General features: G+C 50.1%; 164 protein-coding genes and 5 tRNA genes (1 of these 169 cut by a window edge). 97 read left to right on the forward strand and 72 right to left on the reverse strand.

Annotated elements, in window-relative coordinates:
* Positions 1 to 223, forward strand: partial view of an L-2-hydroxyglutarate dehydrogenase gene (lhgD, locus tag BLQ88_RS11350; protein WP_090149406.1) — the 3' end only. It extends 977 nt beyond the left edge of the window; only the last 223 of its 1200 coding nucleotides appear in the window; the start codon falls outside the window, past its left edge; its stop codon occupies positions 221 to 223.
* Positions 224 to 334: 111 nt separating this feature from the next.
* On the opposite strand, the gene BLQ88_RS11355 is transcribed toward lhgD, so the two are convergent.
* The 6 genes from BLQ88_RS11355 to BLQ88_RS11380 all read right to left on the reverse strand — a co-directional run bounded on the left by BLQ88_RS11355 (position 335) and on the right by BLQ88_RS11380 (position 8992).
* Positions 335 to 1984, reverse strand: coding sequence for an amino acid permease (locus tag BLQ88_RS11355; RefSeq protein WP_090149407.1), 1650 nt, complete (start codon positions 1982 to 1984; stop codon positions 335 to 337).
* A gap of 124 nt (positions 1985 to 2108) precedes the next feature.
* Positions 2109 to 5099, reverse strand: coding sequence for a protein translocase subunit SecDF (gene secDF / locus BLQ88_RS11360; protein ID WP_090149831.1), 2991 nt, complete (start codon positions 5097 to 5099; stop codon positions 2109 to 2111).
* A 124-nt stretch (positions 5100 to 5223) separates the two neighbouring features.
* A complete protein-coding gene (locus BLQ88_RS11365) occupies positions 5224 to 5616 on the reverse strand; it encodes a hypothetical protein (RefSeq protein ID WP_229212667.1) in 393 nt (130 codons plus the stop codon).
* 180 nt (positions 5617 to 5796) lie between these two features.
* Positions 5797 to 6696 carry a hypothetical protein gene (locus BLQ88_RS11370; protein WP_090149413.1) on the reverse strand — a complete coding sequence of 300 codons (900 nt, stop codon included), beginning with the start codon at positions 6694 to 6696 and terminating at the stop codon, positions 5797 to 5799.
* Positions 6697 to 6759: 63 nt separating this feature from the next.
* Positions 6760 to 8562 carry a type VI secretion system baseplate subunit TssF gene (locus tag BLQ88_RS11375; RefSeq protein WP_090149416.1) on the reverse strand — a complete coding sequence of 601 codons (1803 nt, stop codon included), beginning with the start codon at positions 8560 to 8562 and terminating at the stop codon, positions 6760 to 6762.
* Position 8563: 1 nt separating this feature from the next.
* Positions 8564 to 8992: a GPW/gp25 family protein gene (locus BLQ88_RS11380; protein ID WP_090149418.1), complete on the reverse strand. Its 429-nt coding sequence runs from the start codon at positions 8990 to 8992 to the stop codon at positions 8564 to 8566.
* A gap of 78 nt (positions 8993 to 9070) precedes the next feature.
* Here BLQ88_RS11380 and BLQ88_RS11385 point away from each other — a divergent pair, with 78 nt between their 5' ends.
* On the forward strand, positions 9071 to 9838 hold the full coding sequence (locus tag BLQ88_RS11385; RefSeq protein ID WP_090149421.1) for a TssN family type VI secretion system protein: 768 nt from the start codon (positions 9071 to 9073) through the stop codon (positions 9836 to 9838).
* Between the two features lie 100 nt (positions 9839 to 9938).
* On the opposite strand, the gene tssD (BLQ88_RS11390) is transcribed toward BLQ88_RS11385, so the two are convergent.
* From tssD (BLQ88_RS11390) to BLQ88_RS11525, 28 genes are all read right to left on the reverse strand, one after another.
* On the reverse strand, positions 9939 to 10355 hold the full coding sequence (gene tssD, locus BLQ88_RS11390; protein ID WP_090149423.1) for a type VI secretion system tube protein TssD: 417 nt from the start codon (positions 10353 to 10355) through the stop codon (positions 9939 to 9941).
* Positions 10356 to 10402: 47 nt separating this feature from the next.
* Positions 10403 to 12241: a type VI secretion system Vgr family protein gene (locus BLQ88_RS11395; RefSeq protein ID WP_090149425.1), complete on the reverse strand. Its 1839-nt coding sequence runs from the start codon at positions 12239 to 12241 to the stop codon at positions 10403 to 10405.
* On the reverse strand, positions 12242 to 12742 hold the full coding sequence (gene tssD, locus BLQ88_RS11400) for a type VI secretion system tube protein TssD (RefSeq protein WP_090149428.1): 501 nt from the start codon (positions 12740 to 12742) through the stop codon (positions 12242 to 12244). It lies immediately after the preceding gene.
* Positions 12743 to 12745: 3 nt separating this feature from the next.
* Positions 12746 to 13153 (reverse strand): type VI secretion system tube protein TssD, encoded by a 408-nt coding sequence (gene tssD / locus BLQ88_RS11405; RefSeq protein WP_090149430.1) that lies wholly within the window; start codon positions 13151 to 13153, stop codon positions 12746 to 12748.
* Positions 13154 to 13236: 83 nt separating this feature from the next.
* Positions 13237 to 14607: a DUF5458 family protein gene (locus BLQ88_RS11410; protein WP_090149434.1), complete on the reverse strand. Its 1371-nt coding sequence runs from the start codon at positions 14605 to 14607 to the stop codon at positions 13237 to 13239.
* Between the two features lie 158 nt (positions 14608 to 14765).
* Positions 14766 to 15215, reverse strand: a complete 450-nt coding sequence (locus BLQ88_RS11415) for a hypothetical protein (protein WP_090149435.1) — start codon at positions 15213 to 15215, stop codon at positions 14766 to 14768.
* A 33-nt stretch (positions 15216 to 15248) separates the two neighbouring features.
* Positions 15249 to 15548, reverse strand: a complete 300-nt coding sequence (locus BLQ88_RS11420) for a PAAR domain-containing contractile injection system baseplate protein (RefSeq protein WP_090149438.1) — start codon at positions 15546 to 15548, stop codon at positions 15249 to 15251.
* Between the two features lie 110 nt (positions 15549 to 15658).
* A complete protein-coding gene (locus tag BLQ88_RS11425) occupies positions 15659 to 16669 on the reverse strand; it encodes a hypothetical protein (protein WP_229212668.1) in 1011 nt (336 codons plus the stop codon).
* A gap of 16 nt (positions 16670 to 16685) precedes the next feature.
* Positions 16686 to 17798, reverse strand: a complete 1113-nt coding sequence (locus tag BLQ88_RS11430; protein WP_090149444.1) for an OmpA family protein — start codon at positions 17796 to 17798, stop codon at positions 16686 to 16688.
* Positions 17795 to 18913: a hypothetical protein gene (locus BLQ88_RS11435; protein ID WP_229212669.1), complete on the reverse strand. Its 1119-nt coding sequence runs from the start codon at positions 18911 to 18913 to the stop codon at positions 17795 to 17797. Before BLQ88_RS11435 ends, BLQ88_RS11430 begins: the two co-directional genes overlap by 4 nt.
* Positions 18914 to 18920: 7 nt before the next feature.
* A complete protein-coding gene (locus tag BLQ88_RS11440; protein ID WP_090149446.1) occupies positions 18921 to 19748 on the reverse strand; it encodes a fibronectin type III domain-containing protein in 828 nt (275 codons plus the stop codon).
* Between the two features lie 42 nt (positions 19749 to 19790).
* Positions 19791 to 20939, reverse strand: coding sequence for a hypothetical protein (locus BLQ88_RS11445; RefSeq protein ID WP_090149448.1), 1149 nt, complete (start codon positions 20937 to 20939; stop codon positions 19791 to 19793).
* 42 nt (positions 20940 to 20981) lie between these two features.
* Complete coding sequence (locus tag BLQ88_RS11450) at positions 20982 to 21824, reverse strand: hypothetical protein (RefSeq protein WP_090149452.1); 843 nt, start codon at positions 21822 to 21824, stop codon at positions 20982 to 20984.
* A 42-nt stretch (positions 21825 to 21866) separates the two neighbouring features.
* The gene (locus tag BLQ88_RS11455; protein ID WP_090149455.1) at positions 21867 to 22334 is read right to left on the reverse strand and encodes a hypothetical protein; all 468 of its coding nucleotides are present in this window, start codon (positions 22332 to 22334) and stop codon (positions 21867 to 21869) included.
* A 41-nt stretch (positions 22335 to 22375) separates the two neighbouring features.
* Positions 22376 to 24847 carry an ATP-dependent Clp protease ATP-binding subunit gene (locus BLQ88_RS11460; protein ID WP_090149456.1) on the reverse strand — a complete coding sequence of 824 codons (2472 nt, stop codon included), beginning with the start codon at positions 24845 to 24847 and terminating at the stop codon, positions 22376 to 22378.
* A gap of 34 nt (positions 24848 to 24881) precedes the next feature.
* Positions 24882 to 25832 carry a hypothetical protein gene (locus BLQ88_RS11465; protein ID WP_229212670.1) on the reverse strand — a complete coding sequence of 317 codons (951 nt, stop codon included), beginning with the start codon at positions 25830 to 25832 and terminating at the stop codon, positions 24882 to 24884.
* Between the two features lie 165 nt (positions 25833 to 25997).
* On the reverse strand, positions 25998 to 27161 hold the full coding sequence (locus BLQ88_RS11470) for a hypothetical protein (protein ID WP_090149459.1): 1164 nt from the start codon (positions 27159 to 27161) through the stop codon (positions 25998 to 26000).
* Between the two features lie 21 nt (positions 27162 to 27182).
* On the reverse strand, positions 27183 to 27419 hold the full coding sequence (locus tag BLQ88_RS11475) for a response regulator transcription factor (RefSeq protein WP_310590148.1): 237 nt from the start codon (positions 27417 to 27419) through the stop codon (positions 27183 to 27185).
* Positions 27420 to 27511: 92 nt separating this feature from the next.
* On the reverse strand, positions 27512 to 28162 hold the full coding sequence (locus BLQ88_RS11480; RefSeq protein ID WP_090149464.1) for a response regulator transcription factor: 651 nt from the start codon (positions 28160 to 28162) through the stop codon (positions 27512 to 27514).
* Positions 28163 to 28398: 236 nt separating this feature from the next.
* Positions 28399 to 29517 (reverse strand): DmpA family aminopeptidase, encoded by a 1119-nt coding sequence (locus BLQ88_RS11485; RefSeq protein WP_090149467.1) that lies wholly within the window; start codon positions 29515 to 29517, stop codon positions 28399 to 28401.
* Positions 29518 to 29606: 89 nt separating this feature from the next.
* On the reverse strand, positions 29607 to 30539 hold the full coding sequence (locus tag BLQ88_RS11490; RefSeq protein WP_090149469.1) for a DUF4249 domain-containing protein: 933 nt from the start codon (positions 30537 to 30539) through the stop codon (positions 29607 to 29609).
* A gap of 39 nt (positions 30540 to 30578) precedes the next feature.
* Positions 30579 to 32942, reverse strand: coding sequence for a TonB-dependent receptor (locus BLQ88_RS11495; RefSeq protein ID WP_090149472.1), 2364 nt, complete (start codon positions 32940 to 32942; stop codon positions 30579 to 30581).
* Between the two features lie 290 nt (positions 32943 to 33232).
* Positions 33233 to 33724 carry a 2-amino-4-hydroxy-6-hydroxymethyldihydropteridine diphosphokinase gene (gene folK / locus BLQ88_RS11500; protein WP_090149474.1) on the reverse strand — a complete coding sequence of 164 codons (492 nt, stop codon included), beginning with the start codon at positions 33722 to 33724 and terminating at the stop codon, positions 33233 to 33235.
* An 89-nt stretch (positions 33725 to 33813) separates the two neighbouring features.
* Positions 33814 to 34053, reverse strand: coding sequence for a 50S ribosomal protein L28 (rpmB, locus tag BLQ88_RS11505; protein ID WP_015813019.1), 240 nt, complete (start codon positions 34051 to 34053; stop codon positions 33814 to 33816).
* A gap of 92 nt (positions 34054 to 34145) precedes the next feature.
* Positions 34146 to 34832 carry a response regulator transcription factor gene (locus BLQ88_RS11510; protein ID WP_090149477.1) on the reverse strand — a complete coding sequence of 229 codons (687 nt, stop codon included), beginning with the start codon at positions 34830 to 34832 and terminating at the stop codon, positions 34146 to 34148.
* Positions 34832 to 36082, reverse strand: a complete 1251-nt coding sequence (locus BLQ88_RS11515) for a sensor histidine kinase (RefSeq protein ID WP_090149478.1) — start codon at positions 36080 to 36082, stop codon at positions 34832 to 34834. Before BLQ88_RS11515 ends, BLQ88_RS11510 begins: the two co-directional genes overlap by 1 nt.
* A 105-nt stretch (positions 36083 to 36187) precedes the next feature.
* Positions 36188 to 37060, reverse strand: coding sequence for an N-acetylglucosamine kinase (locus tag BLQ88_RS11520; protein WP_090149481.1), 873 nt, complete (start codon positions 37058 to 37060; stop codon positions 36188 to 36190).
* A gap of 21 nt (positions 37061 to 37081) precedes the next feature.
* On the reverse strand, positions 37082 to 37318 hold the full coding sequence (locus tag BLQ88_RS11525; protein WP_015813015.1) for a cytochrome b5 domain-containing protein: 237 nt from the start codon (positions 37316 to 37318) through the stop codon (positions 37082 to 37084).
* Positions 37319 to 37496: 178 nt separating this feature from the next.
* Between BLQ88_RS11525 and BLQ88_RS11530 the strand changes: the two genes are divergently transcribed.
* From BLQ88_RS11530 to BLQ88_RS11545, 3 genes are all read left to right on the forward strand, one after another.
* On the forward strand, positions 37497 to 37913 hold the full coding sequence (locus tag BLQ88_RS11530) for a hypothetical protein (protein ID WP_229212671.1): 417 nt from the start codon (positions 37497 to 37499) through the stop codon (positions 37911 to 37913).
* An 82-nt stretch (positions 37914 to 37995) separates the two neighbouring features.
* Positions 37996 to 39018, forward strand: coding sequence for a thiamine-phosphate kinase (gene thiL, locus BLQ88_RS11535; protein ID WP_090149486.1), 1023 nt, complete (start codon positions 37996 to 37998; stop codon positions 39016 to 39018).
* 143 nt (positions 39019 to 39161) lie between these two features.
* Entirely contained in the window at positions 39162 to 40019 is an 858-nt protein-coding gene (locus BLQ88_RS11545; protein WP_229212672.1) for a hypothetical protein, read from the forward strand.
* Positions 40020 to 40102: 83 nt separating this feature from the next.
* Here BLQ88_RS11545 and BLQ88_RS11550 read toward each other — a convergent pair whose 3' ends face one another.
* A complete protein-coding gene (locus BLQ88_RS11550; protein ID WP_090149493.1) occupies positions 40103 to 40933 on the reverse strand; it encodes an aminotransferase class IV in 831 nt (276 codons plus the stop codon).
* A 155-nt stretch (positions 40934 to 41088) separates the two neighbouring features.
* On the opposite strand from BLQ88_RS11550, the gene BLQ88_RS11555 reads away from it, so the two are divergent.
* Complete coding sequence (locus BLQ88_RS11555; protein ID WP_374754759.1) at positions 41089 to 42060, forward strand: polyprenyl synthetase family protein; 972 nt, start codon at positions 41089 to 41091, stop codon at positions 42058 to 42060.
* A gap of 24 nt (positions 42061 to 42084) precedes the next feature.
* Positions 42085 to 42705 (forward strand): rhomboid family intramembrane serine protease, encoded by a 621-nt coding sequence (locus BLQ88_RS11560; RefSeq protein ID WP_090149497.1) that lies wholly within the window; start codon positions 42085 to 42087, stop codon positions 42703 to 42705.
* Here the strand turns inward: BLQ88_RS11560 and BLQ88_RS11565 are convergent.
* Positions 42697 to 43356 carry a phosphatidylserine decarboxylase family protein gene (locus tag BLQ88_RS11565; protein WP_090149500.1) on the reverse strand — a complete coding sequence of 220 codons (660 nt, stop codon included), beginning with the start codon at positions 43354 to 43356 and terminating at the stop codon, positions 42697 to 42699. The two genes, BLQ88_RS11560 and BLQ88_RS11565, sit on opposite strands and share 9 nt — an antisense overlap.
* A 262-nt stretch (positions 43357 to 43618) precedes the next feature.
* Positions 43619 to 46963, reverse strand: coding sequence for a preprotein translocase subunit SecA (secA, locus tag BLQ88_RS11570; RefSeq protein WP_090149501.1), 3345 nt, complete (start codon positions 46961 to 46963; stop codon positions 43619 to 43621).
* Between the two features lie 294 nt (positions 46964 to 47257).
* Between secA and BLQ88_RS11575 the strand changes: the two genes are divergently transcribed.
* From BLQ88_RS11575 to bshC, 7 genes are all read left to right on the forward strand, one after another.
* Positions 47258 to 47491, forward strand: coding sequence for a PspC domain-containing protein (locus BLQ88_RS11575; RefSeq protein ID WP_090149503.1), 234 nt, complete (start codon positions 47258 to 47260; stop codon positions 47489 to 47491).
* 161 nt (positions 47492 to 47652) lie between these two features.
* Positions 47653 to 48831 carry an acetyl-CoA C-acyltransferase gene (locus BLQ88_RS11580; RefSeq protein WP_090149506.1) on the forward strand — a complete coding sequence of 393 codons (1179 nt, stop codon included), beginning with the start codon at positions 47653 to 47655 and terminating at the stop codon, positions 48829 to 48831.
* A 106-nt stretch (positions 48832 to 48937) separates the two neighbouring features.
* Positions 48938 to 49945: a glycosyltransferase family 2 protein gene (locus BLQ88_RS11585; protein ID WP_090149509.1), complete on the forward strand. Its 1008-nt coding sequence runs from the start codon at positions 48938 to 48940 to the stop codon at positions 49943 to 49945.
* Positions 49942 to 51057, forward strand: a complete 1116-nt coding sequence (locus BLQ88_RS11590; protein WP_090149510.1) for a glycosyltransferase — start codon at positions 49942 to 49944, stop codon at positions 51055 to 51057. The genes BLQ88_RS11585 and BLQ88_RS11590 overlap by 4 nt, the downstream gene beginning before the upstream one ends.
* 1 nt (position 51058) lies before the next feature.
* A complete protein-coding gene (locus tag BLQ88_RS11595) occupies positions 51059 to 53947 on the forward strand; it encodes a putative Ig domain-containing protein (RefSeq protein WP_090149512.1) in 2889 nt (962 codons plus the stop codon).
* 166 nt (positions 53948 to 54113) lie between these two features.
* Complete coding sequence (locus BLQ88_RS11600; RefSeq protein WP_090149515.1) at positions 54114 to 55928, forward strand: acyl-CoA dehydrogenase FadE; 1815 nt, start codon at positions 54114 to 54116, stop codon at positions 55926 to 55928.
* A 250-nt stretch (positions 55929 to 56178) separates the two neighbouring features.
* Positions 56179 to 57729: a bacillithiol biosynthesis cysteine-adding enzyme BshC gene (gene bshC, locus BLQ88_RS11605; protein WP_090149517.1), complete on the forward strand. Its 1551-nt coding sequence runs from the start codon at positions 56179 to 56181 to the stop codon at positions 57727 to 57729.
* Positions 57730 to 57738: 9 nt separating this feature from the next.
* On the opposite strand, the gene BLQ88_RS11610 is transcribed toward bshC, so the two are convergent.
* The 3 genes from BLQ88_RS11610 to BLQ88_RS11620 form a co-directional block, all read right to left on the reverse strand.
* Complete coding sequence (locus tag BLQ88_RS11610) at positions 57739 to 58803, reverse strand: hypothetical protein (RefSeq protein WP_176884973.1); 1065 nt, start codon at positions 58801 to 58803, stop codon at positions 57739 to 57741.
* Entirely contained in the window at positions 58763 to 59371 is a 609-nt protein-coding gene (locus BLQ88_RS11615; protein WP_090149522.1) for a restriction endonuclease subunit S domain-containing protein, read from the reverse strand. The genes BLQ88_RS11610 and BLQ88_RS11615 overlap by 41 nt, the downstream gene beginning before the upstream one ends.
* Positions 59372 to 59587: 216 nt before the next feature.
* Positions 59588 to 60151 carry an RNA polymerase sigma factor gene (locus tag BLQ88_RS11620; RefSeq protein WP_090149524.1) on the reverse strand — a complete coding sequence of 188 codons (564 nt, stop codon included), beginning with the start codon at positions 60149 to 60151 and terminating at the stop codon, positions 59588 to 59590.
* 180 nt (positions 60152 to 60331) lie between these two features.
* Here BLQ88_RS11620 and BLQ88_RS11625 point away from each other — a divergent pair, with 180 nt between their 5' ends.
* Together BLQ88_RS11625 and BLQ88_RS11630 are read left to right on the forward strand one after the other, a co-directional pair.
* On the forward strand, positions 60332 to 61555 hold the full coding sequence (locus tag BLQ88_RS11625; protein ID WP_090149526.1) for a 4-hydroxy-3-methylbut-2-enyl diphosphate reductase: 1224 nt from the start codon (positions 60332 to 60334) through the stop codon (positions 61553 to 61555).
* Positions 61556 to 61695: 140 nt separating this feature from the next.
* A complete protein-coding gene (locus tag BLQ88_RS11630; protein ID WP_090149529.1) occupies positions 61696 to 67155 on the forward strand; it encodes an alpha-2-macroglobulin family protein in 5460 nt (1819 codons plus the stop codon).
* Position 67156: 1 nt separating this feature from the next.
* Here BLQ88_RS11630 and BLQ88_RS11635 read toward each other — a convergent pair whose 3' ends face one another.
* The gene (locus BLQ88_RS11635) at positions 67157 to 67897 is read right to left on the reverse strand and encodes an MIP/aquaporin family protein (RefSeq protein WP_090149530.1); all 741 of its coding nucleotides are present in this window, start codon (positions 67895 to 67897) and stop codon (positions 67157 to 67159) included.
* A 155-nt stretch (positions 67898 to 68052) separates the two neighbouring features.
* Between BLQ88_RS11635 and purB the strand changes: the two genes are divergently transcribed.
* Positions 68053 to 69408 (forward strand): adenylosuccinate lyase, encoded by a 1356-nt coding sequence (gene purB / locus BLQ88_RS11640; protein WP_090149533.1) that lies wholly within the window; start codon positions 68053 to 68055, stop codon positions 69406 to 69408.
* A 6-nt stretch (positions 69409 to 69414) separates the two neighbouring features.
* Here purB and BLQ88_RS11645 read toward each other — a convergent pair whose 3' ends face one another.
* From BLQ88_RS11645 to BLQ88_RS11675, 7 genes are all read right to left on the reverse strand, one after another.
* On the reverse strand, positions 69415 to 69645 hold the full coding sequence (locus BLQ88_RS11645) for a helix-turn-helix transcriptional regulator (protein WP_090149535.1): 231 nt from the start codon (positions 69643 to 69645) through the stop codon (positions 69415 to 69417).
* Between the two features lie 175 nt (positions 69646 to 69820).
* Positions 69821 to 72373 carry an adenosylcobalamin-dependent ribonucleoside-diphosphate reductase gene (locus BLQ88_RS11650; RefSeq protein WP_090149539.1) on the reverse strand — a complete coding sequence of 851 codons (2553 nt, stop codon included), beginning with the start codon at positions 72371 to 72373 and terminating at the stop codon, positions 69821 to 69823.
* A 290-nt stretch (positions 72374 to 72663) separates the two neighbouring features.
* The gene (locus BLQ88_RS11655) at positions 72664 to 73710 is read right to left on the reverse strand and encodes a hemin-degrading factor (RefSeq protein ID WP_090149542.1); all 1047 of its coding nucleotides are present in this window, start codon (positions 73708 to 73710) and stop codon (positions 72664 to 72666) included.
* Positions 73711 to 73735: 25 nt separating this feature from the next.
* Positions 73736 to 74533, reverse strand: coding sequence for a heme ABC transporter ATP-binding protein (locus tag BLQ88_RS11660; protein WP_090149545.1), 798 nt, complete (start codon positions 74531 to 74533; stop codon positions 73736 to 73738).
* Positions 74530 to 75636: a FecCD family ABC transporter permease gene (locus BLQ88_RS11665; protein ID WP_090149548.1), complete on the reverse strand. Its 1107-nt coding sequence runs from the start codon at positions 75634 to 75636 to the stop codon at positions 74530 to 74532. Before BLQ88_RS11665 ends, BLQ88_RS11660 begins: the two co-directional genes overlap by 4 nt.
* 6 nt (positions 75637 to 75642) lie before the next feature.
* The gene (locus BLQ88_RS11670) at positions 75643 to 76473 is read right to left on the reverse strand and encodes a heme/hemin ABC transporter substrate-binding protein (RefSeq protein WP_090149550.1); all 831 of its coding nucleotides are present in this window, start codon (positions 76471 to 76473) and stop codon (positions 75643 to 75645) included.
* A 9-nt stretch (positions 76474 to 76482) separates the two neighbouring features.
* Positions 76483 to 76830, reverse strand: a complete 348-nt coding sequence (locus BLQ88_RS11675; protein WP_090149553.1) for a DUF6686 family protein — start codon at positions 76828 to 76830, stop codon at positions 76483 to 76485.
* Positions 76831 to 77007: 177 nt separating this feature from the next.
* Here BLQ88_RS11675 and dctA point away from each other — a divergent pair, with 177 nt between their 5' ends.
* From dctA to BLQ88_RS11710, 7 genes are all read left to right on the forward strand, one after another.
* Positions 77008 to 78279: a C4-dicarboxylate transporter DctA gene (gene dctA, locus BLQ88_RS11680; protein ID WP_090149556.1), complete on the forward strand. Its 1272-nt coding sequence runs from the start codon at positions 77008 to 77010 to the stop codon at positions 78277 to 78279.
* A gap of 11 nt (positions 78280 to 78290) precedes the next feature.
* Entirely contained in the window at positions 78291 to 78482 is a 192-nt protein-coding gene (locus BLQ88_RS11685; RefSeq protein ID WP_176884977.1) for a DUF433 domain-containing protein, read from the forward strand.
* A 30-nt stretch (positions 78483 to 78512) separates the two neighbouring features.
* Positions 78513 to 80246, forward strand: a complete 1734-nt coding sequence (locus BLQ88_RS11690; RefSeq protein ID WP_090149560.1) for a M3 family oligoendopeptidase — start codon at positions 78513 to 78515, stop codon at positions 80244 to 80246.
* Between the two features lie 77 nt (positions 80247 to 80323).
* Positions 80324 to 80578 carry a hypothetical protein gene (locus tag BLQ88_RS11695; protein ID WP_090149562.1) on the forward strand — a complete coding sequence of 85 codons (255 nt, stop codon included), beginning with the start codon at positions 80324 to 80326 and terminating at the stop codon, positions 80576 to 80578.
* Positions 80579 to 80818: 240 nt separating this feature from the next.
* The gene (locus tag BLQ88_RS11700; RefSeq protein ID WP_090149564.1) at positions 80819 to 81895 is read left to right on the forward strand and encodes an NAD-dependent epimerase/dehydratase family protein; all 1077 of its coding nucleotides are present in this window, start codon (positions 80819 to 80821) and stop codon (positions 81893 to 81895) included.
* A gap of 54 nt (positions 81896 to 81949) precedes the next feature.
* Entirely contained in the window at positions 81950 to 82897 is a 948-nt protein-coding gene (locus tag BLQ88_RS11705) for a glycosyltransferase (RefSeq protein ID WP_090149567.1), read from the forward strand.
* Between the two features lie 4 nt (positions 82898 to 82901).
* Positions 82902 to 84509, forward strand: a complete 1608-nt coding sequence (locus BLQ88_RS11710; RefSeq protein ID WP_090149569.1) for a hypothetical protein — start codon at positions 82902 to 82904, stop codon at positions 84507 to 84509.
* Between the two features lie 17 nt (positions 84510 to 84526).
* Here BLQ88_RS11710 and BLQ88_RS11715 read toward each other — a convergent pair whose 3' ends face one another.
* The 4 genes from BLQ88_RS11715 to BLQ88_RS11730 form a co-directional block, all read right to left on the reverse strand.
* Positions 84527 to 84970 (reverse strand): RrF2 family transcriptional regulator, encoded by a 444-nt coding sequence (locus tag BLQ88_RS11715; RefSeq protein WP_015812979.1) that lies wholly within the window; start codon positions 84968 to 84970, stop codon positions 84527 to 84529.
* Positions 84971 to 85042: 72 nt separating this feature from the next.
* Entirely contained in the window at positions 85043 to 87448 is a 2406-nt protein-coding gene (locus BLQ88_RS11720) for a 3-hydroxyacyl-CoA dehydrogenase/enoyl-CoA hydratase family protein (RefSeq protein WP_090149572.1), read from the reverse strand.
* A 39-nt stretch (positions 87449 to 87487) separates the two neighbouring features.
* Positions 87488 to 87952, reverse strand: coding sequence for a MarR family winged helix-turn-helix transcriptional regulator (locus tag BLQ88_RS11725; RefSeq protein WP_090149575.1), 465 nt, complete (start codon positions 87950 to 87952; stop codon positions 87488 to 87490).
* 146 nt (positions 87953 to 88098) lie between these two features.
* Positions 88099 to 89346: a peroxiredoxin family protein gene (locus tag BLQ88_RS11730; protein WP_090149576.1), complete on the reverse strand. Its 1248-nt coding sequence runs from the start codon at positions 89344 to 89346 to the stop codon at positions 88099 to 88101.
* Between the two features lie 140 nt (positions 89347 to 89486).
* Here BLQ88_RS11730 and rsmH point away from each other — a divergent pair, with 140 nt between their 5' ends.
* The 5 genes from rsmH (at position 89487) to mraY (ending at position 95939) form a co-directional block, all read left to right on the forward strand.
* Positions 89487 to 90404, forward strand: a complete 918-nt coding sequence (gene rsmH, locus BLQ88_RS11735) for a 16S rRNA (cytosine(1402)-N(4))-methyltransferase RsmH (RefSeq protein WP_090149579.1) — start codon at positions 89487 to 89489, stop codon at positions 90402 to 90404.
* Between the two features lie 185 nt (positions 90405 to 90589).
* On the forward strand, positions 90590 to 91003 hold the full coding sequence (locus BLQ88_RS11740) for an FtsL-like putative cell division protein (protein WP_090149581.1): 414 nt from the start codon (positions 90590 to 90592) through the stop codon (positions 91001 to 91003).
* Between the two features lie 23 nt (positions 91004 to 91026).
* The gene (locus BLQ88_RS11745; protein WP_090149584.1) at positions 91027 to 93171 is read left to right on the forward strand and encodes a PASTA domain-containing penicillin-binding protein; all 2145 of its coding nucleotides are present in this window, start codon (positions 91027 to 91029) and stop codon (positions 93169 to 93171) included.
* A 6-nt stretch (positions 93172 to 93177) separates the two neighbouring features.
* Positions 93178 to 94653 carry a UDP-N-acetylmuramoyl-L-alanyl-D-glutamate--2,6-diaminopimelate ligase gene (locus BLQ88_RS11750; protein WP_090149586.1) on the forward strand — a complete coding sequence of 492 codons (1476 nt, stop codon included), beginning with the start codon at positions 93178 to 93180 and terminating at the stop codon, positions 94651 to 94653.
* A 71-nt stretch (positions 94654 to 94724) separates the two neighbouring features.
* A complete protein-coding gene (gene mraY / locus BLQ88_RS11755) occupies positions 94725 to 95939 on the forward strand; it encodes a phospho-N-acetylmuramoyl-pentapeptide-transferase (RefSeq protein ID WP_090149589.1) in 1215 nt (404 codons plus the stop codon).
* A gap of 325 nt (positions 95940 to 96264) precedes the next feature.
* Here the strand turns inward: mraY and BLQ88_RS11760 are convergent, their stop codons facing one another.
* Positions 96265 to 96549 carry a hypothetical protein gene (locus BLQ88_RS11760; protein WP_090149592.1) on the reverse strand — a complete coding sequence of 95 codons (285 nt, stop codon included), beginning with the start codon at positions 96547 to 96549 and terminating at the stop codon, positions 96265 to 96267.
* A gap of 100 nt (positions 96550 to 96649) precedes the next feature.
* On the opposite strand from BLQ88_RS11760, the gene BLQ88_RS11765 reads away from it, so the two are divergent.
* Complete coding sequence (locus BLQ88_RS11765) at positions 96650 to 98587, forward strand: SGNH/GDSL hydrolase family protein (RefSeq protein ID WP_090149595.1); 1938 nt, start codon at positions 96650 to 96652, stop codon at positions 98585 to 98587.
* A gap of 47 nt (positions 98588 to 98634) precedes the next feature.
* The gene (locus tag BLQ88_RS11770; RefSeq protein ID WP_090149596.1) at positions 98635 to 99072 is read left to right on the forward strand and encodes a hypothetical protein; all 438 of its coding nucleotides are present in this window, start codon (positions 98635 to 98637) and stop codon (positions 99070 to 99072) included.
* Here BLQ88_RS11770 and BLQ88_RS11775 read toward each other — a convergent pair.
* On the reverse strand, positions 99069 to 99980 hold the full coding sequence (locus tag BLQ88_RS11775) for a DUF1338 domain-containing protein (protein ID WP_090149599.1): 912 nt from the start codon (positions 99978 to 99980) through the stop codon (positions 99069 to 99071). The two genes, BLQ88_RS11770 and BLQ88_RS11775, sit on opposite strands and share 4 nt — an antisense overlap.
* A 144-nt stretch (positions 99981 to 100124) precedes the next feature.
* On the reverse strand, positions 100125 to 100928 hold the full coding sequence (proC, locus tag BLQ88_RS11780; RefSeq protein WP_090149601.1) for a pyrroline-5-carboxylate reductase: 804 nt from the start codon (positions 100926 to 100928) through the stop codon (positions 100125 to 100127).
* 317 nt (positions 100929 to 101245) lie between these two features.
* On the opposite strand from proC, the gene BLQ88_RS11785 reads away from it, so the two are divergent.
* The 5 genes from BLQ88_RS11785 to BLQ88_RS11805 all read left to right on the forward strand — a co-directional run bounded on the left by BLQ88_RS11785 (position 101246) and on the right by BLQ88_RS11805 (position 109873).
* Complete coding sequence (locus BLQ88_RS11785; RefSeq protein WP_090149604.1) at positions 101246 to 104662, forward strand: transglutaminase family protein; 3417 nt, start codon at positions 101246 to 101248, stop codon at positions 104660 to 104662.
* A gap of 27 nt (positions 104663 to 104689) precedes the next feature.
* Positions 104690 to 107242, forward strand: coding sequence for a circularly permuted type 2 ATP-grasp protein (locus BLQ88_RS11790; RefSeq protein WP_090149606.1), 2553 nt, complete (start codon positions 104690 to 104692; stop codon positions 107240 to 107242).
* Entirely contained in the window at positions 107232 to 108107 is an 876-nt protein-coding gene (locus BLQ88_RS11795) for a transglutaminase family protein (protein WP_090149609.1), read from the forward strand. Before BLQ88_RS11790 ends, BLQ88_RS11795 begins: the two co-directional genes overlap by 11 nt.
* A 208-nt stretch (positions 108108 to 108315) precedes the next feature.
* Positions 108316 to 109296 (forward strand): pyruvate dehydrogenase complex E1 component subunit beta, encoded by a 981-nt coding sequence (locus BLQ88_RS11800; protein WP_090149610.1) that lies wholly within the window; start codon positions 108316 to 108318, stop codon positions 109294 to 109296.
* Positions 109297 to 109486: 190 nt separating this feature from the next.
* On the forward strand, positions 109487 to 109873 hold the full coding sequence (locus BLQ88_RS11805) for a TraR/DksA family transcriptional regulator (RefSeq protein ID WP_026350981.1): 387 nt from the start codon (positions 109487 to 109489) through the stop codon (positions 109871 to 109873).
* A gap of 197 nt (positions 109874 to 110070) precedes the next feature.
* Here the strand turns inward: BLQ88_RS11805 and BLQ88_RS11810 are convergent, their stop codons facing one another.
* Positions 110071 to 111291, reverse strand: coding sequence for a metallophosphoesterase family protein (locus BLQ88_RS11810; RefSeq protein ID WP_090149613.1), 1221 nt, complete (start codon positions 111289 to 111291; stop codon positions 110071 to 110073).
* Positions 111292 to 111357: 66 nt separating this feature from the next.
* On the opposite strand from BLQ88_RS11810, the gene BLQ88_RS11815 reads away from it, so the two are divergent.
* The gene (locus BLQ88_RS11815; protein ID WP_229212673.1) at positions 111358 to 112155 is read left to right on the forward strand and encodes a polysaccharide deacetylase family protein; all 798 of its coding nucleotides are present in this window, start codon (positions 111358 to 111360) and stop codon (positions 112153 to 112155) included.
* Here the strand turns inward: BLQ88_RS11815 and BLQ88_RS11820 are convergent, their stop codons facing one another.
* The 6 genes from BLQ88_RS11820 to BLQ88_RS11845 all read right to left on the reverse strand — a co-directional run bounded on the left by BLQ88_RS11820 (position 112156) and on the right by BLQ88_RS11845 (position 116096).
* Positions 112156 to 113274 carry an acyltransferase family protein gene (locus BLQ88_RS11820; RefSeq protein ID WP_229212674.1) on the reverse strand — a complete coding sequence of 373 codons (1119 nt, stop codon included), beginning with the start codon at positions 113272 to 113274 and terminating at the stop codon, positions 112156 to 112158.
* 11 nt (positions 113275 to 113285) lie between these two features.
* Entirely contained in the window at positions 113286 to 113807 is a 522-nt protein-coding gene (locus BLQ88_RS11825; RefSeq protein WP_090149620.1) for a KdsC family phosphatase, read from the reverse strand.
* Positions 113808 to 113871: 64 nt separating this feature from the next.
* A complete protein-coding gene (locus BLQ88_RS11830; protein WP_090149623.1) occupies positions 113872 to 114675 on the reverse strand; it encodes a Rossmann-like and DUF2520 domain-containing protein in 804 nt (267 codons plus the stop codon).
* A 39-nt stretch (positions 114676 to 114714) separates the two neighbouring features.
* Positions 114715 to 115086 carry a PIN domain-containing protein gene (locus BLQ88_RS11835; RefSeq protein ID WP_310590146.1) on the reverse strand — a complete coding sequence of 124 codons (372 nt, stop codon included), beginning with the start codon at positions 115084 to 115086 and terminating at the stop codon, positions 114715 to 114717.
* Positions 115083 to 115325, reverse strand: a complete 243-nt coding sequence (locus tag BLQ88_RS11840; RefSeq protein WP_090149625.1) for a hypothetical protein — start codon at positions 115323 to 115325, stop codon at positions 115083 to 115085. The genes BLQ88_RS11835 and BLQ88_RS11840 overlap by 4 nt, the downstream gene beginning before the upstream one ends.
* 66 nt (positions 115326 to 115391) lie before the next feature.
* Positions 115392 to 116096, reverse strand: a complete 705-nt coding sequence (locus tag BLQ88_RS11845) for a 3-keto-disaccharide hydrolase (protein WP_090149627.1) — start codon at positions 116094 to 116096, stop codon at positions 115392 to 115394.
* 68 nt (positions 116097 to 116164) lie between these two features.
* Between BLQ88_RS11845 and BLQ88_RS11850 the strand changes: the two genes are divergently transcribed.
* The 15 genes from BLQ88_RS11850 (at position 116165) to ftsZ (ending at position 130888) form a co-directional block, all read left to right on the forward strand.
* Complete coding sequence (locus tag BLQ88_RS11850; RefSeq protein ID WP_090149629.1) at positions 116165 to 116869, forward strand: hypothetical protein; 705 nt, start codon at positions 116165 to 116167, stop codon at positions 116867 to 116869.
* Between the two features lie 125 nt (positions 116870 to 116994).
* On the forward strand, positions 116995 to 117438 hold the full coding sequence (gene rplM, locus BLQ88_RS11855) for a 50S ribosomal protein L13 (RefSeq protein WP_026350982.1): 444 nt from the start codon (positions 116995 to 116997) through the stop codon (positions 117436 to 117438).
* A gap of 3 nt (positions 117439 to 117441) precedes the next feature.
* Positions 117442 to 117828 (forward strand): 30S ribosomal protein S9, encoded by a 387-nt coding sequence (rpsI, locus tag BLQ88_RS11860; RefSeq protein ID WP_090149631.1) that lies wholly within the window; start codon positions 117442 to 117444, stop codon positions 117826 to 117828.
* Positions 117829 to 118034: 206 nt separating this feature from the next.
* The gene (gene rpsB / locus BLQ88_RS11865; protein WP_090149633.1) at positions 118035 to 118853 is read left to right on the forward strand and encodes a 30S ribosomal protein S2; all 819 of its coding nucleotides are present in this window, start codon (positions 118035 to 118037) and stop codon (positions 118851 to 118853) included.
* A 183-nt stretch (positions 118854 to 119036) separates the two neighbouring features.
* On the forward strand, positions 119037 to 119873 hold the full coding sequence (gene tsf / locus BLQ88_RS11870) for a translation elongation factor Ts (RefSeq protein WP_090149636.1): 837 nt from the start codon (positions 119037 to 119039) through the stop codon (positions 119871 to 119873).
* A 135-nt stretch (positions 119874 to 120008) separates the two neighbouring features.
* Positions 120009 to 120608: an RNA polymerase sigma factor gene (locus BLQ88_RS11875; protein WP_090149639.1), complete on the forward strand. Its 600-nt coding sequence runs from the start codon at positions 120009 to 120011 to the stop codon at positions 120606 to 120608.
* A gap of 99 nt (positions 120609 to 120707) precedes the next feature.
* The gene (locus BLQ88_RS11880) at positions 120708 to 121640 is read left to right on the forward strand and encodes a DUF3078 domain-containing protein (protein WP_090149642.1); all 933 of its coding nucleotides are present in this window, start codon (positions 120708 to 120710) and stop codon (positions 121638 to 121640) included.
* Between the two features lie 25 nt (positions 121641 to 121665).
* Positions 121666 to 121998 carry a large-conductance mechanosensitive channel protein MscL gene (gene mscL, locus BLQ88_RS11885; RefSeq protein WP_090149644.1) on the forward strand — a complete coding sequence of 111 codons (333 nt, stop codon included), beginning with the start codon at positions 121666 to 121668 and terminating at the stop codon, positions 121996 to 121998.
* Positions 121999 to 122152: 154 nt separating this feature from the next.
* Positions 122153 to 123496 (forward strand): UDP-N-acetylmuramoyl-L-alanine--D-glutamate ligase, encoded by a 1344-nt coding sequence (gene murD / locus BLQ88_RS11890; protein ID WP_374754756.1) that lies wholly within the window; start codon positions 122153 to 122155, stop codon positions 123494 to 123496.
* Between the two features lie 75 nt (positions 123497 to 123571).
* The gene (locus BLQ88_RS11895) at positions 123572 to 124726 is read left to right on the forward strand and encodes an FtsW/RodA/SpoVE family cell cycle protein (RefSeq protein WP_090149649.1); all 1155 of its coding nucleotides are present in this window, start codon (positions 123572 to 123574) and stop codon (positions 124724 to 124726) included.
* A gap of 1 nt (position 124727) precedes the next feature.
* Positions 124728 to 125822, forward strand: a complete 1095-nt coding sequence (murG, locus tag BLQ88_RS11900; protein ID WP_090149652.1) for an undecaprenyldiphospho-muramoylpentapeptide beta-N-acetylglucosaminyltransferase — start codon at positions 124728 to 124730, stop codon at positions 125820 to 125822.
* A 17-nt stretch (positions 125823 to 125839) separates the two neighbouring features.
* Complete coding sequence (gene murC, locus BLQ88_RS11905; RefSeq protein ID WP_090149653.1) at positions 125840 to 127246, forward strand: UDP-N-acetylmuramate--L-alanine ligase; 1407 nt, start codon at positions 125840 to 125842, stop codon at positions 127244 to 127246.
* 25 nt (positions 127247 to 127271) lie between these two features.
* Positions 127272 to 128048, forward strand: coding sequence for a cell division protein FtsQ/DivIB (locus tag BLQ88_RS11910; RefSeq protein WP_090149656.1), 777 nt, complete (start codon positions 127272 to 127274; stop codon positions 128046 to 128048).
* Positions 128049 to 128063: 15 nt separating this feature from the next.
* Positions 128064 to 129410, forward strand: a complete 1347-nt coding sequence (gene ftsA, locus BLQ88_RS11915) for a cell division protein FtsA (RefSeq protein WP_090149658.1) — start codon at positions 128064 to 128066, stop codon at positions 129408 to 129410.
* 35 nt (positions 129411 to 129445) lie between these two features.
* Complete coding sequence (ftsZ, locus tag BLQ88_RS11920) at positions 129446 to 130888, forward strand: cell division protein FtsZ (RefSeq protein WP_090149661.1); 1443 nt, start codon at positions 129446 to 129448, stop codon at positions 130886 to 130888.
* 48 nt (positions 130889 to 130936) lie between these two features.
* On the opposite strand, the gene BLQ88_RS11925 is transcribed toward ftsZ, so the two are convergent.
* Positions 130937 to 131479 (reverse strand): NADPH-dependent FMN reductase, encoded by a 543-nt coding sequence (locus tag BLQ88_RS11925; protein ID WP_090149663.1) that lies wholly within the window; start codon positions 131477 to 131479, stop codon positions 130937 to 130939.
* Positions 131480 to 131729: 250 nt separating this feature from the next.
* Between BLQ88_RS11925 and accD the strand changes: the two genes are divergently transcribed.
* A complete protein-coding gene (gene accD / locus BLQ88_RS11930) occupies positions 131730 to 132572 on the forward strand; it encodes an acetyl-CoA carboxylase, carboxyltransferase subunit beta (RefSeq protein WP_090149665.1) in 843 nt (280 codons plus the stop codon).
* Between the two features lie 80 nt (positions 132573 to 132652).
* Here accD and BLQ88_RS11935 read toward each other — a convergent pair whose 3' ends face one another.
* Positions 132653 to 133144, reverse strand: a complete 492-nt coding sequence (locus BLQ88_RS11935; protein WP_090149668.1) for a nuclear transport factor 2 family protein — start codon at positions 133142 to 133144, stop codon at positions 132653 to 132655.
* Between the two features lie 59 nt (positions 133145 to 133203).
* Here BLQ88_RS11935 and smpB point away from each other — a divergent pair, with 59 nt between their 5' ends.
* From smpB to BLQ88_RS12040, 21 genes are all read left to right on the forward strand, one after another.
* On the forward strand, positions 133204 to 133662 hold the full coding sequence (smpB, locus tag BLQ88_RS11940) for an SsrA-binding protein SmpB (RefSeq protein ID WP_090149671.1): 459 nt from the start codon (positions 133204 to 133206) through the stop codon (positions 133660 to 133662).
* A 147-nt stretch (positions 133663 to 133809) separates the two neighbouring features.
* Entirely contained in the window at positions 133810 to 134319 is a 510-nt protein-coding gene (locus BLQ88_RS11945; RefSeq protein WP_019944881.1) for an HNH endonuclease, read from the forward strand.
* 295 nt (positions 134320 to 134614) lie between these two features.
* Positions 134615 to 136420, forward strand: coding sequence for a 30S ribosomal protein S1 (gene rpsA / locus BLQ88_RS11950; protein WP_090149673.1), 1806 nt, complete (start codon positions 134615 to 134617; stop codon positions 136418 to 136420).
* Positions 136421 to 136507: 87 nt separating this feature from the next.
* Positions 136508 to 136578, forward strand: a tRNA-Cys gene (locus BLQ88_RS11955).
* Positions 136579 to 136872: 294 nt separating this feature from the next.
* Positions 136873 to 138174, forward strand: a complete 1302-nt coding sequence (locus BLQ88_RS11960; RefSeq protein WP_090149838.1) for a c-type cytochrome — start codon at positions 136873 to 136875, stop codon at positions 138172 to 138174.
* 45 nt (positions 138175 to 138219) lie between these two features.
* Positions 138220 to 141318, forward strand: coding sequence for a TAT-variant-translocated molybdopterin oxidoreductase (locus BLQ88_RS11965; RefSeq protein ID WP_090149676.1), 3099 nt, complete (start codon positions 138220 to 138222; stop codon positions 141316 to 141318).
* A 51-nt stretch (positions 141319 to 141369) separates the two neighbouring features.
* Positions 141370 to 142803 (forward strand): NrfD/PsrC family molybdoenzyme membrane anchor subunit, encoded by a 1434-nt coding sequence (gene nrfD / locus BLQ88_RS11970; protein WP_090149678.1) that lies wholly within the window; start codon positions 141370 to 141372, stop codon positions 142801 to 142803.
* A 47-nt stretch (positions 142804 to 142850) separates the two neighbouring features.
* Complete coding sequence (locus BLQ88_RS11975; RefSeq protein WP_090149681.1) at positions 142851 to 143381, forward strand: DUF3341 domain-containing protein; 531 nt, start codon at positions 142851 to 142853, stop codon at positions 143379 to 143381.
* The gene (locus BLQ88_RS11980; protein WP_090149683.1) at positions 143381 to 144004 is read left to right on the forward strand and encodes a c-type cytochrome; all 624 of its coding nucleotides are present in this window, start codon (positions 143381 to 143383) and stop codon (positions 144002 to 144004) included. The genes BLQ88_RS11975 and BLQ88_RS11980 overlap by 1 nt, the downstream gene beginning before the upstream one ends.
* Before the next feature lie 34 nt (positions 144005 to 144038).
* The gene (locus BLQ88_RS11985; RefSeq protein WP_090149686.1) at positions 144039 to 145415 is read left to right on the forward strand and encodes a quinol:cytochrome C oxidoreductase; all 1377 of its coding nucleotides are present in this window, start codon (positions 144039 to 144041) and stop codon (positions 145413 to 145415) included.
* A 21-nt stretch (positions 145416 to 145436) separates the two neighbouring features.
* Positions 145437 to 146546, forward strand: a complete 1110-nt coding sequence (locus BLQ88_RS11990; RefSeq protein WP_090149689.1) for a cytochrome c oxidase subunit II — start codon at positions 145437 to 145439, stop codon at positions 146544 to 146546.
* 29 nt (positions 146547 to 146575) lie between these two features.
* Entirely contained in the window at positions 146576 to 148459 is a 1884-nt protein-coding gene (locus BLQ88_RS11995; protein ID WP_090149692.1) for a cytochrome c oxidase subunit I, read from the forward strand.
* Complete coding sequence (locus tag BLQ88_RS12000) at positions 148434 to 149462, forward strand: COX15/CtaA family protein (RefSeq protein WP_090149694.1); 1029 nt, start codon at positions 148434 to 148436, stop codon at positions 149460 to 149462. The genes BLQ88_RS11995 and BLQ88_RS12000 overlap by 26 nt, the downstream gene beginning before the upstream one ends.
* An 18-nt stretch (positions 149463 to 149480) precedes the next feature.
* On the forward strand, positions 149481 to 150374 hold the full coding sequence (cyoE, locus tag BLQ88_RS12005) for a heme o synthase (RefSeq protein WP_229212676.1): 894 nt from the start codon (positions 149481 to 149483) through the stop codon (positions 150372 to 150374).
* A 17-nt stretch (positions 150375 to 150391) separates the two neighbouring features.
* Positions 150392 to 150979 (forward strand): cytochrome c oxidase subunit 3, encoded by a 588-nt coding sequence (locus tag BLQ88_RS12010; RefSeq protein ID WP_090149699.1) that lies wholly within the window; start codon positions 150392 to 150394, stop codon positions 150977 to 150979.
* Positions 150980 to 150992: 13 nt separating this feature from the next.
* Positions 150993 to 151763, forward strand: coding sequence for a cytochrome c oxidase subunit 3 (locus BLQ88_RS12015; RefSeq protein WP_090149702.1), 771 nt, complete (start codon positions 150993 to 150995; stop codon positions 151761 to 151763).
* 31 nt (positions 151764 to 151794) lie between these two features.
* The gene (locus BLQ88_RS12020; protein WP_090149705.1) at positions 151795 to 152130 is read left to right on the forward strand and encodes a cytochrome C oxidase subunit IV family protein; all 336 of its coding nucleotides are present in this window, start codon (positions 151795 to 151797) and stop codon (positions 152128 to 152130) included.
* A gap of 9 nt (positions 152131 to 152139) precedes the next feature.
* Positions 152140 to 152736 (forward strand): hypothetical protein, encoded by a 597-nt coding sequence (locus tag BLQ88_RS12025; RefSeq protein ID WP_090149707.1) that lies wholly within the window; start codon positions 152140 to 152142, stop codon positions 152734 to 152736.
* Between the two features lie 6 nt (positions 152737 to 152742).
* On the forward strand, positions 152743 to 153282 hold the full coding sequence (locus BLQ88_RS12030; protein ID WP_090149710.1) for a DUF420 domain-containing protein: 540 nt from the start codon (positions 152743 to 152745) through the stop codon (positions 153280 to 153282).
* On the forward strand, positions 153279 to 153560 hold the full coding sequence (locus tag BLQ88_RS12035) for a CAMCR motif-containing small membrane protein (protein WP_090149713.1): 282 nt from the start codon (positions 153279 to 153281) through the stop codon (positions 153558 to 153560). The genes BLQ88_RS12030 and BLQ88_RS12035 overlap by 4 nt, the downstream gene beginning before the upstream one ends.
* 127 nt (positions 153561 to 153687) lie before the next feature.
* Positions 153688 to 156210: a glycosyl hydrolase gene (locus BLQ88_RS12040; protein WP_090149715.1), complete on the forward strand. Its 2523-nt coding sequence runs from the start codon at positions 153688 to 153690 to the stop codon at positions 156208 to 156210.
* 4 nt (positions 156211 to 156214) lie between these two features.
* Here the strand turns inward: BLQ88_RS12040 and murI are convergent, their stop codons facing one another.
* Positions 156215 to 157024, reverse strand: coding sequence for a glutamate racemase (gene murI / locus BLQ88_RS12045; protein ID WP_090149718.1), 810 nt, complete (start codon positions 157022 to 157024; stop codon positions 156215 to 156217).
* Between the two features lie 129 nt (positions 157025 to 157153).
* Between murI and BLQ88_RS12050 the strand changes: the two genes are divergently transcribed.
* The 22 genes from BLQ88_RS12050 to BLQ88_RS12155 all read left to right on the forward strand — a co-directional run bounded on the left by BLQ88_RS12050 (position 157154) and on the right by BLQ88_RS12155 (position 180469).
* On the forward strand, positions 157154 to 157744 hold the full coding sequence (locus tag BLQ88_RS12050) for an RNA polymerase sigma factor (RefSeq protein ID WP_090149721.1): 591 nt from the start codon (positions 157154 to 157156) through the stop codon (positions 157742 to 157744).
* Positions 157725 to 158630, forward strand: coding sequence for a hypothetical protein (locus tag BLQ88_RS12055; RefSeq protein ID WP_090149723.1), 906 nt, complete (start codon positions 157725 to 157727; stop codon positions 158628 to 158630). The genes BLQ88_RS12050 and BLQ88_RS12055 overlap by 20 nt, the downstream gene beginning before the upstream one ends.
* Positions 158631 to 158641: 11 nt before the next feature.
* Entirely contained in the window at positions 158642 to 159757 is a 1116-nt protein-coding gene (locus tag BLQ88_RS12060; RefSeq protein WP_176884974.1) for a porin family protein, read from the forward strand.
* Between the two features lie 164 nt (positions 159758 to 159921).
* A tRNA-Tyr gene (locus BLQ88_RS12065) sits at positions 159922 to 160004 on the forward strand.
* Between the two features lie 63 nt (positions 160005 to 160067).
* Positions 160068 to 160140, forward strand: a tRNA-Gly gene (locus tag BLQ88_RS12070).
* Between the two features lie 272 nt (positions 160141 to 160412).
* Positions 160413 to 160484: transfer RNA gene (locus BLQ88_RS12075), tRNA-Thr, on the forward strand.
* A gap of 145 nt (positions 160485 to 160629) precedes the next feature.
* Positions 160630 to 161817: an elongation factor Tu gene (gene tuf, locus BLQ88_RS12080; RefSeq protein ID WP_090149726.1), complete on the forward strand. Its 1188-nt coding sequence runs from the start codon at positions 160630 to 160632 to the stop codon at positions 161815 to 161817.
* Positions 161818 to 161919: 102 nt separating this feature from the next.
* Positions 161920 to 161990, forward strand: a tRNA-Trp gene (locus BLQ88_RS12085).
* 19 nt (positions 161991 to 162009) lie between these two features.
* Complete coding sequence (secE, locus tag BLQ88_RS12090; RefSeq protein WP_015812909.1) at positions 162010 to 162201, forward strand: preprotein translocase subunit SecE; 192 nt, start codon at positions 162010 to 162012, stop codon at positions 162199 to 162201.
* Between the two features lie 33 nt (positions 162202 to 162234).
* Complete coding sequence (nusG, locus tag BLQ88_RS12095; RefSeq protein WP_015812908.1) at positions 162235 to 162789, forward strand: transcription termination/antitermination protein NusG; 555 nt, start codon at positions 162235 to 162237, stop codon at positions 162787 to 162789.
* Between the two features lie 75 nt (positions 162790 to 162864).
* Positions 162865 to 163314: a 50S ribosomal protein L11 gene (rplK, locus tag BLQ88_RS12100; protein ID WP_019944910.1), complete on the forward strand. Its 450-nt coding sequence runs from the start codon at positions 162865 to 162867 to the stop codon at positions 163312 to 163314.
* A gap of 36 nt (positions 163315 to 163350) precedes the next feature.
* Positions 163351 to 164049 (forward strand): 50S ribosomal protein L1, encoded by a 699-nt coding sequence (rplA, locus tag BLQ88_RS12105; protein ID WP_090149729.1) that lies wholly within the window; start codon positions 163351 to 163353, stop codon positions 164047 to 164049.
* A 1-nt stretch (position 164050) separates the two neighbouring features.
* Positions 164051 to 164581 carry a 50S ribosomal protein L10 gene (gene rplJ, locus BLQ88_RS12110; protein ID WP_090149732.1) on the forward strand — a complete coding sequence of 177 codons (531 nt, stop codon included), beginning with the start codon at positions 164051 to 164053 and terminating at the stop codon, positions 164579 to 164581.
* A gap of 90 nt (positions 164582 to 164671) precedes the next feature.
* Complete coding sequence (gene rplL, locus BLQ88_RS12115) at positions 164672 to 165058, forward strand: 50S ribosomal protein L7/L12 (protein WP_090149735.1); 387 nt, start codon at positions 164672 to 164674, stop codon at positions 165056 to 165058.
* Between the two features lie 278 nt (positions 165059 to 165336).
* Entirely contained in the window at positions 165337 to 169203 is a 3867-nt protein-coding gene (gene rpoB, locus BLQ88_RS12120; protein WP_090149739.1) for a DNA-directed RNA polymerase subunit beta, read from the forward strand.
* Between the two features lie 87 nt (positions 169204 to 169290).
* Entirely contained in the window at positions 169291 to 173613 is a 4323-nt protein-coding gene (gene rpoC, locus BLQ88_RS12125; protein WP_090149742.1) for a DNA-directed RNA polymerase subunit beta', read from the forward strand.
* A gap of 127 nt (positions 173614 to 173740) precedes the next feature.
* A complete protein-coding gene (locus BLQ88_RS12130) occupies positions 173741 to 174070 on the forward strand; it encodes a DUF3467 domain-containing protein (protein ID WP_090149745.1) in 330 nt (109 codons plus the stop codon).
* A gap of 118 nt (positions 174071 to 174188) precedes the next feature.
* Entirely contained in the window at positions 174189 to 174650 is a 462-nt protein-coding gene (locus BLQ88_RS12135) for a (2Fe-2S)-binding protein (protein ID WP_015812900.1), read from the forward strand.
* 2 nt (positions 174651 to 174652) lie between these two features.
* Positions 174653 to 176797: a xanthine dehydrogenase family protein molybdopterin-binding subunit gene (locus BLQ88_RS12140; RefSeq protein WP_090149748.1), complete on the forward strand. Its 2145-nt coding sequence runs from the start codon at positions 174653 to 174655 to the stop codon at positions 176795 to 176797.
* A gap of 163 nt (positions 176798 to 176960) precedes the next feature.
* A complete protein-coding gene (locus BLQ88_RS12145) occupies positions 176961 to 177872 on the forward strand; it encodes a hypothetical protein (protein ID WP_374754760.1) in 912 nt (303 codons plus the stop codon).
* A gap of 53 nt (positions 177873 to 177925) precedes the next feature.
* The gene (locus tag BLQ88_RS12150; protein WP_090149754.1) at positions 177926 to 179866 is read left to right on the forward strand and encodes a KUP/HAK/KT family potassium transporter; all 1941 of its coding nucleotides are present in this window, start codon (positions 177926 to 177928) and stop codon (positions 179864 to 179866) included.
* A gap of 234 nt (positions 179867 to 180100) precedes the next feature.
* Entirely contained in the window at positions 180101 to 180469 is a 369-nt protein-coding gene (locus BLQ88_RS12155) for a hypothetical protein (protein ID WP_090149757.1), read from the forward strand.
* Between the two features lie 102 nt (positions 180470 to 180571).
* On the opposite strand, the gene BLQ88_RS12160 is transcribed toward BLQ88_RS12155, so the two are convergent.
* Positions 180572 to 180853 (reverse strand): hypothetical protein, encoded by a 282-nt coding sequence (locus BLQ88_RS12160; RefSeq protein ID WP_090149760.1) that lies wholly within the window; start codon positions 180851 to 180853, stop codon positions 180572 to 180574.
* A 250-nt stretch (positions 180854 to 181103) separates the two neighbouring features.
* On the opposite strand from BLQ88_RS12160, the gene porU2 reads away from it, so the two are divergent.
* Positions 181104 to 184421 carry a putative type IX secretion system sortase PorU2 gene (gene porU2 / locus BLQ88_RS12165; protein ID WP_090149763.1) on the forward strand — a complete coding sequence of 1106 codons (3318 nt, stop codon included), beginning with the start codon at positions 181104 to 181106 and terminating at the stop codon, positions 184419 to 184421.
* A 27-nt stretch (positions 184422 to 184448) separates the two neighbouring features.
* Here porU2 and BLQ88_RS12170 read toward each other — a convergent pair whose 3' ends face one another.
* The 6 genes from BLQ88_RS12170 to BLQ88_RS12195 form a co-directional block, all read right to left on the reverse strand.
* Positions 184449 to 185531 carry an acyltransferase family protein gene (locus BLQ88_RS12170; RefSeq protein ID WP_176884975.1) on the reverse strand — a complete coding sequence of 361 codons (1083 nt, stop codon included), beginning with the start codon at positions 185529 to 185531 and terminating at the stop codon, positions 184449 to 184451.
* An 18-nt stretch (positions 185532 to 185549) separates the two neighbouring features.
* Positions 185550 to 188654 (reverse strand): sensor histidine kinase, encoded by a 3105-nt coding sequence (locus BLQ88_RS12175; protein WP_090149769.1) that lies wholly within the window; start codon positions 188652 to 188654, stop codon positions 185550 to 185552.
* Between the two features lie 118 nt (positions 188655 to 188772).
* Positions 188773 to 189402, reverse strand: coding sequence for a response regulator transcription factor (locus tag BLQ88_RS12180; protein ID WP_090149771.1), 630 nt, complete (start codon positions 189400 to 189402; stop codon positions 188773 to 188775).
* A gap of 75 nt (positions 189403 to 189477) precedes the next feature.
* On the reverse strand, positions 189478 to 190701 hold the full coding sequence (locus BLQ88_RS12185; RefSeq protein WP_090149776.1) for a T9SS type A sorting domain-containing protein: 1224 nt from the start codon (positions 190699 to 190701) through the stop codon (positions 189478 to 189480).
* 36 nt (positions 190702 to 190737) lie between these two features.
* Positions 190738 to 192168, reverse strand: a complete 1431-nt coding sequence (locus BLQ88_RS12190; protein WP_090149779.1) for a hypothetical protein — start codon at positions 192166 to 192168, stop codon at positions 190738 to 190740.
* Positions 192169 to 192247: 79 nt separating this feature from the next.
* A partial coding sequence (locus BLQ88_RS12195; RefSeq protein ID WP_143016830.1) for a T9SS type A sorting domain-containing protein occupies positions 192248 to 192439 on the reverse strand: 192 nt, incomplete at its 5' end.

The following is a 192439-nucleotide window of genomic DNA, read 5'->3' on the forward strand; positions in this document are numbered from 1 at the left end:
AGCATTGCAAGGTCTCATCCCGGAAATCCAGAGCGACGACCTTGTACCCGGCGGCGCAGGCGTACGTGCGCAGGCATGCGACTACGACGGCGGTTTGCTGGATGATTTCTCGATCATCGAAAACAAAACGGCCATTAACGTCTGTAATGCACCGTCACCAGCCGCGACCTCGTCACTTTCCATCGGACAGACGGTTTCCGAAAAAGTGCTTTCAAGGTTTTAGTATTTGTTTTAATACAAAACAAAAAGAGGCCATCCCGCTACGGAATGGCCTCTTTTGTTTGGGATACATTTTCCTTCTTCCCTTCCTCCTTCCTCCCTTTTCCCCTTCTAATTACGCCTTCTTAGTCTGCGTCATACCAAAAGCCACAATGTGAATGGCGGCGAAGATCAGTGAGAAGTAGTAAAGGCCCGTATCGCTACCGTCGGATTGTACGTGGTGTACGTAGGCGATCACGCCCAGCAATACCGCCAGCACGATTCCGACCAATCCTACGGTTTTGCCCCCAGCCACAATAGCAGCCGGCAGCTTGTTCGACAGGAAGCTGTTTTTAATACCATACCACAAATACACATCGAAACCGATGATCATCCAAACGAATAAACGGATCCAGGTATCGAGCGGCAGGAACGCCATCATGAAGAAACAAGTGGCAACGCCGAGGATCGGAACCAATGGTACCAACGGCGTTTTGAATGCACGCGGCGCATTCGGCATTTGCTTACGCATCACGATAATACCGATACAAACGAGGATGAATGCGAACAACGTGCCGATACTGGTCATTTCGCCCACCACACGTGCAGGAACGAATGCCGCGAAAAGGCTCACGAACACAAGGAACATGGTGTTATTCTTAACCGGCGTCTGGAATTTAGGGTGAACGGCTGAGAATACGCGTGGCAGCAATCCGTCTTTACTCATGCTGAAAAACACGCGGCTCTGACCCAAAAGCATTACCAGGATCACGGAAGCATAACCCGCGAGGATCGCTACGATGATCGCGCGGTTCAACCACGGGTAATCCGGGTGAATGGCCCCGCTGGCATCAACAGTACCCATCGACTCGATCGCCACCGCAACCGGTGCGATACCATCCTGGCCTTTGAATGAGGTGTATGGTGTGACCCCGGTCATTACGTGTGCGAAAAGGATATAGAGGATCGTACAGATCACCAATGAGCCCAGGATACCGATAGGCATGTCTTTTCTGGGGTTTTTGGCTTCCTGTGCGGCGGTACTTACCGCGTCGAAACCAATATAGGCGAAAAAGACGATCGCGGCGGCTCGTATGATCCCGCTGAAACCGTATTCGCCGAAGTTGCCCGTATTGTCAGGGATGTAAGGTACGTAGTTCGATTCGTTGATGTATTTCCAGCCTAATGTGATGAAGATCAATACAACGGCCACTTTCAAGCCAACAATAATACCGTTCACGGTGGCACTTTCCTCAGTTCCTTTCATCAATAGCAAGCTCATCAGGATTACGATGAAGATCGCAGGCAGGTTGATGATCCCGCCGTCCCACGGACCTACTGTGAGCGCCGTGGGTAAATGGACGTCAAAACCCTCGCAAAACTTGACTAGATATCTACTCCAGCTGATACTCACCGTGGCTGCGCCAACGGCATATTCGAGTACAAGGTCCCAGCCGATGATCCAGGCGATGAACTCGCCCATGGTGGCGTAGGAATAGGTGTAGGCACTACCCGCAACCGGGATCATGGAAGCAAATTCGGCATAGCAAAGGCCGGCGAATGCACAGCCCAATGCCGCTACGATAAAGGAGATGGTGATCGCAGGGCCCGCCTGGTTGGCAGCAGCTCCGCCGGTGATGGAGAAAAGACCCGCGCCGATGATCGCACCGATACCCAGTGCCACCAGGCTACCCGGGCCCAGCGTGCGTTTCAGCTGGTTCCCTTCACCGGAAGATTCCTGTAAAAGTTTTTCAAGTGGTTTCTTAATCCAGAGTTGACTTGCCATATATTAGGTTCGTTGTTGTAGAAATGATGGTCTGATAAAGCTAAAAGAAAATTTGCTAACTACGTATAGACACCAAACAAAAAGAGGGTAAGTCCAAAACTTACCCTCTTTTATTCTTTTTAAATTAAGCCTTAACTTTTTTCGTTGCCGCCGCCGCTGCCGTGGCGTCTGCCGCTACTGCCGGTGCCGGCTCATTCTTCTGGGAACGTTGCAGGAGGTCAACCACGATAGGTGCCGCTACGAAGAGTGAAGAATAAGTACCCACGATTACCCCGAGCAACATACAGAATGTAAATCCACGGATAACAGCTCCGCCGAAGATCATGAGAACGATCAACACGAGGATTACCGAGATACCGGTTACAGCCGTACGGCTCAAAGTACTGTTCAACGCGTTGTTGATAACGGTCGACAGGCTCTGCCCGCGTGATTTTTCATCGGCCAGGTAATCACGGATACGGTCATAAATTACAACGGTATCGTTCATCGAGTAACCGATCATGGTCAGGATCGCACCGATAAACGCCTGGTCGATATCGAGTGACCATGGCAGCCAGCCGTTGAACAACGAGAAGATCGCGAGGATAATCACCACGTCGTGTGCGAGGGACATTACCGCACCGTACGAGAATGCTACGCGTTTGAAACGGATGAGGATGTACACGAAGTTGGCCGCCAAAGCAAGCAATACCGCGTAAACCGCACTCCACAAGGTGTCTTTCGCCATGGTAGGACCTACTTTGTTCGAGCTTACGATCTTGGCAGGGTTGTCGGCGATTTTCTTGGTTGCTTCCAGGATTTTCGCTTCCGCTTTCTGGTCAGCCTCCGGCGTGGTGTCCTCGATGAGGTAAGGAGTCGTGATTTTCACCTGATCCTGGCCTCCGAAAGTTTTCACCTCGGTAGTAGAGCCGAGTATCTCGTCCATGTTGGCACGAAGCGCATCCGCGTCCACATTGTTTTCAAAACGAACTACATAGGAACGGCCCCCTTTGAAGTCGATACCCAAGCCGAAACCTTTGAATATGAATGAACCCACACCGATCGCGATGATGATCGCAGAAATGATGTAGAAACGACGGCGTTGCGAAACGAAGTCGAAATGGTTGTCCTGGAACCAGCCTTTTGTCAGGGTGTTCGTGAACGCGAAAGTTTTGCCGTTTTTAAGCTTTTGTTCGAGCAGCAAGCGGGTAATGAAGATCGCGGAGAATAAAGACGTCAAAAGACCCAATACAAGGGTAGTTGCAAAGCCGAGTACCAGACCTGTACCGAATGTGTACAGAATAATACCAGTCAAAAGGGTCGTTACGTTGGAGTCGATGATGGCGGTCAACGAATGCTTGAAACCGTCACGGATCGACTGTGCGAATGGCTTACCTTCTGCCAGCTCGGCTTTAATACCTTCGTAAATCAGTACGTTGGCATCCACCGCCATACCGATCGAGAGCACGATACCCGCGATACCCGAGAGCGTCAATACCGCTCCGAGGGACGCCATAACGCCCAACAGGAAGAACAAGTTGATCAGAAGCGCCATATCCGCGATCCATCCAGCCTGGTTGTAATAGGCCACCATGAACACAAGTACGATCAATAGACCTACCGCCGAAGACCACAAACCGTCGTTGATCGCCTCAGCACCGAGTGAAGATCCTACAACGGCTTCTTCTACAATGTGCGTAGGAGCTGGCAACTTACCGGCTTTCAGTACATTAGACATATCTTTCGTTTCTTCCACGGTAAAGCTACCGGTGATAGACGAGTTACCGTTCGGGATTTCGCCTTGTACGGTTGGCGCCGTGTAAACGAGGTTATCGATGATGATCGCTACCGGACGGCCTACGCTGCGGGCAGTGAGTGAGCGCCATTTACGGGCACCTTCGCCGTTCATACGCATCGTTACTTCCGGACGGCCACGGTCGTCGTAGTCATGTGTCGCATCCACGATTACGTCGCCTTCCATAGCAGCTTCGCCATTGGATTTTTTAATGAAATACAAAGGCAGAATCAGCTGGTTACCACCTGCTTCGGTGCCTTTGCGGTCCCACATAAACACGAGGTCGGAAGGGAAAAGCGAACGAACTTCGGGGCGGCGCAGGATTTCGCTGGCGCGTGCAGTATCTTTCAAATACACGCCGAGGCCTTGTGGCATTGGAACGAAAAGGCTGGTCAATGCAGCACTTTGAGCCGCCAATGCAGCTGAGTCGGTAGCGGTAGAATCCGATTTTTTCTCCAACTGGGCAGCCAGGCCGCCAGCGGTCGATTTCTTGGTAGTGTCGGTAGAAGCAGTATCAACAGATGCGGCAGGGGCAGATTTTTTAGCAGCTTTTTCGATTTCAGCTTGCTGGGTCAGGTAACGGCCCAGGCCTTCGAGGCCGGCGCCGAGCTCTTGCGTTAAGTATACTTCCGCAAATTCCAGTTTCGCAGCACCGGAAAGGAGGCGGCGAACACGCTCAGGGTTATCCACACCCGGAAGCTCCACCAAAACGCGGTTTTGACCCGGCAGGCGCTGAATGTTCGGGTTGGTCACACCGAATTTATCGATACGTGCCTGGGTGATCTGGAACGCGCGGTCGATAGAACCGTCGATTTCCGTTTTCAGCATTTTGATTACGTCCGAATCCGACGAATTGCTGTTGATCTTGCCACGGTTAGCGCTCGTAGCGAATACCGAGGCGAGGCTTGTGTTCGGCGCAGCTTCTTTATAAGCGCTTACAAAACGGTTGATAAATGTGCTGTTGTTGGCCGATTTATCTTCACCGGCTTTTTTCAATGCATTCTGGAATGCCGCGCTGCGTGCGTTACCGCCAGCCATTCCTTTGAGGATGTCGGCAGGGGCTACTTCCAAAACTACGTGCATACCACCTTGAAGGTCGAGGCCGAGGTTCAACTCGCGCTCGGTCACATCCTGTAAAGTATTGCCCAGGTACACTTCTTCCCGCCACAGCGAGTCGATAAAATGCTGTTTTTTGGTCAAATCCACCTCGCCTTTCGCGTCGGTCGCATACGCAATAGCTTTGCTTTTAAAGCTGCGCGAGACAAAAGTGAAGGATAGATTATAGACGCTAATAAGGGCGATGACGATCGTCAACGCGATTATCCCGTTCTTGTTGGTCATTTTGAAATGAAAAATTAAATTGAAATCCTTGAAATACAACTGGAAACTACCCGGCCGGAAATAAGAAATGGCACGGGCTTTCTGGAAAATGCGGACGTGCGGGCCTGATATGCCCGCTCACACATTACGGAGCGTTGGTGACGATAAACCTGCCGAAAACCCGCTGGAAATGGGATACCAGGAAGACCGGCTCGCTGAATGCGGTCCGGACAACAGGCTTTTTGGCAACGAAATGCCAGACTGGCTGCGATAAAAAATAGAAGTATTGGTAAAAATCGAAAGAAATGGCGGGCGTAATGACCGCGTTCAAACTGAGCGCGCTTACCTCGGGCTGATCCGACCGGCTGGAATGCGCATCGGCTTTCTTAGCCAGGTCTTTGGTAATGGCTTCCGTTTTGGAGCCCTGAAAAGCGCCGCGATCCGTATGATCCGACCATGACCGCGCTCCCGCCACCATCAATAACATGACGGCAAGCATTAAGCTGATGGCCTGGTTAAACAATCGTACGGTCTTCACTTTCAGATTCGGGATTTCAATGAAACCGCAAATTTGATTCGAAAAAATCAGAATCGCAAGATAAATTTCCGGGAGATCAATATTACTATTTTGTTAATAACTTGTGTTTTGTGTGTTTTTGAGATAGAAACGGCCGTTTTGAGTTACTATTTCTGTAAGAGAATGATAATCAATTGAATGCTAGCCAGCTGCCAGCGTAGCGTAACCGAGCGGAACGGAAATGCCTTCATCGGAAGCGATAGTGAATGCGGAGGCTTCCGCGGGCAGTTGCAGCGATACCGTAAAATCGTACTCCACTGGCAGAAACCAGCCGAGCAGCCAGGTTACCAGGGTGTCGAAGTTTTGGTTGTGCAGATAGTGGTGCAAATCGGTCGCACTCGGGACCTCAATTGCGATGTTGACGTGCGGCAAATAGGTATCCAGGTCGCCACCCAGCGAGGTATCCGCGCCCAGCAGGGCATCGCCCATGCCCGCATTGGATTCGTAATGGTACTTCAATCCAAAAATGACCTGTATTTCAACCGTTAGCCGTAATGCTGCCGACATGATTTCCGCGGCTTTGTCCAGGTTCCCCCGGTTTTCGGAGACAAGGGGCAGGAAAGGCAATAGTTGCACAAACACGCTTTCATCGAGCGAAGAGGGGGCCTGCCAGAATGCTTTCAGCTCTTCCAGTAACCCCGAATCAGGGCCGAGCTCCCAGGCGAATTGCTCCAATCGGGCGAGGCTTACGCGGTTCATGAAAAACTCCTGTTCCAAAGGCAGGAAGAAAAGCCTTGATTGCTGCTCCTTTTCGCGTTGCAGCCGTATTTCATCGACTTTCTTTTTAACCGTATTCAAATTAGCCGACGACGGTAAATGGAACAGCTGCTCGGGCAAATGATCGTAAATACCGCTCCGGTTCGAGTCGATTACCTGTCCTTTGAAATTACCCAGTTCCAGCTCGCGGGTATTTTCGATGTCGTGATGGCTGCGCCGTTTGAAATCACCCAGCGGACGAAAGAGGATTTGCGCGGCTGGAATGTCGTTTTCGAGCCAGGAGCTGGCGATGAATTCGGCTTTGAGGTCGGGGCGGGGTTCCATGGGTCAGGTGTTGTCGGGGATAGTCAGTGATTGTCAGGTGTCGTCAGGGTTCGTCAGGAGTTTTTAAGGTAATGTGACTACCTGAATGGGATACATGCCGGTGGAGAGGCGGGTTATTTTCAGTTGCAGCGTTTCGCATTCGCGGGCCCAGTCGTCGCTTGTGCGCGAGGGCGACGCGGGCGTGAGGCCGATTTGCAGGCAGCGGATAAAACCCTGACCAGGCATTTTGCCGGGCATGAAATGCGGCTTTACCTGAACTTTGCGCAGCCTGTCGCCCAGCTCGGCGGCACAAAATGCGCGCATATCTTCCAATGTGACGAGCCGGTTACGCGTGACGATATTCTTGCGCAGCTGGTTCACATAATCGCTTTCATCGGGCTTCGCTTTCCCGCCCGACGAGCGCGTGAGCATGGTAATGTCCGCGCCGCTCACGCCCGAGGCTGCGTACGATTGCAGACGCGTACCCGCCGGAATGCCGTTGGCCTGCTCGGCCAGCGTGCTCCAATAAGAGATGAAAAGCACATCCGGGTTTTTGTCGGCCCTGATGACCAGAAACGGCTGTGCGGTAGTTTCACTGGCTTTTTTGACCCCCAGCTTCTGCTCGATCCGCGCCATGTTCTGAGCAATTTCGCGGAGAATGGAGGCCAGGAAATCCTCACCGATCGCATTGAAAGCGGTAACCTCGTCGCGGAGCAATTCCAACAGCTGGTAAAGCACCGCCCGCGCATCGCGCTTGTCGAAACGGCCGATGCCCTGGCGGCGGAGTGTATAGAGGCGCTGCGCTGCTTCATCGTCGGTGTAGAGGTTTTTCTCGGAAGCGGTATATGCCTGGTTTTTTTGATTAATAACACTTTGAATACCCATAAAAGCATCGCCGCTGGGCAATGCTATGCCATTCAGCCCGGTTTGCAGGCGGTAGGTGATTTTGTTGAGCTGTTTGTTTTGCACCGGAAATGCATTCAGCGATACATTCATTTGCTCGAAACCCGCCATGGGAAAAATCGCCGGGAATGTGATGCGGAGCCAAACCAATGGTTTTTTGAGCATTTGCAAAGTCCGGTTGTCGAACAGAGTTTCGAATGCCTCGGGGTAAGGTTCGTTTTTCAGTTTTCCTTTTTCCCAGGAGTCGTCACTGTTGATCCTGAGGAAACTGTCACTGTAAATCAATATCGAATCGTCCACGGGCGCGTCATGCAAACCATTCAGGATGGGAAGCCGTTTGCCATTGCCGAACCAGCTGGTTGCCGGCAAAAACTCGCGGAATTGATATTCCGCAGCGTCACCGGTACCGCCGGGCGCCGTCCAATCGAAGTAGAAACGGAAACCGTCCCAGGAAGTAATGCCCGGTTCCACTTCCAGCCCGAGCCAAATGCCTTGCTCGCCTCCGGGCTGCGGTAATGCTTTGGAAACCAATGTTTTTGTGCCCTTTTCTACGGAAAACAGCCCATTAGGCGTAGCGTATTGCAGAATTGCGGCATTGACGAGCGGGTACCGGGCTGCCGGGGCGAAATGTACCTCGGTAGAGTCGCCTTTCCGCACATTGGTACGCTTGCCGGTGAGCTGGTTTTCAGGCTCTATCCACCCGGTTGGCTCCTGCGGGCGTGCCTGCACGATGGCCGTGGCGGGTTGCGGGCCATTATGGGTTTCGGGAGAAAGGATTTCGGCGAGGCGGGTCATCAGCCGAAGTTCGGTATGCGCTATTTCCTGCCCTACCTTTTCAAATTCCACGGAACATGCCTCAACGAGCAGTCGCACGAGCGGGTCGAAATGGTCGGCCTGGGCGTCGTCGATGCCCCAGAGCTCGGCGCAGCGCCGGATGAGCCTGCGCGAGATGTTTTCCTTGGTATAGCTCATCGTTTCGGGCATATCATTCTATGGATAAGGGTGAGATGAAAATGCGTTCGAAGAATATGAATGGCTCGTTGGTGCGCCGGATAGTTGCTTTGATCTCGATGCCCACGCGTTTGCGGACGTAGTTGTTAGTCTTGGTCAAAACTTCAAATTCTTCCATTTCCACCCTGATTTTGACATTGGCGAGCCTGGCTTCATAAGCGCCCACGGCCTCTTCCAGCGATTCGCGGATGAGGTCCTTCCATTTGATTTGGGATAAAACTGCAAAATCATGCTCCCATAATGCGCAGCCATAGCGGCTGTCGAAGCGGTTTTCGTCGAAGTGGGTTACCATTAACAGGTACAAATGCTGATGGATCGCCTCTCTGTCCGGGCATTTCGGATGCGGCAGGCCGGCCACGATGCGGTCGAGCGCGAGGGGCAAAGAATAGTTTTGATCTTCCATCCGGCGTTTAATAAATTGTGGTTGTATTAATGAAAGTCTGGCTTATTTTTGTCTGTACACCAACTTCCAAGCTCCCCGATGAACCTTCCGTTTGTTAAAACTGTCACGCAACGTCTTCAATTATTGTATGCAGTCGTTCTGATAGCCGTGCTGACATTGGTAGGTGCCCTGGGTTTCCGCGTGATCGATTACCGCGACGCCTACCCGATGGCGATGGGCTGCTTCCTGGTTTTGGGGATTCTGCACGTTTATCTGCTTACCCAATGGTTTGCCAGCCTTTTCGAAAGCCGTTCTGCACGGGCGATCGGTTTTACATTGTTAATAACCCTGCTCACTGCGCTGGTTATCATCTTTTTTTATCATAAAGTGGCGCACGAGCTGTTCAAGGGCGTCGGTATGGCCACTGCATTGGTGGGTTTTCTGTTCCCGGTATTCGTAGCCCGTGTTTACCAGAGCTATCTCGAAATACCGCTTAAAGAATTTAAAAAGTGGTATTACCCCGTAGGTCAGCCGCTGCCCGATATGGATTTGCTCGATCTGTCACGCGTGCTGGTGATCCAATTCGAGTTTACCAAAAAGGCCGACGAAGCCGCATTCACTAATTTCCGCGCCAAAGCACCGCATTCGATGCTATTCGGCGAGCTCTTCTTCATTTTCCTGAACGACTACAACGACCGCAACCCCGGCAGCCCCGTAGAATACCTCGCACCCGACGGCGCGCCTTACGGATGGCTGTTTTACAAAAAACTGCCCTGGTACAAGCGCCGCGTTTACATGGACCCGGACCTGACGTTTCAGGCCAACCACATTGTCGATAATGAGACGATTGTGGCGGTACGGGGGTAATTGATTGTCATGTTGAGCGGAGCGGCTGCCGCAGCGGTCGAAACATCTTGCATAATGCCTTCGACCGCCCGGCGGCCCGGTCCGCTCAGCGTGACATCACCTACCAGCGGTTGGTATGCGGGGTACCGAAGAGTTTGATCTCCCGCGCCGACAGCGTAATGCTCGTCGTCATCGGCATCGAGCCGGTTTCCACAAAGCTTTCTGCATATTGCACGCAGTACACGTCCGTGAGTTCGAGCTCCTTTTGGGTTTGCTCCTCGTCTACATTCTTGAAGGTGATCTTTGCGGATGCCTTCTTTCCGTCGGGATCTATCATCCATTCCCACAGGCTCTGGCTGTCGCTGGCGCTGGAAGAGTCAACTTGTATAAACACATTTCCGCCGTACACTTTGGAGGAAACACGTCCTTTATCGTCGGTGGATTGCGACAGGGAATAGCTGCATGAGATCACGGCGATGCCGTCGCCCGACGGGCCGCCATCCCAGGTGAAATAAGCGTCAAAACTTGAAGCTGGCATAGTTGTAAGTGTTTAAAAGTGAATGGATTGATTATGGATATATTGACTTAATTCAATGTGATGAGCGAACCCTGAATGACCGTTGTACCATTGCTTTTGAGTTCCGTGGCGGCGTCGCCTTCTAGGGTAAGCGTTGCTCCCGAGACTTTGGCGGTGGCCGTACCTTCGGCTTCCAGTTCGGTACCGGCTTTGATTTTCGTGTCGGTACCACTTTCGATTTTAATGCTCTGATCGGCCTTTATCGAGATTTCGCTGGCATGGAGATCAAATTTTCCACCGGCACTGACGGTAATATCTTCGGTTGCCTCAATGGTAATTTCTTTGGATTTGACTTCAAAAAGTCCGTTTTCGACATGCAGCCGGATCTTGCCGTCGTCTTTGAATGCGAATTCCAGAAACGTGTCTGTTTTCTCCCGGTTACTGATCTGAATTTTGGCGTCGCCGTCCTCGTCGATGAACACAACCATATTACCCGAGCGCGTCGCGATGACTTTGAAATCGTTGTTGTCGGAGGTGTAACTGATGTCTTCTTCCGGTTTGGGATAAAGGCAGGTCATTACAAACGGGTTTTCAGCCAGGTTACCTTCATATCCCACCATTACCATCGCTCCTACCTCGGGAACGAAGTTGACGCCGCGACCGGTAGCATTATGCATCGTTCCTACCCGCATCCATATCGACTCCTGGTCCTGCTGGCGGCTTTGGCTCCAAAAAAACTTCACACGCACGCGCCCGAGGCTTTCGCTGTCGTCGTTGGCAATCACTTCGGCTTGTTCGGTTTCGCCCAGCGGGTTGCGTACATAAGGATTGTTAGGCGGATGCTGCGCCGATTCGGGCACGGCATTAAAGCTATTCTGATAACTCCCCGCCGTATTCACCTCATGCCGGATATGCACGACGCGGTATTTGCCAAAATTCTCTTCATATGCTTCGCCGCGCTCGTTCAATCGGTGTCCTTTTACGGCCAGCACCGTGCCGACGCTCATGGTAGGCGTTTCGCCCGAGCCCCTGAAATCGACCATGGAGGTAACCCTGGCCGAGCGCTCCATTTTAGTCAGCTCGTCGATCTCGCCTTGACCACCCACGATTTCAGGCGATGGTAACAGGGAAGTTTGGGCAAAAAGGCTGTCCGACTGTTCCAATGCAAACTCGCTGAGCGACGTCAGCCCATCCACATTCTGGCTGGACGACTGCCCGGTGAATGCTTCGGGAATGGTGTAATTGTATCCTTCGAAGCTGAATGCGGCCGGTTGCAGCTGCAATGCCACATCGAAGTTTTGCAAACCATCCACCAGAAAATCGACCTCCTCCGAGCTATTATCGCCGAGTACGAGCTCGCGGCCATTGTAATAAAACCACTCGCAGCACCGGTCGGCTACCCGGCAGAGAAATTTGTAATTGCTCTCATTGTATTGGGTAAAAGGCACTTGCCGGCCGCCATTTTCAGGATTGAGCTGTTTTCGGAGCAAATTTTGCGGGTAGGGTTGAAGTACCGTATTGAAAATGTCCTGAACCGTCCCACGCAGGAACGACCGTCGCTGCACGGAATCTTCCAAAACGATGGTCGGGCTGTATCCTTTCAGTACGAATGCGCTGCTCATGTCGCTCAGGCTCCGGAGGCGTATCTCGGTCACAATGCCTTGAAATACGAAGTCGAAAGAATCGGAGCCGAGGCGCGGGCTGAACGAGAAAGTGATTTTCTTGCCCATTACCGCGCGGTGCGAACGGTTGAAAAAATGCTCGCCCTCGTCTTCCAGCTGATCGAACGGTACCAGCATTTCGAACCAGTGATGTGCGAACAAATCCTGCTCAATCACCAGCCCAAGGTGCCGGGTAATCTCGACGCCGCCTTCGATTTCAATGCTCGTATTAACCTGTCGTGCCATTTAACTGCTTATTTCAACCTGTCCGATTTTGACTTTCTTGGGTAAAATCACCAGTTCGTAAACCAGCGTGACGCTGCTGTCGCTTATGAAATAGAACTTCCCGCGGTGCTGGGGCAGGTATCCCTTGACGTCGGGCACATGGGCCAGCTGGTGCCCGCGTACGGTCGATTGCTTCGCCCGGAACGATTCCTTGAAACCGACGCAATAGGCTTCTTCAAACTCCATTTTGCGTAAAATCTGAGAATCGTTGTCGTATTTGAACTCGACTTTCCCGCTCAGCTGCCGGTCGTTTTTGAATGCCCAATCGTAGAGCAATGCAAAATCGTCGTCCTGTGTGGGTGCGATCGTCATACGGATCAGGCGCGCCTTGGGTGAATCCGTCGGGCTACCCCGCTCGTCGGCATTCCGGTTGCAGCCATACGCTATTTTCCGGACTGTAAACTCCTTTCCGTCGAGGGTAAGGTGCGCTTCTACGCCGATGCTCGCGTCCTGGTCCGCCATAACCTAGAAATTTTCGAGTTTAGCTTCATTGATTTCCACACTCCCCGCCGTCACCGTAATGCAGGTGATGAAATTTTGCCGCCGGCGGGAAAGCGTAACATCGAGGTCGTCCTCACCGTCGTCGAACATTTCCACGAATTCAATGCAAATAGCCTCTTTGAAACTCAGTGTTTTGAAAGAACCTTTCTCGCCAAACTGCTCCACCGTGAGGTCGTATTTCTGCGATGGCTTATTGGCCCATTCCACCAAAAAATCGTCGAGCACCATTTCCAGCTCCATGTACAAATGCGCCCACTGGATCGGCGACGTAATGGACATCGCGTCGTCCACCGTCTGATGCAGCTCGAACTGCATGAACATGACGCTGTACTCGTGATCGCCGTCGATTTTCAGGGTGCTGCTGAATGCCATCGTTTGTGAATTGAGAGTTTAAGGTCGATGAGTTCATGAGTAAGAGTGTTTGACTCATAAGCTCTTAACTCATGAACTCCACGTTACTGTTGCGCATACTCAGCCGCCCAGGCCGCGGCGTCCAGATCGTCACCTTTTTGTCCGGTCAGCGCGATCATGAAGTTTTTCGCAGGGAAATAGGGCACCATATGGATGTCGAGGTATACTTTGTCCTTCTGGTTCTTATCCTGCTCGAAACGCATTACGCTGAACTTCTCGATGAGCTTGCCGGGGCCGGTGACGCTGTCGAGGAACTTGATGATCTGCTTTTTCAGGTCGTTTTTGGTGTTGTAATCGAAGTTTTCGAACGCCCGGCGGTTCAGGAAGTCGATCAGTACTTTGGTGATGTAGTCGAAAACGCGGACTACCGAATAGGTCTGCAAACCAACGTTATCGCCATTGAACAGCGTTTTCGCAGAGAATGCCATTACCTTGCTGTATTCGTTCACCATCGGGATCAGCCCCATTTTTTCCAGGTCGGCGATCTCCGATTTTTTCAACGGGAACCGCACACCGTCCACTTCGCTGAGCGTACCGTGCTTTTTACCGGCAGCCACCTGCGACATCAGGGTTTTGTACACATTACCGGCCAATGCAGTCGATGGCGGGATGTAGAGATCGTCCTCTTCGCCGAGGTCGTCGTGTTTGGCGCGGCCTACCAGCCAGTTACAGGTCATCATTACATTCGATAAATGCGCCGCTCCGCCGGTAAGGTTCGCCGATTCGAAAAGCTCCATTACGTCTTCCGGTGCGTCGAGGTGCATGAAGTCGGTCAGCAGCATTGTTTTGTTCTTATGCGCCATTTTCGCCCATTTATCCACAACTTTGCCCGAACCCAGGTAACCCGGCACATTCAGGATCGAGTAGTTTTCGCGCAGGTCGAGGCGGTCGTATTTGGAAGCCAGTTCCTCACCGACGGCATCGATAAATGTGGTAACGTCCAGGTCTTGCAACTGATCCGCCGCCGCATTCAGGAATGTGACGTTTTTGACCTTATCCTGTTCCGTATTTTTGAAAAACATCGCCACCGAGCGGTACGATTGTTCCAAAGGGCGGATCTGCTCCACGGCTTTACCGAGGTTTTCTTTCAACAATTCAAATGCGGAATCCGCCTGTTTCTGACCGGCTTCGATCATGTCCGGCACGCTTTCGGCGCTGCTCAGCAGCTCCGACCACAGTTCCAGGCGCTTTTTCAGTTGCTGGCGCTCTTTCTTCTTGTCGGCTTCGGTAAGAAATATCTTTTTCCGGGCCTTTTTTTCCGGATTAATGTTCGCCGCGCCCTCTATAATCGTTTCCACGAGGTCGTAGCTGCCATATTTGGCGAGAAGCGGCAAGCCGGTTTCCAGCGGAACGGCTACGCGTTCTTTGAATGCTGGCGCGGAGGTGTCCTGGGTTGTTTTAGTATCGTCTGCCATGTTTGAATGAGTGAATGAGTGAATGTGCGAATGAGTGAATTTGGCATTGTGGAATGGCTTGCGAGCGAATTTTTTGACCTAATGACCTCCTGACCCAATGACTTACCGACTAGCAAGACATTCACTCATTCACTCATTGTCTCATTCACTCATTATCATCATCCCGCCTCCTCCAACTCATTAATAAGCGTCTGAAATACACCAAGGAGCGCCGCTTTCGCTTCCGGCTTTTCCAATGCGGCTTTGAGGATTTTGTTTACTTTCAAATGCCTCACTACCTGCTGGTAAGCTTCGTTACGTGCGTCGAGGTCTTGCAGGAATGCGCTTTGGGCTATGATTCCTTTTTTACCAAAATCCCCCAGGTTTTTAAAACGGAGGTTTTCATTGATAAAACTGCCGTCGGAAGTGATAAACTCTACCTCTGATTCCGGCTGGTAATGCGCGAAAACTTCTTCCGTGGTTTTGAGGTCGTAAACCATTTCGGGGCGCGGGGCCGGGTCGCCGGTGAGTTGCGTGGCGAAAAGCGTGCGGTTTTGGGGAATATCAGCAATCCCTTCACTGGACTGGTCGATCTTTCGTTCGTTACCGCCTATTCCGTAGTTGAACATAGTTGTATAGGATTAAGTAAAATACTGTTGTTGCTAACCGATCAAAACTGTGGGACAGCCCACTACAATGCTACCGCCGTGCGCGGTGGTGTCGCCGAGGCGCGCCGCGGGCTTTCCGCCGATCATCACCGATGTGGAACCCATTACTATCGAGTCGGGCGGGCCGGTGCAGACGCACATATCACCTGCACAAGCGGCCGGCTGCCCGCCTATGAGCACAGTGGGGGTGCCTGGGGGCAGCACGGGTCCGCCTACATGAGGCACAGGAGGCGTTCCGGGCGTAACCATCGGGCATACGTGCATATCGCCAATTCTAGCTGCTGGTTGTGGCATTGGGTTTAGAGTTTAAGGTTTGGAGTTTAGCGTTCATGGTGATCGGCGGTCGGCGGTCATCGGTCGGCGGTCAAACCTGGTAATGTTTCAATTCCGCGAAACGCATCCCATTACTGCGACAGCTGCTTCGCCCGTTTGAAATCGAAAATCGATGTGAGCGATACGCCGAGGCCAACCGCCGCGGCACCTACCGAAACGTAAATGCCTGGTTTGGCATAGCTGGTAAGGCCTTCCGGATTGTCGATCAGCTTCTTGTATTCTTTATAATCTTTATTCAACATGGAGTAGGTCACCGCACCGAATGCGAATGCAGCCACGCCGGCCCCAAGCTTGATCGCGCCCCATTTACGTGCATTGGCTGCGGCTTCGGCATTAGGTTTGTTGAGCTCTTTGAAAACCCTTTCCCCTTCCTTCGCATCCTCGGGTTTTGCCACCGGCGGACGGTCCGACGCCTTGCTTACCACCGGCTCTTTTTTACGTTGCAGCGAATCGTAAGTCGCCGAAGGTTTCGGGGTTACAGGCACCGATTTGGCACTTTCGGCAGAATTGAATGCGACGCGCGTCAGGAACACGATCCAGTCGTTACCCGACTTATCAGCGCGAAGCTCAGCAACGCGGGCTATGGGCGTGTACGGCGTATTGTCCTTGTTGCTTTTGCCTTTAAAATGTTGTGTATAAAAGACTTTCACAAACGGATACTTGTCCACTTTGACATCCGAAACCACGAGGTTGGTGAATTCAATGGTATTCGTTTCCGATTTGACATAAAAAAGGTCAAAGTTGCTCAGGTACTTTTCGATAGGCGTGTCGAGACCGGGGGCGCTGCCTTTGTGTTTCGGGTCGACATCGTCCTCCACGATCACACCGTCGTTGATAAATATCTGATCATTACTGGGCATGTAGCTGTTCATCATCAGGTAGCGGCGCTCGTAGTTGCTGAGGTCTTCATTGGCAATCGCATTGAGCAGGTCATTGAGGCCTTTGATCTTCTCGCGCGCCAGTACGCGTATCTCGTCCGCGTCCCTGCGTGAGAGTGCTTGCGCGTCCGCCTGCGAAACGGCGCCGATGACGGTTAGTAATAGCAAGGCCGCGCGCCATTTGAAACTGGTAAAGTTTTTCATTCCCGTTTTCATATTATCAATTGCTTTTGGAGTCTAAATCAATGATCTGCACCTCTACGCGCCGGTTCAGGCGCCGGTTTTCCTCGCTGTCGTTGGGGCGAACGGGAAACTTGCTTCCTACGCCCACCGCCGCTATCACGCCTTCGGGCACGCCTTTGCCGATGAGATACCGCGAGATTACCCGCACGCGGTATTCCGAGAGCGTGATGTTGAGCCCCGGATTGCCCACATTGTCGGTGTGGCCGGTAATGCGCAGTCCTTTGTTTTTATTTTCAAGAATGTAAATGGCCACCGAATCGAGGTAGGTGCGCGATTGCATCGGCAGTTTGTAGTCGCTTCTTGGGAAATAGAGGGTCTTGTCGGAAGCGGTAATACCTTTAAGCGCTGGCCTTTCCACATTTGCCACGGCTGCAACCGGCCGGGCGATGGGCTGCCCTTTGATGTTGATAACCTGCTGGTGGTTCAGTTTGATAATGTAAGTCCGCGGCTCTTCGTCGGTTTTGTCGAGGATGAGATTGCCGTTGTAACCCTGGTATCCGCCGGATTTGACTTCAATAGCCACAATGTCCTTTTCCGTGAAAACGATTTCAGCCCTTGGCCGGTCGGTCGTCAATGCAAAGCAGTCTTTTTTCTGTTTTTGGGTATAATAAAGACAAATCTCCGCCGCAAGCCGCTGATCCGACAATGCATCCCGAACTTCAATGCGCCGAACGATAGAGACTGCTTTCAGTGAATCTTTCAATTCAAAATGCTTCTGCTCCGACTGTGCGTAGGGTTCGTCGCTGGTTTGTTTGCCCAAAGGCATCATGGCTAATGAGATGGCAAACGTGCCTTCGGGCTTGCCGTCGACATTCACCGGAATGTGCAGCGTCTGAAATTGCGGACATTCGATCGTGAGCTCGGTGATCTGGCAGGGCATTTCCACTTTGAATGTGCCGAGACTGTCGGACTTACCAAGCCGCAGCTTGCCGTCGGATGTTTTGGCGGACAGGCTGGCTACGAGCGGCGTGGCGCCTGAAATATCGGTGATCTTGCCCGCCAGGTAACCACATTGCGCATACAGCGAAGTGGTTGCCGCCTGGAAGGCCGCCTGGAACAAAAGCAGGATGATGTATAGCCTGGTTTTCATTGTCCTTCGTTGGTTTCGACCCCTATATTTCCCAATAAAACCTCCCAGTTCACCGTATCCTTGCCGTCAATAGTCTTCTGATACGATTCGAGTTTTACGCGGATATTCTTGCGGGTAATATCCCCGTAGGCGACTTTTCCATTGGCCGAATACCCTTCAAAAACCTGCTGGCCGGCTATAATGCCGTAATAATTGCCATCCGCCTCCTGTTTCAGCTCGCTCACATATTTGACCTCGTTCCAGGTAATGTTGATTTTGGAATAAGGCAAAAGTTTCAACCGGTTGAGGTATTCTTTCACAGGATACTTTTTCACACCTTTGGGCGAGCTGACGGCCACTGTGGCCTGCGGTTCGAAAAGGCTCAGCGCCTGCTGTACCGCCTTGTTCTTTTCCTCTGATTTCAGACTTTTATCCCCGATAATGCGCAGGTAGGAGGTAAACTCATCCACCCGTCGAATGCCTTTGGCGCTGTACTCCTTGTATTCCGAGTCGGTCAGCACTGGTTTTGTCTGCTCTTTCGGCGGCGGCGGGACGTCTTTTTTAGCGACGGGTTGATTTGGCGTCTTGTCCGTTTCTTTTCTAACGATCTCGCGTTCCTTTTTCTCGATTTCTTTGTGTGCCAATGCCAGCAGCGGAGCTACATCCACCACATCCCGCAGGATTTCGTGCCGGCCGTCGCGGTAGATCACCGTCGCTACCTCCTCCTTGTTGATCGACGCCGCATTGCCTTCCATCGTCAGGTAGTTGATCACCTCGTCGCTTTCGTAGGAGATATTGCCGGTAATGACTGTCAGCGGGACGCTTTTGATGATGATGTCCTGGCTCACATTCCGCGGCGGTGCCTTGTAAAATGCCTCGATCTGCGTCTGGGCCTTGTTGGGGCTTTCGTTCAGCTCCGAAATCACCATGAATTGCCCGGCCGATCCGAATATGACGAGGAAACGCTTTCTGTGGTAAATCCGCGGAATGCCGTCCGAAGCGATCCATTCCAGTTTGCTGTCCATCGCACGGCTGAGCTTTGCCTGTACCGGGTTGCCGTTATCGAGCCAGATCCGGTCCTGGGCAAATGCCGGGATAGCGAGTAGCGTCATCAAAAGGGTATAGAGTTTCTTCATTGCCAAATCAATTATCGTACGTAATGAGGCTGATTGTGAGCTCATTGTCGGAGACCGTTTCCAGCCGCCATTTTCCCAGCCTTCCTTCCCCGGTTCTGAATGCGACCACCGTATTGGCCGACTGCGCATTGACCAGGTAGCCAACACCCGCCGTAGTCAAATCCTTGATAAGTGCCAGATTGAGATAGGTGATCTTTTCGAACTCGACAACACCGAGTGTTTTAAGTTCCAAATTGCCTATCGACTCCAATGACAGGGTTGTGCCGCGGCCCGTTATGCTGAATATATCAATGGCCACATCCGCTTTGGGATCACTCGCAACCACAATGTTGCCTTCGTCCAGATCATAGGCAAGTCCGGCGCGGTTGGATATTTTAACGGAGTTTCGAGTGACTTTTATGGGCGGGGACAATGTGGTTTTGACTTCCAGTACCTCGCTGTAAGCCATTCCACCGCCTTCATTCCGGGCATACAGCGCTACATAATAGCGTGTATCGGACGCAAGTCCTGTTATTTTTTTGTTCTGGATCAAAACCGGCGTTTGCGCAGGCTTTTCACCGAGTTTGAGAACCTTATCCTTCTGGACGTCCAGTGCTGCCGTTGTTCCGTAAACCAACCCGTATTCAAGTATACCCCCGCTTTTCTTTTCCTGCCGGTCGTTTTTACTGTCTGGATTGTTGATTGTGCCGCTCACGGTGATCTCCGTGCGTTGGATATCCACCAGTTCCAGCGCGGAGAGTGCCGGCGGAAGGGGATCGACGGGCGTAAAGAGGCTGCACGACTGCATTATTACAGTCGATACCAAAACCAGAGAGCAGATGAGCAACTTTTTCATGAGGTTTTCCTAATCAATTTCCTTACGGTAACGAGTATACGCTTACTGTTTGTCGTAGGTCAAAATGGTCACTTCCATATCGCCGCCACCTGCCGTGCCGGGTGTGCGATCTTCACCGTGGGCATTGATGAGCATCTTGCCATACCTGCCCTGGTTTGTTACAAATGCGATCACGGTACCATTTTCCAACTGATTTGCTTTTGTATCCGTGTAGCTTCCGTTGATGAAATTCGTCGAGAGATTCGCCCGGGCGAGATCGGCGTACTTCACCTGATCGAAATTTACTTTTCCCAAGACCGCAAACCGGGCCCCATTCTTCGGATAAATGCCTGCGATCGCATTGTAGGGATACCAGTTACAATCCTCCGAGCCCACTTGCGACACCAGTTCGCCCATATCCAGGTCATAAGGATTGGAATAATACATGGTAAATGACTTTTTAGGAGTAAAAACAGCAGGTTCTCCGAGCGAGAATCCCGTGGTAGCATCACTGTAAATGATCCCGCCCAAAGTAATGGCGTAGGCACGGGCATAATAAGTCGTTCCGGCAGCTAATCCGCCAACATTGACCGTGAAGCTGCCTTTGACCGCCTTCCCGTTGGCTGTCGCGCGGCTGTCTTTGGTCGTCGGCTCATTGTTGGTAGAGGAATAGCAAACCCCGAAAGAAGAAATTTCAGCATTGCCGAGCGACAAAACGTTGACGACAACATCGGCGGAAGCTTTGGAAGTAGTCGTAATCTTACCGATTGAAAGCTCGGCGAACACATAATCATCTGTTTTGAATGTCGCTACCGGTCCGTAACCCACTCCGCCGCCCTGATTTTTGGCATAGGTGCGCACATAGTAGGTGGTCAGCACGTCCAGGCGGTTTATTTCCCTTACAAATTCAAATGGGGTCGGAGGATTATCTTCTCCTACTTTGATCACCGTTCCGGCTTCGATCGTAGGCTGGTTTTGCGTGCCCCAGACAAAGCCATATTCGAGAATCTTACCGCTTTTCTTTTCCTGGCGGTCGTTTTTGGGGTCGAGATTATCGATTTTTCCTCTCACCGTCGCGCCGGATGTCCATACCTGCTCGACGCTCACTTCCGATGCTGCGGGCGTCAGCGGGTCCACGGGTGCGAACATGCTGCACGCTTCGACCAGGAAGGCAATGCACACGATAATGAGTAAACTGATTGACTTTTGCATGGCTTGTATCGCTTTATCCAGCGGATTTGGTCATTAATACTTTCAGGAGGCGGTTGTGGGAGCAGCCGGCCGCCAGTCATTGTCCCAATATTCGATCAGCTGCGGGCTTGCAACCCTTCCACGGAAGGTGACGGTGGTATCGTATTGCGTTTGCGGGATCAGATGGTTGCGCAGGCGCTGTATCCACGGGCGTGCGTGACGCGGCGTGAGGAGCCCGCCCATGCCCATCTGGTTTTCCCGCTCCGACAATGTCACACCATAATGGCGGTCGGTGTTACCCACGCCATTCACGTGATCCAGCCCGAGCGTATGCCCGAATTCGTGGTTAATGGTGGTTTGCAAAAAGGACACATTATGGGTTTCTGAACCAATGCGGGTAGGGCGGTCGTTCCAGTGCGATTCGAGGTCCTGGTGGGTAAATATGCCCGTCCGGCTGTTCTCAACCACAAAAGACCTGAATGTATCCTCCTGCGGATGAATGATCCGGTAGGTTTGATGTGCCCGTGCCGCAGTGTCGACCAGTTGAATCGACAGCCCGCATTGAATGGTAGCCGAATTGCGCGGCGAAGTGGTACGGGGAACATACCAGTCCTTGCTCGGGTCGAGGATGAATTTATCGCTCCAATGCCTTTGCACCACGTTCACAAAATCCCGTTTGTAATTCTCCCATTCGGTATCGCCCCACCTTTGGAGGTGAAAACGGCCGTAAGTGTCATGCAGAATGCCGTTGCCCGTGGCGTAAGTGTCGCCCATGAAAAAGCGGGTGGTCGGCTCGACGCGCACCAGATTCACTTTGAATTGCAGGATCATCCCGAACGTGGTATCGTCGATCGGAATAAGGCAGGAATCCCACTTCCTCGCATTTCTGAATAGATGAATGTGCATAATGTCTCGAATTTTGGATGAATAACTTCTCGCCTGGGAAGGTCAGGTAGTTGGCCGTGCCTGCGGACGGTAAAACCACATTTGTCCTGAAACAGTCACGCTTCCGCCGGTCATGGCACCTGTGCGCAGGTAGAGTCGGTTTTGTTGTACATTCTTACTGTTATTTACATTGCATTCATACACTTCTACGGTGCCGGAAGTGTCGACCGACATTACAATTGCCGTATGGTGTGGCCGGGACTCTGTCCGCCAGGCACCGTCCGAGGCGTCGAAACGGAAAGTGTAATTGCGAAACTGGATAATATCGCCTGCTTCGAGGTTGGCCGAGGTGATGGCAGTCCCCCAGACGTAATTATCATCCGGACCTACGTGGCCCATGATTTCAGTGGATGTTCTGGCGCCGGCACTTTGCAGTGCGCGTTCGGCCAGGGTCCAGCATTCTCCGTTTCCAACCTGACCTGCCAGGTTGGTTTGCGCAAATTGTGCGACTGCATTGCCAAGTACACTCATTGTCGATGTAGGAAGGTGTGGATAGTTTTAAAAAATGGGTGCTATTCTAATATGCTTTCAGGCTGTTGGACATTCCAGACGACTTCTCCATTGCTATCCGTGCTGAGATCGATCACCGAACCTTTTCCGGCCTGCCCGGAGATGATCATCCGGCTCACCGGCCGCCGGAGCAGGTTCCGGATGACACCTTTCAGCGGCCTTACGCCGTATCTTGGTGTGAAACCCTGCATCGCAATGCTTTTCCTGGCTTCGGGGGTGAGGTTAAGGCTGATGCCCTGTTTGTCGAGCAGATCCGTAAGGCTGCGCAAATGGATATCGAATATTTTAACCACATTATCCTCTGAAATAGGGGCAAACGGAACGATTTCGGTGAGCCTTGCGAGAAACTCCGGCCGGAAATATTTGGCCATAATTTCCATCAGGTCGGATGACTGCGGAACGCCGCCTTTAGCAAACTCCTGGATTATATGCTCCTGCCCGATGTTGGAAGTAAAGAGGATCACCGCATTGGAAAAATCACCTTCTTTACCCAGCCTGTCGTGCAGCTTGCCTTCGTCCAGGATTTGAAGGAAAAGGTCGAAAACAGAGGGGTGCGCCTTTTCTATTTCATCAAAAAGAACCACTGAATAGGGTTTTTGGCGGATTTTATTCACTAATAAACCGCCTTCCTCATAACCGACATATCCCGGAGGAGCACCGTAAAGTAATGCCGCCGAATGCTCTTCCTTGAATTCCGACATATCGAACCGGATCAGGAACGACTCGTCGTTGAACAGAAAGTCCGCTAGCGCCTTCGCGATTTCGGTTTTACCGGTTCCGGTTGGGCCGAGCAAGAAGAAGGAACCAATGGGCTGTCCGGCCTTGATGAGGCCCGAGCGCGATTCCAGAATGGCTTCGCTCAATGCTTTTACCGCCTGATCCTGGCCTACCACTCTTTTCTTTAACACTTCGTCGATACCCAGCAGCTTGTCGCGTTCGGAGCTTTGGAGCTTGCCGAGCGGAATGCCGGTTTTGTGGGAAATAATGGCGGCTATATCATTTTTACCGATCGAATCGGAACGTCGCGTAGCCAGGTCGCGCAATGCGGATAGTTTGGTATTTAATTGATTATGAATGCCCTCGGACGTTTCGAGATCGGTGTCGTCATTTGCGTCGAGCTGGCCGGTGAGTAGGGGGCTCAGCCGGTTAGGTAACTGCCGTGCGAACCATTTTAGCTCATGAAGCCGTTCCGCCTCGTCGATGGCCATTAGGGTGTCGAGATCTGTTTGTAATGTAATCAATTCACTTTCAGACACTTCATCCATTAATCGCATGGCTGCCATTGTGCGATCGAGCAGATCGAGGGCTACATCGGGCAGGCGCCGGTCTTTAACATACCGTTTCGCGAGTTTTACGGCCTCGGCGGCGGTGCCTTCGGAAACTTTCAGGCCATGGTGGGCTTCGTAAACCGGCAGCATATGCTCGATCATGCGCGTCGCGGTGGCTTCGTCGGGTTCTTCCACATGCAATACTTCGAACCGGCGCGAGAATGCTTCGTCTTTCTCGATGTATTTCCGGTACTCTTCCGGGGTAGTAGCACCTATTAATGTAAGCTCTCCGCGAGCCAGTTCCGGTTTAAGCAATTGGGCCACCCCTGCACCGATCGAGCCTTTGGGGTCGAGCAGCATATGAATCTCGTCGATGAATAGGATGGCTTTGTCAAATCCCTTCAATTCATTCAAAATACCTTTCAACCGCTCTTCGATTTCACCTTTGTACGACGCCCCGGCCACGAGTGCGCCGGTATCCAGTTCAAGTAAGCGGGCATTTTGCAGCAATTGCGGTACTTTTTTCTCTGCAATGAGTTTAGAAAAACCTTCCACCAATGCGGATTTGCCCACACCCGGTTCGCCTGTCAATATCACATTCGGCTTGCTTCTCCGGCCCAGTATTTCAGCCATCTGGCGGATCTCTCGGTCACGGCCAATAATGGGGTCGGTTTTGCCTTCGGCCGCCCGCTGCGTTTTATCGGAAGTGTATTTTTCCAGGTAGCCGGTGCCTTTTGGTGCTGCCGGTGTAGTTTGTTTGGTATTTTGATTTTCGCCATTACTTGCAACAGGCGGTGCATTATGAAGAGCTAATACTTCTTTTTGAGTAATAGGAAGGGATTTCAACTGGTCGGAAGAGAATCCCACTCCGGGTTTGAGTAAAGCGGCTAACGTGCAAAGCGGGTCAGTATCGATATTGAACTGCAATGCAATGAGGTCGGCCAGCTCCAAAGCGGCCGCTGCCTGGTTGTCGGGCTGAGCGAGCTCGGGTACCCGCACCGATTTGGGGCTTTCTTCCAGGCGTACCTCTGCCCAGTCGCGCAGGTACGGGAGGTCTTTCCCGGCAATCACGAGCTCGGAAGCTAGGCCCACATCGTTGTGCAGCAGGCCCATAAGCAGGTGCGCGGGGCCAAAACGCTCCTGCCGGTATTCGCGCGCCAGCGACTGTGCGATCGTAATCGCATATCTGAGTGCTTCGGTTTGCATGGAATGGATAAATAGGATGAATTGGAACGCTGTCTCAGGGCTGATTTTTTTGTAATGCCAATAACCGCTCTGTCGCTTTGGCCTTCATGTCCTTGTTGGCGGTTGAAACCTGTAAACCGTCAAATATCTGTTTCGCCTGATCGTAATATACTTTTCGGTCATTTTTCCGAAGGTTGCCCTGAGTTAGCAGCTGGTAGTAACCTTCCGCCTCGGAGTACCGGAGCCATTCTCGGTACGTGACGGCGGTACCGCTTTTGGCGGCCAAGCATTCGTCGAGTTGTTTTTGAATGGCTGCAATGTCCCCGCCGGCTGATTTGGAACTTCTGCAATTGTCGAGGTCACGTTGCAGGGAGGCTACTTTGGCTTGCAGCTCCTTATCCGGTCCCCCGCCACCCCCTCCACCACCTCCGCCGCCTCCGCCACCAACTGCGGCCGTCAGGAGCTGGCGTTCCATGCCTTTGATTTCCAGGTCTTTCATGTTGATCTGATTACGGAGGTCGTTCACCATTTGCATATCGATACCCTTGCTGTCCAATGTGCGCCGAAGCTCGCCGATCGTCTGGCGGTAAGTAACCAATGCTTCGGTCAGTTTGGCAATGCCCGTCGATAGGCGTTTATTTTGCTCATGGGCGGCAGACGCTGCCAGGTTGTTAAAATGGCTCATGATGCTGTTGACGCGGCTTTCAATGTCTACGAGCTGCGTCCTTGCCGTTGCCTTGGCCATTTCGTCGGTGGCGCTGCTGTACAGGCCGTCCAACTGAATGAGCCGGCGCGATATCTGGCTGAGGGTGTCGGTATCGACCAGCATCGGGTCCTGCTCCTCGACGATCAGCCGGTACTTGCGGGTTTCCGACGCGTCCACCGAGTCGGGGACCCGCATGAGCAGGTACACGGCCGCAAGCGGAAAAGTGAGCGAGAGCACATACATGCCTACGAACTTCCCGATCGCTGTTTTTCGCTGGTTTTTGTTAGTTGGCTCCATCATCTTGCGGTATGGTGACGTCTCGTGGGCCCAGACCCAGGCCAAGGCGCAGGCCCAAGCCCAGGGTTGAAACCCTGGGTTAAAATATCATAGGTAGCGCCAGAGGCGCGGTTCATTTTGTATCCAGGGGCTTCAGCCCCTGGGAAGGGGACATAGTACTTATGGCTGTCACAGCGGGCTCCAACGCGACTTTGTTTTTTCCGGCTGTACCGGCGGCTCGTGTACCGGGCTTTCGATGATAAAGACCTGCTGCCCTTTGCGCTTGCCGATGAACTCCAACTGGCTCAATTTCAGAAACAAAGCCGTCCACATACTATAAAAACCATCGATAATCCGCAGGCCCGGCAATATGTCATTGTGGTTGTACGGTACCTGTATTATAGCCAATAGTTGCTTTTCAATGCTGCCAGGCGAATCATCGGCCCATTCGCCGAGGTAGGCCAGTAATTCCTCCTTTTCGCGGTCCGTCAGGCATTCCAGCGATACCCGAATGGCCTGGGCTGTCTGGATCATCGAGGTTATCATTTGCACCGGCGGCTCAAATGGCACCATTCTTTGGAAACTGATATTAACCATCGCCATTGTGCTCACGAGCATTTCCACCATCATTTGAACACTATCGGAAAGCGTACTCTTCTGACTTTTCGTTTTGATCTTCTGCAAAATCCGGAACGAATACATTTCAATGTCGCTTAGGTAACTTGTCCACCGGCTGTGCCATTCGCGCAGGTTTTTGTGGCTGCGTACTGCCCGGCTGGCCGGTACGAAATCGTGCAAAACGCGTAGTTCGGAGTTGCTGTATGCCAATTTTCCGATGATCAGCCCCGGACCGCCCCATTGCTCGATGTTAATGATTTCCGAAGGCACCAGGCTTATGCGCGTCAGCGGGAGCGTGTATGGATGCCGTACCGGAATTTCCGTTTCCGAAGGTGTTCCCGAAGGCTGCCTTTCGGACAATCCCACGCTGATTACCATATATATTTCCACATTCTGCGTCATCGGAAGCCGGTATTGTTCCAGAATTCCGGCCAGCGAACTATCGAGTTTCAGATCGTCTGTTTCTTCGATGTCAAGCAGGCTCCCGTCGGGGGTAATGGCCTGGCAGCGGTTTACTTTCACCCTGATCTGGTTGCCCGCGTCGCCCAATACTTGTACTTCCAGCGGATCATTCCCTTCTTTCGGGAGCAGGAGACCGTAGTTGAGCGGTGTCAGGAATGCTGCCCCGGCGCGTCGAACCTGATCGGTGTGATAATGATCTGTTTCGATAAAATGCTGCCGCGAGATTTTCATCCCGTCGATCCAGTTGACGGCCATGCGACGGATATCTGCCATACCAATTTGCAATTACGAGTACTACATTTTCATGGCTGCTTTTACCAGCCCTATCACCGAACGTACACCGAATTTTCTGAACAGACTCCGCCGGTAGGCTTCCACGGTGGAAATGCTCACTTGCAGCCTTTCGGCGATCTCCTTGGAGCTCATTTCGTCCATGATCAGATCCAGGATTTCCTTTTCGCGCTTTGTCAGTTCCATAATTAAAACACTTAGACAAAGTTGTTGCGGCGCGGGCGCTATTTCAATCGGCAGATACCCTGAATTTTCCGGATTTTTACCCTGATTTTACTAATGGTTTCGACTGCTGTTTCTAAGGGTTTCCCATGATGAAAACTAGCAAAAAACTACACTACGCCCATGCGGACCGCTATTTTGGTAAGGCCTACCGAGTTTCTGACACCCAGTTTCTGAAAGAGGTTACGGCGGTGCGTTTCGACGGTTTTGTCGCTGATACAAAGCTCGCTGGCAATCTTGTTGGTAGAGTATTCGCTGGCCACGAGCCGGAGGATTTCAACTTCTCTTTTACTTAAAAAATCACGTGTGGAAGGTGCCGGCTCCTGGATATAATTGTCCATGGAAGTTTCGGCAAGTTTGAGCATAACTTCCTGCCCGTAATACACTTTTCCTTCCGAAACGGCACGTATGGCGCGTTCCCATTCATCGAGCTCGGCTTCGAAAACAATGTAGCCGCTTACGCCCGACCGCACTACTTCACGCACGGATTCACCCGAAGGGCTGGGGGCGAGCAACAGGAATTTCAGTTTGGGGTAGAGTTTTCTGATCTTTAAAATCTGGTCTGCCGTCTTCTCGGCGTGATGGGCAAATACTACAACGATATCGATTTCTTTCAGGTAGGGTAACTGCGTGATTTGTTCCAAATTGTTGCACTTACCAACCAGCTCTATATAGGACCTCCTCCTCAGCCATTCTGCAACAGCCTCGCACTCCAAGGGGTGTGGATGAACGAGGCACGCGTGTGTAATAGATTGTTCCATACTTTTCGGGGTTGAGTATTAGAATTGATACACCAAAAGTAGTTCTAAGCACTAGGTAAGGTCAATACGGGAAAGTACAGGAAAAACCAGGTAAGATTACGGGGTTTCGTAACAGGTTGAAAATTAGCCTTTTTTGGACGAAATCCTAACTAATTGTTTGCATTACTTCAAATATAAGGGAATCCCTTAGGGGTATTCACTGACTGTTTACTATATACGTCGAACTATTTCTCGGGTTATTCCTTGATCCGCCCGTATTTGCGCATGATTTCCAGGACTTTGTCCTTAGGAAGCTCTTCCACCTTGTGCCCCTGCGTGCCTTCGGAGGTTTTAGCCATGAAAAGTGAGTTGATAATCGCCTCCTCGGTAGCTTCGATGGCGGCCATAAAGAGTGGAGAAACGTAATCATTGTGCAAGTACGCCGAGCTGAAAACCGCTTCGGACGTTTCGTGCAGCACCTTGTTGGCCGTCGAGAAGGCGATCACAAAATCGCCGCTGCCATTTGAGGCGATACCGCCGGTTTGGGCCATGCCGAGCATAGCACGTTTGGCAAGCCGTTTCAGGTTACGGGCGTCCAAGGGCGCGTCGGTCGCGAGTATCATCATACACGAGCCGTCCGATGATTTGTCGAGGGATTCTTTGAATGCATATTTGCCCAGCTCCTGGCCCACAGGCACGCCGTTTACTTTCAAGACACCGCCGAAATTGGTTTGTACCAGCACGCCTACCGTATAATTCCCGAGCTTTTCGGGCAATTTTCGTGACGCAGTGCCAATGCCGCCTTTCCAGCCAAAACAAACTGTGCCGGTACCTGCTCCTACATTCCCCTCGACGACCGGCCCGTTTTCCGCCTGCGCCAATGCATTCAGGACGTGGTCCTTCCGCACGTGCCTTCCGCGGATGTCGTTCAGGAAACCGTCATTGGTTTCGCCGATCACCGGGTTCACCGATCTGACATTCTCGTTGCCTTTCTGTGACAGCGTCCAGTCGATTACCGCGTCGGCAGCCGTGGGTACGCTCAATGTATTGGTTAAAACAATGGGAGATTCAATGGTACCGAGCTCCTCTACCTGCGCATAGCCCGTCATTTTGCCAAAACCATTTCCAATGTACATCGCCGCCTGCACCTTTTGCTGGAAAATATTGCCGTCGTGCGGAAGAATGGCTGTCACGCCCGTGCGCACGTCCGCGCCTTCCGTGAGCGTCACCTGGCCAACTTTCACGCCGGCTACATCCGTGATCGCATTCAACGCCCCCGTAGGCAGCATACCGATTTTGATACCCAGCTCGCGGGGACGTTTCTGGGCAGCGAGGGTGAGCGGTAAAACGAGAAATAGTGCAAGGAGGCGCTTCATAAGTCAATTCGATTCAGATTGAAATATAACAAAAAATCCACTGGGAACCGGGGCTCTCCAGTGGATACATCTGCTGTTGAAGTGTAATTTTAGTCCTCGTCCGGGCGTGCCTTTTCAGGATCGATCACCGTCTCCATGCGGCTTACCGCCGATGTGCTGAAAAATCCGAGTGCTTTCGGTCCCTTTGGATCCGCATTCACGACATTCGACCGGACATTGGCAATGGGTGTCGCAAACAACCCGCCATTGGCAGCCTGCTCGCTCACCTGTTTAAGGAATTCGAATGCTTCGTAGGTAATGCTGTGCAGCTCTACACCCACTTCCGCCCCGGCCGAATACAGCGAGTCTGTCGTGATCGACTCGCGCAGCGGCAGGATGAATATCAGGCCATCGGACGGCGCTCCGGCACCGAATGCAGCGTCGTAAGCAATGGAGATATTCACCGCTTTATCCACAACTGCCTTGCCGCGGATCACGGGTTTGATCCAGTAAGTATCGCCTTCGCCTTCGAGATCGCGGGCGTAAAATGAAGCAACAAAACCTTCACGAGGGCCTTTATCGGGTTCAAAAGGCCACTTTTCGTGGCGATAAACCACCGAATCCACGGTTGGTACGCGTTTCAGCTCGGATTTGGCAGTAAAGGTGTCGGTACCATTCACCACTTTGAGGGAGTAGGTGCGGCCCACGCGCCCGAGGGTGTCGGCAGTCGTTTTACCCCAGGTATATTTGCCGTCGCCGTCGGCATCTTCGAATTTGTAAACCTTGCCTTTGTCGTCGGTAACGGTCACTTCCGCGCCCAGCACGGGTTTTGGTGCATTGTTATCGAAGTAAGCTTGCGACCAGGTTAACTTAATGGCCTGCTCACCGGGCTGGTTGGTAAGCCAGCCGTCTACCACAAGCTGGGAAGGCCCATTGGCCGTATCAAGGTCGATCACATCTTCGCAGCTCGTGAGCGTAGCGACTGCCAGCGCGAACAATGCGGGGAATTTGAGGTATTTCAATGTATTAAGCTTTTTCATCATTGCTATATTTCAGGCTTGATAGATTTCCGTTGGTTGGTGTCAGAACTTGAAGTTGTAGGTAACCGAAGGAATGAAATTTCCGATCACAGAATAGCGGACGGCCTCCGTTTTGAGCGGATTATCCTCGTTCACCCGTGTGTAGACGGAGAACGGGTTACGGCGGTTGTAAACATTGTAAACCGAGAATACCCATTCACCTTCACCGACCTTGAAAAGTTTCTTTTTCGCCTTCAATGTAGCCGCCAGATCCAGGCGGTGGTAGGCAGGAATGCGGCTGTTATTGCGGAAGCCACCATAATTGTTGCCAATCTCGAAGCCGCCGGTATGGTAACGGTTGGTCGGGAATGTGGCCGGGGTACCGCTTTGAATCGTGAAATTCGACGAGAGCGACAGACGCTTGGTCAGTTCATAAATAGCTACCGCGGTGATATTATGCGGTTTATCGAAACGGGCCGGGAACCAGTCGTCGTTGTTCACAGATTCAACCAAACGCTCGGTTCTGGACAATGTGTAGCTCACCCAGCCGGTCAGGCGCCCTTTGTTTTTCTTCACATAAAATTCAGCCCCATAAGCGCGGCCTTTGCCGAACAGCAGGTCGCCGGTGAAATATTCATTCAGCAGCAGGTCGGAAGCGGGTACGTAGTCGATCTGGTTGTACAGTTTTTTGTAATACAACTCAACAGACGCCTCGTAGGTGTTGTTATTGAAGTTCTGGAACCAGCCTATCGCAACCTGATCGGCCTTTTCAGGCTTGATATTGAGGCCGCTCAATGTCCAGACATCCAACGGCGAGCTGGCCGCGGTGTTGGAAAGCAAATGCAGGTATTGCGAGGTACGGTTATAGCTGGCTTTGATGGACGCATTGCTCGTAACACCGATATTTAACGCGGCGCGCGGTTCCAGGTTGCCGTAGCTTTTGATCACATCTCCTCTTTTATAATCAGTGCCCGGGAAAATCGGGTCTTTGCTAACGCCTTTGCCTTTGTCGGCGTACTCGTATTCAGTTGCAGGGCCGAGGCTGCGGAAGTAGGAGTAGCGAACACCATACTGCAATGAAATGCGGTCGCCGAATTTCAGCTCGTTACCTACATACAATGCAGACTCGTCGGCATAGCGCGGTTCCAGGCTGATGTCCTGCATATCGCCTTCCGAAACGAATGTCGCTTTGCCCGGGCGTGTATCATAATAAATGTACTGGCCTCCGAATGTCAGCTGGTTGTTAGGGGTAATGTAAAAAGTAAAATCAGGTTTGATGCTCGTGCTGATAATCTTCGATTTCCAGTCGAACCGGTCTTTGGCGTCGGGCTTATTCTGGTTCTGGCCGAGGTTATAGTCGTAGTTGCTGTAATAGCCGGTCAGGTTCATGAAAAGTTTGTTGGAGAAAATGTGGTTCCAGCGTGCAGTCGCCGTTTTGTTGCCCCATCCGAAGCCGAAATCGCCCCCACCGAACACGTCTTTTCCGAAGTAACCCGAGGCATAGAATGTATCCTTGTTGCCCAATTGATAATTCACCTTAGCCGTAAGGTCATAGAAATAGAATTTGGAATCCTTCAAATCCGAGTTCAAAAAAGGTTTTGCCAGCACATCAATGTACGAACGACGTCCAGCGACGATGAACGACCCTTTTCCCTTAGCAAATGGCTGTTCGTAAGTCAAGCGCGAGAAGATCGAGCCGATACCACCATTGATCTCGCGTTTCTTGGCATTACCTTCTTTCATCCGCACATCGAGAATGGAAGAAATACGGCCGCCATATTGCGAAGGGATACCGCCTTTGATCAGTTTCACATCCTTCACGGCATCCGGGTTGAACACCGAGAAGAAGCCGAACAAGTGGGAAGAGTTGTAAACCGGTGCCTCATCGAGCAACACCAGATTTTGAGAAACATCGCCCCCACGCACATTGAAACCCGACGCACCTTCTCCGACGGTCGTCACGCCGGGAAGCAGCTGAATACTGCGGATCAAATCCACTTCGCCGAGCAATGCAGGCATTTTGCGGATGGTTTTCATCTCCACTTTGTTTACCGACATTTCAATGCTGCGGACGTTCTCGTCTTCCTTTTGCGTCGAAATCGTCACTTCCGCCAGCTGACTGCTTTCGTCGGCCATTTCAATGCTCACGGTTTTGTCGCCGTCGAGTACCACCTCGCGGGTCACTTTCTGGTAACCGATGTAGGTAAATACGAGCGTGTATTTGCCGTCGGGAAGAGTCAGTGAATAGAAACCGTACGGGTTTGTAACGACGCCGGTTTCCGCTTCACGCACGTAAACGGATACGCCAATGAGTCCCTCGCCATTCGAGTTGTCTTTGACGTAACCGCTTACCGAGTGCCGGTTCTGCGCAAGGGCCGGCAGGCTGATCAGGGCTAATAGAAGGCATTTGAGTATTCTGTTTTTCATGGACTTTTATGGTAGTTACTATAAATTGGTTTATTCTGTTGCTGGTAGGAAAGGAATCAGGCCGTTTTTAAGTATGACGATCAAATTGAATTTTTCCTTTTCTCCGTGACAACTCAGTGTGGATATACCCCCTGCCGATGGCTGAAAATTATTTCGACATTTTTTTCAAGGCTCGACAAAGCACGTGTTAATCAGCCTAAAATGACAGCAAAAAATGATGAACTGGTAAAAAACCTGAATAAATGGCTCGATGCCCAAAGTGAAGCGTCGAAAAGTGCAATGGTACTATTTCAAGGTATTTTTGACACGGCGGATGTGTCGGGGCATTCTTGAAGAAGCTTTGAGGAGGTTTTTTGCAAAAGAGGGTGGATGAAATCGGGAGCGATTTCGGTTAATGGCGCCAGCACAAAACGGCGGTCCTGGATGCGTGGGTGCGGTAATGTAAGCCGGGCGCTATCCATAATGGTTTGCCCGAAATATAAAATGTCGATGTCGATCACGCGTGCGCCCCAGCGCTCGTAACGTACGCGCCCGAGGTCGTGTTCGATGTTGAGGATGATCCTGAGTAAGTCCTCAGGCAGGAGGGAGGTGGTAATTTCGAGTACCTGGTTCAGGAATACCGGTTGGTCGGTAATACCCCAGGGTTCGGTTTCGTAAATGGCCGATTGATTGCCAATGCTTCCCGCTTGTTCAGCGATAGCCTCACGTGCGGATGTAAGTACCTGCCCGCGATCGCCGAGGTTGGAGCCTAACAACAGAAAAACCTGACCGGTAGCCGCCATCACAAAAAATGTTTGGAATAATCAATTCACGAAAAAAAGGACTTCCCGATGGAGGAAAGTCCTTTTCCAATAAATTCGTAAAATTCCTTTTAGAACGTAAGCGTTCCTTTATCGTATGCTTTTTGTATAGTTGCTTCGATACCGTTTTTGTTGATGGTACGAAGAGCAGAAGCTGCTACTTTCAACGTAACCCATTCTCCTGATGAAGGAAGGAAGAAACGTTTCTTTTGCAAATTCGGGAAGAATTTACGTTTTGTTTTATTGTTAGCGTGAGAAACGTTATTTCCGACGCGAGTTCTTTTACCTGATATTTGACAAACCTTAGCCATGACTTACAATTTTTCCAAATGAGGGTGCAAAGATGCGTAATTAATTTTTTTTGAGCAAGTAACGATAAAACAAATTTTTAAAAAACTCCATTTTACCATCTCATTCTGAACCCGACACCGTGCACATTGTCAATGCGAATGTCCGGATCGCCGGAGAGGTATTTGCGTAATCTCGAAATGAAAACATCGAGGCTGCGGCCCATAAAATAGTCGTCGTCGCCCCATATGGCCTTCAAAAGCTCGTCCCGGCGGATCACCTGATCGGTGCGTTCGGCCATGAATTTTAACACTTCGGCCTCGCGAAATGTGAGGCTTTGCGATTTGCCGTCGAGCGTTAACGTCAATTTTTGAAAATCGAACACATATTTGCCGATCTGCCTGCTGCCGGGCTTTACGACCAGTATCGAATCGGCTTTGCTGCGACGGAGGAAAACGTCGATCCGCAGTTTCAGCTCTTCAATGCTGAATGGCTTGGTCACATAATCGTCGGCGCCGAGTTTGAGGCCTTTGATCTTGTCTTCCTGCATCGAGCGGGCGGAAAGGAACAGGATGGGTACCTGGCTGTCGGAGCTGCGGATTTTCTCGGCTAATGTGAAACCGTCCATTTTGGGCAGCATAATGTCGAGCACACAAATATCGAAATGCTCTTTGCCGAAAAATTCCAGCGCTTCGGCGCCGTCCGTCGCATGCACGACTTCGTAATCGTATTGTTCGAGGTTATCCTTGGTAGCAAATGCCAGATTGGGGTCGTCTTCGACGTACAGGATTCTCTTTTTCATCAAGCGTGTTTCTGCGGAATAGTGATTTTAAATGTACTGCCTTTGCCCAGGGCACTTTCCAGCCCGAGGTGCCAATGGTGCGCACGGACGATCTGCTTGACATAACTCAAACCGATCCCGAAACCTTTCACATTATGCACATCGCCGTAAGGAATGCGGAAAAACTGGTTGAAAACCTTCTTCTGGTACTCCGGTGCGATGCCTATGCCCTGGTCGCGGACTGCAATAACGAGGTTTTTGCCCTTATTGTATGTTTCAACGACCACATCCGGCACATCATCGGAATATTTCAATGCATTATCGACGAGGTTGCTGATCAGGCAGCGCAGGTGAAATGGGTCGGCGTCGATCATACTATCGGTCGCATTGGCCTGGAAACGCACTTTTTCCTCATAAGGCAACAAAATCGACTGGATCATCTGCCGGGCGTCGAGCCGTTCTTTTTGCAAATGCAATGCATCGCGCTCGGCTTTGGCCATGGAAAGTACCATTTCTACCTGACCCTGCAAGCGTAAAATCTCATCCTGAACAATTTGCACATAGCGTTTATGGCGCGTCGGCTGGGATACGATATTATCCGAATTCAAAACATCGGCGGCAATGCGGATGGTCGAAATAGGCGTTTGCAACTCGTGGGTCATGTTATTGACAAAATCGCGCTGCACTTCCGAAAGCTGTTTTTGCCTTAAAATCACAAACAAGGCATAGGCAAAGAAGGAAACCGCCACGAGTACCAGCGCCGACGACCAGATGGCACCGCTAATACTGCCCGCGAAATAGGTCTCCTGCTCCGGAAAGCGCACACCGAAATAATAGGGGTATTTGTCTGTTTTAATCCAGTTGGTCGTTTTCGCGGGGATTTTGTCGTTGTTTTTAGTGCTCAGCGACATTCCGTAGCGAATGCGGTTGGTGGTACAATCGTAAATACCGACTTCGAAGTTGGTGATCAGGTTATGTTTCGTGAAACTGTCCCTGATAAAATGTTCCAGCATTTCGGGCTGGGTGGTGGCGTTGGTATTCACCAGGAAATACTCCGGTGAAAGTTGCTCCACCGGGTTGGTGGTTTGCATTACCCCACATACATGGGCCAATTTCCCGGCAACGTCCTGCAAGGCTATGTGGGCATTCTGGTTGAACTGCCGGTGCCGGAGGTCGAGCGCCTGCTTCACCCAGTAAATCTGCGTAATTACCACGCCGATAATGAGTAATGCGGAAAAAACCGTGAGGGATTGAATGGTACGTCTTGACATAACTAACTCGAAATGACCATTAAATATACGGCCATTCGTTCAATTAAACAGCCGTGCCAGCCGTGATATGACCGTAGCGGCGGTGTTTAACATTTCATTAACTTTTTAAGGTTTCAAATTGGTAAGATGGTAATCGATCAAGCCTTCGAGCGGCGATTTCAGAATGCGGCCTGTTTTTAAACCATTGTTTTCCAGAACCATCCGCAGGATATCCTGGTAGTAATAGGCAATCGAACCGGTGAAATGAACAGGGTGCCGAGCCGCATTAGTATGCTTCAAAACGTACTTTTTCACGAACAACCCGAATGCATTCCGAAGCAATGCCTGCATGAACTCGTGGGTACGATTTTCGGCAATGAACTTGGAATAGGAAGCAAAATACCTGTTCGGATAGGGCTTTTTGTAAGCATGATCGAGCACGGTGAGGCGGTCGAGGCCGGGGTATTGATTTACAAAACTTTCATGAAGGTCCGGCGGCAGCTCGTTTTGCAGGTAATGCACGACCAATGTTTTGCCAAGATAGGAGCCACTGCCTTCATCACCCAGCCAGAAACCCAGCGAGCCTATCGAATGCGTAATGCGGATGCCATCGAAAAACGCATTGTTCGCACCCGTACCTAATATACATGCGAGCCCGGGCTCATGGCCGCACAGCCCGCGCGCCGCGCCGAGCATGTCCGAAGCCACTTCCACGATATCCGCGGAGGGAAAACAATGCTTCAATGCATTGGTTACCGGCAGGCTCGATTGCTCGTTGGCACAGCCCGCGCCATAGAAATGGATTTCCTGAATGTCATCGCCGATGGCGGGCAAGACCTCCTTTTGCAGCACGGGGATGATTTCTTCGGTAGTCTGGTAAAACGGGTTAATGCCTGCCGATTGCATCGGTAGATAATCTCCGGCGATCTGGACATCAATACGGGCCCAGTCTGTTTTGGTGGAGCCGCTGTCGGCTATCAGGATATATTTGGAAGCCATGGAAATCTTGAAACGAACTGATTACTCGGGCAATTGTAATTTTCCGATGATATTGAACCGCTCGAAAACGCGTTCGGTATGCGGGGCGTCGCCGAGTTCTTTGGTGAGGTCCTGGCCGGCCCAATGCTCGTAATGGTGGCCGTTGCGCCAGAGCCGCGACGCGCTCACATCGTAAATCATTCCTTTATATGCACACCAAATTTCCTCCCTGTCCTGCCCGTTGCGAAGCGCCAGTTGTGCCCTGGTATATACTTTCATTATATTGTTTTAGCGCGCAATTTAGCGATAACGGTATTCCGTTGGAAAATTTAAGGATTGATCCACCACGAATATTTTGATTATAAGACTAAAATGTAAGAACTTGGCGTTCTGAAAAGACATTTACGAAAAATAAAATATGAGAAAAAGTTACGCTCTTCTTTGGTGTTCAATCTTAATGCTGGCACTGGTAGCCACCGGTTGCAAAAAGAAAGTTGCACCTGTATCTGAAAGAATTGCAAAGGCCTGGACGGCTGAATCTGTGAAGCACGGCGCGACGGTGGTTTACACCCGCGGCGGTTCCGGTAACATCGAAGCAGCGTACTCGGGCTTCCGCCTGACGCTTACCAACAGCGGTGGTACTAAAACCGCGAGCCTTACCGATGTGGATGGCAAAACCTTCACCGGAAACTGGGACCTGGAAGGAGATACCAAGCTGGTACTCACCAATCTGACCCCTGCGCCAACTGGTTCTGGCGGCAAGCTGGAATTCAACATCAGCGGGCTGGACGATGCCAAAGTGGTGCTCACACGCCTCACCGCAAGCCCTAAAACCGGCGGTACTATTAATGAATATACATTGACTAACCCGTAAGCGGAAAGTCGATCCGGCATATCATCTTCGAAGCCATTTCCAATGCGGGAATGGCTTCGCTTTTTTTGTCTAATTTTGCGGCATGGAAACAAGAACTGAAATCAGCAGCCTGGGGGAATTCGGGCTGATTCAAAGAATAAATAAGGGCATCCGGCCAACATTACCCGATACTGTAAGAGGCATTGGCGATGATGCGGCGGTAATTGACCTGGGAGAAGAATTTGGTTTGCTGACGACCGATATGTTCCTGGAAGGCATCCATTTCGACCTTACGTTTTTTCCACTCAAACATCTTGGGTACAAGATCATCGCGGCAGGCATTTCCGACATTGCGGCCATGAATGGCATTCCGCGGCAGGTAACCATTAATCTCGCATTGAGCAACCGGTTTTCGGTGGAGGCTGTGGACGAGCTTTATGAAGGAATGAAGCTGGCTTGCAAGGATTTTAATGTAGATCTGGTAGGCGGTGATACCACATCGTCGCGGTCGGGGCTCATTATTTCCGTGAGTGCTTTTGGTAAGGTTAAAAAAGAAAAGATCGCATACCGTAATACCGCACAGCCGAACGACCTGCTTTGCGTGACCGGCGATCTGGGCGGCGCTTATATGGGCCTTCAATTGCTGGAAAGGGAAAAACAGGTGTTCATGGCTAATCCCAATATGCAGCCGGAACTGGATGGAAAGGACTACGTAATCCAGCGACAGCTGCGCCCGGAAGCGAGAATGGACGTGGTATACGAGCTCGAAGAAGCCGGGGTAATCCCGACGTCGATGATCGACCTGTCGGATGGCCTGGCCTCCGATCTCCTGCATATATGTGCGCAGTCGGGCGTAGGTGCCGTGATTTTTGAAGAGCGCCTGCCGATCGACGAGCAGACCTACCTGGCGGCTTCGGAATTGAATATTGGCGCAGCCACGGCCGCATTGAATGGTGGTGAAGATTATGAATTACTCTTCACGGTTTCGCAATCGGCTTACGAACTGATCAAGAACAATCCCAAGATTACATTTATCGGGTATATCACAGATAAAAAAGGAGAAGTAGAGCTGCATACCAAGGGCGATTCGCGCGTGCCGCTCACGGCGCAAGGCTGGAATGCCTGAGCTATTCCCACTCGAAAAAGCCTGAAAGCATAACCTTCACCGGTTGTGCTTTTTTTTGTTCCAACGTATAAGCAACCATCGGAAAGATTTGGTCGTAATCGCGACGTATCCAATTCATCTCTAACAAATCATAATTAAATCCGATGAAAATCTTTTCAACTTCCAAAATGCTGGTTGCATTGGGGCTGTTAATGGCCGTGAGCTTCTCCTGCTCGGACGACGACGACAAGGGCGATCCCACACCAACACCCACCAACGATGTTCAATTGAAAGACAATCCGACGCTGGGCAAGATACTGACCGACAAAGATGGTAAGACGCTTTACTACTTCTCGAAAGACGCCTCCGGTGCTTCGGCTTGTGCGGGAGGTTGCCTTACTACCTGGCCAATCTACTCGGCAGGCGACCTGGCGAACATTAAACTCGACGCCGGGCTGGATAAGGCCGATTTCGGGACGATTACGACAGACGGTAAGCCACAAACCACTTATAAAGGCTGGCCGCTTTACTACTATAAAGACGATGCGGCTGCGGGCGAAGCGAAAGGTGAAAATGTTGGTACAATATGGTTTGTCGTCAAAACCGACTACACTATTATGATTGCCAATGGCCAGCTGGTGGGCAATGATGGAAAATCGTACAAATCAGATTACACCGAGGGTACAGGTGCTACGCCATTCTTCACCGATGCCAAGGGAAGAACATTGTACGCATTTGCCAATGATAAAAACAATAAGAATAACTACACAAAAGCCGACTTTTCGAACGACGCTGCGTGGCCTATTTACACCGCTGACCTGAAATCGTTGCCTTCGACTGTCGATAAGACGCTTTTCAGCACGATCGATGTATTTGGCAAAAAACAGCTCACTTACAAAGGCTGGCCGCTTTACTATTTCGGTGCGGACGGAACGACGAGAGGCGCTACCAAAGGCGTAAGCGTTCCTACACCGGGTAAGTGGCCGATCGTTAACCTGCAATCACCAAATGCGCCTAACTAAATAAGTGCTTATTACCTGTTGCAGTAAAAAAGTGGCGTCCCCGAGTGGGATCGCCACTTTTTCTGTTATGGATGGAATGGATTTTACTTGCCCCAGCGCGCCACCAGTTCCTCGAATTGGCGCTGCAAATGCAATGTGCGCTGGCCGGCCGCGCCATTAGCAACCGGCTGATCACCGATCTGCACCACTGGCATGACCCATTTGGTAGTGCTGGTCGTGAAAAATTCGTCGGCGGTTATCACTTCTTTATAGGTTACCGGCCTGATTTCCACTTCGAAATCGGCCTTAGCCAATTCGATCACCACGCGGCGGGTGACGCCATTGAGGATATTCCGGTCGGAGGTAATGAGTTTATCCCCCTGGAATGCAAAGAGGTTGCTGCGCGTGAGCTCGCTTACTTCGCCGTCTTTGTGGAAAAGCAAGTCGGCGGCATTCTGGCGTTTCAGTTCATCGGCCATGAGTACCATATGCACATAATTGGTGGTCTTAACCTCCGGCAGATCGCGAACATATTCGTAGGGAAGCACTTTAATGCCTTTCAAACGGCCCGCCGGATTATCCTGCGGCAATGCTTCCGTGCGGATCAGGAGATTGGGCTGCACCACGTGCACGCTGTCCGGCGCATAACCGCCCGTGAGTACGAATCGGAATGCCACTTCCGCTTCTCCCGACATTGCATGCAAATCTGCAAGGATCTTTTCCGTCTCGCCTTGCGTCACCGGAAGCGGCAATTTGAGCAGCCGTGCAGAATTTTCGAAGCGCTGCCAGTAATCGTCCCACCGGAAGGGAACGCCATTGTAAGTCCTGAAAAAGTCGAATAATCCATAACCGCGCAGCAATCCGAGGTCATTCGTTTGATAAACCGGCTGATCGAGCGGGACGATTTCGCCGTTGAAATATTGGTAAAAAGGCATTGAATGCGGATTTTGTTGATCGGGGTAAAGTTATTGATAAAGGGTTTTCAAATACTCCTTTTGTAAATGTAAATGCCAATTTTTAGGTTTTATCTTTGCGGTTCACATAACCCGTCGGGCCGGTTAAGGAACCTGGCAACATTACGCTTCGCATGATCCAACCCACAGCATTACTTGAAAAACTGCAAATTGAATTCGACCGGCATTCCTATGGCGACGCGCCCGTGGAGCTTTACGAGCCGATAACCTATATTATGTCGCTTGGCGGAAAGCGTTTCCGGCCGTTGCTGACGCTCCTTGCCGCTTCCATTTTTGATACGAATGTTGAAAAGGCTATGAAACCGGCCATGGCGGTAGAGGTTTTCCACAATTTCACGCTCATGCACGATGATATTATGGACCGCGCGCCGTTGCGCCGGGGCATGCCTACCGTGCACGAGAAATGGAATGCGAATACGGCCATTCTCTCCGGAGACGTAATGCTCATCCGCGCGTACGACCTGCTGCTCGATGTGCCGCAGGAGAAGTTACGTTCGGTATTAATGCGATTTAACCAGACAGCCGCCGAAGTATGCGAAGGCCAGCAGCTCGATATGAACTTCGAAACGCGCTGGGACGTGACGGAGGAAGAATACATTGGCATGATCCGTCTGAAAACTTCGGTACTCCTCGGTTTTGCATTGGAACTGGGCGGCATGATCGCCGGAGCGGACGAGGAACCAACGAAGCTGCTATATTCGGCGGGAGAGAATATGGGGATCGGCTTCCAGCTGAAAGACGACCTGCTGGACGTGTACGGCGATCCGGCGAAGTTTGGAAAACAGGTAGGCGGCGATATTATTGCCAACAAAAAGACATTCCTGCTCATTGAAGCACTATCCAAAGCAGAGGGCGATTTGAAAGCTAGCCTCGACCGCTGGATAAGCCTTGAAACATTTGATAATGCAGAGAAAGTAGCCGCGGTAACCGCCATCTATGACGCGTTGGATATCCGCGCATTTACCGAACGTAAAATAAATGATTATTTCTCGCGCGGAATGGCTAGTTTACAGCAACTGCGCACGGATAGCGTTCAGAAGGCAGTGCTCTTGGAGTTTGTGGAGCAGCTTGTGGCGCGGGAAAAGTAATTTTATCAACAAATAACCCATTATATGTCGATTACCCTCATTTTAGTGATCATAACTTCCGGGATCAGCTACTATGCGTTCAACAATTACAGTTTGATGGACAAACTGATCCTGAACCCTTACCGCGTAACGCAGCGCAATGAATATTACCGGTTTCTCACCTCCGGTTTTGTGCACGCGGATTTCGGCCACCTCATTTTCAACATGCTCAGTTTGTGGTTTGTGGGCGAAAGCATCGAGCGGTTATTTGCCATGCTGTTTGGGCCCAGCGGGACGTTCTACTACTTGTTCCTCTATCTCGTGGGCATTATCGTCTCAGACATTCCGACCTTTTTGAAACACCGGAAAAACTCGAAATACAATTCACTCGGGGCTTCCGGTGGGGTTTCTGCGGTGCTTTTTGCGGCTATTCTTTATGCGCCGCTGATGCAGATTTGCCTGTATTTCTTTATTTGTATGCCCGGTTTCATATTCGGCTTGCTGTTCCTCGGATACTCTTTTTACGAGGCACGCCGGGGTACAAGCTATGTGAACCACAGCGCGCACATGTATGGGGCTATTTTCGGGATGGTTTTTATGGCTGTGGTGTATCCTGGCGCGGTACCACAGTTTTTCCAGCAAATCCTGAGCTGGCGCTTATTTTAATGTAGCCAGCACGGTAACACTACCTACCGTCTTATCTTGCAGATTAACGTTGATTTCGGCGTCCAGGGGAATATACAAATCGACTCTGGACCCGAATTTGATAAAGCCCATTTCGGTGCTTTGCTCCACTTTATCACCTTCCTTCACATACCAGCGTATACGACGCGCAGCCGCACCCGCGATTTGGCGGAATAGCACTTCCACGCCTTCGATCGTGCGGATTACGACCGTAGTACGCTCGTTTTCAGTACTAGACTTCGGGTGCCATGCAACAAGGTAGAGGCCTGGGTGGTATTTGAAATATTGAATAACCCCACTGATCGGGTTCCAGTTGACGTGCACATTCAGCGGCGACATGAAGATGCTGATCTGGCGACGCGGCCCTTTGAAATATTCTGTTTCTACAACTTCTTCGATTACAACCACCTTGCCATCACAAGGAGCCACAATCTGGCGGTCGCTTTTGTGGACCACGCGCGAAGGAACACGGAAAAACTGCACGACGAGAAAGAAAATGACAATGCTCGCAATCAGTGTCAAACGGGGGATCCAGTAGCCGTCGGGAAGGAGATAGTTGATCCCTAAATTAATAATGATCAGCACAATGGCCGTCACAGCCATGATCGTATATCCCTCTCTGTGCAGTTTCATGCAGGTTTATTTTTCGTTAATGATGGTATTTGACTGCAAATATCGCATAAATCCTGATTTTCCGGCAACGAAAAAGCCCCGACGGGTTACGCCGGGGCTTTTTCGTAACGTCTCTTATGACTTTGGCCAGGTGTTGTCAGTTATGGTCAAGTGTAGTCATTGGTAGTCGGGAGGAGAATGTTTCTCTGCCTTTTTTACAAAACATGACCGCGCGGTGGACCGCAACATCTGACTATTCTTGACGACACTTGACAAAAAGTGACTAGTCTTCATGAACGTCAACCACAACGCAGTCGCCATTCTTCACCTCGTGCTCCACTTTCTTGAACTTCACGTCGCGGACAATGCGGCCGTCGCGGTACTGGACCGAAACGCGCTGGTTACGGTCGGCGATTTTGATGGTGCGGACCGGCTGTGCCTTCGTGGTCGATTCCTGGGTGTGGAAAGTGTCGCTTTCCAGGTCATAATCTTCCTCGCGGTTGGTGTGCAGCTCGGGCGCTGGCTCCGGACGGCGTACCTGCTGCGGTACTGCTGTCGGCGGCGCTGCTTCTTCCTGCGGAATGTCGGCTTTCATGAGGAAGGAGATCATATCGAAATTCACTTTGCTCAGGAAGCGTTTGAAGAGCTCCACCGATTCGAATTTGTAGATCAGCAATGGATCTTTCTGCTCGAATACCGCATTCTGAACGGATTGTTTCAAATCGTCCATTTCACGCAAATGCTCTTTCCATTCCTGGTCGATGAGCGAAAGCACGATCGCCTTCTCCATTTCGCGGGTAATGTCCTTGCCTTCGCTTTCGATGGCTTTTTGCAAACCTACAACCACGCCGGCCTGACGGATACCGTCGCTGAACGGAATCATAATTTCGCTGATCACCGCGCCGCGTTCGGCGTGGATCGAGCGGAGAACCGGCAATGCTTTGCCTGAAATACCGTCGTTTTTGTCCTGATATTGCTTCTCGGCCGCATCGTACAGTTTTTGCGACCGGTCCGAAGGTTTCAATGCAGCATATTCGTTTTCACTAAACGGCACTTCCATTCCCAATGTGGTAATGGCAGCGAGTTCCAGCTCTGCGTAACTTCCGGCAGTCGTGGCGATTTCGTCGCACACATCGTACAATGTGTTGGCAATATCCACCGCCAGACGATCTCCGAACAATGCATTGCGGCGGCGGGTATAAATCGCGTCACGCTGGTAGTTCATTACATCGTCATATTCGAGCAGGCGTTTCCGCATACCGAAGTTGTTTTCTTCAACTTTTTTCTGCGCTCTTTCGATCGATTTTGTGATCATGCTGCTCTGGATCACTTCGCCTTCTTCAAGGCCCATGCGGTCCATTACCTTCGCCATCCGGTCGGAACCGAACAAACGCATGAGGTTATCTTCCAATGACACGAAGAATTGAGACGAACCCGGGTCACCCTGACGTCCCGAACGACCACGCAGCTGGCGGTCGACGCGACGGCTTTCGTGGCGTTCCGTACCGATGATCGCCAAACCGCCCGAGGCTTTCGCTTCTGCGGTCAGCTTAATATCGGTACCACGACCGGCCATGTTGGTAGCAATCGTTACTGTGCCTGGTTTACCGGCTTCCGCAACTACTTCCGCCTCGCGCTGGTGTTGTTTCGCGTTCAAAACCTGGTGCGGGATCTTGCGGAGCGTCAGCATCCGGCTGATGATCTCGGAGTTTTCAACCGAAGTCGTACCCACGAGCACCGGCCTGCCGGCCTCCACGAGTTCTACGATTTCGTCGGTTACTGCATTATATTTCTCGCGAACCGATCGGTACACCTTATCTTCCTGGTCTTTACGAACGATTCCACGGTTGGTAGGGATCGTAACGACGTCGAGTTTGTAGATTTCCCAGAACTCGCCAGCTTCCGTTTCCGCCGTACCGGTCATACCGGCCAGCTTGTGATACATCCGGAAGTAGTTTTGCAGGGTAACCGTCGCGTAAGTCTGTGTCGCATCTTCCACGCGCACGCTTTCCTTCGCTTCGATGGCCTGGTGCAAGCCGTCGGAATAGCGGCGGCCTTCCATGATACGGCCGGTTTGCTCATCGACGATCTTCACCTTTCCGTCCATGATCACGTATTCCACGTCTTTTTCAAACAATGTAAATGCTTTCAAAAGTTGGTTAACGGTGTGGATACGGGCTGTTTTTACGGAATAATCACGGATCAATGCTTCTTTCGCGATCACACGGTCGTGCTCGTTGAGCGAAGTATCTTTTTCGATCGCATCGAGATCGACGGCGATGTCCGGGAGAATGAAGAAATTGGTTTCCTCCGATTCACCCGTCAGGAAGTCGATCCCTTTTTCGGTCAGTTCGATGCTGTTGTGGCGCTCGTCGATCGTGAAGTAGAGCGGCGCATCAGCCTGCGGCATCAGTTTCTGGTTTTCTGCAAGGTAAATCGATTCCGATTCCTGCATAATGGCCTTTACACCGCCTTCGCTGAGGTATTTGATCAAAGGCTTGTACTTAGGCATACCGCGGTGTGCGCGGAACAATGCCAGACCGCCCTCTTTTTTATCTCCTGCCTGGATTTTCTTTTTCGCGTCGTTCAGGAAGTCCATCGCAAGGCGCTTCTGCGCTTCGACGATCCTTGAAACACGTGGTTTCAGTTCCAAAAACTCCTGCTCGTCACCCCGTGGTACCGGACCGCTGATGATCAATGGCGTACGCGCATCGTCAATCAAAACGGAATCGACCTCATCGACCATTGCGAAATGGTGCTTGCGCTGCACGAGCTCTTCCGGCGTCCGTGACATATTGTCACGCAGGTAATCGAAACCGAATTCGTTGTTGGTACCGTAAGTAAGGTCTGCTTTATAGGCATTGCGGCGTGCAATGGTATTCGGCTGGTGGCGGTCGATACAGTCGACGCTCAGGCCGTGGAATTCAAAAAGTGGTGCATTCCACTCGGCATCGCGTTTTGCGAGGTAGTCGTTCACGGTTACAATGTGAACGCCCTGTCCGGCCAATGCATTCAGGAAGGAAGGGAGCGTAGCCACGAGGGTTTTACCTTCACCCGTTGCCATTTCGGAGATCTTACCCTGGTGCAACACCACACCACCAATCAGCTGCACATCGTAATGGATCATGTTCCATTTGATAGGCTGCCCGATCACGTCCCAGGTAGTATTCCAGATTGCTTTATCGCCGCTAACGGTCACATTCGACTTTTTAGTGGAGATTTCACGGTCAAAAAAGTTGGCGGTTACTTCCAGTGTATCATTTTCTGTGAAACGGCGTGCTGTATCTTTCACGATCGCGAATGCTTTCGGAAGAATTTCCAGCAATACCCTTTCCAGTTCTTTATTTCTTTCCAGTTCGAGGGCATCTATTTTCTTGAAGATAGCCTCTTTGCTGTCCACATTCGGTTCGTCGGCCGCCTGCTGTCTCAATGCAGCAATTTGTTCGTCGACGGATTTGAGTTGATCGGCAATATGTTGTTTCAGGTTCGCGGACTGTGCCCGGAGCTCATCATTCGACAGGGAGGCCAGGAGGGCATATTCGGCACTTACCTTTTCAACGTACGGGGTCAATTCTTTTAAGTCCCGTTCCGATTTCGTGCCGAACAGCTTGGAAAATATTTTAAACATGATGTGTTGTATGTTTTTTAACCGAATTTTTCCTTGAAAAATATTGCGCCTGCCATCAACTGAGTGTCAGATTGTCAGCAAAACCCATATTTAATATCCCAAAGGTAATTCATTGCCAATAGTATTACGCAACTTCCGGCATAATCCTAATGCATATCTAATGTTAAATAACCATTGTCTATCCTCAAAAATCACCCGTGCCAACGGCCTGGCACCGTTTATACAGATTTAGAACCACTACTAGGTAATGCATAGTACCTTTAACACATCAAAACGATTTAAACATACAGAGCCATGAACCATAATAAATTGTTCCGTAACACCAGCAATAAAATGATCGGCGGAGTAGCCTCAGGATTAGCCGATTACTTCGAAATCGACGTCACCATCGTCCGTGTATTGTTCGTTCTCGCAGTATTCATCCCCGTCACTTTTCCTGTCATTTTGATTTACATTATCCTTTGGATCGTCATGCCCGACGTCGCAAAACGACCCAAACAGCTGGAAGAAGGGCACATTCCTTCTTAAAAAATTAAGACTTCCATCAGCAAAGACTTGGTAGTTGCAAACCGCCGGAAAACAAACTCCGGCGGTTTGTTGTTTTAGGATTAATACCTATTTTTACGATGGTATGCAGGCATACTAAATATGAAATGCCTGCTCAAAACTGATTCAAAAACAGATCCAATATGAACGCATACATTGTGGCGGGCTATCGTACCGCGGTAGGCAAGGCGCCGAGAGGCGGGTTCCGGTTTACACGTCCCGACGACCTCGGTGCGACAGTGATCAAGCATTTGCTGGAACAAACCCCGCAGCTCGATCCCACCCGCGTGGATGATGTGATCGTGGGTAATGCGGTGCCGGAAGCAGAGCAGGGAATGCAAATGGGCCGGTATGTAGCATTGCTCGCATTGCCTAAAAATGTGTCCGGTATCACCATTAACCGCTACTGCGGCTCGGGTGTGGAGGCGATAGCGATGGCTTCCGCGAAGATCCACGCCGGAATGGCCGAATGCATTATCGCCGGCGGTACCGAGTCGATGTCGCTGGTGCCTACCATGGGCTGGAAAACTGCATTGAACTATGAAATAGCCCACACCAATCCCGATTATTACCTCAGTATGGGCCTTACCGCCGAGCAGGTAGCGCAGGATTTCAAGATCAGCCGAGAGGCGCAGGATGAATTTTCATTCCAATCACACCAAAAAGCGCTGCGCGCGCAAAAAGAAGGCTGGTTTGCGGAAGGCATCGTGCCGGTAACCGTGAAGGAAACCTATTTCGACCAGGGTTCCGGTAAGAAAAAGACGAAGGAAACGGTGATCAGCCAGGACGAAGGCCCGCGTGCAGATACGACCGTCGAGGCATTGAATAAACTGAAACCTGTTTTCGCGGCGGGCGGCTCGGTAACGGCCGGCAATTCATCGCAAACTTCCGATGGTGCTGCATTTGTGATCGTAATGTCCGAAAAGCTGGTGAATGAGCTGGGCCTCAAACCCATCGCACGCATGATGTCGTACGCGACCGCGGGTGTGGACCCACGCATTATGGGCATAGGTCCGGTAGCAGCCGTACCACTCGCATTGAAACAAGCGGGTTTGAAATTAAATGATATTCAGCAAGTTGAATTGAACGAAGCATTCGCTGCACAATCGCTGGCGGTGATCCAGGAGCTGGGCATCGACCCGGCTATCGTGAACCCGAATGGCGGGGCGATCGCATTAGGGCATGCATTAGGCTCCACGGGCGCAAGGCTTTCTGTACAACTTTTCAACGAAATGAAGCGCCAGGGCCAGAAATATGGCATGGTAACGGCCTGCGTAGGTGGCGGCCAGGGCGTTGCAGGCATTTATGAAAGGCTAAATTAGGCCGCAGACTAACATTCGAAGCGATTTTCAAGGTCTCCCCGGAATGGTTACCCATCTTCCGGGGAGATTTTTTATTTTTGCCCTTTCAACATGCACGCCCGCTTTCATGGATGTATCCATTATTATCATTAATTACAGGACGCCTCAACTCATTATCAATTGCTTAGATTCTGTCGGCCGGTTTACGTCCGGAGTAACTTATGAAGTTATTGTTGTTGACAACGATCCTGAGAACGGCGGCGGGGCATTGGTAAGGGTAGCGCATCCGGAAGTGCGATGGATCGATATGGAGTACAATGCGGGTTTTGGTATTGCCAATAACCGCGGCATGGAAATCGCCAAAGGTAAATACCTGCTGCTGCTGAATGCGGACACCCTGCTGACCGACAATGTGATCGGCCGGTGCTTCGACCGCATGAACCAGCGTACCGACATCATCGCCTGCGGCGCGTTGCAATACTACCAAGACGGGACCCCAATGCCTTTTTACCGGAGTTTCAACGAATTCCGGCGCACGTTTTTCATACTTCCTCCGAGTGGTCTGGTAGATAAGGTCGTGCACAAACTTTATCCGGAGCCGGATTACACCGATCCCGACCAGCACGACTGGCTTGTAGGCGCATTCATGTTCGTCAGAAGGGAAGGTTTTGAGAAAACAGGCGGTTTTAGCAAGGAGTTTTTCATGTATGGCGAGGATGTGGAATGGTCGGGTCGGTTGGGAAAGCTCGGCAAACTGTGCTATTTTCAGGATTGCACTTTTATCCATCTGGAAAACAATAACCCGTTCCGACGCACACACATTTCGTGGATCAATCGGTTCAGTACCCAAATGCAGGTTTCCAATTTCCTGTGGGTACGAAAGCAGTACGGCATTGCCCAGTATATTCTGCTGATCCTGCATTACATTTTCATGGTGCCGGTGGTGTATGGCTGGAAAATGCTCTTTAATTTGAGAAAAGGCGGAAATCCGTTCTCGGAACTCCGCACACAACATATATATGTAAGGAAGACCCGCGTTCTTTTAAAATATTTCTGGAAAACGCTGTTCCTCCGGAAAGGGCTGTACAAAATCAAGCCCCAGGAGAACATCGACCTCTTAACTGCCTCTGCATGAATCAATCCAAAAAAAGGATCCTCTTTTTTACACCCTATGCCACACGGACAGGATCAGAAATGATGCTGTTGTATATATTGAAAAAAATAGACCGTTCGCGGTTCGACGTCGGGATCGTCAGTTTCGCGAACGGCGAGCTGCTCGCCGAGTTTCCCCAGGATATTCCCGTCCACATTGCCCCGCGCAAGTTCAATACCATTGAAAAGATATCTTTCCACCTCGGTGTGAACCCGACTTTGAGAGCATTGCGGAAGATTGCCAAAAGTTTCAATGCGGATTTCTGGTATGTGAACACGATGATGATCCCCGAGACGATCGTCGTGGCAAAGGAATTCGGCATTAAGGTAATCACCCATTTTCACGAAATGCCGCTCACGTACACGTACCTGAGCGCGCCCGATTTCAAAAGCATTGTAGATTACTCGTCCCTGTTGATCGGCTGTTCGCAGACAACCTGTGATTCGATCAAAGACGCCGGCGGAAAGAATGTAGGACTACTTTATTCATTTATTGACCCTTCTTTGGTCAAAAAGGATGATGCCCGTTCGGCTGAGCTCCGTAAGAAGCTGGGTATTCCGGCGGATGCATTTGTATGGATATTGTCGGGAATGACTTCCGAGCGGAAGGGCTTCGATCTGCTGCCGGATATCGCCGCAGAGTTGAACGATCCGCGCGTACACCTGGTGTGGGTCGGTGCAACGATCGACGACGGATTAGTCTACTACACCGAGCAACGCTGCGCTAATAACACTTCTGCGACCAAAATTCACCTTACGGGCAAACAGAAAGAAGATTATTATGCCTACCTTAATATGGGAAATGGTTTTCTGCTGACCTCCCGGCAAGACCCGTTCCCACTGGTGATGATCGAAGCTGCGTTGCTGGGTAAGCCTATTGTTGCATTTCCTTCCGGAGGCGTTTCCGAGTTTATCAAGGATGGAATGGGTGTCGTTACCTACGATCTGAGCGTCAGACAAATGGTTGCGGCCATGCGGTCGGTGATGAGCGGCGAAACGAAGACAGACAGTGCCCTGAGCATTGAAAGGGCTAGCCGGTTCAATGTGGAGAACGGATATAATGAATGGATCGAATTAATTGACAAAACCCGTTAGTATGCTCAATTCTACGCGTGTGTTTAAGTTTTTGACCCGCATCACTTTGCTTCTAGCCGTGCTGGCATCTTCCGGCCTTGTCTCAGCGCAGAGTCAGCAAAGAACCACCGAAGCGGACAACCAGCGCTATCTCGCGCTGATGCTCCTGAACCTCACCGACCCTGACGACATCGGGCCCGAGCCCGACCTGATCCGCACCGCTGGCAGTTACGGCCTCAACGCGCTTTACATTACCATTCCCTGGGACAAGGTGTATTTGAACTCTCCGACCGACGCGCCGCGCTGGGCCAAGTACGACCAGCAGATCAAGATCGCGACGGATTTGGGAATGAAAGTAGCATTGCGCATTCACCTTGGCCGGTACAGTACGCGCATTAAAGGGTTCTGGGAGGTTTCTGACAGCCAGGTCAGCCATTCCAATAAACCCATGCTAAGCGGTTACGGGGATACATTTTTTGGCTTTGATAACCAGCCCATTCTCGATAAGGGTGTTGCCTTTGTGAAAGAGGTAATGAACCATTACAAATACCTGCAAACGGAAAAAAAGCTGCTCTATGTGTCGGTAACCTCTACGGCTACGCAGGAAGGCGAATATTCGGGTGGTTTGATCGAGAATGGCAAGGAAAACGCGGCGGTTTACGACTATTCTCCTTCGATGGTGAAGGGTTTTAAGGATTTTGTACAAAGCAAATACAAAAAAATCGAACGGATCAATTTTCTCTGGGGAATGACTTTCAAGTCGTTCGACGAGGCAAATCCGCCGGCTACGGCCTGGGATCCTAACCTTTCGTTTCGCCAGCGCTATGGAAAAGACTGGTACATCTACCGCCACATGATGCTGAAAAGATTTACCGAGCAGATGGTGACGGCGGTGAAGAGTGTCGATCCGGCTATCAAATATGTGTCGGACTACGGTTCGGTATTCGATTCGCAATCGGCGACGCGGGGAACGCTGGGTTTCCGCGATCTCAATGTGAAGACAGACGGTATCAAGGTAAACGACAACCTGACCGCCCACGATCACCGCTTTTCGGTGGATATCTTGAAAAGCGATGCGCCGGCGGGCTTCATTACGGCGAATGAGCTTTTTGTAAGCTCTTATCTCGATAATGCCATCCATATGAAGCAGATCAACGAGAATTTCGAACACGGAGCGAACATCGTGGCCGTGGTAATCTCGCAAAAAGAGCAGATGGCGCGCGCGGAAGGTTTTTTACGGCAAGGCGCAGTATCCTGGCTGAACAAACCTATGACCCCGATAACATACGCCGGTACCGTATCATACCGGCTGTCGGCAGCTACCGAAAAAGGCGGAGCGCAGGGAGTGGTTTACGACGAGTGGGCAAGGATCGCCTATGCCGATCGGGCGAACCCGCGACCGGTCCGCATTCGTTTGGTTGAAGACATTTTAGCGCCAAGTTACTGGGATGATGCTTCCAATCACGTGCCTTACGTGTTCAGGCCGGTGCCGATGCAGATCATCCCGGTAAACAAGGATTTCGAATACAGGCTTCCGATCGATACTTTCTCGGACGTGGACGGGAAGGTCGTACGTGTGGACGTGGGTGCATTACCCGCGTGGCTGCGCTATGAAAATGGCGTCTTACGCGGCAGGCCTACGACGCTTGGCGATTACCGCATATCCGTGAAAGGAATCGACGACGAAGGCGGCTCGGCGGAAGCGTTTTTTACCATTCGGGTGGATACCCGCGAGAATGCCAACAAGCCGCCGACCGTAGACAGCAACTTCTCGAACCAGCTGGTGGCGGTGGATAAGCCATTTACCATTACCATTCCCAAAACTGCATTCACCGATCCGGATGGAAGCATTACGAAGGTAGAGGCGAGCGAATTGCCTTCCTGGCTGACGTTCTCGAATGGCGTACTCAGCGGAACGCCGTCGAAGCTGGGAGATTACCGCATTATTCTCAAAGCATACGACGATCTGAATGCATTTGTGGAAACTTACTTCACGATTAAAGTAGTAGAGCCGCAGTTCCTGAACTCGCCGCCATTTGCGACCAGCGGATTGCCTACGAAGTATGCACAGGTTAACATGCCGTTCAACTTTATCCTGCCGGTCAATATTTTCGGCGATGCGGACGGCTACATTTCTTCGGTTACTGTGCAAAACCGGCCTTCGTGGCTCTCTTTTGCCCTAAACGAGTTTTCGGGAACGCCTACCGAGGAAGGCGAGTACCGGCTGATCATCCGCGCTTACGACAATGCGGGTGCATATGTGGAAATTCCGCTTGTGCTGTTGGTACAAACCCCCGAGCTGCGCTTTGAACTCGTTCAGGGAGGTAGCAAAGTGGATCAGCGCGTGATCCGGAAACTGTCGGGCGACGATGTGATCCCTTATGATTCGCTGCCTTCAAAGCTGAATATGTACGCCTACGGGAATTTTGAGTACGACAAAGTTTCGTTCGACCTGAATGGCCCTTACCGCAAGAAATCAACGACGTCGGTCTTTCCATACGCATTATATGAAGATGCTTCCGGCTTTGCGCCTTATGTGGGTCGATATACTTTAACCGTTATCGCATTCAAGGAGGATTCCGCAGTGGTGACGAACTCCATCGAGTTCGGTATTTCGGCGGGGGATAAGCTGGATATTACCAAAAATATGGAAGACTGGGCATTCTATCCGAATCCAGTCGAAAGCATCGTCAATATCAAGCTTCCCGAGTACCAGCCGGGCGATAACCTGAGCTGGGAGATCGTGACGGTGGCCGGCAAACGAATGCCTATCGTGAACTCGCTGGTAAAAGTTACAGATTCCCTGGCAAGCCTGGACCTCGATGCGATCGGCTTGTCGGCAGGCATTTATTTTATCCGGATAGAAAACAACGGGGAATTTTTAAAACAGTTTAAAGTTTTCAAGAAATAGCGAGGCGCATATGTTAGCAATTGTTAATGGCCGCTTATCTAGCGGTCATTTTCATTTATTTTAGGAATAGTATGCTTGCATAATAATTTATATGGCCTATATTTGCATTAACCTGTAATGGTATGCAAGCATACTCAACACGTTCCCGACTAACCCGCATTCAGATATGTCCGTTGCAGCAGTAGACCAGACTTCCATCAAAGGTGGAGAATTCCTGATCAAGGAAACCCAGGCAAATCAGATTTTTATCCCCGAAGAATTCAATGAAGAGCAGCGCATGATCGCTGACACGTGCCGCGATTTCCTTTCGAAGGAAGTGTGGCCGCGTTTGGATGAAATCGACCAGGCGAAAAGCACGGCGCTGATTTCGGGGCTGATGGACAAAGCTGGCGAGCTGGGCTTGCTAGGCACTGCGGTACCGGAGGAATTTGGCGGTTTTGGAATGAATTTCAATACTTCCATGCTCGTAGCGGAAGCGACAGGCGCGGGCAACTCATTCTCGGTGGCGCTTTCGGCGCATACCGGCATCGGTACATTGCCCATTTTGTACTACGGCAATGAAGAACAGAAGAGCAAATACCTGCCCAAACTTGCCTCCGGTGAATGGAAAGCAGCCTATTGCCTTACCGAGCCTGACTCCGGTTCCGATGCCAATTCGGGTAAAACAAAAGCTAAACTGAGCGCCGACGGGCAGCATTATGTGGTCAACGGCCAAAAAATGTGGATCACAAACGGCGGCTTCGCGGACGTGTTTATTGTTTTTGCCAAAATCGAAGAAAATGGCGAAACCGATAAAAACCTGACGGCATTCATCATTGAAAAGTCGTTCGGCGGGATTACGATGAACGAACCCGAGCATAAAATGGGCATCAAGGGTTCGGATACGCGCCAGTTATTCTTCAACGATTGCCTGGTACCCGTGGAAAATATGCTTTCGGAGCGTGGTAATGGGTTTAAAATAGCAGTTAATATCCTCAATATCGGCCGGATCAAGCTCGCTGCGGCGGCTTTGGGCGGCTCGAAACGCGTGGCTTCGCAGGCCATACAGTATGCCAATGAACGCAAGCAGTTCGGTACCGCGATCGCCAATTTTGGTGCGATTAAGCATAAGCTGGCCGAAATGGCGGTGCAAATGTTCGCGACCGAGTCGGCGGCGTACCGTGTGGGGCAAAATATAGATGATCTCATCCAGGCCTTCAAAGAGAAGGGAATGAACGATGCCGAGGCGAAATTGAAGGCTCTGGAAGAATTTGCGATTGAGTGCGCGATCATGAAAGTGCATGGGTCGGAAGTGCTGGATTTTGTGGTTGACGAAGGTGTGCAGGTGTATGGGGGGATGGGTTTTTCGGCCGATGCACCGATGGATCGCGCCTATCGCGATAGCCGGATCAACCGGATTTTCGAAGGTACCAATGAAATCAACCGGCTGCTGGTCGTGGATATGCTGCTGAAACGCGCCATGAAAGGCCAGCTCAACCTCATGGGCCCGGCCGCTGCGGTGGGTAAGGAAATTTTGTCGATCCCCGATTTCAGCTCCGACGAGGATGAAACTTTGTTCGCAGCGGAGAAAAAGGTGATCAAAAACTTGAAAAAGGCCGCATTGATGATCGCCGGTGCCGCGGTTCAGAAGTTTATGATGAAACTTTCTGACGAACAGGAGATTATCATGAATCTTGCCGACATGGTAGTTGAAATTTATGTGGCCGAATCGGTGTTATTAAGGGTGGAGAAACGGATGGGGTTGCTGGGTGACGAGGCGAATGCATTGCAAAAAGATATAGCACTCATTTACCTCAATCGCGCCGTTGAAAAAGTGAACAATGCCGGTCGGGCAGCCATTACGAGTTTTGCCGAAAGCGACGAGCTCCGGGTAATGCTGATGGGCCTGAAAAGATTCACGAAGATCGAACCAATGAACCTTAAAGACGCGCGCCGCCGCATTGCCGACGAGCTGATAGCCGGAAATGACTACGTCTTTTAAAAAATTATAAATATCTCAGGCGAATAACCTGCTACAACTGAAAACCAAAATGTACACGTTGAAAGCCGTATCTGACTCAGATGCGGCTTTTTTGTATCTTGGTAAAAGGTTTTCGATTATCGGTCAAAATACGCAATTTTGGGAAACCAAAAACGACGCCTTTCTCGTTAGGTATGAGGTTCCTTTTTTGAGTTAAATAGCAAAAATAATTACGTTGGATTCACTACTAGCTACTGAAAAACCACCTTTCATGACATTGCATTCCGTGGATCTGCGTACCACAGGCCAGTTTCCTGCATTACTACTCGATTACCTCGATCAGAAACCGACGCTTGATTCTTTTTACAGCATTTTCCCGACGTTGGAGAATGCGGAAAAGGCCATTTTGAACAAAAAAGGATTTACGGCCGACAAGCGCAAAACGCTCGTGGACGTGCTCACGAAACAATATCGGGGCCTGCCTTACCTGCCGGATTTTTCGGTTTTATTGGAAGAAAATACATTCACCGTAACAAGCGGCCACCAGCTGAATATCTTCACCGGGCCGTTGTACATTATTTATAAGATCGTCACGATCATCAAGCTTGCCGAAGCATTAAAGGCGAAATATCCACAGTACAATTTCGTACCCATTTACTGGATGGCTACGGAAGACCACGATTTTGAAGAAATAGCTTCGTTCCATCTTTTCGGGCAGACGCACAAATGGACGGGCGAGCATAAAGGCGCCGTTGGAAAGCTTAATCCAAAGGAATTGGCAGGTATTTTGAAACAATTGCCTGACAAACCACTGCTTTTTGCCAAGGCTTATCTCGAAAACAACACATTGGCGGACGCGGTGCGATGTTATATGCACGAGCTCTTCGGACGTTACGGGCTGATTAGCCTGGATGCCGACAATGCGGATTTGAAACGGCACTTCCTGCCGGTTATTCAGGAAGAACTGAAAGACTCCATTTCGGAGAAACTCGTTACAGAAACCACTTCCCGGTTGAATGCGCTCGGTTACCATACTCCCCTGCACGCGCGCGAAATCAATTTCTTCTACCTCGACGACAACCTGCGCGAACGCATCGTACGCGAGGACGGCGTGTTCAAAGTGCTGAATACCGAGCTGGAATTTAGCGAGGATGAACTACTGGCACTTGCAGAGACAAATCCCGAACGTTTCAGCCCGAATGTAATCCTGCGGCCGCTGTACGAGGAAGTGATTTTGCCTAACCTTGCGTATATAGGCGGGCCGTCAGAGGTGCCTTACTGGATGCAGCTGAAAGGCGTTTTCGAGCATTTCAATGTGCCTTACCCGATGCTGATGCCGCGGAATTTTGCATTGTACATGAATGGTCATCAGTACAAAAAGGCGCAGAAGCTGAAAATCGATTACAAAGACCTTTTCCTGGACGAGATCGCATTGCGCAAGACGTTCATCGAACGCAATACCGAGCACGAGCTCAACCTGAACGATCAGAAAGAGGCATTCAACGCTATTTTCGATCAAATACTCTCGAAAGCTACCGAGGTAGATCAGACCATGCACGGCGCCGTCAAAGCCGAGCAAACACGCCTTTTGAATTCGTTGAAACACCTCGAAAAGCGCATTGTCCGTGCCGAAGAGCGTAATCACGAATCGGAGATCGAGCAATTGCTGACCCTTAAAAACAAACTGTTCCCGAACGGAATCGCCCAGGAACGGTATGATAATCTCCTTAATTTCTACATCAACGACCCTCAGTTCATTCAGAAGCTTTACAATGCCTTCGATCCGCTGGATTTCAGGTATAATGTGCTTTTGGAAGACTAGGGGAGGGGGTTAATCCTTCATTCTCACATCCCCGAAAACGGAGGTTACAGTAATCTTGGGCCCACCACCCGACCCGACTTTGCCCTGGTAATGCTTCATCTTGTCGGGACGACCGTCTTTTTCGGGCTGCATGGAGAAATTGACATTTTCGGTCGGATAACTGAACTTGCCATACGTCACGCTCACATTGAACTGGTTGGCCTCGGCCGGCAGCACAATGGACGAGTACTGGGCCTGGATATCCACATTCTGGGCTGAATGCGTCAATTCGTCGATTTTAAAATTACCCGAATAATTGAGTTTGATCTTCCCTGTACCTCGGATCGTACCGATTTTGGCCCCTGAGTAGTCGATAGCGGCATCCAGGTTCACCACATCGCCGATCATCAGTTCGCCATGTTTGTTGCTCAGCCAGACTTTCTTCGCCTGATCGAGCTTCACATTGGAATACTGGCAATCCAGTTTCCCGCCATCCATTTTGCCGATTTTAGCGCTTCCAAATTGAATGTCGATCACATTATCAGGGTTTTCGAGCAAAGTTGCCATGAAATTGCCGTGCTTGGAATCGACGGTAAGCGGTGCGTAAAACGAAGGAATGTCGGTATTGCCGAACTTGTTGCGCACGGTCAGCGCATTCTCCTTGGGCATGTAGATCGTGTAATCGATCTGGATGAAGTTCTTATCGCCTTTACCTTTATTCCAGCCATTGTTGCCAAACTGGCTGCGGTCGATGCGCGTGGTGATGCTGATGAGATTTTTCGCGCGTTTTTCATCGATATTCACAGAGCTGAGGTATTCGGCGGCACGGCTGTCGGAGGGCGCATTGGCAGTTACCACGATCTCCACCTTGATCTCTTCCTTAGCCCACAGATTCACCTTCACGAGACCAAACTGGTTGTCTACTTCGAGCGCATCGCTCTTTTTGACGTCGAACACCTTCACAATATTCCTTCGCTTCTCTACCAGTCCGTTCTGTTCCGAATCATCGGGATTGAGGGCTGCGCTGGCTACCTGCGGGAGTGTGGCGATCACACTAAATAACAGGAGCGTCGCTATTTTCTTTATCGTTGTCATTTTTCACTTTGTTAATGCGTTGCAAAATTTCCAGTTGTTGGTTCAGCAGATCGACCTGTAATTGCAGGTTCTGAACCATTGCTTCGAGCAATGCTTCCTGGTTAGGGGCGTTCGACAAGTTGGAACGAAGGTTTTTATAGTTCGCTTCCAGACTTTCCAAATCAGCGGAGAAATCTTTGTACAGCTCCGGGTTGTTCCGGGCCAATTTGATGATCTCCTCCCTTTTTTGGTCTATTGCAACATTGTATTGATTGAATTCGCGGGCATATGCGGGGACTTTCAGGGCCACGTTAGGATCACGGGTAATGCCATACTCGTTGTTGAGGTAAACCAGAAACCCGATCCCGAGCGCCAGGAACACCCCCGCGGCAATGCGCCAGTCGAAATAGGGGTTACTCAGACGCCTGATTTTTTTTTTCGATTTCTCAGGTACTATCGGAATCTCGTTATGTAATTGGCTCTCAATCTGGCTCCATAAAGAATCCTGCGGTAAGAAAGTATCAAATCCATCCCTGTTATCACGCACAAACCGCTCCAATCGATCCTTTTTATCAGAAGAATTTTTCATAGATTCATTAACTTGTCAAGTGTAAATAATAGTCTCAAATCCGTAATATTTAGGGGTTCATAGCATCTTAATCGTTTTGCAAATTTCAGCCGTTGCTGGTCATTTGTAGTCATGCATTGTCATTTTGTTGTTTCTCTCCAATCTGACCACACCCGACTATTTTCTGACTACACTTGACCATTCCTGACCACTTCCTGACTAAACCTGACTATTCCGTTACCGTACCAGCATCTCAGTCAACTTACGCTTCGCCCGCATGTACTGCGTCCGGGAGGTCGTTTCGCTGATCCCGAGCACTTCGCCGATTTCTTCGTGGTCGTAGCCTTCGAACAAATACAGGCTTAGTACCACCCGATAACCATCCGGCAATTTCTGTACCGCGTTGCGGACCCTTTCTATTTCGAGCGTCGTGTCGCTCTCATCCAGTCCGAAAGAATCCTCATTCCGGTCGCTTTGCTCTAATGTCTCGTGGAATTCTTCTATTTCCACCCATTTTACCTTTCTGCTCCGCATGTGGTTGATCGCCTTATTGACCACGATTTGCTTCAACCACGCCCCAAACGTCGACTGCTGCCTGAACTGGTGGAGGTTCGTGAATGCATCCACGAAAGCCTCCTGCAAAGCATCCTCAGCCTCTCCCAAGTGGTTCAGTATCCGCATGCAGATGTTGAACATGGCTTTCGAGTAATGTTTATAAAGCTCGTACTGCGCTTTGCGCTCTCCGAGTTTACAACGCTCTACCAGTTCGACGTGCCGGTCGGGGTAAATTTGTGTTTTCAAGCAGAAGGTTTATATTTTGAACGTTCTGGATCAAAGACAATGCTTTCTGCGGCATGTTGCATTTGTTTTAAAAATTTTTTCAAAATGCCGCATACCGAACAAAGGGGCATACCGTGTTGTTCTTAGAAAAAGGCGGGATTATCTTTGCACTGCCTTGATGCAATCTACCGATTTTAGTACATGAAAACTTTCAATATCCCCGATTTTTACCGGAGCCGCATTATCACGCCGATCAAGGAGTTCCGTCGTAAAAATGATAAGCTGAAAAGGGATTATTCGCCCACCGTGCTCGATTTCGGACCGGTCCGGTTCCTCATCGCGCGGCATTTCGGGTTTTGTTACGGGGTAGAGAATGCGATCGACATCGCCTATAAAGCCATCGCCGAAAACCCGGGCAAGCGGATATTCCTTTTGAGCGAAATGATCCATAACCCCGATGTGAACCGCGACCTGATCGAACGGGGTGTGCAGTTTATCATGGATACCAAAGGCAACCAGCTCATTGGCTGGGAGCAACTAACGGCCGAGGATATTGTGATCGTCCCGGCGTTCGGTACGACGGTGGAAAACCAGCAGAAAATAGCGGAACTCGGGGCAGCCGAATACATGTACGACACGACCTGCCCGTTTGTAGAGAAAGTCTGGAACCGCGCGGCGCAGATCGGCGAGAAAGATTATACGATCGTAGTCCACGGAAAGCCCAATCACGAAGAAACTCGCGCTACATTCTCGCATAGCAAAGAAAATGCCCCGACCGTCGTGGTCGAAAATATGAAGCAGACGCAGATTCTGGCCGAATATGTGACCGGTACCAGGCCCTCATCGCAGTTTTTCGAGGATTTCAAAAATCAGTATTCCGAAGGTTTCGATCCTGAGAAGGACTTGCAGCGGATCGGTGTCGTGAACCAGACCACCATGCTAGCCTCCGACACCCAGGGCATTGCGGATTATCTCAAAAACGTGATGATCCGGCATTATAGCCTGCGTCCCGAGCAGGTGGAAGATCGTTTCGCGAACACGCGCGACACATTATGCTACGCCACGAACGATAACCAGGACGCTACCTACGCATTGCTCACGCACGACGCCGACCTCGTTGTGGTGGCCGGTGGCTATAACAGCTCCAATACTTCGCATTTGGTGGAGTTGTGTGAACAGAAGTTTCCGACCTATTTTATCGAGTCGGTCAACAAAATACTTGACAGGCATTTGATCCGTCATTTCGACCAGCATAAAAAGGAAGAAATCGTTACTGAAAACTACATTCCGGGACACACTCCCGTGCGCATCATGCTCACGTGCGGCGCCTCGTGCCCGGACGCGGTAGTAGAAGGAATTCTCGTGCGATTGCTTTCATTTTTCGAAGGAGCGAAGCCGATTGAGGAAGTAATGGAGGCATTTTGACATAACGGTGACCGCTAAATTTCACAGAGGCACCGTTGAATCATTTGAAAGCAGTTATTAAGAGCGAATTAACTTGTATAGTTTAATTTAGGCGGATGGTTTGGTTACAAAAATCATCCGTTTTTTATATCTTCTTTCCTATGAAAAAGACTGCCATCCTGTGTTCTTTTTGCTTTCTCTTTTTGGTCTGGGTTTTCAGTAGCTGCTCTTCCTTCAATGAAATCCGCGTGGCGGGTACCAACTTCACCGAGGTGGTAGGGCAATCGCAAAACCTCGTATTCACATTCAACAAGGACCTCGTTTCGACGGCCGAGCTGAACAATTGGGACTCGACGCAATATGTGACGTTCGAACCGGCTGTTCGCGGGAAGTTCAAATGGACGGCGCCGAACGAGCTGGTGTTTTCACCGGTTGCAGGCTTCGGTGCGGCTACTTCGTATAAAGCCCAACTGACTGATCTGATTACGGAAAAGTCGGACAAGGACAAGAAGTACAAACTTTCGCAAGACCCTATCACCTTCCACACGCCTTATCTGCAACTCACGGAAACGGAAAGCTGGTGGACATTGTCGCAGGAAACTGGCAGGCAGGAAGCGCGGCTCCGGTTGCATTTCAACTACCCGGTGAATGCACAGAATGTGGCTGAAAAGTTAAAGGTATTGGCGGGAAATCAGGCATTGGAATACAGGATTTTGCCTTCTCAGGACGAATCGGCGGTGACGCTGGCATTTGCAAAAGTGGGTGCGGCGGATAACAATGAAACGCCTGTCAATATTGCGGTCGATAAGGGGGTAAAAGTGCAAAATACCTCGTACAGCAGCCAGGAAGCGCTTTCGAAGACGGTGAGCATTCCTTCGCCGCTGCATTTGGAAGTAGTGGATATTAAAACGGGCTTTGAAAACAATGCGGGTTACGCCAGGATCGTGACCACCCAGGAGCTCGATAAAGAAAGTATTGCGAATAGTTTTACGGTCAATCCCGAAGCGGCGGTAGAAACCGAGCCCACCGAGAATGGCTTCATCATCCGCGGGGCTTTCAATGAGACGGAAACCTATGTGCTGCAACTGAAACAATCGCTGAAAGGGATTTTGGGGCAGAATCTGGAAGAAGAAACCTCGCGTGACCTGTTCTTTGGCAAAATGCCAGCAGCGATCTCGTTTGCGAATAAAAAGGGGCTGTATTTGTCGTCCAAAAGTTCGAGAAATATCGGGGTAAACATCGTGAATGTGCCCAAAGTGCAGGTACGCATTTCGAAGCTGTATGCCAACAATATCCTGCATTTTATCCACAACAACCGCTGGAATGATTATGCCTATGTGGGCGAGGAATGGCAGCCGACGGGTAACTTCAATTACAGCGACGACCGTGAAGGCCAGTTGAGCGACGTGATCGTGAACAAGACCGTAGAGACGCAGGATTTATCCAAAAACAAGGGCGTAGCCGCATTGAACATCGCATTACCTGACGACAACAAACGGCAAGGCGTATATCTCGTGTCGGTAAACTCCGAAGAAGAAGCTTACCTGGGTGCTACCAAGCTGGTTTCTATTTCCGATATCGGCCTTATTGCTAAGCAGGGAAAAGATGAGCTTTGGGTTTTTGCCAATTCGATTAAAACCAACGAGCCGATCAAAGACCTTGAACTGACGCTCGTAAGCTCGAATAACCAAAGCGTACATACCATCAAAACAGATGGCGAGGGTATCGCGCACATCGAAAAATTGAGCGAGAAAGCGCCGGGCTTCAAAATTGCGATGATTACGGCCAGCTCCGAGGATGACTTCAACTACTTGCTGCTGGAAGATACACAGGTACTTACCTCACGGTTCGATGTGGAAGGGCTGCGGGATAATGCTTCGGGATACCAGGTATTTATCTACGGTCAACGCGACATTTACCGCCCGGGCGAAACAATGCATTTCAACACCGTATTGCGGACGCAGGATTGGAAGACCGCCGAGAAAGTACCGCTGAAACTTCGCCTGCTTACGCCGAATGGCCGCGAGTTCCGCACCTGGCGTAAAACGACGAACGAGGAAGGCGCAGTAGCGTCGGAAATTCCCCTTGATGCCGGTGTGCTGACGGGCACCTATATTCTCGAAGTATACAATGCGAATGAGGTTTTGCTGGGTTCGCAGGCTGTGAGCGTGGAGGAATTTATGCCCGACCGCATTAAGGTTGATCTCAGCGGCGCCGCGAAGGATTATGTTTCCGGCCAGAAAGTATCGCTCACGGCCACTGCTACGAACCTGTTTGGTCCGCCCGCAAGCAACCGCACCTACGAAATGGATTTCCAATTGCAGCGGAAAGGCTTTTCTGCCAAAGGTTTCCCTGAATATACATTCGACATTCCCGCCGAAACTACTTTCGAGCGCGACAGCCGCCAGGGTACCACTAACGAACAGGGGCAAGGTAATCAGGAGTTTACATTGCTTTCGGGCTTGCAGGATATAGGTGTGCTGGAAGGGAAAATTTACGTAACCGTTTTTGACGAAAACGGCCGGCCGGTCAACAGGTTGCAAAGATTCGACGTGTACACACAGCCGGTATTTTACGGTATCCGGCTGCCCGACTCTTACGTGGGTACCAATGCGCCGGTTCCCGTTGATATTGTGGGTGTTGGCAAGAATGGCGCATTGCAGAATGGCGCCGCGGCGAGCATTGAAGTGGTACGCCTGGAATATCAAACGGTTGTGGAGAAAAAGTACGATCGCTTGCAATACACTTCCCGCAAGCATGAAAAGCTGGTGTATTCCAACAAACTAACGCTTTCTGGTGGAAAAGGTACCTTCCGCTACGTGCCTACGGTCTCAGGCGAGTACGAGGTACGTGTGCGACGTCCGGGCGCAGCGCATTACACACTCGCGAATTTTTATGCTTACGGCTACGGTTACACGCAGTATTCTTCTTTTGAAGTGAGTAATGAGGGCCGCGTGCTGATGGAAACCGATAAAAATCAGTATAAAACCGGTGAAACGGCCAAGGTACTATTCAAAACGCCATTCGATGGAAGATTGCTAGTGACCGTGGAGCGGAATAATGTTTTAGAACAGCACATTCTTACCACCGAGAAAAAGGCCGCCGAGCTCGCATTCAAAATCAAGGATCAGCATTTGCCGAACGTTTTCGTGACCGCGACGCTCATCAGGCCGCTGGATTCGTCCGATATGCCGCTCACGGTGGCGCATGGCTTCCAGCCCATCCTGGTCGAAGATCCTGACCGGAAACTGGATGTCGCTATCACTGCCGTAGAAAAATCGCGGTCGAAGACGAAACAGCAGATCCGGATCAAAACCGAGCCGAATGCGGAGGTGACGCTGGCGGTAGTGGATGAAGGTATTTTGCAGATCAAAAATTCCAAAACGCCGGATATTCACGGGCATTTCTACCAAAAACGGGCATTGGAAGTTTCGAGCCACGATTTGTACGCGCAACTTTTCCCCGAACTAAGCATTTCAGGGACTTCCAGCTCGGGTGGTGACGGTTATGATCTGGAAAGAAGGATTAACCCGCTCAGCAACGGACGTACCGAACTGGTATCGTTTTGGAGCGGGCAGCTGAAAGCTAATGGCAGCGGCGATGTGACCTTTGATGTAAATATCCCGCAATTCAGCGGCGACCTGCGCATTATGGCCGTGGCTTACAAGGATAATGCATTCGGCTCGGCGACAAAGAATATGAAGGTCGCTGACCCCATCGTGATCAGCGCCGGGTTACCACGCTTCCTGAGCCCCGGCGACGAACTGGTATTGCCGGTGAATATAAGCAACACCGAAGCCAAAGCCACTACTGCGACTGTTTCGATTCAGCTTTCCGGCCCATTGGCGGCTGGTGCGGCCCCGGTTACGCAGAATATCACTATACCAGCGGGAAAAGAAAGCCGCGCCATGTTTGCGGTGAAAGCAGCGACGGCTATCGGTGTGGGTAAAGTGGTTGTGAAAGTGAATGCATTTAAAGAAACATTCATTAATCAGACTGAAATTTCGGTCCGCCCCGCTTCGCCATTGCTTAAAACCAGCACATCCGGATTGATAGCCGGCGACAAACAAGGCACGATCGATTTGAAATCGTCATTTATTCCTGCTACAAGTACTGCGCAGGTGGTTTTGAGCCGCTCGCCGCTTGTGCAGGGCGGAGGAAAAGCATTATCGACGCTGCTCGGCTATCCTTATGGCTGCCTTGAACAGACGGTTTCAAAAGCATTCCCGCAGATTTATTTTGCCGACCTTACCAAAGCGATGGCCGCGCCGGTTTACACTGTGAAAAGTGGTGAAAGCGATTTTAACCCGATGACCAACGTGCAGCAGGCTATCCGTAAAGTAGAATCGCAGCAGCTTTTCAATGGGGGAATGGGCATGTGGCCGGGCGCGCAATTGGAAGATTGGTGGGCTACCGCCTACGCCGTGCATTTCCTGGAAGAGGCTCGCCGGGCGGGATTTGAGGTAAATGCCAAAACCCTCAGCCGTGCCGTGGAATTCCTGACCGCGCAAAGTGGTACCACGGCCAACAGGGAAGTCATTGTCGCGAGCACCAATAATGGATTAGCCTACGAAGGTCAGCCGACAGGCACGCAAACGAAAAAGACCGTAGCTCGCCGTGAGGCCATTTATTCACTGTACGTACTCGCATTGAATGGCCATCCGAACCGCGCTTCGATGAATTATTACAAACAAAATCCGCATTTGCTCACGCAGGATTCCAAATACCTGCTCGCAGGCGCGTACCAGCTCGCGGGTGACGCGCGGAGCTTTAATGCATTGTTGCCGAAAAAGTATGTAGCCGAGAATGCCGGGTCTTACTACGACCATAGCTATTCATCGCCGCTGCGGAATATGTCCCTGGTTTTGAATACATTAATAGAATCTGATCCTTCGAATATCCAGATCCCGGTGTTGGGCCGTCAGCTTTCGCTGGCCATTCAATCGGCTTCCTATCTGAACACGCAGGAGGCTGCATTTGCGGTATTGGCTTTGGGTAAGCTGGCCAAAAAGACGTCCAACTCGACGGTTACTGCTTCGGTTTCGGCTAGTGGCAAGGCGCTGGGCCAGTTTTCGGGCAAGGAGTTGAAGATTTCGAAAGGTATTGTAAACCAAAAACTGGCGGTTAAAACGCAAGGCAAGGGCGATTTGTACTGGTTTGCACAAACAGACGGCATGTCGGCAACCGGAAATTACACGGAAGAAGACCAGGGTATCAGCATTCGCCGCCAGTTCCTGACGCGCAATGGCCAGCCGGTGCAGAGTTTCCATCAAAACGACCTAGTGGTGGTGAAATTGACGCTTTCGAGCACCAATGGCTTGCCGGTCGACGATATCGTCGTGACAGACCTGCTTCCGTCAGGTTTTGAAATTGAAAACCCCCGCATTACCGAGCCGCGCGATATGCCATGGATCAAAGAAGCAGCCGTGCCGCGTCACTACGACATCCGTGACGACCGCATTCATTTCTTCACCGTGGCCGAAGCCCGGGAGAAATCCTTCTATTACCAGGTTAGGGTCACTTCCAAAGGCACGTTTACGGTAGGCCCGGCCGCTGCGGACGCGATGTACCGGGGCGAATACCGCAGCTATTCAGGCGGCGGCAAGATTACCGTCGAATAAATCAGAAAGAGAAACCACGCAAAATCAATCCACCGATGATGGCTCCCGCAATGGGGGCCACAACGGGGATCCAGCCATAACCCCAGTCGGAGTCGCCCTTGTTGGGAATGGGCAGAATGGCGTGCGCGATCCGCGGGCCCAGGTCGCGGACAGGGTTAATGGCATAACCCGTAGTACCGCCCAGGGACAATCCAATGCTCCAAACCAGCATACCCACGAGGTAAGGCGCGACGCCGGACGGAATACCGCCTTTTTCAGGATCGGAAGTGCCCGCATAGCCGATCGCGACAATGCCGACGATCAATATCACCGTTGCGATAAATTCACTTAGAAAATTGGCCCCGGTACTTTTAATGGCCGGGCCGGTTGAAAAGCAGGCCAGTTTAGCCCCGCCATCTTCGGTAGCCTTCCAATGCGGCAGGTATTGCAGCCACACCAGTACCGCGCCGAGGAATGCGCCGATCAGCTGGGCCGGAATATAAGTTGCTACAAAGCTGTAATCATTTTGAAGCACGGCAAAACCCACCGTCACGGCCGGATTCAAATGCGCGGCGGCACTGCCGAATGCATTGGCCGTGAATACCCCGAACATCACCGCAAACGCCCAGCCCGCCGTAATTACGATCCAGCCGCCGCTTTCTCCTTTGGTTTTTTTCAGGACGACATTGGCGACTACGCCATTGCCCAATAATATCAGGACCATTGTCCCGACTAGTTCTCCAATGAAAGGCGAAGGCTGCATGTGCTTTGTTTAATCAAGGTTAGTGAACGAATATGCGAATAGTTTTATAATTTCTATTTCCAATCCCAAAAAGAATTTTTCGTTCCGGTTTTACCATTTTAGGACCATGAATTCTGCTAACTTTGCCTGATAATCAATTTTTGTTATTGAAAATCATGTCATTAAATCAGCTTACGGCGATCTCTCCGGTTGATGGCCGTTATTACAAACAAGTATCTGAACTTTCGGCCTATTTCTCGGAATATGCCCTGATTTACTACCGGGTGTATGTGGAAATCGAATATTTCATAGCACTCTGCGAAATTCCCCTTCCACAGTTATCAGAATTTGACAAGAAAAAATATGCGTCGCTCCGCAAAATCTACGAGGATTTCAGCGAGGCCGACGCACTGCACATAAAGGACATCGAAAAGGTGACCAACCACGATGTGAAGGCTGTCGAGTACTTCATCAAGGAGCAATTCGAGAAGCTGGGCATCGAATCTTACCAGGAGTTTATCCATTTCGGACTTACTTCACAGGATATCAACAACACGGCGATCCCGCTTTCGCTGAAAGACGCGATGGAACGCCAGATCAAGCCGTTGTTCCGTCAGGTGCTTTTCGTATTGAAAAGAATGTCGATCGAATGGAAAAACGTACCGATGCTCGCATTCACGCACGGGCAGCCCGCGTCGCCTACCCGTGTGGGTAAGGAATTTCTGGTGTTTGTGGAGCGTCTGGAACGCCAGCTCGAAATGCTGGACAAAATCCCGCATTCGGCGAAATTCGGCGGTGCAACCGGTAACTTCAACGCGCACCACGTCGCTTACCCGAAACAAGACTGGATGGCATTCGGCCATCATTTTGTTGAAGGTTTGGGATTAAAAAGAAGCCGCCACACGACGCAGATTGAGCATTACGACAACCTGGCCGCTACTTTCGACTGTCTGAAACGCCTGAACACGATCCTCACCGACCTTAACCGCGACATGTGGACGTACATTTCGATGGGGTATTTCAAACAGAAAATCAAAGCCGGCGAAGTAGGTTCGTCTGCGATGCCGCACAAAGTGAATCCTATCGATTTCGAAAACTCGGAAGGTAACCTGGGTCTCGCATCGGCATTGTTCGAGCATTTTGCTTCCAAATTGCCCATTTCCCGCCTGCAACGCGACCTTACCGACTCGACGGTTCTCCGTAACATCGGTGTCCCGATTGCGCATTTGGCCATTGCACTGAACTCATTGCTGAAAGGCCTTGGCAAAGTGGAACTGAACGGCGAAGTACTGAAAGCCGAACTGGAAGAAAACTGGGCCGTAGTTTCCGAAGCAATCCAGACGATCCTTCGCCGCGAAAGCTATCCGAAGCCTTACGAAGCATTGAAGGAGCTGACGCGTACCAACGAAAAAATTACCCACGACTCCATCTCGCGTTTCATCGAGACGCTGGACGTGTCCGAAAAAATACGGGAAGAACTTCGCGCATTGAGCCCATTTAATTACCTGGGCGTTGTGGAAGACACTTTCTAAGGGAAGTCAAACCCCCAACTCATCCCTGATCTTCTCCTGCCATTCGCGCGGGAGAAGATCCATCAAATCCACATCACAGAGCGTCGCAATGCGGCAATAGTGCTCCATTTCAATTTTCGTGGTACCGGTCTCCCATTTGTGGTAACCCACCTGGGAAACGCCGAGCAAGTCGGACATTTGCTTCTGTGATAGCCCATTACCTTTCCGGTAACTGATCAGAATTTGTGAAATACACATGACGTCGGTTTAAAGCGTGAATGCTTTGAACCGGGGCTGGTGCGTTGGGGTATTGAGTAGCGTGAGTATAGTAATGATTGACCGGGTCGCCGGAGCGATGAGTCAATGAGTGAATGAGTGAATAATTTAAATAGCATTCACTCATTCACTCATTCGCTCATTCAAAATTAAAAAATTATCCGCACTTGGACGAGCCGCAATCTTTGCACGTCAAGCATCCCTCCTGATAGAGCAAATTCGTTGATCCGCAGTTCTGGCATTTTTGCTTCGCCGCTTCGGTACCGTCCGGAATGTAGCGTTTCAATGCGCGGGCTACACCGGCTTTCCAGGTGTTGATCGCTTCGTCGAGTTGGAGGCTGCTGATCAGGTCAACTACCTTTTCGATCGGCATTCCGTGGCGCAATGTGCTGGAAATCAGCTTGGCGTAGTTCCAGTATTCAGGGTTGAATTTGTGGGACAACCCTTCAATTGTGGTTTTATAGCCGCGCGTATTTTTGTACTGAAAATCATAACGCGAGCTGCCGTCGGCTTCGCGGTTTTTGATGATCAGCCCTTCATTCACCCAGCGAGGGATCAGAATGCCATCTTCATCATCTGCAAAACCGGTAAAAATCTCGTATGGACGCCCGTCGATCAGGCCGATGAATGCGATCCATTTATCTTTTTTGTTCTGAAAACGTACCACATCGGCTTCGAGCGTTTGCGGGCGCTCGGTCGGGAATGGGGTAGCCGCGCCTTCCTGCGGCTCCTCTTTTTTCTCGGTATTGGAAATCAAAACGCCTGAACGCGAGCCGTCGCGGTACACGGTAACGCCTTTGCAACCCGCTTTCCAGGCTTCCATGTAGCATTCGCCCACGAGCTCCTCGGTGACGTCGTTCGGCATGTTGATGGTCACGCTGATCGAGTGGTCGACCCATTGCTGAATTGAGCCCTGCATTTTCACCTTTTTGAGATAATCCACATCATTGGAAGTGGCTTTGTAGTAAGGCGATTTTTTAACCAACTCATCGAGGTCTTTCTGCGCGTAATTTTTTGTCGTATCGAAGCCATTCACCTCCATCCATTGCTTGAAACGGTGGTGGAAAACCACATATTCCTCCCACGAATCGCCTACTTCGTCCACAAAATCCACGCGGACATCTTTATCATTCGGATTAACCTTTCTTCTTCTTTTATAAACCGGAAGGAAAACCGGCTCGATACCCGACGTGGTTTGAGACATTAAGCTGGTCGTTCCAGTCGGCGCGATGGTCAGCAATGCAATGTTACGGCGGCCGTATTCCAGCATTTCATAATAAAGTTGCGCGTCGGCCTCTTTCAGACGGTTGATGAACGGGTTATTTTTCTCCCTTTCCGAATCGAAAATAGCGAACGCACCACGCTCTTTTGCAGTATGCACCGATCCGCGGTAAGCTTCGAGCGCGACGGTTTTGTGTATTTCAACGGCAAATGCATTGCCCTCGTCGCTGCCGTAACGCAGGCCCAAAGCCGCCAGCATATCGCCTTCGGCAGTGATACCGATACCGGTACGGCGACCTTCGTTGGCCTTTGTTTGAATATTGAGCCAAAGGTTGCGCTCTACGAGTTTCACGTCCGCATCTTCCGGATCTTCATCTATTTTTTGCAGGATGGCGTCGATCTTTTCGAGTTCAAGATCGATAATGTCGTCCATCATGCGCTGCGCTGCCGCAATATGCTTTTTGAACAGCTCCCAATTAAACTTTGCCTTGTCTGTGAATGCGTCTTCGACGTACGAGAACAGGTTAATGGCCAGCAAACGGCATGAATCATACGCGCAAAGCGGGATTTCGCCGCATGGGTTGGTCGAAATAGTCTGGTAACCGAGGTCGGCGTAGCAATCGGGCACGGATTCGCGGATGATCGTGTCCCAGAACAAAATGCCCGGCTCGGCAGATTGCCATGCATTATGCACGATTTTTTTCCAGAGCGCCGTCGCGTCGATGTCCTTGATATGCGAAGGATTGTCGCTTTTGATCGGATATTGCTGGCGGTATGCCGTTCCCGAATCCACCGCTTTCATAAATGCATCGTCGATTCGTACCGACACGTTCGCGCCTGTAACCTTACCCTGCTCCATTTTTGCATCGATGAAGCTTTCGGAGTCAGGGTGTTTAATGGAAACCGAAAGCATCAATGCGCCCCGGCGGCCATCTTGCGCTACTTCCCGCGTAGAATTGGAAAAGCGTTCCATAAACGGCACAATGCCCGTTGACGTAAGCGCCGAGTTCTTTACCGGAGAGCCTTTCGGACGGATATGCGAGAGGTCGTGCCCCACGCCGCCGCGGCGTTTCATCAATTGCACCTGCTCCTGGTCGATTTTCATAATGCCACCGTACGAATCCGACTCGCCATTATTGCCGATCACAAAGCAGTTGGAAAGCGAGGCGATCTGGTAAGGGTTACCAATGCCCGTCATGGGGCTGCCTTGCGGGATAATGTATTTAAAATCCTTGATCAGATCGAAAATATCCGCTTCGCTCAGCGGGTTCGGATAGCGCTGCTCGATCCGCGCGATCTCGGACGCGATGCGGCGGTGCATATCGTTCGGTGTGGCTTCATAGATTGCTCCGAACGAATCTTTCAAAGCGTATTTGTTCACCCAAACGCGGGCCGCAAGGTCGTCGCCTTTGAAGTATTCCAGCGACGCCCGATAGGCTTCGTCACTGGTATAGGTTCTTTCTGATTGTGAAGATTTTATGGATTCCATTGGGTGGTATCAGACGTTTTTTGAAGAAGTTGAGAGTTTCAAATTTACATATTTTGGTTTTTAAATGAAAGCGAATGTTGAAAAAAGTTTGCAAATGTTTTAGTGTAAAATACTCTATTTCAATGTGTTGAAATTTTTAATTTTATAAAAAGTTTGCAAATTTTTATACAAGCTGAAAAATCCTTATAAAAATTATTACAAAAAAATACCGGCTCTCTAAGGAAGCCGGCAATTTCGGAATTACTATGGCGAAATTTAATCTTAAGTCGTTAGTACGATCTGTTTTGTTGTCACAACTGTATAGCGTGCTGCTCGATGAGCGCAGGCCATTCGGCCAGTTCGGGAATGCCCGGCTTGCGCTTGCCGAAAAACTGGTTGAACATCACACCATCCTTATCGATGAGCTCGATTCCGGTTACGATGCCGTCTTCGGTAGGCTTTCTGACCACCCAGGCTTCATCGATCGCGTCTTCCCGTAAATGCAGGTTGAACTCCGGGTCCATCACGTTCAGCCACGGGCCCATAACAAATATCTTTTTGATCGGGCCGGTGTGGATTTGAATGCAGTTTGGATTTGAAACGAAAACCATAATCGGCAACCCGGTTTCGGAAATCGCGTCGAAAAGCGGTTTCATGCTTTCCGGCTTAATGCGGTGCGCGTAACCTTCGGGTGCATTGCGCAATGCCTGTTTCCGGGAAAGGTTATGCTTGCGAAGGAGCGTGAAAAAGTCGTGCGTGTCTTTCAATGCCAGCCATTCCTGCTGGAATGCGGGCCTGTCGAGGCCAGGAGCCTCTTCGGACTCGGCTACCTTTTCTTTTTTCTCGCTTACAAAAAGATTTACATCCTGGTCGGCGGCGAGGTATTTGGCAACTAATGCGTCGTAGGCTTCCTTGTTACTTTTTTCCGTGAGGTAAATCTTATGCGCCGCTTCACCGAAACTGTTGAAGAATTGCAGGCTGAAACGGTCGTTTTCCGAAACGGCAAAGCCGAATTTCCAGTCGCCGAGGAACAGACGGAGGTCGATATCCTCGCCCAGCACCAGGCCGACGTGGTTGTTGAACGATATTTTCTCATACACACCCTTGCGCTCGTGTACGACGTGGTCGTTACGCGTGAGCGCCATCACGTGCCCGAGTGAGCCCATTTCCTTGATCAGCTCCCTGAAATCGCCGGCGAGCAGCTGCACATTGGTTCCGAGCCCGGTCGCAAGGAGTTCCGCTTCCGAGGTGCCAAGCGCTTTGGCGTCGTCACGGATGCGTGATTTGGGATTGGCGAGTTTGTACTCTGCCCAGCGTTCTTTCAATTCAGTTCTGTCCGGTGAAAGGGTAGACTTCATGTCTTGGTATTTTAATTGTTATTAATCAGGGTAAATGGTACGGTACGGGCGCCACTTGCGGCACAATTACCGGGTAAGGCGTCGTTTCCGGCTGGATAATCTGCACCGGCAAGCCAAATGCTTCCTGGATCGCCTGCTCGGTAAGCACGTTTTCGGGTAAGCCAATGGCGTGCATACATCCGCCTTTGAGCATTAGCACGCGGTCGGAATATTGCAATGCCTGGTTCAGGTCGTGGATCACGGCAATCACCGCGAAATTTTTGCGCGTAAGTTCCTTTGCAAGCTGGAATGTCTCGTACTGATGCAAAAGATCCATTCCGGTGGTCGGTTCGTCGAGCAGGAGCAAGCCATTTTCGATCTCCCACACCTGCGCGAGCGCGCGGGCCAGCTGCACGCGCTGCTGCTCCCCGCCGGATAAGGTCGGGTAAATTCGTCCTTTCAAATGGCCAATACCGACTTTTTTGAGGCACATATCGACAATTGCCAGGTCGCGCTGGGTTGGATCGGCGTCGTAAAACGGGTAGCGGCCCATCAGCACAATTTCCTGCGTAGTGAAGGAGAGCGTAATATTGTTTTGCTGGGACAAAACAGCCCGCTTGGTAGCCAATTCCTTCAATTTGTACTTTCGAAGGTCGCGGTCGTGGAAATGCACCGAGCCGGAAGTGGCTCCCTGTTCCGCGGAAAGCAGCTTGATCAACGTCGATTTTCCGGCTCCATTAGCACCCACAATCGCCCAGAATTCCCCGGGTTTAACCGAAAAACTCACGTTATCGAGCAATTTCCGGCCTTTTACTTCAAACCCTGCATTCCGCACCTCGATCATAGCCGTTTCCGTTTTTGTTCCCACAAAATATAAATGAAGAACGGCGTACCCAGCATGCCCGTAAGAATGCCTATCGGCAGTTCCGACGGCGCTACGATCGTGCGGGAGAAGGTATCGGCTATTGTGAGCACAATGGCGCCCGCAAATGCCGATCCGATTATCAATGTCCGGTGGTTGGGACCGAACAACGTGCGTATAATGTGCGGTACTATCAATCCTACAAAGCCGATACTCCCCGCCACGGCCACGGACGCACCTACGCCCAGGGTTGCGAGGATGATTACCTGCCTTTTCAGGGATTTCATATTCACACCAAGGCTCGCCGCCTGGCTTTCGCCGAGCACGAGCAGGTTCAATGCTTTGGATAAATAGGGCATGAAAATGAGTGAGATTCCTACGAATGGCCCCACGGCCATCACGGAATTCCAGCTGGCGCCGCCCAGGCTGCCGAGGTTCCAGAAAGTAATGTTGCGAAGCTGGGCATCGTCGGCCAGGTAGGTCATCAGCCCGGTTACCGCGCCTACAAATGCATTGATGGCGATTCCGCAGAGCAGCAACGTGGCCACGCCGCCTTCGCTGGTGATTTTGGAGAGCTGGTACACAAGGTACGTCGTGCCGGCTGCGCCGAGGAAAGAGACAAACGAAATGCCGTATGCGCCCGCGAGCTCGTTCAGCATTCCGAAGTATTTAACGTTGAGCATGATGACAAAAACAGCGAAAAGCGATGCACCCGAAGTGACGCCGATGAGCGTGGCATCTGCGATAGGGTTTCGGAATAACCCTTGCAGCGACGCGCCCGCAATGCCCAATGCAGCACCTATGAGTACCGCCAGACATACCCGCGGCAGGCGGATGATCCAGAAAACGATCGATTTCTGCTCCTCAACCTGCATTTCGGTAACCCAGCCGAGTTTGAATGCGACGATCTGCCACAGCTCGCTGAGGGAAATCGATAATGCACCGGTGCAAGCCGCGAAAATCACACACGCCAGCAGGATCGAGCCCAGTATCCACACCATTTTGCCCATGGAAGAAGGCAATATGTGTTTCTGGAAGCTTTCCGCTTTCGTCGTGTCGCGCTCGTTTACCGTTTCTGTCAGCATTGCCTCTTATTTTACTTTTTGGGAAAGTTCAATGGCAGCCTTGCCGAGCCGGGGACCGAAGCCGGTAAGGAACTGGCCGTCCATGGTGACGATCTTCCGGTTTCTACCGGCATTGGTACTGGCCACGCCGGGAATTTTCAGCAGGCCGTCCATGCCTTCGAGGCTTTCCAAGCCGCTGGAAAACAGCACAAGTACGTCGGGGTTGGCCGCAATGAGCGATTCCGCGGTCAGTGGTTTGAACTCGGTGAAGCCGGCGACGGCATTCTTATGCCCTGCTAATGTGAACATTTTGTCCAGTGAAGTGCCGGTACCGGACACCATTAATGTGCCCGTGCCGCGTGCGTAGATGAAGAGTAATTTTTTGGGATTGGCGGGCGCCGGGATTTTTGCGAGGTCGGCCTGCAATGCTTTCACCATTTTTTCGGCCTGTGCGGAAGCGTTGAAATAGGCTCCTACCTCGCGAATAAGCTTGATAGCGCCTTCATTGGAATACTCATGCTTGAACTCGACCAGTTTTTTGCCGCTGCTATTCAGCTGTTTCACCACTGCGGGTGGCAGCATGCTCTGGTTGGTGTAGATGATCACGTCCGGGTTCAATGCCAGAATGCCCTCGGCCGCAATGGTGCGGTTATGGCCGATCTTAGGGATTTTTTCGAGCGATGCGGGGTAGGTACTCGTTACGTCCACGCCCACAAGTTGCTTTTCCAGGCCAAGTCCGACGAGGATTTCACTCAAAGTCCCATTGGCGGACACGATCCGGAGTGCTTTCGCATAACCCGTTCCCGCTGTGAGAACCAGGATTAGTAAACAGATATAAAATCTCGAAACCAGCTGCATTTCAGGGTTTTACTTTTTATAGGAAAATATTTTATCCACTTCCAAAACCAGCAGCGCTTCCTGGAACATCGTGTGGATCTCCTCCAACTCGGTATCGTCGAACGAGAGCATGAAGTTCGGGATGGGCGACTGTAACAAATGGGTTTTGCCGTGCGGAAGCGGTTCACTGAGGCTGTGAATGTGGTACTGATCATACAAAATGGATTGGAATCCCCTCAAACCATCCTCTGTAAACACAAAAAGCACATTACCGTAGGCGAAATTGAAATGCGTGCAGCAATTGCACTGTCCGATGTAGCCTTTGCCGGTCTGGCTTAAAATCCGTAATGAATTGTATGAATGCGAATCCTCCTGCATAGCCTGTTAATGATCATGGATTTAAATGCTTTCCTGAATTTCGCCATTTGTCGGAGGCAAATATATGTTATTAATTTAGACCAAGTATAAATAACCAAGAAAAATTTAGTTGAGCCTTCCCGGAATCGTCTGGCAGACTTCTTATTATTGTAAAATCATTCCTATACCTGAACGCTCTTGAAAAAGCTAGTTACCAACCTGACCTTCTGGGTCCTTGCCGCCATCACAGCCGGTGCACTGCTCGGTCACTATCTCCCCGACACGGCGGTGGAAATGAAGATTCTCGGTGAAGGATTCATTTCCGTGGTGAAGCTTTTTATCAATCCCATCATTTTCCTGACCATCACTTTGGGCATTGTAGGTATGGGTGACCTGAAAAAGGTAGGGAAGGTGGGTGCGAAAGCATTGCTCTATTTCGAAGTGGTGACGACGCTCGCGCTCATTGTCGGGATTATCGTCGCCAACGTTATCCGTCCGGGCCACGGCGTGGTGACCGATTCGCTGGAAAAAGGGGATATTTCCAAATTTGCGGGCAAAGCGCACGATTTCAGCTGGCTGCAATTTTTCTTCGACAACGTGACTTTGCAGGTTTTGCTCATTGCATTGGTATTCGGCTCGGTATTGAGCCGTATTGAAGCCAAGCAACGCATTGTCGACGGGCTGAATTTTATATCCAAATACGTTTTCAAAGCCCTGCACCTGGTCATGATCTTCGCGCCGATCGGTGCATTCGGCGGGATGGCGTTCACAATCGGCAAATACGGCATTCATACCTTGCTACCACTCGCCAAACTGATGGGTACCGTCTACGCGACTATGGCCGTCTTCATTTTCGGGGTTTTAGGATTGATTCTGCGGACTTACAAAATTAGCCTGTGGCGCTTTTTGAAATACATCCGGGAAGAACTGCTGATCGTACTCGGTACTTCCTCATCGGAAGCGGGTTTGCCTTCGCTCATGGCCAAGCTCGAACGAATGGGATGCTCCAAGCCGGTGGTAGGCCTCGTGGTACCCGCAGGATACTCTTTCAACCTCGACGGAACGACTATTTATCTTTCAATGGCCACGATCTTCCTCGCGCAGGTTTTCAATGTGCATTTGAATATGGGCCAGATACTTTCATTGATCGGCATTCTGATGGTCACCTCCAAAGGTGCCGCGGGCGTAACCGGCAGTGGTTTCGTCGTACTCGCCTCCACTTTGACGGCCATTAAGGTAATTCCCGTCGAAGGTTTGGCACTTCTGCTCGGTGTAGACCGTTTCATGTCAGAAGCCCGCGCGATCACCAATTTCATCGGCAACGGCGTCGCTACCATCTGGCTCGCCAACAACGAAAAGGAATTCGACCGAAGCAAAATGGAATACGCGTTCAAAAATATCCAGGAGACCGAGAATGTGGTGACGGATAATTTGAGTGATGTGACGCAGCCGTCTGGAACTAAGCTGTAATATTGATCATGATGAATTACCAGGATTTTGTTACTTCAAATCCAAATGTCATGCTGGGTAAACCAGTGGTCAAAGGCACGAGGATAACCGTCGAGCTGATATTACGTAAATTGAGCGAAGGAGCAACGGTATCCAATTTGATGGCAATGTATCCGGGTGTAAGTCATGAAAGTATTTTAGTCATAATGGATTACTACAAATAGATTCAGTTTTTTAAACAAAGTACCTCTTATATGTCCAATCAGGAAGCACTTCATATACCTACCCGGGCGAAACGGCCTTTTATTGGGGAAGAATTTGATTTGAAGAAATGGGAAGATGTTCAGCCATTCTTCGAAAATTTGAAAAACAGGGAGATCAACTCGCTGGAAGATTTGAAACAGTGGTTCTCAGATCGCAGCGAGATCGAATCCTACCTTTCTGAGAACTTCGCATGGCGCTACATCCGCCAGACTTGCGATACGGCCAATACCGGCCTCATCAATGCATTACAGTTCTTCATTACTGAAATCCAGCCCAAACTGGCGGAATACGGCAATGCGCTCGATAAAAAAGTCGTCGATAACCCGTTCCTGAGCGAGTTGACGGCGCCCGGCTTCGCGATTACATTGCGCGGCATGAAAAAGGCGATCGAGATTTTCCGCGACGAAAACATCCCGGTAATCACCGAAATGCAGACCGAGGAGCGTAAATACGGCGCTATCGCAGGTGCGATGACCGTCACACTCGACGGCGAGGAAATGACACTCCAACGCGCTGCCGACCGCCTGCAATCTACGGATCGCGCGGTGCGGGAAGAAGCATGGCGCGCGATTGCCGGCCGCCGGTACGACGATCACGAAAAGCTGGATGATTTGCTGAATAAGCTCGTTACCCTCCGTGATACGGTCGGTCGCAATGCCGGTTTTACCAATTATCGCGACTATATGTTTGCGGCAATGGGCCGTTTCGATTACACGCCGCAGGATTGCTTCAACTTCCACGGTTCTGTGAAAAAGGCCGTCGTGCCGATTTTGAACGAAATGGCAGCGGAGCGCAAAGCGGCATTGCAGGTCGATGCGCTGCGGCCTTGGGATACGAAGGTAGATCCGAAAGGGTTACCGCCGTTGAAACCGTTTGAAACCGGAGAAGAGCTTCTGGATAAAACGATCCGCGCATTCTCGCGCCTCGATCCGTTCCTGGGCGACTGCCTGCGCATTATGAAAACCATGAAGCACCTCGATCTCGAATCGCGGAAGGGTAAGGCTCCGGGTGGTTATAATTATCCACTGGACGAAATCGGTGTACCATTTATTTTCATGAATGCGACCTCGAACCTGCGCGACATGGTTACGCTCCTGCACGAGGGCGGGCACGCGGTGCATTCGCTCGTAACGCGTGACCTCGCATTGAATTCCTTCAAACACACGCCTTCGGAAGTAGCGGAGCTGGCTTCGATGTCGATGGAGCTGATCACGATGGATTTCTGGGACGAGTTCTTTGAAAATGAGGAGGAGCTGAAACGCGCCAAAATCACGCATCTGGAATCGATCATCGAAACGCTCCCCTGGGTAGCGACGGTGGATAAATTTCAGCATTGGATGTACGAAAACCCGCAGCACACGCCGGAGCAGCGTACGGAGGCCTGGGTACGCATTTACGAGGAATTTACGGATACGGTAATGGACTGGTCGGGGTTGGAAAACTTCAAAAAGTACCTGTGGCAGCGCCAGTTGCATATTTACGAAGTGCCTTTCTATTATATCGAATACGGCATTGCGCAGCTCGGGGCGATCGGTGTCTGGAAAAACTACCGTGAGAACCCCGCGGCCGGCTTGAAAGGCTATCTCGATGCTTTGAAACTCGGGTATACCGCCACGATCGGCGAGATTTACCAGGCTGCCAACATTCCGTTCGATTTTTCGGAGCGGCACATCGCTGAGCTGATGCAGTTTGTGCGGGATGAATTGGCGGAGTTAAAAAAATAACATTTCAAGCTCCCGCAATTTGGTGGTTATGAAATTGGCGGTTATTTTTGCGCACAATACTATGAACGATCAAAGAAATGAAATTCAATAAAATAGTTGCTTTTGTTGCGTGTGTGGTGCTTCTTTCTTCTTGTGAATACCAAAAATATAACCACAAGGAACAGAAAGATCTGAATGCCGGTAACGAATGGGTGTACGGCGTAAGCCCCGACTCCCTGCCACGTCAGATGTCATTCAAGTATGATGCGAAGCCTGAGCTCGACGCCCGCGTAAACGACATCCGCGCGAAACTTTACGGTGGTAAAATTCCTAGCTCGCTGGTGAAAGAATAGCAACCATTCATTGAGAAAATATACGAGATATCCCCACGAAATGGGGATATCTTTTTTTTGTCCGGTTTTAACCATTATTGAACAATTTTAATATTGCATTACGCGTATTATCCTTCTGGATTCTACCCATTGAGTAAGTGAAGTTGTGACGATTGAACATTTTTAATTTACTTTACGTATTCGAGGCAGGGCGAAGCCGAAATTTTAGATAGAAATAAGCGATTAAAAAGTTTTCAAAACATGAACATAGCTTTGGTCACCGGCTCCGCCGGACTAATTGGAAGTGAATCGGTAGCTTTTTTGGCTGATAAGTTTGATCTGGTCATCGGAGTCGACAACAACCTGCGTCAGTACTTCTTCGGCGCGGATGGAAATACCGAATGGAACCGCAACCGTATCGAGGAGGCTTTTGGCAACTATAAACACTATGCTGCGGATATCCGCGAAGTGAGCCAGCTCGAACCGATCTTCAAAGAGTACGGTACCGATATTAAAATGATCATTCACGCGGCAGCGCAGCCAAGCCACGACTGGGCGGCACGCGAGCCGTTCACCGATTTCGGCGTGAATGCGGTGGGTACATTGAATATGCTGGAAATGACCCGTCTGCATGCTCCTGAGGCCGTGTTCATTTTCACTTCTACCAATAAAGTTTACGGTGACAATCCTAACTACCTGCCGTTGGTAGAGCTCGAAACCCGTTGGGAAATCGATGAAAATCACCCGTATTTCACAAATGGTATCGACGAAAACCACAGCATCGACCATACGAAACACTCGATCTTCGGTGCGTCCAAAGTGGCTGCCGATATCATGGTGCAGGAATATGGCCGTTATTTCGGCATGAAAACAGCGGTTTTCCGCGGAGGGTGCCTCACAGGCCCTAACCACTCCGGCGCGCAGCTGCACGGCTTCCTGGCTTACCTGATGAAATGTGCCATTACCGGAACGCATTACACGATTTTCGGTTACAAAGGCAAGCAGGTTCGCGATAACATTCACAGCCACGACCTGGTGAACATGTTCTGGCATTATTACCAAAACCCACGTCCGGGCGAAGTTTACAACGCCGGCGGTGGCCGTTTTGCCAACTGCTCGATGCTCGAAGCCATCGCATTGTGCGAGCAGATTACCGGAAACAAACTTTCTTACTCATACTCGGAAACCAACCGCATCGGCGACCACATCTGGTACGTGAGCGACCTTTCCAAATTCAAATCGCATTACCCGGATTGGAACTGGGAGTACGGCCTGACGGAAACGCTCACGCAGATCCACGACGGAATCGCGTCGCGACTAGGAGTAAAAACGGTTTAAATCATATTCAAAGCCTCCGGAACTGCTTTCCGGAGGCTTTCGTAACTCTCTCCCATGCCAGAAAATTACGTCATTATTATTCCCCAATTCAATGACTGGGAGGCGCTGAATCTGCTGATTCAAAAGATTAATGCGGATTTAAATACTCCAATCCTTCAAAATACCACGCTGCTCATTGTCGACGACTGTTCTTCGCGTTCGAGGACGCAGCCATTCGCGGCTTTCGGCGGTAAAGAGCTGAAAGTATTGCGGCTGTACCGAAACCTCGGGCATCAAAAGGCCATCGCAATCGGCCTATCGTACGCCGCAGAGCACATGAAGGCCGATAAGGTGATTGTAATGGATGCGGATGGGGAGGATGCGCCGGGGGATATTAACAAGCTGGCGGCGAGGTCGATCGAAGAACCCGACAAGATTATTTTTGCGGAGCGTAACAAGCGTACAGAAGGCTTTTTGTTCCGGTTCTTTTATATTATCTACAAATATGTCTTCAAACTGCTGACGGGTAAGGTGATCACTTTCGGCAATTTCAGCCTGGTGCCGCAAAGCCGTTTGCAGAATCTCGTCCGCGTTTCGGAAATCTGGAACAACTATCCGGGCGGTGTGATCAAATCACGCATTCCCTACGACTCTGTGCTCACCAACCGCGCCAAACGGCTGGCCGGCGAGAGCAAAATGAACTTCGTTTCGCTGGTTTTGCACGGGCTGAGCGCTATTTCGGTCATGGTGGATACCACGGCGGTGCGCATCCTGATCTTCTCGATCTTTATGTCGGCGGTCGCTATCGGGTTCATATTCTTTATTCTTTTCCTGAAACTGATCGGAAATGCGACGCCGGGCTGGGCGTCGACATTGGGCAGCACGCTGATGATCCTCATGCTGCAATCCTTTCTGATTTCGCTTTTTCTGGTGTTTATGGTGCTTCAATACCGTTCGCAGCAGCATTTCATCCCAGCCGTTCATTACCGCGATTTCGTCGAGAAAGTAGAGTCTTTTAGCTAATCGTATGTTCAGTTTCGACAACTCTCCACCCGTATACTGGTTAATCGGCTACCTGTTGGCAGGGTTTGTCATTTTTGCTTCACAATACCAATCGCTGTCCACGCGGGCATACCTGGCATCGGGTGTGTTGCTGCTGATAATCATGCGATTGCCGGTGATCGTTTTCAACCGTGAGCTCAATCAGGACGAGAGCCAGATGCTCAGCCACGCGATTACGCTCATTCAGGACCCGGTTTACTGGCGTTCGGTGGACGGTACCACCATTGGCCCGCTGGACAATTACCTGCTCATGCTCCCGAAGCTGTTCGGCTTCCAGCTCGATTACAGCGCTGCCCGTTTTATGGGATTGCTTTGTGTGGCAGGCGCGTGGCTATTGCTGTTTTCCGCATTGAAAAACTGGTTTGGCCTAACCATCGCCCGTGCGGTTTCCGTGGTACCGCTGCTTTTCGTGGCATTTACGCAGGAAATCGATTTCGTGCATTATTCGAGTGAGCAGCTTCCGGTGTTGTTGCTGGCATTCTGTACATGGCAACTCTCCCGTCTCGATCCCAAAACAGCGCCTTCCGCGAGTGGTCTCTATTTCCTTGGATTGGCGGCCGGAGCGGTCCCGTTTGGCAAATTGCAGGCAATACCGGTTGTGGCGGTGATCGTCTTGTCGGCATTTTGGGTATTGTTCAGCCGGTTTCAAAGATATGGTGAGTTCAAATCCGCGATTGCATTGATATTGGGCGGCCTTACCGTGCCGCTTTTCTTTCTGGCATTTACATTGTCGTTCGGCGTTTTCGACGACCTGATTGATTTTTACATCCTCGGAAATGCGATTTACGCGGGTGGAAGTACGTTTGCGGATATCCCCTCGCAATTCTACAAAATCGTAGCCTTGTCGAGAGACTTTCAATTTTTCAGCCTCGCGCTGGTTGTGCCTATGGCGATCGGGCTGGTGAGGATCGCAAGGATTTACCTGCCGGGCAAGATGGATTTCCATGTGCCGTTCACGATTCTCTTCCTCATCCTGGCGAGCATCTTCGCGGTTACCAAATCAGGCAACAGCTTTATCCATTACCTCAATTTCTGCATTATCCCCTGGACTTTGCTGGCTGCATATGGCTTCTCCGCCGTTGAAAGCTGGTCGTTTGCATTCCCCGCGATCATCATCGCATGGTTCGGAGGTTACGACGCGCTGCATTATGTGAAGGAGCGCCGGTTGAATGCGTTCGATTCGGTAGGCAAAACGACATTGCAACAAAGCCCGGTAGTGACGGAAATTCTGAAACGAAAGAAGGAAGGCGACTATATGGTCGTATGGGGCTGGAATTGTTCCTTTTATGTCGAAGCGCAGCTCGCGCAGGGAACCGCCGAAAACCATTCGGAGCGCTCGATTTTCGACCATCCGATGCGCGATGTCTACCGCAAGCGTTACCTGTCCGACCTGGAAAGGACCAAACCGGTATTTGTAGCCGATGCTGTCGGTAAGAATAGCCATTGGGTACAGGACAAAAAAACTCAGGGCATCGAAAGCTACCCTGAGTTAAATCAATATATCCGTAATCACTACACTTTGCTTGGCGAGTACGACGAGGTGCGGCTCTACATCCGCAACGACCGCCGGTAAGCATCCTTAACGCCGACTTACGATAGAATATCCGTCGAAGCGGCGTTTTCAGCCTGTAACAAATCGCTCAGCGTCGTTTTATCGAGTACTGCTAGGTTGGCGTCGCGCCATCTTTCCAGCACGGTGCGGAGGCTGCAAGTTTCTTCATCCTTACAGTCGTCGCATTTACCGTAGAAGAACATCGAAACGCAAAGCGCAGGGGCAATGGGGCCGTCGATGATCCGCAGTACCTTGGAGAAATTCACTTCTCCCGGGGGCACGCGAAGCAAGTAGCCGCCGCCTTTTCCTTTCTGGCTCTGGAGTACGCCGTTGTTCCGGAGATCGAGCAGGATCGCTTCGAGGAATTTTTTAGGAATCTTCTCTTTTTCAGCAATGTAAGAGATCAATACCGGTCCTTTTCCGTATTGTTCTGCCAGAACTTTGAGGGCCTTCAGGGCATATTTAGCTTTTTTCGAAATCATTGTTGATCAAATGTACTTTTGGGTCAGCATCTGTAAAGATGAAACATAATTTGGTGAAACAATAATTCCCGGTCAGTTTCTGGGCGGTTTTCCGCCGTTCAGAAGCCCTTGCATTCTTTCCAGGGTCTTTTTCTCTCCGCACAGCGAAAGGAACGCTTCCCGTTCGAGATCGATCAGGTATTGTTCCGAAACAAGCTGCGGATAACTCAGGTCGCCGCCGTTGATGACGTAGGCCAGTTTTTCTGCGATTTTGGCGTCGTGGGCGGTAATGAAGTTGGCCAAACGCATTTGAGTAATGCCCGCCAGGAACAATGCAATGCCTGTTTTGCCCTGTACCTTTATGTCGTGACGCGGCTTGGGTTGGGTATAACCATTTTCGGCAAGATCAATCGCGGCCTGCTTCGCTTCTGCGATCAGGCGCGAGCGGTTGAGTACGATCTGGTCTTTGTCCTGCAAGTAATTCATAGCCTTCGCTTCGTGCGCGGATGTGGACACCTTCGCCTGCGCGATATTCATGAATGCATTTTGCAGGATATTCAGCTCGGGGTCGCCGGCCTGGTACATATCCGAGCAGCGCAGCGCCATTTCCTTGGTACCACCGCCGGCAGGTATCAATCCTACACCAAATTCTACCAAACCAATATACGTTTCCGCGTGCGCCACCACCTTATCCGCATGTAATGTGAGCTCGCATCCGCCCCCGAGCGCGAGCGTGTGCGGCGCTACTACTACGGGGATCGACGAGTACCGGGCCCGCATCATCGTTTGCTGGAACTGTGATATCACCATATTAATCTCATCGAATTCCTGCTCAACCGCATACATGAACAGCATTGCCAGATTGGCGCCCGCAGAAAATGCTTCCACGGCCTCGTTACCAACCACCAATCCACGGAAATCCTTCTCCGCCAGACTAATGCTTTTCTGGATGCCCTCGATCACCTCCGAACCCATCGTATTCATTTTGGATTTAAATTCGAGGTTCAGGATGCCGTCACCTAGGTCGTACAGGTTCGCGCCGGCGTTTTTCCAGACAATATTATTGGAAAGATTACTCAGCAAAATGAAGCTGTCCTGGCCCGGAATGCGCTTGTAGGATTTGGAAGGAATATCGTAATACAATCGCTTGCCATTCTCCACTTTATAAAATGACTCATTGCCCGCCGCCAGCATTTCATATACCCATTCAGCCGGTTTCAGGTCCAGCGACTCCATAATGCCCAGCATGTTTTTCACACCAATGGCATCCCACGTTTCGAACAAGCCGTATTGCCAGCCGAAGCCCGCGGTGATAGCCTGATCGATGCGGAAGATCTCGTCGGAAATCTCGGGAATGCGGAATGTGGCGTATTTGAAAACGTCGGCAAATGTCTTTCTGTAAAAATCACCCGCCTTGTCCTTACCGGCTACCAGCGCGCCGAAGCGCTTGTACACATCGCTGATGTTCTTCGTGCCTTCCAGCGTATCGAATTTCACCTTGCCCGAGGGCACGTATTCCAAAGTTTTGAAATCCAGCGCCAGGATGACGGATTTGCCTTTTTCGTCCTTGATCTTTTTATAAAAACCCTGACCCGTTTTATCGCCCAGCCATTTGTTATCGAACAGCTTTTGCATGATTTCCGGTAGCACAAACGCATCACGGGATTCGTCTTTGCCTTCGCCGGAAGCGTACAGATTGTTCGCTACATGTACGGTAGTATCGAGTCCTACAACGTCCGAGAGCCGGTAAGTACCCGATTTTGGGCGTCCGGCAACAGGGCCGGTCAGTTTATCCACTTCATCCACGCTCAGGCCCATTTCCTCGGCCACGCGGATGGTTTGTATCAATGCGTAAATGCCTAATCTGTTCGCGATAAAGCCAGGCGTGTCTTTACAGAGCACGGTGGTTTTACCCAAAAACAACTCGCCGTAATGCATCAGAAAATCCACCACACTCTGATCTGTATCGGCTGTCGGGATGATTTCCAGCAGGCGCAGGTAGCGCGGCGGGTTGAAAAAGTGTGTCCCCGCGAAGTTTTTACGGAAATCCTCACTCCGGCCCTCGGCCATCAGGTGAATAGGAATGCCGGAAGTATTGGAAGTAATGAGGGTGCCCGGCTTGCGGAGCGCATCCACTTTTTCGAAAATGCTTCTTTTTATATCCAGCCTTTCCACCACCACCTCCATTACCCAATCGTAATTCTTGATGTCGGCCAGGTTGTCGTCGAAGTTACCCAGCTTGACGCGCGAAGCGAATGCGGCGCTGTACAATGGCGCCGGCGAAGCTTTGAGCGCCGCCTGGAACGAATCGTTCACGATCCGGTTGCGGAATGCGGGATGCTCGGTGGTAATGCCTTTCGCTTTTTCGGCGTCGGTGAGGTCTTTCGGAACGATGTCCAGCAAAAGCACTTCGACGCCTATATTGGCAAAATGGCACGCAATGCGCGAACCCATAATGCCTGAACCAAGAACAGCTACTTTACGAATGGAACGATTCATTTTTACTAAGGTTGGTTTTCAGGATGAAATCGGTGGTTGTCAGAAGTCTTCGGTGATCTCACCGGCTTTCAGCTTCTGGTTCTCTTCTTCCACCAATCGGTTTATATCTTTAATGACATCGAAAAACACGACGAGCTTGTCGAGCGGGATCTTGTCGCGGATCATCGTATTGAACGAAATGACGCCCTCGCGTGCGAGTTCACGCTTTTCCTTACCCAGCTCGGTAAGCACAATGCGGACGAAACGCTTGTCGTCTTTACTTACTTCGCGGCGGATCAGCCCCCTTTCTTCGAGGTTTTTAAGCATACGAACGAGGCTGCGCGGCTCCATACCCAGCAGCGGCGCAATTTTGGTGGCCGGCGTGCCGTGTTCGATATCGATATTCAGCAGGACATACCCGACGGCCATCGTCGTGTCAAAACGGGCGGCATAGGCATTGTACATCCGCGATATGGAATGCCAGGCCCATTTGATCTGGAAATCGATTGTTTTTTCCTTGCGCATCGTTTCAAAAAGCTATTGGTATCAAGAAATGCCCTTATCACAAATGTAAGCAATGTGCTCACTATTATGCAAGCATACCATTTTTGGGCCAAATAAAAAACACACCGCCGATAATGCGACGGTGTGTTACTGCTATTTTTCGTGGATTACTTCTCGCTGATGAGCTTGTCCATCAAGGTATTGAAATCGGTCACAAACTCATCGTAATAATGCCCGGTGCCGGGCCCGTTGAAGCCGGTGTGGATTTCGCGGACTTTGCCATGTTTGTCGATGAAAATGGTGGTCGGGTACGACATGATTTTGTTCAGCATCGGCAACGCTTTCGCTGTGGATTCGTCCGAGCTCGTGCCTGCCAGTACCACGGGATAGTCGATGCCGAACCGGCTCACCATCTTGTCGATTTTAGGGTTGGAGATCTCCGGCTTATCTGTGCGTTCAAAAGAAAGACCGACGATCTCGACGCCGCGTTTTTTGTTCTTTTTATACCACGGCGCGAGGTAATTGGTTTCGTCCATACAGTTGGGGCACCACGAGCCCATTATCTGGATGATCACCGGCTTGCCTGCAAACCGCGGGTCTTTCAGCGTCCACGTCTTTCCTTTGGTATCTTTTAATTCAAAATCCACGCTTTCGAAGCCTGGTTTGAGGAATGTCATTTTAGTAGCATCGGGCAGTTTCGCATTCGGATCTTGCTTCGCAGTCCAGGTTTTAAATGCCTTTACGCCTGACCACTGGCTGCCTTTCAATGTACCATCGGGCTGGAAGCCTGCTTTGAACAGCATCGCGAATGAGCCGTCGAATGTGGATAAATAAAGGCTGTCGCCATCGACGCTGCCCGTCAGGTAGCGGTAATCGCCGGTAGGTGTGAGGAAAGAGCCGGATACGTCGGTACCCTGCTGTGTAAAGTTTCCTACGGCCACGGTTTCGTCGCCGGTGGCGGGGTTTTTAAAGGTAGTGGCCCATTTGCCGCTCACATTACGGGTACTTTTGGCTTCGCCTTTTTTGAAAAACTTATAATTTTCCCCCTGTTCGGCCTCGAAAGGCAATGAGCCGGCCACCTTGCCGTTGGCATAACGGTAGTAAGTGCCTTTCAGCTCGTCGCCGGATGATTTGGCGATGATTTTGGCATCGAACATCATCATAGGGATCACCAGAGAGTCGTTCTGGAAATAGGCGCTGTCCATTTTCAGCTTTTCGGTGCCGTTCAGGATGTGCACGGTAAGCGTTTTGCCGTCGGGATTTTGCGCAATATCGAGTATCAGGGGCAGTTTCTGCTGGTCACGGGTAAGTGTGGCGCGCCAGATGCCCGATTTTACAGGAGTGTCGGAGAATGCCTGGAAACTGTTTATTAGTGTAAAAAACGAAAGTATTCCAAACGATAACAGGAGTCTCATATTCAATTTACTGGTGTTTAACGCAATGTGTGGTGCCCAAATTAATTCCCCGCGCGGGCATGATTCCTACGCTTGAAAATTGCTAAGTTTGTAACTGCCGCTTTGCCGGAAATAGTTCCTCAGTACATTGCTTTTAACAAATGGATTCGCCTAGTACCTACCACGTTCCCGTCATGTTGTCCGAGTGTCTCGAAGGCCTTCAAATACAGCCTGATGGCATTTATGTCGACGTTACTTTCGGTGGCGGCGGGCATTCCAGGGCCATCCTGGAAAAGCTCACGACCGGCCGTCTGCTGGTGTTCGATCAGGACCCGGATGCGGTCGCCAATGCGCTGGAATTCAAGGACGACGAGCGGTTTACATTTATTCCGGCTAATTTCAGGCACCTCAAACGCTACCTGAAACTGAACAAGGCCCCGCAGGTGAACGGCATCCTGGCCGATCTCGGCGTTTCGTCGCACCAGATCAACACGCCCGAGCGGGGGTTTTCTACCCGATTTGACGCCGACCTGGACATGCGTATGAACCCCAACACGGAGAAAACAGCCCGTGAAGTGCTGAAAACACGTTCGGCAGGGGAATTGCAACGCATTCTGGGTATGTATGGAGAAGTGACCAATGCCCGCACCGCTGCGGAGGCGATCATCGCCGCCCGATACAATTCACAAATCGAAACCGTTAATGACCTGAAGGGCATTCTCATGCGCTATGCGCCCAAGCACCGCGAAAACAAGTATTTCGCGCAGGTGTTCCAGGCATTGCGCATCGAGGTGAACGATGAACTGGCCGTTCTCGAAGAGTTCCTCACGCAGTTACCCGAGGTGCTCGCGCCCGACGGCAGGCTGGTGGTGATGTCGTACCACTCGCTGGAAGACAGGCTGGTGAAAAATTATATTCAGAAAGGGAAGTTTTACGGAGAAGTCGAGAAGGACTTTTACGGGAACGAGATCAAGCCGCTGAAAAGCGTCACTCGTAAACCGGTCGAAGCGACTGCGGAAGAGATAGCGGTGAACCCGCGCGCCCGGAGCGCGAAGCTGCGGATTGCGGAAAAGGCTTGATCGTCAGGCATTGTCAGAAAGTCATGGATGGTCAAGTTTAGTCAAGAATGGTCGGGTTTGGTCAAGTGTGGTCATTGAGTTTATTGAGAAAGAATATTTTACAACAATTGACCGCGCGGCGGACCGCAACAAATGACCACCTCCTGACTAAACGAAGTCGCGCAAATACTTAACGAACGTTACACATGGCTGAAAATAGAAAGCGACCCAAAGTGATACCGCCGAAGCCACCCAAGCGGAAGCGGGAATATTCGCTGTTCAACTGGCTGAACAAGTTTTTGCCGCTCGATAAGGTATTTGGCGAGAAGCTGCCGGGCCAGGAGGAGCGTTTGCCGGTGAAATACTTTTACTATTTCGGCTGGGTGATCATATTGCTCGTCGCTTACGAGCGGATCGGGTTCCAGTCGGAGGATTATGTGCGGAAAAGCATTAAGCTCAAAAAGGAAGTCGACGACCTGAAAGCGGAATATACCTCGATCCATGCGGAGTATGAGCGCGCGGGCAAGCAGTCGGTGGTGGTAGAGAAAGTACAGGCCGAAGGATTGGTTGAAAATCTCACTCCTCCGAAGAAAATCATTTTAAAAGAAGACGAAGAATAAGCCGTTTTTTCTCTCAACGCCTCATGAAAAACGAAGTCGAAAGCGGTCAGAACAATAAAAAAGCGCTGATCAACCGGGCCCGTCTGGTCGGTTGGATGCTGTTTTTGCTGGCGATACTGGTGTTTGCCAAGCTGATCCGGGTTCAGTATTACGATACATTCAAAGGCAAAACCTGGGCCGAATATTCGGAGAAGAACGACCTGAAACTGGATACGATCCCGGCCATGCGCGGGAACATCTACGCGAGCGACAACAGCCTGCTGGCGACGTCGCTGCCTTATTATTATGTAGGTTTTGATACAAAAGTCGCTGACTCGGCCTATTTCTATAACCATATCGACGAGCTCGCCTCGCTACTCGCCAAGAATTTCAAGGAAAACTCCGCCGAAGGCTACAAAAGCAAGATCATGCGCTACCGCGTGAGCAAAAGCAAGCGGTACCTGCGCCTGAAAAGCAAGGAAATCACGCATTTGGAACGGGAAAAGCTCAAAAAATGGCCGTTTTTTGCCAAAGACCGCAAAGGCGGCGGCGGCAAATTTGAAACGATTTACAAGCGCTACAAACCATTTAGTCCGATGGCCGACCGCACGATCGGCGGCATTGATCCGAAAAGCGGGCGCGGGTACATTGGCCTGGAAGCGAGCTTTGACAAACAACTCGAAGGCAAGCACGGCATCGGCTGGGTGGAGCGCGTGGAAGGCGGCCTGAAAATACCGGTCGGGGATGCATTTAATGTGCAACCACAAGCCGGAAGGGACATTTACACCACGCTCGACATGAATTACCAGGAGCGTACCGAGATCGCATTGCGCCGCAAGCTCCTCGAAATGGACGCCGATTTCGGTTCGGTGATCATCATGGAAGTGGCTACGGGCGAGATCAAGGCCATGGCCAACCTCACCAAACGCGGCCCCGGCAAGTACGAGGAGGTTTTCAACTATGCACTGGCAGGCAGTAACGACCCGGGGTCGACATTCAAGCTGGCGACCATGATGGCATTGCTCGAAGAAACCCACATGGACCCCGACCAGGTGATGGTAAATACCGGCAACGGCGCGATGAAATTCCGTAACCACACAATACGCGACGCGCACCGCGGCGGGTTCGGTACCATTACCGCGTCCCAGGTTTTGGAGAAATCATCGAACATCGGGATTGTGCAGCTCATGCAGCGCTATTTCGCCAACAAGCCGGATAAATATTTGAGCTACCTCAAACAATTCCACCTCAACCAGCCGACCGGCATTCATATGAAAGGCGAAAAGCCGCCGTTGGTCCGCGACCGCAAATCGAAGCAATGGAGCAGCTATTCGATGTATTTCATGGCGCACGGCTACGAAATGCAGATGACGCCTTTGCAGACGCTCGCATTCTACAACGCCGTGGCGAACAATGGTTACTGGGTACGCCCGATGATCGTGCGCGAAATCCGTAATGCGGAGGAAATTGAAGACAAAATCCCGCCATACGTTGAAGAAAAGCCGATCGCGTCGCCGGAAACCATTCGCAAAGTGAAGAAAATGCTCGAAGGCGTGGTGAATGCGGGATTGGCCAAACATATTAAGAGTGATTTATACCAAATCGCGGGGAAAACAGGTACCGCCCGGAAGCTGATCAACGGGGTGTATACCGAGGGGAAAAACTATACTTCGTTTGCAGGCTATTTCCCGGCCGACAAGCCGAAATACAGCTGCATTGTGATCATCGACAATCCGAAAAGCACTGGTGCCGACTACACCCGATATGCGGGAAGCGTGGCCGCGCCGGTTTTCAAAGAGGTAGCCGATCGCATTTACGCCTACGACGTGGCGATCCAGAAGCCGGTAAAAGATTCGATTCCTGAAAAATCGGAGGACGTAAAATGGGCAGGCACTATCAGCGACCTGAACGCGATCAGCAAAACATTGAACATGACGCCGGCACCCGGGGAAAGCGAATATGCGGCGGCGTCGCTCTACAAAAAGGGCAAAACCAAATGGAACCCGCGCGAGGTCGACTCCCGCGATGTGCCGGACCTCCAAGGCATGTCGATGCGCGACGCGTTGTATTTATTGGAAAACAAGGGTTTCAGGGTAACATTCAAAGGCTCGGGCAAGGTGATCGAACAATCGTTGCCGCCGGGTACCAATAAATCGGGAGGCAAGACGATCCTGCTTACATTACAATAATCCTTCATGGAAAACGAACAACTTTTGAGCAGCCTGCTCGGCGAAGTGAAAGGGGCCACTATCCATGGCTTTGCCGATGTCAAGGTCAAGAATATCATTCTGGATTCCAGAAAAGTACTGCCCGGAAGCCTTTTTGTAGCATTGCGCGGCACGCAGGTGGACGGTCATCAGTTTATCAATACAGCTACCGGGCTGGGCGCGACGGCCATTTTATGTGAAGAACTGCCGGAAATCGTCCGCGAAGACATTACTTACATTCAGGTCGAGGATTCCGCCGCTGCGATGGGATACATTGCCGCTGCATTTTATGGTTATCCTTCCAAAAAGGTGAAACTCGTGGGAGTAACCGGTACCAATGGCAAAACTTCTGTCGCGACGTTCCTTTTTCAGCTTTTCAGGGCATTAGGCTATCGTTGCGGCTTGCTATCGACCGTCCAGAACCAGATCGAGGACGAGGTAATCCCTTCCACACACACCACGCCCGACGCCGTCGCATTGAATGCGTTGCTCGCGCAAATGGCCTCCCGCAATTGCAGCCATGTGTTTATGGAAGTAAGCTCGCATTCGGTAGCGCAGCACCGTATTACCGGTTTGCATTTCGCCGGAGGCATTTTTACCAACATTACCCACGACCACCTCGATTTCCACAAGACTTTCGACAACTATATCAAAGCAAAAAAAGGCTTTTTCGACGCATTGCCGAAGTCGGCATTCGCATTGGTGAATATCGACGACCGCCGCGGAAATGTGATGGTGCAGAATACCAAAGCGCGCATTGAAACCTATTCGCTGCAAACGCTAGCCGCTTTCAAAGGGAAGATCATTTCCGATACCCTTGCCGGAATGCATATGGACATCAATAACCAGGAAGTATGGTTCCGTGTGATCGGCCGTTTCAATGCCTATAATTTGCTTGCCGTGTATGGCGCAGCGGTGCTGCTGGGCGAGAAAGAAGAGGCCGTTCTGACCGAACTTTCCAACCTGAAAAGCCCTCCCGGACGCTTCGAGCAGTTCCATTCCGCGGATCACATCGTCGGCATTGTGGATTACGCGCATACCCCCGACGCGCTCGAAAACGTGCTCGAAACGATCACGCATTTGCGGCAGGGTAACGAGCAGGTGGTGACGGTAGTAGGCTGCGGCGGCAACCGCGACGCTGAAAAACGGCCCAAAATGGCTAAAATAGCCTGCCGGTACAGCAATCGCGTGATCCTTACGTCGGATAACCCGCGTTTCGAGGACCCTATGGACATTCTCGATCAGATGCGGAAAGGCGTGCCGCCATTGGATTACAAAAAAACCACGGTGATCGAAGACCGCCACGAGGCCATTCTCAAAGCCGGGCTCGAAGCCGAGCCGGGCGATATTATCCTGATCGCCGGCAAAGGACATGAAAATTACCAGGATGTAAAGGGCGTAAAACACCATTTCGACGACAAAGAAGTGCTGATGGAAGTGTTCGCAAAGCGGGCAGGTAATTAAAAATCACCATGCTTTTGGCGTAGTCTATTAAAAAAACCAATTTTGCAGCCGTCATCCCAACAAGCTTTTTCATGCTCTATTATCTCTTCGATTATTTAGACAAACAATTCAACATTCCCGGGGCCGGGGTATTCCAGTACATCTCGTTCAGGGCGTTGGGTGCGACGGTTTTGTCGCTTTTCATCGCCGCCACCTGGGGAAAGTCTATCATTAATCTGCTGCGGAGAAAGCAAATGGGCGAATCCATCCGCGACCTCGGGCTCGCCGGGCAAATGGAGAAGGCCGGAACGCCTACTATGGGTGGTTTCATCATCCTGGCGTCGCTGCTGATACCGGTTCTGCTTTTTGCCAAACTGAGCAATGTCTACATCGTTTTGCTGCTCATTACCGCGCTATGGACGGGCGGTATCGGGTTTCTGGATGATTATCTCAAAAAATTCAAGAACAATAAGGACGGTCTGGCGGGCCGCTTTAAAATAGTAGGGCAGGTTGGTCTGGGACTGATCGTAGGGATCACGCTTTCATTCAATAACAATGTCAAAATCCGCGTCTACGACCAGCCCGTGCTAAGTTCCAGCCTCGGCGAAGTGCAGCGCTACCGCGACATTATCCACCCGACAGTAACGACGATCCCATTCATTAAAAACAATGAATTTGATTACAGGACGCTGCTTTTCGGTTGGCTACCGGAAGAATATACCTGGGTAATCTACACAATCATCGCGATTTTTATCATCACCGCCATTTCCAACGGCGCCAACATTACCGATGGTATCGACGGCCTCGCCGCGGGTGTGTCGGGCATTATCGCGCTTACATTGGGTGTACTGGCCTATTTGTCGGGTAACACCAAGTTCTCGCAGTACCTCAACATCATGTACATTCCCAACTCGGGTGAGCTGGTAATCTTCTGTGCGGCATTCATAGGGGCATGTGTCGGGTTTTTATGGTATAATGCGTACCCCGCCCAGGTTTTCATGGGCGACACGGGCAGTTTGATGCTCGGTGGCGTCATTGCCGTAGTGGCGCTCGCTATCCGCAAAGAATGGCTGATCCCGGTCATGTGCGGGATTTTCATCGTCGAGAATGCGTCGGTGATATTACAAGTCAGCTATTTTAAATACACCAAAAGGAAATACGGCGAAGGGCGAAGGATATTCCTGATGTCGCCGCTGCACCACCATTACCAAAAGAAGGGCATCCACGAGGCCAAAATCGTAACGCGGTTCTGGATTGTCGGCATTATCCTTGCGATTCTGACGCTGGCGACTTTGAAGTTGCGTTGAAAAAGAGGAAGGAGGAAAGGGACGAAAGGAGGAAGGAGGAAGGAGGAAAGGTGAAAGTGCGGGTAAAATATGGCCCCAGTTGGGCGTAGTCTCCGACTACGTCCGAGCGACAGCTGGTCTCTGACCAGTACGCAACATTAAAGCGACATCACACAAGCCGGTCGGAGACCGGCACTCGCTCGGACATAGTTAGAAACTACGCCCTACTGCTCCATTTTTGCTCTCCTCCATCCTCCGTTTCATCCTTTTTCCCAAAAGCAAAAAGCCCGCGGTCATGCGACCCCGGGCTTTTTGCTGGTTTTTAGTCTGATGATATTAGGGTAATTTATTCTCTTAATTCCATTAGCATTTCTTCGGTGATCTTGTTCTTTTCCTTGAAATCGGCAACGGTTTCAGTGAACTCGTTTTGAAGGTTTTCCACATTCTGGAGATTTTTATAAACACCGTCGTAGATCTCGTTCAATGACTTGTCGAGGTTTTGGACGTTGACGTTCATGTTTTCTGTTTCAATCTGACCAATCTTCTTGATCACGGCAGTCTCGCTGTTTTTCAAATCCTCGATCTCGCGCAGGATTTTTTCCATGGTCTTAAACTTTTCGATCTTATCCATAAGTCTTTTTCAAGATTGTTTTCGAGAAGAAGTTTAAAATATCATACCAAAGCGGAAGTGCCTGGCGGTAAAATCATCCGGTTTTTATCTTTTCACCACTATGAAAAAGAAATGTTTCGCATTGCTCTGGCTGGTGGTTTCAACACTGTCGGCGACCCGTATTTCCGCCCAGGTTTCCGAGAAAACGACAAATTGGAAAGGATTTGAAAAGGTAGAATTCACATTTCAGGACCGCAATGCGTGGTACGCAAAGCCACAAAAAGCTATTGAAGGCAACCCGTGGATATGGCGGGCACATTTCCCCACATGGCACACGGATATGGACAGTATTTTGCTCGCGCGCGGGTTTCACGTGGCCTATGTGAATACAAACGACATGTTCGCCCACCCGAAAGCCATGCAAGTGTGGGACGCATTCTACGATTACCTGGTAAAAGAGAAGCATTTCGCCCCGAAAGTGGCATTGGAAGGCGTGAGCCGTGGCGGATTGTACGTGTACGGCTGGGCCAAGCGCAATCCTGACAAGGTGAGTTGCATTTACGCCGAGGCGCCCGTCGCCGACCCGAAAAGCTGGCCGGGCGGTAAGGGTAAAGGCAAAGGCTCGCCCAAAGACTGGGAAGCGTGGAAGCAAATTTTCAACCTCACCGAAGAGCAGGCCGCTAGTTTCACCGACATTCCATTGAACGATCTGGCGGGTCTAGCGTCGTTCAAAGTGCCCATTGTGCATGTGGTGGGTTTGAAGGACGAGCACGCGCCGGTGGCAGAAAACACCGATTTGCTGGTGAAAAACTACCTCGCATTGGGCGGGCCTGTGAGCGTGTACCCGATGACGCGCGGCGAGCAGACGCTTGAAGGCTACCATTTCCCCATCGAACACCCCGAATTTTTCGCAAATTTCGTCGAAGAAAACAGCGTACCGGTTCAGAAACCGCTGCTTCACACGCCTTATATTACGCTAAATAAGGGTTTGGGCAATGCATTTGAAAAGTTCAGAACTTCTAAAAAAGGCGTCGTCGCATTCCTGGGCGGCTCTATCACACACAATCCCGGCTGGCGCGACAAAACATCTCAATATTTAAAAGAACATTTCCCCGATACGGAATTCATATTCATTGCGGCCGGCATTCCCTCGCTCGGCAGCACGCCGCATTCCATGCGTTTCAATCGCGACGTCCTCGCAAACGGTACGCCTGATTTGCTTTTTTTAGAAGCGGCCGTAAATGACAGGGGCAATGGGTTCAGTGAAAAAGCACAAATTCGTGCATTGGATGGTATTTTGAGGCAAATGTACGGCTCCAATCCAAAGGCAAATGTGGTACTGATGGCCTTTGCCGAACCGAAAAAGAACGACGATTACGATGCCGGCAAGGAGCCCGTGGAAGTAGGCGTACACGAGCGCGTGGCGAAGCATTACGGAGCCGTTTACATTAACCTCGCCAAAGAAGTGTACGACCGTATCAAGGCCCGTGAGTTCACCTGGAAATACGATTTTAAAGATCTGCATCCCTCGCCGTACGGTCAGGAGATCTACGCGCAGACCATTAAGGAAATGCTGAAAATGGAGTCTTCGGCAACCGGAGACGTCAAGCTACCCGCTCCGATGGACCGTTTCACCTACGACAAAGGCAATTACCACAAGCTCGAAGAAGCCAAAAACCTGAAAGGCTTCACCCTCGACCCGCAATGGAAGCCGAAAGTGAAATTTCAGACGCGGCCAGGATTCGTGGAAGTACCAATGCTGGTTGCTGAAACCGCCGGTTCTTCATTCGATTTCGAATTCAAAGGCCGCGGGGTAGGTATCGCCATCATCTCCGGCCCCGATGCCGGAAAGATCATTTATACGATCGACGGCAAGAAACCACAAACCCTCGATACCTACACGCCTTGGAGCGATCAACTGCATTTACCCTGGTACCTGATGCTGGCGGACGAATTACCGGCCGGTAAACACAAGCTGCATTTGACGATTTCAAGTGAGAAAAATGAGAAGAGTGAGGGGAATGCGGTGCGGGTTGTGCATTTGCTTGTTAATGAGTAGGGTTTTGCATTGTAAGCTTTGTTATTAAAGGTGGAAAATTTAGAGATATGAACGAAACGGAAGATTTTTGGGATACTTTGGACGATAAAACAAAGGCGGCAATCGAGGAGGGACTAGCGGACGCAGAAGCTGGAAGGGATATTGAGTTTTCGCTTTATATGAAAACCCAATTTGGCATTGATCCTTCCCACAATCCGAGAATCAAAGAAATATTAGCCATCGAACCATTCATCATCAAGTCGCGCTGGACGGATGGGCAGGTCCGGGTTACGGATTTCGGAAAGTTTTTGGTGGAATACCAAGGCAGTCGCGAAAGTCCGTTCGGCAGGATTCTGCAACCAGAAATTTTCATCCAGGCGAAGACCGACGGCAGGACCATACTTTGGGATAATATGACTGAAATGGAAGATTACGACGGAACCGTAATTCCCGCTCCGTTGGATTTCTGCCCGGACGTTCTTTTCCAAAACTCCACACTTGCCTAACGCCCGGTCTGCGTAGTGTAAGTACTCTCAAAAATCTTATCCGCATTACCCGCCTCGAAGCCATCCCTGCGGTGCTTTCGTTTAATTTCATTGGCCGGGAGCTCAGCAAACTCCGGCAACACCTTTCGCTCCGCAAACTCTACATAAGAGCCGGAAATGCGCAGCTTCTCACCTTTTGCAAATTCCGCATCCAGCATTTCGGCGACGGTCGCGCTTTGCAATAATCCGCCATCGGGGCTGATTTTGATCTTACCGCCCGAGGTGTTGAGCTTAATGCCGTGTTTTTCGAGGAAATCGTTGAATGTGGCGACGGTATTGTACCGATCGGGCAGGTTATGGACGCTGATCGTGAAATGGTTGAGGTAATACCGGTTGTAGATCACCCACGCGGCGTATTCGCTTTCTTTGAGCAACGACTGGTAATCAGCAACGGTGGGCGTGCGCCAGAGCGGCTGGTGCAGGAATGCGTCCACGGCTTGGCCATTGTCGAGGTCAAGGGAGTCGGCAGGGTCTGAGGTTACCTCGTCGGTGTAGCTTCGGATGATGCGCTGGCTTTCTTCGCTGAGGTCGCCTACGCGGAGCTCGCTTACGAAAATGCGCGGGTCGGTTTCGCGGGGCGGGGCGTACCACCAGGCGTCGAGTTTTTTGCCTTCGAAAAAGTAATGGTCGCGCTTCTCGTAGCCGTAATGCAGGAAAATCTTCTCAAACGACTGCACGCCCAGCTGCGGCACACCCATGGTGCGGAATGCAATATGGTCGTTTTCAATGTCGTCGACAGAGGCGACGATGCCGTCGCTCACCATTGCTTCGAGGATAATGCCCACGTCGGGGACTCGCTCCTTGTAACGGCGCATTAATCCATTCAGAACAATGTCGAGGGTGGCGAGTTTGCTGGCTGACGTTTTCATGTTTTCGAAGTTTGATGAAATGAAGCGTGTTTTTGAAGTTCAAAAGCATTTTAACAGTCAACGGAGTCGAAGTATTGTCAGCCTGAGCGGAGTCGAAGGCCGTTTCAGTACCGGCCTTCGACTCCGCTCAGGCTGACAAGCTCTTTATCCTTTCGACAATTCCGTAGACCGCACCTGCGCTGCAAAAATGCCTTTTTCCAATGTCTTATCCAGTTCCCCGGCTTCAAACTGGCGCAATGCTGCCTCGGTAGTGCCTCCTTTGGAAGCCACTGCTTTGATCAGATCGTCGAGCGATTTGTCTGCATTGTTGATCAAATGGTAGGAACCGAGCATCGTTTGCTTCACCAGCAAAGCGGCTACCGATTCCTCAAAGCCCATTTGCTTACCGGCTTCGATCATCGCTTTCACCACGTAAAAGAAATAAGCCGGGCCGCTGCCGCTCAATGCAGTCACCGCGTTTAATTGGTCTTCATTTTCCAGAAAAACCGACCGTCCAGTTGCATTGATCAGGTTTTCTATTTTATGCAATTGATGAATATCCACCTCGGGCGACGCTGAATAGGCCGTAATCCCCATCCCAAGCATTGCGGGCGTATTAGGCATCGCGCGGATCACCGCTTTATGGTCCAACGCATTCTGAATGCCTTCTATGGTCACACCGGCCATGATCGACAGTACAACCTGGTTAGGCTTAATGACCTCTTTGAGCGCGCCGGCTACCGAAAGGAAATCCTGCGGCTTCACTGAAAGGATGATCAGGTCGTACTCGCCGATTTGCGGACCGATAATGCCCGTAATCACGCCCGGCTGGAAGCTTGTGAGGCTGTCCATGCGGTCGGTGCTTTTTTCAACCAGTAAAAAATCCTGGTTTTTGACGAGGTCGAATTTCAGGAAGGCGCGGGCGAAGGCCATACCCATGTTGCCGCAGCCGATGATTGCAATTTTCATTTTTGGACTAAACTAATGGTAGCATAAGGATTTTGGCGAATTACGTAACTTTTAAGGAATTATCAGTCGCCGGACGGGTTTGCAAATTAATTTATGACGAATGCGGCGCAGGAACGGGTATGTTCTTTACAGTTCATGGTTAGTTTCGCATACGGATTCTCCGCGCGTCGTTTTCTAGTAAGATTTGCTAAGAATAAAATTTTGTTTTTCTTATTTAGCTCAGGCTTATATTTTGAAAAACAGAGGCAATGCATTTGTTTAGGATAATTAACTTGCGCTCATGCCAAATTAATTGATTTTATAATAATACTCCTATTATGGCTATAAAAGTTGCTATTTCGCACAAGACCCGCTACAAGTTCGATCGGAGTGTTTCGCTTTCTCCCCATATTTTCCGCCTTCGCCCCGCCCCGCATTCGCGCACACCAATCGAAGGTTACTCGTTGAAAATTACGCCGGAGAACCATTTCATCAACTGGCAGCAGGACCCGTTCGGCAACTATCAGGCGCGCGTGGTGTTCCCCGAAAAAACAACGGAGCTCAGCATCGAAGTAGAAGTGATTGCCAAAATGCAGGTGATCAATCCGTTCGACTTTTTTGTGGAGGATTATGCGGAAAAATATCCGTTTCAATACGAACCGACATTAGGCAAGGAACTCGGGCCGTACCTCGAACCACGAGAGGCGGGGCCGCTTTTAATGGATTTTATCCAAAATCTGAGCATTCAGAAAGATATCAAGACGGTCGATTTCCTGGTGTACCTTAATCAGGAGCTTTACAAAGCTATTGGCTACAATATCCGCATGGAAGCCGGCGTGCAGACCTGCGAGCAGACGCTCACGATCCGAAGCGGCTCGTGTCGCGATTCGGCCTGGCTGCTTGTGCAGATTTTGCGGCATCTGGGCATTGCGGCGCGGTTTGTGTCGGGGTATCTCGTGCAGCTTACTTCCGATATCAAGTCGCTCGACGGGCCTTCCGGACCGGAGGCGGATTTTACCGACCTGCACGCGTGGACGGAGGCATACGTGCCCGGCGCAGGATGGATCGGCCTAGACCCTACCTCGGGCCTGTTTGCGAGCGAGGGACATATCCCGCTCTCCTGTACGCCCGACTATGCCAGCGCAGCGCCCGTGACGGGTGCTACCGACGTTGCCGAAGTTACATTTGAGTTCGATAACAAGGTTTTTCGCATTCACGAAGACCCGCGCGTGACCAAGCCCTATTCGGAAGCGCAATGGGCTTCCATTATGCAGGTAGGTTATGATGTAGAGAAGGATTTGCAGGAAAACGACGTCCGCCTTACCATGGGCGGCGAGCCTACTTTTATCTCCATCGACGACTATGAGTCGGCGGAATGGAACACGGCGGCCGACGGGCCTTTGAAGCGGCAGCTGGCTTATGACCTTGCATTACGGCTGAAAAACCGCTTTGCGCACGGCGGTTTGCTGCATTTCGGACAGGGTAAATGGTACCCGGGCGAATTGTTCCCGCGCTGGCAGTATGCATTGTACTGGCGGAACGACGGCGTGCCGATGTGGAAGAATGACGAACTCGTGGCCAGGGAGGGGCAGACGCACTTTACATTCCGTGATGCGGAGGTTTTTACGACTGAATTAACCAAATACCTCGGCCTCGATACCAACAACATCACCCCGGCTTATGAAGACCCCATTTACTGGGCGATGGAAGAGGGTAAGCTGCCGGTCAATGTCGATCCATTAAAGGTTAATCTCAAAGATTCCATAGAGCGCCGGACGCTGGCCAGATTGCTGGAAAAAGGCTTGAATAACCCTGCCGGTTTTGTGATACCGGTAAAATGGGAGGAAAAAGTCGGGCATTGGACGAGCTCAGCCTGGCAGTTTCGCCGGGATAACTGTTTCCTGGTCCCCGGTAATTCGGCGATGGGTTACCGTTTGCCTTTGACTTCACTTCCTGAAATCGCCAAAGAGCACCGGGAACAGCCTGTCGAGCGCAGCCCGTTCGAAGACTTGCCTGCATTGCGCGATTACCAGCCCATTGTACAGGCACGTTACGGATCGGTGGCGTCCGCTTATCAGCTACCATTGAATGTGCTGCCGGTCGATGAGGATTCGGAGACAAAGAAAGAAGAGGTGCAAAACAAGCTGCTTTTCGATGTCCCTGTCATCAAAACGGCGATTTGTGTGGAGGAGCGCGATGGCATTATCTACATTTTCCTGCCACCGACCGACTACCTCGAACATTACCTCGACCTGATGGCTTCCATCGAAGCCACCGCCGCGAAACTCAATATGCCGGTGCGTATCGAAGGCTATCCGGCAACGTCCGATTATCGTGTGCAGAAATTGATCGTCACGCCCGATCCCGGTGTGATCGAGGTGAATATTCATCCGGCCAAAAACTGGCAGGAACTCGTGGATAATATCAGTGCATTGTATGAGGAGGCATTCTTTTCGCGGCTGGGTACCGAGAAATTCATGGTCGATGGCCGCGCTACCGGCACCGGCGGCGGTAACCACGTGACCATAGGCGGTGCAAAACCGGCCGACAGCCCGATATTGCGCCGCCCCGATCTGCTGCGCAGCCTGCTGACCTACTGGCAGCACCATCCCGCATTGAGTTACCTTTTCGCAGGCCCGTTCATCGGTCCTACCAGCCAGGCGCCGCGGATCGACGAAGGCCGCGACGAACGTCTTTATGAAGTAGAAATCGCATTCGAACAGATTCCCGAGGACGGCGAAGTGCCATTCTGGATGGTGGACCGCATTTTCAGGAATTTGTTGGTAGATATCACCGGTAATACCCACCGCTCGGAGTTTTGTATGGATAAACTCTATTCCCCCGATTCTTCGACTGGCAGGCTGGGTATCCTCGAATTCCGGGCATTCGATATGCCGCCGCACAAGCATATGAACCTCGTGCAGACGCTCCTCATACGTGCGCTCATCGCGAAGTTTTGGAAAGAACCTTACAAGCATAAATTGATTCGCTGGGGCACCGAGCTCCACGACCGCTTCCTGCTGCCGCATTTCGCCTACCTGGATATGGTGGACGTGGTGAACGACCTGAAAGCGGCGGGTTACCATTTCGATATTTCATGGTTCGACCCGTTCTTCGAATTTCGCTTCCCGCATTACGGCGGTATTACGGTCGATAACATCCAGCTGGAATTGCGGCTGGGCATCGAGCCGTGGCATGTTTTGGGAGAAGAATTGTCGAATGCCGGTACCGCGCGTTTTGTGGATTCTTCGTTGGAAAGGTTGCAGGTAAAAGTGAGCGGATTTGTGGAAGGAAGGCATATTCTGGTTTGCAATGGCTGCCGCGTACCACTGCGGAGCGCGGGTATAAAGGGCGAATATGTGTCGGGCATTCGGTACAAAGCCTGGAACCCGCCATCGGCATTGCACCCGACGATCGGGGCGGACGCGCCGCTTACGTTCGACATTGTCGATACCTGGAATAACCGTATATTGGGCGGCTGTACCTATTTCGTTTCGCATCCCGGCGGGCGCGCATTTGATACCCATCCGGTCAATGCATTCGAGGCCGAATCACGCAAGATCAGCCTTTTTCAGGGCTTCGGGCACACGCCTTCGGCCACCCGCGAGGTGCCGGTCGTTGAGAAGACAACCGCCGGTGTATCCCGGTTTATAGCCGAAACGAAAAAGGAAATGCGCAGCGATACGCCCATTGAGCTGATCAACCCCGAATACCCGAACACGCTGGATTTGCGCAAATTCTGGAAATCGAGGTAGATTTGCAGTATAACCCTGATTTTGAATATGCTTACCGAGGCTTCCGTGAACCTGTTACAATCCTATCAAGCCGGCCTGACTTCCTACGACGAGGTGCTGGATACCCACGGAAAATTGAAGCCGCATTGGCAGGCGCTTTTTGCCACTTTGGAAAAACTGGGCATTAAGGAGCTCAAAAATCGGAATCAGGAGATTATCAGCAAGCTGCGCGAGAATGGCGTGACTTATAATGTCTATGGCAGTCCCGACGGCATGAACCGCCCCTGGCAGCTCGACCCCATTCCATTTTTAATTGAACAAAAAGAATGGAATGGTATCGCGAAAGGTTTACAACAACGCGCCGTGCTGATGGACCTTGTTTTAAAAGATTTATATGGGCCGCGTAACCTCGTGCGCGACGCCGTGGTTCCAGCCGAGCTCGTTTTTGAAAATACGGGGTTCTTCCGTTCCTGTATCGATATCAAAGTCGCGGGGCCCCGGCAGCTGACCTTATTCGCCGCGGATATGGCGCGAGGGCCGGACGGGCAAATGTGGGTGCTCGACAACCGCACGCAGGCACCGTCGGGCTCGGGTTATACGCTCGAAAACCGCATTGTGATGAGCAAGCTGCTGCCGGAGCTGGCCGACGGCATGTATGTGAGCAAGCTTTCTCCTTTTTTTAACAGCATTCAAAATACGGTACTCAGGCTGTCGGACAAAAGCCGCGATGCGCCCAATATCGTGTACCTCACGCCCGGGCCGGGCAATGAGGCGTACTTCGAGCACGCTTACCTGGCGTCGTACCTGGGTTACACGCTCGCGCAGGGCGACGACCTGCTCGTGCGCAACGGCAACGTGTGGCTGAAATCCATCGACGGGCTCCAAAAAGTAGACGTCATCGTCCGACGTATCGACGACGACTGGTGCGATCCGCTTGAACTGCGGGAGGATTCGCGCCTGGGGGTACCCGGGCTTTTGGAGGCGATCCGCCTCGGGAATGTGCAGGTAATGAACCCGCCTGGCTCCGGCGTGCTGGAAAACCATGCTTTTCTGGCATTTATGGAGAATATCTGCCAGTATTTTCTGAGTGAAAAACTGATTATGCCCAACGTCGCTACCTGGTGGTGCGGGCATCAGAAAGAACTGGCTTACGTGCTCGACAATATCGACGAGCTGATCATCAAGAAGGCGAACCGGAAATCGAAATTCCGCTCTATTTACGGGCGGACGCTTTCCAATGCGGAAAAGGCGGAGTTGAAATCGATGATTACCCAACGCCCGCACGAGTTTATCGCACAGCAGGAGGTTAGCCTTTCCACCACACCATCGCTGATCAACGGCGTGCTGGAACCGCGTTATGCGGCATTGCGGTCATTTATGGTGGCAGATGAAAACGGTTACCACGTCATGCAGGGCGGGTTGACGCGCAGCTCGGCGGTGAAGGACCGGTTTGTGATCTCCAACCAGCAGGGCGGTTTTTCCAAAGACACCTGGATCGTTTCCGACATTACCGAAGAGCCGCAGGACCGCATTGTGCTGAACACGCCTGTCGCTGTTAACAAACACATATCACTACCAAGCCGGAGTGCCGAAAACCTGTTTTGGGTGGGCCGGTATTGCGAGCGGACAATGGCTGTGATCAAGTTTATGAACATTACCATCAATGTCCTTAACCTCGACCGCAACTTTGGCGGCTCGGCCAAACAGGAGCATATCAAAGTACTTTTGCAGTCGCTGACGCACGTTTCATCCACGTATCCGGGTTTTCTGGATGGTGATGAAAAGCTGAATGACCCGTACAAGGAAATCATCGCATTGATCTCTGATCATGGCAGGCCGGGTAGCATCGCCTCCAATATCGGGTCGTTCCTGAATGCGGTAGGCGCCGTTCGTAACCAGTGGGAGCTGGAAATCTGGCGGATCGTGGACCTGATCGACAACGGTTATCAGGAGATCCGGAATGCTTCGCACATGAACAGTACCAACATCCAGCGTACGCTCGACGGGCTGTTCAATAATATGTTCACATTCCTGGGCGTGATCGCGGAGAGTATGCCCAGGGACAATAGTTACCTGCTGCTCGAAACCGGGAAATTGATCGAGCGGATATTGTCGGGAATCAACGTGATCCAGTCGAATTTTGGGGTCGGAAGACCGGCAGCTGTGGAGAACGAGTTGATCGAGGCGACGCTGATCAATCATCATATGCTGGTGAATTACAGGCAGATATATAAATCGCATTTAAGCGTGGAGGCGATGCTGGATATGATTTTGCTGGAAACGCGGTTGCCGTATTCGCTGGCTTATATGCTCGACGAGCTGGGTAAAAACCTGGCCGCATTGCCGGCCACTATCAATGGAGAGCGGTTAAGCGAGGCGGAAAAGCTCGCATTGAAGGCATCGACGCTGATTAAACTTTCAAATATTCAGGACCTGACCAAATGCAATGCGAATGACGAACGCGCGGAGCTTTTCAGCCTGCTGGCAGAGGTGGCGCGGCTGGTAAGCTCGGTTTCGACCTACCTGACCAACCAGTATTTCAGTCACACATTGATACACCCATCTTTCGAACCGATGGACTACGATACGGATGAAGTATAAGCTGATCCATAAAACCGAATACCGGTACGCCGAGGCCGTGAACAACTACCACAGCTTCGTGTGCCTGACGCCACGCACGCTACCCGACCAGCTTTGTCAGGATTTCAGCATTAAAATCACTCCGGAACCTGCGCAGATCAGCGAGCGCGTCGATTATTACGGTAATACCACGCATTATTTTTCCCTGCATTCTCCCCACAAAACGCTGACTGTGCTGACAACCGCGATTGTGGAACGTTTGAAAGAGCGTACGGGCTCGCTGTTTATTCCGTCGTCGGTAACCAGTGGCGAAGCCAGGGAGCGGCTCACGGGCGACCGCGCTACCAAGATTTCGGTTTTGGAATACACATTACCCAGCCCGCTCGTGAAGTGGGACGCCGAAATAAAAGCATTCGCGCGTGATTGTTTCGACGACGATGTGCCTTTGTATGAATGCATTGCCAAGCTCTGCCGGAAGATTTACACGGAATTCAGGTTCGTGCCCGATTTCACGACGGTTAACACACCTATTAAAGAAGTGTTAGCGGCTAAAAAGGGCGTTTGTCAGGATTTTTCGCATCTGGCCATTGCCTGTATCCGGAGTTTTGGATTCGCGGCGCGGTATGTGAGCGGGTATTTGGAAACGCTTCCGCCGCCGGGAAAACCCAAATTACAGGGCTCCGACGCGTCGCATGCGTGGATCTCGGTTTTTATACCCGATTACGGCTGGTGCGATTTCGATCCGACCAACAATGTGGTACCGGGCGAGCGCCATATCGTCACCGCCTGGGGCCGCGATTATAGCGATGTGCCGCCGCTGAAAGGCATTATTTTCAGTTACGGAAAACACACACTCTCAGTAGAAGTGGACGTGATCCCGATTTAATACGGGAATGCGCCGCATTTACCTCGTTTTTTAACAGAATGGTTCCGGCAAAGAATTTGAGAATTGGCCGGTGTTGCCTAATTTTACCAGATCATTTTGAAATAAGTGTACAAAACCTCTTTTAATGTAACCGCGCAGGTCGGTCTGTTTCAGATGCATTGATCTTGCAGTGGTTTCTTCTAAGAATTAATAATTATCAGAATTACGAATGAAAGAAATAGCATTTAGAGATGCCATTCGCGACGCTATGTCGGAAGAGATGCGCCTTGACAAGAGTATTTTTTTGATGGGTGAAGAGGTTGCGGAATACAACGGTGCTTATAAGGCGAGTCAGGGAATGCTCGATGAGTTCGGTCCCGACCGCGTGATCGATACGCCTATCGCGGAGCTTGGCTTTGCGGGGATTGCGGTAGGAGCTGCCGGAAACGGCCTTCGTCCGATCGTCGAGTTTATGACATTCAACTTCTCGCTGGTGGCGATCGACCAGATCATCAACAGCGCGGCTAAGATTCTTTCGATGTCAGGCGGCCAGTACGGTTGCCCGATCGTGTTCCGCGGCCCGACCGGTAATGCAGGTCAGCTGGGAGCGCAGCACTCGCAGAACTTCGAAAACTGGTTTGCCAACACGCCGGGTCTGAAAGTGGTCGTTCCTGCGAACCCTTACGACGCGAAAGGTCTGTTGAAATCGGCTATCCGCGACAACAACCCGGTGATCTTCATGGAATCGGAGGTGATGTACGGTGATAAAATGGCTGTTCCCGAGGAAGAATACCTTATTCCGCTAGGTAAGGCTGATATCAAACGTCAGGGCAAGGATGTTACCATCGTTTCTTTCGGTAAAATGATCCCGCGCGTGGTGATGCCGGCGGTGCTTCAACTGGAAAAAGAAGGTATCGACGTAGAAGTGGTGGACTTGCGCACTGTTCGTCCGATCGACTATGCTACTGTGATTGAATCGGTTAAGAAAACCAACCGCTGCGTGGTAGTGGAAGAAGCGTGGCCACTGGCTTCCATTTCTTCGGAACTCGCTTACCACATCCAGCGCAATGCATTCGACTACATGGACGCGCCGGTGATTCGCGTGAACAGCCGTGACGTACCGCTTCCATATGCGCCGACATTGATCGAAGAGATTCTGCCGAACGTGAAGCGCACGGTGGACGCCGTGAAATCGGTGCTTTATAAATAATCTTCAGAGATTCACAGCAAAGCCATTACCGATCCAGGTTTTGGCTTTGTTGGTTATAGCCCCTGATGTCAGTGTTAGTAAGTTTCTCATTTGAAAGTGGTTATTAATTAAATACTATTCCGAAATAGGCAGAATACTAGTACTTTTGTGCTTTGAACGCTCCTTGATGTAGACTAACAAATCAATTCAGATTATGCAAGAAGAACGAACAAGATATTCAGAGGAAGAATTAAAGGAGTTTGAAGAGCTGATCCGTGGGAAACTGGAAGCGACAAGAAGTGAGCTCGAATACATTAAAACAGGGTTAAGCAAAAAAAACGATAGCGGCACGGACGTAACAGCCGGAGCAGCGAAGCTTGTGGAGGATGGCGCGGACGCGAGTGAACGCGAAAATTTGAGCCAGTTGGCCGCACGCCTTCAAAAATATTCAGTACAGCTCGAAAACGCGCTGATCCGCATTAAAAACGGAACCTACGGCGTTTGCATCGATACAGGCAAACTGATTCCGAAAGAGCGTTTGCGCATTGTACCGCATACGCAGCAGACGATTGAAGCAAAGCTGAGAAGAGCTAGCTAAGACTATTAGATTGATCAGAGAAAGCGGGTTATTCCAAAGGGAGTAGCCCGCTTTTTTGTGTTGGATGGTGCAAAGCTCCTGCTTTGCACACACTATTTGCAGGCCTCTGGCCGGTCGATAATGCATCATCGTCTTCGCGGTACTGACCGGCCGGAGGCCTGCGAATAGTGTGCACGAAGGAAGACCTTCGCGCCATGCTACTCCGCTTCGCTGCCTAGCACTTCGCGAAAAACCTCCATCAGCCCTTCCGACGGCGCCTGGCCCTTATTTTTAGTTTTGAAATACTCCTGAAACAACTTCTCCATACTCAGCGACAAATCCACTTCGGATGAAGTATCCGCCACCTCGCTTTTCTTAATCTGCGGGATAATCTGAATAATGCCGGCATGCGCTTCTATCAGCCTTTTTTTATCAGATGCTTCAAGATAATTATCGGAAACGATAGTCAGTTCAATCAAATCTTCCTGATGCTCACCCAGCCATTCAATGGCTTCATCAATGCTATGGAAGCTTTTCCGACGCAGCTTTTTGCCTTTTAAAAGCTCAATAGGCTTATAACCAATCAGTTTTCCGGCTTCCGCTTCGATCAGGATCACATATTTAGTCTGGTTCGCTTCCGAAAAGCTGTAAGCAAGCGGGCTGCTGGAATATACCGCCGGCGCAGGCACCTTATCGACCTGGTGAAAACGGTGTAAATGCCCTAATGCGATGTAATGCACCTGAGCGGGGAAGTTTTCGGTGTAAATGGCCTGGGCGCCGCCGATATGGAGGATCGGGCGCTCATCGTCGGGCTCTTCGGGCATTTCGCCGCCTTTTTGCATGACGAACAAATGCGTGGCGAGCAGGTTGAAGCCGTTGTTGTCCAGATGCTCGTCGGCCAACTGCTGCCAATGCTGCTGCAAGTGAATGCGCAATGCTTCTTCGGATTCTTCCACGCCGAGGAACGTCTTCAAACGCTGCTCGTTCGCGTAGGGTGTATGCAGTACGCGTAGGGGGAAGGGGGCATTAGGAAGTTTTATTTCGATAAATCCGGGTGCTGTTTTGACAATTTCTACTTGTCCCTGTGTGCAGAACGGCTTTACTTCGGTATTGGGAAAGCCGACGAACAGAATGCCGCAAACCTTCGCGAGCGCGTCCGGTACCTGGATGCGTTCGGGGGAATCGTGGTTGCCGGCGATGGCGATGACGGCGCGGGTGCCGTTGGCCGATAAACGGTGTAATGTGCTGTACAAAAGCTCCGTAGCCTCGGAAGAGGGGTTGAAGTTATCGAACAGATCACCGGCAACGACGATCGCGTCTACGGTTTCGCGCTCGGCAATTTCGCAGATTTCTTCCAATACCAGGCGTTGTTCTTCGAGGCGGGAAAAGTTGTCGAGCTTTTTACCGATATGCCAGTCGGCGGTGTGCAGTATTTTCATCCGTGTCATTAATTTAGCGAAAATAACAGATCAGTTTTGAAATACATTGAAACGTTTTCCACGGCATTGAACAGATTTCTTTGGCTGCTAATGGCTGTGGTTAGTGGCGCATTAGCAAGTTGTGGAAGCCCGTCCGGCAAGCCCGGTGCGGGCGGCATTGCCATTTCATTCGATGACCATTTTATCAAAGAATGGTACGAACTCCGGCCAGTATTCCAGAAATACAATGCCAAAGCAACCTTCTTCATTACGTGTCCCGACAGTCTGAATGCGGAAGAAGTATCGATGCTGAAACAACTTGAAAAAGAGGGCCATGAAATCGGTTTTCATGGAACGGTTCACGCGAAATCTACCGAGCTGATGGCGGCTGGCGGTCCGGAAGGCTACATCAAGGCCGAGCTCGAACCCGGCCTGCGGCACATGCATGCGGCAGGGTTTAGGCCCACTTCGTACGCACACCCAGGGGGTAACCATGACGACCGCGTCGATTCTGTGCTTTTGGCGAAAAACTTTACGATTTTACGGGATGTGGCTATTTCAAGAAGGAAATTCAAAGGCTTCCAACTCTACGCCTGGCCGCCGCGGTGGATGAATGCGATTTACTATGCATTCGACAGACAGCAAAAAGTGGATGCATTGATGATCGATTACGACGAGGTAACCGAAGAGGAAATCGCAGAAGCGATTCAGGAAGTGAAGGAAAATGGCACCGCACTAATGGTTTTCGGGCATGAGCCTTTATACAGCGCGCCTTCGAATGGTAAATATGGTTTTAATGTGAGCTTTCTGGCGGCGGTTTTGCGCGAGGCACATTCGCGGAAACTGAAATTTTACACGATGTCCGAGTTGCCGAAAGTGAAATAGCTAGCGGCCGAATTTCCGGTCCTTGTACGCGAGGAGGGGTTTTTCGATATAATTAAAAGAGAAAGTAGCCACTGCTACGGAGGCGATAAAGCTCACGATATAGAGTACTACCTGATAGCTCACGTCCCGCCAACCCGGTGCGTACATTTCGAAAAGATTGATAATCACCACAATGACCGCCACGTGGTAGATGTACAGGCCATAGGAAATCTTCCCTAAATGATCCATCACCGGATGTCCCAAATGCACAATCGTGTTCGGATTGCAGGAGACATTCAGCACGAAGAATGCGAAGAAAAGCGCGTATACTTCCAGGAACCCGAAGAAATGCACGCCGGAGAAGAACAATGCAAGCAGCATTGTGTAGGCGACGATCTGGACGTCTTTCCGGAAGATGAAGTCCAGGAACTTCGTTTTGTCATTGTAAACCAGCCACGCGCACAAGCCGCCCAGCGCCATCGTCTGAATGCGGAACTGGCCGAGAAACGTCGTGATCATCGATTTGCGGGTTTCTTCTGATGGATCAGCCATTTCCAGCCCCAGGTAAAGCAGGCCAGCCGTTAATGCAAGGAAGAAGATTAATATCGGAATGCGCTTTTTAGGATACTTGATCAGCCAGGGCCACAAATAGTAGAACTGTTCTTCCACGCCGATCGACCAGGTTTGCGCGCACCAGTAGGGCAGGTCGTAAAGGACAAATGCGAAGTTGGGCAGGACGAGTAGCAGCAATGCGAGCCGTTCAGGCAAGTCTACCGTCAATTTTTCCTCAATGCCCGGATAATCAAAAATAGGGATGTGTGGAAAGACGAAAAACGATAGTCCGATGATCAGGAAGTAAATGGGCCAGATGCGGAATACGCGGCGGAGATAGAACTTTTTGGCATCCACATTACCAAACCGTCCGCGCTCTTCCAGCAGCAAATAGGTGATCAGAAAACCGCTGAGGACGAAGAATAACCCCACGCCAAGCCGGCCCGCATGCTGGATAATAGGCATATCGTACACATTGGCAATGCCTAGTGCATGCTTGGCCTGCTCCAAATGGTGAAATACCACCAGCGATGCCGCAATGGCACGGATACCGTTCAGATTCGGGAAATAGCGCTTTTTCTTATCCACTACCAAGCTTATTATTCAAACCAGGCCATCCATTTTCCCTGCACTTTCATCACCTGTTCGATCAGGTCGCGAACGGCGCCACGGCCGCCGTTTTTGGGAGAAATGTAATCGGCAATAGCGAGGATTTCGTCGGCGGAGTCGGCCGGGCATGCGCCCATTACACTCGTGCGCATGACTTCGTAGTCGGGCAGGTCGTCGCCCATGAACACGATTTCGTCTTCGATAAGGCCGGTTTCTGCGAGGTATTTTTTGAACACAGGCAGCTTTCCGTCCGGCGAGGTGCCGATGAAAATATCGGAAACGCCGAGGTATTCGAGCCTTTTTCTTACGCCTACCTGGCTTTGCGCGGAGATAATGGCCACGCGGTAGCCCATTCTGATCGCCCGGTTGATGCCGTAACCGTCGCGCACGTTGAAAATGCGGGGCTGCTCGCCGGTTTCGAGGGCGATGACGCTGCCGTCGGTCATGACGCCGTCGATATCAAAAATGAAGGTGGTAATGCGCTTGAAACGTTCCGTTAAAGTCGAATCCATGAATAGCCGAATTGTGAATCCTGCAAATATAGTCTAACTTTTTTCGGGACGATGCGGCTACTTATTATTTTGAAATGTAGAGGTTGCGGATCTTATCGGTGAGCAGGCGGTAGATTTCCGTGTAATCTTCGTTGGTTTCCTGCAAATATTCGAGGTGCCGGGCGGTCGTTTTCCAGTCGCCGCGCCGGGCCGGGCCGGTCTGGCCGATCGAAGGATCATCAGAAGCCAGGGCTTTGTAAATAGTCGTCTGAATGAGCGGTTTCAGCAGCTCAAAATTGATTTGTTCACGTTCCAGCAGGTCGTGGGAGATCGTGAGCATGTAATTGGTGAAATTGCTCGCAAACACGGCTGCTACGTGCAGAATGAAGCGCTCGTCGGAATCCATGCGCGTTACATTGCCGCTGATGCTCGAAGCAAGCTGCATTAATTTCCCCTCGATAAGCTCATTGCGCGATTCGATGCAGAACGGCAACTCGCTGTAATCCATCTCAGCGCCCTTCGTGAATGTCTGCAACGGGTAGAACACGCCCGTGTGCACATATACGTCGCTGTAAATCTCCACAAGTTTCTGAAATTCAGCGAGCGAGCGCGTACCCGACGTATGCACGAGGATCACGCCTTCGGGCAGGACAATGCGTTGGATAATGCTTTCGATGGCATCGTCCGTGACGGCGACGACGATCAGTTCGGCTTCGCTTTCGGAAAAATTGAGGTCGGGCTGGATGTTGGTATCGTACAAGGAAGAAGCCAGCTGACGCGCTTTTTGCGTGTCGCGGCTATACACCTCGCAAATCCAATGCCCGGCATCCTCAAAAGCCTGCGCCAGATGCCAGGCCACGTTACCAGCGCCAATGAAGGAGATTTTCAATTATCTATCCAATTTTCAAGCTGAATACCAGCCAGGTTTTCAAAATCTTTCGTGTTTTCGGGTCACTAATGTAAGGTTGTATCGTAACGCGGTGGCGCCAATTAACAGGTCAAAGTCACCAACGATCCGACCGCTTCTTCTCAATCTTGCTTTCTCTTTGGCATAAATCGAAAAACCCGTAATCGTCGGCAAAGTTTGGGCCGAAAAGGCCAGTTCGAAGCTACGGATCCTTTTCAGGTTGTCCTGGTATCTGGCCGGAGAGCTATTTTCAACACCAAATAAAAGTTCTGCAATGGTGATCTCGGAGATATAGCAGTTGATGCTGCCAATTTGACGAACCTTTTTCTTCAAATCAAAATCCCCTTTTAAATAGTGTATGCAAATATTGGTATCTAGTAAATATTGACTCATAGTTCAATGTCCCTGGGTGAATCATTGCGATTTGAATAGATCATTTTTACAAGTTCTTCCCCGGTTTCCTCACTTTCCCAACTGCCGAATAGGCTGTCTAGAAGAGCTTGTTTGGATTCATTGCTTTCCACAACATCTTCGACCACGATCTTCAATTTTCTGTCGCCAAAAATATCCTGAACCGATTTGATGAAACGGTTGTCAAGATCGGACGCATTCACTTGAAATGTTTGTTGCATGGCCTTCTGAGTAGGTTGCTTATGCTAATATAATCTTTTGCCCTCATATAATCCATTTAAGTACTTTCACTCCACCAGCGGCGCCACTTGCTCCGGCGTCGTGATCCCGCCCGGCAGCTCCATAATGCGCATGTTGCGGAAATGGATTTCAGCGCCTTCGGCTTCGAGGCAGATGTAGCCTTTTTTGCGTTGGGAGGCGCGCAGGCCGTTCACGAATTTGCCGTTGACGGAGAGTTTCACGGTGCCGTCGACGGCCACTACCACATATTTGTTCCACTCACCTTTGCCTTTGCAGCGCTTTTCGAGGGACTTGCTGCGGATGCCGCGCGGGTTGTCGGGAATGGCCGTCATACCCATGGTCGGGAAGAGCTCGCCGTGGACGTAATCATCGGTAGCATTGTGCTGGCGCGCGTAATCGAGTTCCAGCATTTGTACTTCAATGGCCTTGGTGAGTGGGTCGGTTTCCTGGGGCGTGCCTTCACTCCATATAAATATACCCGAGTTGCCGCCGGCTTCCATATGCTTCCATTCCACTTCGAGGATGAAGTTTTCATACTGCCGGTCGGAGCGCATGACGCCGATAGGCTTGCCGGAACAGATGAGTGTGCCGTTTTTGACTTTCCAGGTTTCCTTGGAAGTATTAACATCCACCCAACCATTCAGGTTTTTGCCATTGAAGAGCGGCACGAACGTCATATTGTCGCCGCTTTGGGCAAATAATGTGCCGTTAGTTAACGCAAGTAGCAACAACGTAACCACTTGTATGCGCATGAGGCGTAATATGTTGCGTGTATGAGTTATTATTGTAAAAATCATCATCTAACTAAATGGGTTCAGCAATGAAAATTTTAAAAGGACTGATTTTAATTTTATTACTGAATACCACTTCTACACACGCTCAGTATACTTCGCCGATTGCAGCAGGTGTGGATGTCGGTACCGGCATCGGGAGTAATTCCTGGGCTCCGTCTATCATGTATCACGAGGAACTCGGACCTCAGAGGCTCCCATGGCTTCGGCTGGGGCTTGGTTTCAGGGCATGGGGTTACTATGGCGGCAGAGACAACCTGAGTACGGAACGCATTGCGGGGGTCAAGGATTACCTGGAATACCGCGACGTGTCGGTCAACGGCATCAGCTTTCTGGCGGGTGTCAGTGTGAGTTTCTGGAAACTGGATTTCGGCGTCAATACCGATCTGCTGGGTTTTACCTACGGCTCCAAGCGGCATGGGTACTATGAAAAACCAATACCCGATCCGGATGGTACCGGCAAGCCGCATTATGATCAATGGCTGGCCGGGAAACCCACGATGTTCAATGCATTGCCGCTCGCGCTTCGGAGGAATACAGGTCAGTCGGAGGCATTTGTACGTTTCCGGGCGGGCCGGAAGGTTGGTGTGAAACTTGGTTACACGTACGGGCGACTCACTTACACGACCAAAAAGATAGATGGCTTCAATGTTTACCTCGATAACAGCCAGCGACATGTATCCAAAACTTACGGCCTCCCGTACGTCGCATTGGCCTTTGCATTAGAGGATTGACAAATGAATTTCACAAACATACTTGTTATTCAATTTGTTAAACTCTATATTTGCACTCCCATTTTGCGATGGACTGTCTTGTTACAGTGTAAATTATTGAAAATCAATTTAATTTTTTGTTAATCGTGGATACGTTAAGCTACAAAACCATCTCGGCGAACAAAAACACAGTAAACAAGGAGTGGATTGTTGTGGATGCTGAAAATGCAGTTCTTGGTCGTCTGGCCAGCGAAGTTGCTAAAATTATCAGAGGCAAACACAAAGCAAGCTACACTCCTCATGTGGATTGTGGTGATAACGTAATTGTTATCAACGCCGATAAGATCAAGTTGACAGGTAAGAAGATGACGGACAAAGTTTATGTTCGCCACACAGGCTACCCAGGAGGTCAACGTTTTCAAACTCCTCGCGAGTTGCTCGAAAAACACCCTGAGCGTGTGATCGAGAAAGCCGTGAAAGGCATGCTTCCAAAGAACCGTTTGGGACGTCGTTTATTTACAAACCTGTTTGTTTACGCTGCCGCAGAACACCCGCACAGCGCACAGCAACCAAAGCAAATCCAATTGTAATTCATGGAAGTGATCAACACAATAGGTAGAAGAAAAACAGCCGTTGCGCGTATTTACCTTACACCAGGTAAAGGCGACATCAAAGTAAACGGTCGTGATTACAAAGAATATTTCCCATTTGAAGTACACCAGATCGTGTTGCAACAGCCGTTCGCAACAATTTCAGGTGGCAATGGTTACGATATCAAAGTAAACGTAAGAGGTGGTGGAATCTCAGGCCAGGCGGAAGCTATCCGTATGGCGGTTTCACGTGCACTGGTTCAATACAACGGCGAATTCCGCGGCACATTGAAAAAAGAAGGATTCCTTACCCGTGACCCACGTATGGTTGAGCGTAAGAAATACGGACGCGCTAAGGCTCGCAGAAGGTTCCAGTTCTCGAAACGTTAATAATTGGTCAAGAGTGGTCATTTATAGTCAAGAATGGTCATGTGTTGTTTTCCTGTTTTGCTAAAACAATACCTGACTACAAATGACAATACCTGACCGCGCGGCGAACCGTAACAAATGACTAAAAATTGTCCAGACGTCGCTTATCGTGCCCGATGCTTCGTGCTGCGTAACAAGTCTAAAAATATTTATAATCAAATTCGGCAATGGCACAAATAGAATATAAAGAACTATTGGATGCAGGTGTCCACTTTGGTCACCTTACCCGCAAGTGGGATCCACGGATGGCTCCATATATCTTCATGGAGAAGAACGGGATCCACATCATTGACCTGAACAAAACTTTGAGCTGCCTTAACGAAGCGGAAGCTGCGTTGAAACAGATCGTTCGTTCAGGACGTAAGATCATGTTTGTTGCTACTAAAAAACAAGCGCAGGAAATCGTAACGGAAGAGGCGAAACGCCTTAAAATGCCTTACGTAACCGATCGTTGGTTGGGTGGTATGCTTACAAACTTTGGCACGATTCGCAAGTCTTTGAAAAAAATGCAGACTCTCGAGAAGATGCTGAAAGACGAAGCCACGGTTAGCAATATTGCGAAGAGAGAACGCCTGATGCTTACACGTGAAAAGGACAAACTGGAAAGAGTACTAGGTGGTGTAGCGGACCTTACTCGCCTTCCAGCGGCACTTTTCATCGTTGATGTAAAACGCGAGCACATTGCGGTTGCAGAAGCGAAAAGATTGAACATCCCCATCTTTGCGATCTGCGATACCAACTCAAACCCTGAACTGGTTGACTTCCCAATCCCATCCAACGACGATGCTTACAAAGCAATCTCGTTGATCACTTTGGCGATCGGTAAGGCTATCGAAGAAGGTTTGATGGAACGCAAACAAGATAAAGACGATCAGCGCCTGGTAGAGGAAGAAGAAGCTAAACGCGCAGCTGACAAAGGTGAAGAGGCAGCCCCTCGCGCCGAAGTTGCGGCAGAAGCAGAAGTTGCTGAATCCGACGAAGAGTAAAAAGGGCAATATGGCGTAATTTTCAAATGACCCGCCATACTTGACATATACGGTAGCCCATAGCCTCTTGCTATGGGCTACGTTTTTTTAAACTTCTCGCGAAGGGATTCCTTAACCATTTAGTGATCCCCGGTTAACGGCCCTTTCACTACAAAACATTAATACATAATATTTATCACGATCATGGCAATTACCGCACAAGATGTAAACAAACTCCGCCAGATGACCGGCGCGGGCATGATGGATTGTAAAAAAGCCCTGCAGGAAGCAGATGGCGATTTCGACAAAGCCGTTGATATTCTCCGTAAACAAGGACAGAAAGTTGCTGCAAAACGTGCTGACAACGCTGTATCAGAAGGAACTGTGCTGATCAACATCAGCGAAGACGGTACCAATGGTAAACTTGTTGCCCTGGCTTGCGAAACTGAGCCGGTATCAAACGTGGAAGATTTCAAAAACCTTGCGCAATCTATCCTTGACAAAGCAGTAGCGGATAACATCGCTGACAAAGACGCGCTTCTGGCTGCAACTTTGGCTGACGGCCGTCCGGTAGCTGAGCACATGGTTGAGCTTACAGGTAAACTGGGAGAGAAACTGGAAATCAGCGCTTACGAGAACGTTTCAGCGGACAAAGTTGTGCCTTATATCCACTCCAACGGTAAATTGGGTGTGTTGGTAGCATTCGCCGGCGTAAACGGAACGGATGTTGCTGAGCTTGGCAAAGACGTAGCTATGCAGATTGCTGCTATGAAGCCAGTTGCTTTGGACAAAGACGGTATCGACGCTGCTACCATCGAGCGTGAGATCGAAGTAGGTAAAGAGCAGGCTCGTGCGGAAGGCAAGCCTGAGGCAATGCTTGAGAAAATCGCTCAGGGTAAATTGCAGAAGTTCTACAAAGACAGCACGCTGTTGAACCAGGAGTTCGTGAAAGATTCTTCACTGACTATCCGTCAACTGCTTGAGAAAACTTCAAAAGGTTTGACAGTAACGTCATTCAAACGTGTAGCGATCGGCGGATAAGCCTTTTCAGCAACAAAATATATTGACAACGCCTGGTATCTATTTGTATACCAGGCGTTGTTTTTTCATATTTACAGAAAGTTAAATGCAATTTAATTTTCAGCACACGCTATCGGCGGCATTTCATCAGGCAGAATGGTTGATTTACGGAGCAATTCCTGTTCGGAGCATATTTCGACAGATGAAGAATTAGTTACACTCTTCCTCGAATCAAGGGACGATCGTCACTTTCGGCAGCTTTACGAGCGCTATGCCGCAAAAGTTTATAAAAGATGCGTCACATTCACCCGGGACGCCACCCGCGCCGAAGACATTATGCATGATGTCTTTATCAAACTGATCCACAAAATGGGCTCGTTCAAAACGGGCGCCAAATTCTCCACCTGGCTTTTCACCATTACCCACAATCATTGCAGGGACCTCGCGCGCGTCAGCAAGCGCAAGGTTATTCTCGTATTGGAAGAAAAACCCGAGGCTGTCGGAAAGGAGGAGATTAGCCTCCAAGGGCTTTTCGAAGAGGAAGTTAACCTGGTAATCCTGAAAGAAGCACTCGACCAGCTGGGCCTGGAAGATAAGGCGATGATATACCTCCGCTATATCGACGAACGAAGTGTCCGCGACCTTGCGGGCCTCTTCCGGATCACCGAAAGTGCAGTCAAAATGCGGTTGATGCGGTCGCGCAGGAAGCTTCGCAAGTGGTACCATAAACTTTCAGAAGGCGGTAAATTTTTTTGAATGCGTCAGAAATTGCTTTACTTTAACCGCTACCTCCTCATTTGTTAGTTATTAAACGGTCCAAAATCAGGTGAGAAAGGCCCACTAAACACATTAACAATGAATCAAAAACATCAACTCACATCCTTTATTGCTCTAATTTTACTCGCACTTCTGACATTCCCCGCCGTTTCCCAAAACAAAGTTGACCTGACGAATTCGATCAATTCGGGCCGCTTGAAAACTGCCAACGATACTGCCTGGCACAAGATTGAATTCGGGGCTAACCTGAACCAGGGCTCTTTCAGCTCCAACTGGACGGGAGGTGGTGTGAACTCCATCGCATTAGGCCTTTTCCTGAATGCATTGAGTGAGAAGAAAGTAGGCAAGAACTCGTGGCGGAACGACTTCCAGGGTCAGTATGGTATCGTCCGCAATAAAGGCCAGCAAAGCCGCAAAAACGTCGACCGGATTTTCTTCGATACCAAATACAACCGCGAACTGACGGCCAAATGGAGCCTTTTCGCCAATGTGAACTTTCTTTCGCAGTTTGGTAACGGCTACGAATACAACAACAATCCGGACTCGCTCAATTTCAAAAAGAAAGTATCCGGCATTCTCGCGCCCGCTTACCTGACTGAGGCGATAGGTATCGAATATCGCCCCGTGCCCTACTTCTTTATTGACCTAGCGCCGGGAGCATTGCGGCAGACGATCGTGATCGACGAGGACTTGTACGTGAACACGCCGGATCAGAAAAACTACGGCGTGCCGATCGGCAAAAAAGTACGTACGGAAGCGGCATTGATCCAGCTCGTGGCCAATTTCGATAAGGACATCGCGAAGGACGTGAACCTTAAATTCCGTTACCTGATGTTTTCGAGCTTCAAACATCCTTTGAATATAGATAACCGCCTCGACGCCCAGCTGACAGCGAAAATCAACAAATATGTCAATGTCAACCTCGGTGCGATCATGGTTTACGACGAAGACCAGAGCAACAAGATCCAGTTCGCTCAGGCCCTCAGCATAGGCTTTTTGTTTGCTTTCTAATCCATTCAACTAACCTCATCTAGTTATGCTTCAGGAATTCAAAACGTTTATCGCGAAGGGCAATGTGCTCGACCTCGCCGTCGGTGTCGTGATCGGTGCCGCATTCGGAAAAATTACTACCTCATTGGTGGAAGACATTATCAACCCGATCCTGGGACTTGTGATCGGTGGTGTAGACTTTACGCAGCTTAAAATCGTGCTGAAAGAAGCCGTGGGCGAGACGCCGGAAGTGGCTATCAAGTATGGCAACTTCATTCAGACGCTCATTCAGTTCCTGATCATCGCCTGGGTGATATTCCTGATCGTGAAACTGGCGAACCGGCTGCGGTTGTCGGAGTCGATGAAAAAGGAGGAGTAGAACTAGTTAATCGCGCATAAATAGTATTAGAGAGGCATATTTCCTGTGCCTCTTTTTTTATCTGTGTTATTGGGAGAGCATTAAAAAAAGTTTTCGGCAAAAGATTTACCTTCGTGGTTAAGGCAGATTTGTTCAACGTTCAAAATTCATTCTTGTGCAAAAAAAGGTGACGATTCTGGGTGGCGGAGAAAGCGGCGCCGGAGCCGCGATTCTTGCGAAATCCAAAGGTTTTGAAGTTTTCTTATCGGATAAGGGCCAATTGCATCAGAAGTACGCAGACATTCTGACCAGTGAAAATATTCCATTTGAACAGGGACAGCATTCGGAGGACCGCATTCTCGAAAGCGACCTCGTCGTAAAAAGCCCCGGCATTCCCGACAAAGTGCCGCTGGTAGTTGCGTTGAAGGAAAAAGGCATTCCCGTGATCTCGGAAATCGAGTTCGCCTCGCGCTACACGGACGCGAAGCTGATCGCCATTACGGGCAGTAACGGCAAGACAACCACTACATTACTGACTTACCATTTGCTCAAAACCGCAGGCCTGAACGTAGGCCTCGCCGGGAACATCGGCGACAGTTTTGCCTGGGCCGTTGCGGAAAAGCATTTTGATTATTATGTATTGGAAATCAGTAGCTTCCAGCTTGATAACATCGTTGATTTCCACCCTTATATTTCTCTTTTGCTGAATATCACTCCCGATCATTTGGATCGTTATGGGTATGATTTCCAGAATTATGTGAATTCCAAGTTCAACATCATCCGTAACCAGACGGCCGCGGATCATTTCATTTACTACAAAGAAAGTGAAGTGATTGTGAAGGAGCTTGAAAAACGGAACCCGCCGGTGGGTAAGGTAGAGGTATCGCTGGATAATGTGCTGGGTTCAGGTTCTTATCTTAAAGACGGTGAGCTGATTTCCAATATTAACGGAAATGCATTTGCGCAGGCATTCAGCGAGCTGCCGATCAAGGGGCCACACAATGCGATCAATGCGCTGGCCGCGATTTCGGTTGCGCAGCTGCTGGGCATTAGCGCGGAGCAAATCAGTGAAGGTCTGACCTCGTTCACCAATGCGCCGCACCGGTTGGAACAGGTAGAAGTGATCGGCGGTGTGACTTACGTGAATGATTCCAAGGCAACCAATGTGGATTCGGTTTACTACGCGTTGGGTAGTTTCGATCAGCCGGTGATCCTCATTGCCGGTGGTGTGGATAAAGGAAATGATTATTCACAAATTGAAGAGCTGGTAGGGAAAAAAGTAAAAGGGCTGATCGTGCTGGGGAAAGATCCGGCAAAGCTTGAAAACTACTTTTCGGGCAAGGTCCCGCAAATATATGCAACCGAGGACGTCCAGGATGCCGTCAACAAGGGACGGGAATGGGGCGTGCCGGGGGATATCGTTCTGCTTTCACCCGCCTGCGCGAGTTTTGATTTATTCAAAAACTACGAGGACCGGGGCGATCAATTCAAAGCCGCCGTCAGAAATCTTCTCACATGACTATTCCTGACAACACTTGACTATACCTAGCAACTCCTGACTATACCTGACAACAAATCTTAGCCGCCAGACAATATGGATTTCCTGAACAAAACGAGGGAAGATACGCAGGCATGGTTTAGCAAAAACCTCAAAGGCGATCCCTGGATATGGGGGATATGCATTATTATGCTCATGTGGAGCATTGTGGTGGTGTACAGCGCCTCCGTGAAGGACGCGTACAGCCAGATGGACGGTAACACCGAATATTACCTCTACAAGCATGCATTGCTTTGTGTGCTGTCGCTCGCGGTGATGTATTTCGTACACCGGGTACCTTACATCAAATTCGTGTACGTAACGCGGCTTGCGGTTTGGAGTTCGATATTGCTTCTGATATTCACCATGTTTTTCGGAACGTCGGTGAACGACGCGGCGCGCTGGATCGAAATCCCGGTGCTCGGGCAGCGCTTTCAGCCTTCTGAATGGGCCAAGGTGGCATTGGTAGCCCATTTGTCGCTGATTTTGGCAAGGCATATCAAAGGCGGCTGGAATACCCGGGAGCTTTTCATGGAGCCGCTCGCGCTCGTGGGCGTCGTGTGCGGGCTCATATTTGTGAGTAATGTATCGACGGCCGTAATGCTCGCAGGCATTTGCTTTTTGCTGATGTTCGTGGGCAAAGTACCGCTGCATTACCTCGCATTCACCGCCCTGGGACTCGTCTTTTTTGCAACGATAGCCATTTTGTTGAACTCTACGCAAAGATCCGGGACGGCGCAGAGCCGGATTTCGACCTTTTTTGATAAAGATGTGGTCGTTTACCAATCCCAGCAATCCTACATGGCCATGGCCCGGGGCGGGTTGTATGGGGAAGGTGTTTCCAAAAGCCGCCAGCGCCGCTTCCTGCCCGAGCCTCAGAAAGACTTCATTTTCGCGGTGGCGGTGGAAGAGTACGGCACATTGGGCGGCACCGCACTGATTATCCTTTACCTGATCCTCTTATACCGCGGCCTGAAAGCGATCGAGGCGACGAAACGGCCATTTGGAGGGCTGCTTTCGGCGGGGCTTACATTCATTGTCGTGAGCCAGGCATTTTCGGCAATGGCGGTAACGGTCGGTCTGGTGCCTGTGACGGGGCAAACGCTGCCGTTTTTTAGCCAGGGCGGTACGTCGCTGCTCTTTACGGGCATTGCGATGGGTATGATCCTCAGCGTAAGCCGGGGCGAGATCATGGAGGAAAAACGCATTTAACATGGCAAAAAGAATCATTATCAGCGGAGGAGGTACCGGCGGGCATATTTACCCGGCCATTGCCATTGCCAATGCATTGCAGCATCGGGAGCCGGATACGGAGATCCTTTTTGTAGGTGCATTGGGTAAAATGGAGATGGAAAAGGTTCCTCGTGCCGGTTATAAAATAGTTGGACTGCCCATCGCCGGCATTAAAAGAAGCCTCTCGCTCGAAAACCTGACGCTGCCTTTTAAAATGTTCCGGAGCCTGATGAAGGCGAAAGAAGTGATTAAGGACTTCAAACCTGATGTAGCGGTGGGAGTAGGCGGCTTTGCCAGCGGCCCATTATTGATGATGGCGTCCATGGCTGGTATCCCTACATTAATCCAGGAGCAAAACTCCTACGCAGGCATTACTAACAAGTTTTTGGCCAAAAGAGCAGCCAGAATATGCGTGGCTTACCCCGGTATGGAAGCATTTTTTCCGAAAGAGAAAATCACCATGCTCGGTAACCCCGTGCGCAGCGACATTACTTACGTGCATTTGAAACGTGCCGCCGCTTTGGAGCATTTCGAATTGAACGAAGGCTCGAAGACATTGTTCGTCATGGGCGGAAGCCTGGGCGCACGGTCCATTAATGAAAGCATTACCGACGGGCTGGCCAGGCTGGTGGAAGCCGGTTACCAGGTACTTTGGCAAACTGGCAAAAACGATATTGACAAAGCCAAAGCTGCGATTGAGAAGCTAGGTACCAATAAAGTGAAGGCATTCGACTTTATCTACACCATGGATCTCGCCTATGCCGTCGCCGATGTGGTGGTTTCGCGGGCGGGTGCATTGTCGGTTTCGGAACTGTGCCTTGCAGCCAAGCCGGCCATTCTGGTGCCGTTTCCGCATGCGTCGGAAGACCATCAGACCAAGAACGCGATGAACCTGGTCGATGGCAATGCGGCCATTCTCGTGAAAGATTCGGAAGCGCGGGAGAAACTGGTGGACCAGGCATTGGCCTTGCTCGACGACGTGATCCGCCAGCGCGAATTGCAGACCAATATCAACAAGCTCGCACGCCCGGGCGCGGCCGACGACATTGCCGCGGAAGTTTTTAATTTGATTTAGTAACCCAAGATTTGAATATGATGTCATCTTCTGTGACAAACTGGAAATATATCTATTTTGTAGGAATAGGCGGGATCGGGATGAGCGCGCTCGCCCGCTGGTTTAAAGCCAATGGTTTTGAAGTGGCCGGGTATGATAAAACCATGACCCCGTTGGTCGGCAAGCTGATCGAGGAAGGCATTCCGGTAACGCTGGAAGATGACATTGCTACCATTCCCGACGCATTCAAAGCCGATCCGCAACAGACACTCGTCATTTACACGCCGGCTGTTCCGGTGCAGCATAAGCAAATGCATTATTTCAGGGATGAAAATTTCCTGATCCTGAAACGCTCACAAGTTTTAGGCATTTTAACCCAAAACCTGAGAACCATCGGCGTCGCGGGTACGCACGGGAAGACGACCACGTCCTCGCTCGTAGCGCACATTCTGCGTCACGCGCAGGTAAACAGCACGGCGTTTTTGGGAGGTATTACCCAAAATTACGGTACTAACCTGCTCCTGAACGAGCCTACCGAAAAGCTGGAAGAGGTTTTCTGCGTGGTAGAAGCCGATGAATTCGACCGCTCGTTTCTGACATTGTTCCCCGAAATCGCTATCGTAACATCCACCGACGCCGACCACCTCGACATTTACGGCAAGCACGAAGCCGTACTCGAATCCTTCCGGGATTATGTAAGCCAGATCGATGAGAACGGTGCATTGTTCATGCGCGAAGGACTGGAAATCGGGGATAGCAGCAAGGCGAAAGTATTTACCTACTCCCTGAACAGCGGCCCCTACCATTCGGAAAATATCCATATCGAGAACGCCCGCTTCGTATTCGACCTCGTTTATCCCGGCGGTATGATCGAAGGCATTGCGATGAAAATTCCGGGTTACCATAATATTGAAAATTCCATCGCGGCGAGCGCGGTGGCATTATACATCGGCGTCGAGCCGGCGAAGATCAAGGAAGCGCTGGAAAGCTACGGAGGTGTGAAGCGCCGTTTTGAATACCAGGTAGAGGAAGAGGGCAATGTGTATATCGACGATTATGCGCACCACCCGACGGAAATCGAGGCATTCCTGTCGTCGGTGAAGGGTTTGTACCCCGGCCGGCATGTGACGGCGATCTTCCAGCCGCACCTGTTCACCCGTACGCGTGATTTTGCCGATGGTTTTGCAGAAAGTTTGTCATTGGCCGACCGACTTTTGCTGCTCGATATTTATCCTGCACGCGAGCTGCCGATCGAGGGCGTCGATTCGCAGATGATCCTGGGCAAAGTGACCTCGAATGATAAACAACTGGTTGCAAAAGAAGAAGTTTTACAACTTTTAAAAGAATTAAATACGGATATTGTAGTCACGATCGGCGCCGGGGACATCGATACTTTGGTGGGGCCGATCCGCGATTTGCTGCAAAATCCAGTTGCGAATAATTAGTCAAAGCATTTTTAATATTACTAAGATGTTACGTAAATTTGACTATTCATGGACTTTGTTGAAGCGTAGTTTGTGGCTTATTCTGCCTATTGCCGGTATCGGTATGGCGGAAAGCAAGCTGGGTCAACAGCGTTGTACAAATCTCGTAATATCGATCCAGGGCGATTCAGGTACAAGATTCCTGAACCAAATGGATGTACAAATGCTGCTGACGGAGAACGGCGGCGATCCATTGATCGGGAGCAGACTCAGCGATGTGGCTTTGCACGATCTGGAAAATCGCGTCAGCCGGAACAAACTCATCAAGAAATGCCAGGTTTTTCGTGACCTCAGGGGCAATATAGTAGTCGAAGTAGAGCAGGAGAAACCGCTTGCTCGCTGGATTAACACTTCGGATAATGGGGAAATGCGGAACACATCGGGATACTATATCAACCACGAGGGCGTTTTTTTTCCTCTATCAGAAAGTTATTCAGCAAGAACGTTACTGGTTTCAGGGGCGTATTTCCAGAACCCTCAAAAGCTGAGGTCCGAAAAGGGCGCTCAGGTTTTGGAGTTATTGCGTTTTCTGAACACCGATCCGTTCTGGAAAGCACAGGTTACACAAATGAATGTGGATAAGGATGGTGAGGTAGACCTTACGACATTGCTCGGCGATCAGCGCATAGAGCTGGGTATGGCGGAGGATTTCGAAGCCAAATTCAAAAAGCTGCGCATCTTCTACGATAAGGTGCTGAGCAAGGATTGGGGCAGGTATAAAAGAATTAGTGTTAAGTTTCAAGATCAAATAGTTTGTGAATAATAATTCACCATCAGCATGGCACACGATAAGATTGTAGTTGGGGTAGATATTGGAAGTACGAAAATAACCGTGGTGGCTGCGCAAGGCTCGGCGACACGGCGCAACAATATCGAGATTCTGGGCTTCAGCGAGGTCCTTGTGCCGGCAGGAGCAGTAGTAAACGGCTCTGTTGAAAACATTAAACAGGTTGGCAGCGCGATCAAGGAAGCATTGGCGGAAGCCGGTTCCCGGTCGGATCTCGATATTGGAATAGTGAATGTAAGCTTCGGCGGTACGCACGTGAAAGTGAGTTCGCAAAGCGATGGTGTGATCAGGCCTTCGGCGTCGTCGGGCGAGGAAGTGACGCAGCGGGATGTCGACCAGTTGGTAGACGATATGTACCGCGCGAAAATCGAACCGAACTTCGATGTGCTGCATGTATTGCCGATGGATTTTACCGTCGATAACTCCACAGGCGTGCGCGAGCCGGTAGGCCGTACAGGCATCAAACTGGGAGGAAACTTCCTGGTGGTTTCTGCCAATAGCCAGTCGGTACTGCGTACGAAGAAAAGTCTTGCGGAGGCGGATCAGGCATTGAAATGCGAAAAGCTGGTATTGGCCCCGTTGGCGACCAGCCTTGCGGTGCTTACAGACAATGAAATGAAAGCCGGCATTGCCATGGTGGATATCGGCGACCATACCACGGACGTGATCATCTACCACGACCGCATTGTGCGCCACATTGCCTCGTTCCCGATCGGCGGACGGCACATTACCGCCGACCTCGAAGTAGGATGCGGCATTCAGTTCGAGAATGCGGAGCATTTGAAAAAGGAATATGGCGTGGCAGTCTCAGCCGACGTTCCGCTGAATGTGGAAATCCTGATCAACTACCTCGCAGGCCGCCAGCCGAAGCCGGTTCTGAAAAAGAATGTCGCATTGATCATCGAAGAACGCTTGAAAGAAATCGCGGCGATGGTTTATGCGGAGATTGTTAAGTCGGGCTATGCGGACAGGCTGATCGGCGGACTTGTGCTGACGGGCGGCTCTGCCAACATTCCGGAGATAGAGGCATTGTTCGAAAGGATTACCGACATGTCGGTACGTGTAGGCTATCCCGAAAACCTGGAACGCACGGCGAAAGCCGACGCGGTGAGCAATGCATCGTTCAATACAGCGATCGGACTCGCCTGGGCCGGCCTGAAATCGGTTGACCCTCGCGTGAAATCGGTTTGCAAACCGGCATCGGCATTCAATACGGGTAGTGTTGTGCAGAAAGAACCAGTGAAGGAAGTAAAAGAGACACCGAAGCGCAACGGAACGTTTTGGGACAACATAACCGGTATTATTGGAAAGAAGGACGATAGTCTGGGAGACTATTAACAGCCATATCACGCATACTCAACCCCGGAAAGAATATGAACAAAAGCTTGTTGCACGCATTAGACCAGGACTATATAGTGAACGAAATCATCAAAGACCCAAGCGGAGAGGGCAGCGGTGAGCCGGCGATCATCAAGGTAATTGGTGTCGGCGGGGGTGGTAGCAATGCTGTGAACTACATGTTTGAGAGAAAAATCAAAGATGTGGAATTTGCGGTTTGTAATACCGACAGACAAGCGCTTGCCAACAGCCCTGTCCCTGTGAAAATTCAGCTGGGTGCGACTTTGACACAAGGCCTGGGAGCCGGTACCGATGCCACGAAAGGCAAGGAAGCGGCTCTGGAAACGATTGAGGAGATCAAAGGACTTCTCGGAGGCTCTACGCAAATGGTATTTATCACCGCCGGTATGGGTGGTGGAACAGGTACTGGTGCCGCGCCGGTGATCGCGCAGTTGGCCAAGGAAATGGGCAAACTGACGGTAGCCGTAGTAACCGCGCCTTACACCTGGGAAGGACTTGACAAGAAGGAGCAGGCGCTCGAAGGTATCGAGCAGCTGAAAGAATATAGCGACACGGTCCTCGTGGTTTTGAACGACAAGCTCGAAGAACTATACGAGGATATGACATTGACGCAGGCTTTTGCAGAAGCAGACGGCATTTTGCTCAATGCGGTGAAAAGTATCTCCGAGATCATTACCACCAACGGTAACATCAACACCGACTTCAAAGATGTGGAGAAAGTGTTGAAAAGCGCCGGGCAGTCGGTAATGGGTACGTCGGAATCCACCGGTTCCGACCGTGCGCAAAATGCGATTAAGGAAGCGCTCGATTCACCACTTTTGAACGATCGCGATATTCGTGGTGCCAAAAGAATCCTCGTGACGCTTGCGACCAGCAAAAAGAAAGAGGCTACGATGCGCGAACAGCGCGAGATCTGGCAATATGTGCTTTCGCAGGTTGGCGGTGAAGCGCGCATGTTCAAACTGGGTACGATCACTGACGATTCACTCGGCGACAAGCTCCGCGTGACTGTTGTAGCGGCTGGTTTCGACAGTATTGAATCACCGATCCCGGGCATTCAGCTGAAAGGGGTGAAAGGACAGCCGCAACCAGCTCCGGTAGTGGTGGAAGAACCGATAGTAGAGATTTCGGAGCCGGTAGCGGTGGAAGAAGAGGAATTGGTACTGACCGGCGAATTGGAAGAAAATACGCCGACCAGCTCGATAGACCTCGTTCTCGAAGATGAGAGAGTGACGCACGGATTCGATCCTATCAACATTTCGCTGACGGAAATCGAGCCGACGAACGACTGGACCGATGAAGACGCCCTGAAAATGGAGATGATGGTAAAATCATTCCGAGACGGGCTCGTGAAATATTCCGATCTGGAAGGCCCGGCGTACCGTCGGAGCAGGGTAGAGCTCTGGAAGCGACCCGCCATTCCGGCACATGAAATGGAACAGCACTGGCTGAAATAGCAAAAAGGGAGCGACGAGCTCCCTTTTTTAGTGCATTGTTTTAATGTCTTAGAAATGGATGATCTGCCCGGCTTGTATTTCGAGTAACTCTTTGTACAATGCGTTTGACATCACATTGTCCTGGTAAGACGAGCGGATTTGCCCTAGCTTCACACGCATTGCGAGCGTATTCATGCCCAGGTAGCTGAAAACGTCGTTCAGATGGCTCAATGCAATGGTAGCGCCCTGCGGATTAGAGGATAAACCTACCAATGCGGCTTTTTTATTGGAAAAACTATTGGGATAAGGAAGCCCGTCGATAAACGCTTTCAATACGCCAGGGTAGGAGCCATTATACTCGGGTACAATGAACACGAACTTGTCTGTCTGTTCCAGCAATGATTTCAAATTGTTGAAAGCCTCATTCTTGCCAGTATTGCCATATAATGCCGAGACCGTAAAATCATCGGGCAGGTTCACCAGATCAAGGATAATGCTGGTGGCGCCAAGCTGGCTGAGAATGCCCTGGTAATAGTCGGCAATTTTTCTGGACATCGAATTGGGACGGTTGGTGCCAACGATAATCACTATGGGCGATGTAGATACACTCATTTGAAAACCCAGTATGCGCGATTCTCCGAACTGCGCAGGTTAATATTAGTTATCATCAGTAACAAATAATGGATAGAATTGTTCTAATGTGGCATTTGCGGTGGCAAATCTAACCGTCAAACCGACACGTTACCAGGCCGGTTTTCAGGATACACAACAATTATTGTTATATTTGAGCCCGTTATTCATCATGAAATTTCAATAATCATCTGGTTTTCAGATTGTTATACATAAATCAACCCACATAAATATGTCCTGGTTTATTCGGAAAGAAAAAGGTATCAACACACCGACTGAAATGAAGCGCGAAGCGCCGGACGGTTTGTGGTATCAATGTCCTAATTGCAAAAAAATCACTCCTACCAGGGAACATAAGCAGAATGCTTTTACCTGCCCGCATTGCAACTACCATGAAAAAGTGGGGTCGGACGTGTATTTCAACCTGCTTTTCGATGACAATGAGTTTATCGAACTCGATGCGAACCTAATCTCCGGCGACCCGCTGGGTTTTGTAGATACTAAGGCTTACCCCGACCGTATCAAGTCGACCATGAAAAAAACCGGGTTGAAAGATGCGGTGCGCACAGGTCATGGTAAAATGAATGGGCTGGATCTCGTAATCGCCTGTATGGATTTCAGTTTCATCGGCGGATCGATGGGTTCGGTAGTGGGAGAAAAAATCGCACGTGCGATTTCTTACTCTTTGGAAAAGAAGATCCCATTCCTGATGATTTCGAAGTCGGGCGGTGCCCGGATGATGGAGGCAGGGTTTTCGCTGATGCAAATGGCAAAGACCTCGGCACGTCTGGCGCAATTGTCGGAGGCCAAAGTGCCATACATTTCGCTGCTCACTGATCCTACAACCGGCGGTGTTACAGCATCTTACGCCATGCTCGGCGACTTCAACATTTCGGAGCCCGAAGCGTTGATCGGATTCGCCGGTCCGCGCGTAATCCGCGAGACGATCGGTAAGGACCTGCCGAAAGGCTTCCAAAGCGCGGAATTCGTGCTGGAACACGGTTTCCTCGACTTCATTGTCGATCGCAAGGATTTGAAAGATAAATTGACAAGCCTGCTGAGTATGCTTGCATAAGCAATAGCATTGAACAAAGCGGCCCGTCAGGTTATCTGGCGGGCCGCTTTGTATTTAGGCTAATGCATTGATTGCGGTGACTAGGGACAGGCTTCTTTCCGTCGGGTGTCGGTAATGTCGTTGATCTTCCAGCCGCTGTTTGTTTTGATAAGGTTAAAAACATTAACGCCGCAGTGCGAGAACTTTTCGCCGAGGTAAAACTTGTAAGGCGCCCATACCACGGCCATAGGCCCGTCGATAGAAACCTTGACGTCGTAAATGCGCTCGTCCCATTGATCCTTATGTGGCGTACCTACGGCTTTGACGAAACCGTCGACCGTGCCTTTGTGCGTGACGGTGGAATCGGCGGCATTCTTGGAAATGGAGGTCAATGCGGCTGTTTTGGTAAACACGCTTCTGACGGCAGTGGAATCGCCATTGCGCATTCCCGTGAATAGTTTGTCGACAGTCTCGCGTGCGGCTGCTGCGTCGGGAGCTGCTGCGGACGGCGCTTGTGCGATAGCGCGGTGCGCGGGCGAGGCAACCGTGGCAATAAGCAGAATAAGTGTCAGGAAATGGCTAATACGTTTCATTGGTATAGTTTTAACAAAAACTTAATTTTGAGCCCCTTTGTAAATTTTTGGGAATCGATATGTCGGAAAAAATAGTTAAAAAAGTAGATATAAGGAACAGACGGGCTTCATTCGAATACTTCTTCCTCGAAGAGTTCACGACCGGTATGGTGCTTACAGGTACGGAAATCAAATCGATCAGGCAGGGTAAGGTCAATTTCCAGGATGCTTACTGCCTGTTTATGGATGGAGAACTTTTCATTCGCAGTCTTCACATTTCGCCTTACACAGAAGGCACGCATTACAACCACGAGCCGATGCGCGACCGCAAATTGCTGATTACCAAGCGCGAGCGGAAGAAATTGATCGAAGGTTTGAAGGATGTCGGCCTTACGATTATACCTGTCCGGTTGTTCACCAGCGAGCGGGGGTTGGCCAAGTTACATATTGCGCTGGCAAAAGGTAAAAAGCTTTACGATAAGCGGGATAGCATTAAAGAGCGGGATGTGAAACGCGAGAATGATCGTGCAGGTTACTGAGTGGCCGGTCGCGTAAGCGTACAAAATGTGCTAATTCGGTGATCCTGCGGGTTTTCCGGTAAATCCTTTCAGCAATATTTGAAAATCTCGGAGCGTTTTTTCTGGTGAAATATTCTTATATTGTGGGAATTAACGACCACAGGGCTCATGGGTAAAGTATTGGTTCTGAATCAGGATTACAGCGCATTAAGTGTTTGCACAGTTCCGAAGGCATTTCTGCTGGTGTATATGAAGAAAGCGGAAATGCTCGCCGAATCTCAGCTGGAACATTTGAGGACCGTCAACGACAGGTATCCCATGCCCGTCGTGATACGCCTGCATCGCTACATACACATACCATACAGAGGCGTAGTCATGACCAGGCAAAACCTCTTCAAGCGGGACGGCAACAGGTGCCAGTATTGCGGAACCCACGATAATCTGACCCTGGACCATGTGATGCCGAAAAGTAGGGGAGGGAAAACCACCTGGGATAATTTGGCCACCGCATGTAAAAGATGCAACTCCCGCAAAGGAGACCATACGCCGGAAGAGGTTGACATGCCGTTAAAGCAGCGACCGTTCCGGCCTTCTTTTTTAATGTTCATCCGGGATTTTTCAGGCATGGCCGATGACGAGTGGCTGCCGTACCTCGGATCGAAGGAGCGTTCTTGCTAACGTCGTTCGGTACGGTGCCGGTTTGCGTAATGTCATTTGTTGTCAAGAATAGTCAGAAGGTTGACTACGCTTGACTACTTCCTGACCACTTCCTGACTATTTCCTGACCAGAACCTGACTTTTTCGCGCCCGAATGGCGCCTATCTCCCTCATTGCCAAATTAAAATTGCCAACGTTTCAGATTTTCGCTGGGAATGCGTAATTTTGCGTCCTGATTTTTCAAAAATACTTGTTGAACTAATTTTCAGCCGATTAGCCCGCCGGCTGATGTATCGAAGGGCCATTATTCCTATTTATGTCTAAGGAAAAACAAAATCAACCACTTCCCGAATTCGATTGGGATAAAGCATCAGACAAAGGTTTCGGAACTGCTTATTCATCTGCTGACCGTACCCGTCTGGAACAAATGTATGAGACTACCCTTTCTCCTGTTTCGGAAAAAGAAGTAGTTAAAGGTGTTGTAGTAGGTATTACAGACCGCGAGGTGATCCTGAACATCGGTTTCAAATCTGATGGTATCGTTTCATCCAATGAATTCCGCGACCTGCCAGGTTTGAAAATCGGCGACGAAGTGGAAGTTTACGTAGAGAACCAGGAAGACGCACAAGGTCAGCTGGTGCTTTCACGCAAAAAAGCGAAAGTTATCACTGCATGGGATAACATCCAGAAATCATTCGACGAGGATGTTGTTATCGATGCAAATGTTAAGAGAAGAACCAAAGGTGGTCTTATCGTTGATATTTTCGGCATTGAAGCCTTCTTGCCAGGTTCACAAATCGATGTGAAACCAATCCGTGATTTCGACGTGTTCGTTGGAAAGCGCATGGAAGTAAAAGTTGTGAAAATCAACTACGCTAACGATAACGTAGTAGTATCTCACAAAATCCTGATCGAGAAAGACCTCGAAGCACAACGTCAGCAAATCCTGAACAACCTTGAAAAAGGTCAGGTATTGGAAGGCGTGATCAAAAACATGACCAACTTCGGTGTGTTCATCGACCTTGGTGGTGTTGACGGTCTGTTGCACATTACTGATATTTCATGGGGCCGTATCAACCACCCATCTGACCTCCTTTCATTGGATCAGAAACTGAACGTGGTTGTTCTCGACTTCGACGAAGAGAAAAAGCGTATTTCTTTGGGTCTGAAACAACTTCAGTCTCACCCATGGGATTCACTGGCAGACGAAATCCAGGTTGGTTCGAAAGTTACTGGTCGCATCGTTAATGTTGCTGACTACGGCGCTTTCCTTGAAATCAAACCAGGTGTTGAAGGTCTGATCCACGTTTCTGAAATGTCATGGTCTCAGCACCTGCGCAATCCACAGGAGTTCATGAACGTGAACGACGAGATCAGCGCGGTTGTATTGACGCTTGACCGTCAGGAGCGCAAAATGTCTCTCGGTATCAAACAACTTACCGAAGATCCTTGGACTCAAGGTTCATTGAAAGAGAAATATGCGATCGGCACCCGTCACAAAGGTGTTGTTCGTAACCTGACTAACTTCGGTCTCTTTATTGAACTCGAAGAAGGTATCGACGGTCTGGTACACGTTTCTGACCTTTCATGGACTAAGAAAATCAAGCATCCTTCCGACTTCGTGAAAGTAAACGACGAGCTGGAAGTAGTTGTACTTGAACTGGACGCGGACAACCGTCGTCTTGCTTTGGGCCACAAACAGCTTGAGGAAAACCCATGGGATACTTTCGAGAGCATTTTCGAAGTAGGTTCAGTACACAAATCTACGATCGTTGCAAAAGGTGATAAATTTGCTACACTCGAACTTCCTTACGGAATCGAAGGTGTTGCTTCTATCAAAAACCTTGCGAAAGAAGACGGAACATTTGCTGAGGTAGGTGAGAGCCTTGACTTCACTGTTCTTGAATTCCTGAAAGACGAGAAGAAAATCGTTCTGACTCACTCGAAAGTGAAAGGCGTACCAGCTGAGGAAAGAAGAGAGGACAAGCCTAAGGCTGCGAAAAGCGCTCCTGCTTCTGAATCGGTAAACAAGGAAGCAGAGAAATCTACTTTCGGTGACCTGAGCGTTCTGTCTGCATTGAAAGAGCAGATGGAAGAGAGCGAGAAGAAAGGAAAAAAGTAAAATAAAATATGGTGCAGAAGAATTTTTTAATACTTTTGCACCCGGAATCAGCTGCCAGCCTCGTGCAGGCAGCTGATTTTTAAAAATGGTTCCGTGGCCGAGTGGCTAGGCAGAGGTCTGCAAAACCTCGTACAGCGGTTCGAATCCGCTCGGAACCTCCCCTTGAATTGTGGCCTTTTTCCCCAGGATTTTGGCACAATAAAATGCCTGAAAAATACCATTTGGAACAAGCTTTTTAAACGAGCTCCAAATGGTATTTTTTTTGCTAGTTAGTTGAAAATCAAGTGCTACGGATTTTGTAACTGTTGTGAAATTTGTCAAGCAAATTAGACAAATTATAAATAAGAAGGTGGGGTAAAATATCCCTGAAATACTTTTGCGGATAAAGAATCGTGAGCTAGTTTTGTCTGTTGAAGAATAATGAATAGTTGATTATGAATATACCATTCCGAATGGACGCTAAGTTTTGTTCCTTCTTTAATTACTCAAAATCCTTTGTAGCTATCCTCTTAGCTATCTTATTAAGCGTACCTACTTTAGTATCTGCGCAGGATAGCGCTGCTGCTGCGGCACCTGCCGCCGGCGCTGCTGCACCTGCTGGTGCAGCTTCCACTGGGGGGGGCGACGCTGCGAAAGGTGAATCGATCTTCAAAAACAACTGCGCTCAGTGCCACGCTCCAACCGACGAACGTGTAGTTGGTCCGGGTCTGAAAGGTGCAAGTTCCCGTCATGATTTTGCCTGGCTGTCGAAATGGGTACGTAACTCTTCCGCGATGATCGCTTCGGGCGATGCGTATGCTGTTAAAATTTACAACGAATATTCGAAAGCTCAGATGACGAGCTTCCCGAATCTTTCGGACGATGATATCAAAGCGATCTTCGCTTACGTAGACCAGGCGTCTGCTGCTCCTGCCGCTGCTGCGGGTGGTGCTGCTCCTGCCGGTGGCGCTGCTGCTGGTGATGCCAAAGGTGGTGCTCCTTCCGATCTGTTTGTGATCGTGCTGGTTGCATTGGTCGTTGTAATGGTGCTGGTACTCGGTGTTCTTCTCGTGATTGTATCGCTTCTTTCGAAGGCGGTTAAAGGCGGGGGGGCTGAAACTGAGGCTCCTGCCGGTGAAGGTTTCGGTGGTTTGCTTAAAAGGCTGACCGTTGATCCGGCGATCCGTTCTGCGACGCTCTGGATTTTCGTTCTGTTGGTTTTGAAATCTACTTTGGACGGTGCGTTTAACGTAGGCGTTCAGCAGGGATATGCTCCTAAGCAGCCTATTTCATTCTCTCACAAACTGCACGCAGGCGAATACAAAATCGACTGTAACTATTGCCACACCGGTGTTAACCGCGGTAAGTCGGCGCACATCCCTTCTGCTAACATCTGTATGAACTGCCACGGTGTTATCAAAAAGGAATCTCCTGAAATTCAAAAGATTTATACTTCTATCGAGAACAACCAGCCTATCGAATGGGTGCGCGTTCACAACTTGCCTGACCTGGCGTACTTCAACCACGCACAACACGTAAACGTGGGTGGCCTGGAATGCCAGAACTGCCACGGCGATGTTGAGAAAATGGAAGTAATACAGCAACGTTCGTCACTGACGATGGGATGGTGTATTGATTGTCACCGTAAAACTGAGGTAAATACCAAAGACAATCAGTACTACGATAAGCTGGTACAGTTGCACGCTTCTGAAAGCAAAGAGGCTTTGAAAGTAGCGGATATTGGTGGTCTGGAATGTTCTAAGTGCCACTACTAATCAAGAAATTAATACCGGATACAACTCATTGTATTGAATAGTTTTATGGAAAATACTAATAAAAGATACTGGCGGGGACTTGAAGAGCTGAGGAATGATGAGAAGTTTGTAAAAGATGCAAGTTCAGAGTTCCCAAGCGCACCGACCGAAAGTCAGTATGAAAGCCTGGTGGATGGCGTAGGAACCCATCGTCGTGATTTCCTTAAAGTATTGGGCTTTGGAATGGCGGCTGTATCGCTCGCAGCTTGCGAAACGCCGGTAAAGAAAGCCATCCCTTACGTTAACAAGCCGGAAGGCGAATTCCCTACTATATCTAACTGGTATGCATCCACTTACGCAGAAGGTGGTGACTACGCAAGTATCCTGGTCAAAACCCGCGAGGGACGGCCTGTTAAAATAGAAAGCAACTCCCTTTCCAAAGTATCCTGGGGTGTAAGCTCAAGAGCACACGCTTCGTTGCTCGGCTTGTATGACAATGAGAAACTGAAAGGACCTAAGAAAGGTGAAGATACCAAAGTAAGCTGGGAAACTGTCGACAAGGAGATCGCTGATCAACTTGGCGCAATCGCAGCAAAAGGCGGAGCAATCCGTATCCTTACTTCTACTATTCTGAGCCCGTCGACCAAGGCGGTAATCGCAGACTTCACTGCAAAATATCCAACCACTACCCACGTGGTTTACGATGCCAACTCTTCTTACGCACTTGTAAAAGGCAATGAGTTGTCATTCGGTAAAGCCGTTATTCCTTCTTACGATTTCAGCAAAGCGAAAGTAGTTGTAGGCATCGACGGTGACTTCCTCGGAACATGGCTTGCACCTGATACATTCTCGAAGCAATTCGCCGACACTCGTCGCGTGAGCAGCGGGCATGACGGAAACAAGCAAATGTCCCGCTTGTACCAATTCGAATCTACACTTTCACTGACCGGTGCCAATGCAGATTACCGTACTGCTGTGAAACCTTCGCAGATCGGTCTGGTTGCAGCTGCATTGTATAATAAAGTTGCGGCGAAACTGGGCGGAGCTTCCATTGCTACTGCGGCATTAAACATCGAAAACCTGGACAAAGCAGCAGCGGATCTCGTTGCAGCGAAAGGCCAGGCATTGGTTGTTTCAGGTGTAAACGATCCTTCGGTACAGGTTGTGGTGAATGCGCTGAACAGCCTGCTGGGCAGCTACGGTTCTACCATTAACCTTGACAAACCTGCAAACTATCGTCAGGGTAACGATATCGCTACCAATCAACTGATCGACGAAGTTAAAGGCGGTAAAGTTTCTGCATTGATTTTGTGGGGTGCCAACCCGGTTTACGATCACCCACGCGGTGCTGAACTGGCTTCTGCATTGCCGCAGGTTTCATTGAGCGTATCGTTCAACGACCGCGCTGATGAAACTTCTTCCCTTTTGAAATACATCCTTCCTGCACCGCACTACCTCGAATCTTGGGGTGATGCAGAACCGGTAGCGGGATCATACAGCTTGATTCAACCGGCGATTAGTCTGATTTTCAGCACTCGTCAGGCGCAATCATCGCTTTTGAAATGGGCGGGCGCTTCGGCTGACTACCATGAATATGTAAAAGCATATTGGAGAAAGAACATCTATCCGCAAGCCGGAGGTGGTGACTTCGAGAAATTCTGGGTTAAATCCCTGCATGATGGCGTTCTGGATGTAGCTTCTGCTGCAACGGGCGCAGGCGCGACATTCTCCGGAAACCTTCCGACTGCTGCCGCTGCAATTGCAAAAAGATATAAAGCATCGTCATCAGGACTGGAACTTGCGATTTTCGAAAACGTAGGGATGGGTACCGGTTTCGCTGCAAACAACCCATGGTTGCAGGAAAATCCAGATCCGATTACCAAAGCTACCTGGGATAATCACGCAAATCTTTCACAAAAAACAGCAACTGAACTCGGCGTAGCGCAGGGTGATGTTGTGAAACTGGATATCAAAGGCAAATCAGTTGAGTTGCCGGTGATCATTCAACCAGGTTTGGCGCAAGGTACTGTGGCTGTCGCGGTAGGTTATGGCCGTGAGAAAGCTGGTAAATCTGCTAATGGTGTAGGTAAAAACGTATTCCCGTTTGCTGCATTCACCGAAGGCTTCCTGAACTTTACGCCGGGTGAAGTAACCCTGTCGAAAACAGGTGAGACCCGCGAAATTGCTCAGACTCAGACACACAGTACAGTAATGAACCGTAAATCGGTTCTGCAGGAAACTGTATTGTCCCACTTCCAGAAAGATCCTTTGGCGGGACGTTTCATTCCGAAAATCCAGACTTCGGAGGGCGAGGTTGACGCAACAGACCTGTCGCTTTGGAACGGTCACAAATACAAGAACCACTCATGGGGTATGGTGATCGACCTGAACACCTGCTTCGGTTGCGGATCTTGCGTGATCAGCTGCCAGAATGAAAACAACATTCCGGTAGTAGGTCGTCAGGAAATCATCAATGCGCGTGAAATGCACTGGCTGCGTATCGACCGCTATTACAGCAGCGATGCGGACGTGGAAGATCTTCGCGGATTGGAAATCGCTTCTGAAAATCCGGAAGTTACATTCCAGCCAATGCTTTGCCAGCACTGTAACAATGCTCCTTGCGAAACGGTATGTCCGGTATTGGCTACTACCCACAGCTCGGAAGGTTTGAACCAAATGACTTACAACCGTTGTGTAGGTACGAGATATTGTGCAAACAACTGCCCGTATAAAGTACGTCGCTTCAACTGGTTCAAATATTTTGATAACGACAACTTCGATTACAACTTCAATAATGACCTCGGTAAAATGGTCATTAACCCTGATGTAACGGTACGTTCAAGAGGGGTAATTGAAAAATGCTCAATGTGTGTTCACAGAATCCAGGAAGCCAAGCTGACTGCGAAGAAAGAAAGAAGACGCATTGTTGACGGTGAAGTGAGTGTTGCATGTGCTTCGTCCTGCCCTACGGACGCGATCACATTCGGCGACATGAACGATCCGGAAAGCCGCATCTCGAAATTGCTGGAAGTAGAAAGAGAAGGACGCGCATTCCATATGCTGGAAGAAATCAACGTTCGTCCGCAAATCTCTTACCTCACCAAGATCCGTAACAAGGACGCAGCTGCCGCGAAAGCTGAAAAGGCTGAGAAAGAGCACGCTTAATATCAGAGTTTAGAATTATTGACGATCCAATCATTATAAATAAATAGTAGTATGCATGTTACTTCACCTGTAAGAGAACCGCTGATTCAAGGTGGGAAAACGTACGCGGACGTAACGGAAGACATATGCCGCCACGTGGAGGCAGCTCCCACGAAGGAATGGAAGATCGCTTTCGGACTTTCGCTCGTCGTTCTGGCGTATGGATCCGCATGTCTTGCCTGGACCTGGTGGGAAGGCCTCGGAGTTTGGGGTTTGAATAAAACAGTAGGTTGGGCCTGGGACATCACCAACTTCGTATGGTGGGTAGGTATCGGTCACGCGGGAACGCTGATCTCCGCGATCCTCTTGCTCTTCCGTCAGAAATGGAGAACTTCCATCAACCGCGCAGCGGAAGCGATGACGATCTTCGCCGTTATTTGTGCTGCTTCGTTTATTTTAATGCACATGGGTCGTCCCTGGATGGCTTACTGGGCGCTTCCATTGCCAAACGCATTCGGCTCACTTTGGGTTAACTTCAACTCGCCACTCGTTTGGGACGTATTTGCGATCAGTACTTACTTCTCCGTATCGTTGGTGTTCTGGTACATCGGTCTCATTCCTGACCTTGCTACCATCCGTGACCGCGCTACCAGCAAAGTTTCGAAATTCATGTACGGAACATTTGCAATGGGCTGGGACGGTTCAGCTAAGACCTGGGCACGTTACGAATACATTTCATTGATCCTTGCGGGTCTTTCTACCCCACTTGTACTTTCGGTACACACCATTGTAAGTATGGACTTTGCTACCTCGGTAATTCCGGGATGGCACACGACGATCTTCCCTCCGTACTTCGTTGCGGGTGCGATCTTCTCCGGATTCGCGATGGTACAAAACCTGATGCTTATCACACGTGTAGTTTACAAATTGGAAGACTACATTACATTGGAGCACATTGAAACCATGAACAAGGTTATCACGCTGACAGGTTCTGTTGTGGGTGTGGCCTATATCACTGAGTTCTTCATTGCATGGTACGGTGGTGTGGAATACGAATACTATGCATTCTTCAACCGTATGACCGGTCCTTACTGGTGGGCATACTGGGCGATGATGACTTGTAACGTAATCTCTCCACAGCTTTTCTGGTCGAGAAAACTGCGTCGCAGCATCACCTTTACATTCTTTATCTCTGTCGTGGTAAATATCGGTATGTGGTTCGAGCGTTTCGTAATTATCGTAACCTCCCTGCACCGTGACTATATTCCTTCAAGCTGGTCGATGTTCTCGCCAACGCGTTACGATATCGGGGACTACATTTTCTCCTTCGGTTTGTTCTTCACATTGTTCCTCCTGTTCTCGAAATACCTGCCGGTAGTAAACATGGCGGAAGTGAAAGCGGTATTGCGTTCGACATCTGCGCAGCTGCCTGCTAAGATCGCCGGAGTTGCGAAAGTAAGACAGCGCGGAACTGCTGAACCCGCTTACAACAAGGATCAGGAATAATAGCATTGCGTAAAAGCGAATTATAGAGATTATAATTAAGTAATAGTATGGCAGAATTATCTGGTAAATATTTGGTCGGAGTTTTCGACGATGACGATACTGTTCTTCACGCGGTCCCCAAGTTGAGAAAGGCCGGTGTGAAAATCAAAGAAGTATATTCTCCATTCCCTATTCACGGGTTGGACGAAGCGCTGGGGCACCCGAGAACGCGTATCGGTATCGCTGCCTTTATGTTTGGCGTAACAGGATGCTGCGCCGTGCTGACCCTGATGATCTGGACAATGGGATATGACTGGCCGATGATCATCGGTGGTAAAGATCCGATCTCGATTCCCAACTATATCCCCATCACATTCGAAGGAACAGTACTTTTCACTGCATTCGGTATGGTGACCACATTCTTGATTTCGAATGGACTCGGACCCGGTACCCATTTCCACCCACGGTTCGATGTTCGTGCGACTGATAACAAGTTTATCATGGCAATCGAGATGAGCAGAAACTCAATGACCGAAGAAGAGATATCAAGAGCGTTGAAGGACAGCGGAGCGGAAGAAGTCAACATTAAGCAATTCTAATGGCGTTTAAAGCAATGAAATTTAAAAGTTTATATAGATCTCTATTGGTTGCTGCCGTATTGCTTACTGCCGCTGCCGGTTGTAAAAAGGATCCTAACAACCCAGGGAAGGAATATGCACCAAACATGTACCTGCCCGTAGGTTACGAACCTTACAAACAGGAAAAGGCCAACCCGATCAACCCGCAAGGTTTGACTATGCGTTTGCCGGTGGCTGGTACTGTTGCACGCCGTAACTATCACACAAGTTTCGGATCTTCCGATTCAGCGGTGGTTGACCTGATGGTTTACAACATTCCTGCTGACAGCATCGAGATTGCAGAGAAAGTACTTAAAAACCCGGTTCCTTTGAACGAGAAGAGCCTCGCGGAAGGAAAGGTATTGTACGACAGATATTGCCAGCATTGCCACGGTGCTACCGGTGCCGGTGACGGAAAGGTGGGAGCGATGTATAAAGGTGTTCCCAACTATGCAAGCGATGCTTACAAAAACCTGAACGAAGGACATATTTTCCACGTGATTACACACGGGAAAGCACGCATGTGGCCTCATGGATCCCAGATCAACCCTGAGGAGCGCTGGAAGATCGTACTCTATGTACAGAAATTGCAGAAAGGGGCTTAAGTACAATTTTGAAAACAGAGAAATATTTTAAATAATGGCATCAGGACATTCGATTCCTTCTATTGAAGAACGGTTTGAATTTACATCGGGAGCTAAGAGAAGTTTACTCATTGGTGGCGGTGTAGGACTGGCTCTTGTACTATTAGGAGCATACCTCGCAGCCAATGGCGGTGGCGGTCATGAAGTGGCTGCACACGGAGCAGAACATGCTGCTGCGGCAGGCCATGCGGCTGCTGAGCACGGAGCGGCGGCTGCGGCACATGGCGCGGACGCACACGGCGCTGCGGCGGAAGGCGGTCACCATGCAAAAAGCTGGACTGCACGCATTTGGGCTAACCTTTGGGTAAATGGTGTATATTTTACCGGAATGTCCGTTATCGGGATGTTCTTCCTTTCTTATAACTACCTGGCGCAAGCTGGCTGGTCGGCAGTATTTAAAAGAATCCCCGAGGCATTGCCTGCATTCCTTCCTTTCACAGGGGCAGTGATGATCATCACCTTCCTGATGGGTGGGCATGACCTGTTTCACTGGACGCATGAAGGCCTTTATGAGGTAGGCGGACCAGAATACGACAAGATCATCGCCGGTAAACACGGCTATTTGAATACACCATTCTTCCTTGGACGTCTGGTTGTATATTTCGTAGTGTGGTACCTGATGTGGAAAAAGATCCGTACGCTGTCGTTGCAGGAAGATGAAATTGGAGGAACTGAGTTCTATGAGAAGTCAATCCGTCTTGGAACTGCATTCCTCGTTGTTTTCGGTGTTACTTCTTCTACTTCTGCTTGGGATTTCGTCATGTCGATCGACACGCACTGGTTCAGTACGATGTTCGGTTGGTACACGCTCGCTAGCTGGCACGTGGCTGGTCTGGCTGTGATTACCCTTACCATCGTAATGCTCCGTGAAAGAGGTTACCTGAGAGCTGTAAATTCAAGCCACTTACGTGACCTTGGTAAATTTGTATTCGCATTCAGTATTTTCTGGACATACGTGTGGTTCGCACAGTTCCTTCTGATCTATTATGCTAACCTTCCGGAAGAAACGATCTACTTCATCGAGCGTTTCCGCGGACACGGCGGATTCTACAAGGCGCCATTCTTCATTACCTTGTTCCTGAACTTCTTCTTCCCATTCCTGGTATTGATGACCCGCGATGCGAAGTATACACATTCGATCCTGAAAGTGGCTTGCTGGAGTGTGATCGTCGGACACTGGTTCGATTTCTACACCAACGTTATGCCTGGATCAGTTGGTGCCAGCGGAGAGCTTGGAGCTCTTGAGTGGGGCTTTTTCCTGATCTTCCTTTGTGCATTTGCTTATTCCATCGCAAATCAGTTGACCAAGGCAAATCTGATCCCGAGAAATCACCCGATGTTGGAGGAATCACTGCATCACGATATCGCCTAATTGCAAAACCAGTAAATCATCATGTATATTATTATCGCATTAGTTGCTCTTGTATTCATTGTCCTCACCGGGGTGGTAATATCCAGGTTGCAGGGTGTTTTGAAGAGTATCAACAAAACCGATTCAGAGGAAGTTGTAACGACTGGTAATAAATTCAACGGTGCCATGTTCATCGTGATCCTGATCGGAGGAGCTATTTCTATCACGTGGTCGTACCTGCATGCACGCGAGTTTTTCCTTCCGGAAGCATCCTCGATCCACGGACGCAGAACCGACGACCTGTTCTGGTTCTCGATGGGAATCCTGACTATCCCTTTCATCATCGTGAACTTCCTGGTATTCTTCTTCGCATGGAAATACCAATATAAGAAAGGACACAGAGCGACATTCTATCCTGACAACCACAAGCTGGAACTAGTCTGGACGATCATCCCGGCTATCGTAATGGCATTGCTGGTATTCACCGGCTGGAAAGCATGGTCGGATATTACAGCGGAAGCGCCTCGCGACGCGGAAGTGATCGAGATCACAGGCAAGCAGTTCAACTGGATCGCTCGGTACGGCGGTGTGGATAATAACAAGCTTGGTGATTATAACTATAAACTGATTGACGCACAGAACGAAGTAGGTATAGATTTGTCGGATGAAAATTCATTCGATGACTTTACCAACCCTTCTGAAATGCACATTCCGGTGGGCCGTCCGGTATTGTTGAAAATCCGCGCCCGCGACGTATTGCACAGCGTATTCATTCCTCACATGCGTGTGAAAATGGATGCGGTGCCAGGTATGCCAACCAAATTCTGGTTCGTGCCGGACAAGACAACTGCCGATATGCGCGCCGAAACCGGCAACCCGAAATTTGACTATGAGATTGCTTGTACGGAGGTATGTGGACAAGGTCACTTTTCAATGAAAATGAGATTGATCGTAGATGACGAGGCTACATACAAGAAATGGGTTTCAGAGCAGGCTACTTTCCTGTCGACTTACCCAGAGTATCTCGCGAAAGTTCCTGAGAACCTGAAAGCGAAGGCGATGAAATATGTGCCTGCCGAAGCAGCTGCGCCTGCGGCCGACAGCTCAGCAACATCTGCTGGCGGTGCCGGAGCAAGTTCTAGTCTACGATAATTCTATTAATTAAAATACAATAAAAGTATATGTCAGCTATTGAAGGATTGGAAACAGCTCACCACCACGCAGACGAGCATGACCACCACCACGAAGCACAAAGCTTTTGGCAGAAATATATATTTTGTGAAGATCACAAGGTAATTGCCAAGCAGTATCTGATCACGGGTATTTTGTGGGCTGTTATCGGTATTACCATGTCGGTGATCTTCCGTATCCAGCTCGGTTTGCCCGATTCTAACCTGTCATGGTTGAAGCCTGTCCTTGGTGGCTGGATCAGCGACGCAGGTAAGCTCGACCCGAACTTTTACCTGGCTTTGGTTACAATGCACGGTACCATCATGGTATTCTTTGTATTGACGGCCGGTTTGAGCGGTACATTCAGTAACTTCCTCATCCCGCTTCAAATCGGAGCGCGCGATATGGCGTCAGGTTTCATGAACATGCTTTCTTACTGGTTCTTCTTCCTGGCCAGCGTGATCATGTTCGCTTCTTTGTTCCTGCAACAAGGACCTGCTGCCGGTGGCTGGGTAATTTATCCTCCATTGAGTGCATTGCCACAGGCGCACCCGGGCTCGGGTATGGGTATGACATTGTGGTTGGCTAGTATGGCATTCTTCATCGTGTCGCAGTTGCTGGGTGGTATCAACTACATTACTACCGTTATCAACCTGCGGACAAGAGGTATGTCTTTCGACCGTCTGCCTCTGACGATCTGGTCATTCCTGATCACCGCGGTATTGGGTCTGATCTCTTTCCCGGTATTGCTTTCATCTGTATTGCTGCTGATCTTCGACCGTCACTTCGGTACCAGCTTCTATCTTTCCGACATTTATATCAATGGTGAAGCGCTGCCAAACGTGGGTGGTAGCCCGATACTGTTCCAGCACTTGTTCTGGTTCCTCGGTCACCCTGAGGTATACATCGTACTTTTGCCAGCTTTGGGTATTACATCCGAAGTAATCGCGACGAACTCACGCAAGCCGATCTTCGGTTACCGTGCGATGATCGCTTCCATGCTTGGTATTGCATTCCTTGCATTTATCGTATGGGCGCACCACATGTTCGTGACAGGTATGAACCCATTCCTCGGATCGGTTTTCATGTTCCTGACGCTGATTATCGCGGTACCTTCTGCGGTGAAAGGTTTTAACTACATCACAACACTCTGGAAAGGTAACATCGTGTTCACCCCCGGTATGTTGTTCTCGATCGGTCTGGTTTCCCTGTTCGTTTCAGGTGGTTTGACCGGTATTATCCTGGGTAACAGTGCATTGGATATTCAATTGCACGATACTTACTTTGTAGTAGCCCACTTCCACCTTGTGATGGGTGCTGCGTCGGCCTTCGGTCTGTTCGCAGGGGTTTACCACTGGTTCCCTAAAATGTTCGGTCGTATGATGAACACTTCATTGGGCCAGGCGCACTTCTGGATGACATTCATCGGTATTTACCTGGTGTTTATCCCGATGCACTACGTTGGTATCGCGGGCTTCCCTCGCCGTTACTACCAGTTCACCAGCTACGACTTTACGCATAAGTTCATGGATATGAACATGTTTATCTCTATCGCTGCGATATTCACGTTCCTTGCACAGTTCATTTTCCTCTGGAACTTCTTTTACAGCATTTTCAAAGGCAGAAGAGCACCGCAAAACCCATGGCGTTCAAACACGCTCGAATGGACTGCACCTGTTATTCCGGGTCACGGAAACTGGGAAGGCGAAATTCCTGCGGTGTATCGTTGGTCATATGATTACAGCAAACCGGGTGCCAAAGAGGACTTCATCCCTCAGAACATTCCGTATTCTCAGACACCTGAATCGAACTTCCCTCATGAGAATGAGTTGATCGCGACAGAGAAGGTGATTGAGTCCCAAAACTTTAATGACCAGTTTAAAACACATCATTGATCTTAAAGCGAATCGCCGGTTCCGGCGATTCGCTTTAAATACGCTCATCTCGCTCTACCTGGTAGTAATAGCAGGTGGTGTCGTGAGAAGCACAGGCTCAGGAATGGGCTGTCCCGACTGGCCTAAATGCTTCGGCAGATGGGTCCCTCCTACCGAAGCATCACAACTTCCTGCCAATTACAAGGAGATTTACGGTGCGAAGCTGAAAGGAGAAGTCGAGTTCAATGCGACGAAAACCTGGACGGAGTACGTAAACAGGCTTGTAGGAGCGCTCACAGGTATCATCATTTTCCTGATGCTGCTGGCCTCCATTCCTTTCCTTAAATCTGGAAACAAGCAAATATTTTTTTGGAGCCTTACGGCTTTTCTGTTGACGGGCTTCCAGGGATGGCTCGGTGCGAAAGTAGTTTCGTTTGAATTGCACCCGTTGATCGTAACAGTGCATATGCTGCTCGCCATCGTGATCATTTTCATCGTCCTCTATGTATTTACATGGGCGGGATATGTGGAGAAGGTGCTCACGTTACGAGAAGGCAGCGAGAAGCTGCTTAGTGGCATCGGGATCGCGGTAATGGCATTGTCGCTGTTCCAGATTCTCCTCGGAACGCAGGTCCGCGAAGCAATGGACGTGGTAATTATGAAGCTCGGTTACGGGGCGCGGTCGGAATGGATCGATGAACTTGGGGCGAACTTTTACATACACCGGTCGTTTTCGATACTGGTCTTTGTTGTGAATGCAATCTGGATCAGCCGGGTTTTGAAAACCGGAAACAAGGGAACAGTAGCAGGCAAGATTGCAATAGCTTGTCTCTGTATCCTGATCGCGGAGATCGCAACGGGCATTTTGATGGCATATTTCGGGGTTCCCGCATTTGCCCAGCCCATGCACCTCACATTCGCGATACTATTAATCGGCCTGCAATTCATCGTGTGGCTGGTTGTGAATGGTAAGAAGTATTTGAAATATAAAGGCGTGGCCGCGACGGCTGGTAGCCAGTTCTAATTTTCAATTTCTGTAATAATGATTTCAGTAGAGGAAAGTGTAAGCGGGGTTGGGAAGATCAGAGAGAGATTAGGGGTTTTATTTGAACTATTGAAATTCCGGTTGGCGTCGTTGATCGCGTTCTCCGGTGCAATGGGTTATTGCCTGGGCTCACGCGACGTGAAAACCAGCGATATGGTACTTTTCATTATCGCATCGATCGGTATCACCGGCGCAGCCAATATTATCAACCAGATTTTGGAAAAAGATCTGGATAAAATGATGAAAAGAACGGCTTCACGGCCGTTGCCAAGCGGAAGAATTACCGTGGAGCAAGCTGCGATTTGGGCAGTAATTCTTGGAGTAGGTTCGCTGGCGATATTTGTAACAGTATTTAACCTGACAACTGGGCTTATTTCCTTGCTGTCGCTCGTGCTTTATGGCTTTGTTTACACGCCGTTGAAGCGCGTCGGTCCGATCGCGGTGTTCGTTGGGGCATTCCCCGGCGCATTTCCTCCGATGATCGGCTGGGTTGCGGCTACCAACCATTTCGGTCTGGAACCCGGTATCCTGTTCGCGATCCAGTTTTTCTGGCAATTCCCGCATTTCTGGGCCATTGCCTGGGTACTGGACGAAGATTACAAAAGAGCAGGTTTCAAATTGTTGCCCGCCAATGGTTTGAAAGACTCGGATACGACATTGCAGATCATGATCTATACATTGTTCCTGCTTCCGATCGGCTGGTTGCCGTACGAGCTGGGAATGACAGGTATCAATTCCGCGTTCATCGCAACGATTTTCGGGGTATTGTTCCTCGCGCAGACGTTCCATCTCATGCGCAAGTGCACGGACAAGACCGCGAAGCAGCTGATGTTCGGATCGTTCATTTACCTGCCTATCGTACAGATTGCTTTTTTGTTGGATAAATTGTGATATAGAATCGGGAGAAAATGGAGAACGTTCAGCAATATAAATTAGAAAGAGAGCCGCAGGAGACGCTCGCGATGGACCCGAAGAAGTTTATTCTTTGGCTGTTCCTCGTAACGATCATCATGCTTTTTGCTTCTCAGAGCAGTGCGTACCTCGTGCGCCGCGCGGAAGGCAACTGGCTGGAATTTGAAATGCCGCAGATTTTCTGGTACAGCACGGTGGTGCTCATAATGAGCAGTGTAGCAATGCAGTGGGCCTATTTCTCGGCAAAAAAAGATCAGTTCCAACAATTGAAAATAGCAATTTCTATTACTTTTGTACTCGGCCTGATCTTCCTTTATATGCAGTTTCAGGGCTGGAAAGAGCTGGTGGCGATGAATGTATATTTTGTAGGAAACCCGTCCGGCTCGTTCTTTTACGTGTTCACAGGACTTCACGGATTCCACATCATTACCGGCCTGATTGTTTTGGTATTCGCACTATTTTCGGCATTTAAGCTGAATGTGCATTCCAAAAGTCTGAGAAGAATTCAGATCAGTGCTACTTACTGGCACTTTCTCGATATACTCTGGTTATACCTTTTTGTTTTTTTATTGACCTTTAATTAATACTTTTTTATCAATGGCTGCAAATGTAACAACACCCGGCGCGGTAGAACCCAAAATGTGGTTGGGGGGTATTGAGCCTATGAAAGCGAGTTACGGTAAACTGATGATGTGGTTCTTCCTCATCTCGGATACCTTTACTTTCTCTGCCCTGCTGGTGGCATATGGTACAGCCCGGTTTAGTTTCCCTGCATTCACCGGAAAACACGAAGATTTTACTTTCTCCAACATGTACTGGCCCGTACCTGAAAGGGTTTACGAAGCGGTACCATTCCTGCATGGCATTTCCCTGCCACTGGTATTTGTTGGTATCATGACATTCATCCTCATCGCGAGCTCCGTAACAATGGTACTTGCAGTGGAAGCCGGTCACCGCATGGACCGCGCGAATGTTGAAAAATATATGCTTTGGACCATCCTCGGCGGTTTTACCTTCCTGGGTTGCCAGGCTTGGGAATGGAGCCACTTCATCCACGGAACCGACGCAGGTTCAGTAATGAAAGTGATCGAAAACGGTACCTGGATCGAGAAGACGATTTTCGGTGCTAACCTGACAGAGAACCAATACGGCCCTCCTGCATTCGCGGATTTCTTCTTCTTCATCACCGGTTTCCACGGAACCCACGTATTTTCAGGTGTGATCCTGAACATCCTGATCTTCTTCCGTGCGGCGACAGGTTTCTACGACAAGAGAGGAAGCTACGAAATGGTTGAGAAAGTAGGTCTCTACTGGCACTTTGTGGATCTGGTTTGGGTGTTTGTATTTACATTCTTCTACCTGGTTTAATTTATAGGACAATATTTAAAATTGAAGTAAAATGGCGGAAGTACATCATCACCACGTACATAACCAGGATCCCGAAGCAGGAGCTGAGCAACGTAAAGCGATCTGGAAAACTTTTTGGATTCTTTTGATCATCACCTCACTCGAGTTCCTGATCGCATTCACCGTTCCCCATGGCGTTTTGAAGGTTTCGATCTTCATCATCATGACGATCGTGAAAGCATTCTATATCGTTGGGGAATTCATGCACTTGAAACATGAAACAAAAACGCTGATCTGGTCGATACTCGTACCGGTGATATTCGTAGCCTGGCTGATCCTGGCGCTCCTGCTTGAAGGAAATGCGATTTTCGAAGCGATTTTCGGATAATAGATTAGAATGAAAAAATTTCCCAAAGCCGGATTACTGATTGTCACATTAGTAATACCGGCTTTGATTTTTGCTTTACTGAAACTGTTCGGCACGAACCATTACGACCTGCCTTATTTCGTGACTGAAAAAGACGGTAACGGCTCGGTGATCGTACAAAACGGCGACACGCTGTTCCATAAGGTATCTGCGGACTGCGGGATATTCGGAGGCGTTAATCTGGGAGATCGGTTGACAATCGCGGTTCGTATGCCATCCAAATGCGGCGAGCCTTGTGAACGGGCAACCGACGAACTGCAACGCATCGCCGCATTGAAAGCTGCAATTCCTGAATTGCAAATTCTTTTAATCGCAGCCGATACGGTGAGACGCGGAGAATGGCAATCGGTGAAGGTCGACAGCGCAACAATAGCAGGTTGTTTTTCGAACGAATTGACAGACGCTGTAAAAGGCAGCGATGGGTTGAACGGTCCGGCAGGGCAGATGGTCCTGATCGACGGCAACAAATACGTGAGAGGCTTTTATAAAGCCGGAGATGGAGAGGAGACCGACCGGCTGATGGCTGAGATCAAAATCCTCGATTATGAAAGGAAGAATGAGAAATAAGTGGGTATGGCTACATTAACAATCGAAAGAAAACCGAAATACGAACGTATTATCAATATTCTGGCAATCGTCATTCCGGTGGTGGTTGCATTGTTGCTGGGTATCCGGCAAAAAGTGGACCTGGGCGCATGGACTAAAGTGCTTCCGCACCTTATCGGGGTGATCAACACCCTTACGTCTATGCTGCTGATCGTGGGTTTCTATTTTATCAAACAAAAGAACATTGCCGCACACCGGCAGGCAATGACTGGTGCATTCGTGCTGGGCGCGGTGTTCCTGGTTTGCTATGTGCTTTACCACATTTCAAATGAAGCGACGCCATTCGGCGGAACCGGATTTGTTCGCCCGGTGTATTACTTTCTGTTGATTTCGCATATCGTGTTATCGATCGGGGTCGTTTGGTTTGTATTGCGGGCGGTATATTTCGGATATACCAACCAGATCGCCGAGCACCGGAAGGCGGTGAAATGGGCGATGCCGATCTGGCTTTATGTGAGTGTTACCGGTGTAATCGTGTACTTAATGATTAGTCCCTATTACGTATGAAAAAGTTTCTGACCCTATTCGGATTGATAGTGATGTTCGTAATGAACAGCGCAGGTGCTTTTGCACAATGCGCAATGTGCCGCGGTTCGGTGGAAAGTTCCATGGGTAACGGGCGCAATAATGTGGGTGTAGGTTTGAATACGGGTATAATGTTCCTGTTTGTAGTGCCCTACATTCTCGTAGCGGTGATAGGATACCTTTGGTACCGCAATTCCAAAAAGGCGCAGGCGGAGCGGCAGTTTGTCGCGGCTCGCGTGCGGTCGGCGTACGAAAACTGATCTGCTGATAAATGATATTCGAGGGCGAGACCAATGCGGTCCCGCCCTTTTTGTTTTTGACAAAATATTCCTGTGTAGTGGCGTAGATAATGCAATGCACGTCTTTAAAGAAAAACACTTACCCATCATGCGCCGGATTTTCCTCATTCTCCTCCTGATACTTGCCCAATTCGCTAATAGCAATGCCCAAAGCGTGTCGACGTCCAAGCCCTGGACTTACTGGTGGTGGATGGGTAGCGCGGTTACCAAAGCGGATATCACGGCGCAACTCGAATATTTCAGCAAATCAGGTCTGGGTGGCGTGCATATCATCCCGATTTACGGGGTTAAGGGGTATGAGAAGGCGGCGATTCCGTTTCTAGGAACGCAATGGCTGGAAGTAATGCAGCACACGGTTCGCGAAGGAAAGCGGCTCGGATTGGGCGTGGACATGACAACCGGGACCGGCTGGCCTTTTGGCGGGCCGAATGTGACCCAAGCCATGGCGGCGCAGGGTATGACAGTGGCAGACGGAAAGCTTTCGGTAAAACCAACCGGGCAAAAGGTGAAACGCGCTGCGCCGGGGGGAGAGGGTTTTGTACTCGATCCATTCAATGCAAATGGGATGGCGCAATACCTCTCGCGGTTTGATTCTGCATTTGCCAAATCTGCGGACAAGCCGAGAGCAATGTACAACGACTCTTATGAAGCTTATGGCGCCAACTGGACGGAGGATTTTGCACAACAATTCCAATGGCGCAGGAAATACGATTTGCTGGCTAAGCTTCCATTGCTCAACGACTCGACCGGCAATCCGGAAGCCACATTAGTTAAAATAGACTATCACCAAACCCTGGCGGAGCTGCTGTTGGAACGGTATGCAAAACCCTGGACCGATTGGAGCCGTGCGCACGGGTTCGTAACGCGCTACCAGGCGCATGGTTCGCCGGGAAACCTGCTGGATTTATATGAAGCCGCCGATATTCCCGAAACGGAATCGTTTGGTACCAGCCGCTTTAATATACCCGGTCTGCGCGTCGATCCCGATTACTCGATCGATCAGTTTGGCACGCCGAATCCGCTGGCGATGAAGTTTGCTTCTTCGGCCGCCAATTTATCGGGCAAGAAATTGGTAAGCTCGGAAACGGGTACCTGGCTCGCGAACCATTTCAAGGTTTCGTTATCTCAAATCAAGCCGCAGATCGATGAGCTTTTTACCGCGGGCATTAACCATATTTTTTACCACGGGACTACCTATTCTCCCGAGAAGGAAGGTTTTCCCGGCTGGCTCTTTTATGCTTCCACCAATTTTGGCAAAACATCCCATTTCTCCGAGCATTTCCCGCTGCTGAACCGTTACGTGGACTTTTGTCAACGACAATTGCAAAACAGTAAGCCCGACAACGACGTACTCGTATATTTCCCGATCCACGACTTGTGGGCTACGAAAGCAAAATCGGGCGGCGGGGTGCATTTGCTGGAAGTGCACCACGTCGATCGCTGGCTACTGGATTTGCCGTTCGGAAAGCTGTCTGAAAAGCTCTGGAAGGAAGGTTATGCATTCGATTTCGTGTCTGATTTGCAGTTGAAGAAACTTACTGCCGATGCAAATGGGACTTTGACATCAGGGAATGCCACTTACAGGACCTTGCTTATCCCATCAGCAACCTATTTGCCCGAAGAGACTTTGAAAGAGTTGCAGCGGCTGGCTAATGCAGGCGCGAAGATCGTCTTCGACCAAAAGCTGCCGGTCACGGTGACCGGTAATGCCCATCATGAGGAGCGGCAAAAAACATTTGGCGAAGTATTGACACAACTTTCAAACCTGAGAAATGTGAAGGTTTCTACCAATTTAAATGCGGATCTGGCCACGAATGGAGTGGTAAGAGAGCAATTGGCCGAAAAAGGACTGACTTTCGTCCGCAAAAATCGGGGCGAGGGAGTACCGCTTTATTTTGTGGCGAATCTTGGAAATACGTTTAAAGAAGGCTGGGTAAGGATCGGCAAGGGAGGGCAATTCTTCAAGTCGGAACCGCTCAGAGGCGTATCGATGCCGGAAATACGTGGTAACAAAGGCAGTGAGGAGATTTTCCTGCGGCTATTGCCAGGGGAATCGTGCTTTTTGACAACTTCGGCCGACGGCCAGGATGCAGCGGAAGTGCGCAACACCGGTAAGCATTTCGATATTAAGGGCAAATGGGAGCTTGCATTTTTGAATGGCAAACCAAACTTGCCTGCTCCCGCACAGCTTACGGAGCTAACATCCTGGACTTCGTTGCCGGATTCTGCCGCTTATTTTTCGGGGAAAGCGCGGTACCGCATTACCTTCGACCTGCCCGGATCGGCTGCAAGTTGTGCGAATGCGGCATTGGATCTGGGAGATGTGCGGGAAGTGGCCAATGTAAAGCTGAATGGGAAAGACCTCGGCGTGGCCTGGCATATCCCGTTCGTTCTCCCGGTTGGAAAAGCATTGAAATCAAAAGATAATGTGCTGGAAATAGAAGTAACCAACCTTTCGGCCAACTACATGCGCCTCCGCGACCAGCAGCAGCCCGACTGGAAGAAATTTTACGACATTAATATCGTGGACATTACTTACAAAAAATTCGATGCTACACGCTGGCAGCCTATGCCGTCGGGGCTGCTGGGGCCTGTGAAATTGGTTTACTAATGCATTACTCCCACAATGGGTAATGTTCCAGCTGGATTTGCCGCCCGAAGAATATGTTTGTCGATTGCTCGAACGACAAGGTATAATCCGACACATAGAACTGCCGCTTGCCTTCACCTTTTTCATTGATGAGGTAATGTTGTTCGAGCCAGGCTTTCAGTGAGCGTGCCACGATCTCGGAAGTATCGAGCGTTTCAATCGCCTCGCCGTAGAATTTGCGAATCTGCGTTTTAATTAATGGGTAATGCGTGCAACCGAGGATTAATGCCTCGATACCATTCAGCGACACGTCCGATAGATAATTGGCGATGACGCTTTCACTGATATTATTATCAAAAAAGCCTTCCTCGATCATCGGGGCCAGCAGTGGCGTAGCGAGTGATTTCAGGTGAATGTTCCTGTCCAGCGCATCGACCTTCTTTTTGTATACATTAGATAGAACCGTCTGCTTGGTGCCGATCAGGCCGATGGTTTTCCCTTCATAATGCTCTTTCACATAATCCACCACCGGATCGATCACATTCAAAACCTTCGCTTTGCTTCCCACGTACTCTCGCACGAGCTCGTAAGCGGCGGCGGACGCGGAGTTGCAGGCGATGAGGATCAGTTTGCAGTTCTGCTGTAACAGCATATTACAGATTTTGATCGAATAGGCCTGAATGGCTGCCGTGGACTTGTCGCCGTAAGGCAAATGCGCCGTGTCGCCGAAATAAATGGTGTTTTCCTGGGGAAGCAACCTGGTTACGGCGCTGGCGACGGTCATACCGCCGATTCCGCTGTCAAAAATTCCGATGGGTGCAGAGGAGTCGAGCATTGGGGAAGTCCTTTTGGTGGTCAATGAGTGATATTCGCATCAAAGCTAAAAAATTATCAAAAAACTTTTCCCGCACATGCAACCTCACAATGAGGAATGCGCATCTTGCTGTCGAAACCACCAATTAGAATGGGTCGAATTTTAGCACTATTTAGCCAGGAAGCACAGCTCGTCAAAGCACTCAGGAAGGAAGACCCTAAGGCGCAGCGACAGCTTTACGACAAGTACAGCCATCGCATGCTGGCTTTGTGCTTCCGCTATGTATGCGACGATATGGCGGCCGAGGACGTGATGGTGGAAGGTTTTTTGAGGGTTTTTGAAAAAATAAACCAGTTCAGCGGAGAGGGAAGTTTCGAAGGGTGGATCAGGAGAATTATGGTGAACGAGTCGCTGGGATATTTGCGGAAACAAAAGAGGATACTGGAAGACAACATTTCGGACGAGGCTAATAACATCCCCGATTACACCCACGCCGACCAGAATCTTGAAACGGAAGAATTAATGGCCCTTATCGAAGCATTGCCGGTGGGTTACCGGACGGTTTTCAACCTGTATGCGATCGAGGGCTACGCACACATTGAAATCGCCCAGATGATGGGTATTACCGAAAGTACATCGAAATCACAATTGCACCGTGCCCGCGCCCTGCTGCAAAAGATGGTCGCGGAATGGGAAAATGGTTATAAAAAAAAAGTAGACTATGAAAAAGCATCCTGTTGATGATCTTTTCAAGCGCAGACTCGAAGGAATGGAAAGAACGCCTTCGGAAAATGCGTGGCTTAAAATTCAGGAAAAGCAGCCCGGGAGCAGTCGCTCGGCGAGACGTCTCGCGGCTGTGTGGGGTTGGTATGCTGCGGCCGGTGTGGCTGCGGCGGTGATGGGAGGGTACCTGGTTTGGCAGAATCAGCAGGACGCTTCGCCGGGAAGCATTCAATCGCGGCAGACTGTTGCGGCAGCTAAGGCCACACAAGTTGATTCGGTTGTTTCTCCGGTTGAAAAGTTAAATGCGCCTATTGAACAGTTGGCGGTAACGGAGAAAAAAGATAGTGCCGGAGTTGAAAATGTCGGCAAAAGTTTGAAACCCACATATAGCGCCGCTGGTAATTCAGAAACGCAATTAGCGCAAAAACAAATAGCCAAAGCGCCGGACACGAAAGCATCGAATGTGAAAACACCGGGCATTCAGGTATCAAATGCCCAGGTAGAGCCTGTTCAGAATGCGCCGGTGATGGCTTTGAATGAAAAACCTTCCGTTCCGGTAAATGCAATACAGCCGGAACCTTTAAAAAAACCTGCGACGCAGGATATCAAGACTTTGCCTGACGAGCCAGCTGTTAGTCAGGTGAACAAGCCGGAACCCGAACCGACGAGAACGATTGTCGCGGTGGTGGAGACCGGTACTAATGAATCGGAAGAAAAGCCACGCAATACCCGGTTTGCCAGGGTTTTCCGTCAGCTCAAAAATGCGAGAGCGGGGGAGAAGGTCGATTGGGAGGAAGTGGGTTTTAATCCAAAAAATCTGGTAGCACGCGTGGACGATCGCCTGCGTGGGAAGGATGAAAAAAGTAATGAAAGAGATCACCCTAAAGACAAGACAAAACTGTAATCTGTTAAGCCATGAAAAGTAAAATATATGCAATGGCAATGCTGGTATTGTTTGCCATTGGCGCGCGCGCTGGTTCGCTGAAACTGAATGAAAAGTTTAATGACCAGTTTTCCGATAAGGATTCGATCATTGTGACATTCGGAGATAAGACGAGGCTGATCATTTACGGAGAGAACCGGCAGGAATTGGAGAAGATCATGAAGTATGATTTGAATGCATTGCTGAAAGACCTGAAAGTAAGGCTCGACAGCACCCAGGCCGATACAACATTCTTGCGGGAGGAGTTTGACGGAAACAAGTACCTGAAAAACCCGGGCGAGGCCAACGAAAAAGATTATTTGAGGATCGGACTCAGGGGCATTCACATCAAGGACGGCGATACACGTGTTTCCATCGACGGTAAGGGCGTGGAAGTAAAAGATGGCGATGAGGTTGTTTCATCGGACTCGACTTACCGCCGCGTGGGCAAGCGTTTCCACCGGCGCTCGTGGGGCGGATCGAGCCCGCGGAAAGGATTCAATATTGCATTGGGCCTCAATACGTATGGTACCAATGAGACTACCGCCGGGTTCAACAAATCCGATTATGACCTGAAACCATTCGGATCGCGCTATGTGAGCCTGGGCTACGTGGCCAGCGCGAATGTGGTCAGGGGAAAAGACGCGAGGCTCACACTCGATTTCGGGGTCGATTTCTCCTGGTACAACATGATGTACGATGGTAACAATACCATCATCAAGACGGACGATGCGGTCGAGTTTGTTCCGGTGGTTGATGATAACAAGCAAGAGGTGGAGGTGAGGAAATCGAAACTTGTTGTGCCTTACGTGAACCTGTCGATCATGCCCACGCTAAGCTTTTCGCGGTCGTTCATTTCCTACATTAGTGCCGGCGCTTACGGTGGCTATCGCCTGGGCAGCTACACGAAAGTTCGGAAGGTGGGAACGAAGGATGTGGACCACGACCGACGTAACTTTTACATCGAAGATTTGCGCTATGGCTTAGCCGCCGAAATAGGTATCCGTAACTTTCCTGACTTCTTTGTGAACTATGATTTGAACAATCTTTTCGAAGCCAATCGTGGGCCGTCGGTACGGATGCTCAGTTTTGGGGTGAGGTTGTTTTAAAGTCGAAAAGTGCCCGTGCGGCCTGGAATCGCGGTTTTTGATTCCAGGCCGCATTTTTTTTTATTTTTTTTTCAAAAGAATTTGAGAATCTAAAAAATGGGTATAATTTTGCGACTCCAAATTGTGAAACAAACGGTTTTCACGCTTGTGTTGAAATGTTGTCTGGGGGTGTACCAGAGTGGCCAAATGGGGCAGACTGTAAATCTGCTGGTGTATGCCTACGGTGGTTCGAATCCATCCGCCCCCACAGTTTGAGTCTGAGAAAGCACTTCAAATCATACCAGTTTTGAAGTAAAAGACGAAGACAGATGCGGAAGTAGCTCAGCTGGTAGAGCGATAGCCTTCCAAGCTATAGGTCGCGAGTTCGAACCTCGTCTTCCGCTCAAAAAGAAACATCATCGAAGCGATTAGCGAAAACATTCAATAGATAACTTTCGCTAATCGCTTTTTGGTTCTAAGAACATTGCCTAACGGCATTATGCTTTTGTAGCTCAGGGCGGTCCGCCGATGCGGTAGAGCACTTCCCTGGGAAGAAGAAAAAAAGAAGTAATAATGCTTTTGTAGCTCAGGGACGGTCCGCCGCGCGGTAGAGCACTTCCTTTGTAAGGAAGAGGTCAGGGCGCTTCGGAGAAGGCAAGAAGAAATAAAGTACAATGCTTTTGTAGCTCAGGGGTAGAGCACTTCCTTGGTAAGGAAGAGGTCAGGGGTTCAAATCCCCTCAAAAGCTCGAAAAGTGAGGGTTTTGTGCTCGCTTTAAACTTGATCCTGATTTGGTAAATGATTGCGGTGTTTGATTGCAGTAAAGCCAGCAGGATCAATTAGTAGTGTATAATAAATTCGTAATAACTTTTAATTTTAAGCGTACTTAAGTCATGGCAAAAGAGACGTTTGACCGCTCGAAACCCCACGTAAATATTGGTACTATCGGGCACGTTGACCACGGTAAAACTACCCTTACAGCGGCGATTACAACTGTGTTGGCTGATAAAGGTTTTGCACAGAAACGCGACTTTTCTTCAATCGACAATGCTCCTGAAGAGAAAGAGCGCGGTATCACAATCAATACCTCACACGTAGAATACCAGACAGCCAACCGTCACTATGCGCACGTTGACTGCCCAGGTCACGCTGACTACGTGAAGAACATGGTAACTGGTGCTGCTCAGATGGACGGCGCAATCATCGTGGTTGCTGCTACTGACGGTCCTATGCCACAAACTCGTGAGCACATCCTTCTTGCTCGTCAGGTAGGTGTTCCTCAGCTTGTTGTGTTCATGAACAAAGTGGACATGGTTGATGATCCGGAACTTCTTGAACTCGTTGAGATGGAAATCCGTGAGCTTCTTAGCTTCTACGAATTCGATGGTGACAACATTCCAGTTGTACAAGGCTCTGCTTTGGGTGGTCTTAACGGCGATCCGAAATGGGTTAAAACTATCGAAGATCTGATGGATGCTGTTGATAACTGGATTCCAATTCCTCCACGTATGACAGATCTTCCATTCTTGATGCCTGTTGAAGACGTATTCTCGATCACTGGTCGTGGTACTGTTGCAACTGGTCGTATCGAGCGTGGTATCATCAACTCTGGTGAAGCCGTTGATATCCTTGGTATGGGTGCAGAAGGTCTTAAATCTACCGTAACTGGTGTTGAGATGTTCCGTAAGATCCTTGACCGCGGTGAAGCTGGTGACAACGTAGGTTTGTTGCTTCGCGGTATCGACAAAGAAGATATCCGTCGTGGTATGGTAATCTGTAAGCCAGGTTCTGTTAAGCCTCACTTGCACTTCAAAGGTGAAGTTTACGTACTGTCGAAAGAAGAAGGTGGACGTCACACTCCATTCTTTAACAAATACCGTCCTCAGTTCTACTTCCGTACCACTGACGTGACAGGTGAAATCTCACTTCCAGCAGGTGTTGAAATGGTTATGCCAGGTGACAACATCACTATCGAAGTGAAACTGATCAACAAAATCGCTATGGAAAAAGGTCTTCGCTTCGCGATCCGTGAAGGTGGACGTACCGTAGGTGCTGGTCAGGTAACTGAAATTCTTGACTAATCAAGATAGCAATATTAAAACAAGTGCATTTCTTTTGGAATGCACTTGTTTTTTATAAAAAAGTCGTATCTTTGCAGCCCCGAATGGGTAATTGCACGATAAACGGGTGTAGTTCAAGGGTAGAATAGCGGTCTCCAAAACCGTTGATGGGAGTTCGAATCTCTCCACCCGTGCATAAATCGAAAAGGTGAAATGGAAAAATTTACTTCTTTTTTGAAAGCGTCCTGGGAAGAAATGACCCAACATGTTACATGGCCGCCTTTCAACGAACTGCAAGCCAACACCACACTGGTGCTTGTAGGTTCGCTCATTTTTGCCTTCGTGGTAGGTGTGATGGATCTCGTATTTGAGAACGCACTGAAACTGTTTTACCAGTCTTTCTAAGGCTATTTTAGTAAAGATAACCCCCTGAAAGGTATGAGTAGTCTAAATTGGTTTGTATTAAGGGCAGTGTCTGGGCAAGAGAAAAAAATCAAGTCCTACATTGAAAATGAAATCACACGCCAGAAGCTGAACGAATTCGTGCCGCAAATCCTGATCCCTTCCGAGAAGATCTACGAAATGCGCAACGGTAAGAAGCGTGTACGGGAAAAGAACTTCTTTCCCGGGTATATTATCATTTCAGCCGACCTGTCAAAAGGGGAGGTGCTGCACATTATTACAAGTATCCCCGGCGTAATAGGTTTCCTGGGCAATGCCGAAGGAAATTCAAAAGTGCCTGTTCCCCTGCGCCAGTCTGAAATTAACCGTATCCTCGGTAAGGTCGACGAAGCAGAACAGCACGAAGAAGCGCCAAGCATGTCTTTCATCAAAGGCGAGACTGTGAAAGTCGTAGATGGTCCGTTCAGCGGATTTATCGGACTGGTGGAAGAAGTATTCGACGAGAAGAAAAAACTCAATGTAGTTGTAAAAATATTCGGGCGTAATACACCCGTGGAACTCAGTTACGCACAAGTAGAAAAGGATAGTTGAACGAATAGCGGGCAGGTAGGCTTCCAACTGCATGTAAGCCGCTAGTCAATCAATGAACCGACAAATTCCAAAACAATGGCAAAAGAAATAGGTGGATACGTCAAACTGCAGGTGAAAGGTGGCCAAGCCAACCCATCACCTCCGATTGGTCCTGCATTAGGATCGAAGGGTTTGAATATCATGGAGTTTTGCAAGCAGTTCAATGGCCGTACCCAGGATAAAATGGGTGTGGTATTGCCGGTAGTTATTACATACTACAAAGACAAGTCTTTCGACTTCGTCATCAAAACCCCCCCGGCCGCTATTCTTCTTCTGGAAGCCTCAAAAGTGAAAACAGGTTCGGCTCAGCCAAACCGTATTAAGGTAGGATCAGTTTCATGGGATCAAGTTAAAACGATCGCTGAAACAAAAATGCCCGACCTGAACTGCTTCACCGTAGAGTCTGCTATGAAAATGATCGCGGGAACGGCTCGTAGTATGGGTATCACCGTGGCTGGCAAGGCCCCATGGGAAGAAAACAACTGAGCGTAGATTTATAGATACGCCAAAGAAACAAAGAACATGGGAAAATTGACCAAAAAGCAAAAAGAAGCTCTTTCAAAATACGACGCAACCCAGGCTTTTACGCTTGAAGGTGCTGCGGAAGTTCTGAAAACGATTTCCTATACCAAATTTGATGCTTCCGTAGATATCGACGTTCGTTTGGGCGTAGATCCTCGTAAAGCTGACCAAATGGTGCGTGGCGTGGTAACATTGCCACACGGAACCGGAAAAGAAGTTCGCGTATTGGTGCTGTGTACTCCCGACAAGGAGGCAGAAGCGAAAGAGGCAGGAGCGGATTATGTTGGTCTTGACGAATACATTACAAAAATCGAGCAAGGCTGGACAGACATCGACGTGATTATTACAATGCCGAGTGTAATGGCAAAAGTAGGTAGACTTGGTAAAGTGTTGGGTCCTCGTGGTCTGATGCCAAACCCTAAGTCGGGAACTGTAACTCCGGACGTTGCAAAGGCTGTTAAGGAAGTAAAAGCGGGTAAAATCGACTTCAAAGTTGACAAAACCGGTATCATCCACACCAGCATCGGTAAAGTTTCTTTCGGAACTGACCAGCTTGCACAAAACGCGACGGAAGTTATCAATACCTTGGTTCGCCTTAAGCCTTCATCGGCAAAAGGTACTTACGTAAAAAGCATTCACTTGTCAAGCACGATGAGCCCGGGTGTTATTATTGACAAAAACACGATTCCAGGACTGTAATATGACACGGGAAGAAAAAGCAGTAATTATTGACGAATTGAGTCAGAAATTCGCCAACACGCCATACTTCTACATTACCAACGCTACCGGCATGACCGTGAGTGAGGTAAACACACTGAGAGGCCTTTGCTTCGAGCGTGGTGTTGAGTATCGTGTTGTGAAGAATACATTGATTAAAAAAGCGCTCGAAACACTAGATACGGACTATTCTTCTTTCGACGAAGTGTTGAAAGGATTTTCCGGAGTAATGTTTCACCCGGAGTCAGGTAAAGTTCCTGCACAACTGATCAAGGATTTCAAAAAGAAATCAGGTAGCGATAAATTGAAGTTCAAAGGAGCTTCTGTTGACACTGCCCTTTTCGTTGGAGAAAGCCAGCTGGACGTTCTGATTTCTCTGAAATCGAAACAAGAACTGATCGGCGAAGTGATCGGATTGTTGCAATCACCTGCCAAAAATGTTATCGGCGCTCTTACAAGCGGCGGACAGAACCTGGCTGGTATCTTGAAAACTTTGTCTGAAAAAGAAGACTAATTAAATAGCCTGGTTTAGCTCTCCGGGTTGATAATTAAAGGAGCCTTTTTAAAATCATCTTATTGTATAATCAAAAAAATCAAAATAGAAATGGCAGATTTGAAAGCTTTCGCAGAACAGCTTGTTAACCTTACGGTTAAAGAAGTGAACGAATTGGCTACAATTCTTAAAGACGAGTACGGCATTGAGCCAGCAGCTGCTGGTGCAGTAATGGTAGCAGGTCCTGGCGCTGGCGCTGGTGCTGATGCTCCTGCGGTTGAAGAGAAAACTTCTTTCGATGTAATCTTGAAATCGGCTGGTGCTGGTAAACTTGCTGTTGTGAAATTGGTTAAAGACCTGACTGGTCTTGGCCTGAAAGAAGCGAAAGAACTCGTTGACGGCGCTCCAAAACCTGTAAAAGAAGGTGTTGCTAAAGACGAAGCTGACGCTCTGAAAAAGCAACTTGAAGAAGCTGGTGCAGAAGTTGAAGTGAAGTAATTTGCTCCACAGCATTAGAAAATAAATTCTTAGGAATAGGCCTGACAATCGTCAGGTCTTTTCCTGTTTTTTATAAAGACCAAACGAAAAGTACTTTTTTGTCGTTCTGGTTAGAGGCGGTGACGAGATCGCTGCCCAAATCTCCTTCCGGCTAACTTTGCCCGAAACACTTCCTTACTCGTAGAAGGGAAGAACAGGGGCGGTTAACCTTTCTCTACGAGGCAATAGATTAGGTTAAAACTAATTAGTTTTTCTGCTAACCCAAATCACACATAGCCTTGGCTACTATTAATCCAAAAACACCAAGAAAGAACTTCTCAAGGATCAATCAGATTATCGATTATCCGGATCTTCTGGGAATCCAGGTACAATCGTTCCGCGATTTCTTTAGTCTGGATACATCGGTTGAAGACCGTTCCGGAGAAGGACTTTACAAAGTTTTCGCTGAAAACTTCCCCATCGCCGACTCACGCGAAAACTTCGTTCTCGAGTTCATCGATTACCTCCTTGAACCACCGAAGTATTCTGTCGACGAATCCATTGATCGCGGTCTGACTTACGCAGTGCCTTTGAAGGCGAAACTGCGTTTGATCTGTAACGACGCCGATCATGAAGAATTTGAAACCATTGAGCAGGAAGTATTCCTCGGAAACATTCCTTACATGACCGAACGCGGTTCGTTCGTGATCAATGGCGCTGAGCGCGTAATCGTTTCTCAGCTTCACCGTTCACCGGGCGTGTTCTTCTCTATGAGCAAGCACACCAACGGTTCAAAACTATATTCTGCGCGGATTATTCCATTCAAAGGTTCCTGGATCGAATTCTCTACGGACGTGAACAACGTAATGTACGCGTACATCGACCGTAAGAAGAAATTCCCGGTAACGACCCTTTTGAGAGCGATCGGTTTCGGATCTGATAAAGATATCCTCGACCTTTTCGGTCTTTCAGAAGAAATCAGCGCGACGCCTACTAACCTGAAAAAGGCAGTAGGACGCCGGTTGGCGGCAAGGGTTCTCCGTACATGGACTGAGGACTTTGTGGATGAGGATACCGGTGAGGTAGTTTCTATCCAGCGTAACGAAGTGTTGCTGGAACGTGACTCTACTATTTCTGCGGATGATATCGACGTGATCGTAGAATCAGGTCAGAAGTCGATCATCATGCACAAGGAAGACATGAACGTAGCGGATTATAACATCATTTATAACACGCTTCAAAAAGATAGCTCAAACTCCGACAAGGAAGCTGTTGAGCAAATTTACCGTCAGCTGCGTAATGCAGAAGCTCCTGATGAGCAAACTGCACGTGACGTGATCCAGAGCTTGTTCTTCTCGGATAAGCGTTACGACCTCGGTGATGTAGGCCGTTACCGTATCAACAAGAAATTGGGATCGGATACCAGCCTCGACGTTCGCGTACTGACAACCGGTGATATCGTTTCCATCGTGAAATACCTGATCGGTCTGATCAATGCGAAAGCGGTAGTCGATGATATCGACCACTTGTCAAACCGTCGTGTACGTACGGTAGGCGAGCAGCTTTATGCACAGTTCGGCGTGGGTCTTGCACGTATGGCGCGTACCATCAAGGAGCGTATGAACGTACGTGATAACGAAGATTTCAAACCTGTTGACCTGATCAATGCTCGTACATTGTCATCGGTAATCAACTCGTTCTTCGGTACCAACCAGCTTTCTCAGTTCATGGACCAAACAAACCCATTGGCTGAGATTACGCACAAACGTCGTATGTCGGCACTTGGGCCAGGTGGTCTTTCCCGTGAAAGAGCAGGTTTCGAGGTTCGTGACGTTCACTACACCCACTACGGGCGTCTGTGTACGATCGAAACTCCGGAAGGTCCGAACATCGGTCTGATTTCCTCTCTTTGCGTGTTCGCGAAAGTGAATGGAATGGGCTTTATCGAAACACCATATCGTGTAATCGATAGCGCAGGTAAGCTGACCAATGAGCTGATCTACATGACAGCGGAAGAAGAAGATTCCAAATACATCGCACAAGCGAATGCTTCTGTGGATAAAGAAGGAAACTTCACCGTTGAGAAAATCAAAACACGTTTCGAAGGTGACTTCCCGATGGTGGATCCTTCGCAAGCGTCATATATGGACGTTGCTGCCAACCAGATCGTATCGGTAGCCGCTTCGCTGATTCCGTTCCTTGAACACGATGATGCTAACCGTGCATTGATGGGATCTAACATGCAGCGCCAGGGTGTGCCTTTGTTGCGCCCTCAGGCTCCTATCGTTGGAACTGGTCTGGAACGCCGCGTGGCAATGGACTCGCGTGCATTGGTAGTTGCAGAAGGTGACGGCGAAATCGAATTCGTAGATGCGAAGAAGATTGTCGTTAAATACGACCGTACGGACGATGACCGCCTCGTTAGCTTTATCGACGACAGCGTTTCTTATGATCTCGTGAAATTCCGTCGTACCAACCAGGACACTTGTTTGAACCTTCAACCAATGGTGTTGAAAGGCCAGAAAGTGAAAAAAGGCGAACCGCTTTGCCAGGGTTATGGTACCGAAGGTGGTGAACTTGCATTGGGCCGTAATCTTTTGGTTGCATTCATGCCTTGGCAGGGATACAACTTCGAGGATGCGATCGTAATCTCTGAAAAGGTAGTACGCGACGATATCTTTACTTCGATCCACATCGAAGAATTCGAACTCGAAGTGCGTGATACGAAACGCGGAGAAGAAGAATTGACCGCTGAGATCCCGAACGTAAGCGAGGAAACTGTAAAGAACCTCGACGAAAACGGTATCGTACAAGTAGGTACAGAAGTGAAAGAAGGCGATATCCTGATCGGTAAGATCACTCCAAAAGGAGAATCTGATCCAACTCCGGAAGAAAAACTGCTTCGTGCGATCTTCGGTGATAAGGCTGGTGATGTGAAGGATGCTTCCAAAAAAGCACCACCATCAATGAAAGGTGTGGTAATCGATACCAAACTGTTCTCCCGCCCGACCAAAGAAGAGCGTGCAAAACACAAAGACGAGCTTCGTTTGTTGATGAAAAAATACAGCCGTGACCTGACTGCATTGCGTGGTCGTGTGATCGACAAGCTGGTAACATTGACGGATGGCAGAACCAGCTCGGGCGTGAAGCACAAATTCGGTGACGAGTTGATCAGCAAAGGAATGAAGTTCAATGTGAGAAACATCTCCGAGAACCTTTTCCCTGCCAACAACCCGTACCGCGACGAAAGCCAGTATGCAGTTCCGGAAGAGGTTAACCTTATCGGAGACGTATTGACTGACGCATGGAGCGAAGACAGCAATGTAAACCTTCAGGTTTCACTGGTGTTGAAAAACTACCTCAATGCCCGCAGCGAAGTAATGGGCCGCTTCAAACGCGATCGTTTCGCATTGGAAGTAGGTGATGAACTACCAGCAGGTATCGTGAAACTGGCGAAAGTATATATCGCTAAGAAACGTAAACTGAAAGTAGGGGATAAAATGGCGGGTCGCCACGGTAACAAAGGGGTTGTTGCCCGTATCGTTCGTGACGAAGATATGCCGTTCCTCGAAGACGGAACGCCGGTTAACATCGTGTTGAACCCACTTGGGGTACCTTCACGTATGAACATCGGTCAGATTTACGAAACCATCCTCGCATGGGCTGGTCTGAAACTCGGCCGTCGCTACGCAACACCGATCTTTGACGGTGCTACCGAAGCGGAAGTTGCTGCCGAGCTGAAAGAAGCAGGTCTGCCGGATTGGGGACGTACTTATCTGTACAATGGTTTGACTGGTGAGCAGTTCGACCAGCCGGTAACTGTCGGTCTGATGTACATGATGAAACTGGGCCACTTGGTTGACGATAAAATGCACGCGCGTTCTATCGGGCCATACTCGCTCATTACCCAGCAACCATTGGGTGGTAAAGCGCAGTTCGGTGGACAGCGTTTCGGTGAGATGGAAGTGTGGGCGCTTGAAGCGTTCGGTGCATCGCACATTCTTCAGGAGATCCTTACGGTGAAATCTGATGATGTGGTAGGCCGTGCCAAAGCGTACGAAGCGATCGTGAAAGGTGAAAACCTTCCGAAACCAAATATCCCAGAGTCATTCAACGTACTTGTTCACGAGCTTCGCGGACTAGCATTGGAGATTACACTGGACTAATTTTTAGTCGTAGGCGGCGCATTGCAAGATGCGCTGCTTAACAAAGCAATCATTTAGTTTCGACTAACAGACAAACGACTCTTTATTATGTCTTTCAAAAAGAATAAAAAATTAAACAGCGACTTTTCCAGAATGACGATCAGTCTGGCGTCACCGGAGTCTATCCTAGAAAGCTCCTTCGGTGAAGTAACCCAGCCTGAAACCATCAACTACCGGACCTACAAGCCGGAGATGGGCGGTCTGTTCTGCGAGCGCATTTTCGGTCCTGTAAAAGACTGGGAATGTCACTGCGGGAAATACAAGCGCATTCGTTATAAAGGAATTATCTGCGACCGTTGCGGTGTAGAGGTAACCGAGAAAAAGGTTCGCCGGGAGCGCATGGGTCACATTGAATTAGTGGTTCCTGTTGCACATATCTGGTACTTCCGCAGCTTGCCGAACAAAATCGGTTACCTGTTGGGACTTTCGACCAAGAAACTCGACCAGATCATTTACTACGAACGGTACGCGGTTGTTCAGCCAGGTGTGAAAGAAGAGGACGGCGTAAGCTACCTCGACTTCCTGACCGAAGATGAGTACCTCGATATCATCGATAAACTCCCACGCGAGAATCAGTTGCTTCCTGACACGGATCCCAACAAGTTCATCGCGAAAATGGGTGCCGATGCATTAGAAATGCTGTTGAGCCGCATTAAGCTCGACGAACTTTCTTACGAACTCCGTCACCAGGCTGCTACCGACACTTCTCAGCAACGTAAAGCGGAAGCTTTGAAGCGCTTGAAAGTGGTAGAAGCATTCCGTGATGCGAATACCCGTATTGAAAACCGCCCTGAATGGATGGTGATCAAAATGGTACCGGTTATTCCACCAGAATTGCGTCCGCTTGTACCTCTGGACGGTGGCCGTTTCGCGACTTCGGATTTGAACGACCTTTATCGTCGTGTAATTATCCGTAACAACCGTCTGAAACGCCTCATCGAGATCAAGGCACCTGAGGTGATCTTGCGTAACGAAAAAAGGATGTTGCAGGAAGCGGTTGACTCCCTTTTCGACAACAGCCGTAAAGTGAATGCGGTACGTTCAGAAGGTAACCGTGCATTGAAATCACTTTCAGACATGCTGAAAGGAAAGCAAGGCCGTTTCCGTCAAAACTTGCTAGGTAAGCGTGTCGACTATTCTGGTCGTTCGGTTATCGTGGTAGGTCCTGAATTGAAACTGCACGAATGCGGTTTGCCAAAAGATATGGCGGCGGAGCTTTTCAAGCCGTTTATTATCCGCAAGCTCATCGAGCGTGGAATTGTTAAAACTGTAAAATCAGCGAAGAAGATCGTAGACCGCAAGGACCCTGTGATCTGGGATATTCTCGAAAACGTACTGAAAGGTCACCCGGTATTGCTTAACCGTGCTCCGACACTTCACCGTTTGGGTATCCAGGCATTCCAGCCTAAACTGATCGAAGGTAAGGCGATCCAGCTTCACCCATTGGTTTGTACGGCATTCAACGCCGACTTTGACGGTGACCAGATGGCGGTACACGTACCACTGGGCCAGGAAGCCGTTTTGGAAGCTTCAATGCTGATGCTTTCGTCGCATAACATTCTGAACCCTGCCAACGGTGCACCGATTACGGTACCATCTCAGGACATGGTTTTGGGTCTGTATTATGTTACAAAAGGTCGCGTAAGCACCGAGCAATATCCGATCATCGGAGAAGGCAAAATCTTCTACGGTCCTGATGAAGTTATCATCGCGATCAACGAAGGCAAACTTTCGAAACATGCGAATATCAAATGCCGCGTTCGCGTTCGTAACGAGGACGGCACATTTGAAATTAAGCTGATCGACACCGTTGCAGGCCGTCTCCTGTTCAACCAGGCTGTTCCTGAGGAAGTAGGTTATATCAACGAATTGTTGACTAAAAAGAAACTTCAGCAGATCATCGGTTTGGTATTCAAACAGGCTGGTGTGGCCCGTACAGCACAATTCCTTGACGAAATCAAAGAACTTGGTTTCCAAATGGCCTTCAAAGGCGGTTTGTCAATGGGATTGGACGATGTAATGGTTCCAAGTGAAAAAGAAAAACTCATCGAGCAGGCGAAAGGCGATGTTGAAAACGTCTGGAACAACTACCTGATGGGTTTGATCACGGAGAACGAACGTTACAACCAGGTGATCGATATCTGGACGCGCGTTAACTCACGCATTACAGAAACGTTGATGAAGCAGCTTGAATCTGACAAAGGCGGATTCAACTCAATCTATATGATGATGCACTCCGGAGCCCGCGGTTCCCGCGAGCAGATCCGTCAGTTGGGTGGTATGAGGGGGCTTATGGCGAAACCTCAGAAAAACATCGCTGGTGGTGCTGGTGAAATCATCGAAAACCCGATTCTTTCTAACTTTAAAGAAGGTCTCGACGTTTTGGAATACTTTATCTCTACCCACGGTGCGCGTAAAGGTCTTGCCGATACAGCGTTGAAAACTGCGGATGCGGGTTACCTGACCCGTCGTTTGCACGACGTTGCACAAGACGTGGTCGTAGTAGAAGAAGACTGCGGCTCGCTCCGTGGTATCGCGATCTCGGCATTGAAAGACAATGAAGATATCGTAGAACCATTGTCAGAGCGTATCCTTGGCCGTGTGAGCGTTCACGATGTGTTCGATCCGTTGACCAACGAATTGATCCTTACATCAGGACAGGAAATCACAGAAGAGATCGCAGCTTACATTGATGAAACAAGCCTTGAAACTGTCGAAATCCGTTCGGTACTGACTTGCGAAACCCGTGACGGTGTTTGTGCAAAATGTTATGGACGCAGCTTGGCGTCTGCCCAGATGGTAAACATCGGTGAGGCAGTAGGTGTAATCGCTTCCCAGTCAATCGGTGAGCCAGGTACACAGCTGACACTCCGTACATTCCACGTGGGTGGTACGGCTTCCAACATCTCTGTTGAAGCCAACATCAAAGCGAAATTCGACGGTTTGATCCAGTTCGAAGACCTTCGTCTGGTACAATCTGTTAACTCGGAAGGCGACGAAGTAACGGTAGTAATGGGCCGTTCAGGTGAAGTGAAAGTCGTTCACCCTGAAACGAAACAACTCCTGATCTCGAACAACGTACCTTACGGTGCGCATTTGCAAGTGAAAGAAGGTGATAGCGTGCTCAAAGGTCAGGAACTTTGTACCTGGGACCCTTATCACGCGGTAATCCTTTCAGAATTCACAGGAACTGTTTCCTTCGACGCGATCGAAGAAGGTATCACATTCCGTGAAGAATTTGACGAACAAACAGGCTTCCAGGAGTCGGTGATCATTGAAACACGTGACAAAACCAAAAACCCGGCTATCGTGGTGAAAGGTAAGTCTACATTGTTGAAAGATCAGACTGAAAAAGGTTACAACCTTCCTGTTGGAGCACGTCTGGTTGTGAAGGCCGGTGCAGCTATCAAGGCTGGTCAGCCGTTGGCGAAAATCCCACGCGTTGTTGGTAAAACACGCGATATCACGGGAGGTCTGCCACGTGTGACCGAATTGTTCGAAGCACGTAACCCGTCTAACCCTGCTACGGTTTCTGAAATCGACGGAGTAGTATCTTACGGTGGCGTAAAACGCGGTAACCGTGAAATCCATATCGAATCGAAAGACGGAACACAACGTCGCTACATGGTGCCTCTGTCGAAACACATCCTCGTTCAGGACGGTGACTTCGTACGTGCCGGTGACCCGCTTTCCGATGGTGCGATTACCCCTGCGGACATCCTTTCTATCAAAGGACCAACCGCGGTACAAGAGTACCTCGTGAACGAGATTCAGGAAGTATACCGTTTGCAAGGTGTGAAGATCAACGATAAACACATCGAATGTATCGTACGCCAGATGATGCAGAAAGTGGATATCCTGGACGCTGGTGACACCAACTTCCTTGAAATGCAGGCTGTTGACCGCGTGGTATTCCGCGAGGAAAACGATAAGATCCTGGATATGAAAGTGGTTGAAGACTCCGGTAGCTCCGAAACATTGAAGCCTGGTATGATCGTTTCTGTTCGTCGCCTGCGCGATGAAAATTCAAGCCTGAAACGTCGTGACCTTAAACTGGTGACTGCCCGTGATGCGCAAGCTGCGGTAGCGAGACCAACGTTGATGGGTATCACACAAGCTTCTTTGGGTACTGAGAGCTTTGTTTCCGCGGCTTCATTCCAGGAAACAACCAAAGTATTGAGCGAAGCAGCTGTTCGTGGTAAACGCGATGAACTGAAAGGCTTGAAGGAGAACGTGATCGTAGGTCACCTTATCCCTGCCGGTACAGGTATGCGTACTTACGAAAACCTGATCGTTGGATCGAAAGAAGAATTCGATGCGCTCACCGATTCTCGCGAGAGACAATCACGCAAGAAAAAAGAGTTGGCGTAATCCGACTGAATATGAGTAAACCGAGAGCCGGCCTGCATTAGCGGGACCGGCTCTCGGCTTTTTCAACCGGGGTATTTTTAGTAATTTCCCCAGTAAATTCAATAGCGCAGCTATTTAAAAACCAACAATGAAAGAAGAGAACAAGGAAAACGAACAACAGATCAATGTGGAACTGTCCGAGGAAATGGCAGAAGGGGTGTATTCCAACCTGGCCATGATCGCCCATTCCAACAGCGAATTCATACTCGACTTCATCCGCCTCATGCCCGGAGTACCCCGCGCGAAGGTGAAAGCGCGCATTATCGTTACGCCCGAGCATGCGAAGCGCCTTGTAGCCGCATTACGTGACAATATTCAGAAATACGAAGACCAATACGGCCCTATCCAGAGCTCTCAGGACAACGAGCCGACATTCAGCTTCCCAATCAGCTTCGGCGGCCCGGGCGGCGAAGCGTAATCAGTTTACAAAACCGACATGTAAGCTTGGCTATATCGCTATCAGTCAGGCACTTCGCGAATAAGAAGTTTGGCTTCCGTCATGATTTTTTGTAACTTTTGCCAAACTCTTAATCACCATGGCATCATTCAAATTGACAATCAACAACCGTGCATACAGCGCAGACGTGGAGGGTGATACCCCGCTGCTGTGGGTGTTGCGCGATAATCTGGGCCTTGTAGGTACCAAATATGGCTGCGGGATCGCGCAGTGTGGCGCCTGCACCGTGCATCTGGATGGCAAGGCCGTTCGCTCATGCGTATTGCCCGTTTCGGCAGTAGGAAAGGCGAAGGTAACCACCATTGAAGGGCTGTCCGAAAAAGGCGACCACCCGGTTCAGAAGGCGTGGGATGAAGTGGATGTGGCCCAATGCGGTTACTGCCAGGCTGGTCAGATCATGACAGCAGCCGCATTCCTTAAAGAAAAGCCGAAACCGACGGACGAGGAAATCGTCGGGGCGATGAGCGGTAACCTCTGCCGCTGCGGAACTTACCACCGCATTCGCGAAGCCGTTAAAGTCGCAGCTTCTAAAACCAACTAACCATGAGCACGTTAAATCAAACATCGCGTCGCGACTTCATGAAGCTCGCGGCTGCGGCCGGTGGCGGTTTGTTCCTGGGTTTCAACTGGTCGGATACCAACGCGGCACCGGTTGTGGTGGATGCGAATCAGATTGCGGCGGGAGCGGTGAAATTCAATAGCTACCTGTCTATCGGTTCCGATAACATCATTACCATTGTTTCTCCCAATCCTGAAATCGGGCAGGGTATCAAAACCGCCTTTCCAATGGTGGTGGCCGAAGAGCTGGACGCCGATTGGAAACTCGTAAAAACAGTGCAGGGTAAGCTCGACAATGCACAGTTCGAACGCCAGGTAACAGGCGGTAGCGGCGCCGTTCCGCATTCGTGGGAACGCCTGCGCAAGGCGGGCGCCACGGCACGTTACCTTCTCGTGAATGCGGCGGCGACCAAATGGGGCGTACCGGTTTTGGAAATCACGACCGCCGATAGCAAGCTGTCTCACAAAGCTTCGGGCAAATCGGCGAGCTACGGCGAATTTGCGGAGGCCGCCGGCAAGCTTACCGCGCCAACCGACATTAAACTGAAAGATGAAAAGACATTCAAACTGATCGGGCAATCGGTCAGGAATGTCGATAACAAGAATATAGCTACCGGTAAGCCGCTTTTCGGCCTTGATTTTTACCGTGAGGGAATGCTGTTCGCGATTATCCAGCGGCCAAAAGCATTTGGTTTTAAACTGAAATCGGTTGACTCCGCCGCCGCCAAAGCAATGCCCGGTATCGTGGACGTGGTTACTTTCGAAAACAGTGTGGCAGTAGTCGGTAAATCGACCTGGCAATGCAAGAAGGCCCGCGAAGCGCTGAAAATCGAATACGAAAAAGCGGCCGACCTCGAAAGCTCGGAAGACCATAACCGCATTTTCTCCAACCTGATGGACAATGGCGAAGCTACTGTCCGCAGAAAAAATGGCGATGTGGAAGCCGCATTCAAAAGCGCCGCGAAAGTCATTAAGTCGGAGTACCAATGCCCGTTCCTGCCGCATAGCCCATTGGAACCCATGAACTTCTTCGCACACGTACGCGAGGATGGCGTAGAGCTCGTAGGCCCGACGCAGACGCCCGACCGCGCACGTGGGGAAGCAGCTAAGATAACAGGCTTCCCTCCCGAAAAAATCACGGTGGAAATTACGCGCCAGGGCGGCGGTTTCGGTCGACGGCTTTCCGCTGACTTTGCGATCGAAGCGGTACACGTTTCCAAACTCGTGAAAGCGCCGGTGAAGGTGATCTGGACGCGGGAAGACGATATGACCGGCGGTACATACCGCCCTGCCGTACGCTACCGCTTCGAGGCCGCATTGGATAAAAACGGAGAAATGATCGGCTATAAACTGCGTGGCGTCGGAATCAACTCCGGCAACCCTACCCGGGAGGATAACTTTCCGTCGGGCTCGGTAGATAACCTGCTGATCGATTCGGTAGAACATAAATCGGCCATTACTACCGGCCCGTGGCGTGCGCCTATTACCAACTTCCTCGCTTATGCCGAGCAGTCGTTCATCGACGAAGTGGCGGAAGCGGCGGGTAAAGATCCGGTAGAATTCCGGCTTGCATTGCTGGAAAAAGCGAAAAAATCACCGGCAGGCGAGGTAAAATACGATGTCGACCGGATGATCGCCGTGATCAGGCTGGCGGCTGAGAAGAGCAACTGGGGTAAGAAAAAAGGCGTTTTCCAAGGCTTTTCGGTTTACTTCTCGCACCGGTCGTACGTAGCGCAGGTAGGCGAAGTGGTTGTCGAAAAAGGCAAACCTACATTGAAAAACGTCATCGCTGCGGTCGATTGCGGCATTGTGATCAACAAAAGCGGCTCGTTGCAGCAGGTACGCGGCGGCGTTGTGGATGGACTCGGCCACGCCATGTTCGGCAACATGACGTTCAAAGGCGGTACTCCCGACCAAAGCAATTTCAATGGCTTCCGTTTGATCCGGATGAATGAGATCCCCGAGGTAGATGTGCATTTCGTAGAAAACGGCATTTCACCGACGGGCCTCGGCGAGCCTGCATTGCCGCCAGCGGGAGGTGCAGTTGCCAATGCATTCTATAAAGCGACGAAGCAACGGCTTAGAAATCAGCCTTTTATTAACGAGGAAGCATTTAAAGGCATTTCCTAAGCATTAAATCATGCAAATTGTAAGGCAGTAAGATGAAAATGTGATACCGCATTTTTATCTTACTGCCTTTATTTTATGTTCTTCCTAAACCATTGAAATACAAATGAAAAAGATCGTTACACTATTTGCTGCATTGGTATGCATTGCCATCACGGCATTTGTGGTGGCCGAATTTCCGCAAACCGACATTTCAAACGGCGTGATCAAAGCCAAACTGTATTTGCCCGACGAAAATGAAGGCTACTACCGCGGCGTCCGTTTCGACTGGGCAGGCGTGGTACCGAGCCTGGAATACAAAGGGCATACCTATTTCGGCGCCTGGAACCAGGCACCTTACGATCCCAAACTGCACGACGCCATCATGGGGCCCGTGGAGGAATTTACACCGCTGAATTTCGACGAAGCCAAGCCGGGAGAGCAGTTTATCAAGATCGGGGTAGGCGTTTTGACCAAACCCGATGATAAAAAATACTCATTCGCGACCAATTACGCGATCAAGAACCCGGGTAAACGGTCGGTAACGAAAGGGGAAGACCAGGTTGCTTTCACGCATGAGTTGAAGGATGAAACCGGCTATGGCTACGATTACCGCAAGACATTGAGGTTGGTCAAAGGCAAGGCGCAGCTCGTTTTGGAACACTCCTTGAAAAATACCGGCACCAAACCGATTGTGGCGAGCACCTATAACCATAACTTTTTCATGATCGACAATGAGCCGTCGAATGAGAACATTCGCATTGTATTTCCTTTCGAGGTGAAAGGCGAAGGCAAAGGCTTTGGAAGCATCATCAATGCAAACGGCAAAACGCTGAATTATTCACGCGCAGTAGTCAAAGGCGACCAGGTTTTCAGTGCCGGTTTGCAGGGTTTCGGGCCGACGGCCAAAGACTACGACATTCGCATTGAAAATACCAAAACAAAGGCGGGCGTGCGCATTACCTGCGACCAGCCGTTGGAAAAACTCGTTTACTGGGCCTGCCCGACTACATCCTGCCCCGAACCTTATATTAAAATCGCCGCCCAGCCAGGTCAGGAGATCAAATGGAAGGTGACTTACGACTTTTACACCTTTTAACGAAGAGCGTCCGGATTTTTCTAAATTCGCACCGCAATTCAACAAACTAGTCAATGGGTTCGCATAAACACCTGGATAAAGCATCGGCCGCGGGACTTTTAGTCGCATTAGGGATTATTTACGGGGATATCGGGACGTCGCCCCTCTACGTAATGCAAGCGGTGATCGGCACGAATAAAATTACGAATGATGTCGTTTACGGGGCTGTGTCATGTATTTTCTGGACACTTACGCTGCAAACGACCATCAAATATGTGATCCTCATTCTCAGGGCCGATAATAAGGGAGAAGGCGGTATCCTCGCATTGTTTGCCCTCGTGCGCAGGCGTGCGGCCTGGCTCACTGTCCCGGCCATCATCGGGGCGAGCACGCTGCTGGCCGACGGGATCATTACCCCACCCATTTCCGTATCGTCGGCGGTGGAAGGTTTGCGTATACTTTATCCCGATATCCAGACGATCCCGATCGTAATCGGCATTCTGACGCTGCTTTTCATCATACAGGTTTTCGGTACTACGATTGTCGGCCGTGCATTCGGGCCGGTAATGGCGATATGGTTCCTGATGCTGGCCGTACTGGGCGTTGCGCAGGTGATCGACCACCCGGAGATTATGAAATCGCTGAGCCCGGTTTACGCATACCAGCTTCTGGCAAACCATACCGGCGGATTCTGGATGCTCGGGGCTGTTTTCCTCTGTACCACCGGCGCGGAGGCATTGTACAGCGATTTGGGGCATTGCGGTCGCGGAAATATCCGTATTAGCTGGATCTTTGTGAAAACATGCCTGATCCTCAACTACTTCGGTCAAGGTGCGTGGCTGATCGTGCATTCGGGCGATCTGCTGAATGGCCGGAAGCCTTTTTACGAGATCATGCCCGACTGGTGGCTGCTTCCGGGCATCGGCATTGCTACCACTGCCGCCATTATTGCCAGCCAGGCATTGATCAGCGGCTCATTCACACTGATTTCGGAGGCTATCCGTCTGAATTTCTGGCCGAAAGTACGCCTGGTGTACCCCAGCGACCAGAAAGGGCAACTTTATGTACCGAGCGTGAACTGGTTGCTATGGGCGGGTTGCATTGGCATTGTATTGTATTTCAAAGAATCCTCGCACATGGAAGCGGCGTACGGGCTCGCGATCACGCTCACGATGATCATGACCACGATACTGATGTCGGTGTACCTGTATGTGAAGCGGGTGAGCAAAACGGTCGTAATCGTTTTTCTGGTGGTTTACCTTGCCATCGAGGGCTCCTTCCTGGCGGCAAACCTGCTGAAATTCACACATGGCGGCTGGGTATCGTTGGTGCTGGCTACGGTCATTGGATTAGTAATAACCGTTTGGTTAAGAGCATATTATATCAAAATGCGCCTGACGGAGTTTGAAAGCCTTGAAAAATACATCGGCCCGTTGAAAGCGCTGAGCAACGACATCAGCATTCCCAAATACTCCACGCATTTGATATTCATGTCGAATGCTTCGCGTGAGAGCGAGATCGAGAATAAGATTATCTATTCGATCTTTTACAAACGGCCCAAACGCGCGGACATTTACTGGTTTGTGCACGTAGAAACGACCGACGAGCCTTACACGATGGATTACCACGTGAATATCCTCGCCGAGGATGACGTGATCAAGGTAACGTTCCGCCTTGGTTTCCGCATCGAGCAACGCATCAACCTGTTCTTCCGCAAAGTGGTAGAAGATATGGTACTGAATAAAGAGGTGGACATTACCAGCCGGTACGAATCGCTGAACCGGCAGAATATCACGGGTGACTTCCGGTTCATTGTGCTCGAACGCTATTTGTCGATTGAAAACAACCTGCCGTTCATGGAAGAGCTGATCATGAAGATCTATTTCGGGATCAAAAGCATTACTACGTCCGAGGATAAATGGTTTGGTCTCGATAGTAGCTCGGTGAAGACGGAAAAAGTGCCTTTGGTCCTTACGCCAAGCGAGAAAATCCGCATGAAGCGGGTGTACAGCTAGTATATCGACTACGAAGTATTTCGATCCGAAAGTTTAATGTCGAAACATCCATTTATCCAGTAGGCTTGTCGCCCATTTTGGGTATAACGCTACGCATTTTGTGGATAGCCGTTTGATAATTTCGTGGAGGGATTCTTCGCTGAGTCTCAGGCTGGTGAGTCCCTGCTGGAACGCTTTTAGTGCAAATAACCGCCAATAGTATCGGTAACTTTTTTCACTAAAACAGAATGGACCATGAAATACCTTGCATGCATATTCACAATGCTTCTGGGGATTGCTGGGGCATTTGCGCAGAACCCGGTAACGCCGGAGCAATCTGTACCACAGCCAGTACCGCAAACAAGCCCGGTGCCGGCGACAGCACCTGAAACGAAGCCGGAATTCAATTCGCCGCAATCGCCTAACCGACCTGCTCAGGTTCCCTCTGAGGATACACTTATCAAAGGACAGAAAAGTTCAGGTGCCGTCATTCACGACACGCTGATGCCCACCGACGACAAGCGAAAAGATCGGTCGGAACGCAGAAAAAACCGCAAAGGAACCGCTGAGAAAGATGATACTACGTCTACTCATCCTCAGGCTGATCCAGCGAGAAAGCCGTAGTAGAACAGGTATTAGCATTACAAAAAACTTGAAATTGCAAAAGCCCGGAAGTGATTCCGGGCTTTGGTGTTTAGTGTCGAGAAGAGAACAGGCTTTCGGGGATCAGTGTGTGTGATTCAGCGTAGAGTAGGAGTGGAAGTCGTTCTGCCTGTGTGTGGCAGGTTCCAGGTCGTCTTCCCAAAACGGCTGTGTGATCACCGCTTTGTTTTTGTTGACCCACGTACACCAAACCTTCCCGCTGAATACCCGTTTGGTAACGGGAAGCGTGGCCGATCCGTTTTGGCTGACCACGGTTTCGACGATCTGGTATTCGTCAACCTGCATGAGCTGGTTGCCGCCTTTTTCCTTCACCCAATCGTCTTTCATAAACTTAAAAGTATCCATTGGTCTTGAGTTGATTTTACGAGGAAACAGAAAATCAAATCCTGTGCCAGAAATTATACATTTTCAAGAATGCAATGAGTTGAAGGCCGTCTATCGAATTAGCAAGTAGAAATATTTCAACAAAACTACGACAAGCAACCGGGAATGTTAAAATCCGTTGGCTAACCCATATGTTACGCTTGCTGGACGGATCAGGGTTCAGTCGGAATGCGATGCTTTATTGGGGGTTCAAAAAGACATTTCCGGATATATGCGGTACTTCACTACCTGGGCGCTACTCATTGTACTCTTTCTCATCGGGCATCATTCGCACGCGCAATGGGGCGCGCCATACGCGAACAGCTGGATCGATTACAGCAAGCCTTACGTCAGAATCGGCATGGTGAAAAAGGGCTTGCACCGGGTTTCATTTTCTGCCTTGCCGAAAGACTTCCCGGTTAATGCGCCCGACAAACTGCAACTTTGGCGGCGGGGCAAAGAGGTGTCCATTATCAGCACGACCAATCAGGAAATCGTTTTTTACGCTGTTCCGAACGATGGTGCAAGCGACTCGCTGCTGTACCGGCCGATGAGTTCGCGGGTGAACCCTTATTTCAGTATGTATTCTGACGAAGGAGCGTACTTTCTCACAGTTGGCGATAAGCCGGGCATGAGAGTGCAAGCCGCCGGGGCGCCGGCCAATGCCAATATAGCCGCTGAAACCTATCATCTGGCCGCATATACCGCCGTTTTTAAAGAGGAATACTCATTGACTACGCAGGTACCGATGCGGCCCTCCTTCTTCAATAGCTATTTCGAATGGGGCGCGAGCCGAACAGGGGTTACGCAGGATTCGAGCAAGCTGCTGGTGAAGCCATTTAAGCTGGAAAACATTGGAGGTCAGCGGAGGCCGAAAGTAAAGTTCCTGATCCACGGCCGGACGGAGCTGAACAGGCAAATTGAGGTGTATGTTGGAAAAACAGCCGAATCGCTTCGCCTCGTGGCCACTCAGCCGCTCAATGGGTTCAATGTGCTGGAATATGCATTCGACCTTAATGCTACCGACTACGACGCAAGCAAAGGTGGTGTGATCGCATGGAAGGGCATTAATCCCAACCTCTACGACGGCTATTCGCTTACCTACTATACCGTCGAATTTGAGCAGACTTTCGACATGGCCAGGCAGGCAAGCAAAGAGTTTAATCTACCGCCGTCGAATGCACCATTCAGCAAACTCAATATCCCGGGAACCGCTGCCGATACCCGGTTTCTGGACATTACCGATGCGGACCGACCAGTGCTCATCAATGGCAATGCCGCTAGCCTGTTTGTGCCGCGCCATTCGGGTAAGAGGCAAACACTGCTGGCTACCAATGAAACGACGGCGGTGGAGCCTGCCCGGATCAGCACGGTTGCATTCAAAGAGTTTCCGTCCAGGGATGTGAATTACATTATCATTACCAATGCGGCATTGATGACCGGCGCCAATGCATTCGCCGGGTACCGGGCTTCTGCGTCGGGCGGTGCATTTAAGCCGTTGATCGCGGATATTAGGGACATTTATAACCAGTTCAACTACGGGGAGCCGAGCCCGGCGGCGATCAAAAAGTTCATGGCTTACATGCTCGCGGACGGGCGCAAGGACAAATACCTGTTCCTGATCGGGATTTCCATTACACACAACGAGCGGATGAAGCGCGAGTTGCCGGGTGAAATACCGACGATCGGCTACCCTGGTTCCGACGCATTGCTGGTGGAAGGGCTGGCCGGGGCGCCGGTCAATGCACCGGCCATCGCCGTGGGGCGACTGTCGGCGATTTCGAACCAGAATATCATGGATTACCTTCAAAAAGTGAAGGTGCACGAAGCCGGCAAGCCGGAGGAATCGGGTTGGCGGAAGAAAGTGCTTCATTTGAGCGGCGGCAAAACCACGAGTGAAATCGTACAGCTGCGCGATCATCTGAGTGCTTTGGAACCGATAGTGACCAATGGATTTTTCGGCGGTACCGTAAAATCGTATGTAAAACAGCAGGCTTCGCAGGAAGTAGTATCGATGGATATTGCCGGGGATGTGAATGAAGGGGTAGGCATGATCACATTTCTGGGTCATGGAGGCACCACTATCACCGACCCCGACATCGGCTACGCCCGCGAAGCGCCAAGGGGATATCATAACCTGAACAAATACCCATTGATGTTTTTCAGCGGCTGCGGGGTCGGGAATGTGTTTGCCAATCGTTTCAATGCAAACCCGGCAAGCCCGAAAGCGGGCGACCGGATCACGCTTTCGCTCGACTGGCTCGTCGCGTCGGACCGTGGTGCCGTCGCGGTCATTGCGAGCTCGTTCGAGACTTACGTAAGTCCCGGTGTTACCTACCTGCACGCGTTGTACCGGCATTTGTTTGGGAATGCCGCCACGGCCGGTTTGCCGATCGGGCAAATTCAGCTGGCGGTGGCCAATGAGGTTTTGGATCAACATAACGATAAATACAATATTGGCTATGTCCACCAGTCGGTACTGCAAGGCGATCCGGCATTGCGGCTCTTCAATATCGCCTATCCCGATTATGCGGTAGAACCGGAGGAGGGAGTCATTTTGCTGTCCGAATCCGCGGACAAGACCATCGGGGAGTCCGATACACTCAGGGTGAGCATCGTGGTTTCCAATCTGGGCCGGTTTCAGGAGGGGCAGATGGTGCCGGTGGAGGTTACCTGTTCGGGAAGCAAAGGCATACATACTCAAAAGGCTACCATTTCTTCTTTCGCTTCGCAGCGTGTTTTGCAGTTGTCCTTTCCGAATGAAGCGGATATTAAATCGGTGAAAGTTCGCATCGATCCGGACCAGACTTTGAAGGAAGTTACGCGGGATAACAATGTTTCAGAGCTGAATATGGATTGGGATTTGGTGAAAAAACTGTCGCGGTTTTCCAGCAAATCCCTGAAAGACAATATCCCGCCGCTGATTACCGTAAAGGCCGACGACCGCCTTCTTGAACAGGAAAAACCGCTATGGCCCGATCCCCGCATCACGATTTCCGTTACCGACGATCACCCGCTTGCGGTGGATACAACGCTGGTAGAAGTTTTTATAAAGCCTTGTCAGAATGATGATTGCGAGTTCAAACGCATTGTATACGCAAATAATGGCATTGCAATGAATGTATCGGAAAACAGCTTAATGCTCGATTACCAAAGCAAGCTTACCCCGGGCCGCTACGAACTGCTGGTCAATGCGAAGGACGTTGCCGGCAATGCGGCTGTGCAACCATACAGAATGCGTTTTGAGATCGGCGAGCCGGAAACCATGCAATGCGAGCTGGTTGTAAGCCCCAACCCGGCCAGTTCCTATGTACGGTTTGAATTGAAGGGCGCGAGATCGTTGCCTTTGAAGTCGATTCAATATGCCATTTATGACCAGCGTGGGATCAAAATAGCGGACAAAAGCATTCCCGTTAAAGCGAATTTGCCGACGGTGGAGTGGTACTGGCAACCCGATGTAGTTGCGGGGCTTTACAATTACACGGTATTGTTGCTCGGCGAAGGAGGAGAAACCCAGGCCATAAAACGAGGAAAGGTAGCTATCCGGTAGGTCTCCGACATTCGCCAGGCAGTAGTGTTAGCCGCTTTTTCGAAGTTTATCGGTTAAATATTTCCTGATCGGAGCATCGTAAACCACCATCACCAGGTATGCAGCGCCTGGCAACAGTATCATGCCTGCCAGCACGATGAGAGTCAGTTGCGTACTGCCCGGTTTGTAATTGGTATAGTAATTACCGAACATCCATACCACGGCATAATGCGTCATGTACAAGGGATAGGAAATCTTTCCCGAAAAGTTGCATACTTCTTTTAAGCCGGGGCGTAACGTAGTCCCCGCGCCCAAGGCTATCAGCAATGGAAAGTAAAACAGCACTATCAGGGGTTCGGATAACCAGTTCCATTTGGAGTAGGGCATCAGAAAAGCCAGCAGCAACAAAATAGACAGGCCGATAAACCCAAGGTTGTTTTTGATGATCCAGTTGGAGCGGTAAATGAGCAATCCTGCCAGAAAAGAATACGAAACGCGGGCACAGCCATCCCAAAAGGTAGGCCCGCTCCAACCGCCAAGCAAATTGCCTGAGCGGTAAGCTACAAAGCAGATTGCCACCCCAGAAAGCACTGTCAGCAACAACAGATACTTGTGCCTGATCCGGTACAGTACAAATGCATAAGCCATATTGGCAATATATTCCCAGAATAACGACCATGCCGGCGCATTGAAACTGAACAGGTTAAATGCGCGATCTGCTATGGCGGGCATAGGGACAAGCAGTATCGAGGACAGGAATGCCAAAGCGATTTTACCTGTGCTGTACTGCTCGGGATGGCCGCCGAACGGGTCGAACAAAAACGCCAGCAGGCCGAGCACCGACCCGGCCACGACCAGCGGATGCAATCTTATAATCCTGGAAGCGAAAAACCGGCGAAGGCCCATTGAGGCAATGCGGTCGTCGTAGGCGTACGCGATGACGAACCCCGAAAGGCAGAAAAAGAAATCTACGGCCAAAAAGCCGTGACCGATGAAGTTCTTACCCGGATCGGGGAATAGCCATTCCATAAAATGAAACAGTACAACGGCCAATGCCGCAACGCCTCTTAATCCGTCGAGGATTTCGAAATGCTGCTTTGCGTGTGGAAATATTCCGGTGGTTTTGTTCACGAGTATTTAATCTGAATTTTACCTGAAAGCCTCAAACAAAATAGAAACCCGGCTGCCTGTCATCATTCGCTCCGCTTGGATGGTGGCGCCCATCATCCTGGCGACTTCCTTGACGATGACCAGTCCCAACCCTGTGGTAGGGGAGGTTTCGGGTGTGTCACGGGTGGGAAATTCCTGGTTTAGCCAGTCCATCACTGCGACGGGGATTCCATAGCCCGTATCGGAAACCGAGATGATAATGGAGTTGGTGCCGGTCACTTCCGCTTCCATGGTGACGGTGCCGTGCAATGTGTTTTTTGTGGCGTTGTCGATAAGGTTGCTTAGCAGGATACCCAGCAAATAGTGATTACACCGGATCATCTGCTCATGGCTCACATTGTTGGTGAGCCGGGTGTTGTTTTTTTGCGCGGCAAGTGAAAACAGGCGGATTTTTTGCGCAATCAGATCGTGAAGGTTGACTGTTTCCGAAGCCACCCGGTGATCGGTCAGCTGGACCTTCATGTAAGTGACGGTATTTTCAAGCAACACGCTCACGCGGCTGATAGTGTCGGCGATGGACTGCCCGATCTGTGTTGCCATCGCATATTTTTCCTCGCGGATCATTCTTTCGATTTCCAGCGATACCAGCTTGACAGCATTCAGAGGGGTTCTGACGTCGTGCGTGAGCGATGCGATCATACGCGCTTGCACCTGTACCTGTCGGGTCAATGAATTTTCGGAGTCTTGTAATGCATCCAGTGTTTGGTTCAGCGATTCGGTTCGTTTGGCAATGGCTTCTTCAAGTTGCTCGTTGCGTTTCGAAAGTTTTCTGAGTCTTAGCCGGATGTAGCCAAAAACACCTGCTACGACCAAAAGTATTCCCATTCCCTTCGCTAAAATTGTCTCGTACCAGGTTTTTTGTACGCTGATCCTGAACAGGACCTGTCTCTCATTCGCTGTTCCGAAACCCGTGTGCTTTCGTATCAGGAGCGTATGCTCGCCGGAAGGTAAGCTGCTGAAATGGATACCCCCGTTTTCAACCTTCGTCCAATTTTTATCCTCTTCTCCGTCCAGTTGCAACGCATAGAAAAGAGTTTGGTTTTCGGGATTGCCGAAGTAAGGTGCGGCGATTCTGATCCGTACTTCATCGGGATCAAAAGGCAGGTTTATTCCTGAACCCGAAAGCGGGACCGGCTTACCTCCTACCTCCACTTCGTCCACAAAAAAAGCACCGGACGGAATCTCTGCTTTGATAGTCTCCGGTTTAAACCAAACGAGCCCTGCCATCGACGGCAGGGAAAGGTAGCCATTTCCGAGCCTTAATGCGCAAGGCTGGCAGCCTCCATTGAATTCGTTCGTCCCAAAGCCGCTCTCGCGGACGTACAAATGGTAATAGGGCGCTTTCAGCTTACCATGTGCGTAACTCAAAAGGTCGTCTTTCGCAATCTGGAACAGGCCATTGTTGGTCGTAATCCAGAAAAAATGGTTTTTGTCTTCGTAAATGCAATGGGCGGTCGCGAGCCGCTTTTGCTCATCGGGGGGAAAGCTGATCAGCCGACCGTGCTCTATTAAGAAGAAGCCATGTTCATAGGTAGTAAACCATAGTTGTCCGGGTTTGGCCAGGTAAATGCTCCGGATATTCATTGCCTCGGTTCCAGCTACGGGCGTCAACTTTCGGGTCCGGATATTTAACCTGAAAAGCCCTCTGTCGGCGCCGATCCAGAGCGTATCGCCATGATCGGCATAGCAGGTAGGTGTTTGAGGACCTCTGACAAAAGGTTTCGGAGCCGCGAACTGTAAAGCAGGATCTGCTGTATAGAGCATTCCATTTATCAGCTGGATCCATATCACATGCCTCGAATCCTCGTAGATGCCTATCGGTTCTTTGCCAATGTGCCACCGGCCGAGAATTCGTTTGTTATCAGCAGCAACCCGCACCACGTCTTGATCGGCACGTAACCAACGTGTGCCCTTGCTATCAACCAACTGAAACCACGAAAAGGGGATCAATTTCTGGATGTCCGGAAGTTTTTGCCGGAACTGCCTGCCGGAAGCGCCCAGCCCGACATTAAATCCGCTCGATATGGTAATCGTGCTGTCATTCACCGCCGCCTGGGTGTAAAATATATTGTTGACGGATTCATCGTTAATGGAAACTACCCGGAAGTTTTTGTTTTGTATTTCATACAGGCCTTCCGCAAGGGACGCCAAAAAGATGCGACGATGGTTGTTGTCGTAAAAGATAGTCCTCACCAGGTGCGCTTTGGGATCGAAGCCCGAAAGTATCAGCTTCGTTTCCACGGTTTCCCGCTTCATGTCCAGCGTGTAAATATGATCTGCCAGCACGGCGAAGGACTGGTCGGCGGTGTTATTCCAATAGACAGTTATTTTGTCCGGCGAATTCCTGAAAAGCGGGTCGGCGAGTATATCTCCCGAAAGTCTCAATGTATGCCGCTTTAAGGCATGCTTTCCTTCGAAAGCGGCGAATGAGCCGTCGGGCAATAGCACGAGCAACGTTTCTCCCATCCTGAAAACCTTGCTCAGCACAATGCCGTCCACCAGCGCGGTGCTTCTTCTCTTCCAGTTTTGAAAAAAATCGATGCTTTTTTCCTGACACACATAAAAGTTGCCGGGCGAATGCGGAACAGGGATAATGGATTTTGGAGGCATGTGCCGGTAATGCGAACCTTCCAGAAGTATCCCTTTCATCGTTTTTTCCAGTTCGCGGAGTCTGCGTGCGGATGAATGCGTCAGGGCCGAATCGACATATACCCTTCCTTTTCGAACCCCCACAAGGTCTAGTGGGGGAACATGGGCATAAAAATCAACCGTATCCCCGGCCATGGCCGCATTGAAATCGAAAAAACGGTTACTGGAAATAGCCGTATTGCTCCTGTTGAAAACCTTGAACCCGGCCCCGTCGAAGCGGACCAGCCCGTTTTCGGTGGCCATCCAGACAAACCCCAGGCTGTCCATGGAAATGGCCTTGATACTATTCTGCGGAAGCCCATTCTCCGCAGTAAAATGGCGTACGGACAGTGTTGAAATATGTTGTGCGAATGCGCCTGTGCAGGAGTAAACTAAGATCAGGAATACAAACTGTAATGTTTTGGAAGCAAGCCGGAGCGTAAAGGGTGCTATCATTGAAAAACTATTTCCACACACATATCAAAAATACAAATATGGGTGAAAATGACTTAACAAAGTACAAAACCGGGCCTGACGATGGAAGGAGCGGCATCGTCGGGCCCGGCAAATGCCGTCAGAATATCGCCGCCTTTTGCGACAGTTCGAATTTGTCGGCAACATTCATTTTTTTATAAATGCGCTTCTTGTAGGTGCTGATGGTATTGCATTTCAGGTTGAGCAGATAGGCGATCTCCTTGGTGGTTTTGCCCTGCGCAACCTGGCTCATAATGGTACGTTCACGGTCGGAAAGCGTGTCGAGCGATTCCAGTTCGTCGAGCTGGTGGCCGGTGTCGACCTTCGGCAGGAGTGAAGCCTGCAACTCCACGCTCAGATATTTGCCGCCCGAGGCTACAATCGAGATCGCCCTCGCCAGGTCGCGCGTTTTGGCGTGCTTCATAATGAAGCCATCGGCCCCGGCGCGCAGCATTGGTAATGCGTACAGCCGTTCGGCAAGCCCGGAGTAGAAAAGTATCGAAACATCGGGCTTCGCAGATTTGAGCATTTCCACGATGACAGGCGAGATAGCCCCCTCGATCTTGATCTCGCTGATAACCAAATCGATTTCAGGCGCACTTTTCAGGATTGTCGCCGCAGTTTCCAGGTTACCGGCTTCAAAGAGGCGATATTCGCTGGAAAGTGTTTTCAAAAAGAGCCGCATCCCGGTCCGGAGCAGCGTTTGATCGTCGATAATCAGAATGTTCATGATGATAAAGGATGGGAATGATGATCTTCGAAGCGACAGGTCAAATGCCTGCCGCCCCGAAGAAGTGATGTCAGCTTATCTAACGCGTACGAACTTATGTGCGCTGTCGGACCCGTCCAGCGCGGTAATGCGCAGGACGTAAATGCCTGATTCCAGGCCGGAAACATCAATCGAGCCGGATTCCACCGGACCGGAGCTGTACACTTTTACACCTGCCAGAGTATGAATGGCGATATTTTTCACCTGTTTCCAGTCGGCCACTTTTACCGTAAGCTGGTCTGATACGGGGTTAGGGAAAATGCTGCCGGCGATCAGGTTGTCGAAACGCACGTTTTTAATGCTGCTGAATGCGAATGTGCTGTCCCTGTCGATCATTTTCAGACGGTACAGGTTGATGCCGGTGATGGGTTTTACATCGATAAACGAGTAAGGCCTGGTCACTTTGCTTTCCCCTTCGGACTTCACGCTGCCGATCACTTTCCAATCTTTGCCATTGGCGCTGCGCTGAATATCGAAGCGGTCGCTGTTGGTTTCTTCGGAAGTTGACCAGCTCAAATGTGCGACGTTTTCGACAGCCGTTGCTTCAAAGGAGATCAGCGTCACCGGCATTGCGTTTGCGGGACAAACATTCAGTTCAACCGGCGGAGTCAGGTCAAAGCAGTCACCGGTTAATGCAGACAGCTCATTGCCGACGGCAAGTCCTGAAAGCCCCCCTGTTTTGTAATTAATACCATAAACAGTATACGCACTCACTCCGCTAAACTCGAAGTTGGGCGTGTTGGTAATGTTGCTGATTTTACCATCGGCCCCCAGCACAATATACTGCTGCGAATAACCGGCCGAGGCATTGTGCCCCGAAGCTGTAAGGCTCAAAGTCAACGGGCCTGACGCCGGCAGCTCGTCCGTGCATTTACATACCCCGATGCTGATCGGCGAAGACAATGCCGCGCAGGTTTCGCCCGAAAGCAAACCGGAGACATTACTGCCCACAGCCAGTGCGGAAGGGGCCGCGCCCTGGTAGTTGAAAGAGTACACATTGTATTTTCCGACCGCCAGTGCCGGCAGTTTCGTACTGCCCGCAGCCGAGATATAGGCAATGCTTCCCGCCTCATCCGCCGCGATAACCACGGTCGTATAGCCCGAAGCTGTATTGTTTCCTGAAATATTGAAAGTGGGGCTGACGCCCTCATTATAAGTGCATTGTGCGCTGGCGGTCAGCGGGAGCAATGCAGCGAGCACGAATGGGCAGAGCATCGAAAGCCACAACCTTACGCCCACCAATTGTCGTTTTTGGTACATTGATGTTTGATTTAAATGGGGTTGATACTGTGATGATTATCTGCTGATCGTGCCCGCATCGGCCGCGCAGCCTTCAATGGTGATCTCCTGGGTGGCGGCGGCACCTGCATATGCCCAGTTGTCGATCAGGCGATTGTTGCCCCACTGGGAGGTTCCTCCGCCCCATCCGTGCACACCGCTGCCCGAACCGGAATCGATCCCTGCACTGCCATCTTTGATGGGTGTGAAAGAATCCCTGCCATCTTCCGATAATAATGCATCATTCCAGTATAGCAGCGTGTTGCCAGTTGCTTCGCCAGTGGTCCGGGTAATTTTAACGCCCGCGAGGACCTCCACGTCGATCATCGTGAAATGTACCTCACCGGCTTTGTCGACCAGAACCTTTGCTTTCATAGTGCTGCCGGCCGCGAGTGGGGAGCCGTTTGCACCCAGCCCGTCAAAAGGAACGGTAATGGTATTTGCATTAGCCACGCCAAAGGGGATGCTTCTGTCATTGGCACCATTATAAACCCCGTCGTTATCCAGGTCGAGGAGCAATGTCGCCTGGCCCACGTGGTCGGCAACCTTTAAAGTGAAATTGCCTGCCATCGCGTTGGAACCGCTGGTGGCGGTGTAGGCCAGCTCACTTACTACCGGTCCGGTGAGGGCGGGGTTGAGCCACTCACTGGTCGTTTGTCCGGATGTAAGATTCCACATGGGTGCCGTTGCAGGCATTGTTGCGTCAATAGCGCTGAAAAACATTTTATTTTGGACGCCGCAACTAAGCTCATTATAGCTTCTGACGGAAGCGTCGGTGATTTCGGCACTGCGATAGAGCGACTCGCCGCAGTTTGCAACTGAGGTAAGACCGTACTGGTCGGACGAAATCCTTGAATTGACGCCATTGTACCCATTCAGAGCCACATCGTAGCGGTGACCGGATGGTGTCTGTACGAACAGGGGAATGTTAGCCAGATTGTTCTGGACAGGGTATATAAAATCGGTATAAACCCTTCCGCCGATACGGGTGGAACCGTCGGCAGCAATGGCATTGACATCGAATCTCCAATAGTTGGTGTTGCCGAACAGGTTCATTTTGACGATCCAGATACCTGCTGTTTCAGCAGTGGCCGTAACTGTGCCGGTTTGGACGGCACTGGTTGCATTTGGAATCGTCACGTCTGTCCCTACCTGTCCTAATGGGGAGTAAATCGAGTATATCAGCGCATTGCTACCCAAATTTCCACCTGCTTTCTGTATCTGGTAATTAAGCGATTCTCCCTCTTTCAGGTATACGTAAGCATATTGATTGAGGGGTTCTACAAACGCGGCGGTCTTCTGAATCCCTAATGCGCCGATCATCCCGGGGCGTGAAGTCGGGAAGCCGATCCCGTCTGCCTTAACCTGGAAGGCATTCAATGAGAGTGCGAGTGCGCCTGAGCAGAAACAGATTCGCCGGGCGATTTTTTTGGAAAGATCTCTATTCATAAAAAGTCGGATTTTGCAGCAATGGCCGCGGCGGGATGATTCCCGACCGCGGCCTCGCTGCATTTGTTAGCGTTATGCACTATTTAATGTGGACGAATTTGTGTGTGTGAACAGATCCGTCTGTGTGTGTGATGCGCAGGACGTACACGCCCGAATCGAGCTTGCTTACATCCACCTTACCTGCTTCAACCGGTCCGGAGCTGTACACCTGCAAACCTGCGAGGTTGTCGATCCGGATGGCTTTCACCTGTTTCCAGCTGGTCACTTTGAG

The sequence above is a fragment of the Dyadobacter soli genome (assembly GCF_900101885.1).
Lineage (GTDB): Bacteria > Bacteroidota > Bacteroidia > Cytophagales > Spirosomataceae > Dyadobacter > Dyadobacter soli.

Excerpts from the sequence above, each read along its gene's own strand:
- BLQ88_RS11800 (WP_090149610.1), top strand. The coding sequence starts at position 108,316 with ATGAAAGAAATAGCATTTAGAGATGCCATTCGCGACGCTATGTCGGAA.
- BLQ88_RS11700 (WP_090149564.1), top strand. The coding sequence starts at position 80,819 with ATGAACATAGCTTTGGTCACCGGCTCCGCCGGACTAATTGGAAGTGAA.
- BLQ88_RS11600 (WP_090149515.1), top strand. The coding sequence starts at position 54,114 with ATGTCCGTTGCAGCAGTAGACCAGACTTCCATCAAAGGTGGAGAATTC.
- BLQ88_RS11990 (WP_090149689.1), top strand. The coding sequence starts at position 145,437 with ATGTATATTATTATCGCATTAGTTGCTCTTGTATTCATTGTCCTCACC.
- BLQ88_RS11645 (WP_090149535.1), bottom strand. The coding sequence starts at position 69,645 with ATGTGTATTTCACAAATTCTGATCAGTTACCGGAAAGGTAATGGGCTA.
- proC (WP_090149601.1), bottom strand. The coding sequence starts at position 100,928 with ATGAAAATTGCAATCATCGGCTGCGGCAACATGGGTATGGCCTTCGCC.
- BLQ88_RS11980 (WP_090149683.1), top strand. The coding sequence starts at position 143,381 with ATGGCGTTTAAAGCAATGAAATTTAAAAGTTTATATAGATCTCTATTG.
- BLQ88_RS12140 (WP_090149748.1), top strand. The coding sequence starts at position 174,653 with ATGAGCACGTTAAATCAAACATCGCGTCGCGACTTCATGAAGCTCGCG.
- BLQ88_RS11655 (WP_090149542.1), bottom strand. The coding sequence starts at position 73,710 with ATGAAGTCTACCCTTTCACCGGACAGAACTGAATTGAAAGAACGCTGG.
- BLQ88_RS11665 (WP_090149548.1), bottom strand. The coding sequence starts at position 75,636 with ATGCTGACAGAAACGGTAAACGAGCGCGACACGACGAAAGCGGAAAGC.
- BLQ88_RS11845 (WP_090149627.1), bottom strand. The coding sequence starts at position 116,096 with ATGCGCATACAAGTGGTTACGTTGTTGCTACTTGCGTTAACTAACGGC.
- BLQ88_RS11765 (WP_090149595.1), top strand. The coding sequence starts at position 96,650 with ATGAAAAAGAAATGTTTCGCATTGCTCTGGCTGGTGGTTTCAACACTG.
- rpsB (WP_090149633.1), top strand. The coding sequence starts at position 118,035 with ATGGCACAAATAGAATATAAAGAACTATTGGATGCAGGTGTCCACTTT.
- BLQ88_RS11595 (WP_090149512.1), top strand. The coding sequence starts at position 51,059 with ATGCTCAATTCTACGCGTGTGTTTAAGTTTTTGACCCGCATCACTTTG.
- mraY (WP_090149589.1), top strand. The coding sequence starts at position 94,725 with ATGCTCTATTATCTCTTCGATTATTTAGACAAACAATTCAACATTCCC.
- purB (WP_090149533.1), top strand. The coding sequence starts at position 68,053 with ATGTCATTAAATCAGCTTACGGCGATCTCTCCGGTTGATGGCCGTTAT.
- BLQ88_RS11375 (WP_090149416.1), bottom strand. The coding sequence starts at position 8,562 with ATGCCCGAAACGATGAGCTATACCAAGGAAAACATCTCGCGCAGGCTC.
- nusG (WP_015812908.1), top strand. The coding sequence starts at position 162,235 with ATGAGTAGTCTAAATTGGTTTGTATTAAGGGCAGTGTCTGGGCAAGAG.
- BLQ88_RS11415 (WP_090149435.1), bottom strand. The coding sequence starts at position 15,215 with ATGTTCAACTACGGAATAGGCGGTAACGAACGAAAGATCGACCAGTCC.
- BLQ88_RS11790 (WP_090149606.1), top strand. The coding sequence starts at position 104,690 with ATGCTTACCGAGGCTTCCGTGAACCTGTTACAATCCTATCAAGCCGGC.
- BLQ88_RS11770 (WP_090149596.1), top strand. The coding sequence starts at position 98,635 with ATGAACGAAACGGAAGATTTTTGGGATACTTTGGACGATAAAACAAAG.
- murG (WP_090149652.1), top strand. The coding sequence starts at position 124,728 with ATGGCAAAAAGAATCATTATCAGCGGAGGAGGTACCGGCGGGCATATT.
- BLQ88_RS11610 (WP_176884973.1), bottom strand. The coding sequence starts at position 58,803 with ATGACAACGATAAAGAAAATAGCGACGCTCCTGTTATTTAGTGTGATC.
- BLQ88_RS11975 (WP_090149681.1), top strand. The coding sequence starts at position 142,851 with ATGGCAGAATTATCTGGTAAATATTTGGTCGGAGTTTTCGACGATGAC.
- rpsI (WP_090149631.1), top strand. The coding sequence starts at position 117,442 with ATGGAAGTGATCAACACAATAGGTAGAAGAAAAACAGCCGTTGCGCGT.
- BLQ88_RS11880 (WP_090149642.1), top strand. The coding sequence starts at position 120,708 with ATGAATCAAAAACATCAACTCACATCCTTTATTGCTCTAATTTTACTC.
- BLQ88_RS11560 (WP_090149497.1), top strand. The coding sequence starts at position 42,085 with ATGTCGATTACCCTCATTTTAGTGATCATAACTTCCGGGATCAGCTAC.
- BLQ88_RS11810 (WP_090149613.1), bottom strand. The coding sequence starts at position 111,291 with ATGAAAATACTGCACACCGCCGACTGGCATATCGGTAAAAAGCTCGAC.
- BLQ88_RS12130 (WP_090149745.1), top strand. The coding sequence starts at position 173,741 with ATGAAAGAAGAGAACAAGGAAAACGAACAACAGATCAATGTGGAACTG.
- secA (WP_090149501.1), bottom strand. The coding sequence starts at position 46,963 with ATGTTTAAAATATTTTCCAAGCTGTTCGGCACGAAATCGGAACGGGAC.
- ftsA (WP_090149658.1), top strand. The coding sequence starts at position 128,064 with ATGGCACACGATAAGATTGTAGTTGGGGTAGATATTGGAAGTACGAAA.
- BLQ88_RS11445 (WP_090149448.1), bottom strand. The coding sequence starts at position 20,939 with ATGCAAAAGTCAATCAGTTTACTCATTATCGTGTGCATTGCCTTCCTG.
- BLQ88_RS12020 (WP_090149705.1), top strand. The coding sequence starts at position 151,795 with ATGGCGGAAGTACATCATCACCACGTACATAACCAGGATCCCGAAGCA.
- smpB (WP_090149671.1), top strand. The coding sequence starts at position 133,204 with ATGTCGGAAAAAATAGTTAAAAAAGTAGATATAAGGAACAGACGGGCT.
- BLQ88_RS11410 (WP_090149434.1), bottom strand. The coding sequence starts at position 14,607 with ATGGCAGACGATACTAAAACAACCCAGGACACCTCCGCGCCAGCATTC.
- secDF (WP_090149831.1), bottom strand. The coding sequence starts at position 5,099 with ATGACCAACAAGAACGGGATAATCGCGTTGACGATCGTCATCGCCCTT.
- BLQ88_RS11895 (WP_090149649.1), top strand. The coding sequence starts at position 123,572 with ATGGATTTCCTGAACAAAACGAGGGAAGATACGCAGGCATGGTTTAGC.
- tsf (WP_090149636.1), top strand. The coding sequence starts at position 119,037 with ATGGCAATTACCGCACAAGATGTAAACAAACTCCGCCAGATGACCGGC.
- BLQ88_RS12135 (WP_015812900.1), top strand. The coding sequence starts at position 174,189 with ATGGCATCATTCAAATTGACAATCAACAACCGTGCATACAGCGCAGAC.
- mscL (WP_090149644.1), top strand. The coding sequence starts at position 121,666 with ATGCTTCAGGAATTCAAAACGTTTATCGCGAAGGGCAATGTGCTCGAC.
- BLQ88_RS11465 (WP_229212670.1), bottom strand. The coding sequence starts at position 25,832 with ATGATGGAGCCAACTAACAAAAACCAGCGAAAAACAGCGATCGGGAAG.
- BLQ88_RS12180 (WP_090149771.1), bottom strand. The coding sequence starts at position 189,402 with ATGAACATTCTGATTATCGACGATCAAACGCTGCTCCGGACCGGGATG.
- ftsZ (WP_090149661.1), top strand. The coding sequence starts at position 129,446 with ATGAACAAAAGCTTGTTGCACGCATTAGACCAGGACTATATAGTGAAC.
- BLQ88_RS11945 (WP_019944881.1), top strand. The coding sequence starts at position 133,810 with ATGGGTAAAGTATTGGTTCTGAATCAGGATTACAGCGCATTAAGTGTT.
- BLQ88_RS11985 (WP_090149686.1), top strand. The coding sequence starts at position 144,039 with ATGGCATCAGGACATTCGATTCCTTCTATTGAAGAACGGTTTGAATTT.
- rpsA (WP_090149673.1), top strand. The coding sequence starts at position 134,615 with ATGTCTAAGGAAAAACAAAATCAACCACTTCCCGAATTCGATTGGGAT.
- BLQ88_RS11355 (WP_090149407.1), bottom strand. The coding sequence starts at position 1,984 with ATGGCAAGTCAACTCTGGATTAAGAAACCACTTGAAAAACTTTTACAG.
- BLQ88_RS11825 (WP_090149620.1), bottom strand. The coding sequence starts at position 113,807 with ATGGATTCGACTTTAACGGAACGTTTCAAGCGCATTACCACCTTCATT.
- BLQ88_RS12055 (WP_090149723.1), top strand. The coding sequence starts at position 157,725 with ATGAAAAAGCATCCTGTTGATGATCTTTTCAAGCGCAGACTCGAAGGA.
- murI (WP_090149718.1), bottom strand. The coding sequence starts at position 157,024 with ATGCTCGACTCCTCTGCACCCATCGGAATTTTTGACAGCGGAATCGGC.
- BLQ88_RS11520 (WP_090149481.1), bottom strand. The coding sequence starts at position 37,060 with ATGGCTTCCAAATATATCCTGATAGCCGACAGCGGCTCCACCAAAACA.
- BLQ88_RS11615 (WP_090149522.1), bottom strand. The coding sequence starts at position 59,371 with ATGAAAAATTCTTCTGATAAAAAGGATCGATTGGAGCGGTTTGTGCGT.
- tuf (WP_090149726.1), top strand. The coding sequence starts at position 160,630 with ATGGCAAAAGAGACGTTTGACCGCTCGAAACCCCACGTAAATATTGGT.
- BLQ88_RS11875 (WP_090149639.1), top strand. The coding sequence starts at position 120,009 with ATGGTTGATTTACGGAGCAATTCCTGTTCGGAGCATATTTCGACAGAT.
- nrfD (WP_090149678.1), top strand. The coding sequence starts at position 141,370 with ATGCATGTTACTTCACCTGTAAGAGAACCGCTGATTCAAGGTGGGAAA.
- BLQ88_RS11510 (WP_090149477.1), bottom strand. The coding sequence starts at position 34,832 with ATGAAAAAGAGAATCCTGTACGTCGAAGACGACCCCAATCTGGCATTT.
- BLQ88_RS11565 (WP_090149500.1), bottom strand. The coding sequence starts at position 43,356 with ATGAAACTGCACAGAGAGGGATATACGATCATGGCTGTGACGGCCATT.
- BLQ88_RS11835 (WP_310590146.1), bottom strand. The coding sequence starts at position 115,086 with ATGAGTCAATATTTACTAGATACCAATATTTGCATACACTATTTAAAA.
- rplL (WP_090149735.1), top strand. The coding sequence starts at position 164,672 with ATGGCAGATTTGAAAGCTTTCGCAGAACAGCTTGTTAACCTTACGGTT.
- BLQ88_RS11515 (WP_090149478.1), bottom strand. The coding sequence starts at position 36,082 with ATGTCAAGACGTACCATTCAATCCCTCACGGTTTTTTCCGCATTACTC.
- rplJ (WP_090149732.1), top strand. The coding sequence starts at position 164,051 with ATGACACGGGAAGAAAAAGCAGTAATTATTGACGAATTGAGTCAGAAA.
- thiL (WP_090149486.1), top strand. The coding sequence starts at position 37,996 with ATGGAAACAAGAACTGAAATCAGCAGCCTGGGGGAATTCGGGCTGATT.
- BLQ88_RS12155 (WP_090149757.1), top strand. The coding sequence starts at position 180,101 with ATGAAATACCTTGCATGCATATTCACAATGCTTCTGGGGATTGCTGGG.
- BLQ88_RS11910 (WP_090149656.1), top strand. The coding sequence starts at position 127,272 with ATGTTACGTAAATTTGACTATTCATGGACTTTGTTGAAGCGTAGTTTG.
- BLQ88_RS12030 (WP_090149710.1), top strand. The coding sequence starts at position 152,743 with ATGGCTACATTAACAATCGAAAGAAAACCGAAATACGAACGTATTATC.
- BLQ88_RS11585 (WP_090149509.1), top strand. The coding sequence starts at position 48,938 with ATGGATGTATCCATTATTATCATTAATTACAGGACGCCTCAACTCATT.
- BLQ88_RS11850 (WP_090149629.1), top strand. The coding sequence starts at position 116,165 with ATGAAAATTTTAAAAGGACTGATTTTAATTTTATTACTGAATACCACT.
- BLQ88_RS11480 (WP_090149464.1), bottom strand. The coding sequence starts at position 28,162 with ATGGAACAATCTATTACACACGCGTGCCTCGTTCATCCACACCCCTTG.
- BLQ88_RS11525 (WP_015813015.1), bottom strand. The coding sequence starts at position 37,318 with ATGAAAGTATATACCAGGGCACAACTGGCGCTTCGCAACGGGCAGGAC.
- BLQ88_RS11490 (WP_090149469.1), bottom strand. The coding sequence starts at position 30,539 with ATGATGAAAAAGCTTAATACATTGAAATACCTCAAATTCCCCGCATTG.
- BLQ88_RS11935 (WP_090149668.1), bottom strand. The coding sequence starts at position 133,144 with ATGAAACGTATTAGCCATTTCCTGACACTTATTCTGCTTATTGCCACG.
- BLQ88_RS11460 (WP_090149456.1), bottom strand. The coding sequence starts at position 24,847 with ATGCAAACCGAAGCACTCAGATATGCGATTACGATCGCACAGTCGCTG.
- BLQ88_RS11695 (WP_090149562.1), top strand. The coding sequence starts at position 80,324 with ATGAAATTCAATAAAATAGTTGCTTTTGTTGCGTGTGTGGTGCTTCTT.
- BLQ88_RS11710 (WP_090149569.1), top strand. The coding sequence starts at position 82,902 with ATGTTCAGTTTCGACAACTCTCCACCCGTATACTGGTTAATCGGCTAC.
- murC (WP_090149653.1), top strand. The coding sequence starts at position 125,840 with ATGATGTCATCTTCTGTGACAAACTGGAAATATATCTATTTTGTAGGA.
- BLQ88_RS11545 (WP_229212672.1), top strand. The coding sequence starts at position 39,162 with ATGAAAATCTTTTCAACTTCCAAAATGCTGGTTGCATTGGGGCTGTTA.
- BLQ88_RS12175 (WP_090149769.1), bottom strand. The coding sequence starts at position 188,654 with ATGATAGCACCCTTTACGCTCCGGCTTGCTTCCAAAACATTACAGTTT.
- BLQ88_RS11530 (WP_229212671.1), top strand. The coding sequence starts at position 37,497 with ATGCTGGCACTGGTAGCCACCGGTTGCAAAAAGAAAGTTGCACCTGTA.
- BLQ88_RS11925 (WP_090149663.1), bottom strand. The coding sequence starts at position 131,479 with ATGAGTGTATCTACATCGCCCATAGTGATTATCGTTGGCACCAACCGT.
- folK (WP_090149474.1), bottom strand. The coding sequence starts at position 33,724 with ATGGCGGCTACCGGTCAGGTTTTTCTGTTGTTAGGCTCCAACCTCGGC.
- BLQ88_RS12060 (WP_176884974.1), top strand. The coding sequence starts at position 158,642 with ATGAAAAGTAAAATATATGCAATGGCAATGCTGGTATTGTTTGCCATT.
- BLQ88_RS11670 (WP_090149550.1), bottom strand. The coding sequence starts at position 76,473 with ATGCAGCTGGTTTCGAGATTTTATATCTGTTTACTAATCCTGGTTCTC.
- BLQ88_RS12185 (WP_090149776.1), bottom strand. The coding sequence starts at position 190,701 with ATGTACCAAAAACGACAATTGGTGGGCGTAAGGTTGTGGCTTTCGATG.
- BLQ88_RS11660 (WP_090149545.1), bottom strand. The coding sequence starts at position 74,533 with ATGATCGAGGTGCGGAATGCAGGGTTTGAAGTAAAAGGCCGGAAATTG.
- BLQ88_RS12190 (WP_090149779.1), bottom strand. The coding sequence starts at position 192,168 with ATGAATAGAGATCTTTCCAAAAAAATCGCCCGGCGAATCTGTTTCTGC.
- BLQ88_RS11380 (WP_090149418.1), bottom strand. The coding sequence starts at position 8,992 with ATGGAAGATCAAAACTATTCTTTGCCCCTCGCGCTCGACCGCATCGTG.
- rpoC (WP_090149742.1), top strand. The coding sequence starts at position 169,291 with ATGTCTTTCAAAAAGAATAAAAAATTAAACAGCGACTTTTCCAGAATG.
- BLQ88_RS11705 (WP_090149567.1), top strand. The coding sequence starts at position 81,950 with ATGCCAGAAAATTACGTCATTATTATTCCCCAATTCAATGACTGGGAG.
- BLQ88_RS11740 (WP_090149581.1), top strand. The coding sequence starts at position 90,590 with ATGGCTGAAAATAGAAAGCGACCCAAAGTGATACCGCCGAAGCCACCC.
- secE (WP_015812909.1), top strand. The coding sequence starts at position 162,010 with ATGGAAAAATTTACTTCTTTTTTGAAAGCGTCCTGGGAAGAAATGACC.
- BLQ88_RS11960 (WP_090149838.1), top strand. The coding sequence starts at position 136,873 with ATGGACGCTAAGTTTTGTTCCTTCTTTAATTACTCAAAATCCTTTGTA.
- BLQ88_RS11715 (WP_015812979.1), bottom strand. The coding sequence starts at position 84,970 with ATGATTTCGAAAAAAGCTAAATATGCCCTGAAGGCCCTCAAAGTTCTG.
- BLQ88_RS11495 (WP_090149472.1), bottom strand. The coding sequence starts at position 32,942 with ATGAAAAACAGAATACTCAAATGCCTTCTATTAGCCCTGATCAGCCTG.
- BLQ88_RS11420 (WP_090149438.1), bottom strand. The coding sequence starts at position 15,548 with ATGCCACAACCAGCAGCTAGAATTGGCGATATGCACGTATGCCCGATG.
- BLQ88_RS11965 (WP_090149676.1), top strand. The coding sequence starts at position 138,220 with ATGGAAAATACTAATAAAAGATACTGGCGGGGACTTGAAGAGCTGAGG.
- BLQ88_RS11370 (WP_090149413.1), bottom strand. The coding sequence starts at position 6,696 with ATGGAACCCCGCCCCGACCTCAAAGCCGAATTCATCGCCAGCTCCTGG.
- BLQ88_RS11675 (WP_090149553.1), bottom strand. The coding sequence starts at position 76,830 with ATGCAGGAGGATTCGCATTCATACAATTCATTACGGATTTTAAGCCAG.
- BLQ88_RS11690 (WP_090149560.1), top strand. The coding sequence starts at position 78,513 with ATGTCCAATCAGGAAGCACTTCATATACCTACCCGGGCGAAACGGCCT.
- BLQ88_RS11995 (WP_090149692.1), top strand. The coding sequence starts at position 146,576 with ATGTCAGCTATTGAAGGATTGGAAACAGCTCACCACCACGCAGACGAG.
- BLQ88_RS11685 (WP_176884977.1), top strand. The coding sequence starts at position 78,291 with ATGAATTACCAGGATTTTGTTACTTCAAATCCAAATGTCATGCTGGGT.
- BLQ88_RS11720 (WP_090149572.1), bottom strand. The coding sequence starts at position 87,448 with ATGAATCGTTCCATTCGTAAAGTAGCTGTTCTTGGTTCAGGCATTATG.
- BLQ88_RS11455 (WP_090149455.1), bottom strand. The coding sequence starts at position 22,334 with ATGAGTGTACTTGGCAATGCAGTCGCACAATTTGCGCAAACCAACCTG.
- tssD (WP_090149428.1), bottom strand. The coding sequence starts at position 12,742 with ATGGCGGACCAGGACGCGAGCATCGGCGTAGAAGCGCACCTTACCCTC.
- BLQ88_RS11580 (WP_090149506.1), top strand. The coding sequence starts at position 47,653 with ATGAACGCATACATTGTGGCGGGCTATCGTACCGCGGTAGGCAAGGCG.
- BLQ88_RS11485 (WP_090149467.1), bottom strand. The coding sequence starts at position 29,517 with ATGAAGCGCCTCCTTGCACTATTTCTCGTTTTACCGCTCACCCTCGCT.
- BLQ88_RS11550 (WP_090149493.1), bottom strand. The coding sequence starts at position 40,933 with ATGCCTTTTTACCAATATTTCAACGGCGAAATCGTCCCGCTCGATCAG.
- BLQ88_RS11725 (WP_090149575.1), bottom strand. The coding sequence starts at position 87,952 with ATGCGCAAGGAAAAAACAATCGATTTCCAGATCAAATGGGCCTGGCAT.
- rsmH (WP_090149579.1), top strand. The coding sequence starts at position 89,487 with ATGGATTCGCCTAGTACCTACCACGTTCCCGTCATGTTGTCCGAGTGT.
- BLQ88_RS11760 (WP_090149592.1), bottom strand. The coding sequence starts at position 96,549 with ATGGATAAGATCGAAAAGTTTAAGACCATGGAAAAAATCCTGCGCGAG.
- BLQ88_RS12040 (WP_090149715.1), top strand. The coding sequence starts at position 153,688 with ATGCGCCGGATTTTCCTCATTCTCCTCCTGATACTTGCCCAATTCGCT.
- BLQ88_RS11575 (WP_090149503.1), top strand. The coding sequence starts at position 47,258 with ATGAACCATAATAAATTGTTCCGTAACACCAGCAATAAAATGATCGGC.
- BLQ88_RS11625 (WP_090149526.1), top strand. The coding sequence starts at position 60,332 with ATGAAAACTTTCAATATCCCCGATTTTTACCGGAGCCGCATTATCACG.
- BLQ88_RS12035 (WP_090149713.1), top strand. The coding sequence starts at position 153,279 with ATGAAAAAGTTTCTGACCCTATTCGGATTGATAGTGATGTTCGTAATG.
- porU2 (WP_090149763.1), top strand. The coding sequence starts at position 181,104 with ATGCGGTACTTCACTACCTGGGCGCTACTCATTGTACTCTTTCTCATC.
- BLQ88_RS11435 (WP_229212669.1), bottom strand. The coding sequence starts at position 18,913 with ATGAAGAAACTCTATACCCTTTTGATGACGCTACTCGCTATCCCGGCA.
- BLQ88_RS11795 (WP_090149609.1), top strand. The coding sequence starts at position 107,232 with ATGAAGTATAAGCTGATCCATAAAACCGAATACCGGTACGCCGAGGCC.
- BLQ88_RS11775 (WP_090149599.1), bottom strand. The coding sequence starts at position 99,980 with ATGAAAACGTCAGCCAGCAAACTCGCCACCCTCGACATTGTTCTGAAT.
- BLQ88_RS11750 (WP_090149586.1), top strand. The coding sequence starts at position 93,178 with ATGGAAAACGAACAACTTTTGAGCAGCCTGCTCGGCGAAGTGAAAGGG.
- BLQ88_RS11470 (WP_090149459.1), bottom strand. The coding sequence starts at position 27,161 with ATGGCAGATATCCGTCGCATGGCCGTCAACTGGATCGACGGGATGAAA.
- BLQ88_RS11450 (WP_090149452.1), bottom strand. The coding sequence starts at position 21,824 with ATGCACATTCATCTATTCAGAAATGCGAGGAAGTGGGATTCCTGCCTT.
- BLQ88_RS11385 (WP_090149421.1), top strand. The coding sequence starts at position 9,071 with ATGAACCTTCCGTTTGTTAAAACTGTCACGCAACGTCTTCAATTATTG.
- BLQ88_RS11395 (WP_090149425.1), bottom strand. The coding sequence starts at position 12,241 with ATGGCACGACAGGTTAATACGAGCATTGAAATCGAAGGCGGCGTCGAG.
- tssD (WP_090149423.1), bottom strand. The coding sequence starts at position 10,355 with ATGCCAGCTTCAAGTTTTGACGCTTATTTCACCTGGGATGGCGGCCCG.
- accD (WP_090149665.1), top strand. The coding sequence starts at position 131,730 with ATGTCCTGGTTTATTCGGAAAGAAAAAGGTATCAACACACCGACTGAA.
- BLQ88_RS11425 (WP_229212668.1), bottom strand. The coding sequence starts at position 16,669 with ATGAAAAACTTTACCAGTTTCAAATGGCGCGCGGCCTTGCTATTACTA.
- BLQ88_RS11635 (WP_090149530.1), bottom strand. The coding sequence starts at position 67,897 with ATGCAGCCTTCGCCTTTCATTGGAGAACTAGTCGGGACAATGGTCCTG.
- BLQ88_RS12160 (WP_090149760.1), bottom strand. The coding sequence starts at position 180,853 with ATGGATACTTTTAAGTTTATGAAAGACGATTGGGTGAAGGAAAAAGGC.
- BLQ88_RS12015 (WP_090149702.1), top strand. The coding sequence starts at position 150,993 with ATGGCTGCAAATGTAACAACACCCGGCGCGGTAGAACCCAAAATGTGG.
- BLQ88_RS12010 (WP_090149699.1), top strand. The coding sequence starts at position 150,392 with ATGGAGAACGTTCAGCAATATAAATTAGAAAGAGAGCCGCAGGAGACG.
- BLQ88_RS12025 (WP_090149707.1), top strand. The coding sequence starts at position 152,140 with ATGAAAAAATTTCCCAAAGCCGGATTACTGATTGTCACATTAGTAATA.
- BLQ88_RS11650 (WP_090149539.1), bottom strand. The coding sequence starts at position 72,373 with ATGGAATCCATAAAATCTTCACAATCAGAAAGAACCTATACCAGTGAC.
- bshC (WP_090149517.1), top strand. The coding sequence starts at position 56,179 with ATGACATTGCATTCCGTGGATCTGCGTACCACAGGCCAGTTTCCTGCA.
- BLQ88_RS11440 (WP_090149446.1), bottom strand. The coding sequence starts at position 19,748 with ATGAAAAAGTTGCTCATCTGCTCTCTGGTTTTGGTATCGACTGTAATA.
- BLQ88_RS12150 (WP_090149754.1), top strand. The coding sequence starts at position 177,926 with ATGGGTTCGCATAAACACCTGGATAAAGCATCGGCCGCGGGACTTTTA.
- BLQ88_RS11730 (WP_090149576.1), bottom strand. The coding sequence starts at position 89,346 with ATGAGACTCCTGTTATCGTTTGGAATACTTTCGTTTTTTACACTAATA.
- BLQ88_RS11840 (WP_090149625.1), bottom strand. The coding sequence starts at position 115,325 with ATGCAACAAACATTTCAAGTGAATGCGTCCGATCTTGACAACCGTTTC.
- rplA (WP_090149729.1), top strand. The coding sequence starts at position 163,351 with ATGGGAAAATTGACCAAAAAGCAAAAAGAAGCTCTTTCAAAATACGAC.
- BLQ88_RS11745 (WP_090149584.1), top strand. The coding sequence starts at position 91,027 with ATGAAAAACGAAGTCGAAAGCGGTCAGAACAATAAAAAAGCGCTGATC.
- BLQ88_RS11430 (WP_090149444.1), bottom strand. The coding sequence starts at position 17,798 with ATGAAAACCAGGCTATACATCATCCTGCTTTTGTTCCAGGCGGCCTTC.
- cyoE (WP_229212676.1), top strand. The coding sequence starts at position 149,481 with ATGATTTCAGTAGAGGAAAGTGTAAGCGGGGTTGGGAAGATCAGAGAG.
- rplK (WP_019944910.1), top strand. The coding sequence starts at position 162,865 with ATGGCAAAAGAAATAGGTGGATACGTCAAACTGCAGGTGAAAGGTGGC.
- BLQ88_RS11590 (WP_090149510.1), top strand. The coding sequence starts at position 49,942 with ATGAATCAATCCAAAAAAAGGATCCTCTTTTTTACACCCTATGCCACA.
- rpmB (WP_015813019.1), bottom strand. The coding sequence starts at position 34,053 with ATGGCTAAGGTTTGTCAAATATCAGGTAAAAGAACTCGCGTCGGAAAT.
- BLQ88_RS12050 (WP_090149721.1), top strand. The coding sequence starts at position 157,154 with ATGGGTCGAATTTTAGCACTATTTAGCCAGGAAGCACAGCTCGTCAAA.
- BLQ88_RS12000 (WP_090149694.1), top strand. The coding sequence starts at position 148,434 with ATGACCAGTTTAAAACACATCATTGATCTTAAAGCGAATCGCCGGTTC.
- BLQ88_RS11785 (WP_090149604.1), top strand. The coding sequence starts at position 101,246 with ATGGCTATAAAAGTTGCTATTTCGCACAAGACCCGCTACAAGTTCGAT.
- tssD (WP_090149430.1), bottom strand. The coding sequence starts at position 13,153 with ATGGCATTCAGCAGCACCCTGAAAATCGACGGCGATCACGAGTACAGC.
- BLQ88_RS11630 (WP_090149529.1), top strand. The coding sequence starts at position 61,696 with ATGAAAAAGACTGCCATCCTGTGTTCTTTTTGCTTTCTCTTTTTGGTC.